The organism is Streptomyces sp. NPDC023541, from assembly GCF_055559995.1.
Genome location: NZ_JBVHJO010000009.1, coordinates 55,392 through 279,716 on the forward strand (window position 1 = coordinate 55,392; position 224,325 = coordinate 279,716).

206 protein-coding genes and 8 pseudogenes (2 of these 214 running past the window's edge) are annotated in these 224,325 nt (G+C 73.2%); 125 read left to right on the forward strand and 89 right to left on the reverse strand.

Annotation, left to right across the window (positions count from 1 at the left end; all coding sequences use genetic code 11):
• Positions 1–435, forward strand: partial view of an SRPBCC family protein gene (locus tag ACZ3X1_RS22860; protein ID WP_467280775.1) — the final stretch only. Its footprint begins 693 nt before the window's first position; the window shows 435 of its 1,128 coding nt (coding positions 694–1,128); its start codon lies beyond the left edge, outside the window; the stop codon is at positions 433–435.
• A gap of 72 nt (positions 436–507) precedes the next feature.
• Here the strand turns inward: ACZ3X1_RS22860 and ACZ3X1_RS22865 are convergent, their stop codons facing one another.
• The 4 genes from ACZ3X1_RS22865 to ACZ3X1_RS22880 all read right to left on the reverse strand — a co-directional run bounded on the left by ACZ3X1_RS22865 (position 508) and on the right by ACZ3X1_RS22880 (position 3,305).
• Positions 508–681: a CsbD family protein gene (locus tag ACZ3X1_RS22865; protein WP_356813372.1), complete on the reverse strand. Its 174-nt coding sequence runs from the start codon at positions 679–681 to the stop codon at positions 508–510.
• Between the two features lie 135 nt (positions 682–816).
• Complete coding sequence (locus ACZ3X1_RS22870; protein ID WP_467280941.1) at positions 817–2,100, reverse strand: geranylgeranyl reductase family protein; 1,284 nt, start codon at positions 2,098–2,100, stop codon at positions 817–819.
• A gap of 145 nt (positions 2,101–2,245) precedes the next feature.
• Complete coding sequence (locus ACZ3X1_RS22875; RefSeq protein ID WP_467280776.1) at positions 2,246–3,100, reverse strand: universal stress protein; 855 nt, start codon at positions 3,098–3,100, stop codon at positions 2,246–2,248.
• A 10-nt stretch (positions 3,101–3,110) separates the two neighbouring features.
• On the reverse strand, positions 3,111–3,305 hold the full coding sequence (locus ACZ3X1_RS22880; RefSeq protein ID WP_356813370.1) for a hypothetical protein: 195 nt from the start codon (positions 3,303–3,305) through the stop codon (positions 3,111–3,113).
• Positions 3,306–3,450: 145 nt separating this feature from the next.
• Between ACZ3X1_RS22880 and ACZ3X1_RS22885 the strand changes: the two genes are divergently transcribed.
• The 4 genes from ACZ3X1_RS22885 (at position 3,451) to ACZ3X1_RS22900 (ending at position 9,194) form a co-directional block, all read left to right on the forward strand.
• Entirely contained in the window at positions 3,451–4,410 is a 960-nt protein-coding gene (locus ACZ3X1_RS22885) for an oxygenase MpaB family protein (RefSeq protein WP_356813369.1), read from the forward strand.
• A 26-nt stretch (positions 4,411–4,436) separates the two neighbouring features.
• Positions 4,437–6,545 carry a serine/threonine-protein kinase gene (locus tag ACZ3X1_RS22890; protein WP_467280777.1) on the forward strand — a complete coding sequence of 703 codons (2,109 nt, stop codon included), beginning with the start codon at positions 4,437–4,439 and terminating at the stop codon, positions 6,543–6,545.
• A complete protein-coding gene (locus tag ACZ3X1_RS22895) occupies positions 6,542–8,113 on the forward strand; it encodes a phytoene desaturase family protein (protein WP_467280778.1) in 1,572 nt (523 codons plus the stop codon). Before ACZ3X1_RS22890 ends, ACZ3X1_RS22895 begins: the two co-directional genes overlap by 4 nt.
• A gap of 76 nt (positions 8,114–8,189) precedes the next feature.
• Complete coding sequence (locus ACZ3X1_RS22900; protein WP_467280779.1) at positions 8,190–9,194, forward strand: alpha/beta fold hydrolase; 1,005 nt, start codon at positions 8,190–8,192, stop codon at positions 9,192–9,194.
• A gap of 99 nt (positions 9,195–9,293) precedes the next feature.
• Here ACZ3X1_RS22900 and ACZ3X1_RS22905 read toward each other — a convergent pair.
• Both ACZ3X1_RS22905 and ACZ3X1_RS22910 read right to left on the reverse strand, forming a co-directional pair.
• A pseudogene (locus ACZ3X1_RS22905) lies at positions 9,294–9,674 on the reverse strand (nitroreductase family deazaflavin-dependent oxidoreductase); the annotation flags it as partial.
• Positions 9,675–9,712: 38 nt separating this feature from the next.
• A complete protein-coding gene (locus ACZ3X1_RS22910; RefSeq protein ID WP_467280780.1) occupies positions 9,713–10,924 on the reverse strand; it encodes an FAD-dependent monooxygenase in 1,212 nt (403 codons plus the stop codon).
• A gap of 77 nt (positions 10,925–11,001) precedes the next feature.
• Here ACZ3X1_RS22910 and ACZ3X1_RS22915 point away from each other — a divergent pair, with 77 nt between their 5' ends.
• Both ACZ3X1_RS22915 and ACZ3X1_RS22920 read left to right on the forward strand, forming a co-directional pair.
• On the forward strand, positions 11,002–11,634 hold the full coding sequence (locus ACZ3X1_RS22915) for a TetR/AcrR family transcriptional regulator (RefSeq protein ID WP_362624073.1): 633 nt from the start codon (positions 11,002–11,004) through the stop codon (positions 11,632–11,634).
• Positions 11,635–11,986: 352 nt separating this feature from the next.
• Positions 11,987–12,361 (forward strand): VOC family protein, encoded by a 375-nt coding sequence (locus ACZ3X1_RS22920; protein ID WP_362624070.1) that lies wholly within the window; start codon positions 11,987–11,989, stop codon positions 12,359–12,361.
• A 14-nt stretch (positions 12,362–12,375) separates the two neighbouring features.
• Here the strand turns inward: ACZ3X1_RS22920 and ACZ3X1_RS22925 are convergent, their stop codons facing one another.
• The gene (locus ACZ3X1_RS22925) at positions 12,376–14,289 is read right to left on the reverse strand and encodes a serine hydrolase domain-containing protein (RefSeq protein ID WP_467280781.1); all 1,914 of its coding nucleotides are present in this window, start codon (positions 14,287–14,289) and stop codon (positions 12,376–12,378) included.
• Between the two features lie 320 nt (positions 14,290–14,609).
• Here ACZ3X1_RS22925 and ACZ3X1_RS22930 point away from each other — a divergent pair, with 320 nt between their 5' ends.
• From ACZ3X1_RS22930 to ACZ3X1_RS22940, 3 genes are all read left to right on the forward strand, one after another.
• Complete coding sequence (locus ACZ3X1_RS22930; RefSeq protein ID WP_467280782.1) at positions 14,610–15,725, forward strand: NAD(P)H-dependent flavin oxidoreductase; 1,116 nt, start codon at positions 14,610–14,612, stop codon at positions 15,723–15,725.
• Between the two features lie 5 nt (positions 15,726–15,730).
• Positions 15,731–17,314, forward strand: coding sequence for an acyl-CoA synthetase (locus ACZ3X1_RS22935; RefSeq protein WP_467280783.1), 1,584 nt, complete (start codon positions 15,731–15,733; stop codon positions 17,312–17,314).
• Between the two features lie 115 nt (positions 17,315–17,429).
• The gene (locus ACZ3X1_RS22940; protein ID WP_467280784.1) at positions 17,430–18,587 is read left to right on the forward strand and encodes a calcium:cation antiporter; all 1,158 of its coding nucleotides are present in this window, start codon (positions 17,430–17,432) and stop codon (positions 18,585–18,587) included.
• Positions 18,588–18,626: 39 nt separating this feature from the next.
• Here ACZ3X1_RS22940 and ACZ3X1_RS22945 read toward each other — a convergent pair whose 3' ends face one another.
• On the reverse strand, positions 18,627–21,116 hold the full coding sequence (locus ACZ3X1_RS22945) for a penicillin acylase family protein (protein WP_467280785.1): 2,490 nt from the start codon (positions 21,114–21,116) through the stop codon (positions 18,627–18,629).
• Positions 21,117–21,273: 157 nt separating this feature from the next.
• Here ACZ3X1_RS22945 and ACZ3X1_RS22950 point away from each other — a divergent pair, with 157 nt between their 5' ends.
• Positions 21,274–22,815 (forward strand): fatty acyl-CoA synthetase, encoded by a 1,542-nt coding sequence (locus tag ACZ3X1_RS22950; RefSeq protein WP_467280786.1) that lies wholly within the window; start codon positions 21,274–21,276, stop codon positions 22,813–22,815.
• Positions 22,816–22,869: 54 nt separating this feature from the next.
• Here the strand turns inward: ACZ3X1_RS22950 and ACZ3X1_RS22955 are convergent, their stop codons facing one another.
• The 4 genes and pseudogenes from ACZ3X1_RS22955 to paaK all read right to left on the reverse strand — a co-directional run bounded on the left by ACZ3X1_RS22955 (position 22,870) and on the right by paaK (position 26,614).
• A complete protein-coding gene (locus ACZ3X1_RS22955) occupies positions 22,870–23,724 on the reverse strand; it encodes a YhjD/YihY/BrkB family envelope integrity protein (RefSeq protein ID WP_390079317.1) in 855 nt (284 codons plus the stop codon).
• A gap of 96 nt (positions 23,725–23,820) precedes the next feature.
• Entirely contained in the window at positions 23,821–24,081 is a 261-nt protein-coding gene (locus tag ACZ3X1_RS22960) for a hypothetical protein (RefSeq protein WP_467280787.1), read from the reverse strand.
• A 975-nt stretch (positions 24,082–25,056) separates the two neighbouring features.
• Positions 25,057–25,322: pseudogene (locus ACZ3X1_RS22965) on the reverse strand (cytidine deaminase); the annotation flags it as partial.
• Complete coding sequence (gene paaK / locus ACZ3X1_RS22970) at positions 25,319–26,614, reverse strand: phenylacetate--CoA ligase PaaK (RefSeq protein WP_467280788.1); 1,296 nt, start codon at positions 26,612–26,614, stop codon at positions 25,319–25,321. The pseudogene ACZ3X1_RS22965 and the gene paaK, both read right to left, overlap by 4 nt.
• Positions 26,615–26,729: 115 nt before the next feature.
• On the opposite strand from paaK, the gene ACZ3X1_RS22975 reads away from it, so the two are divergent.
• A complete protein-coding gene (locus ACZ3X1_RS22975; protein WP_467280789.1) occupies positions 26,730–27,578 on the forward strand; it encodes an alpha/beta fold hydrolase in 849 nt (282 codons plus the stop codon).
• 81 nt (positions 27,579–27,659) lie between these two features.
• Here ACZ3X1_RS22975 and ACZ3X1_RS22980 read toward each other — a convergent pair whose 3' ends face one another.
• A complete protein-coding gene (locus tag ACZ3X1_RS22980) occupies positions 27,660–29,303 on the reverse strand; it encodes an acyl-CoA synthetase (RefSeq protein ID WP_467280790.1) in 1,644 nt (547 codons plus the stop codon).
• Between the two features lie 187 nt (positions 29,304–29,490).
• Between ACZ3X1_RS22980 and ACZ3X1_RS22985 the strand changes: the two genes are divergently transcribed.
• The 10 genes and pseudogenes from ACZ3X1_RS22985 to ACZ3X1_RS23030 all read left to right on the forward strand — a co-directional run bounded on the left by ACZ3X1_RS22985 (position 29,491) and on the right by ACZ3X1_RS23030 (position 38,743).
• Positions 29,491–30,291: a crotonase/enoyl-CoA hydratase family protein gene (locus tag ACZ3X1_RS22985; RefSeq protein WP_356812813.1), complete on the forward strand. Its 801-nt coding sequence runs from the start codon at positions 29,491–29,493 to the stop codon at positions 30,289–30,291.
• Between the two features lie 176 nt (positions 30,292–30,467).
• Entirely contained in the window at positions 30,468–31,430 is a 963-nt protein-coding gene (locus tag ACZ3X1_RS22990; RefSeq protein ID WP_467280791.1) for a Zn-ribbon domain-containing OB-fold protein, read from the forward strand.
• Positions 31,430–32,503 (forward strand): thiolase domain-containing protein, encoded by a 1,074-nt coding sequence (locus tag ACZ3X1_RS22995; protein WP_467280792.1) that lies wholly within the window; start codon positions 31,430–31,432, stop codon positions 32,501–32,503. Before ACZ3X1_RS22990 ends, ACZ3X1_RS22995 begins: the two co-directional genes overlap by 1 nt.
• Entirely contained in the window at positions 32,500–33,666 is a 1,167-nt protein-coding gene (locus ACZ3X1_RS23000) for a thiolase domain-containing protein (protein WP_356812810.1), read from the forward strand. Before ACZ3X1_RS22995 ends, ACZ3X1_RS23000 begins: the two co-directional genes overlap by 4 nt.
• A gap of 132 nt (positions 33,667–33,798) precedes the next feature.
• On the forward strand, positions 33,799–34,026 hold the full coding sequence (locus tag ACZ3X1_RS23005) for a DUF397 domain-containing protein (protein ID WP_390079354.1): 228 nt from the start codon (positions 33,799–33,801) through the stop codon (positions 34,024–34,026).
• 97 nt (positions 34,027–34,123) lie between these two features.
• A pseudogene (locus ACZ3X1_RS23010) lies at positions 34,124–34,528 on the forward strand (ACT domain-containing protein); the annotation flags it as partial.
• Between the two features lie 125 nt (positions 34,529–34,653).
• Complete coding sequence (locus ACZ3X1_RS23015) at positions 34,654–37,509, forward strand: ATP-binding protein (protein ID WP_390079324.1); 2,856 nt, start codon at positions 34,654–34,656, stop codon at positions 37,507–37,509.
• 120 nt (positions 37,510–37,629) lie between these two features.
• A pseudogene (locus tag ACZ3X1_RS23020) lies at positions 37,630–37,986 on the forward strand (maleylpyruvate isomerase N-terminal domain-containing protein); the annotation flags it as partial.
• Positions 37,919–38,155, forward strand: coding sequence for a hypothetical protein (locus ACZ3X1_RS23025; protein ID WP_467280793.1), 237 nt, complete (start codon positions 37,919–37,921; stop codon positions 38,153–38,155). The pseudogene ACZ3X1_RS23020 and the gene ACZ3X1_RS23025, both read left to right, overlap by 68 nt.
• A gap of 87 nt (positions 38,156–38,242) precedes the next feature.
• On the forward strand, positions 38,243–38,743 hold the full coding sequence (locus tag ACZ3X1_RS23030; protein ID WP_030030746.1) for a hypothetical protein: 501 nt from the start codon (positions 38,243–38,245) through the stop codon (positions 38,741–38,743).
• Positions 38,744–38,826: 83 nt separating this feature from the next.
• On the opposite strand, the gene kstD is transcribed toward ACZ3X1_RS23030, so the two are convergent.
• The 3 genes from kstD to ACZ3X1_RS23045 all read right to left on the reverse strand — a co-directional run bounded on the left by kstD (position 38,827) and on the right by ACZ3X1_RS23045 (position 42,403).
• Positions 38,827–40,620, reverse strand: a complete 1,794-nt coding sequence (kstD, locus tag ACZ3X1_RS23035; RefSeq protein WP_467280794.1) for a 3-oxosteroid 1-dehydrogenase — start codon at positions 40,618–40,620, stop codon at positions 38,827–38,829.
• A 134-nt stretch (positions 40,621–40,754) separates the two neighbouring features.
• Positions 40,755–41,147 carry an MmcQ/YjbR family DNA-binding protein gene (locus tag ACZ3X1_RS23040; RefSeq protein ID WP_356812805.1) on the reverse strand — a complete coding sequence of 131 codons (393 nt, stop codon included), beginning with the start codon at positions 41,145–41,147 and terminating at the stop codon, positions 40,755–40,757.
• Between the two features lie 131 nt (positions 41,148–41,278).
• Positions 41,279–42,403 carry an aminoglycoside phosphotransferase family protein gene (locus tag ACZ3X1_RS23045; protein WP_467280795.1) on the reverse strand — a complete coding sequence of 375 codons (1,125 nt, stop codon included), beginning with the start codon at positions 42,401–42,403 and terminating at the stop codon, positions 41,279–41,281.
• Between the two features lie 229 nt (positions 42,404–42,632).
• On the opposite strand from ACZ3X1_RS23045, the gene ACZ3X1_RS23050 reads away from it, so the two are divergent.
• The gene (locus tag ACZ3X1_RS23050; protein WP_356812802.1) at positions 42,633–44,132 is read left to right on the forward strand and encodes a DNA-binding protein NsdB; all 1,500 of its coding nucleotides are present in this window, start codon (positions 42,633–42,635) and stop codon (positions 44,130–44,132) included.
• A gap of 234 nt (positions 44,133–44,366) precedes the next feature.
• On the opposite strand, the gene ACZ3X1_RS23055 is transcribed toward ACZ3X1_RS23050, so the two are convergent.
• Positions 44,367–45,788, reverse strand: a complete 1,422-nt coding sequence (locus ACZ3X1_RS23055; RefSeq protein ID WP_356812801.1) for a PP2C family protein-serine/threonine phosphatase — start codon at positions 45,786–45,788, stop codon at positions 44,367–44,369.
• Positions 45,789–46,278: 490 nt separating this feature from the next.
• Between ACZ3X1_RS23055 and ACZ3X1_RS23060 the strand changes: the two genes are divergently transcribed.
• From ACZ3X1_RS23060 to ACZ3X1_RS23115, 12 genes are all read left to right on the forward strand, one after another.
• Positions 46,279–48,507, forward strand: coding sequence for a xanthine dehydrogenase family protein molybdopterin-binding subunit (locus tag ACZ3X1_RS23060; RefSeq protein WP_467280796.1), 2,229 nt, complete (start codon positions 46,279–46,281; stop codon positions 48,505–48,507).
• A 21-nt stretch (positions 48,508–48,528) separates the two neighbouring features.
• Positions 48,529–48,984: a (2Fe-2S)-binding protein gene (locus ACZ3X1_RS23065; protein ID WP_362624003.1), complete on the forward strand. Its 456-nt coding sequence runs from the start codon at positions 48,529–48,531 to the stop codon at positions 48,982–48,984.
• 170 nt (positions 48,985–49,154) lie between these two features.
• Entirely contained in the window at positions 49,155–50,609 is a 1,455-nt protein-coding gene (locus ACZ3X1_RS23070) for a helix-turn-helix domain-containing protein (protein WP_467280797.1), read from the forward strand.
• An 11-nt stretch (positions 50,610–50,620) separates the two neighbouring features.
• A complete protein-coding gene (locus ACZ3X1_RS23075) occupies positions 50,621–50,860 on the forward strand; it encodes a hypothetical protein (protein ID WP_467280798.1) in 240 nt (79 codons plus the stop codon).
• Positions 50,788–51,636 carry a TetR/AcrR family transcriptional regulator gene (locus tag ACZ3X1_RS23080; protein WP_467280799.1) on the forward strand — a complete coding sequence of 283 codons (849 nt, stop codon included), beginning with the start codon at positions 50,788–50,790 and terminating at the stop codon, positions 51,634–51,636. The genes ACZ3X1_RS23075 and ACZ3X1_RS23080 overlap by 73 nt, the downstream gene beginning before the upstream one ends.
• Positions 51,637–52,522: 886 nt before the next feature.
• Positions 52,523–52,765, forward strand: a complete 243-nt coding sequence (locus ACZ3X1_RS23085; RefSeq protein WP_356812795.1) for a helix-turn-helix domain-containing protein — start codon at positions 52,523–52,525, stop codon at positions 52,763–52,765.
• Between the two features lie 160 nt (positions 52,766–52,925).
• The gene (locus tag ACZ3X1_RS23090) at positions 52,926–53,333 is read left to right on the forward strand and encodes a hypothetical protein (RefSeq protein WP_362623992.1); all 408 of its coding nucleotides are present in this window, start codon (positions 52,926–52,928) and stop codon (positions 53,331–53,333) included.
• Positions 53,330–54,121 (forward strand): transcriptional regulator, encoded by a 792-nt coding sequence (locus tag ACZ3X1_RS23095; protein ID WP_467280800.1) that lies wholly within the window; start codon positions 53,330–53,332, stop codon positions 54,119–54,121. The genes ACZ3X1_RS23090 and ACZ3X1_RS23095 overlap by 4 nt, the downstream gene beginning before the upstream one ends.
• A gap of 71 nt (positions 54,122–54,192) precedes the next feature.
• Positions 54,193–54,612 carry a roadblock/LC7 domain-containing protein gene (locus tag ACZ3X1_RS23100; protein WP_356812791.1) on the forward strand — a complete coding sequence of 140 codons (420 nt, stop codon included), beginning with the start codon at positions 54,193–54,195 and terminating at the stop codon, positions 54,610–54,612.
• A gap of 106 nt (positions 54,613–54,718) precedes the next feature.
• Complete coding sequence (locus ACZ3X1_RS23105) at positions 54,719–55,093, forward strand: hypothetical protein (protein ID WP_031157154.1); 375 nt, start codon at positions 54,719–54,721, stop codon at positions 55,091–55,093.
• 192 nt (positions 55,094–55,285) lie between these two features.
• Positions 55,286–58,861 (forward strand): bifunctional glycosyltransferase/CDP-glycerol:glycerophosphate glycerophosphotransferase, encoded by a 3,576-nt coding sequence (locus ACZ3X1_RS23110; RefSeq protein ID WP_467280801.1) that lies wholly within the window; start codon positions 55,286–55,288, stop codon positions 58,859–58,861.
• A 126-nt stretch (positions 58,862–58,987) separates the two neighbouring features.
• Entirely contained in the window at positions 58,988–59,470 is a 483-nt protein-coding gene (locus ACZ3X1_RS23115) for a VOC family protein (RefSeq protein WP_467280802.1), read from the forward strand.
• Positions 59,471–59,632: 162 nt separating this feature from the next.
• On the opposite strand, the gene ACZ3X1_RS23120 is transcribed toward ACZ3X1_RS23115, so the two are convergent.
• A complete protein-coding gene (locus ACZ3X1_RS23120) occupies positions 59,633–60,370 on the reverse strand; it encodes an SIR2 family NAD-dependent protein deacylase (protein ID WP_356812788.1) in 738 nt (245 codons plus the stop codon).
• A gap of 162 nt (positions 60,371–60,532) precedes the next feature.
• On the opposite strand from ACZ3X1_RS23120, the gene ACZ3X1_RS23125 reads away from it, so the two are divergent.
• Genes ACZ3X1_RS23125 through ACZ3X1_RS23135 form a run of 3 tightly spaced genes read left to right on the forward strand, consistent with a single transcriptional unit; the run spans position 60,533 to position 62,828 of the window.
• Complete coding sequence (locus ACZ3X1_RS23125; protein WP_390078755.1) at positions 60,533–60,973, forward strand: hypothetical protein; 441 nt, start codon at positions 60,533–60,535, stop codon at positions 60,971–60,973.
• Positions 60,974–61,017: 44 nt separating this feature from the next.
• Positions 61,018–61,977 carry an ATP-grasp domain-containing protein gene (locus tag ACZ3X1_RS23130; RefSeq protein WP_467280803.1) on the forward strand — a complete coding sequence of 320 codons (960 nt, stop codon included), beginning with the start codon at positions 61,018–61,020 and terminating at the stop codon, positions 61,975–61,977.
• Positions 61,974–62,828, forward strand: coding sequence for a GNAT family N-acetyltransferase (locus ACZ3X1_RS23135; protein WP_356812785.1), 855 nt, complete (start codon positions 61,974–61,976; stop codon positions 62,826–62,828). Before ACZ3X1_RS23130 ends, ACZ3X1_RS23135 begins: the two co-directional genes overlap by 4 nt.
• Positions 62,829–62,912: 84 nt before the next feature.
• Here ACZ3X1_RS23135 and ACZ3X1_RS23140 read toward each other — a convergent pair whose 3' ends face one another.
• From ACZ3X1_RS23140 to ACZ3X1_RS23150, 3 genes are all read right to left on the reverse strand, one after another.
• Entirely contained in the window at positions 62,913–63,356 is a 444-nt protein-coding gene (locus ACZ3X1_RS23140; protein WP_467280804.1) for a subtilase-type protease inhibitor, read from the reverse strand.
• Between the two features lie 410 nt (positions 63,357–63,766).
• Positions 63,767–64,204: a Crp/Fnr family transcriptional regulator gene (locus tag ACZ3X1_RS23145; RefSeq protein ID WP_356812783.1), complete on the reverse strand. Its 438-nt coding sequence runs from the start codon at positions 64,202–64,204 to the stop codon at positions 63,767–63,769.
• 143 nt (positions 64,205–64,347) lie between these two features.
• Positions 64,348–64,650, reverse strand: coding sequence for a hypothetical protein (locus ACZ3X1_RS23150; RefSeq protein ID WP_356812782.1), 303 nt, complete (start codon positions 64,648–64,650; stop codon positions 64,348–64,350).
• 304 nt (positions 64,651–64,954) lie between these two features.
• Between ACZ3X1_RS23150 and ACZ3X1_RS23155 the strand changes: the two are divergent.
• Both ACZ3X1_RS23155 and ACZ3X1_RS23160 read left to right on the forward strand, forming a co-directional pair.
• Positions 64,955–65,201 (forward strand): annotated as a pseudogene (locus tag ACZ3X1_RS23155) (cupin domain-containing protein); the annotation flags it as partial.
• A 125-nt stretch (positions 65,202–65,326) separates the two neighbouring features.
• The gene (locus tag ACZ3X1_RS23160; protein WP_467280805.1) at positions 65,327–68,059 is read left to right on the forward strand and encodes a DNRLRE domain-containing protein; all 2,733 of its coding nucleotides are present in this window, start codon (positions 65,327–65,329) and stop codon (positions 68,057–68,059) included.
• A gap of 94 nt (positions 68,060–68,153) precedes the next feature.
• Here the strand turns inward: ACZ3X1_RS23160 and ACZ3X1_RS23165 are convergent, their stop codons facing one another.
• The gene (locus tag ACZ3X1_RS23165; RefSeq protein WP_467280806.1) at positions 68,154–68,564 is read right to left on the reverse strand and encodes a DUF3224 domain-containing protein; all 411 of its coding nucleotides are present in this window, start codon (positions 68,562–68,564) and stop codon (positions 68,154–68,156) included.
• A 105-nt stretch (positions 68,565–68,669) separates the two neighbouring features.
• Here ACZ3X1_RS23165 and ACZ3X1_RS23170 point away from each other — a divergent pair, with 105 nt between their 5' ends.
• On the forward strand, positions 68,670–69,635 hold the full coding sequence (locus ACZ3X1_RS23170) for a helix-turn-helix transcriptional regulator (protein WP_467280807.1): 966 nt from the start codon (positions 68,670–68,672) through the stop codon (positions 69,633–69,635).
• 113 nt (positions 69,636–69,748) lie between these two features.
• Here ACZ3X1_RS23170 and ACZ3X1_RS23175 read toward each other — a convergent pair whose 3' ends face one another.
• Complete coding sequence (locus ACZ3X1_RS23175) at positions 69,749–70,216, reverse strand: hypothetical protein (protein ID WP_467280808.1); 468 nt, start codon at positions 70,214–70,216, stop codon at positions 69,749–69,751.
• A gap of 93 nt (positions 70,217–70,309) precedes the next feature.
• Here ACZ3X1_RS23175 and ACZ3X1_RS23180 point away from each other — a divergent pair, with 93 nt between their 5' ends.
• Positions 70,310–70,633 carry a hypothetical protein gene (locus tag ACZ3X1_RS23180; protein WP_467280809.1) on the forward strand — a complete coding sequence of 108 codons (324 nt, stop codon included), beginning with the start codon at positions 70,310–70,312 and terminating at the stop codon, positions 70,631–70,633.
• A 2-nt stretch (positions 70,634–70,635) separates the two neighbouring features.
• Here ACZ3X1_RS23180 and ACZ3X1_RS23185 read toward each other — a convergent pair whose 3' ends face one another.
• Positions 70,636–71,082, reverse strand: a complete 447-nt coding sequence (locus ACZ3X1_RS23185; RefSeq protein WP_356812776.1) for a hypothetical protein — start codon at positions 71,080–71,082, stop codon at positions 70,636–70,638.
• Between the two features lie 196 nt (positions 71,083–71,278).
• Between ACZ3X1_RS23185 and ACZ3X1_RS23190 the strand changes: the two genes are divergently transcribed.
• Positions 71,279–72,598, forward strand: a complete 1,320-nt coding sequence (locus ACZ3X1_RS23190; RefSeq protein WP_467280810.1) for an MFS transporter — start codon at positions 71,279–71,281, stop codon at positions 72,596–72,598.
• 317 nt (positions 72,599–72,915) lie between these two features.
• Positions 72,916–73,683 (forward strand): peptidoglycan-binding domain-containing protein, encoded by a 768-nt coding sequence (locus ACZ3X1_RS23195; protein ID WP_467280811.1) that lies wholly within the window; start codon positions 72,916–72,918, stop codon positions 73,681–73,683.
• Positions 73,684–73,909: 226 nt separating this feature from the next.
• Here the strand turns inward: ACZ3X1_RS23195 and ACZ3X1_RS23200 are convergent, their stop codons facing one another.
• Positions 73,910–74,653: an SDR family NAD(P)-dependent oxidoreductase gene (locus ACZ3X1_RS23200; protein ID WP_390078739.1), complete on the reverse strand. Its 744-nt coding sequence runs from the start codon at positions 74,651–74,653 to the stop codon at positions 73,910–73,912.
• 203 nt (positions 74,654–74,856) lie between these two features.
• Between ACZ3X1_RS23200 and ACZ3X1_RS23205 the strand changes: the two genes are divergently transcribed.
• Positions 74,857–75,933, forward strand: coding sequence for an RNA ligase (ATP) (locus ACZ3X1_RS23205; protein WP_356815988.1), 1,077 nt, complete (start codon positions 74,857–74,859; stop codon positions 75,931–75,933).
• Positions 75,934–76,105: 172 nt separating this feature from the next.
• Positions 76,106–77,023, forward strand: a complete 918-nt coding sequence (locus ACZ3X1_RS23210; protein ID WP_362624400.1) for an NADP-dependent oxidoreductase — start codon at positions 76,106–76,108, stop codon at positions 77,021–77,023.
• A 135-nt stretch (positions 77,024–77,158) separates the two neighbouring features.
• Here ACZ3X1_RS23210 and ACZ3X1_RS23215 read toward each other — a convergent pair whose 3' ends face one another.
• Together ACZ3X1_RS23215 and ACZ3X1_RS23220 are read right to left on the reverse strand one after the other, a co-directional pair.
• The gene (locus ACZ3X1_RS23215) at positions 77,159–80,005 is read right to left on the reverse strand and encodes a poly(A) polymerase (protein WP_467280812.1); all 2,847 of its coding nucleotides are present in this window, start codon (positions 80,003–80,005) and stop codon (positions 77,159–77,161) included.
• Positions 79,992–81,782, reverse strand: a complete 1,791-nt coding sequence (locus ACZ3X1_RS23220; protein ID WP_467280942.1) for an RNA ligase family protein — start codon at positions 81,780–81,782, stop codon at positions 79,992–79,994. The genes ACZ3X1_RS23215 and ACZ3X1_RS23220 overlap by 14 nt, the downstream gene beginning before the upstream one ends.
• 794 nt (positions 81,783–82,576) lie before the next feature.
• Here ACZ3X1_RS23220 and ACZ3X1_RS23225 point away from each other — a divergent pair.
• Genes ACZ3X1_RS23225 through ACZ3X1_RS23235 form a run of 3 tightly spaced genes read left to right on the forward strand, consistent with a single transcriptional unit; the run spans position 82,577 to position 86,120 of the window.
• Complete coding sequence (locus ACZ3X1_RS23225) at positions 82,577–84,253, forward strand: NAD(P)/FAD-dependent oxidoreductase (RefSeq protein WP_467280813.1); 1,677 nt, start codon at positions 82,577–82,579, stop codon at positions 84,251–84,253.
• Positions 84,250–85,770, forward strand: coding sequence for an ATP-binding protein (locus tag ACZ3X1_RS23230; RefSeq protein ID WP_467280814.1), 1,521 nt, complete (start codon positions 84,250–84,252; stop codon positions 85,768–85,770). Before ACZ3X1_RS23225 ends, ACZ3X1_RS23230 begins: the two co-directional genes overlap by 4 nt.
• Positions 85,767–86,120 carry a UBP-type zinc finger domain-containing protein gene (locus ACZ3X1_RS23235; protein ID WP_467280815.1) on the forward strand — a complete coding sequence of 118 codons (354 nt, stop codon included), beginning with the start codon at positions 85,767–85,769 and terminating at the stop codon, positions 86,118–86,120. Before ACZ3X1_RS23230 ends, ACZ3X1_RS23235 begins: the two co-directional genes overlap by 4 nt.
• A 220-nt stretch (positions 86,121–86,340) precedes the next feature.
• Here ACZ3X1_RS23235 and ACZ3X1_RS23240 read toward each other — a convergent pair whose 3' ends face one another.
• The gene (locus ACZ3X1_RS23240) at positions 86,341–87,369 is read right to left on the reverse strand and encodes a helix-turn-helix transcriptional regulator (protein ID WP_356814372.1); all 1,029 of its coding nucleotides are present in this window, start codon (positions 87,367–87,369) and stop codon (positions 86,341–86,343) included.
• A gap of 346 nt (positions 87,370–87,715) precedes the next feature.
• On the opposite strand from ACZ3X1_RS23240, the gene ACZ3X1_RS23245 reads away from it, so the two are divergent.
• Entirely contained in the window at positions 87,716–88,807 is a 1,092-nt protein-coding gene (locus tag ACZ3X1_RS23245) for a DNA polymerase III subunit beta family protein (protein WP_467280816.1), read from the forward strand.
• A gap of 56 nt (positions 88,808–88,863) precedes the next feature.
• Here ACZ3X1_RS23245 and ACZ3X1_RS23250 read toward each other — a convergent pair whose 3' ends face one another.
• Entirely contained in the window at positions 88,864–90,015 is a 1,152-nt protein-coding gene (locus tag ACZ3X1_RS23250) for a DUF418 domain-containing protein (RefSeq protein ID WP_467280817.1), read from the reverse strand.
• A 345-nt stretch (positions 90,016–90,360) separates the two neighbouring features.
• Here ACZ3X1_RS23250 and ACZ3X1_RS23255 point away from each other — a divergent pair, with 345 nt between their 5' ends.
• The 7 genes from ACZ3X1_RS23255 (at position 90,361) to ACZ3X1_RS23285 (ending at position 95,274) form a co-directional block, all read left to right on the forward strand.
• Complete coding sequence (locus ACZ3X1_RS23255) at positions 90,361–91,401, forward strand: NUDIX domain-containing protein (RefSeq protein WP_467280818.1); 1,041 nt, start codon at positions 90,361–90,363, stop codon at positions 91,399–91,401.
• A 78-nt stretch (positions 91,402–91,479) separates the two neighbouring features.
• Positions 91,480–92,019, forward strand: coding sequence for an SRPBCC domain-containing protein (locus ACZ3X1_RS23260; RefSeq protein ID WP_467280819.1), 540 nt, complete (start codon positions 91,480–91,482; stop codon positions 92,017–92,019).
• Between the two features lie 135 nt (positions 92,020–92,154).
• Positions 92,155–92,664: a hypothetical protein gene (locus ACZ3X1_RS23265; protein WP_467280820.1), complete on the forward strand. Its 510-nt coding sequence runs from the start codon at positions 92,155–92,157 to the stop codon at positions 92,662–92,664.
• A 4-nt stretch (positions 92,665–92,668) separates the two neighbouring features.
• On the forward strand, positions 92,669–93,313 hold the full coding sequence (locus ACZ3X1_RS23270) for a GNAT family N-acetyltransferase (protein WP_362623917.1): 645 nt from the start codon (positions 92,669–92,671) through the stop codon (positions 93,311–93,313).
• A gap of 145 nt (positions 93,314–93,458) precedes the next feature.
• A complete protein-coding gene (locus tag ACZ3X1_RS23275; protein ID WP_467280821.1) occupies positions 93,459–93,695 on the forward strand; it encodes a hypothetical protein in 237 nt (78 codons plus the stop codon).
• The gene (locus ACZ3X1_RS23280; RefSeq protein WP_467280822.1) at positions 93,692–94,195 is read left to right on the forward strand and encodes a hypothetical protein; all 504 of its coding nucleotides are present in this window, start codon (positions 93,692–93,694) and stop codon (positions 94,193–94,195) included. Before ACZ3X1_RS23275 ends, ACZ3X1_RS23280 begins: the two co-directional genes overlap by 4 nt.
• Positions 94,196–94,512: 317 nt before the next feature.
• Positions 94,513–95,274, forward strand: a complete 762-nt coding sequence (locus tag ACZ3X1_RS23285) for a GNAT family N-acetyltransferase (protein WP_356814382.1) — start codon at positions 94,513–94,515, stop codon at positions 95,272–95,274.
• A gap of 56 nt (positions 95,275–95,330) precedes the next feature.
• Here ACZ3X1_RS23285 and ACZ3X1_RS23290 read toward each other — a convergent pair whose 3' ends face one another.
• Positions 95,331–96,818, reverse strand: coding sequence for a DEAD/DEAH box helicase (locus ACZ3X1_RS23290; protein ID WP_390078723.1), 1,488 nt, complete (start codon positions 96,816–96,818; stop codon positions 95,331–95,333).
• A gap of 43 nt (positions 96,819–96,861) precedes the next feature.
• Positions 96,862–97,383, reverse strand: coding sequence for a MarR family transcriptional regulator (locus ACZ3X1_RS23295; protein ID WP_356814383.1), 522 nt, complete (start codon positions 97,381–97,383; stop codon positions 96,862–96,864).
• Positions 97,384–97,490: 107 nt separating this feature from the next.
• On the opposite strand from ACZ3X1_RS23295, the gene ACZ3X1_RS23300 reads away from it, so the two are divergent.
• Positions 97,491–97,865 (forward strand): HGxxPAAW family protein, encoded by a 375-nt coding sequence (locus ACZ3X1_RS23300; protein WP_467280823.1) that lies wholly within the window; start codon positions 97,491–97,493, stop codon positions 97,863–97,865.
• Positions 97,866–98,027: 162 nt separating this feature from the next.
• Positions 98,028–98,234 carry a cold-shock protein gene (locus ACZ3X1_RS23305; RefSeq protein WP_356814385.1) on the forward strand — a complete coding sequence of 69 codons (207 nt, stop codon included), beginning with the start codon at positions 98,028–98,030 and terminating at the stop codon, positions 98,232–98,234.
• 121 nt (positions 98,235–98,355) lie between these two features.
• Here ACZ3X1_RS23305 and ACZ3X1_RS23310 read toward each other — a convergent pair whose 3' ends face one another.
• From ACZ3X1_RS23310 to ACZ3X1_RS23320, 3 genes are all read right to left on the reverse strand, one after another.
• The gene (locus ACZ3X1_RS23310; protein ID WP_467280824.1) at positions 98,356–98,940 is read right to left on the reverse strand and encodes a TetR/AcrR family transcriptional regulator; all 585 of its coding nucleotides are present in this window, start codon (positions 98,938–98,940) and stop codon (positions 98,356–98,358) included.
• Positions 98,937–99,290 (reverse strand): DUF1304 domain-containing protein, encoded by a 354-nt coding sequence (locus tag ACZ3X1_RS23315; RefSeq protein ID WP_356814387.1) that lies wholly within the window; start codon positions 99,288–99,290, stop codon positions 98,937–98,939. The genes ACZ3X1_RS23310 and ACZ3X1_RS23315 overlap by 4 nt, the downstream gene beginning before the upstream one ends.
• A gap of 144 nt (positions 99,291–99,434) precedes the next feature.
• Positions 99,435–99,773 carry a thioredoxin family protein gene (locus ACZ3X1_RS23320; protein WP_391693335.1) on the reverse strand — a complete coding sequence of 113 codons (339 nt, stop codon included), beginning with the start codon at positions 99,771–99,773 and terminating at the stop codon, positions 99,435–99,437.
• Positions 99,774–99,888: 115 nt separating this feature from the next.
• Here ACZ3X1_RS23320 and ACZ3X1_RS23325 point away from each other — a divergent pair, with 115 nt between their 5' ends.
• The 3 genes from ACZ3X1_RS23325 (at position 99,889) to ACZ3X1_RS23335 (ending at position 102,003) form a co-directional block, all read left to right on the forward strand.
• Positions 99,889–100,158: a hypothetical protein gene (locus tag ACZ3X1_RS23325; RefSeq protein ID WP_356814389.1), complete on the forward strand. Its 270-nt coding sequence runs from the start codon at positions 99,889–99,891 to the stop codon at positions 100,156–100,158.
• A 187-nt stretch (positions 100,159–100,345) separates the two neighbouring features.
• Entirely contained in the window at positions 100,346–100,702 is a 357-nt protein-coding gene (locus tag ACZ3X1_RS23330; RefSeq protein ID WP_030654218.1) for a YciI family protein, read from the forward strand.
• 80 nt (positions 100,703–100,782) lie between these two features.
• Positions 100,783–102,003, forward strand: coding sequence for an RNA polymerase sigma factor (locus tag ACZ3X1_RS23335; protein WP_467280943.1), 1,221 nt, complete (start codon positions 100,783–100,785; stop codon positions 102,001–102,003).
• Positions 102,004–102,024: 21 nt separating this feature from the next.
• Here ACZ3X1_RS23335 and ACZ3X1_RS23340 read toward each other — a convergent pair whose 3' ends face one another.
• The 4 genes from ACZ3X1_RS23340 to ACZ3X1_RS23355 form a co-directional block, all read right to left on the reverse strand.
• Positions 102,025–103,506 (reverse strand): condensation domain-containing protein, encoded by a 1,482-nt coding sequence (locus ACZ3X1_RS23340; protein ID WP_467280825.1) that lies wholly within the window; start codon positions 103,504–103,506, stop codon positions 102,025–102,027.
• A 38-nt stretch (positions 103,507–103,544) separates the two neighbouring features.
• Complete coding sequence (locus ACZ3X1_RS23345; RefSeq protein ID WP_356814391.1) at positions 103,545–103,982, reverse strand: hypothetical protein; 438 nt, start codon at positions 103,980–103,982, stop codon at positions 103,545–103,547.
• A gap of 115 nt (positions 103,983–104,097) precedes the next feature.
• Positions 104,098–106,371 carry an ABC transporter permease gene (locus ACZ3X1_RS23350; protein ID WP_467280826.1) on the reverse strand — a complete coding sequence of 758 codons (2,274 nt, stop codon included), beginning with the start codon at positions 106,369–106,371 and terminating at the stop codon, positions 104,098–104,100.
• Positions 106,372–106,400: 29 nt separating this feature from the next.
• Positions 106,401–107,111, reverse strand: coding sequence for an ABC transporter ATP-binding protein (locus ACZ3X1_RS23355; protein ID WP_467280827.1), 711 nt, complete (start codon positions 107,109–107,111; stop codon positions 106,401–106,403).
• 147 nt (positions 107,112–107,258) lie between these two features.
• On the opposite strand from ACZ3X1_RS23355, the gene ACZ3X1_RS23360 reads away from it, so the two are divergent.
• Both ACZ3X1_RS23360 and ACZ3X1_RS23365 read left to right on the forward strand, forming a co-directional pair.
• Complete coding sequence (locus ACZ3X1_RS23360; RefSeq protein ID WP_356814394.1) at positions 107,259–108,119, forward strand: sensor histidine kinase; 861 nt, start codon at positions 107,259–107,261, stop codon at positions 108,117–108,119.
• On the forward strand, positions 108,116–108,829 hold the full coding sequence (locus ACZ3X1_RS23365; RefSeq protein WP_356814395.1) for a response regulator transcription factor: 714 nt from the start codon (positions 108,116–108,118) through the stop codon (positions 108,827–108,829). Before ACZ3X1_RS23360 ends, ACZ3X1_RS23365 begins: the two co-directional genes overlap by 4 nt.
• Before the next feature lie 10 nt (positions 108,830–108,839).
• Here the strand turns inward: ACZ3X1_RS23365 and ACZ3X1_RS23370 are convergent, their stop codons facing one another.
• Both ACZ3X1_RS23370 and ACZ3X1_RS23375 read right to left on the reverse strand, forming a co-directional pair.
• Positions 108,840–110,324 carry a hypothetical protein gene (locus tag ACZ3X1_RS23370; protein WP_467280828.1) on the reverse strand — a complete coding sequence of 495 codons (1,485 nt, stop codon included), beginning with the start codon at positions 110,322–110,324 and terminating at the stop codon, positions 108,840–108,842.
• Positions 110,325–110,398: 74 nt separating this feature from the next.
• Complete coding sequence (locus ACZ3X1_RS23375; RefSeq protein ID WP_467280829.1) at positions 110,399–111,325, reverse strand: LysR family transcriptional regulator; 927 nt, start codon at positions 111,323–111,325, stop codon at positions 110,399–110,401.
• A gap of 71 nt (positions 111,326–111,396) precedes the next feature.
• On the opposite strand from ACZ3X1_RS23375, the gene ACZ3X1_RS23380 reads away from it, so the two are divergent.
• On the forward strand, positions 111,397–112,338 hold the full coding sequence (locus ACZ3X1_RS23380) for an NAD-dependent epimerase/dehydratase family protein (protein ID WP_467280830.1): 942 nt from the start codon (positions 111,397–111,399) through the stop codon (positions 112,336–112,338).
• Positions 112,339–112,366: 28 nt separating this feature from the next.
• Here the strand turns inward: ACZ3X1_RS23380 and ACZ3X1_RS23385 are convergent, their stop codons facing one another.
• The gene (locus ACZ3X1_RS23385) at positions 112,367–112,879 is read right to left on the reverse strand and encodes a hypothetical protein (protein WP_390078707.1); all 513 of its coding nucleotides are present in this window, start codon (positions 112,877–112,879) and stop codon (positions 112,367–112,369) included.
• An 84-nt stretch (positions 112,880–112,963) separates the two neighbouring features.
• Here ACZ3X1_RS23385 and ACZ3X1_RS23390 point away from each other — a divergent pair, with 84 nt between their 5' ends.
• Complete coding sequence (locus tag ACZ3X1_RS23390; RefSeq protein WP_467280831.1) at positions 112,964–114,055, forward strand: DUF2330 domain-containing protein; 1,092 nt, start codon at positions 112,964–112,966, stop codon at positions 114,053–114,055.
• Here the strand turns inward: ACZ3X1_RS23390 and ACZ3X1_RS23395 are convergent.
• The gene (locus ACZ3X1_RS23395; protein ID WP_356814401.1) at positions 114,052–114,792 is read right to left on the reverse strand and encodes a class I SAM-dependent methyltransferase; all 741 of its coding nucleotides are present in this window, start codon (positions 114,790–114,792) and stop codon (positions 114,052–114,054) included. The genes ACZ3X1_RS23390 and ACZ3X1_RS23395 overlap by 4 nt on opposite strands.
• A 355-nt stretch (positions 114,793–115,147) precedes the next feature.
• Positions 115,148–115,744 (reverse strand): annotated as a pseudogene (locus ACZ3X1_RS23400) (carboxylesterase family protein); the annotation flags it as partial.
• A 20-nt stretch (positions 115,745–115,764) separates the two neighbouring features.
• On the opposite strand from ACZ3X1_RS23400, the gene ACZ3X1_RS23405 reads away from it, so the two are divergent.
• The 3 genes from ACZ3X1_RS23405 (at position 115,765) to ACZ3X1_RS23415 (ending at position 117,755) form a co-directional block, all read left to right on the forward strand.
• On the forward strand, positions 115,765–116,772 hold the full coding sequence (locus ACZ3X1_RS23405; RefSeq protein WP_467280832.1) for a LacI family DNA-binding transcriptional regulator: 1,008 nt from the start codon (positions 115,765–115,767) through the stop codon (positions 116,770–116,772).
• Between the two features lie 211 nt (positions 116,773–116,983).
• The gene (locus ACZ3X1_RS23410) at positions 116,984–117,370 is read left to right on the forward strand and encodes a VOC family protein (RefSeq protein ID WP_467280833.1); all 387 of its coding nucleotides are present in this window, start codon (positions 116,984–116,986) and stop codon (positions 117,368–117,370) included.
• A 22-nt stretch (positions 117,371–117,392) separates the two neighbouring features.
• A complete protein-coding gene (locus ACZ3X1_RS23415; RefSeq protein ID WP_356814405.1) occupies positions 117,393–117,755 on the forward strand; it encodes a hypothetical protein in 363 nt (120 codons plus the stop codon).
• 829 nt (positions 117,756–118,584) lie between these two features.
• Here the strand turns inward: ACZ3X1_RS23415 and ACZ3X1_RS23420 are convergent.
• Positions 118,585–119,625 carry an alpha/beta hydrolase fold domain-containing protein gene (locus ACZ3X1_RS23420; RefSeq protein ID WP_467280834.1) on the reverse strand — a complete coding sequence of 347 codons (1,041 nt, stop codon included), beginning with the start codon at positions 119,623–119,625 and terminating at the stop codon, positions 118,585–118,587.
• 225 nt (positions 119,626–119,850) lie between these two features.
• Between ACZ3X1_RS23420 and ACZ3X1_RS23425 the strand changes: the two genes are divergently transcribed.
• Positions 119,851–120,195, forward strand: coding sequence for an ATP-binding protein (locus ACZ3X1_RS23425; RefSeq protein WP_467280835.1), 345 nt, complete (start codon positions 119,851–119,853; stop codon positions 120,193–120,195).
• 1,316 nt (positions 120,196–121,511) lie between these two features.
• On the opposite strand, the gene ACZ3X1_RS23430 is transcribed toward ACZ3X1_RS23425, so the two are convergent.
• The 6 genes from ACZ3X1_RS23430 to ACZ3X1_RS23455 form a co-directional block, all read right to left on the reverse strand.
• On the reverse strand, positions 121,512–122,366 hold the full coding sequence (locus ACZ3X1_RS23430) for a DMT family transporter (RefSeq protein ID WP_467280836.1): 855 nt from the start codon (positions 122,364–122,366) through the stop codon (positions 121,512–121,514).
• A 102-nt stretch (positions 122,367–122,468) separates the two neighbouring features.
• Positions 122,469–123,272, reverse strand: a complete 804-nt coding sequence (locus ACZ3X1_RS23435; protein WP_467280837.1) for an ATP-grasp domain-containing protein — start codon at positions 123,270–123,272, stop codon at positions 122,469–122,471.
• The gene (locus ACZ3X1_RS23440) at positions 123,269–124,198 is read right to left on the reverse strand and encodes an ATP-grasp domain-containing protein (RefSeq protein ID WP_467280838.1); all 930 of its coding nucleotides are present in this window, start codon (positions 124,196–124,198) and stop codon (positions 123,269–123,271) included. The genes ACZ3X1_RS23435 and ACZ3X1_RS23440 overlap by 4 nt, the downstream gene beginning before the upstream one ends.
• Before the next feature lie 1,139 nt (positions 124,199–125,337).
• Positions 125,338–126,063, reverse strand: coding sequence for a zf-HC2 domain-containing protein (locus ACZ3X1_RS23445; protein WP_356815921.1), 726 nt, complete (start codon positions 126,061–126,063; stop codon positions 125,338–125,340).
• Complete coding sequence (locus ACZ3X1_RS23450; RefSeq protein ID WP_030654329.1) at positions 126,060–126,671, reverse strand: sigma-70 family RNA polymerase sigma factor; 612 nt, start codon at positions 126,669–126,671, stop codon at positions 126,060–126,062. The genes ACZ3X1_RS23445 and ACZ3X1_RS23450 overlap by 4 nt, the downstream gene beginning before the upstream one ends.
• A gap of 99 nt (positions 126,672–126,770) precedes the next feature.
• Positions 126,771–127,778, reverse strand: a complete 1,008-nt coding sequence (locus tag ACZ3X1_RS23455) for a DUF1996 domain-containing protein (protein WP_467280839.1) — start codon at positions 127,776–127,778, stop codon at positions 126,771–126,773.
• 202 nt (positions 127,779–127,980) lie between these two features.
• Here ACZ3X1_RS23455 and ACZ3X1_RS23460 point away from each other — a divergent pair, with 202 nt between their 5' ends.
• The 3 genes from ACZ3X1_RS23460 (at position 127,981) to ACZ3X1_RS23470 (ending at position 134,035) form a co-directional block, all read left to right on the forward strand.
• Positions 127,981–128,730, forward strand: coding sequence for a DUF1838 family protein (locus ACZ3X1_RS23460; RefSeq protein WP_356815964.1), 750 nt, complete (start codon positions 127,981–127,983; stop codon positions 128,728–128,730).
• 533 nt (positions 128,731–129,263) lie between these two features.
• Complete coding sequence (locus ACZ3X1_RS23465; RefSeq protein WP_467280944.1) at positions 129,264–131,033, forward strand: S8 family peptidase; 1,770 nt, start codon at positions 129,264–129,266, stop codon at positions 131,031–131,033.
• 233 nt (positions 131,034–131,266) lie between these two features.
• Positions 131,267–134,035 carry a helix-turn-helix transcriptional regulator gene (locus ACZ3X1_RS23470; protein WP_390078692.1) on the forward strand — a complete coding sequence of 923 codons (2,769 nt, stop codon included), beginning with the start codon at positions 131,267–131,269 and terminating at the stop codon, positions 134,033–134,035.
• 18 nt (positions 134,036–134,053) lie between these two features.
• Here ACZ3X1_RS23470 and ACZ3X1_RS23475 read toward each other — a convergent pair whose 3' ends face one another.
• The 3 genes from ACZ3X1_RS23475 to ACZ3X1_RS23485 all read right to left on the reverse strand — a co-directional run bounded on the left by ACZ3X1_RS23475 (position 134,054) and on the right by ACZ3X1_RS23485 (position 135,895).
• Positions 134,054–134,971, reverse strand: a complete 918-nt coding sequence (locus ACZ3X1_RS23475) for a glycoside hydrolase family 19 protein (protein WP_467280840.1) — start codon at positions 134,969–134,971, stop codon at positions 134,054–134,056.
• Positions 134,972–135,112: 141 nt separating this feature from the next.
• The gene (locus ACZ3X1_RS23480) at positions 135,113–135,526 is read right to left on the reverse strand and encodes a rodlin (RefSeq protein WP_467280841.1); all 414 of its coding nucleotides are present in this window, start codon (positions 135,524–135,526) and stop codon (positions 135,113–135,115) included.
• A gap of 177 nt (positions 135,527–135,703) precedes the next feature.
• Entirely contained in the window at positions 135,704–135,895 is a 192-nt protein-coding gene (locus tag ACZ3X1_RS23485; protein ID WP_356815900.1) for a DUF5302 domain-containing protein, read from the reverse strand.
• Positions 135,896–136,112: 217 nt separating this feature from the next.
• On the opposite strand from ACZ3X1_RS23485, the gene ACZ3X1_RS23490 reads away from it, so the two are divergent.
• From ACZ3X1_RS23490 to ACZ3X1_RS23500, 3 genes are all read left to right on the forward strand, one after another.
• Positions 136,113–137,474 carry an FAD-dependent oxidoreductase gene (locus ACZ3X1_RS23490; RefSeq protein WP_362623837.1) on the forward strand — a complete coding sequence of 454 codons (1,362 nt, stop codon included), beginning with the start codon at positions 136,113–136,115 and terminating at the stop codon, positions 137,472–137,474.
• Positions 137,475–137,598: 124 nt separating this feature from the next.
• Positions 137,599–138,261, forward strand: coding sequence for an NADPH-dependent F420 reductase (locus tag ACZ3X1_RS23495; protein ID WP_467280842.1), 663 nt, complete (start codon positions 137,599–137,601; stop codon positions 138,259–138,261).
• A 95-nt stretch (positions 138,262–138,356) separates the two neighbouring features.
• On the forward strand, positions 138,357–138,524 hold the full coding sequence (locus ACZ3X1_RS23500; protein ID WP_467280843.1) for a hypothetical protein: 168 nt from the start codon (positions 138,357–138,359) through the stop codon (positions 138,522–138,524).
• Positions 138,525–138,819: 295 nt separating this feature from the next.
• Here the strand turns inward: ACZ3X1_RS23500 and ACZ3X1_RS23505 are convergent, their stop codons facing one another.
• Together ACZ3X1_RS23505 and ACZ3X1_RS23510 are read right to left on the reverse strand one after the other, a co-directional pair.
• Complete coding sequence (locus tag ACZ3X1_RS23505) at positions 138,820–139,338, reverse strand: mycothiol transferase (RefSeq protein ID WP_356815904.1); 519 nt, start codon at positions 139,336–139,338, stop codon at positions 138,820–138,822.
• A gap of 80 nt (positions 139,339–139,418) precedes the next feature.
• On the reverse strand, positions 139,419–140,918 hold the full coding sequence (locus ACZ3X1_RS23510) for an MFS transporter (protein ID WP_467280844.1): 1,500 nt from the start codon (positions 140,916–140,918) through the stop codon (positions 139,419–139,421).
• A 152-nt stretch (positions 140,919–141,070) separates the two neighbouring features.
• On the opposite strand from ACZ3X1_RS23510, the gene ACZ3X1_RS23515 reads away from it, so the two are divergent.
• Genes ACZ3X1_RS23515 through ACZ3X1_RS23525 form a run of 3 tightly spaced genes read left to right on the forward strand, consistent with a single transcriptional unit; the run spans position 141,071 to position 142,478 of the window.
• Positions 141,071–141,508, forward strand: a complete 438-nt coding sequence (locus ACZ3X1_RS23515; protein ID WP_356815832.1) for a MarR family winged helix-turn-helix transcriptional regulator — start codon at positions 141,071–141,073, stop codon at positions 141,506–141,508.
• Between the two features lie 11 nt (positions 141,509–141,519).
• Positions 141,520–141,903 carry a DUF4180 domain-containing protein gene (locus tag ACZ3X1_RS23520; RefSeq protein WP_356815834.1) on the forward strand — a complete coding sequence of 128 codons (384 nt, stop codon included), beginning with the start codon at positions 141,520–141,522 and terminating at the stop codon, positions 141,901–141,903.
• A complete protein-coding gene (locus tag ACZ3X1_RS23525) occupies positions 141,900–142,478 on the forward strand; it encodes a HutD/Ves family protein (RefSeq protein WP_467280846.1) in 579 nt (192 codons plus the stop codon). The genes ACZ3X1_RS23520 and ACZ3X1_RS23525 overlap by 4 nt, the downstream gene beginning before the upstream one ends.
• A 97-nt stretch (positions 142,479–142,575) precedes the next feature.
• On the opposite strand, the gene ACZ3X1_RS23530 is transcribed toward ACZ3X1_RS23525, so the two are convergent.
• On the reverse strand, positions 142,576–144,378 hold the full coding sequence (locus ACZ3X1_RS23530; protein ID WP_467280847.1) for a galactose oxidase-like domain-containing protein: 1,803 nt from the start codon (positions 144,376–144,378) through the stop codon (positions 142,576–142,578).
• Between the two features lie 266 nt (positions 144,379–144,644).
• Here ACZ3X1_RS23530 and ACZ3X1_RS23535 point away from each other — a divergent pair, with 266 nt between their 5' ends.
• Positions 144,645–145,301 (forward strand): DUF4360 domain-containing protein, encoded by a 657-nt coding sequence (locus tag ACZ3X1_RS23535; RefSeq protein ID WP_390078681.1) that lies wholly within the window; start codon positions 144,645–144,647, stop codon positions 145,299–145,301.
• A gap of 42 nt (positions 145,302–145,343) precedes the next feature.
• On the opposite strand, the gene ACZ3X1_RS23540 is transcribed toward ACZ3X1_RS23535, so the two are convergent.
• The 3 genes from ACZ3X1_RS23540 to ACZ3X1_RS23550 form a co-directional block, all read right to left on the reverse strand.
• Positions 145,344–146,387, reverse strand: a complete 1,044-nt coding sequence (locus tag ACZ3X1_RS23540; RefSeq protein WP_467280848.1) for a LacI family DNA-binding transcriptional regulator — start codon at positions 146,385–146,387, stop codon at positions 145,344–145,346.
• Positions 146,388–146,480: 93 nt separating this feature from the next.
• A complete protein-coding gene (locus ACZ3X1_RS23545; protein WP_467280849.1) occupies positions 146,481–147,491 on the reverse strand; it encodes a glutathione S-transferase family protein in 1,011 nt (336 codons plus the stop codon).
• An 8-nt stretch (positions 147,492–147,499) separates the two neighbouring features.
• Entirely contained in the window at positions 147,500–147,853 is a 354-nt protein-coding gene (locus tag ACZ3X1_RS23550; protein ID WP_356815843.1) for a PRC-barrel domain containing protein, read from the reverse strand.
• A gap of 285 nt (positions 147,854–148,138) precedes the next feature.
• Here ACZ3X1_RS23550 and ACZ3X1_RS23555 point away from each other — a divergent pair, with 285 nt between their 5' ends.
• Positions 148,139–149,245, forward strand: coding sequence for an NAD-dependent epimerase/dehydratase family protein (locus tag ACZ3X1_RS23555; protein ID WP_467280850.1), 1,107 nt, complete (start codon positions 148,139–148,141; stop codon positions 149,243–149,245).
• A gap of 73 nt (positions 149,246–149,318) precedes the next feature.
• On the opposite strand, the gene ACZ3X1_RS23560 is transcribed toward ACZ3X1_RS23555, so the two are convergent.
• The 4 genes from ACZ3X1_RS23560 to ACZ3X1_RS23575 form a co-directional block, all read right to left on the reverse strand.
• Positions 149,319–149,921 (reverse strand): hypothetical protein, encoded by a 603-nt coding sequence (locus ACZ3X1_RS23560; protein ID WP_362623785.1) that lies wholly within the window; start codon positions 149,919–149,921, stop codon positions 149,319–149,321.
• Positions 149,922–149,931: 10 nt separating this feature from the next.
• Positions 149,932–150,177 carry a hypothetical protein gene (locus ACZ3X1_RS23565; RefSeq protein WP_467280851.1) on the reverse strand — a complete coding sequence of 82 codons (246 nt, stop codon included), beginning with the start codon at positions 150,175–150,177 and terminating at the stop codon, positions 149,932–149,934.
• 21 nt (positions 150,178–150,198) lie between these two features.
• Complete coding sequence (locus ACZ3X1_RS23570; RefSeq protein ID WP_467280852.1) at positions 150,199–151,386, reverse strand: carboxylate-amine ligase; 1,188 nt, start codon at positions 151,384–151,386, stop codon at positions 150,199–150,201.
• Between the two features lie 153 nt (positions 151,387–151,539).
• Positions 151,540–152,376 (reverse strand): class II glutamine amidotransferase, encoded by an 837-nt coding sequence (locus ACZ3X1_RS23575; RefSeq protein ID WP_356815970.1) that lies wholly within the window; start codon positions 152,374–152,376, stop codon positions 151,540–151,542.
• 127 nt (positions 152,377–152,503) lie between these two features.
• On the opposite strand from ACZ3X1_RS23575, the gene ACZ3X1_RS23580 reads away from it, so the two are divergent.
• Entirely contained in the window at positions 152,504–154,951 is a 2,448-nt protein-coding gene (locus ACZ3X1_RS23580) for a SpoIIE family protein phosphatase (protein ID WP_467280853.1), read from the forward strand.
• Positions 154,952–155,046: 95 nt separating this feature from the next.
• Here ACZ3X1_RS23580 and ACZ3X1_RS23585 read toward each other — a convergent pair whose 3' ends face one another.
• Both ACZ3X1_RS23585 and ACZ3X1_RS23590 read right to left on the reverse strand, forming a co-directional pair.
• On the reverse strand, positions 155,047–155,568 hold the full coding sequence (locus ACZ3X1_RS23585) for a hypothetical protein (RefSeq protein ID WP_467280854.1): 522 nt from the start codon (positions 155,566–155,568) through the stop codon (positions 155,047–155,049).
• Position 155,569: 1 nt separating this feature from the next.
• Positions 155,570–156,112, reverse strand: coding sequence for a hypothetical protein (locus ACZ3X1_RS23590; protein WP_356816057.1), 543 nt, complete (start codon positions 156,110–156,112; stop codon positions 155,570–155,572).
• Between the two features lie 158 nt (positions 156,113–156,270).
• Here ACZ3X1_RS23590 and polX point away from each other — a divergent pair, with 158 nt between their 5' ends.
• Positions 156,271–157,998, forward strand: a complete 1,728-nt coding sequence (gene polX, locus ACZ3X1_RS23595) for a DNA polymerase/3'-5' exonuclease PolX (protein ID WP_467280855.1) — start codon at positions 156,271–156,273, stop codon at positions 157,996–157,998.
• Positions 157,999–158,056: 58 nt separating this feature from the next.
• On the opposite strand, the gene ACZ3X1_RS23600 is transcribed toward polX, so the two are convergent.
• Together ACZ3X1_RS23600 and ACZ3X1_RS23605 are read right to left on the reverse strand one after the other, a co-directional pair.
• A complete protein-coding gene (locus tag ACZ3X1_RS23600) occupies positions 158,057–159,478 on the reverse strand; it encodes a glycoside hydrolase family 16 protein (protein WP_467280856.1) in 1,422 nt (473 codons plus the stop codon).
• Between the two features lie 211 nt (positions 159,479–159,689).
• Positions 159,690–163,004, reverse strand: a complete 3,315-nt coding sequence (locus ACZ3X1_RS23605; protein ID WP_467280857.1) for a hypothetical protein — start codon at positions 163,002–163,004, stop codon at positions 159,690–159,692.
• Positions 163,005–163,213: 209 nt separating this feature from the next.
• On the opposite strand from ACZ3X1_RS23605, the gene ACZ3X1_RS23610 reads away from it, so the two are divergent.
• From ACZ3X1_RS23610 to ACZ3X1_RS23620, 3 genes are all read left to right on the forward strand, one after another.
• Positions 163,214–163,654: a MepB family protein gene (locus ACZ3X1_RS23610; protein ID WP_467280858.1), complete on the forward strand. Its 441-nt coding sequence runs from the start codon at positions 163,214–163,216 to the stop codon at positions 163,652–163,654.
• Between the two features lie 74 nt (positions 163,655–163,728).
• A complete protein-coding gene (locus tag ACZ3X1_RS23615; RefSeq protein ID WP_467280859.1) occupies positions 163,729–164,313 on the forward strand; it encodes a GNAT family N-acetyltransferase in 585 nt (194 codons plus the stop codon).
• A 12-nt stretch (positions 164,314–164,325) separates the two neighbouring features.
• A complete protein-coding gene (locus ACZ3X1_RS23620) occupies positions 164,326–164,625 on the forward strand; it encodes a hypothetical protein (protein ID WP_356815975.1) in 300 nt (99 codons plus the stop codon).
• Positions 164,626–164,752: 127 nt separating this feature from the next.
• Here ACZ3X1_RS23620 and ACZ3X1_RS23625 read toward each other — a convergent pair whose 3' ends face one another.
• Positions 164,753–164,971 (reverse strand): hypothetical protein, encoded by a 219-nt coding sequence (locus ACZ3X1_RS23625; protein ID WP_030818030.1) that lies wholly within the window; start codon positions 164,969–164,971, stop codon positions 164,753–164,755.
• A 284-nt stretch (positions 164,972–165,255) separates the two neighbouring features.
• On the opposite strand from ACZ3X1_RS23625, the gene ACZ3X1_RS23630 reads away from it, so the two are divergent.
• The gene (locus tag ACZ3X1_RS23630) at positions 165,256–165,459 is read left to right on the forward strand and encodes a hypothetical protein (RefSeq protein WP_467280860.1); all 204 of its coding nucleotides are present in this window, start codon (positions 165,256–165,258) and stop codon (positions 165,457–165,459) included.
• A gap of 50 nt (positions 165,460–165,509) precedes the next feature.
• On the opposite strand, the gene ACZ3X1_RS23635 is transcribed toward ACZ3X1_RS23630, so the two are convergent.
• Complete coding sequence (locus ACZ3X1_RS23635; RefSeq protein WP_390078662.1) at positions 165,510–167,144, reverse strand: FAD-dependent oxidoreductase; 1,635 nt, start codon at positions 167,142–167,144, stop codon at positions 165,510–165,512.
• A 274-nt stretch (positions 167,145–167,418) separates the two neighbouring features.
• On the opposite strand from ACZ3X1_RS23635, the gene ACZ3X1_RS23640 reads away from it, so the two are divergent.
• The 10 genes from ACZ3X1_RS23640 to ACZ3X1_RS23685 all read left to right on the forward strand — a co-directional run bounded on the left by ACZ3X1_RS23640 (position 167,419) and on the right by ACZ3X1_RS23685 (position 175,305).
• Positions 167,419–168,516 (forward strand): SchA/CurD-like domain-containing protein, encoded by a 1,098-nt coding sequence (locus ACZ3X1_RS23640; RefSeq protein WP_467280861.1) that lies wholly within the window; start codon positions 167,419–167,421, stop codon positions 168,514–168,516.
• A gap of 116 nt (positions 168,517–168,632) precedes the next feature.
• Entirely contained in the window at positions 168,633–169,076 is a 444-nt protein-coding gene (locus ACZ3X1_RS23645) for a cupin domain-containing protein (RefSeq protein ID WP_030965476.1), read from the forward strand.
• Positions 169,073–170,344, forward strand: coding sequence for a beta-ketoacyl-[acyl-carrier-protein] synthase family protein (locus ACZ3X1_RS23650; protein WP_362623754.1), 1,272 nt, complete (start codon positions 169,073–169,075; stop codon positions 170,342–170,344). Before ACZ3X1_RS23645 ends, ACZ3X1_RS23650 begins: the two co-directional genes overlap by 4 nt.
• Positions 170,341–171,579: a beta-ketoacyl synthase N-terminal-like domain-containing protein gene (locus ACZ3X1_RS23655; protein ID WP_467280862.1), complete on the forward strand. Its 1,239-nt coding sequence runs from the start codon at positions 170,341–170,343 to the stop codon at positions 171,577–171,579. Before ACZ3X1_RS23650 ends, ACZ3X1_RS23655 begins: the two co-directional genes overlap by 4 nt.
• Positions 171,580–171,623: 44 nt before the next feature.
• Positions 171,624–171,878, forward strand: a complete 255-nt coding sequence (locus ACZ3X1_RS23660; protein WP_362623750.1) for an acyl carrier protein — start codon at positions 171,624–171,626, stop codon at positions 171,876–171,878.
• Position 171,879: 1 nt separating this feature from the next.
• On the forward strand, positions 171,880–172,359 hold the full coding sequence (locus ACZ3X1_RS23665) for an SRPBCC family protein (RefSeq protein ID WP_362623747.1): 480 nt from the start codon (positions 171,880–171,882) through the stop codon (positions 172,357–172,359).
• Between the two features lie 47 nt (positions 172,360–172,406).
• Positions 172,407–172,748 carry a TcmI family type II polyketide cyclase gene (locus ACZ3X1_RS23670; RefSeq protein WP_390078655.1) on the forward strand — a complete coding sequence of 114 codons (342 nt, stop codon included), beginning with the start codon at positions 172,407–172,409 and terminating at the stop codon, positions 172,746–172,748.
• A gap of 215 nt (positions 172,749–172,963) precedes the next feature.
• Positions 172,964–173,596, forward strand: a complete 633-nt coding sequence (locus ACZ3X1_RS23675) for an NADPH-dependent FMN reductase (protein WP_467280945.1) — start codon at positions 172,964–172,966, stop codon at positions 173,594–173,596.
• Positions 173,597–173,660: 64 nt separating this feature from the next.
• Positions 173,661–174,581, forward strand: a complete 921-nt coding sequence (locus ACZ3X1_RS23680) for a MurR/RpiR family transcriptional regulator (RefSeq protein ID WP_030654469.1) — start codon at positions 173,661–173,663, stop codon at positions 174,579–174,581.
• A 352-nt stretch (positions 174,582–174,933) separates the two neighbouring features.
• On the forward strand, positions 174,934–175,305 hold the full coding sequence (locus ACZ3X1_RS23685) for a hypothetical protein (protein WP_362623741.1): 372 nt from the start codon (positions 174,934–174,936) through the stop codon (positions 175,303–175,305).
• Positions 175,306–175,336: 31 nt separating this feature from the next.
• Here the strand turns inward: ACZ3X1_RS23685 and ACZ3X1_RS23690 are convergent, their stop codons facing one another.
• Positions 175,337–175,711 (reverse strand): toxin Doc, encoded by a 375-nt coding sequence (locus ACZ3X1_RS23690; RefSeq protein WP_467280863.1) that lies wholly within the window; start codon positions 175,709–175,711, stop codon positions 175,337–175,339.
• A gap of 185 nt (positions 175,712–175,896) precedes the next feature.
• Between ACZ3X1_RS23690 and ACZ3X1_RS23695 the strand changes: the two genes are divergently transcribed.
• From ACZ3X1_RS23695 to ACZ3X1_RS23715, 5 genes are all read left to right on the forward strand, one after another.
• Entirely contained in the window at positions 175,897–176,409 is a 513-nt protein-coding gene (locus ACZ3X1_RS23695) for a hypothetical protein (protein WP_467280864.1), read from the forward strand.
• A 43-nt stretch (positions 176,410–176,452) separates the two neighbouring features.
• Positions 176,453–176,701, forward strand: coding sequence for a hypothetical protein (locus tag ACZ3X1_RS23700; RefSeq protein WP_362623732.1), 249 nt, complete (start codon positions 176,453–176,455; stop codon positions 176,699–176,701).
• 496 nt (positions 176,702–177,197) lie between these two features.
• The gene (locus ACZ3X1_RS23705; protein ID WP_362623729.1) at positions 177,198–178,352 is read left to right on the forward strand and encodes a hypothetical protein; all 1,155 of its coding nucleotides are present in this window, start codon (positions 177,198–177,200) and stop codon (positions 178,350–178,352) included.
• Between the two features lie 356 nt (positions 178,353–178,708).
• Positions 178,709–182,683 carry a bifunctional glycosyltransferase/CDP-glycerol:glycerophosphate glycerophosphotransferase gene (locus tag ACZ3X1_RS23710; protein ID WP_467280946.1) on the forward strand — a complete coding sequence of 1,325 codons (3,975 nt, stop codon included), beginning with the start codon at positions 178,709–178,711 and terminating at the stop codon, positions 182,681–182,683.
• Positions 182,676–184,187: a hypothetical protein gene (locus tag ACZ3X1_RS23715; RefSeq protein ID WP_467280865.1), complete on the forward strand. Its 1,512-nt coding sequence runs from the start codon at positions 182,676–182,678 to the stop codon at positions 184,185–184,187. The genes ACZ3X1_RS23710 and ACZ3X1_RS23715 overlap by 8 nt, the downstream gene beginning before the upstream one ends.
• Here the strand turns inward: ACZ3X1_RS23715 and ACZ3X1_RS23720 are convergent.
• The 4 genes from ACZ3X1_RS23720 to ACZ3X1_RS23735 all read right to left on the reverse strand — a co-directional run bounded on the left by ACZ3X1_RS23720 (position 184,171) and on the right by ACZ3X1_RS23735 (position 187,158).
• Positions 184,171–185,127, reverse strand: a complete 957-nt coding sequence (locus ACZ3X1_RS23720; protein WP_390078648.1) for an endonuclease/exonuclease/phosphatase family protein — start codon at positions 185,125–185,127, stop codon at positions 184,171–184,173. The genes ACZ3X1_RS23715 and ACZ3X1_RS23720 overlap by 17 nt on opposite strands.
• A gap of 25 nt (positions 185,128–185,152) precedes the next feature.
• Positions 185,153–185,767, reverse strand: a complete 615-nt coding sequence (locus tag ACZ3X1_RS23725) for an AMP-binding protein (RefSeq protein WP_467280947.1) — start codon at positions 185,765–185,767, stop codon at positions 185,153–185,155.
• Between the two features lie 99 nt (positions 185,768–185,866).
• Positions 185,867–186,202 (reverse strand): hypothetical protein, encoded by a 336-nt coding sequence (locus ACZ3X1_RS23730; protein ID WP_467280866.1) that lies wholly within the window; start codon positions 186,200–186,202, stop codon positions 185,867–185,869.
• Positions 186,199–187,158 carry a MerR family transcriptional regulator gene (locus ACZ3X1_RS23735; protein WP_467280867.1) on the reverse strand — a complete coding sequence of 320 codons (960 nt, stop codon included), beginning with the start codon at positions 187,156–187,158 and terminating at the stop codon, positions 186,199–186,201. Before ACZ3X1_RS23735 ends, ACZ3X1_RS23730 begins: the two co-directional genes overlap by 4 nt.
• A 112-nt stretch (positions 187,159–187,270) precedes the next feature.
• Here ACZ3X1_RS23735 and ACZ3X1_RS23740 point away from each other — a divergent pair, with 112 nt between their 5' ends.
• The 4 genes from ACZ3X1_RS23740 (at position 187,271) to ACZ3X1_RS23755 (ending at position 191,122) form a co-directional block, all read left to right on the forward strand.
• On the forward strand, positions 187,271–188,179 hold the full coding sequence (locus ACZ3X1_RS23740; RefSeq protein WP_467280948.1) for an aldo/keto reductase: 909 nt from the start codon (positions 187,271–187,273) through the stop codon (positions 188,177–188,179).
• A gap of 111 nt (positions 188,180–188,290) precedes the next feature.
• Complete coding sequence (locus ACZ3X1_RS23745) at positions 188,291–189,802, forward strand: alpha/beta hydrolase (protein WP_467280868.1); 1,512 nt, start codon at positions 188,291–188,293, stop codon at positions 189,800–189,802.
• A 107-nt stretch (positions 189,803–189,909) separates the two neighbouring features.
• Positions 189,910–190,707, forward strand: coding sequence for an MBL fold metallo-hydrolase (locus ACZ3X1_RS23750; RefSeq protein ID WP_467280869.1), 798 nt, complete (start codon positions 189,910–189,912; stop codon positions 190,705–190,707).
• A gap of 241 nt (positions 190,708–190,948) precedes the next feature.
• A complete protein-coding gene (locus ACZ3X1_RS23755) occupies positions 190,949–191,122 on the forward strand; it encodes a hypothetical protein (protein WP_362623704.1) in 174 nt (57 codons plus the stop codon).
• Positions 191,123–191,144: 22 nt separating this feature from the next.
• Here ACZ3X1_RS23755 and ACZ3X1_RS23760 read toward each other — a convergent pair whose 3' ends face one another.
• Complete coding sequence (locus ACZ3X1_RS23760) at positions 191,145–192,425, reverse strand: MFS transporter (RefSeq protein ID WP_467280870.1); 1,281 nt, start codon at positions 192,423–192,425, stop codon at positions 191,145–191,147.
• Between the two features lie 287 nt (positions 192,426–192,712).
• Between ACZ3X1_RS23760 and ACZ3X1_RS23765 the strand changes: the two genes are divergently transcribed.
• The 4 genes and pseudogenes from ACZ3X1_RS23765 to ACZ3X1_RS23780 all read left to right on the forward strand — a co-directional run bounded on the left by ACZ3X1_RS23765 (position 192,713) and on the right by ACZ3X1_RS23780 (position 197,358).
• Complete coding sequence (locus ACZ3X1_RS23765; RefSeq protein ID WP_467280871.1) at positions 192,713–193,774, forward strand: AI-2E family transporter; 1,062 nt, start codon at positions 192,713–192,715, stop codon at positions 193,772–193,774.
• Positions 193,775–193,885: 111 nt separating this feature from the next.
• Positions 193,886–195,913, forward strand: coding sequence for a prolyl oligopeptidase family serine peptidase (locus tag ACZ3X1_RS23770; protein ID WP_390078634.1), 2,028 nt, complete (start codon positions 193,886–193,888; stop codon positions 195,911–195,913).
• Positions 195,914–195,968: 55 nt separating this feature from the next.
• Positions 195,969–196,055, forward strand: a pseudogene (locus tag ACZ3X1_RS23775) (hypothetical protein); the annotation flags it as partial.
• A gap of 517 nt (positions 196,056–196,572) precedes the next feature.
• The gene (locus ACZ3X1_RS23780) at positions 196,573–197,358 is read left to right on the forward strand and encodes a class I SAM-dependent methyltransferase (protein WP_467280872.1); all 786 of its coding nucleotides are present in this window, start codon (positions 196,573–196,575) and stop codon (positions 197,356–197,358) included.
• A 24-nt stretch (positions 197,359–197,382) separates the two neighbouring features.
• On the opposite strand, the gene ACZ3X1_RS23785 is transcribed toward ACZ3X1_RS23780, so the two are convergent.
• Positions 197,383–198,372 (reverse strand): NAD-dependent epimerase/dehydratase family protein, encoded by a 990-nt coding sequence (locus tag ACZ3X1_RS23785; protein WP_467280873.1) that lies wholly within the window; start codon positions 198,370–198,372, stop codon positions 197,383–197,385.
• Between the two features lie 79 nt (positions 198,373–198,451).
• Positions 198,452–198,958, reverse strand: coding sequence for a GNAT family N-acetyltransferase (locus tag ACZ3X1_RS23790; RefSeq protein ID WP_362623691.1), 507 nt, complete (start codon positions 198,956–198,958; stop codon positions 198,452–198,454).
• A gap of 168 nt (positions 198,959–199,126) precedes the next feature.
• On the opposite strand from ACZ3X1_RS23790, the gene ACZ3X1_RS23795 reads away from it, so the two are divergent.
• The 4 genes from ACZ3X1_RS23795 (at position 199,127) to ACZ3X1_RS23810 (ending at position 204,408) form a co-directional block, all read left to right on the forward strand.
• Positions 199,127–200,569 carry a L,D-transpeptidase gene (locus tag ACZ3X1_RS23795; protein WP_467280874.1) on the forward strand — a complete coding sequence of 481 codons (1,443 nt, stop codon included), beginning with the start codon at positions 199,127–199,129 and terminating at the stop codon, positions 200,567–200,569.
• Between the two features lie 94 nt (positions 200,570–200,663).
• A complete protein-coding gene (locus tag ACZ3X1_RS23800; protein WP_467280875.1) occupies positions 200,664–201,362 on the forward strand; it encodes an HAD family hydrolase in 699 nt (232 codons plus the stop codon).
• A 678-nt stretch (positions 201,363–202,040) separates the two neighbouring features.
• Positions 202,041–202,838 carry a 3-hydroxybutyrate dehydrogenase gene (locus ACZ3X1_RS23805; RefSeq protein ID WP_467280876.1) on the forward strand — a complete coding sequence of 266 codons (798 nt, stop codon included), beginning with the start codon at positions 202,041–202,043 and terminating at the stop codon, positions 202,836–202,838.
• Between the two features lie 235 nt (positions 202,839–203,073).
• Entirely contained in the window at positions 203,074–204,408 is a 1,335-nt protein-coding gene (locus ACZ3X1_RS23810; protein WP_467280877.1) for a serine hydrolase domain-containing protein, read from the forward strand.
• A 78-nt stretch (positions 204,409–204,486) separates the two neighbouring features.
• Here the strand turns inward: ACZ3X1_RS23810 and ACZ3X1_RS23815 are convergent, their stop codons facing one another.
• Positions 204,487–204,867 (reverse strand): VOC family protein, encoded by a 381-nt coding sequence (locus tag ACZ3X1_RS23815; RefSeq protein WP_390078622.1) that lies wholly within the window; start codon positions 204,865–204,867, stop codon positions 204,487–204,489.
• A 219-nt stretch (positions 204,868–205,086) separates the two neighbouring features.
• Here ACZ3X1_RS23815 and ACZ3X1_RS23820 point away from each other — a divergent pair, with 219 nt between their 5' ends.
• The 3 genes from ACZ3X1_RS23820 (at position 205,087) to ACZ3X1_RS23830 (ending at position 209,757) form a co-directional block, all read left to right on the forward strand.
• Positions 205,087–205,944 (forward strand): 2OG-Fe(II) oxygenase, encoded by an 858-nt coding sequence (locus ACZ3X1_RS23820; protein WP_467280878.1) that lies wholly within the window; start codon positions 205,087–205,089, stop codon positions 205,942–205,944.
• Positions 205,945–206,877: 933 nt separating this feature from the next.
• Positions 206,878–207,201 (forward strand): hypothetical protein, encoded by a 324-nt coding sequence (locus tag ACZ3X1_RS23825; RefSeq protein ID WP_467280879.1) that lies wholly within the window; start codon positions 206,878–206,880, stop codon positions 207,199–207,201.
• A 123-nt stretch (positions 207,202–207,324) separates the two neighbouring features.
• A complete protein-coding gene (locus tag ACZ3X1_RS23830; protein WP_467280880.1) occupies positions 207,325–209,757 on the forward strand; it encodes a SpoIIE family protein phosphatase in 2,433 nt (810 codons plus the stop codon).
• A gap of 37 nt (positions 209,758–209,794) precedes the next feature.
• Here ACZ3X1_RS23830 and ACZ3X1_RS23835 read toward each other — a convergent pair.
• Positions 209,795–209,935: pseudogene (locus tag ACZ3X1_RS23835) on the reverse strand (VOC family protein); the annotation flags it as partial.
• Between the two features lie 240 nt (positions 209,936–210,175).
• Here ACZ3X1_RS23835 and ACZ3X1_RS23840 point away from each other — a divergent pair.
• Complete coding sequence (locus tag ACZ3X1_RS23840; RefSeq protein WP_390078607.1) at positions 210,176–210,514, forward strand: lysine transporter LysE; 339 nt, start codon at positions 210,176–210,178, stop codon at positions 210,512–210,514.
• Between the two features lie 28 nt (positions 210,515–210,542).
• On the opposite strand, the gene ACZ3X1_RS23845 is transcribed toward ACZ3X1_RS23840, so the two are convergent.
• Positions 210,543–211,442 carry an NAD-dependent protein deacetylase gene (locus ACZ3X1_RS23845; RefSeq protein WP_467280881.1) on the reverse strand — a complete coding sequence of 300 codons (900 nt, stop codon included), beginning with the start codon at positions 211,440–211,442 and terminating at the stop codon, positions 210,543–210,545.
• Between the two features lie 184 nt (positions 211,443–211,626).
• On the opposite strand from ACZ3X1_RS23845, the gene ACZ3X1_RS23850 reads away from it, so the two are divergent.
• Entirely contained in the window at positions 211,627–213,240 is a 1,614-nt protein-coding gene (locus ACZ3X1_RS23850; RefSeq protein WP_467280882.1) for a phospholipase D-like domain-containing protein, read from the forward strand.
• Positions 213,241–213,358: 118 nt separating this feature from the next.
• On the opposite strand, the gene ACZ3X1_RS23855 is transcribed toward ACZ3X1_RS23850, so the two are convergent.
• Together ACZ3X1_RS23855 and ACZ3X1_RS23860 are read right to left on the reverse strand one after the other, a co-directional pair.
• Positions 213,359–213,715, reverse strand: a complete 357-nt coding sequence (locus tag ACZ3X1_RS23855) for an ArsR/SmtB family transcription factor (protein WP_030817872.1) — start codon at positions 213,713–213,715, stop codon at positions 213,359–213,361.
• 200 nt (positions 213,716–213,915) lie between these two features.
• The gene (locus ACZ3X1_RS23860; RefSeq protein ID WP_030848047.1) at positions 213,916–214,290 is read right to left on the reverse strand and encodes a hypothetical protein; all 375 of its coding nucleotides are present in this window, start codon (positions 214,288–214,290) and stop codon (positions 213,916–213,918) included.
• A 512-nt stretch (positions 214,291–214,802) separates the two neighbouring features.
• On the opposite strand from ACZ3X1_RS23860, the gene ACZ3X1_RS23865 reads away from it, so the two are divergent.
• The 3 genes from ACZ3X1_RS23865 (at position 214,803) to ACZ3X1_RS23875 (ending at position 217,852) form a co-directional block, all read left to right on the forward strand.
• Positions 214,803–216,668 (forward strand): hypothetical protein, encoded by a 1,866-nt coding sequence (locus ACZ3X1_RS23865; protein WP_467280883.1) that lies wholly within the window; start codon positions 214,803–214,805, stop codon positions 216,666–216,668.
• A 124-nt stretch (positions 216,669–216,792) separates the two neighbouring features.
• Entirely contained in the window at positions 216,793–217,206 is a 414-nt protein-coding gene (locus ACZ3X1_RS23870) for a peptidase inhibitor family I36 protein (RefSeq protein WP_467280884.1), read from the forward strand.
• 436 nt (positions 217,207–217,642) lie between these two features.
• Positions 217,643–217,852 carry a hypothetical protein gene (locus ACZ3X1_RS23875; protein ID WP_390078596.1) on the forward strand — a complete coding sequence of 70 codons (210 nt, stop codon included), beginning with the start codon at positions 217,643–217,645 and terminating at the stop codon, positions 217,850–217,852.
• Between the two features lie 50 nt (positions 217,853–217,902).
• Here ACZ3X1_RS23875 and ACZ3X1_RS23880 read toward each other — a convergent pair whose 3' ends face one another.
• Positions 217,903–218,310: a hypothetical protein gene (locus ACZ3X1_RS23880; RefSeq protein WP_467280885.1), complete on the reverse strand. Its 408-nt coding sequence runs from the start codon at positions 218,308–218,310 to the stop codon at positions 217,903–217,905.
• Positions 218,311–218,478: 168 nt separating this feature from the next.
• Between ACZ3X1_RS23880 and sigJ the strand changes: the two genes are divergently transcribed.
• Positions 218,479–219,423 (forward strand): RNA polymerase sigma factor SigJ, encoded by a 945-nt coding sequence (gene sigJ, locus ACZ3X1_RS23885; protein WP_467280886.1) that lies wholly within the window; start codon positions 218,479–218,481, stop codon positions 219,421–219,423.
• 86 nt (positions 219,424–219,509) lie between these two features.
• Here the strand turns inward: sigJ and ACZ3X1_RS23890 are convergent, their stop codons facing one another.
• The 5 genes from ACZ3X1_RS23890 to ACZ3X1_RS23910 form a co-directional block, all read right to left on the reverse strand.
• A complete protein-coding gene (locus tag ACZ3X1_RS23890) occupies positions 219,510–219,950 on the reverse strand; it encodes an STAS domain-containing protein (RefSeq protein WP_390078590.1) in 441 nt (146 codons plus the stop codon).
• Between the two features lie 452 nt (positions 219,951–220,402).
• Positions 220,403–220,555: a hypothetical protein gene (locus tag ACZ3X1_RS23895; protein WP_467280888.1), complete on the reverse strand. Its 153-nt coding sequence runs from the start codon at positions 220,553–220,555 to the stop codon at positions 220,403–220,405.
• 134 nt (positions 220,556–220,689) lie between these two features.
• Positions 220,690–220,977: a hypothetical protein gene (locus ACZ3X1_RS23900; RefSeq protein ID WP_390078588.1), complete on the reverse strand. Its 288-nt coding sequence runs from the start codon at positions 220,975–220,977 to the stop codon at positions 220,690–220,692.
• 198 nt (positions 220,978–221,175) lie between these two features.
• Entirely contained in the window at positions 221,176–221,382 is a 207-nt protein-coding gene (locus ACZ3X1_RS23905; RefSeq protein ID WP_467280889.1) for a hypothetical protein, read from the reverse strand.
• Between the two features lie 415 nt (positions 221,383–221,797).
• Positions 221,798–221,941: a hypothetical protein gene (locus tag ACZ3X1_RS23910; RefSeq protein ID WP_467280890.1), complete on the reverse strand. Its 144-nt coding sequence runs from the start codon at positions 221,939–221,941 to the stop codon at positions 221,798–221,800.
• Between ACZ3X1_RS23910 and ACZ3X1_RS23915 the strand changes: the two genes are divergently transcribed.
• Positions 221,940–223,055 (forward strand): AI-2E family transporter, encoded by a 1,116-nt coding sequence (locus ACZ3X1_RS23915; protein ID WP_362623625.1) that lies wholly within the window; start codon positions 221,940–221,942, stop codon positions 223,053–223,055. The genes ACZ3X1_RS23910 and ACZ3X1_RS23915 overlap by 2 nt on opposite strands.
• 200 nt (positions 223,056–223,255) lie before the next feature.
• Here ACZ3X1_RS23915 and ACZ3X1_RS23920 read toward each other — a convergent pair whose 3' ends face one another.
• A complete protein-coding gene (locus ACZ3X1_RS23920) occupies positions 223,256–223,909 on the reverse strand; it encodes a lipoprotein (RefSeq protein ID WP_467280891.1) in 654 nt (217 codons plus the stop codon).
• A 173-nt stretch (positions 223,910–224,082) separates the two neighbouring features.
• Here ACZ3X1_RS23920 and ACZ3X1_RS23925 point away from each other — a divergent pair, with 173 nt between their 5' ends.
• Positions 224,083–224,325, forward strand: partial view of an endonuclease/exonuclease/phosphatase family protein gene (locus tag ACZ3X1_RS23925; RefSeq protein ID WP_467280892.1) — the start only. It continues 666 nt past the right edge of the window; 243 of the gene's 909 nt are visible here — the first part of the coding sequence; it begins with the start codon at positions 224,083–224,085; the stop codon falls past the right edge of the window.

Consider the following 224,325-nt stretch of genomic DNA (forward strand, 5'->3'; position numbering starts at 1 on the left):
TGGCGTGCCCAGGGCCGGCGCATGCGGCTCGACCTGAAGAACTTCAACCGCTTCGTCAGCCTCTCCAACGATGAGCCGGAGGGCTGGCGCGGAGAGATCCGGGACGGCGAGGTCGTCGTCACGCACGAAGACGCCCTGGAAGAGGAAGAGGCCGCGGCCGAGGAAGAGGGCGAAGAGAGCGAAGAGGGTGCCGCCGAGGAGGACGCCTACCCCGAGGGCGAGGAGGAAGCCGACCAGGACGAGGACGAGGGCGAATACGCGGACGAGGAAGAGTACGAGGGCGAAGAGGACGAGGAAGGGGCCGAGCCGGCCGATGACGGCAGCGATGAATACGAGGACGAGGACGAGGAGGACGAGGACCAGGAGGACGAGGACCAGGACGAGGAAGAGGGTGAAGAGGAGGAAGCTCCGCCCCGGCGGTCACGCCGGCGCTGACGGGCGCGGGCGTGACGGACACGCGGGGGCCGGCGGCTCAGCCGCCGGCCCCCGCGTGAGCGTGATCGTCAGTCAGTGCTTGAGAGCGTCCTTCGCCTTCTGAGCGGCCTGCTTCGCATCACCTGCGGCCTGCTCGGCACGGCCCTTCGTCTCCAGGCTCTCGTTGCCGACGGCCTTGCCGGTGACCTCCTTCGCCTTTCCCTTGACGGACTTGCCGACGTTCTTGGCCTTCTTGCCTGCGGCCATCCTCGACACCTCCAAAACCTGCACGAAAAGCACGGGTGAGTCGTACCCCGCCACCCCAGCGGGTGCCCGTTCCGACAGCGCGTACACCCGTTTCGGCTCCGCCGAAGCCGAATGGTCCGAGGCCCAGCGGCGGCGTCATCGCCGCGGAGTCGGCACGAGGCGCAGGAGCGTGTGCAGGACGGCGTCGACGGTGTCGCGGCCCGGTTCGGCGCTCACGTCGGTGAGCAGGCGGGCCAGGGTGCGCACGAGCACGGGCGAGGCCATGACGCGAGGGTGGAGGAGCGCCCGGAAACCGTAGCGGGAGAAGACGAGATCACTGGCGAGGTTGCCCAGCCGGTAGTAGCGCCCCCAGCGGCGCCGGATCTCCGCGGGGTACTGCTCCAGCGCGTGCTCGCGCCGCGGCCCGGGCGGCCTGGCCAGGGCCAGGGCGATGGTCTGCGCCGCGACCTCCGCGGCTTCCATGGCCTGGCCGATGCCCTCACCGCTCCACGGACTGACCATGCCCGCGCTGTCGCCGACCAGCAGCAGACCCCGCCGGTACTGAGGCCGGCGGTTCAATCCCATCGGCAGGGGCGCGCTGCGCAGGGGCGATTCGGCGCTCTCCTCCCGCACGCCCCAGCCCGGCGGGAGGCGGGGGAGCCAGTGCTCCATGGCGGCTCGAAGGTCCACGGGCCGGCTGCGCCGCTGCGGCAGGCCGCCGAGACCGATGTTGACGCGCCCGTCACCGAGAGGGAACACCCAGCCGTACCCGGGGAGGTCCAGCCCCGTGTGCGGACAGCGCAGATCCGCCCAGAGTTCGAGGTAGGGGTCGTGGGTACGGGCTTCGCTGCGGTAGTAGCGGCGGGCCGCCGCGGCGACCGGGCGGCCCGCGTCGCGAGCCAGGCCGAGGGCCACCGCGATCCGTGCGGAGGCGCCGTCGGCGGCGACGACCAGTGGCGCCCGGTAGCTGACCGGTTGCTTGTCCGGACCGTGCGTGGCGGTCACCCCGGTGATGCGCCCGGAGCGGTCGGTCAGGGGGGCCGTCACCTTCACGTGGGTCCGCAGGCGGGCTCCGGCGGCCCGGGCGTGAGCGGCGAGGAGATCGTCGAAGTCGTGGCGGCTGCGGGTCAGCCCGAAATCGGGGAGGCTGCCCAGCCGCGGCCAGTCCAGCTCCACCTGATTGCCCTCGCACACCCACCGCATGCCCTTGTTGCGCATCCAGCCGGGAGCGCTGACGTCGATGCCGAGCCGTACGAGCTGGTGAACGGCCCGCGGTGTCAGGCCGTCGCCGCAGACCTTCTCCCGCGGGAAGCCGCTCTTCTCCAGCAGCAGCACGTCCAGGCCCGCTCGGGCCAGGTTCACCGCCGCGGCGGAACCGGCCGGTCCGGCGCCCACCACGATGACTTGCGCCTCTTCGTCCCCTCCGCCCCCCGGCTCCAGGGAACGGGTGGCAGGGGTGCCGTCGCCGCCTGCGTCGTCGTGTTCGGTGGTCACCCCACCACTATGCCGCTCGCCCCCCCGTCCCGGGCCGTGCGGCGGCCCACCGCGGGGCGTGTCGCACGGCGCGCCCGCGGGGCGGGTGTCCTCAGGCCAGGGGGACCACGGCGACCGGGGCCGTGCTGTGGTTGATCACGGCATGCGCGACATGGCCGAGGTGCGGCCCCAGCGGCAGCCGCCTCCGACGCCGGCCGACGGCCAGGAGCCCCGCTCCCCGCGCCGCCTGCGAGAGTCCGGCCACGGGAGAGCCGAAGACGGCCTCGGGGATCACGCGCACACCCGGATACCTCCGCCGCCACGGTTGCAGCAGCTCGGTCATGCGCTCCACCGCGCGCCGCCCCCGCTCGTCGTCGCCGGGGTCCGCCGTACCCGAGGACACGGAGGCCGCGGACGGACCCCAGCAGTGCAGGACGCGCAGCCCACCGCCCCTGCGATCGGCCTCGGCGAAGACGAAGCCCAGCAGTGCCTCGCCGCGGTCCGACAGCCCGAGGCCGGCGACGACCGCCGTGCGCGCGGCGGTGTCCGCGCAGTCCGCCCGCACCAGCACCACCGGTCGCCCGGCCGTCCCGGCGACGGCCTGCGACACCGACCCGAGCAGGAAGCCGGCGATCTCGCCGAGCGCACGCGATCCGACGACCACCAGGTCCGCCTCGTCCGCCGCCCCGCGCAGCGTCTCGGCGACGCGCCCCAGGTCGCAACGGGTGGTCACCCGCAGCTGCGGCCGGCCCCGGCGGGCCCGGTCCGCAGCCTCGCGCAGCACGGCCCGTGAACGCGAGGCCGCGGCGAAGGCGACCTGCCCGTGGACCCGCTGCGTCCGCATCGGCTCCTCCACGTGCAGCAGGCACAACGGCACGTGGCGCAGCGCCGCTTCGTGCGCGGCCCACTCCACTGCCGCGAGACTCTCGGGTGAGCCGTCCACGCCCACGAGTACCTGTGCCGTCATGGCGGCCTCGTCATACGGCCGTGAGGCCGGGCAGCACGGCACGCAGCAGGCGCCGGAGTGCCCTGCGCGCGCCCCATATCGCGAGGCGCAGACTCCACACCGTCAGCCGCCTGCCGATCCGGATGAGGACGGCTCGGGGCAGCCAGCGGGCGAGCGCTCGCCGACGACGCCACTTGCGTCCGCGCCGCCCAGGGATGAGCTTCACGCCAGGCACCTGCCCGTTCCGCGGCGACGGACACCCGTGCGGGCACCGGTGCGAACCGTCCCTGCGGATCGCCCACGGCCGACCGCCCCCAGCCTCCGGCTCGGTAGGCTGGAACCACCGGGCGCCTGCGACGGGGAGGTACGGGATGGGGAACACCGCGACCGGACCCGGGCCCCGGCCCGGAAGCGAACCCGAGCACGGACCCGAGCCCGCGGCGGGGACGGGATCCGGCGCCGACCCGGGGCTCTACGGCCCCGCGTCCGTCACCTGGCAGTGCCACGGCGACCCGATGATGTGGATCGCCGGGGTCCGCGCCCTCTACCTCCAGGCCCTCCACCCGCGCGCCGTCCGCGGGGTCACGGAGAACTCCGACTTCCGCCGCGACGCCTGGGGCCGGCTGATGCGCACCGCCGACTTCGTCGGCACCCTCACCTACGGCACCACCGAGGCCGCCGAGCGCGCCGGCAGCCGCGTCCGCGCCATCCATCGCAGGCTGTCCGCCACAGATCCGGCCACCGGCCGCACCTTCCCCGTCGACGACCCCGGGCTGCTGCTGTGGATCCACTGCGCGCAGATCGACAGCTTCCTGCACGTCCTGCGCCGGTCCGGCATCACGCTCACCCCCTCCCAGGCCGACCGCTACGTCGACGAGAACCGCGTCAACGCACGCCTCGTCGGTCTCGATCCGGCCGGCGTCCCCGCCGACACCGCCCAGCTCGCCGCCTACTTCGACGAGGTCCGCCCCGAACTCGCCGCCGGCCCCGACGCCCTCGCCGTGGACGACTTCCTGCGCGGCCCGCCCGTCCATCCCCTTCTGGTGCCTGGCCGAAACCTGCTGTGGCGCCCGCTCGCCGGCCTCGCGTACGGCTCCCTCCCCGACTGGGCGCACCAGCTGTACGGGCGGCCCGCTCCCGCCCCGCGCAGCGTCACCCGGCGCCTGCGCCTCACGGGACGCGTGCTGCGCAGCATTCCCGCAGGTCTGCGCTGGAAGCTGCCCCCAGGTCACATCTTGAAAGCGATGCGCCGCATGGGCCCCGCGAGCCGCCCCTCCCCGTACACACTGCGTACATCAGCGGCCATACTGGACCGGCCGGGGAGGGCGTAGCGCGACGACGGGGGCGACTTCAAGACATGGCGGAGTCCAGACTGATCCAGGGCCGGTACCGGTCGCTCGATCTGATCGGGCGCGGCGGCATGGGCGAGGTATGGCGCGCCCGGGACGAATCGCTGGGCCGGCATGTCGCCGTGAAGTGCCTCAAGCCGATCGGCGCCGAACAGGACGCCCACTTCACGCAGGTGCTGCGCGAGCGCTTCAGGCGTGAGGCGCGCGTGGCAGCGTCCCTCCAGCACCGCGGGGTCACCGTCGTCCACGACTTCGGCGACGACAGCGCCGCCGGCGGCCCCCTCTACCTCGTCATGGAGCTGCTCGAAGGCCGAAATCTCAGCCAGCTCATGGAGGACAACGAGACCCGGCCGTTGCCCGTGCACGTGGTCGTCGACATCGCGGAGCAGATGGCCGCCGCCCTCGGTTACACGCACGACCAGGGCGTCGTCCACCGCGACCTGAAGCCGGCCAACATCATGCGGCTCGTCGACGGCACGGTGAAGATCTGTGACTTCGGCATCGCCCGCCTCGCGCACGACATCGGCTTCACCGCCAAACTCACCGGCGGCGGCATGGCCATGGGCACCCCGCACTACATGTCGCCCGAGCAGATCGCGGGCGGCGAGGTCGACCACCGCAGCGACCTCTACTCCCTCGGCTGCGTCCTCTACGAGATCGCCACCGGCGCCCCGCCCTTCGACCTCGGCGATTCCTGGTCGGTGCTCATCGGCCACCGCGACACCCCGCCCGTACCGCTGCGCGAGCACCGCCCCGAGCTGCCCGGCTACTTCGAGCAGGTCGTCCTGGACCTGCTCGCCAAGTGCCCCGACGACCGTCCGCAGGACGCCCGCCACGTGCACCGCAGCCTCGTCGAGTCCCGGCTGGGTCCGGGCGCCCTGCCCGGCGCCCCCGCCCCGCTCCCGGCCTGGGCCCACGGCATGACCGCCGGCCGCAAGGCCGGCATGGAGGCGCGTCCCGCGAGCGGCGAATGGGCCGTGCTCACCGGCTCCTGGACGGCCGTGCGCTCCAGCGGTGAACAGCCCGTCCCGGGCCCGGGCGGGGAGCGGCACGCGCTCCGCCCCGGCGGCACCATCGTGCGCCCCGCCCCCGCCGAGGACCCCCGCCTCACCGCGGCGTACGGCTTCCCGCGCCCCGCCGGCCCGCGCGAGAACGGCTCCGACGCCCTCGCCGCCGGCCACGCCCGCGGCTACGCCCTCAGCCGCGCGGGCCGCTCCGAGGAGGCCTTGTCCGTATACGCGGCAGTGGCCGACGGGCGCGCCCGGGTCCTCGGCCCGGACCACGCCGACACCCTCGCCGCGCGCCAGGAGGCGGCGTACGAGATGGGCCGGCTCGGCCGCCACCAGGAGGCCCACGACGTCTACCGCGCGGTGCTCGTCGCCCGCGAGCGGACCATGGGACAGCTCCACCCCGACACGCTGCGCTGCCGCCACAACCTGGCCTGTGCCCTACGGGCGCTGGGCCGGTACGCGGAGGCCCACGCCACGGCCGTCGCGGTCGCCGCGGACCGGGCGGCCGTCCTCGGCGCCGAGCACGCCGACACCCTGCTGACCCGGTACGAGGCGGCGTACGTGCTCGGTCGCCTCGATCGCTGGCAGGAGGCGCTGGCCGGCTTCCGCGAGGTCGCCGCCGCACGCGAACGGGTCCTCGGCCACGACCACCCCGACACCCTGGCCGCCCGCTACGAGGTCGGCATCGCCCTCGGCCGCACCGGCAGCAGCGCTCAGGCCCTCGACCTCTTCCGGGCCCTGGTCCGCGACCGCACCCGCGCCTACGGGGCGGCCGACCCCGAGACGCTGCGCGCCCGGCACGTCCTCGGCGTCAACCTGGGCCGCCTGGACCGGTGGGAGGAGGCGGTGGCCGAGGCCCGGCAGGTGGCCGCCGCGCGCGCCGCGGCGCTCGGCGCCGAACACGCGGACACCCTGGTCAGCCGCCGCGAACTGGCCGTCGGCCTGGGCAGGCTGGGCCGCTGGGACGAGGCCCTGCCGATCTACCGGGACCTGTCCGGCATCCGCGAACGGTCACTGGGCGACGAGCATCCCGAGACGGTGCTGGCCCACGCCGACGAGGCCCACTGTCTGGAGCGGCTCGGCCAGGTGTGCTACCAAGAGCCATGACGACCTTCGGGCGGGACGTGTACGACGACGTGATCGTGGGCGGCGGGCACAACGGGCTGGTGGCCGCCGCGTACCTGGCCCGGGCCGGCCGCTCGGTGCTGGTCCTGGAGCGGCTCGGCAACGCCGGCGGGGCGGCGATCTCCAGCAGACCCTTCGCGGGCGTCGACGCCCGCCTCTCCCGCTACTCGTACCTGGTCTCCCTGCTGCCCGAGAAGATCGTGCGCGACCTGGAACTGCGCTTCGCCGTACGCCGGCGCACCGTCTCCTCGTACACGCCGACCGAGCGCGACGGCCGGCCCGGCGGACTGCTCGTGGGCGGGGGCGAGGAGCGCACCCGGGAGTCCTTCGCCCGGCTGACCGGTTCGGCCCGGGAGTACGAGAGCTGGCGGGCCTTCTACGCGACCACCGGGCAGGTGGCCCGCAAGGTGTTCCCGACCCTGACCGAGCCGCTGCCCACCCGGGCGGAGCTGCGGGCCAGGGTCGACGACGAGGCCGCGTGGCGGATGCTGTTCGAGGAGCCGCTGGGGCAGGCGGTGGAACGGCACTTCAGCGACGACCTGGTCCGCGGAGTGGTCCTGACCGACGGCCTCATCGGCACCTTCGCGGATGCGCACGACCCCTCACTCGCCCAGAACCGGTGCTTCCTCTACCACGTCATCGGCGGCGGGACCGGCGACTGGGACGTGCCGGTCGGAGGCATGGGCGCCCTGACGGACGCCCTCGCCGCGGCCGCGACCAAGGCCGGGGCGGAGATCGCCACCGGCCACGAGGTGCTGCGGATCGACACGGACGGGGTCGCTCCGGCCGAGGTGGTGTTCCGTACGGCGACCGGCGAGGGCCGGGTCGTCGGCCGCACGGTGCTGGTCAACGCATCGCCGCGGGCGCTGGCCGAACTGCTCGGCGAGAGCGCGCCGGAGGACCCGGCGGCGGCACCCGAGGGCGCCCAGCTCAAGGTCAACATGCTGCTGCGCAGGCTGCCACGGCTGCGGGACACCACTGTCGACCCGCGCGAGGCCTTCGGCGGAACCTTTCACATCGCCGAGGGGTACTCGGAGCTCGCCCGGGCCTACGCGGAGGCCGCTGCCGGGGAACTGCCGTCCGTACCGCCCTCGGAGATCTACTGCCACTCGCTGGCCGACCCGACGATCCTGGGACCCGAACTGGTCGAGCAGGGCTACCAGACGCTCACCCTCTTCGGCCTGCACACCCCGGCCAGGCTGTTCGGGCACGACAACCAGCAGGCCCGCGAGGTGCTGCTGACCGCCACTCTCGCGCAGCTTGACGCGCACCTGGCCGAGCCGCTCACCGACTGCCTGGCCTTCGACGCGGACGGCCGCCCGTGCATCGAGGCGAAGACCCCGCTGGACCTGGAACGCGAACTGCGGCTGCCCGGCGGCCACATCTTCCACCGCGACCTGTCCTGGCCTTACGGGGACCCGGACGCAGGGCGGTGGGGCGTGGAGACGGCCCGTCCCAACGTCCTGCTGTGCGGCGCGGGCGCGGTCCGCGGCGGCGGCGTCAGCGGGGTCCCCGGCCACAACGCGGCGATGGCGGTGCTGGGGCACTGAACCGGGCCGCCGGGCGCCGCGTGCCGCCTGGCCGGAAGCAGCCGGTCATGTGGGGGCCGGCTCTAGAGTGTTACTCATGAGTAACGCGAGTGGTGTGAGTGACAACAGTGGCGCCGAGCGTGCCGGCGGGCGGTCACGGCGCGGCGTACTGAAGGCGGCCGCGGCCGGGGCCGGTGCGGCCGCGGCGGTGGGGGCGGGGGCCTCCGCCGCGCGCGCGGACACGCGAAGGCGGGGCGCGCCCGTCTTCGTCCTCGTCCACGGCTCCGGAAGCAACTCCTACGGCTGGGCGCCGGCCCTGCGGGAGCTGGGCGTGCGCGGCCACCGGGCGATCGCGGTGGACCTGCCCGGGCACGGGCCCGACGCCTACTTCCCCGTCTCCTACCAGGCCCCGCAGGATCTGGAGCGGCTGGCCACGGAACCGTCGCCGCTCGGCGCGGTGACGCCGGCGCACTTCACGGCCCACGTGGTCGAGGCCGTGCGCGCCGCGCACCGCAACGGTCCCGTCGTCCTGGTCGGCCAGAGCCTCGGCGGGGTCACGCTGAACGCGGTCGCCAACCAAGTGCCCGAGCTCATCTCCCACTTGGTGTACGCGTCCGCGTTCTGCCCGACGAAGCACCGCTCGGTGCTGGAGCTGATGACGACCCCCGAGGCCGCCTCCAGCGCCCTGTTCCGGATCCCCGGCGTCAAGACCCCGCCGGAGCTGGGCGTCAACCGGGTCAACTGGCGTTCCTCTGACCCCGTCTTCTTCGCGGCGGTCAAGGAGGCGCTGGCGGCCGACTGGTCCGACGCGCAGGTGCGGACCCTGCTGAACATCCTCGAACCGGACGAGTCCGCGGCGATCGGGGCCGCCGACGCCCGCGGCCTGCCCGACCGGTGGGGGCGCGTGCCGCGCACGTTCCTGCGGTTCGGCGAGGACCGGGCCATCCCGCCCGCCCTCCAGGACCTGATGATCCGCGAGGCGGACGAGACGACCCCGCGCAACCGCTTCCACGTACGGTCGCTGGCCGCGCCGCACGTCGGTCCGCAGGACGCCGGCGTGTGGGCGGACGAGCTGGAGCGCGTGGCGCGTACCTGCCGCTGAGGGCTGTCCCGGGTGGGGGCCCGCCGACGCGCCTACGCGGGGCTCGATCACCACGATCGGGATCTCGCGGTCCGTCTTGGCCCGGTACTCGTCGTAGGCGGGCCAGTGCTTCACCATCACCGGCCAGTACGCGGCGCGCTCCTCGGCGTTCGCGGTGCGCGCCGTGCCCTGGATGATCCGCGTCCCGACCTGGATGCGTACTTCGGGGTGCGCGCGCAGGTTGCGGAACCACAGGGGGTGCTCGTCGGCGCCGCCCTTGGAGGCGACGAGCAGGTAGCGGCCGTCGGCCTCACCGTAGATGAGGGGGGTGCGCACGGGGTTGCCGGAGACCCGGCCGACGGTGGTGAGCAGGAGGGTCTGCGTGCCGTTCCAGTACTGGCCCTCGGTGCCGCCGGAGCCCACGTACTGTTCGACGTGCTCCAGCTGCCAGCTCCCGGCCCGCGGGTCGGTCGGGTGGTCCCAGTCGATTCCGGTGGTCATGGGTTTCCCCTGCCTTCGTGTCGAACGGTCGACGAACCTCACCAACGAGTGCCAACGCCCGTGGGTGCGCCGCCCATTCCGGCCGGAAGCGTGAACCCGTCGAAGATGTCGTCCAGCGCCCGGTGTGCGGCACGGGCCGGGGTGGCGCGGACGGCGAGGTCGCGCAGGGCCACGGCCAGGGGATGGGTGAGGGCGGCGACCCGGCCCGCGCGCCGGGCCCGGACGCGGATGGCGTCGGTGCGGGCGCAGCGGGCCGCGCTGTAGGCGGCCAGGGCCGCCGGAACACCCGCGGACCCGGTCCCGTCCAGCAGGTGGGCGAGGACCACCGCGTCCTCGACGGCCTGGCAGCCGCCCTGCCCCAGGTTGGGTGTCATGGCGTGGGCGGCGTCGCCGAGCCAGGCCAGGCGGCCGTGGTGGAAGCGGGGGAGCGGGGCCGCCAGGTCGTACAGGTCGTGCTGGAGCACGGCCGCGGGGTCGATCCGCTCCAGCAGGGCCGGGATCGGGTCGTGCCAGGTGCCGTACCGGCGAAGGAGTTCGGCGCGGACGTCGGCGGGGCGGTGTCCCTCGGGGGCCACGGCGGTGGCGTAGACGTAGGTCCTTCCGTCGGCGAGCGGGACCACGCCGAAGCGCTCGCCGCGGCCCCAGGTCTCGGCGGTCGACGCCCCGGCCGGGCTCGCGGCGGCCGGCAGGACGGTGCGCCAGGCGGTCTCCCCGCTGTGGCGCAGGCCCGGGTGGTCCGGGAAGTACCGGCGGCGCAGCGGGCTGTGGATGCCGTCCGCGGCGACCACGAGATCGGCGGAGCCGTCGAGGTCGCCGGCCGAGGTGCGGACGACGGGGAAGCCGTCGGCGCCGTCCACGGAGGTGACCGCGACGCCGTAGCGGATCGCCCCCTCGGGGAGCGCGGCGGCCAGGGCGCCAGCGAGGGCCGAGCGGTGCACGGCGAGCGGCGGGCCGCCGTAGCGGGCGGACAGGGCCGCGGTGTCGGCGCGGCTCAGCCAGCGGCCGTCGGGGCGGCGCAGGCCCATGGCGGCCGGAAGGGTACGTCCCGCCGCGCGGGTGATGTCGAAGCCGATGGTGTCGAAGGCGCGCAGGGCGTTGGGGGCGAGGACGATCCCGGCGCCGACGGCGGCCGGGCCGGGCGCCCGCTCGCACACGGTCACCCGCCAGCCCTTGCGGTGCAGGGCCAGGGCCGCGGTGAGTCCGCCGATCCCCGCGCCTGCGACCACCGCGTGACCCTGAACTGCCGACATGACGGATCCCTGCCTTCCTCCGAGCCTCTACATCTGTAGAGGGTGACGGCTTTACTCTACAGCTGTAGAGTGACCTGATGTCCACCCCTCCCTCCGCCCCCTCCGCCGATCGCAGAACGCTGATCGCCGACACCGCGATCGGCCTCGTGGCCGCCGCCGGACTGCGGGGCCTGACCCACCGCGCGGTCGACGCGGCCGCGGGACTGCCCGCGGGCAGCACCTCGTACTACTTCCGTACGAGGACGGCCCTGATCGGAGCCTGCTACCAGCGGCTGGCCGAGTTGGACCTCGCCGACGTGGACGACGGGAGTCCGCCCGGGACCGCCGTGCCGGCCCTCCCGGGGGCGGCGCCGGACCGGGAGGCGGTCGCGGCCGCGATGGCCGGGCTGCTGCACCGCTGGCTGACGGTGGGGCGCGAGCGCCAGCTGGCCCGCTTCGAACTCAGCCTGGAGGCCGCCCGCAACCCGGATCTGGAGGCGGACCTCCACCGGGCGGGGCAGGGGGCCCGGGCCCGGGCGGCGGGCATCGTCGCCGCGCTCGGCTCCGCACGGCCGGAAGAGGCCGCCGAACTGCTCGTCGCCTGGACGGAAGGGCTCCTCTACGACCGGCTGGCCGGCGCCCTGGCCCGCTCACGCCCGGCACCGGATCTCGCCGAACTGACCGCGGTGGCCCGCCGGATGCTCGCCGCGGTGCTGACCGACCCGGCGTGAGGGCCCTCGCGGATCCGGTCCGACGGATCCGGTCCGACGGATCCGGTCCGACGGATCCGGTCCGACAGGTCCGGTCCGACGGGTCCGGCCGGCCGGACCCGGTCCGACGCAGAAGAACCCCGCCGCACCGGGGGATGTGGCGGCGGGGCTCTTCCATCGGTACGCGCCGACCGGTGCAAGGCGGGAGGGCCGGCGCGTTCCTCCTGGTGGAGTGCGCTCACGCTACGCCCGGCATGGCCGAAAATACACCCCTCCGCATGGCTTGATTCGTGCGGTCGAGGGAGTCACGATTCCCTGTTGGGCCCTGTCGCAGACGGGAGTTCGAGGACAGGGCACCCTCTAGGATCCGGACATGATCGCTGAACTGCAGTGCGTGGTCCTGGACTGTCCCGAGCCGCGGGTGCTCGCCGATTTCTACCGGTCGCTGCTGGGCGGCAACGTCGACCAGCCGGACCGGCGTTGGTCGCTCGACGAGGACTGGGCGACGCTGCACACGCCGACGGGCCTGGTCCTCGCCTTCCAGCGCGCCCCGGACCATGTCCCACCGAACTGGCCCGACCCCAGCCGGCCGCAGCAGTTCCACCTCGACCTCGGCGTCCGGGACCTGGATCGCGCGCAGGAGGAGGTGCTCGCGGCCGGCGGGGCCCTGCTGGACGGGGCGGACGGGCGCGGCTGGCGGGTCTACGCGGATCCGGCGGGTCACCCGTTCTGCCTGGTGCGCGACTGACCCCGCCGGGCGGTTCAGTCCGCGGACCGGGTCCAGCCGACGGCCTCGACGAGGGCCGCGTCGTCGGGCCGGTCCTCCGCGAACAGCAGCCGGGCCGGCTCCGCCACCCGTACGACGTCCACGTAGACCCCGCGGCCGACGTAGCGCCCGGTGGCGGTGTGGCGGAACCGCAGCCGTACCTCGCGGCCCGCCCAGGCAGCCGTGAGGGGAGCCTCCAGGCGGTGCCAGATGCGCCCGGACCAGCCGCCGACCGAGCCCCGCGGCCACTCCTCGGGGACGCCGCCGGTGGACCGCAGCGTGGTGAACGGCAGCGGCGCCCAGTCCGCGCCGTCCGCCGAGGCCTCCAGGTGCAGGGCGCCTTCGCCGGGCACGGTGTCCCACCACACGGCACAGCGCAGCCGGGCGGCGGCGGTGGCCGGGGTGAGCGGGGGCAGGGTGAGGGTGCCCGAGCCGCCGGGGTCGGTCCCGGAGAACCAGGCCGCGCCGCCGTGCCGCGTACGGACCGGGACGGCGCGGGCGAAGCGGTTGCCCACGGCGACCCGCGGAGCGCTGCCGGCCCGCCAGGTGCGCACGGGGTGCACGGAGTTGCCCAGCAGGACCAGGAAGGAGTCGGTGGAGGGGTCGAGGACGAGGGAGGTGCCGGTGAACCCGGTGTGGCCGGCCGAGTGCGGGGTGGCCATGGCGCCCATGTACCAGTGCTGGTAGAGCTCGAAGCCGAGGCCGTGGTCGTCGCCCGGGAAGGCCGTGTTGTAGTCGGTGAAGAGCAGTTCCACCGAGGCGGGGCGCAGGATGCGGCGGCCCGCGTAGGCCCCGCCGTCAAGGAGGGTTCGGGCCAGGACGGCCAGGTCCCAGGCGGTGCCGAAGACCCCGGCGTGCCCGGCCACCCCGCCGAGCGCGTACGCGTTCTCGTCGTGGACCTCGCCCCACACCAGGCCGCGGTCCAGGCCGGACCATGGCGGTCGCTGCACCTCGGTGGCGGCGGTGACGCGGCGCCACGAGAGCGGCGGGTTGTAACGAGTGCGGTGCATCCCGAGCGGAGCGGTGATCTCGTCGTGGAGCAGGACGTCCAGAGTGCGACCGGTGATCCGTTCCAGGAGCAGCTGCAGCGCGATGAGGTTGAGGTCGGAGTAGCGGTAGACGGATCCGGGGGTCTCCTGCGGCCTGACCGACCACAGCAGCCGCAGCCGCCCCTCGCGCGTCGACTCCTGGTAGAAGGGTGCCCATGAGCGCAGGCCCGAGGTGTGCGTGAGCAGCTGGCGGACCGTGATGATCTCCTTGCCGCCGCCGGTGAACTCCGGGAGGTAGCGGCGTACCTGGGCCTCCAGCTCCAGGCGCCCCCGCTCCATCTGCTGCACGGCCAGGATCGAAGTGAACAGTTTGGTCAGTGAGGCCAGGTCGAAGACGGTGTCCTCGGCCATGGCGATCCGCTCGGCCGCGGGGAACTCCCGGACCCGGTCGGTCCGTCCGTCGTAGTCCGCGTACCGGACGGCGTGGCCCATGGCCCGGTGCAGGGCGACGGTGCGGCCCCGCCCGGCGAGGACCACCGCCCCCGCGTAGTAAGGGTGCTCGGGCGACGGGCCCAGGAACCGCCGGGCCTCGTCCGCCACCGCCTCCAGGTGCCTCTCCAGCAGTCCGGCCCGGCGCGCGGAGCCGTACCGCAGGCGCAGCCCCTGCAGGGCGCGCCGTTCGGCCGGGTTGCCCGCGCCCGCCGCCCCCGCCGCCCCGGGCAGCGCGGCGTGCAGGACGAGCACCCCGCCGAGCGCCAGCAGCCGCGCCCCGAGCCGCCGCCGGCTCAGCCCCCGCCGGGGGTCGCGCACTCCATCGCGCTCCTGCTCCTGCTCCGGCCGCTGCCCGCGGTCGCGGCCGGTGCCGTCCGCCCGTTCCGTGCGGACTTCCGCCACCGCTTCGACCCCCGTGCGCACCGCCATGTCCGGCCCTCCTCGTCCGCAACCCGCAACCCGCAACCCGCAACCCGCAAGCCCGCGCCCCGCAATCCGCCACCCGCAACACGCGCCCCGCCGGGTGTGCGTCGCCCCGCACCCGCACCGCTCGGGGTCGGCCCCGGCACCCGCCGGGCGCACCGCAGGCGAACGGGCCCCGGGCCTCCCGAATCCGCCGAGCGTGCCGCAGGCTAATGGGTATCTGCCCGCCCCTCGGTCACCCTCCCCACCGACCGGGCCGTAAAGAATCTGACACCGCATCAGAAAATCTCTTCCCTCGCTCGCCGGGCTGCGGCATCCTGCCGCCCATGGAGACGGAGCTGAGCAAGAAACTGGGAGTCGAGCACGCCATCTTCGGCTTCACCCCCTTCCCGGCGGTCGCCGCCGCGATCACCCGGGCGGGTGGTTTCGGCGTCCTCGGCGCGGTCCGCTACACCGCGCCCGACGACCTCAAGCGCGACCTCGACTGGATGCAGGCGCACACCGACGGCAAGCCCTACGGCCTGGACGTCGTCATGCCCGCCAAGAAGGCCGTCGACGGCATCAGCGAGGCCGACATCGAGGCGATGATCCCGGCCGGGCACCGCGCCTTCGTCCGCGACACCCTCGCCGAACACCACGTGCCCGAGCTCGCCGAGGGCGAGGCCTCCGGCTGGCGCATCACCGGCTGGATGGAGCAGGTCGCCCGCGACCAGCTCGACGTCGCCTTCGACTACCCGATCAAACTCCTGGCGAACGCCCTCGGTTCCCCGCCCGCCGACGTCATCGCCCGCGCCCACGACCACGGCGTCCTCGTCGCCGCCCTCGCCGGCAGCGCCAAACACGCCCGCCGCCACGCCGAGGCCGGCATCGACGTCGTCGTCGCCCAGGGCTACGAGGCCGGCGGCCACACCGGCGACATCGCCACCATGGTCCTGGTCCCGGAGATCGCCGAAGCCGTCGCACCGCTCCCGGTCCTCGCCGCCGGCGGCATCGGCAGCGGCGAGCAGATAGCCGCCGGCCTCGCCCTCGGCGCCCAGGGCGCCTGGCTCGGCTCGCTCTGGCTCACCACCACCGAGGCCGACCTCCACTCGCGCGCCCTCACCGAGAAGCTCCTCGCCGCCGGCTCGGGCGACACCGTCCGCTCCCGCGCCCTCACCGGCAAGCCCGCACGCCAGCTGCGCACCAAGTGGACCGACGCCTGGGACGACCCGGAGGGCCCGGGCGCGCTGCCCATGCCGCTCCAGGGCCTCCTCGTCGCCGACGCCGTCTCCCGCATCCAGAAGTACGAGGTCCGGGCGCTGCTCGGTACGCCCGTCGGGCAGATCGTCGGCCGGATGAACAGCGAACGCAGCGTGCAGGCCGTCTTCGACGAGCTCACCAGCGGCTTCGAGAAGGCGATCGACCGCATCAACCGCATCGCCGGCCGAGTCCGAGAGGCGTGACCGCCATGACCGCCACCACGTCCCCCGCACAGCCGGCCGGCCAGCAGCCCCCCAACGGCTTCTGGGCCCAGGCCGCCGCCGACCCCGGACGCACCGTCCTGACCGCCCCCGGCGGCCAGGAGTGGAGCGCCGGCCGGCTGCACGCCGACGTCAACCGGCTCGTCCACGGGCTGCGCGCCGCCGGGCTGGAGGAGGGTGACGTCTTCGCCGTCGTCCTCCCCAACGGCGTCGAGTTCCTGACCGCCTACCTCGCCGCCTCACAGGCCGGCTTCTACCTCGTCCCCGTCAACCACCACCTCGTGGGCCCCGAGATCGCCTGGATCGTCTCCGACTCCGGTGCCAAGGTCCTGATCGCCCACGAGCGCTTCGCCGATGCCGCCACCGCCGCGGCCGACGAGGCCGCCCTGCCCGCGAGCCGCCGCTACGCGGTCGGAGCGGTCCCGGGCTTCCGGGCGTACGGCGAACTCCTCGACGGGCAGCCCGCCACACCCCCGGCGGAGCGCACCCTCGGCTGGGTCATGAACTACACCTCCGGCACCACCGGCCGGCCGCGCGGCATCCGCCGCCCCCTGCCCGGCAAGCCCCCGGAGGAGACGTACCTCGGCGGCTTCCTCGGCATCTTCGGGATCCGGCCCTTCGACGGCAACGTCCACCTGGTCTGCTCACCGCTCTACCACACGGCCGTCCTGCAGTTCGCGGGCGCCGCCCTGCACATCGGACACCCGCTCGTCCTCATGGACAAGTGGACCCCGCAGGAGATGCTGCGCCTGATCGACGGTCACGGCTGCACCCACACCCACATGGTGCCGACCCAGTTCCACCGGCTGCTCGCCCTCCCGCAGGAGACGAAGGACGCCTACGACGTCTCCTCGATGCGGCACGCCATCCACGGCGCCGCGCCCTGCCCCGACCACGTCAAGCGGGCGATGATCGACTGGTGGGGCGGGTGCGTGGAGGAGTACTACGCGGCGAGCGAGGGCGGCGGCGCCTTCGCGACCGCCGAGGACTGGCTGAAGAAGCCGGGAACCGTCGGCAAGGCCTGGCCGATCAGCGAGCTGGCCGTCTTCGACGACGACGGCAACCGGCTGCCCCCGGGCGAACTGGGCACCGTCTACATGAAGATGAACACCGGCGGCTTCAGCTACCACAAGGACGAGGGCAAGACGAAGAAGAACCGCATCGGGGACTTCTTCACCGTCGGCGACCTCGGCCTGATGGACGAGGAGGGCTACCTCTTCCTCCGCGACCGCAAGATCGACATGATCATCTCCGGCGGGGTCAACGTCTACCCCGCCGAGATCGAGTCGGCCCTGCTCACCCACCCGGCCGTCGCGGACGCCGCGGCCTTCGGCATCCCGCACGCCGACTGGGGCGAGGAGGTCAAGGCCGTCATTGAGCCGGCGGAGGGCTTCGTGGCCGGCGACGCCCTGGCCGCGGAGATCCTGCACCACTGCGAGCGGCAGCTCGCCGGGTACAAGCGGCCCAAGACCGTCGACTTCATCGAGACGATGCCGCGCGACCCGAACGGCAAGCTGTACAAGCGGCGGCTGCGCGACCCGTACTGGGAGGGCCACGAGCGCGCGATGTGAGCCCCGGAGGTCGCACGGACCGCCACGCCGCGCGGATCCGTGGGAGATGCCACGCCGAGCGGGTGGAGGCGCGCCGTGCGACGCATAGGGGGACACATCTGGCAAGTTGGAAGATGTGGGTACGACGAAGCGCAGATCCCCCCTGACCGACTGGACCGTCCTGGTCCCCGTGGTGGCGCTGGTCGCGCTGGTGTTCAGCTGGGGGCGGGACCTACCCGGCTTCGCGGTGGTGCTCGTCGCCCTGTGTCTGGCGGGCGCGGTCCTGGCGGCCGTCCACCACGCCGAGGTCGTCGCCCACCGGGTCGGGGAACCCTTCGGCTCCCTCATCCTCGCCGTCGCCGTCACGGTCATCGAAGTCGCCCTCATCGTCACCCTGATGGTCGACGGCGGGGACAAGAGCGCCTCCCTGGCCCGGGACACCGTCTTCGCCGCCGTCATGATCACCTGCAACGGCATCGTCGGCGTGTCCCTGCTCGTCGGCGCCCTGCGCAACAGGGTCGCCGTCTTCAACCCCGAGGGGTCCGGTGCCGCGCTGGCCACCGTCGCCACCCTCGCCACCCTCAGCCTGGTCCTGCCGACCTTCACCACGAGCAAGCCCGGCCCGGAATTCTCCACCGCGCAGCTGACCTTCGCCGCCGTCGCCTCGCTCGCCCTCTACGGGCTGTTCATCGCCGTCCAGACGGTCCGCCACCGCGACTACTTCCTGCCCGTGGACACCGGCCGGGGCGCCGACCAGCGGGGCGACCGGCAGGACGACCAACAGGGTGACCGACAGAGCGACCAACAGGGCCGGGGTGACCATGCGGTGCCGCCCACCGCCCGCGCCGCCCTGCTCAGCCTCGGCCTGCTGCTCGTCGCCCTCGTCGCGGTGGTCGGCGACGCCAAGGCCGTCTCCCCGACCATCGAGACGGCGGTGGCCAAGGCCGGCCTGCCCCAGGCGGTCGTCGGTGTGATCATCGCCCTGCTCGTGCTGCTGCCCGAGACCCTCGCCGCCGTTCGCGCCGCCCGCCGCGACCTTGTGCAGACCAGCCTCAACCTCGCCTACGGATCCGCCATCGCCAGTATCGGGCTGACCATCCCGGCGATCGCGCTGGCCTCGATCTGGCTCTCCGGCCCGCTCCTGCTCGGCCTCGGCGCGGTCCACATGGTGCTGCTCGCCCTGACCGTGGTGGTCAGCGCGCTCACCCTCGCCCCCGGCCGCGCCACGCTGCTGCAGGGCGGAGTGCACATCGTGGTGCTGGCCGCGTACCTCTTCCTGGCCGTCAGCCCGTGAGGGGCGGGGCCGGGGCCGGGAAGAGGCCGTGACAGCCGGTCAGCGCCGCTCGCGGACCAGTACCACCTTCAGCTGCGGCGAGGTGAGGACGTCCCACTCGCAGAACCGCGCCCGGACCCAGCGCTCCTGGGAGAACAGCCGGGTCTGGTCCGCGTGGTAAGGCGATACCGGATTCGAGGACTGCCCGTACGTCAGCAGGGTGCGCGCCACCGGGCAGGAGCTGCCGTCCCAGCCGACCGCCTGGATGTGGCTGGACCCGTTCGCGACGTCCGGGTAGCCGCCGGCCGGCGCGTTCCACCGCGCCTCGATCTTGTTCCAGACCCCGAGCGCCTCCGTACCGCCGCCGACCGGCAGCTTCCGGCCGTCCCGGACCACGAACTGGTGCTCGCCCAGCGGGGCGTCCAGCCCGATGCCGGCCGCTCGCAACTCCGCCACGGTGTCCGCGAGCGCCCGTCCGATGCCGGGCGCGGCCCGGTTGAGCGTACGCGGCGTACGGACCGGGTCGGCGGCTGAGAACGGGACCAGCCACAGGTCCGCGGGCGGGGTCGACGCCGTCACCCTGCGCCAGAACCGGTCGAAGAGCAGCGCGCCGCGGCTGGTGCCGTCCGTCGTACGGTCCCAGCGCGCCAGCACCGGGCAGGCCGCGGAGACGTCCACCACCGAGCCGTCGCTCGCCGTCGCCGTGCCGCCGGGGAGGGCCGAGCAGGCCTTCGCGGCGTCCGCCGCCGCCAGGTCCCCGGCCGGCGCCCGGTTCGCGAACTGCTGCTTCTGCAGGTCGGCCACGGTCAGCCGGCCCTTCGCGGCCATCGCCGACACGTCCTCGACCGCTCCGCGCGTCCGCATCGAGCGCGGGGTGGCGACATTGCCCCAGATCCGCTCGTAGCCGGTGATCGGCCGGTCGGCATTGGCCAGCCAGGCGCTGTCGTTGGAGTTCTCGGCGTACGGGGCGTCGCGCAGCGTCGGCGCCCTGCCCGGGCCGAACACGCCCGGCTGCACCGCGTCGGCGTCCGAGCCGAGCGCGCAGTCGCCTCGCGCACCGTCCAGCACCGCCAACCCCGAGGCCGGGTACGTGGCCCTGCCGAGCGGGGTGGAGCAGCGGGCGGCGAGGTCGTCGGTGATCCGGGGGAGCACCTGCGTCTGGGTGAAGAGCGTGCCGCCCGCCGAGTCGGCGGCCACCGTGTTGACCCAGGGCAGGCCCTGGGTACGCGCCAGGGCGTCCTGGACCCCGGCCACCGAGCGGGCCCTGCCCAGGGCGAGGGCGGTGTCGGAGCCGCGCAGGTTCGACGCGTTGGGGTCGTTCAGCGCGTACGCCGACCGGCTGGTCCAGGGCAGCGGCAGGCCGGCGCCGAGACTCGTCACCACCGGGCCGTAGCGGGTCCACCACTGGGTGCGGGTGACCGGATCGCCGCCCGCCACGGGTACGGTGACGGTCCGCCGGGTCATCTTCTGCGGGACGCCGTCGACCAGGTAGGCGGTCGGATCCGCGGGGTCGAGGGTGAGTTCGTGCAGGTTGACTGGGGTGCCGGTCGCCACCGTGTGGCTCCAGGCCACCTTCTCATTGAAACCGATGCTGACCGCGGGCATGCCCAGCAGCGAGCCGCCGGAGACGTTCAGCTCGCCCGGGATGGTCTGCTGCGACTGCCAGAAGCGGCGCCCGCCCTGCCACGGATAGTGCGGGTTGCCGAGCAGCAGACCGCGGCCGTTCGCCGTCGTGGACCCGGCGAAGGCCACCGCGTTGGAGCCCATGTCGTACCGGCTCGTGTCGAAGAACTCCCGTGCCGCCGCCGCGGCGGCGGCCGGATCGGCCTCCTGCGGGGCGGCCGTACCGGCGCCGCCGGCCGGGGGCGAGGTCGGGGCCGGAGGTGGGGCAGGTGCCGGCGGCTGGGCGGCCGTGATCCCGTCGATGCCGCGTCCCTCACCGCCGAGGACCGCGATCGCGAAGCCGCGGGCGGCCACGTCGGCCGTGGTGACCGGGCGGAGCCAGCCCGCACCCTCGCAGACCGGGTCGGTGACCTTGTTCTGGACGAGCCAGGCGTTGTAGCCCGCGGCCCAGCCCCGCATCAGCTCCTTGAGGTCCTGGCTCGGGCCGGCGGGGGCGGGCGTCGCCAGCAGCTTCTCCACGCTGCCCGACTCACGGACGCCCTTGAAGTACAGGTCGCTGGAGAGGTTGCGGGTGACGGAGGAGAGCGACCCGTCGGTCGAGGCGTCCTGCCCGAACCAGCGCGAGCGCTCGCCCGACACCGTCACGAACCCGTCCGCGAGGACGCAGACCTGGTCCGCCGCTTGCGCCCAGCCGGTACCGAAGCCGATCTGCGCGTAGTCGCGGCCCAGGATGTGCGGGATGCCGTGCTCGGTGTAGCGGATGACGGCCGACAGGCCGCCGCCGGTCGGTATCCGCTCGTCCGGCGACGCCGCCCGGGCGGGGGCGCGGGCCTGGGCGTGGGCCGGCGGGACCACGGCCGTCGCGGCGAGCAGGGCCGCCCCGGCGAGGGCGGCGCGACGGAGCGTCGAACGCGTACTGCGGTGCAACGTACCTCCCAAGTGTCCTGAGAACGGCCGCGGTTGCCCGATGGGGACAGGCGGCCTGGCGTGCCCCCACACTCATTCAGGTGTACTGATGGCCTGTCAACATCGCGCTGTGCAGGGGGTCATTGACCTCGGCCCGCCCGGCGGCGAGGATCACGCCATGACGTCAGCGCGAGCGGGGCAGGCAGGGCCGGCGGCCGGTGCGGTGCGGGACAAGACGGTCGACGGGCTGGTCCACGACAGCGCACGGCGGGTCCCCGACCGCCTCGCCGTCCGCTACGCCGGGCGCAGCTGGACGTACGCGGAACTCGACGCGGCCGTCAGCACCGGGGCGGCCGTGCTGAGGGAGCGGTACGGGCTGGCCGCCGGCGACCGGGTCGCCACCTTCGCCCACAACTCCGACGCCTACCTGCTGGCCTTCCTCGCCTGCGCCCGGGCCGGGCTCACCCACGTCCCGGTCAACCAGAACCTCACCGGCGAGGACCTCGCGTACATCCTGGACGACTCCGGGAGCACCCTCGTCCTGGCCGACCCCGGCCTGGCCGGGCGGATTCCCGACGGGTACCCCGTACGGCCCTTGCGGGACGCCCCCGGCTCCTTCCTCGACGGGCTGGCCGAGCCGCTCCCCTTCGAGCCCGGCCGCGACCCGGGCAGCCTGGCGCAGCTCCTCTACACCTCGGGGACCACCGCTCTGCCCAAGGGCGCGATGATGACCCACCGGGCCCTCGCCCACGAGTACGAGAGCGCGATCGAGGCGCTGGACCTGGCCGAGGAGGACCGGCCGGTGCATTCGCTGCCGCTGTACCACTCCGCGCAGATGCACGTCTTCCTGCTGCCGTACCTGGCGGTGGGGGCCCGCAACACCGTCGTCGACGCACCCGTCGCCGAGCAGGTCTTCGACCTCGTCGAGGCGGGGGAGGCGGACAGCCTGTTCGCCCCGCCGACGGTGTGGATCGGCCTCGCCAACCATCCGCAGTTCGCCGAGCGCGAGCTGGGCGGGTTGCGCAAGGCGTACTACGGAGCCTCGATCATGCCCGTCCCGGTCCTGGAGCGGCTGCGCGACCGGCTGCCGGGGCTCGCCTTCTACAACTGCTTCGGCCAGAGCGAGATCGGCCCCCTGGCGACGGTGCTCGGCCCCCGGGAACACCAGGGGCGGATGGACTCCTGCGGGCGCCCGGTGCGCCACGTGCAGGCCAAGGTCGTCGACGAGGACGGCAAGGACGTACCGGACGGCACCGCGGGCGAGGTCGTGTACCGCTCGCCGCAGCTCTGCCTGGGCTACTGGAACGACCCCGGGGCGACGGAGAGGGCCTTCCGGGACGGCTGGTTCCGCTCGGGTGACCTCGCGGTCCGGGACACCGAGGGCTACTTCACGGTCGTGGACCGGGTGAAGGACGTCATCAACTCGGGCGGGGTGCTGGTCGCCTCGCGGCAGGTGGAGGACGTGCTCTACACCCATCCGGGCGTGGCCGAGGCGGCAGTGGTCGGGCTGCCCGACGAGCGGTGGATCGAGGCGGTGACGGCGGTGGTGGTGCCGCGCGGGCAGGTGGCGGAGGCCGAGCTGATGGCCTACGCCCGGGAGAAGCTCGCGCACTTCAAGGCCCCGAAGCGGGTCCTGTTCGTGGACGCGCTCCCGCGCAACGCCAGCGGCAAGATCCTCAAGCGGGAGCTGCGGGACCGCTTCGGGGCGCCGGGTCGCTGAGGGTCCGGCCCGGTCGGCCCGGTCGCTTTGGTCGCTCCGGTCGCTTCGGTGCCGTCACTCCGGTCCAGGAGGGTGGCGGGCCTCGTCCTCACCAGGGATGAGACCGCTTTGCCGCAGGCGCCGCAGGGTGAGGTGCTCGTGCACGAGGCGGCCGACGAGCGCGCCGCCGTAGACCACGAAGCCGACGCCGACGAGCCAGGACTGGACGACCAGCAGCGTCCCGAAGGGCCCGTAGGTCACGGCGTTGGACGCGATGAGCGGCGAGAACACCAGCTGCGAGAAGAGTCGCAGCCCGAGCAGCCCGATGCTGGTGGCGACCGCTCCCGGTACCAGGGCCCGCCAGCGCACCCGGCCGCCGAGCAGCAGACGCTGCGAGCCCACGAAGAACAGGCAGGTGCCGAAGAGGTCCCCGAGCGTGCCGAGGGTCGCGCCGAAGGTGTCGTCCGACGGCGCGGGAATCTCCACGAGCAACGCGAGGTAGCAGACCAGCAGGGCGAGCCAGACCACGTGCCGCCACATGGTGTGCCAGCGGGCGGTCGGCAGGTCCCACACCTTCTCGTAGCCGGTCTGCACGGCCGAGCCGAAGGTCAGGCCGAACACGGTGAGGGCGGCCAGACCGAAGGCCGTGGTCCGCTGCAGCGCCAGGTCCGCCGCGCCGAAGACCATCTCGATCCTGGTCCCCGAGGACTCCGTCACCCCGAGGGCCTGGCCGAGCCAGCGACCGAAGCCGGAGCCGCTCCCGGGCACCGCGGCCGCCACGACCACCAGCAGCGGCACCAGGGTGAGGAACCCGAGGGCCGCGAAGCCCATCGCCCGGTGCATCAGCTCCATCTCCCGGCCGCGGCTCCAGGCCAGCCCGACGTAGGAGCCCTGGAGCCGGAGGTAAAGCCACCGGAGGGTCGAGGTCACGCCTCATGCACTACCCGGACGGGCTCGCCGGCTCCCGGGAGCCGGACCGAATTGGGCCCGAAGGGGTGGTTTCGTCTCTCCGCTCCGGTTCCGGCGTCACACCCGGCTCGCGGGCGCCGCGTCCTTGGAGACCAGCGTGTCGCCGTCTACCGGCAGAGCCGGTAGACGGCGACCCGGCCCACCCGATCGCTGCCGGAGCGGTTGACGTCGCAGGCGGTACCGGGCGGCCGCGGCGCGGCGGGCGCGGTCCGGCGGGTCCGGGTACGTGCGGGGCGGCAGCAGACGGGCGAAGTCGGCGCGGCGCCGGCCCGTCTCCAGCTCGCCGAACCGGGACGGCGGCAGCACGCTCCTCGTCAAGCCAGGCCGGTTGGAGGTCGGCGGATACAAGGAGCGCGGCCGCGGCGAGGGGCGCCGTCAGGGCGACCACCGAGCGGCGGCGGGCGGCGCGCCGGACGTCGGCGAGCCGCCGGGCGCACTCCAGCGGGGCGGCGGTGTCCGTGCGGGTGTCCGGGCCGATGCCCGTGCCGGCACCGGTGGCCGTTGCCACCAGCCGCGCCTCGCCGCGTTGTCCTCGCACGACGACGCCCCGCGTCGCCCTTCTCATCCGCCGTGCGATGCTTCCCCTCGGCCTGTGGGCCCATGAGGCCATGCCGGCCAGACGTCGCTCCCTGAGCCGGCCTGAGTGGCAAGACACCCCCTAGGTGTGTTGGCCCGCAGGGTTGTTTACACCTAGCAGCCCATGCGCGAGCCGTCGGGTTGCGCTTCGGCGGACCACGAGAACCAGGTGCGGGCGTCCACTCCGAGCCGGGCCGCGGGGTGCGGTTCCACGCCGTAGATCTCTCGGAGCCTCTCGGGTGAGTCGAAGGCGAGGGTGATGCTCGGCCGGTCGGCGGATTCGAAGCAGAAGACGGCGAAGCTGCCGTCCGGTCCCATGTCCAAGTCGTGCACCGGACGCCAGCCCGCTGCTGACGCCTCCCGGCCGTAGAACTCCAGTACTTCCTTCCTGGTCCCGCCGTACGCGTAGAACCGCGTCGCGGAGAGCCAGGCGCCGCCGGTGTCGTCGACACATTCGGCCCCGGCCCACGGGCCGCCGCCGACGGACACGGCCCCCTTCGGACGCAGATCCAGCGCGGGCAGCCGGTCGAGCTCGGCCACGGCCGCCTCTGTTCCCTCGCACGTCTCGAACGGGGGAAGGAGGGAGCATCCGATCAGGCTGGTTCCCATGAGCAGGAACGCCAACAGCGCCCGCCCGGCAATCATGTTCATGGCGGGATTATGGCCCGGCCCGGAAGGCGGTCCGCCGAAGGGTCGGCCCGCCGGTCCCGCGGACTGCTCGGCGTCGAGCTGGTGGTCGGCCCAGACGTAGCTTTCGGGGAGCAGGTCGGTGACGGGGACGGTCCTGACGCGGTCGCCCACGCCGACGATGACCTCGAGGGCGGGGAAGTGAAGCGGTAGGCGTCCACTGCGGAGACGATCCGGCCGTCCTGCGCGCGGGCGGCGGCCGCCGTGGTGTGGTTGCCGCCCCGGCAGCGGGTGCGGGCGACGTCGGCCGCCGCCTCGATGAGTTCGTGGTCGACGTGGCGGTTCGGGGTGGTCACCTTCGCAGGTCGACCAGTCTTTTGATCTTGCCCACCGAGCGCTCCAGGGTCTCCGGGTCGACCACCTCGACCCGGACGGAAACGCCGACCCCCGCCTTGACCGCCTGGACCACATCGGCCGCCGCCGCCTCCCGCAGGGCGGCGTCCGAATCCCGGCGGGCCTCCACCCGGACCGTGAGGGTGTCCATCCGGCCCTCCCGGGCCAGCCTCAGCTGGAAGTGCGGTGCCAGCCCCGGTGTCCGCAGCAGGATCTCCTCGATCTGGGTCGGGTAAAGGTTCACCCCGCGCAGGATGATCATGTCGTCACTGCGGCCCGTGATCTTCTCCATCCGCCGGAAGGCCGGCCGGGCCGTGCCGGGGAGCAGCCGCGTCAGGTCCCGGGTGCGGTAGCGGACGACCGGCATGGCCTCCTTGGTGAGGGAGGTGAACACCAGCTCCCCCAGCTCGCCCTCCGGCAGCACCGCGCCCGTCAGTGGATCGACCACCTCGGGGTAGAAGTGGTCCTCCCAGATGTGCAGGCCGTCCTTGGTCTCGACGCATTCCTGCGCCACGCCGGGACCGATGACCTCGGACAGGCCGTAGATGTCCACCGCGTCCATGTCGAGGCGCTCCTCGATCTCCCGGCGCATCTCCTCGGTCCACGGCTCCGCACCGAAGATCCCCGTCCGCAGCGAGGTGGTGCGCGGGTCGATGCCCTGGCGCTCCATCTCGTCCAGCAGGGTCAGCATGTAGGAGGGCGTCACCATGATGACCTCCGGCCGGAAGTCCTCGATGAGCCGGACCTGGCGGTCCGTCATCCCGCCCGAGGCGGGCACGACCGTGCAGCCGAGGCGCTCGGCGCCGTAGTGCGCGCCGAGGCCGCCCGTGAACAGGCCGTAGCCGTAGGCGATGTGGACGATCTGGCCGGGCCTGCCTCCGGCCGCGCGTATCGAACGGGCCACGACGTCGGACCAGGTGGAGAGGTCCCCGTCGGTGTAACCGACGACGGTCGGACGGCCGGTGGTGCCACTGGAGGCGTGGATGCGGCGCACCTCGGAACGCGGCACCGCGAACATGCCGAAGGGATACTGGTCGCGCAGATCGGCCTTGGTCGTGAGGGGGAACAGCGAGAGGTCGGCCAGGGAGCGGCAGTCGTCCGGATGCACACCCGCCTTGTCGAAGGCCTGCCGGTAGAACGGCACCCGCTCGTACGCACGGTGAAGGGCCGCCCGCAGCCGGATGAGCTGCAGGGCTGCCAGCTCGTCGCGGCTCAGCCGCTCGCCTTCGTCGCGGAATCCCACCTGCGCCGCCATGCTGTCACCCCATCGTGAGTAGGCCAAGGTACCGACCGATCATTCGGTAGATTGCCAGGACTCCGCAGGTTGAATCAATGACTCGAACGAGTGATCGTCTGATCTCATGGCCTCCATGCCGATCTTCTCCGCCTACGACGGGACCGAACTCGCCTACCGAACCCTGGGGGAAGGGCCGCCGCTGGTCTGCCTCCCCGGCGGGGCCATGCGCGCCTCGCGCTACCTGGGGGACCTCGGGGGACTCGCCGCCGGCCGCACTCTGATCCTCCTCGACCTGCGCGGCACCGGCGACTCCGCGGTGCCGGCCGACGAGTCGACGTACCGCGTGGACCACCAGGTCGCCGACGTGGAGGCGCTCCGCGCCCACCTGTACCTCGAGCGCATGGACCTCCTGGCCCACTCCGCCGCCGGCAACCTGGCCCTGCTGTACGCGGCCGCGCACCCGCAGCGGCTGGGCCGGACGGTCCTCGTCACCCCCACCGCATGGGTACTGGACCTCGCGAGCACCGCGGAGGACCGGCTGGCGGCGGCCCGCCTCAGGGCGGGGACCGAGCCGTACGACACGGCCCTCGAGGCCTACGGGCGCATCCTCGGCGGCGCCGACACGGACGAGAACTGGGACCGTGCGGCGCCCCTCTTCTACGGCCGCTGGGACGGGACCGCCCGGGCCCACTACGCCGCGGGTGAGCAGGAGCAGAACGAGAAGGCGGCCGCGGCCTTCGCCGGCCCCGGCGCCTGCGACCCGCCCGCCACCCGCGCGGCCCTGCGCCGGTTCGCGGGGGAGACGCTGGTGCTGGCGGGCGAACTCGACGGCAACCCGCCCCCCGGGCTCGCGGAGCGGATCGCGCAGACGTTGCCCGCCGGGCTCCTCGACGTCCAGCCCGTCGCCGCGCACTTCCCGTGGCTGGACGACCCCGCCCGCTTCACGGCGCGCGTCGAGCGCTTCCTGGCGGCCGGAACCTGAACGGCGGGCAGGCAAGGGCAGCGGGCGGGCCCGGATCGAGGCCGCGCCGTGCGCGGCGCCGATCCGGACCCGCCCGCGGTCTCAGCGCGCCGTTTCCGTGCCGGTGTCCGCCTCCGTCGCCACCGCCTTCGCCCACCGGTAGTCCGCCTTGCCGCTCGGGGAACGCTGTACGGCAGGGGTGATGACCAGCTGCCGCGGGATCTTGTAACCCGCCAGCCTGGTGCGGCAGTGGCTCTGGATCGCGTCCAGCGTCGGCGCCTCGGCTCCCGGCCTCACCTGCACCACCGCCGCCACGTGGCTGCCCCAGGTCGGGTCCGGGACTCCGGCCACCAGGGCGTCGTACACGTCGGGATGCGACTTCAGCGCCTGCTCGACCTCTTCCGGATAGACCTTCTCGCCGCCCGTGTTGATGCACTGCGAGCCGCGGCCGAGCACGGTGACGATGCCCTGCTCGTCGACCGTCGCCATGTCACCGAGGAGCACCCAGCGCTCCCCGCCCTTCCGGAAGAAGGTGTCGGCGGTCTTCTCCGGGTCGTTGTAGTAGCCGAGCGGCACGTGGCCGCGCTGTGCGAGGCGCCCCGGCTCGCCGACCGCCACCGGCTCGTGCGTCACCGGGTCCACCACCTGCGTACGGTCGTTGACCTCCAGCCGGAAGCCCTTCTCCGGGCCGGAGTCGTCCGTGGCCCGGCCGTTGGACCCGGATTCCGAGGAACCGAAGTTGTTCAGGAGCAGGACGTTCGGCACCAGCCTCTGGAACTCGGCGCGCACCGTCTCGGACATGATCGCCCCGGACGAGGAGACGCTGAAGAGCGACGACAGGTCGGTCCCCCGCAGCGGACCGTTCAGGGCGTCGATGAGCGGCCGCAGCATCGCGTCGCCGACCAGCGACACGCTCGACACCTTCTCCTTCTCGATCGTGCGCAGCACCTCCTCGGGAGCGTACTTGCGGTGGATGACCACCCGCTGGCCGTAGTTGAAGGCGATGAACGAGGTCAGCGTCGACGTCCCGTGCATCAGCGGGGGAGCCGGGAAGAAGGTGAGCCCGGCGCCGCGCGCCGCCACCCGTTCCGCCAGCTCCTCCGGCCGCTTCACCGGCTCGCCCGAGGGCTCGCCGCCGAAGAGGCCCGCGAAGAAGAGGTCCTCGGCCCGCCACATGACGCCCTTGGGCAAGCCCGTGGTGCCGCCGGTGTAGATGATGAACAGGTCGTCGGCGCTGCGCGCCGGGAACCCGCGCCCGGGCGACCCCGCCGCCTCCGCGTCCGCGTAGGCGACCGGTGCGATCGACGGCTCCGGGGCCCCCTCGGGCACCTCGCCGACCCGGATGAGGTGGCGCAGCTTCGGGGTCCTGGGCAGCGCGGCCGCCACCCGCCCGGTGAACTCGCCCTCGAAGACGAGCGCGGCGAGATCGGCGTCGTTGTAGAGGTAGACCAACTCCTCCTCGACGTACCGGTAATTGACGTTCACCGGGACCAGCCGGGCCTTCAGGCAGGCCAGGACGGTCTGGAGGTACTCGATCCCGTTGTAGAGGTGCAGGCCCAGGTGCTCACCGGCCGCCAGGCCGCTGTCCAGCAGGTGGTGTGCGATCCGGTTCGCCGCCGTGTCCAGCTCCGCGTACGTGAGGCGGCGCTCGGCGCCCGTACCGGGGTGGTCCACGTACACGAGGGCCTCACGGTCCGGGACCACGTCCACGACCGACTCGAACAGGTCGGCAAGGTTGTACTCCACCGTTCCTCCTGACCCCGTTGTTCCCGATGACTGGCCCCGTGGCCCGCTGCTCGGCGGTCATTAGAGCGCCGAGGCCGGCAACTGGGAAGGGGCGCCGCCCAAGAAACCTGACTGAGTGTCAGAAAACTATTGAACTGCACCCTCCCCTACTGCAACCTGTTCTAGGTCTTGAGACGGGAGGACGGCAATGGGTGGGACGGAACACCTGACCGTGGAACGCCGCGGCGCCACGCTGGTGCTCACCATGAACAGGCCCGAGGCGAAGAACGCGCTCTCGCTGCCGCTGCTGGTGGGACTGTACGACGGCTGGCTGGAGGCGGACGCCGACCACGGGATCCGCTCCGTGGTCCTGACCGGGGCGGGCGGCGACTTCTGCGCCGGCATGGACCTCAAGGCCCTGGCCGGCAAGGGCATGGCGGGGGACCGGTACCGGGACCGCCTCAAGGCCGACCCCGACCTGCACTGGAAGGCGATGCTCCGCCACCACCGGCCGCGCAAGCCGGTGATCGCGGCGGTGGAGGGCTACTGCGTGGCCGGCGGCACCGAGATCCTCCAGGGCACCGACATCCGGGTGGCGGCCCAGGGCGCCACCTTCGGGCTCTTCGAGGTCAAGCGCGGTCTCTTCCCGATCGGCGGCTCCACGGTGCGGCTGCCCCGGCAGATCCCGCGCACGCACGCCCTGGAGATGCTGCTGACCGGCCGCCCGTACTCCGCCGAGGAGGCCGCGCGGATCGGGCTCGTCGGGCGGGTCGTCCCGGACGGGACGGCGCTCGACGCCGCCCTGGAGATCGCCGAGCAGATCAACGCGTGCGGGCCGCTCGCGGTGGAGGCGGTCAAGGCGTCGGTCTACGAGACCGCGGGGCTGACGGAACGGGAGGGGTTGGCGTCGGAACTCCTGCGCGGGTGGCCGGTCTTCGACACGGCCGATGCGAAGGAGGGGGCGCGGGCCTTCGCGGAGAAGCGGCCCGCGGTGTACCGGCGCGAGTAGTCCGGCCGGGCCGGGCCCGAACCCGTGGCCGCGCCTCGCCCGTGCCCGGGTGCGGCGCCGTTGCGGGGGGCGCCGCCCCGGACCCCCGCGCCTCAAACGCCCGCGGAGCTGGAAGAGCACGCTTCAGACGCCGCCCGGGCTGACATCACCGGAACCAACCGCATCGGAGAGCCACCATGACAGCTGCCTCCCCGCCGGAGGTGCTCCGCGCGCCTCTCGTCGTCGAGTTCCCCTTCACCCGGTCCCTCGGGCCCGTCCAGAGCGCCTTCTTCAGCGGTCTGCGCGACAGCGTCGTCCTCGGCGTGAAGACCGCGGACGGCAGGGTGGTGGTCCCGCCCGTCGAGTACGACCCCGTCACCTCCGAGGAGATCCGCGAGCTCGTCGAGGTCGCCGCCACCGGCACGGTCACCACCTGGGCCTGGAACGACCGGCCGCGCCCCCACCAGCCACTGGACACGCCCTTCGCCTGGGTCCTGGTCAAGCTCGACGGCGCCGACACCGCCCTCCTGCACGCCCTCGACGCCCCCGGCCCCGAAGCGGTGCGCACCGGTATGCGCGTCCGTGTCCGCTGGGCCGCCGAACGTACCGGCGCCATCACCGACATCGCCTGCTTCGAGCGGTACGACGGGCCCTCCCCCGAAGCCGGGCCCGCCCCGCACGGCGGCGTCTTCGAGAACCCCGTCACCGGCATCGTCGCCGAGGCCCGCCTGGACTACGTCTACAGCCCCGGCCGCGCCCAGACCGCCTACATCAACGCCCTCTCCGAACAGCGGACCGTCGGCGAGCGCTGCCCCTCCTGCCACAAGGTGTACGTCCCGCCCCGCGGCGCCTGCCCCACCTGCGGGGTCGCCACCACCGACCACGTCGAGGTCGGCCCGGCCGGCACCGTCACCACCTTCTGCATCGTCAACATCAAAGCCAAGAACCTTGACATCGAAGTCCCCTACGTCTACGCCCACATCGCCCTCGACGGCGCCGGCCTCGCCCTCCACGGCCGGATCGGCGGCATCCCGTACGACCAGGTCCGCATGGGCCTGCGCGTCGAGCCCGTCTGGACCGAAGGCGGCCGCCACCCCGACCACTACCGCCCCACCGGCGAGCCGGACGCGGACTACGACGCGTACAAGGAGCTCATCTGATGGCCGAGCCCCGGACGAGCAGGTACGCACGCGACGTGGCCGTTGTCGCCTTCGCGCAGAGCGACCACCTGCGCCGCACCGACGAGCTCAGCGAAGTCGAGATGGTCATGCCGGTCCTCCACCAGGTGCTGGCCGCCACCGGACTGAAGGCCGGCGAGATCGGCTTCACCTGCTCCGGCTCCAGCGACTACCTGGCGGGCCGCGCCTTCTCCTTCACCATGACCCTCGACGGGGTCGGCGCCTGGCCGCCGATATCCGAGTCCCACGTCGAGATGGACGGCGCGTGGGCCCTCTACGAGGCCTGGGTCAAGATCCAGACCGGCGAGGCCGACACCGCCCTGGTCTACTCGTACGGGAAGTCCTCGCCCGGATCCGTACGCGACGTCCTCACCCGCCAGCTCGACCCGTACTACCTCGCCCCGCTCTGGCCCGACTCGGTGGCCCTCGCCGCCCTCCAGGCCCAGGCGCTCGTCGACGCGGGCGAGACCGACGAGCCCGCCCTGGCAGCCATCGCGGCGCGCAGCCGGACCGACGCCGGGGCCAACCCGCACGCCCAGCTGCGCGGCGCCGTCCCACAGGGCGACTACCAGGTCCGGCCGCTGCGTACCGGCGACTGCCCGCCCGTCGGCGACGGCGTGGCCGCGGTGGTCCTGGCCGCCGGAGACCTCGCGCGGCAGCTGTGCGAACGCCCCGCCTGGATCACCGGCATCGACCACCGCATCGAAGCCCACGGCCTGGGCCTGCGCGACCTCACCGACTCCCCGTCCACCCGGATCGCGGCGCAGCACGCCGGACTCTTCGAGGCCCCCGTGGACACGGCGGAACTGCACGCGCCGTTCTCCTCCCAGGAGGTGGTGCTCCGCAAGGCCCTCGGGCTCGGAGACACCGTCGCCGTCAACCCCTCCGGCGGGGCACTCGCCGCCAACCCGATGATGGCCGCCGGCCTGATCCGCATCGGCGAGGCGGCCGCACGCATCCACCGCGGCGCATCCGACCGGGCCGTCGCCCACGCCACCTCCGGCCCCTGCCTCCAGCAGAACCTGGTCGCCGTCCTGGAAGGGGACGCAAGGTGAGTAAAGAGCCCGTGGCCGTCGTCGGTATCGGCCAGACCAAGCACGTGGCCGCCCGCCACGACGTGTCCATCGCCGGACTCGTACGCGAGGCCGCCACGCGCGCCCTCGCCGACGCCGAACTGACCTGGGCCGACGTCGACGCGATCGTCATCGGCAAGGCCCCCGACTTCTTCGAGGGGGTGATGATGCCGGAGCTGTACCTGGCGGACGCGCTCGGCGCCGTCGGCAAGCCGATGCTGCGCGTGCACACGGCCGGCTCGGTCGGCGGATCCACCGCGCTCGTCGCCGCCAACCTCGTCTCGGCCCGCGTCCACCGCACCGTCCTCACCCTCGCCTTCGAGAAACAGTCCGAATCGAACGCCATGTGGGGGCTCTCCCTTCCCGTCCCCTTCCAGCAGCCGCTGCTCGCTGGCGCCGGCGGCTTCTTCGCCCCGCACGTGCGCGCGTACATGCGGCGCACCGGCGCGCCGGACGGGGTCGGCTCGCTGGTGGCGTACAAGGACCGGCGCAACGCGCTGAAGAATCCCTACGCGCACCTGCACGAGCACGACATCACGCTGGAGAAGGTCCAGGCCTCGCCGATGCTGTGGGACCCGATCCGCTACTCCGAGACCTGCCCGTCCTCCGACGGCGCGTGCGCGATGGTCCTCACCGACCGGGCGGGCGGGGCCCGTTCGCCGAAGCCGCCCGCCTGGGTGCACGGCGGGGCGATGCGCAGCGAACCCACCCTCTTCGCCGGCAAGGACTTCGTCTCCCCGCAGGCCGGCAAGGACTGCGCCGCCGACGTCTACCGGCAGGCCGGGATCACCGACCCGCGCCGGGAGATCGACGCCGTCGAGATGTACGTGCCGTTCTCCTGGTACGAGCCGATGTGGCTGGAGAACCTGGGCTTCGCCGAGGAGGGCGAGGGCTGGAAGCTCACCGAGGCCGGAGTCACCGAGATCGACGGGGACCTTCCGGTCAACCCGTCGGGCGGCGTGCTGTCCACCAACCCGATCGGCGCGTCCGGAATGATCCGCTTCGCCGAGGCGGCCCTCCAAGTCCGCGGCCAGGCCGGGGAACACCAGGTTCCGGGAGCCCGCCGGGCACTGGGGCACGCCTACGGCGGCGGCGCGCAGTTCTTCGCCATGTGGCTGGTGGGGGCGCAGGAGCCCGCCACCTGAACGCGGCCGTCGACCCCGCCCGGGTGCCGGACCGGTCACGAGTGACTCACCGTGGCCTGTGCGGCACCCGCCCCGATGGTTAACCTGGCCCCCGGACGACGTACCGGGAGGAGCACGCACGTGGCCGAGAGCATGACTTCACAGCCCCTCGCTGGCTGGGGGAAGCCGGACCTCGATCTCACCGAGGCGGACTGGCGGTCGAGCAGCCGGGGAGCGGGCGACGTCCAGATCGCCTTCGTCGAGGGCTTCATCGCGATGCGCAACAGCGAGCGCCCCGAAAGCCCCTCCCTGATCTTCTCACCGGACGAATGGCACAAGTTCGTGCTGAACGCCCGGGGCGGGGAGTTCGACCTCACCTGACCGCCCGCCACCGCCCCGCCCCGCCCGCCCCGCCGGGGAGGGCGGGGCCGGCTGCCCGGCTGGGGAGCCGGCGTGTGATCGGTGGGGTTGCCGCACGAGTGGAGCGAGCGACCTGCGGAAACCGCTGAGCGGGATGCGACCCGAGCTGAACGACGGCGTGTACGTGTTCTGCACCGTCCCCGGGGCCGCCGTTCCCGCCGGGACCGCCCCCGTCGCCACCGTCCCGGAAGCCGAGGGCCTCACCCTCGTCCTGCGCCAGGAGGACGCCGGCGCCGCCGGTCTCGCCCACGACTGCACCGCCGGGTGGACCACCTTGCGGATCCACTCCGCGCTCGACGCCGTCGGCCTCACCGCGGCCTTCGCCGCCGAACTCGGCTCCCACGGCCTGAGCTGCAACGTCATCGCCGGATACCACCACGACCACCTCTTCGTGGCGGCCGACCGGGCCGCCGAGGCCGTGGCCGTCCTCGAAGGCCTCGCGACACGTTCCGGGCAGGACTGATCGCCCTCGGACCCTTCCCGGAATCCCGTCGGAAAAGAAGATCGGATTCTTTCCGGCAGTGACCCACCCCGCGATGTGCGCGGGCGTACGCTGATCTCCCAGAACAGGCCTGGGGGGTACCAGCCATGACGGACCACAGGACGCGCATGCGGCGCACCATGGTCGAACGCGATGCCGAACTCGCGATCGTCGACGAGGCCCTGGACCAGCTCACCGGTCCCGGGCCGGAGGCCGGCGGCGCGCTGCTGGCCTTCTCCGGTCCCGCCGGCCTCGGCAAGACCACCGTGCTCGCCGAACTGCGCCGACGAGCCCACGCCCGCTCCTGCACCGTCCTCGCCGCACGCGGCGGCGAACAGGAGCAGAGCCAGCCCTTCCACGTCGCCCGCCAGCTGATCCAGCCCCAGCTGGCCGGCACCTCCGAGCAGGAACTGCGCGCCGCCCTCGGGAGCTGGTACTCCATCGTCGGCCCCGCCCTCGGACTCTGCGCCCCCGAACAGGGCGCCCCGCCCGACCCCCAGGGCCTGCGAGACGGCCTCGACTGGGTCCTCACCCACCTCGTCGTCAAACGCGCCCCCGTCACCCTCGTCCTCGACGACGCGCACTGGGCCGACCCCGAGTCCCTGAGCTGGCTCGCCGCCTTCGCCCCGCGCGCCGAACACCTCCCGCTGCTCCTCGTCGTCGCCTACCGGCCCGACGAACTGCCCGCGCACGCCGACGCCTTCCGTACGCTGCCCGGCCGGGCGGGACAGGCCCCGCTGCCGCTCGCCCCGCTCACCCCGGCCGCCGTGGCCGCCCTGGTCCGCGAGGCCCTCGGCGACCACGCCGACGACGCGTTCTGCAAGGAAGCCTGGACCGTCACCACCGGCAACCCCTTCGAAGCCGTCGAGCTCACCGCCAAGGTCCGCGGCAGGGGACTGCGGCCCGTCGAGGAGAACGCCCCGCAGCTGGCCGACCTCGCCGCCGCCCAGCGCGGCAGCGGCCTCGTCGCCCGACTCGAACGCCTCGGCCCCTCCACCGTCCGCTTCGCCTGGGCCTGCGCCGTCCTCGGCACCGCCATCCCGCAGGACATCGCCGCCCGGGTCGCCGCCCTCGGCACCGAGGAGGCCGCGGGCGCCACCGCACGCCTGCGCGACGCCCGCATCCTGTCCGCCGCCGGGTCCCCGTCCGACCACCAACCCGAGACCGGGCTGGAGTTCGTCCACCCCCTCATCGCCACCGCCATCTACCGTGCCATCCCCGACGCACTGCGCGTCGCCCTGCACGGGAAGGCCGCGGCGGCCGTCGTCGACGCGGGCCTCGGCTCCTCCGCCGCCGCCCGCCACCTGCTGGAGACCCACCCCGAGAACGACCCCTGGGTGGTGCGCACCCTGCGCGAGGCCGCCGGGGAGAACCTCCGCGCCGGAGCCCCCGACGCCGCCCGGCGCCAGCTCGCCCGCGCCCTGCGCGAGCCACCCGACTTCGACGAACGAGCCGCCGTACTGTACGAACTGGGCTGCGCCTCACTGCTGACCGAGCCCGCCAACACCGTCAACCACCTGCGGGCGGCCCTCGCCGAGCCCATCGACGACCCGGCCCTGCGCCAGGGCATCGTCATCCGGCTCGCCCAGGTCCTCGCGCACAGCGACCGCCTCGCCGAGGCCTCCGAATCGCTCGCCCGCGAGATCGCCCGGACCCCGGACGTACGCGCCCGCCTGCGGCTGCAGTCCGAGCAGTTCATGTGGGACGCCTTCAACGCCGCGGAGACCGACTCCCCGGCCCGCTCCCGGCGCCTCGCCCGGCTCGCCGACCGCCTCACGGGCCGCGACCTCACCGAGCGGTACGTGATCGCACTGCGCGCCTGGGACGCCTGCCTGCGGGGCGAACCGGTGGACGTGGTGCTGCACCACGCCGGCCGGGTCCTGGAGCGCCCCTTCAGCTGGGCCCACGAGGACCGCGGCTTCGAGGCCCCGGTGCTCGCCGCCATGGTCCACATGTACGCCGACCGCCCCGGCCGGGCGGAGGAGCTGTTCGAGGCGGGCACCGCCGAGTTCGAGCGCCAGGGCTGGCGCGGTGCGCACCTGTCCTTCGCGTACAGCCTGCGCGCCTACATCCGCTACCGGCGCGGCCGACTCGTGGAGGCCGAGGAACTCGCCCGCTCCGGACTGCGCCTCGCCGAACGCGTGGGCCGGCGCACCCCCGTGCACTGGTACGCCATAGCGATCCTCCTCACGACCCTGCTCGCCCGGGGCCGCGTCGACGAGGCCTGGGAGCTCGCACAGGAGCACGAGTTCGGCGCCCCCTTCCCGGCCGCCGTGGTCTTCCCCGACTCGCAGACCGTCTACGCCGAACTGCTGCTCGCGCGTGGCGAGATGCGCGCGGCCGTCGTCGAACTGGAGTCGGTGGACCGGCGGCTGACGCCGCGCGGGATCCAGAATCCGGCCTGGTGCCCGTGGCAGCTGCACCTCGCGCGGGCCGTCGCCGCGGACGATCCGCAGCGGGCCCGCGCCCTCGCGGCCGACGCCGTCCGACGGGCCAGGGCCTTCGGTGCCCCCTCCGCCATCGGCCAGGCCCTGAGGGTGGCGGCGGAGGTCGCCGCGCCACAGGACCGCACCGAACTCCTCCGAGAGGCGGTCACCCTGCTTTCGGCGTCACCCGCCGGCTATGAACTCGCCCGCGCCCTGGCCGCCCTGGGCTTCGGGCTGCGCGACCCGGACCTGCTGACGGCGGCCGTGGTCACGGCCCGGGAGTGCGGTGCCGACCGGCTGGTGGAGGAGGCGACCGAGATCCTCACGGGCATGGGCGGCACCCTGCCCGCCGCGCCGCCCCGAGCGGACTGGGTCACCGAGGAGGAGATCCGGGCCGCCGACCTGGCCGTGCGGTCCGAGAAGGACCCCGGGCCGGCGTCCCCGGACTGGGCGCTGTCGGCCGCCTGCCGCAAACTCGGCACCGACCGGTCCGGGCTGCGCGCCGCACTGGAGGCGTTCGCCCGTAGCTCAACGTGATCGCAGCCGCCGCCCGGCGGCCAGGACGCACCCCATGGATCACATCGACAGAGTCCCCCTGCTCCGAACGGCTGACGACCCCGCCGGACCCTTCCGGACTCACACCCCCCCCGGGATCCCGGCGGGCCGGACGCGCTGACCCACTGGTTCGCCCAAGGCGCGCGGGAGCCGGCGGAGCTCCCGCGCGAGCTGGGGCCGGACACCCCCGTATGGACCCGGTCGACCGAGCAGACCTCGGGGTTCCGGCTGCGGATGCAGCTCATCGAGCCGGCCGTCCACCGGTGGGACGCCGAATCCGCGACCGGAACCCCCGGCCCCCTCGCCCCGGACGTCGCCGCGGACGCCGTGACCCACACGATCGAGGTGATGGCTCCGGCGCGCCGCGGCCGGCGGCAGGCACCGCCGGGGCGTGGGGGAGGCGTACCGCTTCCGGCGTACCGACGGTCCGCAATGCCGGACGGTCCTCTTCTCGGGTGACGATGCCCGCACGGTGCCCGGTCTCACCGCACCGGCGGACGTCGAGGCCGCGGGCACGGCCTTTGACCTCGCCCTGCTCCTCCGGGGCCGCGTTCCGCCCGCGGCCCTGCGCGTCGAAGGCGACGCCGGCCTGCTCACGCACGGGTTCATCCTGGTCCCACCGGTATGACGACCCGGGCGTCCTGGCCCGGCCCGGCAGGCCCCCGGATGCGGACCCCCGGGCCGGAAAACCCGCGCGGCCACGTACCATGGCCGCATGTCCTTCCTCCGCCGCCACCGCGCCGCCACACCCGCCGGCCCGGACTTCGATGTCCTGGCCATGGACCCGGGGGACTGGCCGGGCAATCTCGGGGCCGGGCTGCTGCCCGCGCCCGACGGCAGCTGCCAGGGGGTCTTCCTCCGCTACGACCTGTTCGGCGGACGCGGCCCCGCGATGATCATCGGAAACCTCCCCGAGGGATCCCCGGCCCGGGACCTCACCGACGGCCAGGTCCCCTTCGAGGTGGCCCAGCTCCTCGACGCGCTGGAGAACGACGAGGACGTCGAGGTCACGGGCGTCGAGGACTGCCCCGTCATGCAGGGCGACAACCTCCTCATCGTCCGGAAGATCAAGCTGTCGGAGTCCCGCATCTCCTGCGTGCAGTTCGACCGCAGCGACAACGTGCTGGTCACCATCGCCAGCTGGGACCGCCCGATCACCGATGACCTCTACGCCCTCCTGAAGCCGCTCCCCGCCGAGCTCTTCCAGCAGGGCTGACGCCCTCGGCCAAGGCCGACCGGCCCCCTCCGCCCCCAGGCCGGGCCCCGGGCCGAGCGCTGCCCGGCCCCGAGCCCGTCACGTCACGCGTCCGCGATGTCGTTGGCCGCCACGTAGCCGAACGTCATCGCGGGGCCGATCGTCGACCCGGCCCCCGCGTAGCTGTGGCCCATCACCGCGGCGCTGGCGTTGCCCGCCGCGTACAAGCCGCGGATCACCGACCCGTCCGCCCGAAGCGCCCGGGCCCGCGCGTCCGTGACGATGCCGCCCTTCGTACCGAGATCCCCCGGCACGATCTTGAACGCGTAGAACGGCGGCACCCAGACCGGCGCCAGGCACGAGTTCGGCAGCACGTTCGGGTCCGTGTAGTAGTGGTCGTACGCGGTGTCGCCCCGGTGGAAGTCGGAATCGGTGCCGCTCCACGCCTGCGCGTTGAACCGGCCCAGCGTCGCCCGCAGCGCACCCGCCGGTACGCCGATCTGGCCCGCCAGCGCGTCCCACGTCCACGCCTTCTTCGCCGCGCCCGCCTGGTACCACGAGTCCGGGAAGGGCAGCGTCGGCAGGATGTCCTTGAACAGGTACTTGTTGCGGTAGTTCTGATCCACGATCAGCCACGCCGGAATGTGCGAGCCGACCGCGCCCCGGTCCTTCTCGTACATCACGTGCACCACGTCGCTGTACGGCGCCGCCTCGTTGACGAACCGCGTGCCGTTCGCATTCACGATCAGCCCGCCCGGCAGGGTCCGTTCGGCCAGACAGAAGTACGGCTCCCCGGGCAGCGGGATCGACGGCCCCCACCAGGCGTCTTCCATCAGGGCCAGCGAAGCCCCGGCCCGCCGGCCCGCCAGGATGCTGTCGCCCGTGTTCTCCTTCGCGCCCACCGACCACTGCGTGCCGATCGGCTGCTGCTGGTACTGCGCCCGCATCGCCGCGTTGTGCTCGAAGCCGCCCGAGCCGACGACCACCCCCTTGCGGGCCCGTACGACACCCCGCACACCCTCCTTGTCGACCACCACCCCCGTGACGGCGCCGCCCTCCTGGACCAGATCCACCAAGGGGCTGTTCAGCCAGAGCGGCACCCCGGCCCGCTGGAGTCCCGCCCGCAGTCCGGCCGCCAGGGCCTGGCCCATCGTCAGCGGCTTCTCACCGCGCAGCGCGGCCTTCGTACCGCGCGCCAGGCACTCGGTGGACACGGCCAGGCCCCTGGCGCTCACCGCCGCGAGGTTCAGCCACTTGTAGTCCTGGCTGAAGACCACCATTCCGGCCGGCACCGGCATGTACGCCGGGTTCAGGCGGGCCAGTTCCCCTCCGAGGACGTTCCCGTCGATCTGGTCCGGCTCGATCGACCGGCCGTTCGCCAGCCCGCCCGGCAGGTTCGGGTAGTAGTCGCTGTACCCCTCCATGAAGCGGAACCTCAGGGGGCTGTTGGCCATCACGAAGTCCAGCATGCGGGGTCCGTGGGCGAGGAAGGCGGCCTGGCGGTCGGCCGGCACCTCGGGCCCCACGACGGCCGCGAGGTACGCCGCCGCCTTCTGCGGGGTGTCCGGCACCCCCGCGGCCAGGATCACCGCATTGTTCGGCAGCCAGATACCGGCTCCGGAGCGGGCGGCCGAACCGCCGAAGGTCGGGGCCTTCTCGACCACCAGCACGCTCAGCCCGCGCTTCGCGGCGGTGAGCGCGGCCGTCATCCCGGCTGCCCCGGAACCGACCACCACCACGTCGTACTCGCCGAGCTGCGCCCCGGCCGGGACACCGTCGGCCCGCGCCGCGCCGGACGGCAGCACGGTGGCGGCGAGCACCCCGGCCCCCGTACCGGCGAGGACGGCGCGTCTAGACGGGAGGGGGGCGGGGGACGTGCGTGAAGCGCTTGCGGACATGGGCAGGCTCCAGCGGTGTGGGGGAGGAGAGGGTGACTCCAACATGTCTGATGCTGAGTCAGAAAAGGTGTTCGGGGGATCATGTGATGTCAAGCCTTCCGGCGCACCCGCGGCCCCGAGCACGGGCCGATCGCTCAGCCCTCCGCCCCGATTCGCGCGTCCAGCTCCTTCACGTGCCGCTTGAGGGCCACCGTCCGGTAGCTCTCCTCCACCCACTCGCAGAGCACCTGCACGGAGGGCGCCCCCTTCTCCGCCAGCGGCACGGAAACCCAGCCCGACCGGCCCAGACCGTACCCGGTGGGCTCCGCCCCCGGCGCCGTCATCGCGTGTCCGTGCAGCGCCTCGTCCTTGAGCTTGACCGACAGCCCGGGCTGCCCCGGGCCGTCGGTGTTGCCCAGGAAGACGAAGATCTTCTTGTTCACCTTGACCACACAGTCCTCGGGGCCCCACGGATGGTCCTCGAAGGCCTCCGGAAGGCCGAGGGCGAACTCCCGTACCGCCTCCCACTTGCGCACTCCGGACTTCATTCAGCGCCTCCCGTCGATCGTCCGCTCCCACGCTAGCGGAGCCCGGTGCCGCGCTTGACGGACGCGAACGAGCGAAGTCCCGTGGCGGTGGGCGCCACGGGACTTCGCGTCAGGGGGCGGAGCGGGGCGGATCAGCGCGTGCCGACCGCCGCGCGCACCGCCCGGCGGGCCATTCCCGCATCGTCGTGCAGGCGGCGGAGCAGCAGCCGCTGCTCCTCCCCGGAGGACAGGGCGCCCACCGCCGGCGGCTGGGCCGGGGCGTTGGCCAGCATCGAGCGCTGCACCGCCGTCTCTGACATCCGGATCTCCCGCGTCAGCACCAGCATCAGGTTGATCAGGAAGGCGTCCCGGGCCACCGGACCGGCAGACTGCGCGAGCCGGCTGATCTGGGCGCGGGCGGCGGGGGCGTCACCGAGCACCGTCCACAGGGTGGCGAGGTCGTAGCCCGGCAGGTACCAGCCCGCGTGCTCCCAGTCGAGCAGCACCGGACCGGCGGGGGACAGCAGCAGGTTCGACAGCAGCGCGTCGCCGTGGTTGAACTGGAGCGCCGCCCCCGACACCTTGACCCCGTGCAGCAGCTTCTGCAGGTCGCCGAGGTCCCGGTCGGTGAGCAGGCCCAACTCGTAGTCGCGGGCGATCCGCCGGGCGTAGTTCATCGGGGTGCCGAACAGCTCCGCCGGCGGCTGCCACTGGTTGACCCGGCACACCGCGCCCAGGGCCGCACGGAGGTCCACCCGCGGCGGCGGCTCCACCGGGTGCCGCTGGAGCGCCGCGACCCGGCCCGCCATCCGCTCCACCACCAGCGTGCAGTTCTCCGGGTCGGCGGCGATCAGCCGCGGCACCCGGACCGGCGGGCGGTGCCGGACGAACGCCCGGTATGCCGCTATTTCGTGCCGGTAGCGCTCGCGCCATTCCGGCGAGTGGTCCAGTAAAACCTTCGCGACGGCGGTCATGCGTCCGGTGGTGCCCACCAGGAGGACCGAGCGGCCGCTGCGCCGCAGCACCTGCACCGGCGCGAACTCCGGACAGATCCGCTGCACCGAGGCCAGTGCGGTGCGCAGTTGCGCGCCCTGCGGCCCCGAGAGGTCGATTCTTCCACTGACGGGCTGGGACCCGGCGCTCGGCATCCGCCGCGCCCGGACTGCGCCCTGCACCGCGGCCGACGTGCGGCCCGGTTCGAGGTAGGGGCCGCCGCCCGCCGGGAGCGTGCGGTGCGACCGGACCGGTGCGGACACGGAGGACGTTGCTGCGTACATGGTGATACGGATCCCTTCGTGCGCCGACGAGTTGCGAACGCCGCCCCGCCGATCCCGTGCTTCACCCTGGGGAGTTCCGCCGGTGACCGGGGCGGGGAGGCGCATTCCTACCTGACACCCGGCGCAAGGTGGCGAACCATCGGGCGTGCCCTGGCGAAGCCTGGCGAATAGTCGCTGGGCATCTGACGGGGGGCTACTGTCAACTCAGCCGAGAACCTGGGGGCTTGACGTGAGCAAAGGTCCAAACACCCGCTTGAACGACCTGTTCGGCCTGGCCGGCTGGTCGAAGGGCGAACTGGCGAGGATGGTGAACCGGCAGGCGGCGGCCATGGGCCACCCCCAGCTGGCCACCGACACCTCGCGGGTGCGGCGCTGGATCGACATGGGGGAGAGCCCCCGCGAACCGGTGCCCACGGTACTGGCAGCACTGTTCACCGAGCGGCTCGGTCGTGTCGTGACCATCGAGGACCTCGGGTTCGTACGGCAGCGGCGCACCTCGAGACGGCAGCCGGAAGGGGCTCGCGAGAACCCCGACGGCATGCCCTGGGCGCCCGAACGCACAGCCGCGGTCCTCACCGAATTCACGGGAATGGACCTCATGCTCAACCGTCGCGGTCTGATGGGCGCGGGCGCCGTGCTCACCGCCGGCTCCGCCCTCAGCAACGCCATGTACGACTGGCTGCACACCGACCCCGCCCTGGCGAAGACGAGCCCCGGCCGCTTCGGGGACTCCTTCCAGGCCGACCCAGCGGGATACGACCGCTACGAGGCCGCCCCGATCGGCTCCCAGGAGATCGAGGCGCTGGAGCGCTCCGTCGATGTGTTCCGCGCCTGGGACGCCTCCAGAGGCGGCGGACTGCAGCGCAAGGCCGTCGTCGGGCAGCTCAACGAGGTCGGTGGGATGCTCGCCTACCACCACCCCGACCACCTCCAGCGGCGGCTCTGGGGGGTGGCGGCCAACCTGGCGGTCCTCGCGGGCTGGATGTCGCACGACGTGGGCCTCGAACCCACCGCGCAGAAGTACTTCGTCATCGCCGCGCACGCGGCCCGCGAGGGCGGCGACCGCCCGCGCGCGGGTGAGGCGCTGTCCCGCGCCGCCCGCCAGATGGTCCACCTCGGCAAGCCGAACGAGGCCCTGGACCTGATGAAGCTCGCCCAGTCCGGCTCCGGCGAGCAGACCCTCCCGCGCACCCGCGCCATGCTGCACACCATCGAGGCGTGGGCGCAGGCCGCCCTGGGCAAGGGCCAGGCCATGCGCCGCACCCTGGGCGAGGCGGAGGAGCTGTTCGTCTCCGACAAGGGCGACGTACCGCCGCCGAGTTGGATGCAGCACTTCGACGAGGCCGACCTGCACGGCATGCAGGCGCTCGCCTACCGGACCCTCGCCGACCACGACGCCACGGCGGCGCCGATCGCGGCGCGCCACGCCAAGGAAGCCCTGCGGCTGCGCGGCGACGGCTACCAGCGCTCGCAGATCTTCGACTACATCTCCATGGCCTCCGCCTGCTTCATCGCCGACGAGCCGGAACAGGCCGACCGCTACGCGCGTCTGGCCCTCGTCTCGATGCACGAGACCTCCTCGCACCGGACCTGGGACCGGCTGCGCGAGATGTACCGGCTCACAGCCCAGTACGCCGGGTACGGCCGCATCGAGGACCTGCGCCAGGAGATCAAGCTGGCCCTCCCCGACACCCCGGCGCCGAGCGGTCGGCCGGCCACGGGGGTGTAGTCCCCGGCCGGCCCCCGCGCGCCCCACGGGTCCCGCATGCCCTCCACGCCCCCGACGGCCGGTACGAGGACGGGGCCGGGTACGCGAGACCGCACGCCGAAACCCGGTCGTCGACGTGTCGACGGAGGCTGCGCGGATACGGGAGTGCAGACACAAGAACACAGACGAGAGAGGCCGCGCCCTCCGGCGCGGCCCTGAAGTCCGTGCGGCCGGCCGCACGGTCGGCCCGGTGCCCTATCCGCCGACCCGGGCGACGAGCACGCAGGCGTCGTCCTCCCGCTCGACCTCGCCGAACTCCTCGACCACGAGCCGTACGCAGTCCTGCGCCGACCGCGCCGCCGAGAGCCGGGGCGCGAGTGCCAGCAGCCGCTCGGTACCGTCCGCCCGGCTGAACTCGATGCTGCGCGGCGTCAGGCCGTCCGTGTGCAGGACCAGCAGGTCGCCCACCTCAAGTCGTTCCTCGGCCTGCCCGTACGAGGCCCCGGAGGTCGCGCCCAGCAGGATGCCCTCCGGCGGGGCCAGTGCGCGGCCCGAGCCGCGGCGGAACAGCAGGGGGGCCGGGTGGCCCGCCTGGGCCCAGGTCAGCACCCGGCGCGCGGGGTCGTAGCTGCAGCACACGGCCGAACCGAGGGCGGGCTGGACGGAGGTCTCCAGGAGTTGGTTGAGCCAGCCCATCAGCGGGCCCGGAGCGATCCCGGCCATGGCCATGCCGCGCAGGGCGCCCAGCATCATCGCCATGCCGGAGGTGGCGGTCACGCCGTGCCCGGTCAGGTCACCGACCGTCAGCATCGACGAGCCGTCGGGCAGTTTGAGCGCGTCGTACCAGTCGCCGCCGATCAGCGCGCTGGTCGCGGAGGGCAGGTAGTGCGCTGCCACGTCCAGGGAGCCGGCGTCACTGTGCGGGAACCGCAGGGAGCCGCGCCACGGGGGGAGTACGGCTTCCTGCAGCTCGACCGCCAGCCGGTGCTCGGTCTGCGCGATCTCCCGCTGGCGCTGCAGCGAGTCACGGGACTCGCGCACCGCCCGCTGGCTCCGGCGCAGTTCGCTCACGTCCCGCAGTACGGCCCACATGGAGGCCGCGCAGCCGTCGGAGTCGAGCACCGGCTCGCCCCTCATGTGCAGCGTCCGGACCCGGCCGTCGGCCCGGACGATGCGGAACTCGCCGTCAATGGGCTTGCCGTCCACCAGGCAGGCGGTCACCCATGCGGTGAGCAGCGGCTGGTCCTCGGAGAACAGGGTGGAGCCCAGTTCGTCGAGGGGGAGGGCGCCCGCCTCGGGGGAGCGGCCGAAGATCTGGAACAGCTCGTCGGACCAACTCACCTCGTCCGTCAGCAGGTTCCACTCGGCGCTGCCGACGCGCGCCTGGGCCTCGGGCGCGGCTTCGGGAGCAGCCTGCGGGAACGCCTCGGGCTCGGGGACCGGAGGCAGACCCTCCTTGAGCTGGCCGAGGTGCTCGCGGAGGTCGTCGAGGTGGTGCACGGCGAGATCGCACAGTGCGCGCTGCCAGCGGCCCTGGGCGTCGTCGTCGTCCACGACGGTGTCGCGGCGGACCGCGTCCACTTCCCCCCGGAGGCGCCGGGTCTGAGAGATCAGTGCGTCCACCGACCCCGGCTCGGGCGGCTGCGCGGGACGGTCCGCGAACAGGTGGGACGGCATGAGAACTCCGATACAGGCGCGGCACGGCCAAGTCTGAAGGAAGGACCGGTAACGACTGTTGCACAGGCAGCGACACTGTGTAAGGCGTTTGGCAACATCCGCTACGTCCTTGCTTCTGGTATATGCCTCAGGCCTGACAGCCCGGCGGTCGCGTACGAACGAATCCGGTCAGCGGGAATGTGGGGCCGTGGTGCGCGTGCCTGCCGGTGGGGCGTGAAATACGTCGGGAGCGACGGCCGGAAATCGGCCATCCGCCTCCCGGGGCTCGATCAAACGCCCGATGCGTACGAGGAGTTCGGCCCGCCCCGACCGCGCCGGGCCCGGTTCGCGACGTGCATCGCAATACCCCCGAACGGATGACCTCCGCGGCCGGTACGGCGGCGGAACCGGGGCTTCCCAGCCGGTGCCCGGGCCGCTACCCTACGTGCCGGTAACAAACCGGGGGAGGTCCGCGCGGGCGGGCCCGCGCAGCGCTGGGGACGGGACGACATTGAGCGGGCTGCACGACGCCACCGGCCGGAGCCGGCGTTCCTTCCTCACCTACCTCGTGGCGGCGCCGACGCTCGCCCTGGTCACCCGCGCCGGTGCCGACGGGCTGGCCCCGCAGGCCGCCCACGCCGTCGTGCCGTCCCTGCCGGCCGTCGCCGACGTGATCGACCTCGGGGACCTCTTCATCCTCGCCGGAGCGCCCACCTCCGCCCTGCTCGCCCTCGCGGTCGAGGCGGACGGCACCGTCCGCTTCCGGCTGCCGCGCGAGGAGGTCGGGCAGGGCCTCACCACCGCCGTGGCCATGCTGGTCGCCGAGGAACTCGACGCGCCCCTGGCCGACGTACGCGTGGAGCTCGACGACGCGCGGCCCGAGCTGCTGTTCAACCAGCTCACCGGCTCCTCCAACTCCATCCGCTCCCTCTACGGGCCGGTCCGCCAGTGCGCGGCCACCGCGCGGGCCCGCCTCGTCGCGGCCGCCGCCCAGCGCTGGAGCCTCGCCCCGGCGTCGCTGACCACCGCGGACGGCGCCGTCCGGGCCCCCGACGGACGGACCGCCCGCTACGGCGAACTCGCCGCGGCCGCGGCCGCCCCCGGCCTCGTCGTCCTCGGCGCCACCCCCAAGAAGGCCGCGCGGCACACCCTCGTCGGCCGGCCGACGAGCCGCATCGACGCCCGCGCCATGGTCACCGGAGCCCAGCGGTACACCCTCGACCTCGACGTGCCCGGGGCCAAGCCCTGCGTGGTGCGCCGCCCGCCCACCTTCGGCGGCACCGTCCGGGGCATCACCAACCTCGCCGGCGTCCGGGCCATGCCAGGCGTGCTGAACGTGGTCACCGTCCCCACCGGGGTCGCCGTCGTCGCCGAGACCTTCGGACAGGCCATCACCGCCAAGTCGGCCCTCCAGGTCACCTGGGGACCGGGCCCCGCCGACCAGCTCTCCGACGCGCAGATCCGCACCGGGCTGCGCGCGGCCACCCCGCCGCTGCTGGTGCCGCCGCTCCTCACCCCCTACGTGGACGCCGAGTTCGACTTCGCCTTCGTCAGCCACGCCCCGATGGAGACCAACTGCGCCGTGGCCGACGTGCGCGACGACCGGGCCGAGATCTGGTCCGGCCTCAAATCCCCCATCGTGGCCCGCCAGACCATCGCGGCCGACCTCGGCCTGCCCCCGGACAAGGTGGCGGTGCACGTAGTCCAGGCCGGCGGGTCCTTCGGCCGGCGGCTCTTCTTCGACGCCGCGCTGGAGGCCGCCCGTGTCTCCAAGGCCTGCCGCCGCCCGGTCAAGCTGATGTGGACCCGCGTCGACGACACGCGCCACGGCCGGATGCGCCCCGCCACCCACCACAAGATCCGCGCCACGCACCTGCTGGGCGAGGTCCTCAGCTTCGAGCACCGCGTCGCCGCCGCCGAGACCGACTTCCGGCACGGGCTGGGCGAGATCATCACCGCGACCGCGGCGCACCTGCCGCTCGGCATCGGCAACGCCACCCTCGCCCAGACGCTGTTCCTGACCACGGTGAAGTCCCCGTACCACTTCGGTCTCACCACCCAGGCCCTCACCGAGGTGCCGACCGGAATCCCCACGGCCTCGTGGCGCTCGGTGTACTCCGCCAACACGCGCGGAGCCGAGGAGATCGTGGTCGACGAACTGGCGGCGGCCACCGGCAAGGACCCGTACCGCTTCCGGCGCACCTTCCTGAAGACCGACGCCCAGCGCGCCGTACTGGACAAGGTCGCGACCGAGGGGAACTGGGGGCGGGCCATGGAGCCCGGCCGCGCGCAGGGCATCGCCTTCCACGAGGAGTACAAGTCCCGTACCGCCTGCCTCGTGGAGATCGACGTCCGCGATCCGCAGCGCGCCCGCGTCACCAAGGCCGTCATCGCTGTGGACGTGGGCCTGCCGGTCAACCCGCGCGGACTGGAGGCCCAGATGATCGGCGGCCTCACCGACGCGATCTCCACCACCCTGCGCGCCGGGCTCCACATCGACAAGGGGCTCCCGCTCGAAGGGAGTTACAGCCAGTTCCACTGGGCGCAGCAGCGCGACACCCCGCGCGACGTACGGATCTTCGTGCTCCCGGCCACCGGTACGGAGCCGGGCGGCGCGGGCGAGCTCGGCGTGCCCGCCGCGGTCGGCGCCATCGCCAACGCCTGGGCCCGGGCCACCGGTTCGAAGCCGCGCAGCTTCCCCCTCGACTTCGACGTCGACTTCACCCCTTACCCGCGCTAGCCGCCGAGCCAGGAGTACGCCGTGCCCTCGCACACCTTCACCGTCAACGGGCAGAGCGTCACCGTGGACGCGCCCGACGACCTGCCCCTGCTGTGGGTGCTCCGCGACATGCTGGGCGTCCACGGCCCCAAGTACGGCTGCGGGGTGGACGTCTGCAAAGCCTGCACCAGCCACCTCGACGGGGTGGACGTCCGCCCGTGCGTGGTCCCCGTATCGGCGTGCGCGGGACGTGCGGTGACCACGATCGAGGGTCTCGCCGACGGGGACGACCTGCACCCCGTGCAGGAGGCCTGGCTCGAACAGGACGTCGCCCAGTGCGGTTTCTGCCAGCCCGGCCAGATCATGGCGGCCGTCGCACTGCTCCGGCGCACCAGCGAGCCCACGGACGAGGACATCGACGCCATCGCCAACATCTGCCGGTGCGGCACCTACTTCCGCATCCGGGAGGCCATCCGCAGCGCGGCCGCCAGGATGTGAGCGGCGGATCCCGGTGCCTCCCCCGTGTTCGTACTCATGGGCGCCGGGATCCGTCCGCTCGTGGACAAAGCTATGCGGGCGGGCGGGCGTCCGCAGGGTCCGCAGTGCCCAGTGACCGGGCGAGACCGGTTTCACAGCGCACAGTGTGCGGCGGGTGGTTGAATGCGCCGGTGTCACGGTCCGACGACGTACTCAAGGTCCACCGGCTCGCCCACGCCGGGGGGTCGGCCGCGCTGCTGGAGTGGCTCGCCGCCCGGCTCGGCGGATGGACCGGAGTGGTCCGCGCGGGCGATCCCGGCGCTCGCCAGGCGGATCGCGAGCAGGCCGGGGAAGCGCCTGAGGCCGCCGTCCGGGGCGCCGCCGAGATGAGCGCCCGCGGCGTACGGTCAGCCGTCCTGCACGGCGACGCTTCCGCCACCTTGCTGTTCGCGCTGGACACCGGGCGGGCCCTGGCCGCCGTACTGCCGCTGCCGCACCCGCCCGACGCGCCCGCGCTGCTGGCGGACGCGGCCGTACCGCTGGCCCTCGTGCTGCGCGCCGAGGAGGCCGAACGGCGGGAGGAAAGGGCCGAGATCGCCGAGGCGCGTGCCCGCGAGGCCGTGCTCCACCTGCTGATGAACGGCCGGCTCTCCACCGCCCACCAGATCGCCGAGGCGCTGCGCCCCCCGCTGCCCGACCCGATGCGGATGTACGTCGCCGAGTGCCGCACCGGCCGACGAGCCGAAGTGGCCCGGCTGTGCCAGGAGCTGACCGGCGGCCGGGCCTGGGTCGTGCGCTGCCCCGTCTACGTGCGCCACCTCATCATCCTGGTCCCGGCCGACGCGACAGCGCTCTTCGCCGACCACGACCCCCTGGCCGGGGCGCTGACGGCGATCGCCCCGGACTGCGCGGTCGGGGTCAGCGGGGAACTCGCCCTGGGGCAGGCCCCCACCGCCTACACCCAGGCCTTCCACGCCCTGGCCGTCGCCCGCGGCCGCGGAGAACGGCACGCCCGGTTCGGCCCCGGCCCGGAGCTGGCGCTCGCGGCCCACGAGGCCGGGGCCGACTGGGCCGGGGCCCTGCTCGCCCCCCTCCACTCGTACGAACCCCGGCGCCCCCAGGACCCGGGCGGGCAGGAACTGCGCGCCACCGCCCACGCCTGGCTGAACTTCGGCCCGCACGCCACCCGGCTGTTGAAGGTCCACCGCAACACCCTGACCGCCAGGGTCCGACTGGTCGAGACGCTGCTCGGACTGGACCTCGGCCGCCTCGGCGACCAGGCGGCGCTCTCCCTGGCGCTCCGGCTCACCCCGGGTGCGGGGCGGGGGAGCGGCACCGCGGCCCCGGCGACCGACCCCGAACTCGACACGGTCCTGCGCGACCCGCGGCTGACCGAGTGGGCCCGGGCCCACCTGAGCCGGCTCACCGGTCCGGGCGCCCCGGCCGGCGCCCGGACCACGGTCCGCACCTGGCTGGAGCACGACGCCCGGCTCGCACCGGCCGCCGCCGCGCTCGGGGTCTCCGTCCCCGGTGCCCGCAAGCGGCTGGCCCGGATCGAGGCCCTGCTGGAGCGGTCGCTGCTGCAGTCCCCGAGCGTCCGGTACGACCTGTGGCTGGCGCACCGGGCCGAAGAACTCGCCGGGTGACGTCACCCCGCGTGAGGAGCGCGTCCACATCCACCGCCGGCTCGGGCCGCCGCCACGACGACCACGTCGCCCGGCAGGTCGGCGTCGCCCCCGACGCCACACCGCGCAGGCCGGCCCACCACCACGTGGTCGTCCTGGTCGCCGCCGACGAGGCGGAGGCGGCCCGGCTGCGCGAGGCGTGGTCGGCCCGATCCTGGCGCACGTCGAGGAACTGGCCGCCGAACCGGCGAGGGACATGCTGTCCGTGGTGATCCCGGAGTACGTCGTGGGGCACTGGTGGGAGCAGCCCCTGCACCACCGGAACGCCCTCCGGCTCCCGGCGCGCCTGCTGTTCACGCCCGGGGTCGCGGTGATCGACGTGCCGTACCTGGTGGAGGCCGGAGCCCGGAGCGGGGACGTCCGCTACGGTGGGCAAAGCACTGTGCTTGCAGTGCTCACCCATCCGATGACTCAGGGACCCGCCATGCGCCAGAATCCGCAGCGCCGCGCCGCGCTGCTCGACGCCGCCATCGAAGTCCTGGCACGCGAGGGCTCGCGCGGCCTGACCCTGCGGGCGGTGGACGCGGAGGCGGGAGTGCCCACCGGCACCGCCACCAACTACTTCGCCAACCGGGCCCAACTGCTCGTGCAGATCCTCCACCGCACCCGGGAGCGGCTGGTGCCGGATCCGGCCGACCTGACCGGCCCGCTCGACACGAAGGTGCTGCTCGGCCGGCTCCTGGAGCGCATGCGGCGCGAGCGCAGCGTCCACATCGCGATGCTGGAGCTCCGGCTGGAAGGCCTGCGGCGCCCGGAGCTCCAGGCCGAGCTGGCCGCTTTCCAGGGCGCGGAGCTGGAGGCGAACATCGACTGGCACCTGGAGGCCGGCCTGCCGGGCGACCGGCAGGGCGTGGTCCTGCTCTACCTGGCGATGCTGGGGCTGATCGTCGACGACCTGACCGTGCCGGCGCTACTGGAGGCGCACCCGGTGGAGGGGCTGATCGAGACGATGGTCGAGCGCCTCCTCCCCCAGGAGTCGGCGGACTGACTGTCGTGCCGGCGGGGGAAGCGCCGGCCTCGCGGGAAAGACCGTGGGGAGCGGAGATGGCCGACACCGCCGAGGGCCGGACCTGCGGGATCCAGAGGCCGGCGGACCGGGGTGAATGGTTCGCCGGCCTCACCTTCGCACGGGGCACAACCCCCGACGAACTCGCCGCACGGCTCGGCGCGGTCCCGGGCGTCCGTCCCGGACCGCTGGGGGCACCGGCCGCCTGGAGCATGGCCACCCAGACCGCCGACGGCGAAGGCGTGGCCCGCGTCGGCAGCTGGGGCGGCTGGTCCGTCGCCGTCGAGCACGTCCTGCCGGCCGGCGCGGAACGCCTCGCCGGGGTTTCCCGGGCCGGTGTCGAGGCCATCCACCTCGACCCGCGGCCCGACCACCCGCCCAGCAGTTCGCGTACGCCCGTGACGGCGAGCCGGTGTGCTGCTTCGGCCCCGGCGAGGAATGCCGGCGCGGGGGCCGCCGGCCGGACTTCCTGCTCCCCGAGCTGGTCGCGGCGGGCGTCCTCGGACCGGACGGCGCGAACGCGGGACCGGACGACGAGCCGGACGAGGATCGCGAGCGGCGCACCCTCGCCGTCCTGGAAACACCGCTTCGCACTGGCCCTGCCGCGGCACCTGATCGCGGACGCGCCGCTCCCCGCGTACGTCACCTGCACCCGCCAGGGAGTGTCGTCAAAGCAGCGACGGCCTGACCGCCGCCGACTCGACCGGCCGGCGATGCTCTGCCACGCTCTGGTGCGCAGGTCCAGCCGGTCGCGCCGCCCCGGGTCCGGTGATCTTATGCTCGGGTTTACGCGAGTCCGCTGGTTTTGGGGGCGGCGAGCGACTTTGATGGGTCTGCCAGGCCTCGTACCGGAGCAGGGGGACCATTCATGGGAACCGACCGCATCCAGAAGGACAGCACACCCACCCTGATCGGTTCCGTGCAGCGCGCGCTGCGGCTCGTGGAAGCGATGTACGCGGAAGGCGGTGCGACCGCCAAACGGCTCGCGCGGGTCACCGGGATCCCCCTGCCCACCGTCTACCACCTGCTCCGCACCCTCAGCCACGAGGGCTACGTCGAGCGGGAAGGCGGGTCGTTCCGTCTCGCGGACGATCTTCCGCTGGCTTCGTGATCAGATTCCGACGCGTTCCGGCCAACCTCTTACACCCTGAATGGCATGTTCCCGCGGAAAATGCCAGAACGCCCTTTCGCCCTGCGGAACTTGAGTAAGTTCCCTCCTGTCGCGCCGCACTACCGTGCACACCGCACGTCCGGCCGGGAGGGGAGCCCGCGTGCCCGGGATCGACGAATGCCTGCTCGAAGCCATGGCCCTGCCTGGTGCGCGGGGGGCCGCGCTGGTCGACTGGAGCAGCGGTCTGGCTCTCGGCACCATCGGGGAATCGCCCGTGGGGGACCACGAGACCACCGCCGCCGAGACCGCCGAGCTGGCCCGTGCGGCCGCGGAGTACGAGTCCTTCGCCCGCGCGGAGGAGGGCCCCGGTGACGGCGCGGTCCCCGCCGGCCCGCCCGTCGAGGACCTGATCGTCACCACCCGCAGCGGTTTCCACGTCCTGCGGTTCGTCGAGACGAGCTTCGACAGCAGCGTCTTCCTGCACGTCTGGCTCGACCGGGCCGACGGAAACCTCGCCCTCGCCCGCCTCAGACTCAGGGCCCTGGCCGAGGGGCTGGTGCTCAGATGACCGTCCCGGCAACGGCTCCGAACGCCTTCGCGGCCGTCTCCCCCCTCCTCACCCGGCTCGCCGCGGAGCGGGCCACCGGAGCCCTGCTCCGCGACCGCGGCACCCTCTTCCTGGAGGACGGACGAATAGTCCACGCGGAGAGCCCCGCCACCCCCGGCCTCGACGTCCTCCTCACCACCGGCGGCGGCCTCGCCCCCGAACGGTGGCGCGAGGCGGTGGACCGGGCCGGGGCCCGCCGGCAGGTCGCCCGCTTCCTCGTGGACAGCGGCGGGCTCGCCGACGGCGAGCTGGAGATATGCCACCTCGCCGCCATCTTCGACGCCGCCTTCTTCGCACTGTCCCCGGGCAGCGGACCCTCCCGCTTCCGCCGCGGGGCCACCCACTGGATCGGCTCCGTCCGCTCCGTTCCGGCCGCCGCCGTCGAACGCGAGACCCGGCGCCGCCGCGAACTCCTGGACGCGGTCTGGCCGTACCCGCTGCTCGACACCGCCCCCGTGGTGCCCCGCGCGGCCGCGCCGGGCCAGACCGTCACCGCCCGGCAGCGGACGCTGCTGGACCGGGCCGACGGCGTACGCACCCCGGCGGACCTGGCCTGGGTACTGGGCCGGCCCGCCTTCCACACACTGCTCGACGTACGCCGCCTCGCGGCTGCCGGACTGGTCGAAACGCCGCACAGCCCGGCTCCCCCGCCGGTCGAGGTACCCCTGCCCGACTGGATGACCCAGGCCCAATCCCCGGACGTGGCGCTGCTCCGCCGGTTACGCGACGCACTGGAGGCAAGCCTGTGAGGCTCCCGCTGCGACCGGCCCTGCGCGCCGACCGCTCCGAGCGTAGGCAGCCCGAAAGGAGAAAGGCCGACATGAGTACGGTGCCCCCCGAGGCGGAGGCCGAGATACTCGCCGAGCTCCGCAGGCTGCGGGCCCGCGTACCCCAGCTCACCGGCGCCCTCGCCGCGAGCGCCGACGGCTTCGTCCTCGCCCAGGACAGCGCCGCCGCCGAGGCCGAGGCCGTCGCCGCCCTGACCGCCGCCGCCCTCGGCGTGGCCCAGCGGCTCAGCGACAGCACCGGCCAGGGTGCGTTCCGCGAACTGCTCGTGCGCGGCGCCGACGGATACGTCGCGACCTACGCGGCGGGCGTGGCGGCCGTCCTCACCCTGACCGCCGAGCCGCGCGTCAACGTCGGGCGCCTCCATCTGGAGGCCCGGCGTTCGAGCCTGCGCATAGCCGAACTCATCGAACACACCCTCGCGCGCAGGGGCTCCGGCACCGCGCCCGCCTGATCCGCGCACGGGCCCGCCGCAGGACGGACCCGTCGCCTTCAGGACAACTACAGCCAGTCACACAAAACAACAACCAGCTACACCGAACGGGAAAGAGGTACCTCTCATGGTCAACGTGGAGACCGCGCTCAAGGAAGCCACCACCGTCATCGAGGGCGCGATCGGCGCGGCCCTGGTCGACTACGGCAGCGGCATGGCCCTGGGCACCATCGGCGGCGGCAAGGACCTCGACCTCGCGGTCGCCGCGGCGGGCAACACGGACGTGGTGCGCGCCAAGGTCCGCACGATGGAGCTCCTCGGCCTCAAGGACGAGATCGAGGACATCCTGATCACCCTCGGTAGCCAGTACCACCTGATCCGGCTCATGAAGGGCCGGGGCTCCGTGGGCTTCTTCCTCTATCTGGCCCTCGACAAGAAGCGGGCCAACCTCGCCATGGCGCGCCATCAGCTCAAGAAGATCGAAGCGGAACTGGAGATCTGAACGGGTCGCCGGCCGGGACGGGCCGCGTCCCATCCGCAGCGTCGAAGTGGCGGACGGCTGAATTCTTTGCCGTCCGCCCCGACGATCAGCGCCCTATGCCCCATATGGGTGGAGTTTATGGCTCTGTTACAGAGTAAGATGCTGTGAGCTGATCATCGATAAAGCAAAAAAACGCTGGAGAAACCGCCACCCATGCCCCCGCGCCTGAGCATCGTCGTCCCCGTCTACAACGTCGAGCTCTACCTCGACGAGTGCCTGGAATCCATCGCCGCTCAGACCTTCGGCGACTTCGAGGCCATTCTCGTGGACGACGGCTCCACGGACACCAGCGCCGTCATAGCCAAGGCCTTCGCAGCGCGTGACAAGCGCTTCCGCGTCGTCATGCAGGAGAACGCCGGCCTCGGCGCCGCCCGCAACGCCGGCGCCCGCCACATCCACCCGGACAGCGAGTACCTGGCCTTCGTCGACAGCGACGACACCATGCCGGACTACGCCTACCAGCGGCTGATCGAAGCCCTGGACGAGACGGGCTCGGACTTCGCCGGCGGCAACGTCAAGCGCTTCCGCTCGGTCGGCATGAACCAGTCGTGGGGCCACCGGGCCGCCTTCGCCAAGACGCAGCTCAAGACCCACATCTCCAAGTTCCCGGCGCTGGTCACCGACCGCACCGCCTGGAACAAGGTCTACCGGCGCACCTTCTGGGACGAGCACGGCTTCCAGTACCCGGAGGGCATCCTCTACGAGGACGCCCCGGTCAGCATCCCCGCGCACTACTTCGCCTCCAGCGTCGACATCCTCAGCGACTGCGTCTACCACTGGCGCGTCCGCGAGACCGGTGAGCGCTCCATCACCCAGCGCTCCACCGACCCGGTCTCCCTCATCGACCGCGTGAAGTCCGTCCGCCTGGTCCGCGAGTCCCTCCAGGCCAAGCAGGGCCCCAAGTACGTCCGCTACCTGCGCGACTACGACTACAACGTGCTGAGCGAGGAACTGCCGCTCATCTACAAGTACGTCGCCGAGGGCGGCCCCGACTTCCGCGCCGCGTTCGTCAAGGAGGTGGGCGGCCTCGTCCGCGAGATCGGCACCGGTCCCTGGCCCGATCTGACCGTCGCGGACCGCCTCAAGGCCTACCTCGCCGGCGAAGGCCGCGTCGAGGACTTCATCGCCCTCCTGAACCACCAGCGCGACTACCACTACAGCGTGCCGGTCAAGGGCCTTGCCCGCCCGCAGGCCGACTACCCCTTCCTGCAGGGCCGCCCGCCGGTCCCCGCGAAGATCCTCACCCTCGGCACGCGCGAGCGCCGCGTCGTCAGCCGCCTGGAGCAGGCGGCCTGGTCCGACGGCAAGCTGCTGCTGCGCGGCTACGCCCTGCCCGGCCACCTCGGTGCGGAGAGCCGCCTCGGCTCCCGCAAGATGCTGATCTTCCGCGAGGGTGGCAAGCGCCGCCGCTCCGTCGTCAGCACCCGTACGGTCGCCTCCCCGATGGCCACCGTGAAGTCTCCGCACCTCGCGCTGCGGCACGCCGACTGGGCCGGCTTCACCGCCGTCGTCGACCCCTCGATCTTCCAGTCGGGCGGCAAGTGGAACGACGGGATATGGACGACGTCCATCGCCGTCACCGGAGCCGGCGGCCTGCACCGCGCCCGCCTCCGCGGCGGCGAGCACGACACCGGCCAGAACCCGCCCCCGTTCTGGGTCGCCCCCGACGTCCGGATCGTGCCGGCCGTCTCCGGCGCCCTCACCATCCAGGTCGAGGTCGCCCGTGCCCGCGCCCTGGAGGCCCGGCCCGCCGGCGGGGACGCCGTCGAGATCGTCGGCGAGCTCTCCGCCGGGGTCGACGCCACCCGCCTCAAGGCCGTCCACGTCTCCACCGGCGCCACCGTCGACTTCCCGCTGGAGAAGGGCGCCGCCACCGCCGGCCGCACCCCCTTCACCGCCCGCGTCACGCTGGCCGACCTGGCAGCCGTACCGGACGCCGCGTGCGAGCCCGGCGAATGGACCCCCGAGCCGTGGAGCCTCTCCGCGGTCGGTGCCGACGGGACCGAGCACCGCCTGGCCCACGACGAACGCGGAGGCTTCAACGGCCTGGTCGTGCCCCTGCCCGGCGAGACCGTGGGCCGCGCCCTGTTCGTCAAGCGCGGCAACACCGGCCACCTCACCCTCTCCGTGCAGCCCTCTCCGCCCCTCGTCGACGCCGTCGAGGTCGGGGACGGCGCCCTGACCCTGCGGGGCCGCTTCGTCGCGCCCACCGACGAGCCCTACGAGCTCGTCCTGCACAACGCGCACGGCATGGAGTTCAGCTACCCCGTCACCCGCGACGGAGACGGCTTCGAGACGACCTTCCAGCCCGTGCTCCCCGAGCCCTTCGCAGGCCGCACCACGCTCCCCGAGGGCCGCTGGTGGCCCACGCTGCGCCCGGCGGCCCAGGGCGGCACCACCGCCGGCCTGCTCGGCGTGGACCGCGGGGCCCCGGTCCAGATGTCCCCCGGCCTCCTCTTCGCCGGCCCGCACCCCATCACCGCGCAGGGCCGCCGGATGCGGATCGAGACCCGCTTCCACGACCGCATGGCGCTCGTCGCCGACCCGCTGCTGAGCCCGCACGACCGCTCCCGCTACGCCCAGCGCGTCGCCCGCTTCGAGACGTACCCGGCGCAGCGCGCCCTGCCGGTCAAGGACATCGTCGTCTACGACACCTTCCAGGGGCACGGCGCCGGCGACGCACCCCGCGCCATCCACGAGGAACTGCTGCGCCGCGGCGAGAAGCTGGAACACATCTGGCTGGTCCGCGACGGCCGCGCCGAGGTCCCCGCGACCGCCCGCGCCGTGCAGTACGGCAGCGTGGAATCCTGGGAGGTCCTCGCCCGTGCCCGCTACTTCGTGACCAACGACAGCGTGCCGGCCCTGTTCCAGCGCCGTCCCGGCCAGGTCGTCGTCCAGACCTGGCACGGTACGCCGATCAAGCAGATCGGCCACGACTTCGTGCACGACTACTACACGAGCCCGGAGATCCTGGAGGGCCTCGCGCACGACAGCGCCCAGTGGACCCTGCTCGCCTCCCCGAGCTCGTACGCGACGCCCCTGCTCAAGCGCGCCCTCGGCTACGAGGGTGAGGTCATCGAGGCCGGCAGCCCGCGCACCGACGCGCTGGTGCGGCCCGACGCGAAGCGGATCGCCGAGGTCCGGCGCCGGCTCGGCCTGCCGGAGGGCAAGAAGGTCGTCCTCTACATGCCCACCTGGCGTGAGAACTGCGAGGGCTGGACCGGTGGTTACAAGCTCGACCAGCGGATCGACCTGGACCGGGCCCGCCGCGAGCTGGGCGACGACCACGTCCTGCTGATCCGCGGCCACCACCACGTCACCGAGCAGGTCCGCGAGGGCGTCCGCGACGGTTTCGTCGTCGACGTGTCCCGCTGGCCCGACGCCGCCGACCTGCTGCTCGTCGCCGACGTGCTGATCTCGGACTACTCCTCCGCGATCTTCGACTTCGCGCTCACCGACCGGCCGATCCTCCTCTTCACGTACGACCTGGAGCACTACCGCGGCACGCTGCGCGGCTTCAACTTCGACCTGGAGGAGAAGGCGCCCGGACCGCTGCTGGCCGACTCGGAGAGCCTGATCGAGGCCGTGCGCAACGCGGACGCCGTCGGAGCCGAGTACGCCGCGGCGCGGGCGGCCTTCCGCGAGGAGTTCTGCGACCTCGACAAGGGCGACGCAGCCGAGCGCGTCGTCGACCGGATGCTCGCCATGGGCGCGGAGCCCGCGAAGTAGGCCGTACGGTCGAATTCCCGGCCGAATGAGGACCGGCCCCGGGCCCACCGATGAATTTCGGGCCCGGGGCCGGTCTGTATGTGCGGAGGCGGTATCCACCGTCCACGCACCGGCCTGGAGGCAGAGATGAGCGGCAATGGTTTCACCACGTGTCTGTGGTTCGACGGCGACGCCGAAGCGGCCGCCGACTACTACCTGTCCGTCTTCAAGGACGGCAGGATCGGACGGATCGCGCGCTACACGCAGGCCAACCCGGAGCTGGAGGGCTCGGTGATGACCGTCGAGTTCGAGGTCAACGGGCAGCGGTTCGTCGGCCTCAACGGCGGACCGCAGTTCCCCTTCACCGAGGCGATCTCCTTCCAGATCGACTGCGTCGACGAGTCCGAGGCGGACTACTACTACGACGCGCTGACCAAGGACGGCGGGCAGGAGTCCGCCTGCGGCTGGGTCAAGGACAAGTTCGGGGTGTCCTGGCAGGTCATCCCGCCGGGTGTCGTCGAGCTCGTGAGCGACCCCGACCAGGGGCGTGCCTCCCGCGCCATGGCCGCGATGATGAAGATGAAGAAGCTGGACGTGGCGGAGATGCGCCGCGCCGCCGACGCGGGCTAGGGGATGCCTTTCGGATCTCGTCGGCCGGGCCCGCGTCGACCGGGGCCTTGGGGCCTCCCCGGGCCGTCAGGGCCCAGGGGCAGCTCCGCAAGGCGCAGGAGCTCCCGCGTACCGGACGCACTCGGGAGCCCCACCGGCCGGGCGGGACTTTGACGACACGACCTAGAACCCGCCGCCCGCGGCGATCCTGGACAGCAGGGCCGGGAGGGCGGTGCCGATCGGTTCGCGGACGACCTCGTCGGCGAGGGCGTCGTACGGGGTCTCCTCCGCGTTCACGATGATCAGCCGGGCCCCGGCCTCCGCGGCCATACCGGCGAGCGAGGCGGCCGGCTGCACCTGCAGCGTCGACCCGACGGCGACGAAGACCTGGCATCCCTTGGCCACGGCCATCGCCTGTCCCAGCACCACGGGGTCGAGCCGCTGGCCGAACATCACGGTCGCCGCCTTCAGGATCCCGCCGCACGCCAGGCAGGCGGGATCCGGTTCCCCGGCGGCGACCCGGGCCAGCGCCTCGTCCATGTCCGACCGCGCGTGACACGCCGTGCACACCACGGACCGGGCGGTGCCGTGCAGCTCCAACACCTTGCGCGCGGGCATCCCTGCGAGCTGGTGCAGTCCGTCGACGTTCTGGGTGATGACCCGGACCGGGGTACCGCCGCGCTCCAGCTCTGCCACGGCCACGTGTGCGGCGTTCGGCCGCGCTCCGAGCGCGCCGATCTCCGCCCGCATCAGCCAGGACCGCCGCCGGATCTCCGGATCGGCCATGTAGTACTCGTAGGTCACGAGCTTCTCGGCATCCGGCTCACGGCGCCACAGGCCCTGTGGCCCCCGGTAGTCCGGAATTCCGGAGTCGGTGGACATCCCGGCCCCACTGAACACTGCGACGAGCGGCTTCCCCATGCGCCGACCCTACGTAGGACCGCCGTCCGCCCGCGACCCCATTACCGCGCGCCGACCGCGCGGGGGAGGCAGGGGCGCTTCTGCGGTGAATCCCGACCCCCACAGGAGTGAGATCCGGGCCAGGCGTTCCCGGTGGACCGCCCGGGCGGGTACAAACCGGGCATGATGCTGAAGCCCTACAGCCTTGGTGCCCTGCTGCTGACCCTGTCGGCCCTGCCGGTCATGGCTCCCTCCGCCGTCGCCGTGCCCGCCGCCGCGGCCGTAGCGCCCGCGGCCTCCCCGGAGGGGCACACCGCGGATCAGATCGGCCGCTTCCTCGCCCACTTCTACGGGAAGCACGGGCCGTCCGCGCACGACCGCCGCCACCACGTCTCGCAGGTGCTCCTGGAAAGACAGACGACCACCCAGTCCGACGTCCTGCTCTGCGCGCAGAACGAACCGCAGGACATCGGCATCGGCCCGGTCACCGTCGCCCAGGCGGCCGGGGTCGGCTGGGCCACCGTCACCACCCACTGGGCCGCGGACGAGACCGACACCTTCACCGTGTACGTACGCCTCGACTCCAAACCGATCCGGGTCGACGACGTGATCTGCGCGGGCTGAGCCCGCCCTTCGGCGATCCGCGCCGCCCTCCGTAGGGTGGGCGCATGCCCACCACCACCGAGGACGCGACCGCCACCGTCCTGTACTGCATCGACCCGCTGAACGACCGCCGGGTCGATGCCCATTTCGCGGCGGAGGCCCGGCAGTTGCGCGCCGCCGGCGGCAGGGTCCTGCTCGTGGACCACGACGCGCTGCTCGCCGGGGACGCCGAGCGGGCCCTCGCCCGGGTGCCCGACGGTGCGGGGGCGGTCTGGTACCGGGGCTGGATGGTTCCCGCGGACCGGTACGGCGCACTGGACGCCGCCCTCCGCCGCCGCGGCGGCCGGCTCGCCGTCACCGCGCAGGAGTACCGCCGGGCGCACGAACTCCCCGGCTGGTACGGGACCTTCGCCGACCTCACCCCGGCCAGCGCCTGGCTGCCTGCTGAGCCGGGGCGGACGCCGGATCCGCTGCGGCTCACGGCCCTCGCCGCAGGCCTGCCGCCCGGTGCCGCCGTGGTCAAGGACTACGTGAAGTCCCGCAAGCACGAGTGGGACGAGGCTTGTTACGTGCCCGAACTCGGCGACGCGGACGCCCTGCGCCGGGTGGTCGGCCGGTTCGTCGCTCTCCAGGAGGAGTTCCTGGCGGGCGGTGTGGTCCTGAGGGCCTTCGAGGACTTCGTCGCGCCGCTGACGGAGGCGGGCACGGCGGCCGCCGCGGAGGTGCGCGTGTGGTGGCGGGACGCGTCGCCGAAGCTGGTGACCGCGCATCCCGACAGCCCGGTCGCCGAGGTCGTGACCCCCGACCTCGCACCGGTCCGCGCGGCTGTCGAGGCCCTCGGCTGCCCCTTCGTGACCACCGATCTGGCTCTGCGCGCCGACGGCGTCTGGCGGGTCGTCGAAGTGGGTGACGGGCAGGTCAGCGACCTCCGCCACGGGGCCGATCTTGACGCCTTCGTCCGGATTCTGGCGGCCGGTCAGGCACCCCTGCGCACACCGTCGACATCTGGTACAACACCGCCATGACGGGATTCGAGATCACCGGGGCGAGCGCCGCCGACATGGAGATGATCCGCGGCTGGGCCGACGAGGAGGGCTGGAACCCGGGGGACTCGGACCGCTTCGCCTTCGCCGTGGCCGACCCCGGCGGCTTCCTCGTCGGCCGGCTCGACGGTGAACCGGTGGCCTGCATCTCCGCCGTCCGCTACGGAGCCGGCTTCGGCTTCATCGGCCTCTACATCGCCCGCCCCGCCTTCCGCGGCCGCGGCTACGGCATCCGGCTCTGGCGCGCCGGGATGGAACGCCTCGACGGTCGGCTCGTCGGTCTGGACGGGGTGGTCGAGCAGCAGGACAACTACCGCAAGTCCGGCTTCCGTTCCGCCTGGAACAACATCCGCGTCGAAGGCGTGCCCCGGGGCGGTGACGCCGCGGACGACGGCGGCGACATCGAGATCGTCGACGCCGCCACCCTCCCCTTCGGCCTGCTCGCCGCCTACGACCGGCGGTTCTTCCCCGCGCCGCGGGACGCCTTCCTGTCCGCCTGGACCGGGCTGCCCGGACGGACTGCCCTGGCGGCCGTACGCGGCGGCCGGATCGAGGGCCTGGGCGTGATCCGTCCGTGCAGCGCCGCCCACCGGATCGGCCCCCTGTACGCGGCCACGCCCGCGGTGGCGGCGGCCCTGCTGCGGCGGCTGGCGCGGCACGCGCCCGGCGGGCTGGTGTCCTTGGACGTCCCGGACGCCAACCCGGAGGCGACCGCGCTCGCCAAGGGCCTGGGCATGGTCCCGACCTTCGAGACCGCCCGGATGTACACCGGCCCGGTCCCGGACCTCGCCCTGGCCGAGCTGTTCGGCGTGACCAGCCTCGAACTGGGCTGAGAACACAGGCCGCTGGGGGGACCGACCGCTGCGGGGCCGGGCGGCGGTCGCACGGCGCCGCCCGGCCCGTCGCGTCACGCGGTATCAGAAGCCGAAGAGCGCGCCCGCGGTGTTCCGCAGGCCGCACGGATTGGCGAAGGTGTACGTGTAGCTGAGCCGGTGGCCCTCCCAGACCCCGTCGGCCGTCACCGTCATCGGGTTCCACTCCCTGGTACAGACGGCGTCGGCGGCGGGTGCCGCCAGCGGGTCGAGCTGCGAACCGGCCGCGCTTAACTCACGGCACGCGGCCGCCGGGTTGGGGTGGGTCCCGCCGGGCCGGGGCGCACAGACGAGCGTCACCGCCCGCAGCACCGTGCCGGTGTCTGCGTCCGGGCCGGCCGTCACGCTGAGGACCAGCGCGGACGGCGCGTACGGACTCTGCGCACCGGCCGGCGCCGCGCCGGCCGTCCCGGGCCAGGCCAGCGCGGTGAGCGCGGTGAGCGCCATGGCGGCGGAACCGAGTCCGAGACCCCTTGCGATGGACCGCATTTCGAACACTCCCTTGGGTTGGTGTTTCGGATAGCGGACAGAGTCTTGCCGACGGGAGCCGCGAACGCCCGTTCGGACCTCTATTTCCCGTCACTGATCGTGTGCGGATGAGTGCAGACCGCAGCCGTGGCGGAGGTGTGACCTGTGCGGCTGCGAGCGGCCGAATCGGCCGAACACCGACCCGGAGACCTCCCCGAAACATGTGGAGGCCCGCCGTCATCCGCCCGAAACGGAGCTGCCGGGGCGCATCTCGCCGGTCCCCCGTCCGGCACCCCGCCACGTTCAACGAGGCCGAGGCCGGCAGATCCGGCAGCGGACCACCGCTGCCCTCCTGATCACGTGCGGGCGCGCGAGCGCGGCGCCATGGCCGCCGGCGCCCCCGGGTGGGCAGGGGCTCCGGCGGGCCAGGGTCAGCCGGTCGCGCCCAGGCGCGGGGCGTACAGGTCCAGCAGCCGGGTACGCGTCTGCTGGAGCCGCGTCGCGAGCACGCGACCGACCCAGTGCCCGACCGCGGACCCGAAGGCGGGATCGGCGTCCATCAGCATCCGTACGGCCGCCGCGTCGAACTCGTACGCGCGCACCGGCGTCATCGCCTCCGCGCCCAGCTGCCACACGTACGGAGGGAACAGCCAGGACCAGCCGACCAGCTCGCCGGGGCCCAGGTTCTCCACCTGCGCGGGCCGACGGCCGGCCACCGGCACCTCCAGGGTCACCGTGCCCGAGCGCACGATCCAGAAGGACTTCGCCCGGTGGCCCTCGTCGAAGATCCGCGCGTTCTCCGGGAAATTCACCTCACGGGCCTGCGCCATCAGCCGTCCACGGTGCTCCGTGGACAACACTGCGGCCATTCGGATGGGGGAAGGTGTGCTCACGACGGCCTCCGATCGGACCCCCCGCGACGCTCCTGCTGCTCCCAGTGTCGCCGACGCGGCCCGATCCGGATCGGCCCGCGAGCCCCTTTCTTCGCCGCCAGTCCGCCGCCAGTCCGCCGCTAGTCCTCCGCGTTCGCCTCCATGCACGCCAGCTCCATCGCGTCCAGTACGGCCTCGTGGCTGCGGCCGCTCAGTTCGGCGACGTTCTCGATCTGGGCCGTGGCCCAGGCCGCCAGCGTCATCACCAGGACCCGTAGCCCGTCGGTGCCGTACTCGGCCAGGATCGCGTCGGCAACGACCATGGCCTCCTCCGGGACCTGCTCGGGCGGCTCCAGGCCCGCGAGGCCGCGCAGCATGACGAGGGTGCGGCGGGAGACCTCCGGCGTCATCCCCGCCAGCCGCATGTCCTCTTCCTCGTTCATCCGCCCCGCCCTCCGCTGCCGAGCCCGTCCCTCAGGGCACGGTAGAGGGGAGCGGCGCCGCGCGGGGCCGTTTCCGCAGGGTGACCTTGCGTGAGCGGGTGCGGGCGGCCGGATCCGGTGGGTCCGGCCGGGCCACGGCAGCGGCGGAGACGAAGTACGCGGCGGGCATCGCCTTCACGACCCGGGTCGCTTCTCGCCCGTCCCCGGCCGCGCTGCTGTGCCGCCCCCTGCCGGGTCCAGGGGCGGGGTGAGTACCGCCGCGCGCGCGGGCCGTCCTGCGGGCGGTGCCGGACCGGGTGCCGCCGCGCGCACGCACGAGGGCTACGAGTGGCTGTACTGCTGGACGGTCGGCTGCGGCTCGTCCTCGCCGAGCACGACCTGGTCCTCGGCCCCGGGGAGGTGGCCGAGTTCGACACCCGGCTGCCGCACTGGTTCACCAGCGCCGACGGGCGCCCCGTGGAGATCCTGAGCCTGTTCGGGCCCCGGGGGAGCGCATGCGCGTCCGCACCAAGCCCCGTCAGGTTGGGCATCCAATGCGTCAAGAGGGGTGAACCGATCACCGATTCGCTCTAGGGTGCGCCGTAAGCATGGGCGTGGCCGTATGTATGTACGGCGGTTTCCGGCCATGACCCGCCGACCGTGCCACGGTCGCACCGCACACCGAACTGGGGGGTTCATGCGCAGATCCCGTGGGCTGGCGGTCTCTCTCGCCCTGTCCCTGACCGGAACCGGAGCAGGGCTGGGCCTCGTCCTCGCCCCGCAGGCGGCGGCACTCACCCCGCCCGTGGCCTTCACCGCCGACGCACTGTCCACCTGGCAGCCCAACGGCGTCGTATGGGCCCTCGCCGCGGCCGGCGGGCAGGTCTTCGCCGGCGGCACCTTCTCCACCGTGCGCCCGCCCGCTGGCGGCGCCGGCAGCGAGCAGCAGGCCGTGAACTTCGTGGCGCTGGACGCCGCCACGGGCGCGCCGACCTCCTGCCAACTGTCCTTCACCATCGCGTCCGGCACCGCGACGGTCCGGGCGCTGGCCCTCTCACCGGACAAGTCGACCCTCTACGCCGGCGGTTACTTTGGCGCGGTCAACGGCACCGCGGTCTCCAGCCTCGCCGCCATCGACGTGGCGAGCTGCACCGTGAAGACGGCCTTCCGGCCGGCCTTCGCGGCCACCGTCCGCGCCCTCGCCGTCACCGGCGACACGGTCTACGCCGGCGGCGACTTCCTCACCGTCGCCGGGCAGCCGCGCCAGCGGTTCGCCGCCGTCGGCGCCACCGACGGGGCGCTCAAGCCCTTCACCGCCGACGCCGACGAGCCCGGACGCGCCGTAGAGGTCACCCCCGACGGCGAGAAGGTGGTCCTCGGCGGGGACTTCTTCACCGTCAACGGCACGAACAGCCACGCCCTGGCCGTCGTCGACGCCACGAGCGGCGCGCTCACGAAGTCCTACCCCGGCTTCATCGACACCAACTCCGTCGTCAAGGACATCGCCACCGACGCGACCGGCTTCTACACCGCCAACGAGGGCACCGGCGGCGGCGTCTTCGACGGCCGGATCGCGCTCGACCTCCCCGGCTTCGGCCAGCGCTGGCGCGACACCTGCCTGGGCGCCACCCAGGCCGTGCTGCCGTACGGCAACGTCCTCTACAGCGCCTCGCACGCGCACGACTGCTCCGGTGTGGGGGAGTTCCCCGACGGCCAGCGCCACCACCTGCTCGCCCAGCCCACCAGCGGCACCGGCAAGCTCGGCTGGGCCCCCGACACCAACGACGGCATCGGCGAGGGCATCGGCCCGCGCACGCTGGCGGTCGGTTCGAAGAGCGGGGTCGAATACCTCTGGGTCGGCGGTGAGTTCACCACCGTCAACGGCGCGGCACAGCAGAGCCTGACACGGTTCGCCTCCACCGGGGACACGGGCGCACCCACCGTGCCCGTGGTGAGCGCGGCAGGCTTCAAGCCGGGCGAGGTCCAGGTGCGCTGGCGCACCAGCCTCGACCTCGACGACAGCGCGCTGACCTACCGCGTCTACCGCAACGGCGCGGCCACGCCGATCGCCACGGTCGCGGCGGACTCGCTCTTCTTCAAGCGCCCGCAGGCCTCCTGGACCGACACCACCGTCACCGCGGGCCACTCGTACACCTACCGGGTGACGGCCACCGACGCGGCCGGCAACACCAGCGCCCTGTCCGCCACGGCCGCTGTCACGGTACCGACCGGCACCGAAAGCTATCCGAGCCGGGTCCGCGCCGACGGAGCCCAGCTGTACTGGCGCTACGACGACCCGGTCCTGCCCTACGTGGCGGACTCCTCGGCCGGCGGCAACCAGAACGGCGTGCACCTGAACGCCCCCGCCCTGCGGCAGACCCCGGGCGCCGTCTCCGGCGCGAGCACGGCGATCGGCTTCAACGGGACGGACTCCCGGATCCACGCGGACAAGCGGCAGACGGTCGGCAGCGCCTACACCGTCGAGACGTGGTTCAGGACGAACACCACCCGCGGCGGCAAGCTTTTCGGCTTCGGCAGCAACCAGGACCGCGGCAGCAACCAGTACGACAAGCACCTGTACATGACCAATGACGGCCGGCTGGTCTTCGGTGTGTACACCGGCGCCACCCGCACCGTCACCACCAGCGGCGCGTACAACGACAACCAGTGGCACCACGCCGTCGCGACCCAGGGGCCCGGCGGGATGACCCTCTACGTGGACGGCGTCCAGCGCGGCACCCTCGCCGTCACCGCCCACGAGAACTACTCCGGCTACTGGCACGCGGGCGGCGACAGCCTCGGAGGCTGGCCCGACCGCCCGGCCAGCGAGATGTGGGCGGGACAGCTCGACGAGAGCGCCGTCTACCCGACCGTGCTGAGCGCGGAACAGGTGCACAACCACTACGCCCTGGCCACCGCCCCCGCCGACTCGGTGGTCCAGGTCACCGCCGCGGAGGACACCTACGCCAACGCGGGAGCCCCCGGGACCACCTACGGCACCTCGTCCTCGCTCGCCGTGCGCGGCACCTCGTTCTACGCGAGCTACCTGCGCTTCGACCTGCCGGCGGCGCCCGCGGGCACGGTGCTGAAGTCGGCGACCCTCAGCGTGAAGACGAGCACGATGAGCGGCGCCGGGACGACGGACACCGTCTCCGTCGTCCCGGTCACCGGCTCGTGGAGCGAAGGCGCGACGACGTACAACAACCGCCCCGCGCTGGGCGGTCCGGCCCTCGGCGCCTACCCGGGCCTCCCGGACGGCTCGGCCGTGCACACCGCCACGCTGACGACGGGATCCGTCGCGGCGGCGCTCGGCGGCAGCCTCGGCCTGGCACTGAGCAGCTCCGGCACGGACGCCCTGTGGCTGTGGTCCTCCGAGGCGCAGGCCAACGACGGCACGCCGCAGCTGGCCCTCACCTTCGGCGCGCCGTGACCTGAGGCGCGACCGGACGCAGGGGGCGCGGACCACAACGGTCCGCGCCCCCTGGCATGTCCGGGACGGGCGGCGGCGGTGCGCCGGTGCGGGCTCAGGCCAGGGCGTACGTGAAGGCGTACTCGACGGACGTGTCTCCGTGGCGGTGGGTGAAGCCGCCGGAGCCCGTCAGGCCCACGAGGTCCCCGGTGCCGGAACCGGGCACCACCTCGAAGCGGCAGACGGTGCCGCCCGCGTCGAAGGAGCCGCGCTCCTCCAGCACGAAGCTGCCCTTGCGGCCGTCGACGCTGCCCGACAGCACCTCCATCCCGCTGTAACGCCCGGCGTTCTCCCCGGTGTAGGCGATCGTGTAGTCACAGCTGGTGCCGGCCGCCTCGACGCCACCGGTGAAGGTGTTGGTGACGTGGGCGTGGGCGAGCCGAGGGGTCACTGCCGACGGTCCGACGGGATTCTCCTCCCAGTCGGCGAAGGTGAAGCGGCCACGGGTTTCTACGGGCGTGGGCATGACGGTCCTCTCGGCCGGCCGGACGGTCCCTCCGCCCGGCGTTGCGCGACCCAGGCTGGCAGCCGTACCTGACACCTTCTGTCAGGTACGGCGAGAATGGTTCCCATGCGCGCCGACCGGCTCCTCTCCCTGCTCCTGCTGCTCCAGAACCGCGGCCGGATGACCGCCCCCGAACTCGCCGCCGAGCTGGAGGTGTCCGTGCGCACCGTCTACCGCGACATCGACGCGCTCGGCGCCTCGGGCGTTCCCGTCCTCGCCGACCGCGGCCCGGCGGGCGGCTACCGGCTCGCCGACGGCTACCGCACCCGCCTCACCGGCCTCACCGACACCCAGGCCGGCTCGCTCTTCCTGGCCGGCGCCCCAGGACCCGCGCAGGACCTCGGGCTCGGCGCCGACCTGGCCGCCGCCCAGCTGAAGCTCCAGGCCGCGCTCCCCGCCCAGCTCGCCGGCCGGGCCCGGCAGATCCAGGACCGCTTCCACCTCGACGCCACCGCGTGGTTCCGGGACGCCGACCCCGTCCCGCACCTCGCGCGGATCGCCCAGGCCGTCTGGGACCAGCGGGTCCTGCACGCCCACTACCGCCGCTGGCGCGGCGAGGTGCGGCGCCGGCTCCACCCGCTGGGCCTCGTCCTCAAGGGTGGCATCTGGTATCTGGTCGCCGGGGTCGAGGAGCGTGCCGTACGGACCTACCGCGTCGCCCGGTTCCTCGCGGTGGACACCGCCGAGGAGGGCTTCGAACGGCCCGCCGGCTTCGAACTCGCCGCGTACTGGCAGGAGTCCACCAGGCGCCTGGACGCCGCCCTCCACCGGCAGACCGTGCAGCTGCGCCTCTCCCCGCGCGGCCGGCTGCTGCTGCCGATGCAGTTCGGGGCGGCGGGCACCCGGGCCCTCGCCGACGCCGGCCCACCGGACGCGGACGGCTGGGTCCTGGTCGCCATCGCGGTCGAGTCCGAGGCCGTCGCCGTCGGCGACCTCCTGCGCCTGGGCACGGAGGCCGAGGTACTCGGCCCTCCCGAGCTGCGCCGCGCCCTCGCCGAAACGGTGACCGCCCTCGCCGACCGCTACGCGTGAGCGCCGGCCAGGACGCCGGAGGACTGCCGCCTGCGCTTCGCGCATGCCCGTCGCGCCCGTCTCGCCGTGCGCCCGGGTCCCGGGCCATCGGATCACGTCGCGGACCGACGAGGTCAGCGCGGGGGCTCCACCTCCAGGAACCGGCGCCGGCGGGGGCCCCGGTACAGCAGGCACACCCAGCCCAGCTCCTCCAACACGGCCGCGCAGGCCGTCAGCCGCTCCTGCTCCTCTTCCGCCGCGCCACTACCCGGCGGGCCGACCCAGGTCACCTCCACCGGCCCCGCCCCCGCCGCGGGCCCGCACCCGGCGGCGCTCACGCGGTAGCCCGTGCGCGTACGGTGCCCCTCCCCGTCCATCGCCGACGGCGGGATCCCCGCCGCCTCCAGGACGAGGGCCACCGCGCGCCGAAGCTGCCGCACCTCCCACGGTGCGGGAACCGCCGCGCCCGCCGGGCCGTTCACCAGACGGCGGATCTGCAGCAGCCCCTCGTACGCGGTGCGCAGCTCGGCCTCCCGCCGCCCGGACGGCGCCTCGGCACCGTCGCCGGTCGCCGGTTCGAAGCCCCGCCCCGGATCCGTCATCACCCCACCACCCGCCCGTCTGAGTACCTCACGCCCAACGGCCTGAGTATCCGCCCCGATTCCCCGCAGCGCCGCCGCTGGTCGAATGGGGCCATGACCGACGACGCCCCGCGCAGCGCGACCGCCCGCCCGCGCATGCAGCACGTGACCACCGCCGGCTCGGCCCTTGCCGTGGCCCTGGTCCCGCTCGTGGTCGGCGTCCTGTTCGCCAAGGCGATGGCCGCCGACCCGATGACCCCCGTCAACGCCCTCATCGCGGGCGGCGGCCAGCGGGCCGCCCTGCCGCGCGGCGAGTGGAAGCGGCGCGGGCACACCACCCTGCACCGGCTGCGCACCGCACGCCGCGACACGGCCCGCCGCTGCGCCCGCGCCTGCGGCTCCCGGACACGTCCCCTGGGGCGTGTCCACGGCGGCTGAGGTCAGCGGTCGTACTGCCGCAGGCACAGGTCGACGATGGACGGCGGTACGACCCCGTCGGCGGCCGCGCACAGCTCGTCCAGGCGCGGCGGCGCCGCTCGCCGGCGCGGATGGGCGGTCACGGACCCGGGCAGCCGTGTCCGCCGGGGCGGGGCCGCCTGCTTCGCGTGCGCCCGCCCACGGGGTGAGGCCGGGGCTGTAGCCCGGTCCGGATCCGCGGCCGGTCCCCGTCCGGCGTCCGGGGCAGGCTCGGGCGGGGCGGCCGCGGGCAGTTCCCCCAGGGGCAGACCCGGCCGCGCGGGCCGCACGGGTGCGCCGGGCGGCGGCACGGATCCCCGTACGGGGGGCGGAGCCGAAGCCGGAGCCGGGTCCTGCGCCCCGACGGAGACACAGCCGGCGCTCGCGAGGAGCGCGACGAGGGAGAGGGGCAGGGCCCGGCGTAACTGCATCCGACCACCTTGCCGTACGGCCCGGCGCGTTCCGCTCCCCGCCTCACGCGTCCGGGTGACACACCGGGCGCCGGCGGGAACGGCCGCGGCGTGTGGGAGATTGGCCCGCACGTACGGGCGGCGGGGGAGGCGCGACCTCCGGCGCCCCGTGCGGCCGAGTCCTGCCCGCCGATCGACCCGTACGGAGTACCGATCCATGACAGCAGACGCCGCGCCCGGCAGCCCCGCGCCGTCCCCCGAGTCCGCAAGCTCCCGCGAATCCGCGCCTCCCCCTTCCGCGGGAGCCGTACCCGGCCGGCCGGGAGCCGGACCGGGCAGCGGAACCGCCCCCGCGCCTGTCCCCGCGCCCACCCCCGCCCCCGCCCCGTGGAAGGGCTGGGCGGCCGTGTGCGCGGTCGCCCTCGGCATCTTCTGCCTCATCACCTCCGAGCTGCTGCCCGTCGGCCTGCTGACCCCGGTCGGAGCCGACCTCGGGGTGTCCGACGGGACCGCCGGGCTGATGGTCACCGTCCCGGGCCTGGTCGCCGGGTTCTGCGCGCCGCTGGTCACCGTCGGAGCCGGGCGCGTCGACCGGCGACTCGTACTGTGCGTGCTCATCGCGCTGACGGCCGCCGCCAACCTCGCCGCCGCCGTCGCCCCCAGCTTCGCGGTCGTACTGGCGGCGCGCCTGCTCGTCGGCGTCGGCGTCGGCGGGTTCTGGGCCGTCGCCGGCGGACTCGCCGTCCGGCTCGTCCCCGAGCGCCACGTCGGCCGGGCCACCGCGCTCGTCTTCGGGGGCGTGCCCACCGCCTCCGTGCTCGGCGTTCCCGCTGGAACCCTGCTCGGCGAACACGGAGGCTGGCGCACCGCCTTCGCCGCGGTCGGCGCACTCGGCCTCGTCACGCTGACCGCCCTGGTCCTGCTGCTGCCCCCGCTGCCGCCGTCCCGGCACATCACCTTCCCCGAACTGCCCGCGCTGCTCCGCGAAAACCGTGCCGTCCGCGCCGGGGTGGCCGTCACCTTCCTCGTGGTGACCGGGCAGTTCGCCGCCTACACGTTCGTACGGCCGATCCTCCAGGACGTCTCCGGCATCGACTCCGGCCTCGTCAGCACCCTGCTGCTCGGCTACGGCGTCGCGGGCGTCGCGGGCAACTTCCTGGCCGGGGCGCGCGACGCGTACCGGACGCTGCTCGTCATCAGTGCCGCCCTCGCCGTGATCCTCGCGCTCATCGCGGTGCTGCCCGGGCCGGTCGCGGGGACGACGCTGCTGCTCGCCTGGGGACTCGCCTACGGAGGGGTCTCGGTGAGCGTGCAGGGCTGGATGATCAAAGCCGCCCCGGCCGCGACGGAGGCGGCCACCTCGCTCATGGTGGCCGTGTTCAACCTCGCGATAGCGGCCGGAGCGCTCTTCGGCGGCCTCGCGGTCGACGGCATCTCCGCCCCGGCCGCCCCGCTCGGCGGAGCCGCCCTGATGCTCCTGTCCGCCCTCACCGTCCGGGCCACGGCGATCCGCCGCCGGCCCGGCCGCCTCGACTGACGGATCGCACCGACAGACCGGGTGGACCGGAGCAGATCGGACATCCGGCTTGACCCGGCCCGGGCCGGACGGCGAGAGTGCGCCCGATCAAGAACCACAGTTCGAGCCGCACCCCGGAGATGCCCTACATGTCGATACCGGTTCGCTCACCGCTCGCCCCACCCGCGATCGGCGGTTCTCCGGCACTCGGCACGCCCGGCGCCCCCGGCGCCGGCGCGGCCCAGGCTCCCGCCGCCCGGCGGCGGAGAGCCTGACCGGCCGGGCGGGGGCCGGCACCGCACCGCCGCGCCGGCCCCCGTCCCCGCCGGGAGACCGCCATGTCCCAGCATCCTGATGAGAGCGGGCTCGTCGCCCCCGACGACGCCCTGTTCGTACGCCCGTACGTCGCCCCCTCGGGCCCGCCGCCCCGAGCGGCTGCTTCGCCCTGGCCGCAGAGCGGGCCCTTCGCCTTCCCCGGCCCGGCGCACGGCCCTGAGCACGGTCCTGAGCACGGCCCGGACGCCAGAGCTGCCGCACCGGCGACCGTGCCCGCCGCGGCTCCTGCGGCCGCCACTCGCCGAGCCAGGCATTCCGGCGGTGCCCGCCGCCGCAGCCGGCTCCCGCTGACCGTGGTCACGGTGCTCGGGCTCGCGGGCGTCGGCGCCCTCGTGCTCCTGCTGAACGGGCCCGATCCGCAGCCGCCCCGGGCCGAGCCGCCGGCCGACCTGTCCGTGCCGGCGCTTCCGGCCCGCGGCGGGGACGCCGGCACCGAATCATCCCGTCCCACGCCGTCCGTCCGGTCCGTCGACCCGTCGGCCCGGGCCTCGGCCACCGACGCGACGACGAGCCCGGCCGCGAAACCGGACCCGAGCACGTCGGCCCCGCGGCCGTCGAAGGCGTACGTGACCCTGCGCATGGGCGACAGAGGGCCCGAGGTGCGCGCCCTGCAGGAGATGCTCTACGGGCAGGGGTTCACGTACGTCTCCGTCACCGGCGTCTACGACGGCCAGACCAAGCGCGGTGTCGGCCAGCTCCAGCGCGACCGGTCCATCCAGGGCGACCCCCAGGGCGTCTACGGGCCGAACACCCAGGCGGCCATGGGCTGAGAACTGTCCCGCAATCCCCGGCGGGCGCACGACGGCAGAGTCCAGTACACGGCGAACTCCTCCGCCCTGCGAGGCACGGCACCGGACAACGCGGGCGCGGCCGACAAGATCCGAAAGAGGAACGGCCTACGGTCGTGTCCGCAAAAGCCCGCCGACGCGGCGGCCCACCGGGCGGCCGACGCCACTTTGCGGACACTCCCCAGGGCCGCACCCAGCGCCCCGCGGTTCAGCGGCCGCCCGCGACCCGCAGCACGGTCCCCGTCGTGTACGAGGCGTCCGGGGACAGCAGCCAGGAGATCGCCCCGGCGATCTCCTCGGGCCGGCCGGGCCGCCGCAGCGGGGTCTGGGCCCCGATGCGCGCCGGTCGGTCGGGGTCGCCCATGGCGGCGTGCATGTCGGTCTCGATGGTGCCGGGCGCCACGGCGTTCACCCGGATCCCGTGCGGACCGAGCTCCTTGGAGAGCCCCACGGTCAGCGCGTCGGTGGCCGCCTTGGTCGCCGCGTAGTGCACGTACTCCCCGGGACTGCCCAGGGTGGCGGCCGCCGACGAGACGTTCACGATCGCCCCGCCCCCGGACTCCGCCATGTCGCGGGCGGCCCGGCGGCAGCACAGCAGGTACCCGAGGAGGTTCACCTCGACCACCCGGCGCAGGTCCTCGGTCCGTGCGTCGGCGAGCGGACCCAGCGGACCCGTCACCCCGGCGTTGTTGACCAGGCCCGTCACCGTGCCGAGTTCTGCGCCGGCGATGTCGAAGAGCCGCTCGACCGCGCACTCCTCGGCGGTGTCGACGCGCACGGTCGCACACCGGGCCCCGGCGGCCCGCACCCGCCCGGCGACGGCGTCCGCCGACGCCTCGTCGCGGACGTAACCCAGCACCAGATCGTGCCCGTCGGCGGCGAGCCGCAGACAGGTCGCCGCGCCGATGCCCCTGCTGCCGCCGGTGACGACGGTGACCGGACGACGTGACATGTGGACCTCCCGTGGGCCGCGGAACGTGGAGCGGGCGCGTGCGGGCGCCCCTCGCGTCGCACGGTGCGGCAGGCTAACACCGGGATAATCACTGGACCAGCGGAAATGCCGGGACGGACAGTGGAGTCACCGATGCGCCGCACGACTTGGCGGCCGCAAGTGCGCGTACCGGTACCGTTCATGACGACCCGTTGGAGCACACCATGTCGACCTTGCGCGTCACAGCCGAAGAGCTGACCGTCCACGAGCACCCGAACGCCGACGCTCTGGAACTGGCCCAGGTGGGCCTCTACCGCGCCGTGATCGCCAAAGGTGCCTACCGCAGCGGCGACTTCGCGCTCTACATACCCGAACAGGCCGTGCTGCCACCCGGGCTGATCGAGGAACTGGGCCTCACCGGGCGGCTCGCGGGCGGCTCCGCCGACCGGGTCAAGGCGGTCCGGCTGCGCGGCGAACTCTCGCAGGGCCTGGTGTGCCGGCCCCGCGCGCTGGCCGGCGTCGACCTCGTACAGGCGGCCAAGGAGGGCACGGACTTCGCCGAGCTGCTCGGCATCACCAAATGGGCCCCGCCCATCCCCACCACCATGAGCGGCGACGTCGAGGCCGCCGCCGACCTGATGCCGTGGGTGGACATCGAGAACCTCCAGCGCTATCCGCACATCTTCGAGCCCGGCGAGCCCGTCGTCCTCACCGAGAAGCTGCACGGAACGGCCAGCCTGTACACCTACGTCGTCGAGGGCGGACGCTCCATCGTCTCCTCCAAGGGCTTCGGCGCGAAGGGACTCGCCCTCAAGGAGGACGAGCGCAACCTCTACTGGCGCGCGGTGCGCGGCCACGGTGTACCGGCCGTCGCCGAGGCTCTGGCCGAGCGCCTCGGCGCGACGCGGATCGGGATCTTCGCCGAGGTGTACGGCGCGGGCGTCCAGGACCTGGCCTACGGCACCGACGTACGCACCGCCGACACCCCGCCCGGGTACGCCGTCTTCGACGTCTCCGCCGAGATCGACGGACAGGTCCGCTGGCTGGACCCGTCCACCGTCCTGCCGGACGGCGAACTCCCGCTGGTGCCGAGGCTGTACGAGGGCCCTTACGACCTGGACACGGTGCTGGAGCACGCGAGCGGCCGCGAGACGGTGTCCGGGCGCGCCGTGCACCTGCGGGAGGGCGTGGTCATCCGCCCGGCGTCCGAGCGGTACAGCCCGGTCGTGGGCGGCCGCGCCATCGCCAAGGCGGTCAGCCCTGCCTACCTGACCCGCAAGGGCGGCACCGAGTACGAGTGACCATCCCCCTGCGGCCCCTGCGGGGCGACACAGGGTGACGGTCGCGGCCCGGCCGGTCGTGTCCGACCGGCCGGGCCGCCGTGTGCGTGGTGGGATGGAGGGCAGGTGGATTCCATCAGCACACGGAGAGGTCGGGGACATGTCCGAGTCGGGCCGGGGCAGCCAGGAAACCATGCGGGCGATGGCGTACGAGACGTACGGCGGGACGGAGGTGCTCTCCGAGACGCGGCTGCCGCTGCCCAAGGTCGGCCCCGGCGAGGTCCTCGTGCGAGTCAAGTGCGCCGCCGTCAATCCCGTCGACTGGAAGATCATGGCGGGTGGGCTCGACCCCCTGATGGACGTCGTCTACCCCGTCGTCCCCGGCTGGGACGTCTCCGGCACGGTCGAGAAGGTCGGCATCGACGTCCCCGAGTACGCCGAGGGCGACGAGGTCATCGCCTATGCCCGCAAGGACTACGTGCACGGCGGGACCTTCGCCGAGTTCGTGACCGTGCCCGTACGCGCCCTCGCGCACAAGCCCGCGTCGCTGAGCTGGGCCGAGGCCGCCGGGCTCCCGCTCGCCGGGCTCACCGCCTACCAGCTGCTCACCCGCCTGGGCACCGGCAAGGACGACACCGTCCTCATCCACGGCGCCGCCGGCGGCGTCGGCTCCCTCGGCGTGCAGATCGCCCGCACGCTGGGTGCCCGCGTCATCGGCACGGCGTCCCCCCGCAACCACGACCGGGTGCGTGAACTCGGCGCCGAACCCGTCGAATACGGTGACGGGCTCGCCGAACGCGTCCGCGCCCTCGTGCCCGACGGGCCCACCGTCGTCGCGGACTTCGTCGGCGGTGTCGGCGGCGTCACCCGCGAGGTCCTCCACGACGACGGCCGGCACGCGTCCATCGCCGACCCCAGCGTCCTCGGCTCCGGCGGTGAGTGGATCTGGGTCCGCCCCGTCGGCAGCGACCTGGCCGAACTGGGCCGGCTCGCCGACAGCGGACAGTTGAAGGTCCCCGTCGCCAAGACCTTCCCGCTGGCCGAGCTGGCGGCCGCTTTCGAGCTCAGCCAGGGCGGCCACACCGCGGGAAAGATCATCATCGAGGTCTGACCCCCCTGGGGAGCGTCCGCGAAGCAGCGTCGGCCGCCCGGGGGCCGTGCGTGCCGTCCCGCCCCGCCACCCCGGCGGGACGTGGCGGACACGCCCTGGATCAGCGCCTGAACCGCCCGCCCCCCGGCCGGCGGTTCAGGCGCCCAGGTCCGGTACCTCACCGCCCGCCGCCCAGGACACCTCGACCCCGCGCAGGCCGGCCCCCCAGGGGGCGGCCGCCTCGGCCAGCCGCGCCGCGTCCGGGGGCGCGGCCCCCAGGCCGATCGCGTACCGGGCGAGGCCCGGCGCGCACTCGAACGGCCGGGGCCAGGCGTGCGCGTCGGTGACACCGGCCTCCTCCAGCGCGCCGAGCAGCGCCCGCAGCCGCCCGCGCATCCGGCCCCGTACCTCCTCGAACTCCTCCTCGGCCGCCCGTACGGTCACCACCGCCCAGGCGGCGTGCCGCCGGTGCGGGGCGGGCGCGGCCGCAGCCGCGGCCAGGACGTCCCCCGCCGCCCCCGACTCCAGCAGCTCCCAGGCCCCGTACAGCTCCTGCACCAGGAGGTCCCGCAGGCCCGGTGTCACCTGGGCGGTGCAACTGCGCACCGGCTCCGACGGGGTGAGGACCGTGACCGGGTCCGGCCCCGGGGCCGGCGGGTCCGCCGGCGCGACCGGCTCGCGCCAGTCCCAGGCGGCCCACCGCCCGAAGAACTCCCGCACCAGGGCGTCGGGCGGCAGCGCCCCCGCCTCCCGGACCGTGCGCGCCGCGAGGACCGCCCAGGCCAGCCCCGGCAGTCCCCCGAACGGCGCCGAGTCCAGCCCTCTGGCCCGCGCCCACGCCTTCACCCGCCGTGCGAGCCCCGCGAAGGCGGCATGCTCCACACCCACCGCCTCCCGTACGGCGTCGGCGTCGCTCACCGCGCTCAGCGCGACGGCGGCCGCCTCACCCAGCTCCGCCCGCCGTTCCACCGCCCGCGCCGGATCCAGCTCGCCGGTCGAGACCACCACCAGGTCCACGGACAGCGCACCGACACGGAAGCGCAGGCCCGGCACCCGGGCCCCCGGCACCTCGCGCAACCCCCGGGCGAGCGGCAGCGCTGCCGCCACCCGGTCGCGGACCCGGGCGACATCCACCGGGCCCGGGACCGCCGCCACGAGGTCCAGGTCGGCCCCCGGCAGCTCGCAGCCCATCCGGCGCGAGCCGGCCACGTGCACCCGCGCGCCGGGCAGCGCGGCGCCGATCCGCGCCGTGACCGACTCGGCGTGATCGTCCCCGGTCCCCGCAAGGGCTTCGGGCAGGGGTTCAGGCGCCCAGCGCACCTCGCCCGTGCCCAGTGCCACCGTCGCACGGACCCGCATCGGTCCGTCACCGCGCCGCGACAGCACCGCGAGTTCCCCGACCCGCGCGGGCACCGCCCCGCCGAGGCGCGCCGCGAACTCCCGGGCCGCCCGCTGCGGGTCGCCGCTGCGCCCGAGCGTCAGATGCGGGGTGTAGCCCCGGTACTCGCCGGAACGCCCGCGGCATCCGGGGAACCGCTCCGCCAGCGCGCCCCGCAGCTCCTGCCACGGCGCCTCACCGGCCGCCGCCGGGTCCAGCCAGAGCGTGGCGTCCTCACGGTGCCCGAAGCTGTGCACGCCCTCCAGCCGGGCCTCGAACGGCGCGGTCCCGGCGGCCGCTTCGGCCAGCAGCGGGACGGCCTCGGCGAAGGAGGACTCCGGCACGAAGCCGAAGAGCAGGTTCACGTGCGCGGGCCAGCGCCCGTGCGCCGGGTCGTGGGCGCGGCGCAGTTCCCGTACCGCGTCCGGCAGACGCGGCGGCAGCCACGCCACCGCCGTCCGCACCGTCGCCGGCACGTCGAGCCGCGCCGGCCCCGCACCCGGCGCTGCGAACTCCACCGTCGCCTCCACCCCGAAGTGGTCGGAGAGGAACAGACCGTCGGCAGCAGGGGAGTCGCCGCGCAGCGCCGCCCGCGTCACCCGGGCCGGGGTGGAACCCAGCAGGATCCGGTCCAGCCGGGCGGAGCGCCCCGTCAGCGAACCCACAGCGGCCAGCGGATTGGCCACCGGGTCGAAGGTCGGCGTGGCGTCCGCCGCCCCGTGCACCTCGCACCAGGCGTCCCGCATACCGAGTGCGGGGGCGGGCCCCTCGGCCCCGTGCCGGCCGTCGTTGAAGTCGCCCAGCAGGGCCACACCGGCTTCGACGCCGCCCAGGCCCTCCGCGAGCCGGGCAAGTTCGGCCTCCCGCCGCTGGTGCCCGTTCTCGGTGTGGTCGCTGGTCAGGTGAGTGGCGGCGACGACCAGCGGCCCGGCCGCCGTGTCCACCGTCACGGCGGTGACCGCCTTGTGCGCGCGGAACACGTGCAGGCCCGCCTCCCGCACCGGCAGCCGGCTCAGCACCAGCAGCCCGCACTCGGCCACGTCCGGGCCGCCGGGATCCGTGCCCAGGGTGTGCCCGGCCCGCACCCACGGCGCCGCCAGCAGCAGGCCGAGCAGCTCCGGCTCGACCTCCTGCAGCGCGATGACGTCGGCGTCCGCGACGGCCAGGTCGTCCAGCAGGCGCGGCCTGCGCCGGGCGGTGGCGATGAGCGGGGCGTCGTAGCGGTCCCAGAGCGTGTTCCAGGTCAGCAGCCGCACCGTGGACGGTGCGGCCGCCGTGTCCACGGGCTCGGCCTGCGCGGGACGCCATCCACCGCCGCCCGAGGGATCCCACGCGTACGGGGTCCGCGCGGTGAAGAAGGGGGCCCGCAGCAGGCGCGGATCACGGACCCGGCCCGAGGCCGTCACGTCGATCAGGTCCACGCCGGTGGCCCGGTCCCACACCAGCTCGCCGTCGGCCTCGACGAACAGCACCCGGTGCCAGGGGATGTCCCCGCCCGGCACGAAGGAAGGCAGCGGCACCCGCTTGGGCGCCGCCCCGCGCTGGAGCAGGCCGAGGACGAACCGCGCCGGATCGAACCGGGGGTCCCAGAGGACCTGGTGGTAGAGCTGCTCACTGGTGCGCATCGCCGCCGCCTCCGCCTGCCGTCGCCGTGCCGGGCGCGAGGGCGCCCGCCGTGTCCTCCACGTGCCCGCCCGCGCCGACGTACCACGTACGGTGCGCCTGGCCCGCGTACGGCGGGCTGAACCGGTGCAGCTGCGAGGTCAGCACCTGCGGCGGCACCGGATGCGGGCGCACGCCGTTGCGGCGCACCAGCTCCGCCTCCTCGACCAGTACCACGGCGTGCGTGACCAGCGCGTCACGGCGGCGCGCCACCGAACCGGCCAGCCCGCGCTGCTGGTCGGTGAGCGAGGTGGCGTCCCACACCACCGTCCCGCCGCGGGCCAGGGCGGCGTCGAGCCGCTCCAGGCCCTCGCCCAGCACCTCCGCGTTGGCCCGCTGGTCCGTACGCGAACCCCGGGCGGTGCGCAGGTCGTCGAGACCGATGTACGTGTCGACACCGGGCAGCCCACGGCCGAAGGTGCTCTTCCCGCTGCCCGAGGGGCCGCACAGCTGCACCAGCCGCGGAAACGATCCGTCGCGCCACTGCCACGTGGCCGCCACCGCCTCCTCCACCGAGGATCCCGAGATCCGGCCGTGCGCGAACGCGCGCCGGGCCTCCGCCCAGCAGCGGTCGGCCGCGGCCGGGTCCAGCCCGGCGAGGGGCTCGCGCAGCGCGGCGCGCAGTGACCGAAGCGGATCGGCGCCGCCGAGCAGCCCCGCCTCCTCGGCCCACAGCGCGGACCACTCGACGTACTCCCGCGCCCCAGGGCCGTCGGCCAGCGCCCCGGCGAGCGCGTGCAGCACTCCCAGATCCGCCGCTGCGGCCATCCGTACGAGGCCGGCCCGCCGGTCCGCGTCGGGGAACGGCCGCTGCAGGTACGGGTACAGCCCCAGCAGGTCACCGACCCGCCGCGCGAGCCCCATCCCGGCCGGCCCCGCCGCGAGCCGCGCGGCGACCCGGGCACGCGGTGCCCGGCGCAGCACGGCGGCGAGCACCCCGGCCAGCCGGTCGTCGCCGGTCCGCCCCGACGCGTCGATCCGGGCGGCGGCCTCGGCGACCGCGTCCCTGTCCCCGTCCGCGTTCCCGTCCGGGTCGGTGTCCGCGGTCGCGTCCGCGCCCACGGCGGCCGACAGGGCCGCGGCATCGGGCTCGGCCCCCGAGCGGACCGCCCACAACGGGGCCGCCGGACCGAGTCCGTTGGGCACGACCTCCGCGTACATCCAGTGCGTGTCGGTCTGCACGTGGCCGCCCCGCACCCACTTGGCCACGCACCGCCCGAAGTCCGCACGGGAGAAGCCCGCGGCCGTACGCACGACGTAGCCCTCCTGCCGGGCGGTGTCGAGCTTCAGCTTGCGCAGCGCGCGCTCGTCGAAGGTGCCGCGCCACAGCACACGCGGGGCGGGCACCCCCAGCCCCCGCAGGAACGGTACGGTCCGGTCCCAGTCGAGGCAGTGCTCCCCGTCCCACACCGAGAACCCGTAGAACCAGCTCTCCAGGTCCTCGTACGGGATCGAGTGCCGGGCGTAGAGGTTCTCCCCGCACACCCGCCACCCGGCCGGAATGCCGGGCCCGATCCGCCCCTGGAGGCCCTTGACCCAGGCCCGAGAGGGGTGGTGCCCGGAGTCGAGCGAGCGGGCGTGCAGCCCGTCCGCGTACAGCGTGGTGTTCTCCCCGTCGAGCTTCTCGGTGACCACGACCTCGCGTCCGGTCAGCCCGGTCAGTCCGACGGCCCGCACGTCGTCCGCCGATGCCCCGGGCGACCAGGGCAGGTGAGGCGTACGGGGATAGTGGGTGCGCATGATCCGCTCCGGCTCGATGACGGGGTCAGCCGTCACTGTAGGTATCGGGGAGCGGGCGGATCCACCCAATTCAGCGGCAAAGGGCCACGATGGCCGGCGACACCGTGCCCTTGGCGGCCTCGCACAGGGGAGCCATGTCGTACGAACGCCCCGGTGCGGGGCGGGACTTCGCCGGTGCCCCCGCTTGCCGGCGGGCCTTCGCCCGAGGTGCGGGCTTCGGCTGTTTCCCCGTTTTGGCGGCCCGTGGTGCGGCCCTGCGCGGCGGGAGCGCCGGCCGGTGCGGTGGTGCGCCGGCAGCCGCCCGGCGGGGCGCCGACGCCGGTACGGCCGCGGGACCGGTCGCCTCCGGCGCCGCTTCCGCGGCCCCCACCGCCGGCAGCCGCACCAACGGCCCGGCGGCAGCGGCGGGTTCCCGCGGCTGCCCGGGCTCCGCGGCCGGCGCGGGCGCCGGCCGGGGAGCGTCCGTCGCGGGGGCGGGATGCACCGTCACGCACCCGGAGGACATGACGAGCGCGGCAAGTGTCAGGGGCAGGGCCCGGCGCAGCTGCATCCGACCACCCTGCCGCACCGGCGCCGCGCGGGCCGCGCCGATCACACGGTCGGGTGACTGCGGCCCTCCGCCCCGGAACCCTGCGGCGGCCGCCGGGGCGACCCGGCGGGCGGGCGCTCGGCGTGCACCGGGGCGCACGCTCCGTGGCGAACCGGAGCGGATCCGGTCGATCGAACATACGATGGGCGGAAACCGGCGCGTACGGCTCGCCGTGCCGCCGGACCGGGCCGCTCGTGGGAGACGCATGGCACAGCCCACCGAACCAGCGCGGACCGTCATCCTGACCGTGGACGACGATCCCGGGGTCTCCCGCGCCGTAGCCCGTGATCTGCGGCGCCACTACGGGGCCGGGTACCGGATCGTGCGCGCCGAGTCCGGCGAGTCCGCGCTCGAGGCACTGCGCGAGCTGAAGCTGCGGGGCGACCTGGTGGCGGTGATCCTGGCCGACTACCGCATGCCGCAGATGAACGGCATCGAGTTCCTCGAACAGGCCCTGCACCTGTACCCGGGCGCCCGGCGCGTGCTGCTGACCGCCTACGCCGACACCGGCGCGGCGATCGACGCGATCAATGTCGTCGACCTCGACCACTACCTGCTCAAGCCCTGGGACCCACCCGAGGAGAAGCTCTACCCGGTCGTGGACGACCTGCTCACGGCCTGGCGCTCCAGCGACTACCGGCCGGTCCCCGCCACCAAGGTCGTCGGGCACCGCTGGTCGGCGCGCTCCTCACAGGTACGGGAGTTCCTGGCCCGCAACCAGGTCCCGTACCGCTGGTACTCCTCCGACGAGCCCGAGGGGCGGCGGCTGCTGGAGGCCGCCGGGGCCGACGGACGGCGGCTGCCCCTGGTCGTCACCCCAGAGTGCACCGTGCTGATCGAGCCCGAGGCGGCCGACCTCGCCGCCCACGTCGGGCTCGCCACGACACCGGCCGCAGACTTCTACGACCTCGTCGTGATCGGCGGCGGTCCGGCCGGGCTCGGCGCGGCCGTGTACGGGGCCTCCGAGGGACTGCGCACGGTCCTGGTCGAGCGGTCGGCGACCGGTGGACAGGCCGGGCAGAGCTCCCGCATCGAGAACTACCTCGGCTTCCCCGACGGCGTGTCCGGTGCCCAGCTCACCGAACGCGCCCGCCGACAGGCCGGCCGGTTCGGCGCCGAGATCCTCACCGCGCGCGAGGTCACGGGACTGGAGGCCAACGGCCCCGCCCGGGTCGTCCGCTTCTCCGACGGCTCGTCCGTCGCCGCGCACAGCGTCATCCTGGCGACGGGGGTGTCCTACCGGCAGCTCCTGGCGCCGGGCTGCGACGATCTGACCGGCCGCGGCGTGTACTACGGCTCCTCACTCACCGAAGCCGCCTCCTGCCAGGGCCAGGACGTGTACATCGTGGGCGGCGCCAACTCCGCCGGGCAGGCGGCCATGTACCTCTCCCGGGGCGCCAAGTCGGTGACGCTGCTGGTACGAGGGGAGTCCCTGCGGGCCTCGATGTCGTACTACCTGATCCAGCAGATCGAGGAGGCGCCGAACATCTCGGTGCGGACCCGGACCGTTGTCGAGTCGGCCCACGGCGAGGAGCACCTGGAGCAGCTGGCCCTGCGGGACGTCGACAGCGGCGCGACGGAACTCGTCGACGCGCAGTGGATGTTCGCCTTCATCGGCGCGGCCCCGCTGACCGACTGGCTGGACGGCACGGTCCTGCGCGACGACCGCGGCTTCATCCTGGCCGGCCCCGACCTCACGCCCGACGGGCGGCCACCCGCCGAGTGGCCCCTGGAGCGGCCTCCCTACCACCTGGAGACCAACATCCCCGGCGTGTTCGTCGCGGGCGACGCGCGCGCCCAGTCCGCGAAGCGCGTCGCCTCCGCGGTCGGCGAGGGAGCCATGGCCGTGATGCTCGTCCACCGCTACCTGGAGCAGTCATGAGCGGAACGTACGTGCACTGCGACCCGCAGGAGATCGCCTCGCTGTTCCTGTTCGAGAAGCTCACCCCGCAGCAGCTGGGGCAGCTGTGCGCCGAGGGCCGGGTGGAACGCTTCGAAGCGGGTCCGGTGTACGCCGAGGGCGACCCGGCGTCCTGCTTCTACGTGATGATCGAGGGCACCGTCGTACTGTCCCGCCGGGTCGGCGGCGACGACGTCGAAGTGAGCCGGACCTCACAGCGCGGGGTCTACGCCGGGGCCATGCAGGCCTACCTGGGTGACCGGGTGCCCCAGACGTACACCAACTCGATGCGGGTGACCGAGCCGACCCGGTTCTTCGTGCTGCCCGGGCAGGCGTTCTCGGACTTCATGCAGGAGTGGTTCCCGATGGCCGCGCACCTGCTGGAGGGGCTCTTCTTCGGCGCGAAGAACACCCAGCGGGCCATCGGGCAGCGCGAACGGCTGCTGGCCCTCGGCTCGTTGTCCGCCGGCCTCACCCACGAGCTCAACAACCCGGCCGCGGCGGCCGTCCGCGCCACCGCGACCCTGCGCGAACGCGTCGGCAAGATGCGGCACAAACTGGCCGTCATCGCCCAGGGCGACTACTCCCGCGAGGCGATCGCCGACCTCATCGAGGTCCAGGAACGCACGGTGGAACGCGTCGCGAAAGCGACGGCGCTCAGCCCGCTGGAGGCCTCCGACCGGGAGGACGAGCTCGCCGACTGGCTCGACGACCACGGCATCGCCGAGGGCTGGCGGATCGCACCGACCTTCGTCCAGGCGGGACTGGACGTGGACTGGCTGGACCAGGTCGCGGCGGCCGTCGCCGACGACATCCTCCCGGGAGCCATCGGCTGGCTCAACTACACCGTCGAGACAGAGCTGTTGTTGGACGAGATCGACGACTCCACCACCCGCATCTCCCACCTCGTCGACGCCGCCAAGCAGTACTCGCAGCTCGACCGGGCCCCCAACCGGGTCGTCGACGTCCACGAACTCCTCGACAGCACGCTGCTGATGCTGTCCGGCAAGATCGGCCCCCGGGTGCGGGTGGTCAAGGACTACGACCGCTCCCTGCCGGACGTGCCCGCCTACCCGGCGGAGCTCAACCAGGTGTGGACCAACCTCATCGACAACGCCGTCTTCGCCATGGGGAGCACCGGCGGCGACGGCACCCTGACCGTGCGCACGGCACGGGAGGGGGAGCGGCTGCTGGTGGAGTTCCGCGACACCGGGCCCGGCATCCCGGCCGACATCCGCGGCCGCATCTTCGATCCCTTCTTCACGACCAAGCCGGTCGGCGAGGGCACCGGCCTGGGCCTGGACATCTCCTGGCGGATCGTGGTCAACAAGCACCACGGCAGCCTCCAGGTCGAGTCCGCCCCCGGCGACACCCGCTTCCAGGTCCTGCTGCCGCTGACCGCACCGGAACCTGAAAACGCCGAAAACGCCGAAAGCATCGAAAACGCCGGCAACGCCCGGAGCGCGCCCGGAACCGAGACAGCCGAGGAGCCCGCATGACCGACATCAAGGGGATCGACCCGAGCGTCCCGCCGACCGGCACCGGCTGCGCCGACTGCGACGCGGTGGGCGGCTGGTGGTTCCACTTGCGCCGCTGCGCCCAGTGCGGCCACGTCGGCTGCTGCGACTCCTCGCCCGCCCAGCACGCCACCGCCCACTGGAAGGCCACCGGACACCCGCTGGTGCAGAGCTTCGAGCCGGGCGAGGAGTGGTTCTGGGACTACGACGGCAACGAGATGTACGAGTCCGGGCCCCAACTGGCCCCGCCGGGAGACCACCCCGCGGACCAGCCGGCCCCGGGACCGGCCGACCGGGTGCCGGAGGACTGGACGCGCCGCTTGAACCGCTGACCAGGTGGTTCCTTTCGGACCTTGCCCGGCCGACAAGATCCGAAGGAGACGACCTGGCTAAGGGCTGTCCCGTAATCCCCGGTGGATCAGCGCGCGGCGTCAGACGCGGTGCATCGCAAGGCGGAGGAGCGTGCTGATACTGGGCGTATCCGGCGTTCCGACCACGCGGCGAGGTGCCGTGGCTGTCGTCGTGCGCCCGCCGGGGATTACGGGACAGCCCTCAGGGGGCACGGCGCAGGGCCGCGGGTGTGGTCCCGTACCAGCGCTGGACCGCCCGGCGCAGGGCGCGGGCGTCGGCGTAGCCGCTGCGGGCGGCGATCGCCTCGATGCTCAGATCGGTGGTGTGCAGCAGCCGCGAGATGTGGTCCCGCCGTACCGTCTCGACCTCCGTGCTCCACGTGGTGCCGTGTTCGTCGAGGCGGCGCTGAAGGGTTCGCGGGCTGACGGCCATCCGCCGCGCCACGGTGGCCAGGGCCGGGGCGGCTTCGTCCTGGACGGAGGTCAGGGCGCCGCGGAACAGGTCCAGCCAGTCGCGCAGCGGTACCGCCGTGGCGAGGGTCTGGTCGGCGTGCCGCCGCAGCACGGCCGACAGGCCGGGCTGGGCGTGCGGCGCCGGTGCGGTCAGATCGGCGGTGCGGAAGGTGAGGGAGCTGACCGGGGCCTCGAACTCGATGTTGCGGGTGCCGTAGAGCTCGATCAGCGCGTCGTGCCGCCGGGGTGCCTCGGCGGCCAGCGCCACGTGGAGGGGAACGAGACGCCGCTGCGCGGCTTCGCCCAGGCGGCGCAGGTACAGGCCGAGCGCGCAGGCGCGGACGGCGCAGGCCGCCTCGTGGGCCAGATCGGCCCGGTTGAGGTGGCTGAGGGTGACACGGTCCCCGTCCTCGGCGATCCGCAGGTCGTCCGTGCTGGTGTCCAGGACGGTGGCGAGGTAGACCCCCGCGTCCCGGATCCCTTCGAGGGGAGTGGGCGCGGAGGTGATCAGGTAGTCCCAGACCCCGAGGCTCCCGACGGCCGACTGCTGCGCCATCAGCAGGGACACCTCGGTCCAGTGAGCCTGGGCGGTCGCCAGTTCCGCGATGCGGATGCTCGTGACGACGGGGGGCCGGCACAGGTCGTCGTTGAGGTGCTCGGGTGCCATGCCCAGCAGGTGCGCGTACCCGGTCGGGGGTATGCCGAGCAGGCGTGCGGCATTGACGTTCAGGCGGGTGAGGGCGGAGGACGTTGTCCCCGGGTGCGCATGCGAGACCACAGGGGGTGAGCATAGACGCAGCGCGCAATGCCGGCCGGTCGGCGCAGTTTGGGTCCCGATGTCCCCAATACGGCGTGGAGGGTCCCCCCGTGGCGCGTTCGGTCCCCTTGCTGACGTCTGCTGCCATGGGTCGAGCAGGCCGCCCGGCCCTAGCGTTGTGATCGTCCTCGCAGGGTGCCCCGGCACCCGGAGGCGCACGGGAGGTCCCGTCCGGATCGGAGCCCCCCCACGGGGGTGGGGGGCTCGGGATCCCCGGCCGCGGGATCACCGCCCGCGCCCTCACACAGGCCCCACGTCCGGACCGCCGTTTGACCCTCGACCTGGTGGAGGGCGCAGAGTTCCGGGTGTGGAGAACGAAATGCGCAGCATCGGCGAGATGGCCAGGGACAGCGGACTGGGCGTGAGTGCTCTCCGGTTCTACGACGGTGCCGGCGTGCTGGTCCCGGCCCGGGTGGATCCGGCCAGTGGCTACCGCTGGTACGGCCCCGAACAGCTCGACGAGTCACGGGTGCTGGCCCGGCTGCGCCGGGCGGGCATGCCGTTGGCGGACATCCGCCTGGTGCTGGCCGGCTGGTCCGGTGCGGACACCGATCTGGTGCGGGGCCTGCTCCAGGCGCATCTGCGCCGTCTCGAAACGGGGCTGGCGAATGCCCGCGACGAGTTCTCCGCGGTCCGAGCACTACTCGAACGCAGGGAGAACCGCATGACTTCGCTCCGCACCGCCACCGTCGGGCTCACCGCCCGCGCACCAGAGCTCGCAGAGGCGCTGGACGCCGTGCGTTTCGCCGCCTGCACCGACCCGGAACTGCCGGTGCTCGGCGGTGTCCTGTTCGACATCGACGGCGAGGAGCTCCGGGTCGTGGCCACCGACCGGTACCGGATGGCCGTCGCACGGGTCGTGACCGCCGGATACGGGGGACCCCGTATCCAGGTCGTCGTGCCGTCCCGGCTCACGGACGCGATGCGGGCCCTGCTCGGTGACGACGCCGCCGTCCGGCTCACCGTGGACGGCGACCGCGTGGCCGTGCGGACGGAGGGCCACGAAGCGGCCGGCCACTGCCTCGACCACGACTTCCCCGACTACCGCCGCCTCGTGCGCCTGCCCGCGGGGCGCCGTGCCCGCGTCGACGTCCCGGCGTTCCGGCACGCGGTGGAAACCGGCCCCGTCCGCGAGAGCGAGGTGCGCGAGCCGGACGGCGCGCCTTGCGACATCAGCGTGCTCGAGGTGGTCGACGGCGTGGTGACCGTCTGCGAGGACGGCCGTGACGGCCCGGACCAGGTCGCCGTCAACCGCACGTTCCTGCTGCAGGCCCTCGCCGCGGCCGGCCGCGAAGAGCTGGTCGTCGAGGCCGGGGCCCCCACGGCGCCGCTGGCGATCCGCCGGACCGACACCGAGCAGGCCTTCTCGATCCTGATGCCCGTCCGCCTGCACGACTGACGGGCACGACCGACGCGCACGACCGACGCGCACGGCTACGGACGCCGCGCCCGGCGCTACGCCCGGCCGCCGACCTGCGCGGCCAGCCGCAGGGCGTGCTCCACCGGGCCGCGGCGCAGCGGGCTGTCCGCCCAGATCCGCTGCCAGACCCAGGTCAGAGCCAGCGCCGCGCCGCTGAAGACGATCCACGCCGACCAGGACGCGGCGCCGTGCGCCGGGCCGGCCAGGACCAGCGCGTGGACGACGTACGCGCTCAGCGCCATCGCCCCCAGCACCGTGAGCGGCCGCAGCAGGCGGGCGCCGGCCGCGTGCCGCGCGGCGAGTGCGCACAGGCCTACGAGGGCGCACCCCACGCCCGCGTTGCCCAAGGTCTCCAGCGGGGTCTGGCTGTAGGGGTCGGCCAGCAGCAGCCAGTCCCACGAGGTGCTGGGCACGGCGCCGAACTGGCTGCTCAGCACCTCCCGTACGGGGTCGGCGGCGGCCATCGCCTCCGGGTGGTGGACCGCTATCGCCTCCAGCAGCCGCTGCCGGGTCCCGAAAACGTGGCCGGCCAGCCAGGCGGAGCCGTACCCGGCGACCGCGGCCGCAGTGCCCCACACGGCCATCCGCCGGGCCGTCACCCGCTCCCGCACGTCGCACAGGCGGGCGAGGGCCATCCCGGCCAGGACGTAGGGGAAGTACGTGGCCAGCGGATACGCCCCGGTCAGCAGCAGCTCGCACACCACCGCCCCCAGCCCCGGCCAGCTGGTCAGATCCCCGGCCTCGGGGACCAGGCCGCGCCCGGACGACCCGTACCCGAACAGCGGACCCAGCAGGAACGACAGCAGCGGCCCCACTACGACCGACGCACCCGCAACGGCGGTGAGCACCGGCGTGGAGAGCCGGGTGAAGGGCTCGGCGGCCAGGAAGTACACGGCGAAGAAGGCCAGGATCACCAGGATCCCGGGCCACAACGAGGCAAGGTACAGGCCGAGTACGGCCAGGACGGCGCAGCGGATCAGCAGGGGACGCCACCGCGCCGCCCAGCCCTCGGGGCGCCGCGCGGGGTCCGTGCCGCGCTGCGCGAGGACCAGGGAGAAGCCCGCGAGGAGGGTGAAGAGGGCCGGGGCGCGGCCGTCGGCGGCGACGAGCAGGTAGCCGGCGCCCTCGGGCTGCGGGCTGGGGCCCACGTGCACGGCGAACATTCCGAGGACGGCGATGCCGCGCACGGCGTCCACCCCGGCCAGCCGCCCGGAGCCGCCGCCGGTCCGGCTGCCCGCCGTCGCCCCCGTCCCGGCAGCTGCCCCCGTTCCTGCCCCAGCCCCAGCCCCTGTTCCCACCGCTGTCCCCGCCACTGCCGTTCCCGCTCTGAAGTTGGTCGGACCGGCGGTGTTCATGCCGCCAGTCCGCTCCGGCACGGTACCAACGGCGACATAACCAAGTAATAAGGAGGTATAGCGGTGGCAAAGCGGGTCCTCGCCCCCGGCTGTACGGCCCGCCGTAACCCGCGGGCCGTGCCCGCTGTTGCACAGGCGGCGGGTCCATACGGGTCCACCCAGGTGAACGGAGCCCCGATGCCGCAGCTGACCGACGACAGCGCGACCGACGACAGCGCGACCGACGACCGTGAGTGCGGCGCCGGCACCTGGATGACCCCGGAGGAGTACGGCGCCTCCCGGGCCGCGGTCTGGACCGCGGCCGTCGTCCTCGTCACCGACACCGACGGCCGGATCCTCCTCCAGAGCGTCGACTACCGCGCCGACCGGATGCTCCCCGGCGGGGCGATCGACGCCGGCGAGGCGCCGTCCGCGGCGGCCGCCCGGGAGCTGCGCGAGGAGCTCGGCGTCGACGGCCGCTACCCGCGCGGTCTGGCCGTGGACTGGATCCCCGCCGACACCCCCGGCTTCCCCCCGGAGATGCGGTTCCCCGGCGAGATCCTGCACGTCTACGACGGCGGGACCTGGACACCGGACCGGATCGACGCCGTTCGGCTCCCGGCGCAGGAGATCACCGGCATCCACTTCGCCGAGCCGGCCGACCTGCCCGCCCTGATGGACCCCGGCGACGCCCGCCGTGCCCTGTCCGCGCTGCGCGCCCGCATCAACGGCTCCGGCGCCGCCCTCCTGGAGGACGGCCGCCCCACCGCACCGACCGCCCTCGACCGGCTCGGTGTGCTCCGCGCGCGCCGGATCCCGCAGCGCGGTGCCTGGCAGGGCGGCCCGGTGCCCGCGCAGCGGCCCGTGCACGACCTCTCCGGCTGGCTGTTCGCCCCCGACGGCCGGGTCCTGCTCCTGATCGCCCGGGCCACCGGCGCCGCCCACCTCCCGCCCCCGGCCGCCGCGACCGCCACGGGATCCGCCCCGCTCGGCTACCGCCACGGCGAGGAGGGCGCGCACGCCCGCGTCGCGGCTCGCCTCACCGGCCTCCCGCCGGCCACGGATCCGGCGTACGCCCGCCTGCTGGCCACCCCGGAGCAGGTCCGCGAACTGAGCGACTGGGGCCCGGCGGGCGAGGACGAGCTCACCGCCGTCCACGCGGCCCGCACCCGTCTGGGCCTGCCCGCACCGGCCCGCACCCCGCTCACCGAACTCCCCGAGGAGGGCGTCCGCTGGTGACCGGCCGAAGGGACCGCCCGCCACCGCCGTGACCGTGAAATCCGTCGTCCGCGGTCCGCGGTCCCGCAGCATGGGGCCATGAGCGACAGTGCGATCACCTACACCCTCTACATCCAGGCCGATCCCTCCCGGGTCTGGCAGGCCCTCACCGACCCCGCCTTCACCCGCCGGTACTGGGGGCTCAGCTTCGAGACCGACTGGTCGGTGGGCTCGCCGATGGACTGGATCGAGCGGGGGAATCGCACCAGCGACCCCGGCCAGCTCGTCCTCGGCTGCGTCCCCGACCGCCTGCTGTCCTACACCTGGCACACCTTCAGCCCGCAGTGGGCCGCCGCGGTCGGGATCGACGAGGAGCTCCGGTCCGAGCTGGCGAAGGAGCCCCGCACGAAGGTGACGTACGAGATCGAGCCGGTCGGCGACACCCTCGCACGGCTGACCATCCTCCACGAGGGCTTCCGGCCGGGCGGCACCCTGATCGGCATGTGCGGGCGGGCCTGGCCGATGCTCGCGTCGAGCCTCAAGACCCTGTTGGAGACCGGCGCCCCACTGCCCGAGCCGCAGCACGAGACCGGCCAGGGGGCCGGCGGGTACGAGGCGCACGAGACCCGCGAGGGCTGATCCGCGGCACGGAGAGCCGGCGGGCGCGGGCGGTCGCCCGGAGCCCGGCCCTCCGTACTGCTCGTCCGCCCCACCTGAACTGCCGCGTAGCGCACCTGAGATCATGTGTACGGACCACGAATCAGGAGCGCAGACTTGGCACTCGCACACCACCGCGTCGTCGTCACCGCCACCGGACGCGTCCGCGACGGGATCATGGCGCAGGGCCACGACGCCGACCGCGTCCACGCCTGCGCCTACGCCTCCGCACACGCCTGCGACCTCACCGACCCGGCCCCCGTGCGGGAGTTCGCAGCCGCGGGGGCCGCCCGCACGGACGTGGTCGACGTACTCGTCCACAACGGCTCCCGCTACCAGCACGGCACCGACCTGCTGTCCGCCTCCGACGAGGACGGCGTCGACGCCCTCGCACCCGGCGCCGCCGGCACCGTACTGGCCACCAAGGCGTTCCTGCCGCCCCTGCTGCAGCCGGCCGAGCCGGACACCTTCGCCCTGGTGTCCGGCTGCGGAGGGGCCGGCCACGACCGGTGCGACGCCCACGACGTCCACGACGTCCACGATGCCTTCTACGCCGCCAGGAGCGCGCAGGCCGGCCGGCGGTCCCGCGACTGCTTCATCAAGTCCTTCCGCTTCGAGGAGGTCTGACGGCATGGGCAGTACGCTGACCCAGATCTTGGACGCGGCGGCCGAAGGCCGGTTCCCGCCACCCGATGGCGGCACGACCGTGGTTCCGCAGGAACACCGCCGCGACGCGGGCGTCCTCGCCTTCACCGCGCATTCCGTCGTGTTCACCGACGAGGACCCGGAGTGGGTCCTGGCCACCCTCGCCGCCCTGGACTGCGACGCACTGGCCGCCACCATGAACCCCCGCTTCCTGGCCGCGCTGCTGGACCGCACCGGACGCCGGACCGACACCATCGACCTGCTCACCGTCGCCGGCCCGCTGCCCGGCCGGCCCGCGCTGGAGCTCCGGGAGACGACGGACCCCGACCATCCGCGCGTACGCAGGGCCCTGCGCCGCCGTCACGACGTACGGGTCTGGTCGGCCGACGGGGGAGTCCTCGTCCTCGGCCGCGGCGTCGCGGGCCGCTGGGAGGCGGCCATCGAGGTCGACGAGGACGTCCGGCACCGCGGGCTGGGAAGGGAACTGGCCCGCGCCGCCCGCCACCTCGTCCCCGGCGGACAGCCGGTCTGGTCCCAGCAGGCCGCCGGCAACGCGCGCAGCATCCGCGCCTTCCAGGCGGCCGGCTACCGGCCGGTCGGCGCGGAGGCCCTGATGGCGCTCCCCTCCTGACGGCGCCCTGCGAAGTTAAGGCCCAGCAGGTACCAGACGAGAGTGCCGAATGCGATCCGGCACCCTGACCACCGGCCCTCTACGGCGGTCGTGTGGAATGGGTGCCATGCGGAGAGGCAAGAAGCAACGGCGACCCGCCATAGGCATGCCGACGGGGGTTCTGGTCCTGCCGGTGGCGGGGGGCTGGGCGATGTCGATCACGGGTGTCGGCTGCGGTCGGCCCGACCCGTCCGTCGTCGACGCCGCACAGGCCAAGGACATCGCCGCCGCGACCGTGGCCGGCATCGCGCGCCGCCATCACGGGCGGGCCGTGCGGACCGACTGGGAGCCGCTCGCCGACGGCGGCTGGGCGGGACACCTCCGCGAGGACGTCGCCCCATGAGCCTCCCCGCCCCCGACTCCGACACGCCCCCCGAGCACTGGCGCTACGCCCGCCACCTCGAAGCGCTGGCCGCGACGCCCGGCGAGACCGTCGAGGCGGAGGTCGTGGCCGCCGTCCTGCGCGACCCCGACCGCGTGATGGCCGAGAGCGCGGTCGTCACCCACCTCGACCGCCGGGCGGCGGGCCTGCTCACCGACGAAGGGTTCAACGCCTGGGCGCGGGCCATGTCCGGCGTGCTCGCCGACCGCGCCTTCCCCGAGCGCCGGCTGCGGGAGTGGAGCCTGCTCAAGGCGGTCACCTGCGGCGAGCCCTGGGCCGCCGCCGAGCTGACCGGCGCGTCCGACTGGTGCCAGCGCACCGCGGTCCGGCTGCTCGGCTCGTACGAGGCCCTGGAGCTGCTCGCCGCGGACGCCCGTACCCGCCGCGTCCGCAACGCCGCCGCCGAGCGCCTGCGCAGACGGCCCGTCGTCCCACGATCCGAACTGAAGGACGCCCCCTGAAAGAGCGCTTTGTCCTGACAAGGTCGTTCGGCAACTCGGGTCTCAAACGTGTGAGGATCGTGTTGTGTGCGCCTGCATCTCGAGCAGTGGCGCGCATGACGGCGCAAGGTCGAGTGGGGGTTCTGGAGTGTTCGCGGGGAGAACGGCGCGGCTGGTGGTCGGCAACGACGGCGAGGACCTGCTGGAGCTGACCGTGGAGCCCGGGCGGACATCCACCGGATCCAGCCGAAGGAGCGCCCCCTCGCCTTGCGGTGCACCGCATCTGGCGCCGTGCGCTGATCCTCCGGGAATTACGGGACAGCCGTTAGGCTGCCCGGATGACCAGCGCGCACCTCTCCCGCATCAACCGCTTCATGGCGGCCTTCGCCCGCCGCCAGGCGGCCCGTACCGTCGGGCTGCCCGGAGGGTTCGCCGCCTACGACGACGCCTTCGCGCAGTCCCGCGCGAACAACCAGGTCGTCATCGACGCGGACGTCGACCCCGAGGCGCTCCCCGCCATCGCTGAGGAGGCCCTCGGCCACCTGCCGCACCGCCTGGTCTCCGTGCTCGACGACGAGACCGCGCGGGCGTGCGCCGGACCGCTGGTCCACGCCGGCTACACCCACTCCACCTATCTGGTGATGCTCCACACCGGCCAGGTGCCGGCCAGGGCGGCCGCACAGGAGGTGGGCCTCGACGCCCTGCGCGGCCCGCTGACCACCCGCTGGCGCGGCATCCTCCCGGACGTCGACGGCGAGGTCGTGCGCCAGCTCGTCGACCGGCGCGAGGCGCGCCTGCGCGGCGCCGACGACGTCCGCTTCATCGGCTCCCGCACGGAGGGCGGCGAGGTCGCCTCCTGGGCCGACCTCTACCTCGACCCCGCCGCCGGTACGGCCCAGATCGAGGACCTGATGACCTCGGAAGCCCACTGCCGCCGCGGCCACGCGGGCGCTGTCGTGGACACCGCCCTGCACCTGGCCGCGGAGGCGGGCTGCGAGACCCGCTTCCTGACCGCCGACGCGACGGACTGGCCGCGCCACTGGTACGAGCGCCGCGGCTTCCACGTCATCGGCCACTCCCACGCCTTCGAACGCGGCTGACCCGCCGGCCGGGGCCGACCGCAGGCCTGTAGCGGCGCGGCGGGCCCGCCGGGGGCTCAGATGCCGCGGCGGACCCTCGCCGCGCGGCGGGCCTCGGCCTGCTGACGGGCCTCCAGCGTCTTGCGGGACTCCTTGCCCTTCCCGGGCCGCCCCGGCCGGGTGCCGATGCCGCGGAAACCGAGCTCCGTACCCGACGGCCTGCCCGTGGCGTCGGTCGGCGCGGAGCCGGCCAGCGGCACCCCGGAGGGGGCCTTCGCGCCCGTGATCCGGCTGAGCGCCGCCTCGCCGGAGCGCACCTGCGTGATCGTGGGCCGGATCCGTGCGTCGGACAGCAGGCGGACCATGTCCCGGCGCTGGTTCGGGGTGACGAGGGTGACGACCCGGCCGGACTCGCCGGCCCGGGCGGTGCGGCCGCCGCGGTGCAGGTAGTCCTTGTGGTCGGCCGGCGGATCGACGTTGACGACGAGGTCGAGGTCGTCGATGTGGATGCCGCGCGCCGCGACGTTCGTCGCGACCAGCACGGTGACGGCCCCGGCCTTGAACTGGGCCAGGGTCCGGGTGCGCTGCGGCTGCGACTTGCCGCTGTGCAGCCCCTCGGCCCGTACGCCCATCGCGCGCAGGTGCTTCACGAACTGGTCGACCCCGTGCTTGGTGTCGAGGAACATCAGCACCCGGTTGTCACGGGCCGCGATCTCGGTCGCCGCCGAGACCTTGTCGGCCGCGTGGATGTGCAGCACGTGGTGGTCCATCGTCGTCACCGCACCCGCCTGCGGGTCGACGGACGAGGAGACCGGGTCCTTCAGGTACCTGCGGACCAGCTGGTCGACGTTGCGGTCCAGGGTCGCCGAGAACAGCATCCGCTGGCCCGCGTGGTGCACCTGGTCCAGGATCTCCGTGACCTGCGGCATGAAGCCCATGTCGCACATCTGGTCTGCCTCGTCGAGCACGGTGATCCGCACCCGCTCCAGGTGCACGTCGCGCCGTCCGACCAGGTCGCTGAGCCGCCCCGGGGTGGCCACGACGACCTCGGCCCCGGCCCGCAGGGCGCTCACCTGCCGGCCGATGGACAGCCCGCCGACCACCGTGGCCATCCGCAGCCGCAGGGCCGCCGCGTACGGCTCCAGCGCCTCGGTCACCTGCTGCGCCAGCTCGCGCGTGGGTACGAGGACCAGCGCCAGCGGGCGCTTCGGATCGGCCTGCCGGCCCGCCGTCCGCGCGAGCAGCGCCAGGCCGAAGGCGAGGGTCTTGCCGGAGCCTGTCCGGCCGCGCCCGAGGACGTCACGCCCGGCGAGGGCATTGGGGAGCGTCGCGGCCTGGATCGGGAACGGCTGCGTCACCGACAGGGAGGCCATGGTCTCCGCCAGCTCCACGGGCAGGTCGAGCTCGGAGAACGACTCCACCGGCGCCAGCGCCGGCGACTTCGGCTCGGGCATCGCGAACTCACCCTGCGGCCCGAGGCTCCGGGGGGCCTTGGCGGCGGTCTTGGAACCGGCCTTGGCACCGCCCTTCACACCGAAGCGCCCATGAGCTGACGGGTTCCTCATGCAGGACCTTTCGAAGTACGGAGAGAAGAAGGAAAGGAGATGGTCAACCGCCCATGGTACCAGCGGGGGGCGGACCCGCCGGGGCGTCCAGTTCGCCGGAGCGCACCTGGGCGCAGTGGGCGCGGACCTCGGTCGCCGCACGCTCGAACCAGTCGGCGATCACGGCGATCTCATCGGGGGTGTAGTCGGCGAACAGCGCCCCCAGCCGGTCGTAGAACGGCTGGTAGACGGCGAAGACCCGGGCGGCCGCGGCAGGCTCCGCCACCACCCGCACCCGGCGCCGGTCGGCGGGGTCGGGCATGCGCCGCGCGTATCCGGCCTTTTCGAGGCGGTTGAGCACGCCCGTGACGGCGCCGGTGGTCAGGTCCACCAGTTCGGCCAGGTCGCCGGCGGCCAGGGGGGTCTCCCCGGCGCCCAGGACGTGCCCGAGGCAGGTCAGGTCGGTGACGTTGAGGCCCAGCCGCTGCGCCACCTCCTGCTGGCCGACGATGCCGAGGGCGACGAACTGGTCCATGCGCGAAAGCGCCTCCGCGGCCGTGGCCGCGGGGCGGGGCTTGCCCTGCACGCGAATACTCCTTAGCATCTAAGTTACTTAGCGAGTGAGATACTTACCTTGCGAAATAAGCATCTCCTTTTCCGAGCCTACTGCTGCCCCTCCGACCAGGGAGAACCATGAGCGCGCACGGTCACGTCGACCTCGGCCACACGGTGGCCGGCTGGACCGGCACCACTTTGGCCCTACTGGGCTTCGCCGGAGCGGGAGCCGCTCTGTGCGCGGGGTGGGCTTCCGGGATCCTGATCGGCCTAGGTGTCGTGGTCCTGGCCGGGCTCGTCACCTGGCTGCTGCACCTCGCCGGGTGGGGCAAGCCGAGCGGCCCCCGCCCGGAAGCCGAATGGCACTGGCGCGTCCGGGACCCCGCGGCCCGCACCGGGCACGCCGACTGTCTGGGCTGCCGCGTCGCCGGACCCCGCCGGGCCGTTCCGGGCGCCGCCGGATCCCGCTCTCCGGCGCTGCCGGTCGCGGAAGAGGGGGCTCTGACCCCGTAGGAGCGGGGCGGGCCCCCGTATCGCGGACAGGGCGGCCGCAAGTTCGAATGTGCGACGCGCCCCCGGTTGGCCGCGTCCGGCGTGTGCTGTGGGGGAGCTTTGGGCAGGATCGAGACGGCCGCGTGTGCGGCCCGCAGTGGACCGTTGTGAAGGATCAGCAAGATGGCAACAGGTGTCGTGAAGTGGTTCAACTCGGAGAAGGGGTTCGGCTTCATCCAGCAGGACGACGGCGGTCCTGATGTGTTCGTGCACTTCTCCGCGATCCAGGCCACGGGCTTCAAGTCGCTGGAGGAGAACGCGCGGGTCGACTACACCGTCACCCAGGGCCCCAAGGGTCCCCAGGCCGACAACGTGGTCCCCATCGGGTAGCCGCCACCACGAGCCGTGCCGCTAAACGGAACCCCGCCGGTCCACCGGCGGGGTTCTCCGCGTCCCGCGTCTGTCGCGTGCGGGGCCGGTCGCGTGCGGGGCCGGTCGCGTCCGCGGCCTGTCACCTGCCGGACTGTCTCGGCCCGACGGCCCGGTGCAGGGCAAGGAGCAGCCGCCACAGGGCGTCGGCCAGCGCTGCCGGATCCGACGGAATCTCGCCGTGCAGCCAGTCCGCGAGCACCCCGGTGAAGGCCGCGGCGACCGCCGAGGCGGCGAGCTCGGGCTGAGGGGCGCCCACCGCCGCGCGTTCGGCGCGCGCGCGGGCGCGCAGCTCCCGGTGCAGGCGGTCGCCGAGAGGGCCGCCGCCGCCGGGGAGCAGCAGGGTCCGGTAGAGCGGCGCCCGCTCCGCCGCCCCCGCCAGGAACTCGGCCAGTGCCGCCGGAGGGCGGGCCGGGGGGAGGGGTGAGGGGCCGGTCTGCCAGGCGTGCAGGGCGTCGACCGCCGCGTGCACGACGTCCGCGCACGCGTCGACGGCGAGCGCCGTGAGGTCCTCGTAATGCAAGTAGAACGTGGCGCGGCCGACGCCCGCCCGGCGGACCACCGCCGAGACGCTGACCTCGGCGAGCGGCCGGTCGACGCACTCGGCCAACAGGCTCTCGCACAGCCGCGCCTTCGTCCGGGCCGTGCGCGGATCCTCCGGGCTCATGCGGCCAGCAGCGCGGCACCGAGCGCGAGGCCCCCCGGTACGGCCTGGGCGATCAGGATCCGGCGGTTGGCGGTCGCGGCCCCGAACACGCCGGCCACGACCACGCACACGAGGAAGAAGACCTGCGTGGCGAGCGAGCCGATGACCAGCCCCCAGACCAGGCCGGCGGCGAGGAAGCCGTTGTAGAGGCCCTGGTTGGCGGCGAGCGGCGCGGTCAGCCGGGCGGTGTCCGCGTCGAACCCCGACAGCGCCCGGCCCGGTGGCCGCTGCCACAGGAACATCTCCAGGACCAGGAAGTACGCGTGCAGCGCGGCCACGAGGCCGATCAGGATCTGAGCGACCGTCTGCATGGCCGTCTCCACTTCGGGCGTAGGGGACAGGGGAAGCAACTTCCTGGACAACTGTACAGGAAGTCCCGTGGCCGGCCCGTCGCTCCGCGCGGGGGCAGACCCGCGACCCTGCTCCGAGCCGCCCGGTTGGCACGCTCCCCGGAGTCAGAGGTGGGAGTCGAGGAACGCCCGGAACTCCTCGCGGCTCATCGGGCCCGCCTGGCTGGCGACCGCCTCGCCCTCCTCGATGAGCACGGCGGTCGGCGCACCGGTCACGCCGTAGCGCCTCGTCGCCCCGGGGCAGCGGGTCATGTCGGTGCGGACGGCGGTGAACCGCGTCCCGTACTCCCGTGCCAGCTCGCCGACGACCGCGTCCATCGCACGGCAGGCCTCCACCGCCTTGGGCCAGGTGCCGCAGAAGTAGGCGAGGACGGGTCCCGTCGTCATCGACAGGACGAAGTCGAACTCCTGGTCCTCCTGTGGCCGGTGCACCCCATGTGCCATGCGTGACGCTCCTCGCTCGTGCGCCCCTCCGCCGGGAGCGCGGCACCCATCATCGCCGCCGTCCGGGCGGGCGGCCGCCGGGCCGTTGTCAGTGCCGCCTGTGAAGCTGATCAGCATGGACGACAGGATGCTCCGGCGCCGGGTCTACGGCGCCGACCACGACGACCCCGACCCCGGCCCGCGCTCCGGCCACGTCTACGGCGAACTCGTCGGCGGCCCGCTCGACGGGCTGCTCCTGGACATCACGGGGTGGAGCGCGCGCCGGCTCGACGAGGAGGCCCGCCTCCCCACGGAGATAGGACGCTACGGCGCGGGGGGCCGGGCCCACTACCGCCGCAGGGCGGGGGACCCGGGGCACTGGGACTGGACCGGCGACAGCCGCTGACCGGCCCCGCCGCAGCCCCGCGCACCGCCCGCCCCGGCGTCCGCCGCACCGCCTGCCGGAGTCCCCCGGTGGCCACCGCGAAAAATTCCTCGAAGTATTTCCGGAGAGCTGTCGATCCGGGCGCCTCCCGTTCGACGCAAGGGTGAGAGGCGGGGAAGGACCCCGCCCCCGCGACCGAGGAGTCACCATGCCGCGCTTCCTGACGATGATCCGCATCAACGAGCAGGACCTTCCCCCCAACGAGTTCCCGCCGGAGTTCGAGCAGCGCATGGGCGCCCTGCTGGAGGAGATCACCAAGGCCGGCGTCATGCTCGACACCGCGGGACTGCTCCCCACCTCCGAAGCGACCCGTCTCAGCTGGTCCGGCGGGAAGATCAGCTACACGGACGGCCCCTTCACCGAGACCAAGGAGGTCGTCGGCGGCTACTCCCTCAGCCAGTGCAAGGACAAGGCGGAGGCCATCGAGTGGACCAGGCGGTTCCTGGAGATCCACCCGGCGGAATGGAACGTCAGCGCCGAGGTCAGGGAGATCCAGGAGATGTGATCCGGGAGGGTGGTCCCGCCCGCTCGTGCCGCGTTTGCCCTGCCTCGTCACGGCTGCTCTGATGGGTGGCCGTGACGGCAGTGGATACGGCCCGGGCGGTCAAAGCGGTGTTCAGGATCGAGTCGGCGCGGATCATCGCCGGCGTCACCCGCATCGTGCGGGACGTCGGCATCGCCGAGGAGATCGCACAGGACGCCCTCGTCGCCGCCCTCGAGCAATGGCCCGAGTCGGGTGTCCCGGACCGTCCGGGCGCCTGGCTCATGGCGACGGCCAAGCACCGCGCGATCGACCTCGTCCGCCGCAAGGAGACGTACGCGCGCAAGCTCGCCGAGGTCGGCCGGACCCTGGAGGACGAACCGCCGCCCCCGGAACCGGCCGAACCCGACGACATCGACGACGACCTGCTGCGCCTGGTCTTCACCGCCTGCCACCCCGTCCTCGCGACCGAAGCCCGCATCGCGCTCACCCTGCGCCTGATCGGCGGACTGACGACCCAGGAGATCGCCCGCGCCTTCCTCGCCTCCGAGAGCACGGTCGCCCAGCGCATCGTGCGCGCGAAGCGGACCCTGGCCAAGGCCGCGGTGCCCTTCGAAGTCCCCTCCGGGGCCGACCGCGAGGCACGGCTCTCCTCGGTCCTTGAGGTCATCTACCTGGTCTTCAACGAGGGCTACTCGGCCACCTCCGGGGACGACCTGGTCCGGCCCGCCCTCTGCGAGGACGCCCTGCGCCTGGCCCGCGTGCTGGCGGCCCTCATGCCCGAGGAGGGCGAGGTGCACGGCCTCGCCGCGCTGCTGGAGTTCCAGGCGTCCCGCATCGCCACCCGAACCGGGCCCGACGGCGAACCGGTGCTGCTCGCCGACCAGAACCGGGCCAGGTGGAACCGCATGCTCATCGCCAGGGGCGCCCGGGCGATGAGCCGGGCCGGCAGCGGCCCGTACGCCCTCCAGGCCGCCATCGCCGGCTGCCACGCGGCCGCCGTCCGCTACGAGGACACGGACTGGGCCGCGATCGCCACCCTCTACGGGCGGCTGGTCCAGCTGACCCCCTCACCGGTGGTGGAGCTCAACCGGGCGGTGGCGGTCTCCATGGCCGAGGGACCGGCGGCCGCCCTGCCGCTCGTCGACGCCCTGGCACAGGAACCGGCCCTGAACGCCTACCACTTGCTGCCGAGCGTACGGGGCGACCTGCTGGAGCGCCTCGGCCGGCCGCGCGAGGCCCGGGCCGAGTTCGAGCGCGCGGCCTCGCTCACCCGCAACGAGCGGGAACGCACCCTGCTCCTGCGGCGCGCGGCCCGCCTCTGAGCCGCGCTCCGGAGCTCCGGCTCAGGCGCGCCGCGCGAACGCGGCCACGTCCAGCGGCGTCCCCCGTACCGGCCGGCGTTGCGGCGTCAGGGCGACGGGCCTGCGGAAACCGCCGGAACGGGCAACCTCCTGGACCGTCAGCCGGAGCGCCTCCTGGAAGTCGCTCATCGTCCGGCGGGCCGCGGGGGTGTCTACGTAGATGGAGTTCATGTGCAGGCCGTCCGTGTCGCGTTGGAACCACGAACAGGCACCGTTGGCCCGCGCCGACCACACGTGGGTGGTGGGCCGCCACTCGTCGTGGCGCTCGGCGCCCGGGCACTTGCGCATGTCGATGTACGAGAAGAAGTTCACCGGGTACGGCCACGAGCGGGCGGCGAACTCCTCGGGCGCCAGCAACTCCCACGCCCGGACGAACGGCACGTCGAGATGGCTCATCATCTCGGTGAACCCGGCCCGGACGGAGGCCATCACCTGGGTGAAGTCCCGACCGGGCGAGGCGTCGAACTCGATCGGCAGGGTGTTGACGAACCAGCCCACCGAATTCGTCCAGGTGCTCCGGCCGCGTTCGCTGACCGGCATGAAGCCCCGGTAGACGCCCGGCCCGCCGGCGTCGCGCAGACACACGGCCACCGAGCCGAGCACGCCCATGAACGCCTTGCCGCCGACCGCCAGGCAGGTCTTCTCGAAGACCTCGGCCTCACCGGCGTCCAGCAGCATCGACGCCTCGTTGACGATGGGGTACATACGGCCCGTCTCCACGCCGAGATCGAGGGGGAAGCGCGGGAAGAACTCGCCGGCGGGCCCCATGAAGGCCTTCCAGTAGTCCAGACGGCCGTCGCGGGCGTCGATGGCCAGGTAGCGGCGGCGCTGCTCCTCGGCGAAGTCGAGATAGCTGGGCGCGGGCGGCAGTTCGACGGCCTCGCCGCGGCACAGGCCCTCGTAGGCGGTCAGGACCTCGCGGGCGACGATGGGCATCGACATGCCGTCGCAGACGATGTGGTCGAAGGCCAGGTAGACGGTCGCCGAGTCCTCGCGGACCACCGCTCCCATGATGAACAGCGGCCAGGACAGGGTGTCGATGCTCCGCTTGAACCGTTCGACGAGGAAGTCGCTCAGCGCGCCCGCCTCCTCGAAGGTGCCCACGTGCTCGGGGTCGAGGGTGAGCGTGGCGGGGGCGAAGGGCTCGCAGGCCACCTCACCGGCCAGCCGCCGGAACGCGCAGCGCAGGACCTCGTGCCGCTGGACGAAGGAGAGCAGGGCCTGGGCCAGGGCCCGTTCGTCCGTCGGACCGGTCACCTCGAAGGTGACCGCGACCCAGGACGCGACGGGGTCGTCGGCGGCCCGGCTCTCCTCGGCGACGGTGAAGTGCTTGTCCTGGTTGAAGGACGCTTTCCGGCTCGCCGGATCGCCCGGCCCGTCGACTTCCGCCGCGGTGGACCTGAGCCGCCACTCGACCACCCTGCCGGGTGCCACGTGGTGCATCTCCAGAGGAAACTGCCGCATACCGCCATCCCTTCGCCCCCCGAGTCAACCCCCAGGCCCTAACGACCCCCGGCCCGGGGAGGTGACGGATGCGGGGCGGGAGGGCGAGAGGAGTCGGCCGTGCGCCTGCGCAGTACGGCCTCGAAGAGGGTCCAGCCGTCGATCTCCATGCCCGACGGGCCGTCGGGACGCCACCCGAGGGCCCGGGCCTCCTCCATCAGGGCCCGGACGGTGCCGGGTTCGTGCAGGTACAGGGACTCGCTCGTGGTGAAGGACACCTCCCCGGAGACCATCGGGTAGCCGGTCGGGACCAGCCTGCCGGGGCCCTCCCGGAAGACGATGCGCAAGTGCCCCCGAGCCCCAGTCAGGTGGACGGTGAGCGTCTCGCAGCAGTCGCGGTCGGGGCCGCCCGGTCTGCTGTGGGAGTGGCGCACCGACCGCGTGTAGGCGTCCCCGTCCACGACGATGCGCCGGGCCTTGTGGGGATTGCGCGGCATCCGCGGCTCCTTCCTGGGATGTCCGGGTGACCCGAGGCCGAGATCCTCGTGTGATCACGTAATGGGGGGCAGCCTACGAAGCCCCGGTCACCGGCCACATCCGCAATTGCGGCGCCTATTCGGTGTGAAGGGCCACGGCGATAGTCATCCGGGCCGCCGACCGGGCCGGGACCAGCGCACCGAGGACGGCGATCGCGACCCCGGCGAGCAGCAGGCCGGACAACTGCGGCGCCTCCCATACGTTTTTCATCGACTCCGGGAAGGAGACCACCCCGACGTTGTCCACGACCAGCCGGTGCGCGAGGATCCCGAGCGGGATGCCCAGCAGCCCCCCGACCGCGCCCACACCCGCCACCGAGGTCACGGTCATGGTCACCACCTGCCGTGGTGTCATCCCGATGGACTTGAGCATGCCGAGGTCCCTGCGGCGCTCCCGGGTGCCCAGGAGGACGGTGTTGAAGACGCCGAGGGACGCGACGGCGCTCAACAGGACCGTGAACACCGTGGAGAAGGCGACGACGGTGGTGGTGGCGGTGTTTGCCGAATCCGTGACCGAGGCGCGCAGGCCCGGGTCTGCGGCCTCGGCCGCCGCGCCGTACGCCCGGGCGTCGGCTCCGGGAGCGAGCCGCACCTCGTACTCGACCGCCCGAGCGTCCGGTGCCAGCGGCAGGAGGGTCTCCCAGGAGGCCTCAAGGGCGCGGGCGTTGCCGTCGATGAGCTCGCCCACGACCGTCGCGGCGGTTTGCCTGCCGCCCAGCGCCAGGGTGATCCGGTCGCCGAGCCGCAGCCCGTTCTGCGTCAGGAAGGCCGGCCCGGCGATGAGTTCGCCGGCCGCCTCGGGCATCCGGCCCTCGGCGATCCGGCCGGAGGACGAGGCGTCGTCCCCGCGGTAGAAGTCGGCGAAGGCGAGCCGGCTCTGCCCGACGAGGGTCACCTGGGCCAGTGCGCGGGCCCGTACCCCCGCCGCGCCGGGCAGGGACCGCAGCCGCTCCTCGATCTGGGCGTCACCCAGCAGGGGAGCGGCCCGGCCGTTGGCCGGCCCCCCGGCTTCCACCCTGACCAGGGCGCCGCCGCCGCGTCCTGCCTCGCTGTACGCGAGCATCGTGCTGGTCAGTCCGGTCGCCAGGGTCACCGTGGTGACGCCGAGGACGATGGCTGCCAGGGTCAGCAGCGTGCGGCCGGGCCGGGCGAACGGCTGCGCCAGGCCCATGCTGACCGCGCGCGGCAGCCGGCTGGCGCCCAGGACGCGCTGGACGCGCAGCCCGCGGCCGGTCTGGGGGGCGCTGCCCGCGCTGATCGCCCGGGCCGCCGGCAGCCGGTGCGCCCGCAGCGCGGGGACCAGCGCGGTGAGCAGGACGAGGGCGGGCATCCCCAGCAGACAGGTGACCGACACCCACGAGGAGACCCCGCCGACGGCGGCCCGGCCCGTCTCGATGCCGGAGAACGCGATCCTCAGAATGGGTTCGGCCAGAGCGTTGCCGAGCAGGGTTCCGGCCGCGGAGCCGACGAGGGCCGGCACGGCCATCATCGCCAGGTAGACGGCGACCACCTGGTTCGGGGTGAAGCCCAGGGCCTTGAGCACCCCGATGTGCCGGTACCCGGAGACGACCGCCCCGCTGACGACGTTCCCGACGATCAGGGCGGACACCAGCAGGCCGAGGACGCCGAAGAGCGTCATGAAGGGGAGGTAGGCGTCGGCCAGCGACGAGTACGCCTTCCTCAGGTCGAGGTGGGTGTGCGCACTGGTCAGCGCCCCCTCGGGCAGTCCGGCGGTGGCCCGGGCCAGTGCGGCGCCCAGCCGCGCGTCCGTCGAGGAGTCGCTGAAGCGGTACAGCATCTGGGCGGTGGCCGGACGCAGCGCGGTCATCTGCTCGGGCGAGACCCAGGCGTCCGCCGACTTGCCCATGCCCGCAGCGAATCCGACGACCGTCAGGGGCGCAGATCCGGGAACCTCCAGCGTGGTTCCGAGCAGCTCCGTGCCGGGCGTGCCCGCGGAGGGCCACGCGACGACGATCTCCCCGGGCGCGGTCGGCCACCGGCCCTCCAGGACCTCCACCCGGTCGACCGGGCCTCCCGGGTCGGCCCGTCCCACCACTCTCAGAGAGCCGCCGGGCATCCAGAGCCAGCCCTTGGGCACGTCCAGGGCGCCCTGCCCGAACGGCCCCGCGGCAGCGGTCACGCCGGGCCGCCGGGCGGTCTGCGCCAGCTGCTCCGGGGTGACCTTCGCCGTGTCGAAGGACGCCACGGTGTGCGGGCCGCGCTGGGCGGCGTACGCCTTGTCGAAAGGGCTGGTGGCGACGTCGAGCAGCCCCAGCGCGAGCAGGACGGTCGTGGTGGAGCAGAGCACGACGAGTCCGATGACGAAGGTCTGGAGCCTGCGGCGTTTCACCGCCGCGCGAGAGGCTCGCCACACGGCGCTCACGCGGTCGCCTCCAGCACGCTCTGCCGGGCGATCAGGCCGTCGGCGACCTCGACCAGGCGACTGGCGCAGCGGGTGGCCAGCTCCGGGTCGTGCGTGACGATCAGCAGCGTCTGGCCGATCTGGTTGAGGTCGATGAGCAGGTCCATCACCTGCTCTCCCGACCGGCTGTCGAGGGCGCCGGTCGGCTCGTCCGCGAGCAGCAGCGCCGGACGGTTCATCAGAGCCCTTGCGACGCCAACCCGTTGGCGCTCCCCGCCGCTCAGCGTCGCCGGATAGTTGTTCCTGCGGTCGGCGACGCCGAGTTCGTCGAGGAGTTCCAGGGCCCGGAGGCGGGCCGACCGGGCCGGGGTTCCCGTCAACTGGGCCGCCAGCGCCACGTTGTCCAGCGCGGGCAGATCGTCGATGAGGTTGAAGAACTGGAAGACCATGCCGACGTGTCGGCGCCGGAACAGCGCCAGTCCCGTCTCGTTGAGCTTCCCCAGGTCCTGCCCCTGCACCTCCACGGTGCCCGACGTCGGCCGGTCCAGCCCTGCCACCATGTTGAGCAGGGTGGACTTGCCGCACCCGGAAGGACCCATCACGGCCACCGCCTCACCCGCACGGATCTCCAGGGAGACGCCGTCCAGGGCCTTCGCGTCGCCGTACTCCTTGTGCACGTCGTCCAGTCGTACGACGACCTGGCGTGCACTGTCGTGATCGGTTGTCATGACCCGAACCTAAGTCGGGAGCCGGGGCGGGACGTCAGCCCCCGGATGTAAAGGCCGGAGCAGGTCATCCCGGGGATGTACGAGGCCGTCCGGCACAATGGCATCGATCACGATGTCATCGGGGCTTACACGGGTGGGGAGTTGAGGTTGGGGTCGATCACCGCCGTGGTCGCGGCCTTCCTGTCCGCGGCCGTGGCCGGCGCACTGGGCGTGGCGCTGATCCGCGCCCGGCGCGGCCACCGGACGGCGCTGGAAGAGCGCGGCTGGCTGCTGGAGCGGGAACGCGAGAGCGCGGCCCGCAGCGCGGTCGACGCCGAGCGGGCCAGGATCGCGGCCGAACTCCACGACATCGTCAGCCACAACGTCAGCCTGATGGTGGTCCAGGCCGGGGCCGCCCGCGAGGTGCTCGCCACCCTGCCGGACGAGGCCGCGGCGGCCATGGGCGCCGTGGAGCAGGCCGGGCGGAACACCATGACCGAACTGCGGCACCTGCTTGGGCTGCTCGCGCCCGCGCAGGACGGCACGGACGCCCCGTACGAGGCGCAGGTGGCCGCGGCCACCCGGATGTCGCCGCAACCGAGCCTGACCCGGCTCAGCGCGCTCGTCGACCGGTTCGCCTTCGCGGGCCTGCCGGTGGAGGTGCGCATGTCCGGCGACCCGCGCCCGCTTCCGGCCGGGATCGACGTCACGGCGTACCGGATCATCCAGGAGGCGCTCACGAACGCGCTCAAACACGGAGAGGGAGGCAAGACGCAGGTGTCGGTGCGGTACGCGGAACACGCGCTGCGCGTGGAGGTGTTGAGCGGCGGGACGAGCGTGCTCTCGGGAGGTGCGGCCGGAACCCCGCCCGAACCCGCGGGCCGGCCCGGGCCGAAGGCCGAGGGGACCGGCCGGGGCCTGCTCGGCCTGCGCGAACGGGTCGCCGTCTACGGCGGGGACCTCGATGCCCGCCGCCGCCTCGGTGGCGGCTACCGGGTGCGCGCCCGCCTCCCCCTGGACCGGCCGTGACCACGCCCGGGGCCCACGCCACGGCCGACGGGCCGACGCCCCGCGTCGTGATCGCCGACGACCAGGACCTGGTCCGCACCGGCTTCCGGCTGATCCTGACGGCCCGCGGGATCGACGTGGTGGGCGTGGCCGCCGACGGGGCGGAGGCCGTCGCACAGGTACGCCGGCTGCGCCCGGACGCCGTCCTGCTCGACATCCGCATGCCCGTCATGGACGGCCTGGAGGCCGCCCGGCGCATCCTCGCCGAAGCCCCGGACTGCAGGGTGATCATGCTGACCACCTTCGACCTCGACCAGTACGTCTACGCGGCCCTCGCCGCGGGGGCCAGCGGTTTCCTGCTCAAGGACGTCAGCCCCGAACACCTCGCCGCCGCCGTCCGCCTGGTCGCCACCGGCGACGCGCTGCTCGCCCCGTCCATCACCCGCCGCCTGGTGGAGCGCTGCGCCCCGGGTGCCGCCGCCCGGGACCGTGTCACGACCGCCGGCACCCACCGCGAACTGGCTGCCCTGACGCCGCGCGAGCGCGAGGTGCTGACCCTGATGGGCCACGGCCGGTCCAACTCCGAACTGGCACGGGAGCTGACGCTCAGCGAAGCCACGGTGAAGACCCATGTGGCCCGGATCTTCGCGAAGTTGTCGCTGCGCGACCGGGCCCAGGCCGTGGTCCTCGCCTACGAGACCGGCCTGGTGACACCCGGTTCGGGGGGCTGAGCCGGCGCGGTCACGGCACCCGTCGCGCCATCACGGCGGGCGGCAGCGAGGCGTTGCGGGCTGCCGCCTCCACCACCTCCCGATCCGGATCGTCGAGCAGTCCGACGACGACCGCCGCGGGGAGCGCCGGGTGGGCGGCGGCGCGCACCCGCGACTTCCCGTCGGCCAGGCAGGGCAGCAGCGCCTCGGCGGTCGCGTTCGGGTGCGAGGCGATCTCCCGCAGCGCCCGCCGTACCGGCGGCTCGTGCCGGGCCAGCTCCGCCAGTAGGTCCGCGGGCGCGTCCGGGTTGGCCGCGACCCCCGCGAGGACCTGTGCACCGTGCAACGCCACCATGGCTCGCAGCCGGCCCGGCGACAGCCCCGGGTGCGGGGCCACGGCCTTGGCCACGGAGGCGTCCGGATCGGCTGAAAGCGCGTCGCGCAACTCCGGCGGCAGGTCGTGCCGCTGCCCCACGAGCCTGCGCACGCGCCCGTGCGCCGATGCGGCCGCCTCCTTGAGCTCCTCCCCGCTGGCGGCGGAGATCCGCGGCAGCGGATGCGGGCCCAGGCGGGTCGTGGGGGTCAGCTGCGCCAGCAGGTCGAACGGCACCCGGGGATGCTGCGCCACGGCCCGCCGTACCTCGACGTCGGGGTCGGCGGCCAGGAGGCGGCTCACCTTGGGGCCGGTTCCCGGGTTCCGCGCGACCGAGGCCCGTACCCCGGGCACGGGGTCCTCGGCGAGGCGCGCGTAGACGTGTCCGGGCAGACCGGGGTGTTCGGCGACGGCCCACCTCAGGAGCGTCGAGGGATGTTCCGCGAAGGCGGCCGCGGCTGCCGGGGGAGTGGCGGGGTTGGACAGGGCGCGTTGCCACGTCTCCTGGAGGGTCGAGCCGTGCGTCCCGTCGCATTCGGCGCCGGGCAGCAGGTCGCAGTCGGTGTCCGGGCAGTAGGGGTGGTGGGTGAAGGGTGTCTCCCGGCTGTCGCAGACCAGGCAGGACCGGGCGGGCTCCAGACCGTCGCCGGTGAGCAGGGCGGCCAGCGCGGCGGGAGGTACGGTCTCGTTGCAGGCCACCGCCCGTCGGACCTCGGCGTGCGGGTGCCGTGCGAGGCGGGCCGCCACCGGTGCGGACGTCGTCCACAGCGCGAGTTCGGCGGCCACACCGGGGTCGGGGTCGGCCGCCAGGGCGTCCTCGACCTCCGGGGGCAGCCCGGGGCAGGAGGCGAGCCGCCAGCGCAGCGACGGGTCCGGGTCCGCGGCGAACCGGCGGGCCCACTGCGGAAGGCCCCGGCCCTCGTCGAGGAGCGCGAGGGCAGCGAGGGGCCACAGGGCGGGGTCCACGTCGGCGGCGTTCAGAAGGCCGTCGCGGGCGCGCCGCGTGACGGTGTCCTCGTCGCGCGAGGCCAGGGCCGCCACTTGGGCGGGGTCGAGGTCGGTGCGCTCGGCCAGGTGCCAGAGCAGCACGTCGACGAAGTGGCCGGAGGGGTCGAAGCGGTCGGACGGTTCGGGTGTCGCCACGGCCAGCGTGATCAGCCGGTCGACCAGCTCGGGCGGCAGGGCGGGATTGGCGGCGAGGCCGCACAGGAGGGGGTTCAGGAACGGGCTCCGATCTGCGTGGTGGTGGCTGTGGCGGCGGCGGACGCCAGGGCTTCGGCCAGTGCCTCGGTGCGGGGGTTCGCGCGACGCCGGCGCGGCAGGACCAGGCCGATGTGCCGGGCGGGACGCGGGGGTTCGACACGGACCGCGACCGACTCCGCGGCGCCGGCCAGCGCGACCTGGGGCACGAGCGACACGCCGACCCCCGCCGCGACGAGTGTCTGGGCGAAGAAGTAGTCGGTGGTGGAGGCCCCCACGCGCAGGTCGAAACCGGCGAGTTCCGCGTATCGGCGCAGGAACGCCTCCGTCTTGAGGCAGCCCAACACCCACCGGTCGGCGGACAGCTCGCCCAGGTCCACCGAGGACCGGCCGGCCAGGTGGTGGCCGCGCGGCAGCACCACCCACAGCGGGTCCTCCGTCAGCGGCCGCCAGCCGAGGTCCCGGCGCCCACCGGGACCCACCGGCGGCGGCCCGTCGAAGTGGTAGGCCAGAGCGAGATCCGCAGCGCCGCCGCGCACCATCGGCACGGCGTCCTCCGGTTCGCTCTCCAGCACCGTCAGCTCCACCTCCGGATGTGCTTCCACGAACCGGGAGAGCGCCCCCGGCAGCAGATGCCGGCCGCCACTGGTGAACGTGGCGACGGTGAGCCGCGGCCGCTCCTGCGTCAGCCGGTCGATCGCACGGCGCACCTGGTCCAGCTCGGCGGTGATCGTCTCCGCCGCCTCGACGAGCAGCCGGCCCGGCTCCGTGAGCGTGACACCGCGGGTGCTGCGGAGCGCCACCGGATGGCCGAGGGTGCGTTCCAGCGCCGCGATGTGCTGGGAGACGGCCGACGGGGTCAGCAGCAGGGCGCCGGCCGCCTTGTTGAAGCTGCCGTGTTCGGCCACCGCACGCAGGACGCGCAACCGCTGCACATCGATCATCAGTTTTCCTTACGACCCGTTCAGCAGCTGGTCGGTTCCGCTGGGGACGATACAACGCCAGAGTGGGACGCATGAAGCGGATTCTTGTCATCGGTGGAAGCCGGTACTTCGGGAAGTCCCTGGTCACGCGGTTGCGCGATGCGGGGAACCTGGTCACGGTCCTCAACCGGGGCGCCGGCGCCCCACCCCCCGCCGGCGTCGGCCGGCTCCTCGCCGACCGCGACGACGAAGCCGGGCTGCGGGAGGCCCTGGGCGGACGCGACTTCGACGTGGTCGTCGACCAGGTCTGCTACACACCGCTCCAGGCCGCCGTCGCCCGCCGGGTGTTCGCCGCCCGGACCGGGCGTTACGTGATGACCTCGACAATGGAGGTGTACGACCCGGCCACCCTCCCCGCCGGCTCCGCGCCGCACACCGCGCCCGTGACCGAGGAGGCCCTGGACCCCACCCGCCCGCCGCTCACGCCGCCCCTTCCCGGCCGCCAGCCGCCCGGCCCCGCGCACACCGACGCCTACGCGTACGCGGAGGGGAAGCGGCGGGCCGAGGCCGTCTTCCTGCGCGAGCCTGCCTTCCCCTACGTCTGCGTGCGGACCGCGCACGTCCTCGGGGGCGGCCGGGCGGAGTTCACCGGGCGCCTCGCCCACTACGTCGAGCGGATCGGCGCCGCGAGGCCGGTCGACGTCCACGAAGCCCCGTACGGGACCTCCTTCATCCACCACCTGGAGATGGCCGAGTTCCTCGACTGGGCCTCGCGGCAGACCTTCACCGGGCCCGTCAACGCCGCCTCGCACGGCGCCCCGGACGTCCTCGAGCTCTGTGCGACCGTCGCGGAACGGCTCGGACGGCGGCCCAGGTACCGGGTCGTCGAGGCGGGTGCCGACGCCTCACCCTTCTCCTTCGACCGCGCCTACGCCATGGACAACGGCCGGGCCGGGAACCTGGGCTTCACCTTCGGCCGGGTCGCCGACTGGCTGCCCGGAGCGGTCGCCGAGACCGTACGCGCCACGGCGTGACGGCGGGACCTCGTAGCCGGGTGGGGCGTCAGGACGCCGGCAGGCCGAGGATCTGCAGGATGCCCTCCGCGTACGCCGCTGTACCGGAACCGGGGACGGCGGCCAGTTCGAGGCGGAAACCGTCCACACCGGTACGGATGAAGGCGGCGCACTGCCCGTGCAGCCCGGCCTCGTGGGTGCCGCCGTCGTCCACCGTGCACAGCAGGGCCAGCAGGGTCCACAGCAGCGCCTCGCGGGTCGCCCGCCGGGGCGGCCGCGCCGACCACACCGCCATCAGCACGGCGCACACCGCCGGAGCCGGCGGCTTCAGCTGCTGCCCGAAGAAGACATGGCCCTCCAGCGCGTGGAACGCGGCGGGATGACCCTCCGCGGCGTCGCGCACGGCGTCCACGAGATGGCCCGCGGAACGGCCGCAGCCGCACTCCGTGCCCTCCCAGTCGTGCCGTGCGATCTCCGCCACCACTGAGTCCGGAACCATCGGGCTGCGCGGTAGCGCGCTCTGGCGCCGCAGAGCATGCGGCTGCTTCTCACTCCCCCTCATGCGCCACAGTATGAGCCAGGCCGGATCGCGCAGCGACAGGGGGCGGAACCGGATCACACGATCGGCCGTCTGAGACCCGTGTGGATGAAACGAAGGATCCTTTTTCTGCTGTTCGCCCTGCTCGCGACCCAGGTGGGCTCGCTCGTCAGCCCCGCCTACGCCTGCGGATGCGGGGCGATGATCCCCGACGGCAAGACCGCCATCGGCGTCGACCGGGAGACCTCCGTCGTGCGCTGGGACGGACGTACGGAACAGATCGTCATGCGCTTCACCGTCGGCGGGAACGCTCAGCGGGCCGCCTGGATCATGCCGGTGCCGGGACGTGCCACGGTGGAGCTGGGCGACGGCGACATGTTCGACGAACTGCGCCGGCTGACCCGGCCCGAGCGCAAGACCCGCACCTACTTCTGGCCGCGGAACGGCGACTGGCCCTTCTCCCGCGTCACCGGCGACAGCGCGGGCGCCCCGGCGCCGGGCGCCGCACCGCCCGTCGGGGTCGTCGGCCGCGAGCAGCTCGGCGACTTCGACGTGGCCCGGCTGACCGCCACCGACCCCGAAGCCCTCAAGAACTGGCTGGAGAGCAACGGCTTCAAGCTGCCCGACCGACTCACCACCGAGGTCAAGCCGTACGTCGACCAGCAATGGGAGTACGTGGCGATACGCCTCGCGCCGCGCGACGCCGGAAAGGGCAAGGTGCTCCGCGGCGACCTGGACCCGCTGAAGATCCGCTTCGACAGCGACCGGCTGGTCTACCCGATGCGGCTCTCCCGCATGGCCAAGACGCCGCAGTCACTCGGCCTGTACGTACTGGCGGACCACCGCATGGAGCCCGCCACCACCATCGGCGGCTCCGCACCCAAGGTGACCTTCGCGGGCACCATCGAGCCGAAGGACGGCCCGCTGGCCGCGCTCACCGACGGAAAGCCGCTGTTCCTCACGGCGATCGACCAGGAGTTCCCGGATCCCGGCCGCATCGACGCCGACCACGAACTGCGTGCGACGGCGAAGGACACCCCGTACCGCCGGGCCGTCTACCGCAACGAGCTGCTCACGGTGGGGGACGGCATCCCGGTCTGGCTGCTGACGGTCTCCGCGGCCGCCGTGGCCCTCGCCGCCACCGCCTCCGTCCTGACCCGCCGCCGTCGTCGTAGTCGCCGCAGTCCGGCCACCGCCTAGGGCATGTCGGAGGGGCGGCGGAGGAGGGCGGTCCAGAGGAAGGGCTCGCCGAAGAGGGGGGACCCGGCGGGCTCGTCGTTCATGCGCCGCAGTTCGACTTCGGTCAGGTCGGCGAAGATCCCGCGCAGGGACTCCGGGGTGTAGGCGAGACCGCCCTGGAGGCCGGCCTCGCGGTAGAACGCCTCGTCCGGGAGCTCGGAGCCCATCGCACCGGACGCGAAGCAAGTGAGTGCGAGGTGCCCGCCGGGGGCCAGTGACCGGTCGAGGAGGGCGAGGTAGCTGACGCGGCGGTGGGGCGGCAGGTGGTGGAAGCAGCCCGAGTCGTAGATCAGGTCGTACGGGCCGCTGAGCGCGCTGGAGGCGAGCGTGAAGGCGTCCCCGCAGTGGAAGCGGACGTCCGCCCCCGCCTCGCGGGCGCGTTCCTCGGCCCACGAGACGGCTTCCGGCGACAGGTCGACCGCGTCCACCTCGAAGCCCTGGGAGGCGAGGTGGAGGGCATTGCGCCCGGGGCCGCAGCCCAGGTCGAGGGCGCGCCCCGGGGCGATCAGGCCGCGGTCGAGGTACGAGACGAGGTTCTCGTCCGGCTTCGCCACGAAGAAAGGCACCGGCTTCGAGCGGTCCGCGTAGAAGCCGTCCCACCACGACGCGCCGTCGGCGGTCCAGCGGTCGGCCTCCGGTGCGAACAGGCCGTCCATGAGCCGCAGTACGTCTTCCATGGTGCGAATGTGCCGGTCCATCCGGTCCCCCCTCCCGAGACCAAGATCCTATAGGGGGACGGGAGTCCTGCTCAGAGCGGGCGGGGCGGCTGGGTCCGCCAGAAGGCGCACCGGTGGTCGGCCCCGGACGACGTGGTCGTCCGCGTCGCCGACGGGTGGAGGGTGAGCACGGTACCGGTACCTGTGCCCGTCGGCGGCCACACGGCCGGGTCCGGCACGACCGGGGTGCCGAAGCGCGCGACCGCAGCCCAGTACCGAAGGACCCGGACCGCAGGCCGTTCTCGCGGCTCAGCTCGGGCAGCGTCGGACAACCCGGCTGACCCAGGCGGTAGTTGATGCTCACCACCACGCTCCGGTGAGTTCGGCCATGGTGCGCCCGCCGAACTTCAATGCCCGTTCCCTGGCTGTACGCGCCCCCGTGCATCCAGAGGATCACCGGCAGGCGTGCTCCGGGGCGGGCGGACCGGGGCCGGTACACGTCCAGGTACAGGCAGTCCTCGCTGACGGCCTGCGGGTCGGCGAGCCCGAACGGCGAGAACTGCAGGCAGGCCGGGTCCGGCCGGGTTGCCTCCCGCACCCCGTGCCACCGGGCCGGAGGCCGGGGCGGCCGCCACCGGCCCGGACCGACCGGAGGAGCGGCGTAGGGGACGCCGAGGAACTCCTCGGCGCCGGACTGGACCCAGCCGTCCGCGACGGCCTCGCGTACGCGATGCACCGCGCCTGGATCTCCTTCGTCCGCACCGGAGACCCGAACCACCCGGACCTGCCGCCGTGGCGCCCGTACGACAAGGGGGCGCGCGCCACGATGCGCTTCGACGCGGTGGTGACCGCCCTCGGCGATCCGGCGGGGTCCGCACGGCTCCCGCCCGAGCGGGTCCCGCACGAGCGCGTCCGCACGTCTGCGCAGCCTTCCGCTCCCGTGATTTAACTCGTGTAACCTGAAAAGGAAGGAGTACCAGGGAAACCCGAGCACAAGGAGCGTCGAGGGACGTCATGGCCAAAGACCCACACGTCCCCGCATCGATCACCAGCGCCGATGTGGCCCGCCTCGCCGGGGTGTCGCGCGCCACGGTCTCCTTCGTCCTCAACGACACCCAGGGCCACCGGGTCAGTGCGAACACCCGCGCCCGAGTGCTCGACGCGGCCAAGCAGCTGGGCTACGTACCGCACGCCGCCGCCCGCTCGCTGCGCGCCGGCCGCAGCAACCTCGTCCTGATGCCCGCGTCGATCTCCGCCGTGGGCCGCCTGGTCAGCGACTGGGTCGACGACCTGCACAGCGAACTCGACCGCCTCGGCTATACGGCCGTGCTCCACGCGGGCCGCTTCACCGACCCCGTCGACGCCGCCCGGGCCTGGGCCGAACTGCGCCCGGCGGCCGTCGTCGCCCTGGACGGAGACCGTTTCACCGCCCAGGCGGCCGACCTGCTGACCCGGGCCGGGGTCCGGGGCCTGCTGGCCTTCGCCGCCCACCCCGTCGAGGGCGCGCACACCATCGGCTTCGACCACACCCGCATCGGCGCCACGGCGGCCGAGCACCTCATCGCCCGCGGCCGGACCCGGATCGGCGTGGTCATGCCCCAGGAACGGGGCCTCGGCACCCTGGCCGAGCCCCGCCTCGCGGGCGCCGAGTCGGTGGCGGCCCGGCACCCGGCCACCGTCACCCCGCTGGAGCTGGCCTACACCCGGGAGTCCGCCCGCGATCTCGCCCGGCGCTGGCCGAACCTCGGCCTGGACGCCGTGTTCGCCTACAACGACGAGTACGCCGCGCTGGTGCTCCACGCCTTCCAGGCCGAGGACATCGCCGTACCGGACGACGTCGCCATCGTCGGCTGCGACGACCTGGTGCTCTCCGCACTCCAACAGCCCGCGCTCACCACGGTGCGGCTGGAACTGCCGTCGGCCGCCCGGATCGCCGAGGCCGTGCACGAGCTGGTCGAGACGGGGACGGCGGCGCCGGTACCGGCCGTGGAAGCCGTTCTGGTCCCCCGCCAGACCTCCTAGGCAATGGCTGCCCCGGTGACCGGCGGCCGCGGCCATGCTCGGACCGTGTACGGCTGGGCAGACGTTGGCCGACGCGGCACTGGGTGGTGGACGAGGCCATGGGCGCAATTCGGTCGCGGGCCGAGCCGGTGATCACTACGGTGGCGCCACGTGGGTCCGCACCCGGAGGGTGACGGACGGCCCCTGTGACGGATCGCAAGGAGTGAGTGGCATGCCCCCGCGGCTGAAGCTGACGGCGATAACGCTCGACTGCGCCGACCCCGAGGCCCTGGCCGCGTTCTACCGGCAGGCAACCGGGCTGGACCCGCACCCCGCGTCCGACGGCGAGTTCGCCGGCCTCACCGGCGAGGACGGACTCTTCATCGGCTTCCAGCGGGTCGACGACCACAGGGCCCCGTCCTGGCCCGGCGGAGCCGTGCCGCAGCAGGCCCATCTCGACTTCGAGGTCGACGACCTCGACGAGGCCGAGGCGCTGCTCCTGGAACTGGGCGCGAGCAAGCCGGCGCATCAGCCCGGCGGGGAGCGGTGGCGGGTCTTCGCCGATCCGGCCGGCCTCCCCTTCTGCCTGACCCGGGCGTCCCGTGACGCGCAGGGGTGAGGGCCCTGGGAAGGTGGGGCCGATGAAGGGGATCACCTTCCGCGCCTGGCAGGGCGGCCACTACGTGACCCTCGCCGAACTGCTGGTCCGGCTCGGCAGCTTCGGACTGGGGCTGACGTGGCGCGTCGAGGTGGACGAGTGCGTGGATCCGCGCGTGCCCGAGATGGAGCGACGGTCCGTAGGGGCCGGCATGGACACGTTGACGTTGCTGTCGCTGACCACGCCGTCCCTCCAGCTGATCGACGCCGAGGCGCGCGGGTTCGCCGAGGACGGCCCGGCCGTCGTCCTGACGGAGGTGGACAGCTCGTTGTGGGACGTCAGGGCTGCCGACGAGCGCGTGCTCGACGAACTCCGCCGCCACTACCCGGTCATCGCCGAGCTCTAGTCCGCAAACCCGCCGCAAGGCTGTCCCGTAGCTGCGGGAGCGGGAGGAGCAGCCTCGGATCAGCGGACATCAAAGGACGAGTAGTTCGATGTCCTTCGCGGCGCAGAACCACAAGGTGACCGTCAGCTGTCGGGCCGCATCGATGTGTGCCCCAGGAACGCCGACCTCATTGTGCCGATGGCCGACGATCGCCTTGAGCCGGGGGAGGAGTGCGGTGCATTCGGTGGGCGCGAGGTCGCCTCCACCGTCGTCGGGCGATCGAGGAGTGGTTCGAGCGAGGTAGAGACATCATTCCATGGTGGCTTCCCGCCCCCCCACATTTCGTCGAGACCCGCGGCTCGCGCCGGCTGCCGCCGGAACGCGGCGAAGCCGCGGCAGGACCAGCCCACGCCGGGACTGTGGTGTCTTCGTCTCCCGGGAGCAGGGTCAGCCCCACGTCGTTCTCCCTCGGATCGTCGAACGCGCGAGGGTCAGTCGGAACCACCGACGTCTGCAACTGAGATGTCCCAGCGGTGCTGGTGTGATCACGGCGTCGGTGCCGTCCTGGACAGCCCTTCGCCGGACTGATCCCGCGCAACTTCGGCAGGCTCGTGACCCTTCTCTGGCGCGAGGGTGTGGATGCGGCCGGCAGGGGCCCGCGAGACGTTGACCGACGGACGCGACCCGGGAGATGGGGGAGGCCGATCACGGCCGGGCAGCGGCTCCGGCGGGGAGCGCGACCGGGTCAAGTCCGGGGCCCGCGTGGACGCGGAGACGCGGGGGACGCGGGGGCGACTGCCGGCGCGGCCCCCGCGGGGAACGGGAGCGGGTCCGGGGCGGGGGCCGGCTGTCAGACGCCCGCGCCGAGGTGGCGGGCCAGGAAGGCGACGCTGTCCCCGACGATCGACGCGATGTCCGGGGAGCCGAGGAAGATGTGGTCCGCGCCCTCCACCGGCTGGAGGGTGACCTCGCCCCCGGCGCCCTTCAGGGCGGCGGCGAGGGCCTCGCTCTGGCTGTACGGCACCAGGCCGTCGCGGGTCCCGTGCACCAGCAGGAAGGGCGGTTGCGGGTTCGAGCCGTCGGTGTAGGTGACCGGACTCGCGGCCCGCGCCAGATCCGGGCGGTCGGCCACGGAGGCCCCGAGCAGGGCCTCGTAGGGGTCGGGGAGCTCCACACCGGACGGCATCGGCGGCATGGGGTGGGCGGCCAGGGCCACCAGGTCGCAGACGCCGTACCAGTCGACCACCGCGAGGACACCGGTCTCCCCGGAACCGACGCCCTCCGTGCCCTCCAGCGCGACGGCGCCCGTACCGACGGTGCCCGCACCGGCCACGTCCGCACCGGCCGCGCCCTCCGCGTCGCCCGGGCCCTCCGCACCGCCCGCGCCACCCCCACCGGCGGGGCCGGTGAGACCGGCGAGCGCGGCCAGGTGGCCGCCCGCGGACTCGCCCCAGACGCCGATCCGGTCCGGATCGATGCCGAGGTCCCCGGCGAAGGCGCGGACGTAGCGGAGCGCGGCCTTCACGTCGTGCAACTGGGCCGGGAAGGGCGCCTCCAGGCTGTGCCGGTAGTCGATGGAGACGAGTGCGAGCCCGGCCGCCAGGACCGCTCCGTGCAGCAGGGCGGCCGGCACGGTCGGCGGCGGGTAGCGGCGGTCGCCGTCCAGCCAGCCGCCGCCGTGGATCCAGACGACCGCGGGGAACGGCCCCTCGCCGGCCGGCACCTGGACGTCGAGCAGCCGGGGGCGGTAGCCGGGCGTCGTCGCGTAGGTGATCCCGTCGAAGTGGCGCACACCGTCCGCGCCCGTCACGGGTGGTACCGGGGGCCGGTACGGCGGGGGAGGCCAGGTCATGTCGGCGATGTCGAACGCGGTCGGAGGAGATTGCGTCATTGCGGCCCTTCCAAATCGGTGGGTCCCGGCGGGGCAGTCGCAGGCTTCGCGCCGTTTGTCCGAAATGCATTGCGCGAGCAGCCGGGGGAGGCGTAGCGTGTTACACGTGTAATCAGGACTCTAGCGACGCGTTTCCGCTGATGACAAGCCCAGAAATGGTCCGAATTCCATGCCGGTAACACGAGTCGCGTGTAGTCGCGCCGCCTTCCCCTCCGGGAGCACGTCATGTTCACCACCACCGGCACATCCGCGATTCCCGCGATCCGGCGCTTCGTCCACTGGGTCGCGGACCCGGACGTCGCGAGCGTTCCGCAGGCCAGGGCCCGTGTGTGCGCCACGCTGGAAGCCTGGGCGGTCCCGGTCGACACCGCGGACGTCCTGCTGCTGGCCGTCGGTGAGCTCGTCGGCAACGCCGTCCGCCACGCGGGTGCCGGCCGCGTGCGGGTCGGGGTCGCCCTCGGTGCCGGCTGGCTGCGGCTCGACGTCGCCGACCGGGGGCCGACCTGCCGCGGCTGCCGGCCCCCCGCACGCAGGTCGACCCGGAGTCCGAGAGTGGCCGCGGGCTGCTGATCGTCCAGCTGACGACGTCCGAACTGGGCGGTGAACTCCCGGGTCGACGCACTCGGCTACGCCTGACTGGTCGCCATCATGAGCATGGGCCTCGGCTACCAGCGCACCTCCGAGCGGCGCCTGCACGGGCGGACCGCCGAGAACGGCGCCCCCGCCCCCGTCGTCACCAGCGCCGGAGCCCTCGTCCACGGGCCGCACACCATCGGCGCCCGCAAGATCGCCCTGCTGGCGCCCTACATGCGGCCGCTCACGCGGACCGTCGTGGACCACCTCACCTACGAGGGCATCGAGGTAGTCGACTACGAAGCCCTGGAGATCCGGGACAACCTCGACTCGTCGCCCACGACCCGGCCCGCCTGCCGGGCCTCGCACGGGCGCTGGAGTAGTCCGACGCGGACGCGGTCGTGCTCTCGGCGTGCGTGCAGAGGCCGTCCCTGGGCGCGACACCGGAGGACGAACGCGGGGCCCGTCCCACGGCCGGCCGGCGCCGCTCTCCGGACGGGACCGGGCCCGTCTGTCACCGCATGGGCGGCGGCACCGTGTAGTTCGGGATCGAGGGGTCCTTCGGGTCGAACGGCGTCGGCTTCCACGTGGGCAGCGGCGGCCGGTCCGGCGCCGGCGGCGGGTTCGGGCCCCGGTTGGGATTCTGCGGGACGGCCGACGAACCCGCCGGGGTCCGCCTCGGCGCCGGCCCGCCGGTGGCCGAAGGCCTCGGCTCCGCGGCCGGCGTCGAGGCGGCGGCGGACGGCTGCCCGGTCTCCGGCTCCGAGGGGGAGGGAGCCGGCGGGGCCGTCGCGGGCGTCGAGGCGGGAGCCGGCGAGGCCGGCTTCGCCCCAGTCTGCTCGCCCGAACAGCCGCCCAGTGTCAGGGCCGCGGCCAGCGCCCCGGCGACGGCACCCAGAACTCTGCCCCTGGTACCCACACCCACCACCCACCCTCCCCGCACGGCCCGTCCGTCCGAGGGGGCGATCCTACGGGCCGCCCGGCCGCCTCCGGCACGACGCCGGTGCCCGGCGCCGCCGAGCCGCCGGCAGCGGGCCCCGCGCCGCGACCGCGTGGGCAGGGCCTCGGCATCCGACGCGGCGCGCGCCACCGAACTCCGCACCCGTCCCAACGGCGCCGGCACCCTGGTCCGCCGCAGCCGTACAGGCGGGCGCAGCACCCCCGCGTTCGCTTCGGCGCGGTCGGGGACCACGTGCCCGGTCAAGGGGCCCGGGCGTCGCCGGCCGGCGGCCCGGCCACCGGGACACGCCGCCGTCCGTCCGCCTGCGGCGGCCCCCACGACCGGTTCGCGGCCCCCCTACGGGCCAATACACCTAGGGCGCGCCCTCGCCCGCCCGGGCCAGGGCGAACACCCCGGCGCAGACGAGGGCCACGCCCAGCAGCTGGGGGAGCAACCACCAGCCCGACCGGAGGTGTTCCTCGTACAGCACCACCCCCAGCGCGATGCTGATGCCCGCGTCGCCGAGGGTCAGCGCGGGCTGCGAGGCGACCAGCGGGCCGCCCTGCATGGCGTGTTCGAGCAGCAGCAGGGCGCAGATGCCGCTCGCGCCGAAGGCGTACGTCTCCCAGGTGGTCAGGAACGCGCCGATGCCGTGGTCGTCGAGGACGTGCACGGAGGACTTCATCAGGGCGGCCGTGAGCGCGTAGCAGACGGCGGTGGCCGCGCCGAGGCAGCCGGCCCGCGAACGGCCGGGCTGGCGTCGCAGACCGGCGACGGCGAGCAGTGCGACGATCACCGCGCAGGCCGGCAGCGCCACCACCCACCGCTCGGCGGGCACGTCGGTGCGGTTGCCCGCGGGCGAGGCGGCCACCATCGCGACCCCGAGCCCCGCCACCACCCCCGCCACGGCCAGCCACAGCGCCCCCGGCAGCCGTTGCCGCGTCAGCAGGGACGCGATCAGCAGGGCCAGTGGCAGCTCCAGTACGAACAAAGGCTGCACGAGGGCCAGCGCGCCCGTGGCCAGCGCCGCTGCCTGCCCGGCCCCGGCCGCGATCACCGCCAGGATGCCCGCGACCCACACGGGCCGGCGCAGCAGGTCCAGGACCAGACCGAAGCGGAAGCCCTCGCTCTGCGGCACGGTGAGCGCCGCCCGCCGCTGGAGCACGGTGGCCAGCGCGTTGCTGAAGGCCGCGAACAGCGCGAAGAGGACCGGTAGGACGATGCCCATGCCCCGATCCTCACCGCGCCCGCCGCCCGGCCGCGCCGCGACACCGGGCCGCGGGCGTCGCGGCGCCCGCATTCCCCCGTCCGGATCTGCCGGAGAGCCGCCTCAGGGGCACGCCGAGGCCGTTGCCCGGCGCAGCGCCAGGGCGGCGAGGGCTTCCGGCGCGCCGGACTGGCCGCGGATGCCGGGGAAGGCATTGACGTCGACGATCAGCGGCGCCCCGCCGCCGGTGTCGATGATGTCCACGCCGTAGACGTCCAGCGCGAACACCGTTCCGACCCGGCGCACCAGGTCGGCCCATCCGGCGGGCAGTTCCTCCAGGCCCAGCGGGTGGGTTGGGCCGCGCCCACCGGGGGAGAGCTCGGAGCGGCGCAGTGCCGAGAAGACCCGGTCGCCGATGGCCCACAGCTTGTGGTCCCAGCCGTTGTTGGGCGCGTACTCCTGCACCACGACGGGCTCCTGTGGCCAGAGCCGGGCCAACTCCCGCAGTCGGACGGAGTCGTCGGCTCGGGCGACCAGGTCGCCGCGCCGGCTGAGCCGGCTCTTGACCACCAGGGGCGCCGACGGCCGCGCCTGCCGCGCCCACACCCCCAGGGCGCCGACGGTACGGGTCGCGGCGAAGGGCAGCCCGGCCCGCAGGGCGAGTGCGGCCATCTCCGTCCGGTCCTGGCACAGGGCGGTGGCCGCCGCCGTGTTGATCACCGGGGCCCCGCGCCGCTCCAGATCACGTGCGAGTCCCAGCGCAGTCGGCGTCCGCGACTTCAGCAGGTACACATCGGCCAAGGGCAGGGGTACGTCCCCGAGGGTGCCCGGATCGAGCGCTTCCACCTCGTGCTCCGCAGTGAGCAGGGCGGTGGTGTCCGCGAGCAGCGGATGCCCCGGTTCCGGGGTGATCAGGCCGATTCTCATACGGCGTCACCCGCACCGGCGGCGATCGGCGCCTGCGCCAGCGCCTGCGCCTGTGAGGGGATCGACAGGGGGAGGGAGTACGGGAGCGCCACGGGCGCCGCCACCGCCGCGGGGCCCCCGGCCCGGGCCAGCCCCAGTACGGCGCGGGCCACCCGCGCCGCCGCGTCCGGGACTTGGCGGAAGCTGGGGAAGTCGTTGACGTCGACGACCACCGGCCCGTCGGGACCCAGCAGCACGTCCACCCCGTACAGGTCCAGCCCGTAGACCGCGCCCACCTGGGCGGCGATCGCCGCCACCTCCGCCGACAGCGGCACCCGGCGCTCGCGCACCGAGGGGTCCGGGTGCAGCGGGGAGCAGCGCTCGGTCGCGAACAGCTCCCCGCCGACCGCGTACACCTTGGTGTCCGTACCCGAGTTGGGTACGTACGGCTGGGCGATGAGCATGCCCTCGCCCGCGAGCGCGGGCAGCAGCGTCTCCAGGCATCCGGGCGAGGACACCAGGTGCACGGCCCGCCCTGAGCTGCCGTCGGCGGGCTTGACGACGAGGGGGTACTCGCCCGCCGGTACCTCCCTGAGCAGCTCGGGGCGGGCGACCGCGTACGTGGGCGGCAGCGGGAGTCCGCGCCCGCGGCCGATGGCCGCGGCCAGCGCCTTGTCCCGTACGCCCCGGATCGAGCGGGCGTCGTTGACGGTGGTCAGCCCGGCCGCGGCTGCGGCTTCGAGGAGGGGCAGCCCCGGGCCGCCCGACACCGTCTTGAGCACCCAGGCGTCGTGGGCACCCGCTTCGACCGCCTCGGTCATGCGCAGCAGCGAGCCGCCCGGCCGCACGACGTCGACGCGGTGCCCCCACGCGGTCAGCTGTCCGATCACCTCGTTCGGCATACCGTCGTGGCGGTAGTGCTCCTCCACCAGGAAGCAGAGCCTCATCGACCTTCCCCAAAATCCCGGACGTCCGCCGAATCCGCCCGGCGAGTTGTGACGCCACAGGATGTCATGGACCGCAATGTGATGATCGGTCCGCCTGTGGGCTTCCTTGTGAGGCTTCCCGTTTCGGCGCGGCGGGGGAGAACGGGACGTGTCTGACCGGCGGACGGGGCTGCTGCGTGCACTGGCACACAACACGGCGGCACCGGCGGACGTGCTGCTGCGGCTGCTCGGCCACGAAGACGAGCGCGTGCGGCGAGAGGTTGCGCGGCGCGCCGTTCTGCCGCAGGAGGTGATCGAGGCCGTTCTGGTCCACTCGGACCGCCGCGTCCGGATGGCCTTCGCGGAGAACGGCGACGCCGACCCCGAGCAGCGGGCCCGACTGGTCGACGACCCGTCTCCGGTCGTCCCCCTCATGCTGGCGGCCGGTCCCATGTCCCACCGGCAGCCGGACTCCCCGTTGCCCGACCTGTTCCCGGCCCGGCTTCCCCGTGGCGGGGCTCGCCGCCCGCTTCGGCGACTCCCCGGATCCCCCTGCGCAGGAGCCTGGCCCTGCGCGACCCCGGTCTGGAACCCGCACTCCTCGACCGCCTCACCCGGGACGCGGGGACGCGGGGACGCGGAGCGCCGCCGTACGCGACCCCCGGCTCCCCGTGGCGCGGATCCGTGGAACTGCTCGACGATCCGGACCCGGGGACCGCAGCGGCCGCGGCCGCCAACTCCTCTCTCCCGCCGGGCGACATGCGCCGACTGCCGGACCGGGCTCAGGTGCCGGAAATCCGGGTGAATGATCGGACAAGCGGCTGCTAGGTTGATCGCGTGCCGAAGCGGGCCAAGCCGGTAGAGGCGGCCCCGTGAATCTCAGATTCTCGCTCCAGTCTCAGTATTCGCCGCCGAACACCGGATCGACCGAGCGTGGACGACCATCGATGGATGGGGGTTCAAGTCCCCTCTGCGCCTCTCCTCGTGGCGCGGTAGTTCAAAGGCAGAACACGTCGATCTAAGAATGATCCGCGACTCTTAAACGTGCCGGTGTGCGCAATTGGGTGGCAAACAGGAGCCCGGGAGCTGGATATGCTCCCGGGCTCCGTCACGTTCGCCAAGAGGTCACCCGGGCACGGTGCGCCCGGGGACCGTCACCGTCACACGGGCACGGACACGAACGTCCGGCCTGCCTCGTTCTCGACCACGACGGCCTTGACGTCCGCCCGGTCGACGGCCGCCGAACCGTCCAGCCCGGCGCCCTTGGCCTCGCCGTTCTCCTGGCTTCCCACCACCCAGCTGCCCGCTGTCGTGCGCTTGCCGTCCTTGGAGACCACGATCAGGCGGCAGCGCTCGCCCGGCGGCACTCCGGTGACGGCCGCCCGCAACCGCACCCACTTGGTGGCCGGCGTCATCTGCACCGTCATCCGCGCACCCGTGCCCGCGTCGGTCGCGGAGTGGAGCGTGGTCCCCTTGGGCGGGGGAGAGGGGTCCGCCGAAGAGGTCGGCGACGGGGGCACGGGCAGTGCGACGGGGTCGGGAGCGCCCGCGCCCAGCTGCGTACCGGCCCAGAACACGGCGGCCAGCGAGGCCGCGACGGCCAGCCCGGTGAGCCCCGCCCGCCTGCGCGCGGCGCCGGCACGCTCGCCCCGCATCTGCCGCAGGGTGCGCTGAAGCAGCAGGTCACCTCCCTGCGGCGGTCCGTCGAGGAACGCCTCTTCCGGCACCTCGCCCAGTGCCGCCTCCATCTCGCGCAACGCGGCCACCTCCTCCCGGCACTGCACGCACCCGCTCATGTGTCCCTCGACCCGGCGGACCTCCTCGGCGTCCAGGACGCCGAGCACGTACGGGCCGAGCAGTTCCTCCTCGTGCCGCTGCCGGTTCATGCCACCACCTCACGCAGTCCGGCCGGCTGCTGGGGCGGCCTGCCCGATCGTTTTCCGTCTCTTGTGCCGCTCTCCCGGAAGCCGTCGTCCCTGAAGACGTCGCGCAGGGCCTTGAGCGCGTAGTGCGAGCGCGACTTGACCGTACCCGCCGGGATGCCGAGCGTGTCGGCGGCCTCCGCCACGCTGAGCTGCCGGTAGTACAACTCCTTCAGCACGTCCCGGTGTTCCGGGGACAGCCGGTCGAGGGCGCCCAGCACCGTCATGCTGTCCACCACGGAGTCGGCGTGGTCCGCCTCCACCGGGGGAGCGGCCGACGAACCGGACACCTCCGGCGGCCGGGCGGCCCTGGCCCGGTACCGGTCGGTGATGATGTTCCGGGCCACGGTGAGCAGCCAACCGCGCACCGAGCCCTTTCCGTTGACCAGGACCTCGGAGTGCCGCCAGGCACGTATCAGCGTCTCCTGTACGACGTCCTCGGCGGTGGCCCGGTCCCCGGTCAGCCGGGTGGCGTACGCGAGCAGGGCGTGGCCGTGCTCCTCGTACACCGACTTGATCAGTGCCTCATCGGTCGACCCCCGCCGAGTGCGGGGCCACAGTGGTCCGGCCATCTCACCCTCTCCGTCTTCCTCGCTTGCGTGGTGCGGTCGGAACACGCCGGCGGGGCCGATCCGGTTCATGTGACCTGCGTCACGTGAACCGGTGGGTGCTCAAGTCCGGCAGTCGCGGCCCTTGTTGAGGCAGTCGACGACCGCGGCCATCTGGCGCTCGCTCATCGCGTTCACGAACATCGCGTGGTCCGTCCTGGGGCTGTGCCGCTGCTCGGGGAAGGAGTCGATCGCGACGGTCACCCCGGCGGGGACCTCGTAGGCGAGCCGGACGCGCAGTTCGGGTACGGGGAAGGTGTTCGTGGGGCAGACGCCGTTGCCGCCGGGGAACAGCAGGTGCGAGCGGTGCCCGGCGCTCGCGGTGTCGAGGCCGTTCCAGCAGCTGGGGAAGATCAGGCTGCGGGTGATGCGGTCGCCCTCGGGGCAGCGCGGGTAGCTGGTGGTGGAGCGGTCGGGGGAGCCGGAGCACCCCCAGCGGGCCCGGACGTGGGCGTCGCCGCCCGCGGTGAGGGCGACCGCGTCGCCCGTCATCGCGTGCAGGAAGGGCGGCATCGCCACGACCTTGCTGACCGGGTTGCCCCGGAACTCCACCCGGACCGAGGCCTCGGGCACGATCTCGCCCGTGTTCCCGTGCCCCGCGGACGTCTCGTGCGGACGCGTGCCCCGCCGGTCCAGACGGCGCAGGACGGGCCAGTAGTACGTCGACCGGTCGCCGCCCGCGCAGCTCGTGGCGGCTGCGGCCAGCGAGGCTTCGGTGGACATGGCGTCCGCGGACAGGTTGCCCACGTAGGAGTGCGTGTGGTGCGCGCCGGCCCGCAGGCCGGGCGAGACCACGAGGTTGTCCTCGTTGTAGTGCCGTTCCTCGTTGCGTCCGCAATCCACCGCCATCGAACCCGGCGATCCGTCGCCCGCCTCGGCGGGCCGGGCCGGAATGAGGGCGGGGGCGGGTGGGACGTCGCGTATGTCCACGTAGTCGGACGGCGCCGGGGCGCCGGCCGCCGCCCCCGCGTGCGGGCCGGCGGCGCGCGTGGCGCCCAGCACCGCGGCGGTCAGCCCACCGCCCAGGACCAGGCAGATGACCAGAGTGAGCAGTCGGCGTTCTTTCCCCATGGCGGTCACGGTTACCGGTGGCGACCCCGCCGTCAACCGGGCATCCGCATGACGGTCGCCGCACGCGTTCGTAGGTCCGGACGGGGCCGGCCGGGGGGAGCGGTCACCAGCGCCGACCGGGTGGTACAACCGGCCGTGAGGCAACCCGGGTTGTCCGTGGAGCCGCTTGTCCGGCCGGGCGGCGACCGGACACAGTGGGTGTATGACACCCGTCGAGCTCCTGCACGCGTTCGCCCGCACCCGCGCCCGACTCGACGGCGGCGAGGTCACCTACTGGTGGACCGGCGACGTCCACTCCTGGGCACCGGGCGAGCCCTACCGGCGGGTCTTCGGCTTCGAAGGGCTCAACGTCGCCCGCCTCGTGGCCGACGAGGAGGGCGGCGGCTACCAGCTGCTGTCCCGGGAGGCCGCGTTCTACCTGGACCCGGTCACCCGGGAGATCATGGAGACCTGGCAGGACAAGCCCGTGGTCCACGTCTGGAACGACCCGGCCAACCAGAAGTGGCGCCCCTTCCCGGTCCCCGTGACCGAACTGGGCGACCAGATCTGCTTCAGTCTGGAGATCCCGCTCGCCTACCCCTCGCCGCTGCCGGTCGAGGAGTACCCGGACAACTCGGCCGACGACACCTATCGGGCGCTGGAACTCTTCCAGTTCTTCGCACCCGCGACCGCACTGAGCACCGACGGGGTGAGCGTCCCGGCGACGATGTCCTGGACCCGTATGTCCCCGTGGCTGCCGTGGATGGAACAGGGTGCGCGCCCCGGTGGCCTCACGTTCCACTGCCGCGGCCGCAAGCTCGACGCCTACGAGCAGGTCCCCGAGCGCACCCGCGCGTACATCGCCGACCACCACCCCGCGTTCGCCCACGCACCGGAGAAGTGGAGCGAACCGAACGAGACGAGCTGGACGTACTTCCGCAGGCTCTTCCCGCCGGACCGCGGCGAGTCCTGAGGGCCGGGCCGTGCACGCAGAAGTCCTGAGCGGCAGATACCCGGGCGCGGTTCCCTGAGCGCGCCGGGGGGCGCCCGGCGGCACCCCCGCCCCTCGGGCCGCCCCCGCGCCGGCCGATGTCCGGCGCCCGCAGGAAAAATGCTGGTCACACCCACTGCTGAGGGACCCCCCGGGGGGAGCCGCAGGGGTGGACAAGGGTTTTCCCCGTATCCAGTTCATCCCCGCGTTGCCTACTGTCTGCCCACCGGCGATCTTCTCCAGGCCGGGCGGTTCACACGCCAACCCCACATGGCGTGTAGGCCGACCGGCCGGGGAAGTGCGCCGGGACCGCCGTTGCCCCTGCCTCGCCGTTGCGGCCGGGACAACGTGGCGTGCGGCGGCAGCCGGGGCGAGACCGACCAACTCGCTCCCGGCCCCGCGGCCGCCGGAACCACCCCCACACTGCACCGACCGGCCGCTCCGGTCTGCCCGGAACGGCCCTCGAAAGGGAACACGTGCACGCAACGAGACGCAGGCTCATATCCGTCGTGGCCATGTCCGTCACCCTGCTCGCCGGCACCGCCACGGCCACCGCCTCCGTGGCCGTGGCCGCCGAGGGCCCCGCCTCGGCCCCGGCCGCAGCGCTCGCCCCGACGGCGCCCGTCGAGAACCTCATCGTCGGCTACAAGCCGTCCGCCACCGAGGCCAGCTCCAACACCGCGGCCGCCGACGACGCCACCGCCAAGGGCAAGAAGGCCGGCAAGAAGGCGAAGTTCGACCGCCGCCTGGGCACCGGTGCCGCGCTGGTCAACCTCGGCGGAACCGTCGCTCCCGCCGAGGCCGCCGACGTGATGGCCCAGTTCCGTGCCGACCCGGACGTCGCCTACGTCGAGCCCGACACCCGTGCCTACGCCACGGCCGTGACCCCGAACGACACCGAGTACGCCAAGCAGTGGGACCTCTTCGAGTCCACCGCGGGCATGAACGTCCCGGCCGCCTGGGACAAGACCACCGGCTCCGGCGTCACCGTCGCCGTGATCGACACCGGCTACGTCGCCCACTCGGACCTCGCGGCGAACACCGTCGCCGGCTACGACTTCATCAGCAGCGCCGCCTACGCCCGTGACGGCGGCGGCCGCGACGCCAACCCCGCCGACGAGGGCGACTGGAACGCCACCGACGGCGAGTGCGGCGTCGGCTCCAAGGCCGGCAACTCGTCCTGGCACGGCACCCACGTCGCGGGCACCATCGCCGCGGCCACGAACAACTCCAAGGGCGTCGCCGGCATCGCCTACGGCGCGAAGATCCAGCACGTCCGCGTGCTCGGCAAGTGCGGCGGTTCCACCTCGGACATCGTCGACGCCATCACCTGGGCCTCCGGCGGCTCCGTCGCCGGCGTGCCGGCCAACGCCACCCCCGCCAAGGTCATCAACATGAGCCTCGGCGGCCCGGGCGCGTGCGGCACCAGCTACCAGAACGCGATCAACGCGGCCGTCGCCCGCGGCACGACCGTCGTCGTCGCCGCCGGCAACAGCAACGCCGACGCGGCCGGCTACTCGCCCGCCAGCTGCAACAACGTGATCAACGTCGCCGCCAGCAACCGCGCCGGCGACCGCTCGTACTACTCCAACTACGGCGCGATCATCGATGTCGCCGCCCCGGGCGGTGAGACCCGCCGCGCCACCGACACGCCCGGCACCGTCACCACCCCCGAGAACGCGATCCTCTCGACCCTGAACGCCGGTACCACCACCCCGGGCGCCGAGATCTACAAGCCCTACCAGGGCACCAGCATGGCCGCCCCCCACGTCGCGGGTCTCGCCGCCCTGCTGAAGTCGGCGAACTCCGCGCTGACCCCGGCCCAGATCGAGTCGGCGATCAAGAACAACGCCCGTCCGCTCGCCGGCACCTGCACCGGCGGCTGCGGCACCGGCCTCGCCGACGCCGCCGCGACCGTCGCCGCCGTGACCTCGACGCCGTCCACCCCGGCCCTGGAGAACACCACGGACTTCGCCATCGGTGACAACACCACCGTGGAGAGCCCGATCACCGTCACCGGGAAGACCGGCAACGCCCCGGCCACCCTCAAGGTCGGCGTGAACATCGTCCACACCTACATCGGTGACCTGAAGGTCGACCTGGTCGCCCCGGACGGCTCCGTCTACACGCTGCACAACCGCTCCGGCGGCAGCACCGACAACATCAACCAGGTCTACACCGTCAACGCCTCCTCCGAGGTCGCGGGCGGCACCTGGAAGCTCCGGGTCAACGACAACGCCGGCGGCGACACCGGCAAGATCGACTCCTGGAATCTCACCTTCTGAGACGGTTCCCGCCGACTCGGGGTCCGCGCCAACTCCTCCTGACGGAGCGATAGTACGGACCAATGAATCCCCGGGCCTGCCGATACTCCGGGTATCGGCAGGTCCGCCGGGTTTTCCGCGTCCTGTGACTGAATTCTGCGTCACAATGCGGCTCCACCAGCCGTCCGACCTCGTATTCTCGCCTCTCACAGGAAGGGCACAGAAGCTGGGGACCGGAAGGCTGGTGGCTGTGCGTGGTGGCGGCGACGGGGCACGCTGACACAAGTGTCGGACACGGAGAACTGATCAAGGCGGTCGACCGCGCGCTGGCCGCGCACGGCCGGGCGCTCCTGACCGGACCCGCCGGCGCGGGCAAGACCGAGGTGGTCCGCGCCGTCGCGGCCGCGGCCGAATCCCGCCGCGAGAGCGTACTGTGCCTCGCTCCCGAGGCCGCCGACCAATGGATACCCGAGGCCTCCGCCGCCGCCCTCCTCGCCTCCGTGCCCGCGGCCGCCCTGGAACAGCTCTCCGGCCCCCAGCGCACCGCCATCGCCCTCCTGCGCCGCGAGGCCGACGCCCCCCGCGCCGGCCGCGACCACGTCGCGCTGCGCCTGGCCGTCGTCGAGGTGCTCCGTACCCTCGCCGCCCGCCAGCCCGTCCTCCTCGTCATCGACAACGCCCAGTGGCTCGACGCAGAGAGCACCGACCTGCTCCGCTTCGCCCTGCGCCTCACCCCGCCCCGGGTACGGGTGCTGGCCGCCGAACGCGTCCAAGGCGGAGCACCGGTCGGCGAACCCCTCTGCGGCCCCGGCGTCCCCGCCGTACGGGTGCCCCCGCTCGGCGCCGACGAGGTCGCCGAACTCCTCCTGCGCCACGGGCTGCCCGCCCGCCTCGCCGGCCGCATCCACCAGGCCAGCGGCGGAAACCCGCGCCTCGCCCTCGCCCTCGGCCACTCCCTCGCAGAAGCCGCCGAGGCCCGCGACTGCAACGCCCACCACGCCGACCCCCTGCCCGTCTCCGGGCAGGCGCGCGAGGTCGCCCGCCGCCTCCTCGCCGGGGCCCCCGCCCAGGCCCGGCGCACCCTGCTGCTCGCCGCCCTCGCCTCACGCCCCACCATCTCCCTGCTGCGGCGGGCCGGCCGCCCCGACGCCGAGGCCGAGCTGGCCGAGGCGGAACGGGCCGCGCTGGTCCGGGTCGGCGAGGACGGCACCGTCGAGTTCACCGCCGGCGCCCTGCCCACCGCGCTCGCCGCCGACGCCGGCTGGCCCGAACGCGCCGCCGGGCACGCGGCACTGGCCGCCGCCGTCGACGACCCCGTCCAGGCCGTGCGCCACCGGGCGCTGGCCGTCGACACCCCCGACCAGTGGCTCGCCGCGGAGATCACCGAGGCCGCCGCGGTCTGCCGCAGCCGCGGCCAGCGGGCCCTCGCCGCCGAACTGGGCCTGCTCGCCGCCGAACGCACACCGTCCTCGCTGGCCGACGAGGAGCTGGCCCGCCTCGTCACCGCCGCCGAGGACGCCGGCTGGGCCGGCCGCGCAGACCTCGCCCGCCGCGCCACCCGGGCCGTCCTGGCCCGCGACGCCTCGCCCGCCGACCGGGTGCGGGCCCGGCTCGCCGTCATCGACGCCGCCGGCCAGGCCCTCGGAGCCCTCGACGAGACCTTCGCGTACGCCATGGACGACGCCGCCGGGGACCCCGCGCTGCAGGCCGCCGTCCAGCTCCGGGTCGCCTGGAAGCACAACCTCAGCGACGGCGACCCCGTGCGCTCCCGGGACGCCGCGGCCGAGGCCGGCACCCTCGCGGCACTCGGCGGGGACCAGACCGCCGAAGCCATGGCCCTGACCGTACGGGCCCGCATGGGCCGCATCCTCGGAGACGCGGGCGCCGAGGAGATCCTGGCCGAGGCGCTCGCCCTGCCCGCGCCCGCGGTGCCGCTGGGCATGCGCAACGCGCCGCAGTACCTCGCCGTCCGGCACGCCCTCTTCGACGACCGCCTCGACGACGCACGCCGCCAGCTGATGGTGCTGCTGCCGGCCGTCCAGCGCACCGGTTCCGCCGAGGACGTCTTCGAGGTCCTGCGCAGCCTCACCGAGGTGGAACTGCGCAGCGGCCGGTGCGAATCCGCCTCGGCCCACGCCCGCCGCGCCCTGGAACTGACCATCGAGGCGGGGCTCTCGCCCGGCCCCGCCTGGTACGTCGCGGCGACGGCCGAGACCATGGGCGGCAGCTTCGCGCGCGCCGAGGGCTACGCACGTCGCGGCATCCAGGCCTCCCAGGAGGAACAGGACCAGGTCTTCCTCTCCCGCAGCCTGCACGCCCTGGGACTCGTCGAACTGGCCACGGGGGAGGCGGCGAAGGCGGTCGCCACCCTGCGCCGCGTCGCCGAACTGGAGGCCGCCCAGCAGGTGGTGGACCCGTCGATCCTGCGCTGGCACGGGGAACTCGCCGAGGCCCTGATCGCCGCCGACGCGCCCGGCGAGGCGGCCGACCTGATCGGGCCCGTCCGTGCGGTCGCCCTCGGGCTCGGCCGTACCGGTGTCGTCGCCGCCCTCGACCGGGCCGGCGCGCTGTGCCTGTCCGCCCAGGGTGACGCGGACGCCGCCGTCCGCCTCCTGCAGGACACGGCGGAACGCTTCGAAGCCCTGCGGCTGCCGCTGGAACGGGGCCGTACGCTGCTCGCCCTCGCCCGGGTGGAGCGCCGCCGCCGACGCCGGGCACCGGCCCGTGCGGCGCTCCGGGCCGCCGCCGAGGTGTTCGAGCGGGCCGGAGCCGGCCCCTGGATCGAACTGGCGCGGGAGCCGGCACCCGGTGACGGGGCCGGCGCCCTGGCCCCCGCGGCCGCGGCGCTGACGGACGCCGAGACCCGCCTCGCGCTGCTCGTCAGCCAGGGTGCCAGCAACCAGGAGGCCGCGGCCAAGCTGTTCCTCAGCGTCAAGACCGTCGAGGCCCGGCTGACCCGCATCTACCAGAAGCTCGACGTACGGTCACGGGCCCAACTGGCCACCGCGCTGCGCACGCGGTGACCGCGGCCGTGCCGCCCGTCAGCAGCTCAGGTTGTTGCCGGGGGTCACTCCGAGGAGCTGGGTGAAGCTCTGGTACTTCGAGATCCGGCTCTGGACCTGGGCGGGGTTGCCGCCGTTGCACTCCAGGGAGCCGTTGATGGAGCGGATGGTCTCGCCGACGCCGGCGCCGTTCACCATGGCGGCGTGGGCGGTCATCGTGCCCGGGCCGTTCTGGGTGTTCCAGTACCAGAGCGCCGTCTTCATGGCGACGGCCGGATCCTGCTCCACGAGGTAGGGATTGGCGAGGAGGTCGATGCCGAGGGCGTCACCTGCCGCCTTGTAGTTGAAGTTCCAGCTGAGCTGGATGGGGCCGCGGCCGTAGTAGGCGGCCTGCCCGGCCGGACAGCCGTACGGCTGGGTCGCGTCGCAGTAGTGCGGGTAGTTGGCGGTGTTCTGCTCCACGATGTGGACGAGGCCGCCGGTCTCGTGGGAGACGTTCGCGAGGAAGGCGGCCGCCTCGCGCCGCTTCACGGTGTCGTCGCCCGTCTTGGCGAAGCCGGGGTACGCGGACAGTGCCGCGACCAGGCCGTTGTAGGTGTAGAAGGGGTTCCGGTTCGGGAACATCTGGTTGAACTGGGCCTCGGATACCACGAATCCGGACGGGTGGGGATCCGGGTCCGGCTCCTGGCCCCCGCCGCCGCAGACGCCCTGGTCCGACCAGACGCCCCACTGCCCGGTGGTGCCGGGGGTCTCGCCCTGGGTCCACCACTTGGCCTGCCAGTTGCGGCCGCCGTACGAGGCGCTCATGCCGTTCGTGTAGACCCCTGAGGAGGCCCAGGGGGAGGCGCAGGGGGCCGCCGCGGCGGCGGGGGAGGAGGGGAGGGCGATGGCGAGACCGGCTGTGACGGCTGCGGCGGCGACCAGGCTGAGGGCGCGGCGGCGAAGCGCACGTATCACGTAACTGCTCCTTCAGTGGGGGGAGTTGCCGTGGGGGCAATGACGCCCACTGAAACGGAATGGTCTGAACCTGTCAAGGTCTAGACCAAAGGAAAGCGCCGGTGGCGCGCGTTGCGCGTGACACCGGCGCGGGAGATCCGGTCAGCTGCCGGCGGAGAGGTTGCCGGAGAGGACCGGGATGTTGCTGGCGATGTGCGAGAGGGACTCGTCGCCCTTGGCCTGGGTGGAGTTCTCGGCGCACTGCTGGTTCTGCGGGTTGGACAGGACGTTGACGTCCTGGACGCCGATGTTGGCGATGAGCGCGAACAAGGACTGGGCGTTGACCTTGGCCGGCAGGCCGACGCAGAGCTTGTTGAGGGAGCCCTGGATCGGAGCGAGCTGCGGGCTCATCTTGCCGTGGGTCTCCTGGTTGCCGTAGATCTGCGCCGCGTCGTTGCCGTTCACGGTGTTGACGCCGTTGTCGTTGCCGATCGCCATCGCGGGCGAGGCGGCGGCGGCACCCGCGCCGAGCACGGCGGCGGTGGCGGCGGCGGTGGCCATGAACTTCTTCAGCATCTGGGGGATCCTTCGGTCGCACTGTCGCATGAGATAGCTGCCCACGGCGGGACGCGCTGATCAACTGCTGACGGTGTCCGGGGTTATGCCCCCTCACCCGAGTGGCCCAACGATCCGCCGGGTCGGACCCGGCCGGCCGCCGCGGGCGGCCGGGCCGTGCTCCCGGCGCGCGAGGGGTCAGCCGCTCTTGCGGCGGACCTTCTTGTTCTTGCCGCTCGCGGCGCTGCTGGAGCCCTGGACCTTGGCGCGGTTCTGGTGGGCCTGCTGCGAGTGCGCCTTCGCGGCGTTGCGCTCCAGGGCCTCCCGGAACCGGCGCTTGGCCGCTTCGGCCGGGGACTCGTCCTGCGGGGTGTCTGCTGCGTCAGCCATTCGTCCTCCTGGAGTGATCAAGCCGTCCCAGTCTGTCAGTCTCGGTAAGCGCTGACCAGCGAGTTCCCGGATACTCCAAGGACGGCTTGGGGAGGTCATAAGATTTCATTATGGGGGCATAAGGCGACACCGGGTGCTGACTTAGGCTTACCTTCGTTTAGGGTTCCCTTTGATCCACCTTGATCCACCTTGCCGTCGCTCGAAGGGAACCCCTGCCATGCCTCGCCCTCTGCGGGTAGCAATCGTCGGAGCCGGCCCGGCCGGCATCTACGCCGCCGACGCGCTGCTGAAGTCCGAGGCCGCCGTCGAGCCCGGTGTGTCCATAGACATCTTCGAGCGCATGCCCGCCCCCTTCGGCCTGATCCGCTACGGCGTCGCCCCCGACCACCCGCGCATCAAGGGCATCATCACCGCCCTGCACCAGGTGCTCGACAAGCCGCAGGTCCGCCTCTTCGGCAACGTCGACTACCCGGGCGACATCAGCCTCGACGAGCTGCGGTCCTTCTACGACGCCGTGATCTTCTCCACCGGCGCCACGGCCGACCGTGCGCTCGACATCCCCGGCGTCGACCTCGACGGCTCCTACGGCGCCGCCGACTTCGTCTCCTGGTACGACGGCCACCCGGACGTGCCGCGCACCTGGCCGCTGGACGCCGAGAAGGTCGCCGTGCTCGGCGTCGGCAACGTCGCCCTGGACGTCGCGCGCATCCTCGCGAAGACGGCCGACGAGCTGCTGCCCACCGAGATCCCGGCCAACGTCTACGACGGCCTCAAGGCCAACAAGGCCCTCGAGGTGCACGTTTTCGGCCGTCGAGGCCCGGCGCAGGCCAAGTTCAGCCCCATGGAGCTGCGCGAGCTGGACCACTCGCCCAACATCGAGGTCATAGTCAACCCCGAGGACATCGACTACGACGACGGCTCGATCGCCGAGCGGCGCGGGAACAAGCAGACCGACATGGTCGCCAAGACCCTGGAGAACTGGGCGATCCGCGACATCGGCGACCGGCCCCACAAGCTGTTCCTGCACTTCTTCGAGTCGCCGTCCGAGATCCTCGGCGAGGACGGCAGGGTCGTGGGTCTGCGGACCGAGCGCACCGAACTGGACGGCACCGGCAACGTCAAGGGCACCGGCCGGTTCACCGACTGGGACGTGCAGTCCGTGTACCGCGCGGTCGGCTACCTCTCCGACGAGCTGCCCAAGCTCCCCTGGGACGTCGCGACCGGCACCGTCCCGGACGAGGGCGGCCGCGTGATCGACGCCGGCGGCCCCATGCAGTCGACGTACGTCACCGGCTGGATCCGGCGCGGCCCGATCGGCCTGATCGGCCACACCAAGGGCGACGCGAACGAGACCGTCGCCAACCTGCTCGCCGACCACGCGGAGGGCCGCCTGGGCACGCCGGCCTCGCCCGAGCCGGCGGCGGTGGAGGCCTTCCTCGCCGAGCGCAGCGTGCGCTACACGACGTGGGAGGGCTGGTACCGGCTGGACGCGGCCGAGAAGGCCCTCGGTGAGCCCCAGGGCCGTGCGCGCGTGAAGATCGTGGAGCGCGAGGAGATGCTCGACGCGAGCGGAGCCTGAGCACGAGGGGGCGGGCATCCCGATCGGGTGACCGCCCCCTTCGGGCCCTCCGGGGCGGAATGCCGCACCGCCGACGGGAGTTGGACAGGAGCACGACACCGGCCCCGCAGGCACTGGAGAGCTCATGAAGATCGGCATCATCGGCGCAGGCAACATCGGCGGCAACCTCACCCGCCGGCTCACCGCCCTCGGACACGAGGTCGCGGTGGCCAACTCACGGGGGCCCGAGACCCTGAGCGCCCTCGCGGAGGAGACCGGCGCCACCCCCGTCCCCGTGGCCGGGGCGGCGCGCGGGGCCGAGATCGTCGTGGTGGCCATCCCGTTCAAGAACGTGCCGGACCTGCCCGCCGGCCTCTTCGACGGGGCCGCCCCGGGCTTCGTGGTCATCGACACCGGCAACTACTACCCGCGCCGGCGCGACGGCCGGATCGCCGGGGTGGAGGACGAGGGCCTGACCGAGAGCCGGTGGACCGAGCGGCAGCTCGGACATCCCGTGGTCAAGGCCTTCAACGGCACCTACGCCCAGGACATCCTCGACCGGCACCGCCCGGCCGGCGCCCCGGACCGGGTCGCGCTGCCCGTCGCGGGCGACGACGAGACCGCGAAGAAGGCCGTACGGGACCTCATGGAGGAACTCGGCTTCGACACCGTCGACGCGGGCGGCCTCGACGATTCCTGGCGGCAGCAGCCCGGCACCCCCGTCTACGGCCTCCGCGACGGCGTCGAAGGCGTCACCCGGGCCCTCGCCGAGGCCTCCCCGGTCCGTACCGAGGAATTCCGCGGCTGAGCCGCCCCCTGCCGGGCCACCCCCTTCGACGCTCCCCGCGCACGCTGTCCGGGCAACGGGACGGTCGCGGGCCGGGCGCAGGACGGCCGCCCGCGATGCGGCGCCTGCGCGGGGATACGCAGAAGCCGGTGGTCCTGGCGGTGGGACTGCCGCTGCGCGGGGCCGTGATCGTCATGGCGGTCGTGTTCACCGGCACCGGTGTCGTGGGGCGCAGCCCGCTGCACCGGGCGGTGGACCAGTACCCCGAAGCGGTGGGCGGCTGACATGCGCCGCGCGCCGGACCGGGAAAGCGGATGCCCGGGCGGCGCCCCCGACCCCGCCGACGGACGTCCTGCACGGCATCGCGCCCCGCTTCGGGCACCACATCGTGTCGTCCACCAGGCGCGGCGACAGCGCGGCCGTCGACGTGGACCTCTCCCCGACCGGCGGCCACCCGGTCGCGGTGGTCCTGGAGCTGCGTCGCTCCGGGGACCGCTGGGACGTCTGCACGGCCTCCACGGGCCGAATGGCGAGCGCACCCGCTCTGAGTCCCGACGGGCGGGACCGGCCCTGCGCGGCTCAGGATCCCCGGCCCCGCTCCAGCACGCCGCGTACGTAGGCCGCCTGACCGGCATGCTGCAGGTCGTCGGCGAGCACGCTGACCAGGCGCACCCCGAGGGTGACCGGAGGGTCCCAGCGTTCGTCGACCACCCGGTCCAGGTCGGCGGCCGCGAGCCCGCGGACGAAGCCCAGGGTCTGCTGGTGCACCCCGTCGAAGTAGCCCAGGAGCAGGTCGCCCGAGTCGACCCGGACGGTGCCCGCCTGCCGCGCGGAATGACCGTAGCCGGTGGCCGTGGCGGGCAGCGGCAGGCCGAACCGGTCCGCCCAGCCCCCCGTCAGCCACACCTGTTCCAGGCCCGCGGCGGCCGCGATGTGGTCGTCCTGGATCCGGGTCAGGTGCCAGACCAGCCAGGTGATCGAGTTCGCCTCCGGGTCTACGCGGGCGTCCAAGAGCTCTGCCGGCAGCCCCTCCACCGCCTCGTGCACGACCTCCCGGATCCGACCGAACCCGTCCGCGATGACGTCCGTAGCCTTCATGCACCCACCATGCAAGGCCCGGCGGCCCGCCCGGCGCGAACGACACGCGGGGGCGGGCCGCCGGGCCGGCGGCCACGGGGTCAGCCGACGGCGTCGGCCTTCACGGGCTCGGCGGTCGCGGCGGGGCGCTCGACGGCCGCGCCGACCGGCCTGTGTCCGGCGCGCAGGCCGAGCCGGCCGATCACCCCGACCAGGGCGAAGGCGACGGCCCCGATCCCGAAGGTGAGGGTGAAGCCCGACTCGGCGGGCAGCGGGGGAACCCCCGCGGGCAGGTGCTCGATGGTCTTGGAGGCCAGGATCGTGGTCACGACGGCACTGCCGATCGCACTGCCCGTCGAGCGGGAGATCGAGTTGATGCCGTTGGCGATGCCGCTCTGGTGCGGCGGGACGCTCGACATGATCACGGCGGGCATGGCGGCGTAGCCGAAGCTGACGGCCGCCCCGACGACCAGGCCGGAGCCGATCACCGAGAAGGCGTGCTGGTGGTCCACGACGAGCCAGGCGAAGCCGACCGCGCCCAGCGCGGCGGCCGCGCCCAGGGCCGTGCGCGGCCCGCGGTGGCGCACGATCCGGCCGCCGACGGGCGAGGCGAGCAGCGAGACGATCGCGCTGGGCAGCAGGAATTCCACGGAGGCGCGCAGGATCGACGCGTCGAAGCCGTAGCCGGTGAGGGCCTCGGGCATCTGCACGAGGTAGGAGACGCCGAGGAAGCTCGCGAACATGCCGAAGCCGACGAGGAGGCCGGACAGGTTGGCCATGAGGACCGGGCGGTGCACGAACATCTTCATGTCGACCAGGGGCTCGCGGACCTTGAGCTCGGTGACGACCCACACGGCGGCCATGACGGCGGCGCCGGCGAAGCCGCCGAGGGTACGGCCGGAGGTCCAGCCCCACTCGTGCCCCTGTGAGATCGCCAGCAGGAGCAGCAGCAGCGCGGCACCGAGGGTCAGGGCGCCGAGGACGTCGGTGCGCCCGCCCGTCTTGGTGCGGGTGGCGGGGACCAGCACGACCACGGCGAGCAGGGCGAGGACCGCGAGGCCGGTCGCCATCCAGAAGGCGTTGCGGTAGTCCGCGTCGGGTCCGGAGGTGAGCAGTCCGGTGGCGACGAGCGCGAGGCCGCTGCCGAACGCGAGCGTGCCGCTCACCAGTGCCATCGCGCCGGGCAGCTTCTGCGGGCGGATCTCCTCGCGCAGCACCGAGAGCGCGAGCGGGAAGATCGCGGTGGCGGCGCCCTGGAGGACGCGGCCCACGATCAGCAGCGGGAGCGAGGAGGCCAGCGCCGTGAGGACGGAGCCGGCGACCATCACGCCGAGGACGGCCACCAGCGTGGGCTTCTTGCCGTGCTGGTCACCGAACCGGCCGAGGAGCGGTGTGAAGACGGCCGCCGACAGCAGGGTGGCGGTGGTCACCCAGCTCACGTCTGCGGTCGAGGTGCCCAGATCGTCGCGGATCAGGCCGAGGATCGGGACCGGCAGGGTCTGCATCATCGACACGACCATCGCGGCGAGGCTCAGGGCGAGGACGATGACCGTCTCGTTCCGCTGCCCGGAGACCGGGCCGGCGGGGGATGGGGTGCTCATGGCTGCGGGACCTTCTTCGTGTTTCGGAGCCGGGAAGCTTCGGAACCCAGATGTTTGATGTCATCAAGTAACTCGATCGAAGGTAGAGGTCGATATTTGAGGTAGTCAAGTAAACAATTGATAATGTCAAGCATTCTGAGTAGGCTCGGGGTATGAGCGAGACCGCCACACACGCCCCCACGAAGGTCCAGCTGCTGGAGCTGCTCGCCGCCATCGGCACCGCCCAGTGGCGCGAGTTCGCCGCGGCCGCGGCCCAGCACGGCCTCACCCCCACCCAGGCCCGGGTGCTCGCGCAGCTGGACGGCCCGGTGCCCATGCGGGGCCTCGCTGTCCTGCTGGTCTGCGACGCGTCCAACGTGACGGGCATCGTGGACCGGCTGGAGGCCCGCGAGCTGGTGCGCCGGGAGCCCGATCCTGCGGACCGGCGCGTCAAGAACGTGGTGGCGACGGAGGCGGGCCGACAGGTCATCCGCCGTGTACGGGAGGAGATGCAGGCGGCGCACGGGGCGCTCGACACCCTCGACGAGGCCGAGAGTGCCACGCTGTACGGCCTGCTGGCTCGCCTGCGCCCGTCGATGGAGAAGGGCTAGTCTCGACCTCCGTGGACACCCTTCAGACGATCGACGACGTGCCCGTCCTGATGTGCGGGGCCGAGGGCGAGACCATCGCGGGTGAACGCGAGGCCCTGGACTGCATCGGCAACGCCTCGTACCAGGGCGCCGAATGGGCCGTCATCCCCGTCGAACGCTTCGACGAGTCGTTCTTCCGGCTGAGCACCCGGGTCGCGGGCGACATCATCCAGAAGTTCGTCCAGTACCGGGTGGGTGTCGTCGTCCTCGGCGACATCTCGCGTCATACGGCGGCCAGTGCGGCGCTGCGGGACTTCGTCCGGGAGTGCAACCGGGGCCGCCAGACGTGGTTCCTCGCCGACACCGAGGAACTGCGCGAGCGGCTGACCAGGGCCGGTACCGGGGCCGGGGCGTGAACGGCGGCGGCGACGTCCGCGTCCTGCGCGCGGCCGGCCGCCCCGCCACGGTGTGGAAGAACGGCGGGGGAGTCACCCGGGAGATCGCCGCGTGGCCCGTCGGGGCCGGCACGGATTCCTTCCGCTGGCGGGCGAGCCTGGCCGAGGTGGCCGGGGACGGCCCCTTCTCGGCCTTCCCCGGCGTCGACCGCACCCTCACGCTCGCCGAGGGCACGGGTATGGACCTCGTGGTGGGCGGCGTGCACAGGCTCGTGGACGAACGCTTCGCGCCGCAGGACTTCGCGGGGGACGAGCCGACCGACTGCCGGCTCATCTCCGGCCCGGTCGTGAACTTCAACGTGATGTACCGCCGCGGCGCGGCGACGGCGGAGACCGCCGTCGTCCGGGGCCGGCTCACCGTGGCCGCCGAACCCGGCGAGACCCTGCTGGTGGTCGCCCTGGACGGCGCGGCGGCGCTCGATGCCGCGTGGGGCCCGGGCCATGCTCTGGGCCAGTACGACGCCGCCCTGGTCCGGGGAGCTTTCACCGGCCTCGTCCGCACCGACGGACGCGCCGCCGTGGTGCGACTGCGCTGAGCGCTGTCCCGTAATCCCCGGCGGGCGCACGACGACAGCTACGGCACGGGACTGGGGCGCCCCAGGGGGCGTCTCGCCGACATGCCGGGCTCGCGGCTCAGCGGACGCCGAGCTTGATCCACTTCGCGGTGCTGGGCACGCCCTTCGCGTCGAGCAGGAAGAGCATGTAGTAGCCGGGCGGGGCGTCGGCCGCGCCGGGCGGGGTCCGCAGCCCGATCCGGTCGTCCCGGACGCCGGTGAGCCGCAGGTCCAAGTGCCGCTGGCTGGTGTTCACCGAGTGGGTGACGGTGGTCGGGGCCAGTAGGACGGCGCGCTTGACGTCCTTCGCCGTCGAGCTGGACACCTGGAAGACCGCGTCGTACCGGAGGTCGCCCGCCGGGACCCGGTCGAGAGCCGGACGGGCGCCCCGGTGCAGGTAGGCCGGCTCGTACAGTTCGATGCTGCCGTCCATCCCGTCCTTGATGTCGGGGTCGTTGGCGATCTGCTGGAGTTCGTCGCCGGTGACCATCATCCGGCCGTCCGGCAGGACCAGGGCATTGGAGTGGTAGCCGCGCGGCAGCCGTTGGGCGGGTCCGAGCCGCCAGTGGCCCCGCGCGTCGCGCACCTCGATCTGCCGGTACTTCAGGTCCGCCTCCGGATTGAACGGGCCGTGGCCGTAGTCCCGGGTGTCCAGGGCGCCGTTCACCGTCAGCAGCGTGCCGTCCGGCAGGATCAGGGTGCCGTCCTGGGTCCGGCCGAAGGCCCTCGGCTCCTCGGTGGTCCAGCGCCCGCCGGACAGCCGGTAGGTGTGCGGGTCGCGCGGATCGCCGCCGAGGACCAGGACGGAGTCAGGGCCCCGGAAGCCGGCCGGCAGTGGCACGGCCGAGCCGTAGCCGCGGAAGTCGGCGGGCCGCCGCGGCAGGTCGCTGCGTACGTCCCTGACCGGGTCGAAGATCCACTGCTGGTCGGCGTCGCGGCCGAGGCCGTAGATCATCCCGTCGCGCAGCGAGAAGAGGTGCGGGTAGTCGTTGCGGAAGGGGGCGTCCGCGCGGAGGGGCTCGGCGGGGACGCCGGCCGGGATGTCGTACGGCCGCCAGGGCACGCGGTGTCCGAGCGCGGGGAAGCGCTCGACCACCGGGGTGGGGGTGCCCGTGCCGCGTTCCGACTGGCCGGACATGATGATCTGCCGGCCGTCGGCCCCGGTCACGACGGAGGGGTACCAGCGGCCGACGGCCATGTCGCGGTTGCGGAACCACTTCTCGGTCCACGGGTCGAAGACGAAGGACAGCTTGGCGCCGCTGCCGCCCTTGCCGCCGACGTTGCCGCCGAAGACCCCGACCATCCCGTTGGGCAGGTACGAGTGCCCGGCGCAGAAGAACGGCGCGGGGCGGGGGGAGTAGGTGCCGTCGGGCATCAGCACCACCGGCGGCGGCACGTTCTTGAAGGCCCGGGCCCCGATCCCCAGGGCGGGGTCCCAGAGCCAGGCGCGGCCGGCGTTGGCCCGGCCCACGGTGTTCGTCGGCCCGGTCTCCTTCGTGGGGTCGGCCTCGACGCGTTCGAAGGAGAACAGCAGGACCTTGCCCGTGGGCAGCAGGGCCAGGTGGACGCCGAAGTCGGGTGACGGGAAGAACTGCGCGAAGCGGCCGAAGCGGGCCGCGTCGAAACCGGCGTTGGCCTCGCGCTGGGACTTCTCCAGCGCGGCCAGGCCGGCCGTCCGCTTCGCCTGCGGATACCCCTGGGTGCCCTTGGCGGCCTGGCGCAGCCGGGCGTGGGCGCGTGCGTGGTCCTCGCCGAGCACGGCGGCCTCGTCGCCGGCGTGGTGGACCGCGGCACGCGCCGGTGCGGGCCCGGCCGCCGGTACGGCCAGGGCCGCGGCGAGGGCCAGCACCGACAGGACGGCGGACCGGGACGCGCGGGACATGGGACTCCTCACCGCAGGAGGGCCCGCGCCGAGGCCGGCGCCGGAGCCCGCTGATGACTTGAAGGAACCCGGCGATATTAGGACAAAGCGAAAGCCTGGGCAGGTGTGACCGGCCCGATCGCCGCTTTCTGAAGGTGTCTTGGGGCCGTTCGGCCGGTCGATATGAGGTGATTTATCGTTTCTGCGGTGAATCGTGTCGACCGTCAAGGTGAGACCGCGCACCCGCCGGCCGGTCCCGCCCCCGGCGGACCGCTATCCATGTCGGTGTGATCAAGTCGCTCCGTACCGGATTCACCGCAGCCGCCGTGACCGCAACGCTCGTCACGCTCAGCCCCTCCGCGGGGGCCTCCGCATCGGCCTCGGCCCCCGTCGACCGGGTGACCGTGGACGTCGCCACGGTCAACGGATCGGGCTGCCGTCCCGGCAGTGCCGCCGTCGCCGTGTCACCCGACAACTCGGCCTTCACCGTCACCTACAGCGAGTACCTGGCCCAGGCCGGCGGCGGCGTCCCCGCCGTCGAGGGCCGCAAGAACTGTCTGCTGTCCCTCGTCGTGCACGTCCCGCAGGGCTACACCTACGCCATCGCGCAGGTCGACTACCGGGGCTTCGGAAGCCTCCAGCCGGGCGCGATCGGCACGCAGAAGGCCAGCTACTACTTCCAGGGCATGAGCCAGACCGCCTACCGGACCCACCGGTTCGACGGCGCCCTCGACGACAACTGGCAGGCCACCGACACCACCGGCATCGAGGCCCTGGCCTGGTCGCCCTGCGGCGAGCAGCGCAACTTCAACATCAACACCGAACTGCGTGCGGAGGTGGGCACCTCCGACCCGTCGAAGACCAGCTTCATGGCCCTCGACTCCACGGACGGGAGCATCAACAGCGTCTACCACTTCTCCTGGAAGCAGTGCCCCGCCCGCTGACCGGGCGGGACCGGGGCCCGCGCCCGTCGCGCGGGCCCCGCGTCAGGCCGACGCGCGCCGCACCAGAGCCGTCTCGGTTATCACCGGACCCGGCACGTTCCGGCCCTCGCGGCCGTCGCCCAGCCGCTCCATCAGCAACCGCGCCATCATCCGCCCCATGCCCTCGACGTCCTGACGCACCGTCGTCAGCGGCGGGTCGGCGCTCTCCGCCACCGGCTCGGCGTCGTCGAAGCCCACCACCGCCACGTCACCGGGCACCGTCCGGCCGCGCTCCCGCAGCACGCGCAGCGCACCGGTCGCCATCAGGTCGTTGCCGGCGAACACCGCGTCGATCGAGGGGTCCCGGTCCAGCAGTTCGGCCATGGCGCGCGCCCCGCCCGCCGCGGTGAAGTCCCCCACGGCGACCAGCTCGGGCCCGGCGGCGGGCAGCACGTCGTGGTAGCCGCTCAGCCGGTCGACCGCCGAAGTCTGGTCGAGCGGGCCGCAGATGTGCGCGATTCGCTGCCGCCCCTGCGCCAGCAGGTGCCGTACGGCCTCCCGGGCGCCCTCGCGGTTGTCCGCGTCGACGTACGTCACCCTGTCCGGCTCGCCGGGTCCGGAGGTCCAGCCGGGGCGGCCGCCGTAGACCATGGGCATGCCGAGGCGGCGGGCGATGGCGGGCAGCGGATCATCGGTGTGCAGGGAGAAGGCGAGCGCCCCGTCGACGTGGCCGCCGGCCAGGTAGCGCTCGATGCGGTCGTAGTCGCAGTGGTCCTCCACCAGCAGCAGCACCAGCTGCGTGTCGTGTGCGGTCAACTCCTTGCTGATGCCGCGTATCTGACGGGAGAAGAAGGGGTCCGAGAAGACCCGGGCCTCGGGCTCGGGGATGATCACCGCGACGGCGCCGGTGCGCCGGGTGACCAGCGTGCGCGCCGCGTGGTTCGGGATGTAACCCAGTTCCTGGATCGCCGTCTGCACCCGGTCGGCCAGATGCGGGCGGACCCCGTCGCCGCCGTTGACCACGCGGGAGACCGTGGCCCTCGACACGCCCGCGAGCGCCGCGACGGCCTCCAGAGTGGGGCGGCTGCCGGAACGCGGTTCGGGCACGTGATTTCCTCCATGGTCAACGGGCGGGCCCGGCACGATCCGAAAGAGTCGGCCCGGCCGAACAGAAGGGTAACGGGTGATCACCGCAAGGCGTCAGGAGGGCAGCGGTGTGTGGTCCGCCGGCACGCTCTCCTCGGCGGAGACCGGCGCGGGCGGGGTGCCGTCGCCGAAGGGCCGGCCGCCGAGCGCCTCGCGGCCGTGGGGTTCGAGCCAGCCGGACAGGTCCGGGCCGGCCGGCACGATCCCGGTCGGGTTGATGTCGTCGTGGACCAGGTAGTAGTGCCGCTTGATGTGGTCGAAGTCCACGGTGTCGCCGAAGCCGGGCGTCTGGAACAGGTCCCGCGCGTACGCCCACAGCACCGGCGTCTCGGACAGCTTCCGCCGGTTGCACTTGAAGTGGCCGTGGTAGACGGCGTCGAAGCGCACCAGGGTGGTGAACAGCCGGACGTCCGCCTCGGTGATGGTGTCGCCCACCAGGTAGCGGGACGCCGCGAGCCGCTCGGCGAGCCGGTCCAGGCGCGCGAACAGACGCTCGTACGCCGACGCGTAGGCCTCCTGGGACCCGGCGAAACCGGCTCGGTAGACGCCGTTGTTCACCTCCTCGTAGACCACCTCGTTCACGGCGTCGATCTCCGGCCGCAGCGCCGGCGGGTAGAGGTCGGGGGCTCCCTCACGGTGGTACGCCGTCCACTCCAGCGACAGGTCGAGCGTGATCCGCGCGAAGTCGTTGGTGACCACCTGCCCGGTCGGCACGTCGACGATCGCCGGCACCGTGATGCCCCGGTCGTAGTCGGGGTCGCGGGCGAGGTAGGCCTCCTGGAGGCGCTCGATGCCGAGCACGGGGTCGCGGCCGCCCGGGTCCAGGTCGAACGTCCAGCTGCGGTCGTCGTGCGTCGGGCCCGCCACCGCCATCGGCAGCGCCTCCTCCAGACCGAGGAGCCGCCGTACGACGACGGCCCGGCTCGCCCACGGGCAGGCCCGGGCCACCACCAGCCGGTAGCGGCCGGGCTCCACGGGGAACCCGTCGCGCCCGTCGACGGTGATCCGGGTGGTGAGGTAGCGGCTGTCCCGCGCGTACCCCTTGCCGGGGCTCACGTACCTCATGCCCGCCCCTACATGTGGGACTGGCCGTAGTAGTGGCCGAACCGGTCCATGAAGTTCGGCTCGCCGGCGTACTTGGCCTCGTCGTAGTCGGGCGCGTTCTTGATCTGTTCCTTGGTCAGGCCGAGGTAGACCTTCTCCTCGGCCGTGTCGATGCGTTCGATGGTGCCCGCCGGCAGGAGGACGTGCTTGCCGAAGATCCAGACGCCCGTGTCGACGACGATGTGGGAGGCCCGGAAGTCGGCGGAGTGCTTGTCGACCTTGCCGATGTGGCCGTCGGTGGCCTCGACCTTGTAGCCGACGAGATCGATGCCGCTGTGATGGCCGGCGTCCTCGTGGTAGCCCCAGATGTCCTTCTCGGTCACGGCTCTCGCCTCTCTGTACCCGTACGTGTGCCAGTGCCTGCGCCCGCCCCGGGAGCCGGACGGGAGCGGCACTCAGGCACCTCCCCGCAAAAGACCGGCTCACGCCCAGGATGCCGGAGCGGTCGCGCTCCCGCACGGGCCCGGCCCGCCACGGCCCGCGCATGCGGTGCGGCGGCCCGGGTAGGCGCTCCGCAGGCCCGCAGGCCCGCAGGCCCGCAGGCCCGCAGGCCCGTCGGCCCGACCGGCGGGGCAGCCCATCGCCCTCCGCAGAGAGGAGCCGACACGATGACGCAGCAGGCACCGGCGGAGAAGAACGCCGACCGCAGAGCCGAACGGCGAGGTGAGGGCGCTCGTGTCGTGGTCGTCGGCGCCACGGGGAACGTCGGGACCAGTGTCGTCCTCGCCCTCGCCGAGGACCCCTCCGTCGAGTCCGTGCTCGGCCTGGCCCGCAGGATGCCCCTGTGGCGGCCGCCGAAGACGCACTGGCACGCCGTGAACGTGGAACCGGGCGGCGGGGACCTGGCCGCGCTCTTCACCGGGGCCGACGCCGTCATCCACCTCGCGTGGAAGTTCCAGCCCACCCACCACCCCGCCGAGACCTGGCGCACCAACGTCCTGGGCAGCATCCGCGTCTTCGAAGCCGTGGCCGCCGCGGGCGTGCCCGCCCTCGTGCACGCGTCGTCGGTCGGCGCCTACTCACCGGGACCGAAGGACCGCACGGTCGACGAGTCCTGGCCCACCCACGGCTGGCCGCAGGCCGCCTACACCCGGGAGAAGGCCTATCTCGAACGGGTCCTCGACACCTACGAACGCGCCCACCCCGACATCCGGGTCGTGCGGATGCGGCCGGGCTTCCTCTTCAAGCGGCAGTCCGCCTCCGAGCAGCGCCGCATCTTCGCGGGCCGGCTGCTCCCGAGCCGGTTCCTGCGCCCCGATCTGCTCCCCGCCGTGCCCGACCTGGCCGGGCTGCGCTTCCAGGCCCTGCACACCGACGACGCGGCCGCCGCCTACCGGGCCGCCGCCGCCCTCCCGGTCCGCGGGCCCTTCAACCTGGCGGCCGATCCGCCGCTGGACGCGGAGGTCCTCTCCGGCGTCCTCGACGCCCGCAGCCTGCCCGTGCCGACGGCCCCCGTGCGGGCCGCACTCGCCGCGGCGTGGCGGCTGCACCTGGTCCCGGCATCACCTGACCTGTTCGACGCCGTCCTGCGGCTCCCGCTGATGGACTCCACCCGGGCGCGGCGCGAGCTGTCCTGGGAACCCCGGCACACCTCGGTCCAGGCCATCGAGGAGTTCCTCGAGGGTCTCCGCACGAGCGCGGGCATGGACACCGCCCCGCTCGCCTCGGACCCGGAGCCCACCCGCCGCTTCGCCCGGTCCCGCGGTCGGATCTGATACGCCGGGGTCAAGGCCGGGGCCGGGCCGGCGGGCCGGTCAGGTCGGATGGGTCGGAATCGGGCCGAGCCGCTCAGGTCGGGCCGGTCCTCGGCAGGCCGCGAAGGTGGCCGCGGCGCCACACGGCCTGCGCGGCGTGGGGTGTCGCGGCCCGGCCGCGCGCCTCCCGGGCGAAGAGCTGTGACGCACAGGCGCTGCGCATGGCCTCCAGGGCGCGGATCTGCTGCTCGGACCGCCCGATGAGCTCCTCGACCAGGGAGACGTCGATACGGGGGTCGGTGCGCGCCAGGCTCCGCAGCGACCGCCAGCAGGCCGCCTTGCCCTCCACGCCCAGGCGCATCGCTTCGAGTTCCAGGACGTCGCTGAGCGGGGACCGGGACAGGACGCGGCCGTTCAGTTTGAGACGGCCCGCCTTCTCCGCGATCCGGCCGAAGGCGGCCCTGGTCCGCATGACGGGCACGTCGAGATCGGCCATCAGGGTGAGCAGGCTCCGCCGGTCCTGGGCCACCTGCTCGCCCAGCGACTCCAACGAGGTGCCGAGGGCGCCGCCCCGATGGGCCTCCGCGGCCCGGCGGAGCAGCTCGACGACACCGTTCGCGCCCGTCAGGTGGTCATTGAGGTAGATGGCCAGGAACGTGGGGGCGCGGCCCGTGGGCGGCCTGAGGTTCCGGTTCACGCCGGCCTCCTCAGGGCGCTCGCCGGGGGGTGGCCGGCCGGTCGTCGTCCGGCCCCGTCCAGCGGGTGTCCGGTCCGGGCCCGCCGGATTCCGCCGGCCGGTCGAGGCGGCTCGCCTCATCCGTGTCCGCGGCCCGGGTGGTCCCCTCGTCCTTGCGCGCCTTCCGGGCACGCGACCCGGCGTGCGGAGCCCGGCGTCGGGCTTCGTCGTCGTCGTGGTGCAGCGGTACTCCGCCTGCGCCGCCCTGGTCGTCCATGGCAGTTCCTTCCGTCTCTTCTCACACGCTTGCGGTCGTCATCGCCAGGCTGTCGACCACGTCGCTCAGCCTTCCGCGCCGGAGATGGGCGGCGCGCTGTCGGTCCGCCCCGCCGCCCTCTGAGCGCAGCCGGTCGAGCAGGGTGTCCACCAGGTGGAGGTCGCCGGCCGCGGCCAGTCCCGGAGCGGCTCGCTCGCGCAGCCGATCCACCATGTCCCACACCGGCACACGGGCTCCGCCGACCGGATCGAGGCCTTCGCCGCTCAGCCCGTGCACGGCGGCGAGCCGGTGGGCCTCCCGTAGCCGCCCACACTCCAGGAACGGTGGCGGCCTGCCCTCCTCGCCCTCGGGCAGCAGTACGCCGGCGAGCCCGCGGACGAGCGCGGCCAGCAGGACGACGGTGTCGAGGCGGGCGTTCACGTCGGCGACGCGGATCTCGAGCGTCGGCACGTGCTCGGACGGGCGGGCGTACCAGTAGATCATCCGCCGGTCCAGCAGGGCCCCGCACCGCACCAGGTCGTTGGCGATGCGCTCGTACGAGGCCTCGTCGAGGAAGGGAGCGGGGCCCACCGTGGGCCAGCGGGCGTGTTCCACCGCCCGCCAGCTGGCATGGCCGGTGTCCCTGCCCCGGTCGAAGGGGGAATTGGCGCTGAGGGCCTGGAGGGTGGGCAGCCAGGGCCGGATCCGGTTGGCCAGGTCCAAGGCCTCCGCCCGGGAGGCCACGCCGATGTGGACATGGCAGCCGCAGACCGGCTGGTCGTAGCCCCCCACGGCCGACGCGAAGCGGACCGCCATCCGCCGGTAGCGTTCGTCCGGGGTGATCGTCAGCGGGTGCTCCGGCGGTATCACCGCGGTGCCGGTGCCGACGAGCAGGCAGTCCTGCGCATCCGCCGCCCGGACCAGCTCGGCCCGCAGCCACGCCAGCTCGGCCCGCAGCACGGCCGTGCTCGACGTCGGACTCGTGCACGACTCGACCTGGGCGGTGAAGAACTCCGCCTGGACCAGCGGTCCGAGTCTGCCCGAAGCCGCCTCGATGACCCGTGCCGCGCGGCCCACCGGGGCCCTGCTGCGGCGGTCGACGAGCAGGAACTCCTCCTCCACGCCCATGGTCGGCACGACGGCCGCGGCGCAGCTGCCGCTTCCCCGTCCGAAGGGCGCAACCGTCCGGCTCCCGCGACGGGGCGCCGACGTGGACACGGCCAGAGACATCGGGGGTCCTTTCGGTGAGGGTGGCCCGCCGGCAACCGGTTGCGACCGGCCGGCCGAGGCGGTGTTGCCGTCCTTCCAGGCCCTCCTCCTGTGCTTCACCTACCCGCCGGATCCCCCCTCACTCAGGGGCACCGGCCACAGCTGGAACTCCGGCTAGAACTCCGGAATGAAGGGGAGGTAGTCCGCGTCCGGACCGGACGGGAGGACCGCGTAGCTGCTCTCGGGGAGCTCGTTCCACACTCCTGGCAGGTCGCCGAGCGGCTCGGAGACCACGATGCGGGTGTCGTCGGACACCTCCCTGAGGTAGTCGATCTCCGGGTAGAGGTGCCGGACCGTGTCGGCCCTGCTGCTGTAGTAGAGGGAGCGCGACTTCCCCTGGCTGGAGTACCGGAAGGCCCAGACGCGCTCGCCGTCGCTCACCGCCACCGTCATCTGCAGCGGCTCCGCCACGCCGTGCTCCTTGCCGAGCCGCTCCACGAGTCCCGCCATCCTCGCCACCGCACCCGGAACGTCCTGGTCGAGCCCGTAGGTGACCGCGAGGTAGAACATCACCTCGGAGTCCGTGGACCCCTCGATGCACGAGAACAGGGCCGGGTCGACGGCCATGCACAGATCGCGCTGGAGCCGGGCGAAGTCCCCGATGGCCCCGTTGTGCATCCACAGCCAGCGACCGTGCCGGAACGGGTGGCAGTTCGTCTGCTGGACGGCCGAACCGGTCGAGGCCCGGACGTGCGCGAAGAACAGGGGCGAGCGGACGTGCGCGGCCAGCTCCTGGAGGTTCCGGTTGTTCCAGGCGGGGCCGATGTCACGGAAGACCGCGGGCGTGCCGTTTCCGTCCGCGCTGTACCAGCCGAGCCCGAAACCGTCGCCGTTGGTCGATTCCACGCCCATCCGGGAACGGAGGCTCTGGTTGATCAGCGAGTGCTCGGGGCGGTAGAGCACGGTGTCGAGCAGGACGGGCGTACCCGAGTAGGCGAGCCACCGACACATGCGCACCATCCCTTTCGCCGCTTGCTCCGAGGGTAACTCCGCAGGCCGTGCCCTTCCCGCGGGGCCGCGGGCGCTCCGGGCCCGCAGTCGGGCGCGTACCCCGCCACCGCCGTGCCATCCTCAAGATATGACGCACGACGTCGTGCCTCCCGACGAGGGTGCCTCACCCGAGGTACTGGCGTTGGCCAAGGTGGTGGCCAGGCTGCGAGCGGAAATCGCGGACCTGCAGGGCATCGCCGCGTCCACCGCCGTCGTGGAGCGCGCCAAGGGCGTGCTGATGGCCCGGACGGGTACATCCGCCGACGCGGCCTACGAGACGCTGCTCGCGCGCGGGACCCGGTGGGGCAGGACCCTCATGGAGGAGTGCTGGCTCACCCTGGGCCAGGTCCGGTCCAGGCCGACGCCCAGGACAACGCCCGCGCCCGCGACGTCGGCCGCGGGCGGGACAGGGCGGCGGGAACCGGCGGAGCCGGCCACCGGGACCGGGAACGGGACCGGGAGCGACGCCGTCGCCGCGCCGGCCGACGACTGCCTGCGCGCACTGCTGCCCCGACTGGCCGAGGGCCTCGCCGAGACGGACTGCGAGGACGGCATCGCGGAGCTGCTGCGCGTCGTTCTGGGCGCGCCGCTGGGCGTGGACGGCGTGATGATCTACACCGTGACGTCCACCGGCAGCCTGGAGCTGAGGGGCCACGCGGGCATCACCGGGTCACTGGCCGATCAATGGCGCCACGTTCCCCCGCTCAGCGGCGTCGCCGCCCTCGAAGCCATTGCCGCGGGGCAGGCCGTATGGCTGGAGGACCCGGCGGCGGACGCCCGCCGCTACCTGCTGATCGGTGAGGCCGCCGGACAGTGGCCGTCCCGCGCCTGGATCCCCGTACCGACCGGTGGACGCGTGCGGAGCGCCGTCGGCTTCCTGCGGAACCGTCCGGGCCCCTTCGACCCCGACACCCGTACGGTGCTGCGCCGGGCCGTCCGGCTGTGCGCAGCCCCGCTGCGCAACGGCGGGCCCGCCGACGCGGGCGCGGCGGCCGTTGCCGTCCCCGACGTCGCCTCCGTCCAGACGGTCCTGGACGCGCTGTCCGGGCCCGCGGTGCTGCTCACCCCGCTGCGGTCGGCGACGGGGGAGATCGAGGACTACCGGATCGACGCGGCCACGCCGGAATCCGTGGACGTGGGGGGACGCCGGGGCAAGGAACTCGTGGGCCGACGGGTCCTGGAGACGTACCCCACCGTGGCCGGCACCGCGCTGTGGGAAGGCTACGAGGACACCCTGGCCACCGGGGCCGTGTACGAGGGCGAGCCCTTCACCTATCACGAAGTGGGCGCCGGGTTCCCCCAGGAGTCCGTGTACTCGGTCCGGGCGACGCGGCTGGGAGGGCGCCTGATCGTCTCCTGGGTCCGCCACGACATCAGTGAGCGCGAAGCCCGAAGGCTGACCGACATGCAGCGCCTGGGCAACCTGGGCTGGGCCGGCTGGCAGCTGACGACGGGCGAGGTCGTCTGGTCCGACCAGGTCTACGCCATTTTCGAGCGGGATCCCGCGCTGGGCCCGATCGGGCTGGAGGAGCTGGCCCAGTACGTCCTGCCCGATGACCGCACGCGCACGGCCGCGGTCGTCCACCGGCTGCTGCGACTGGGGCAGCGGGCCGTCGACCACCCGTTCCGGATCACCACGGCCGAGGGCGTCCGGCACGTACGGATGGTCGTCGAGGCCCGCGTGGACGCCGGCGGGAGCCCGGTCGAGGTGCACGGGTTCTTCCAGGACGTCACCGCGCTGCGCGACGCGGAACTCGCCCTGCGCGAGAGCGAGCGGGCCGTCCTGGTCCAGTCCGGCATGCTGCAGGCCGAGCGCGCGCTCGCCGCCCGGCTCCAGGCGACCCTGCTGCCGATACCGGGGCAGTCGGTGGAGCTCGCGGGGCTGTGCGTCGACGTGGCCTACGTCCCGTCGGACAGCGGAGTGAACGTCGGAGGCGACTGGTACAGCGCCATCGAACTGCCCGACAGGAGCGCCCTCTTCGTCGTCGGGGACGTGGCCGGCCACGGCCTGGCGGCCGTCGGCACCATGGCCCAGCTGAGGTTCACCGCCAAGGGCATGGCCACCACCGGATCGGCCCTCATCGAGGTCCTGCGCCGGCTCAACCATCTGCTGCTGCACTCGGATTCGGAGCCGTCCGCCACCGCGACCATGGTCATCGGGCGCTACCAGCCGGATGTTCGCCGCCTGACCTGGGCGCGGGCCGGACACCTGCCGCCGCTGCTGATCCGGGACGGCCGGGCCGATTTCCTGCCCCAGCCCGACGGCTGCCTCCTGGGCGCCGCCCGCGACTCCGTGTACGGACAGGCCGTCATCGACCTCCGGCCCGGTGACCATCTCCTGCTCTACACCGACGGACTCGTGGAGCAGCCGGGCGAGGACATAGACCTCGGACTGGGCCGCCTGGCCGAAACCGCCCTGCGGCTGCTGCGGGACGGCGTGGACGGCGAGCTCGCCCGCACACTGGCGGCGCAGCGGGCGGGCAACCTCGACGACATCTGTGTACTGGACATACACGTCCCGGACGACGCCGAGTGAGGTACGGCGTCGTCCGGGACGCGGTGCTCGGACGTGGTGCTCAGGGGGTGTCCGGTGGTGGTTCCAGGTGTCGACTCACCAGTCGATGCGTCGATTCAGGTGTTGAGGAGCCGGTTGAAGAACGAGCGGTAGTGCTGCAGCGAGACCCGCAGGTCCTCCGTCGCCACCTGCTCACCGCGCCCCCACTGGCCCTCCAGGCCCTGCTTGCGCGTGGAGAAGCTGCCGGCCAGCGCCTGCATGACCTCCGCCACCAGGGTGTCCGCGGACCTCACGGCGTCCTGCGGGTCGTCGACGAACCGGCCCTGGATCTCGCTCCACTTCCTGCGGTACTCCTCGGTCTCCGTCGTGCCGAGCAGCGGCTCCTCCGTGTCGGCGTCGGCCGGACCCCTGGCGTCGGGCCGGTCGGTCGCGGTCGACTCGTCCGCCCCTGCCGCCTCGTCCGCCCCTGTCATCTCTGCCGTCCCTGTCGTCCCGGACGGGTCCTCCGTCCACTCGGAGGTGGCCTCACCCGGGTACGCCGGCGCCTGCCGTTCCTCGGCCGCGCCCGAATTCAGGATGTCTTCCGTGGTCGGACCGGATTCGGTGTCCCGGGCCTCCTGGTCTCCAGGCATACGCATGTCAACGACTCCTCTGATCCGTCAGAAGCTCTTCGAACAGGGCGCGGTAGTGCACCATCGCCCCGCGCAGTTCCTCCGTCGTCGCCCGGCCCCCGCCGCTGCGCACCTTGACGTCGTGCGCGGCCCGGTAGTGGTCGAGGGTGCGCCCGTGCTCGACGGACAGGTCACGCAGCCGGTCCTCGTATCCCGCAGTGGGGTATCCGCGCTCGTCCAGCAGCCTGGAGACCAGCTCGTCCGCTTCCGCCACGGAGTTCTCCGGGCGGTCCACGAAGTGCTCCTGGACCTCGCTCCAGGCCTCGGCGTACTCGCGCCGCCGCTCGGCGGGGAGTTCCTTGATGTCCAGCTGGTCGTGCCGCTGCTCACGGGCCCGCAGGTCGCGCTCGGCGGCCCTCGCGCCGCCCTCCTCCTGCACGGTGCGCTCGTACTCGGGGCCGAACCGTTCGCGCAGGTGCCGTCGCCGTGCTGACAGCCACAGCGTCGCGATGAGCGCGAGCACCACGACCGCCGCGATGACGATCACCACTACGAGTGTGGTTGTAGACATGTCCGCACTCCATTTCCGGGGCCTTCGCCTGTGTGTCTCGCGGCTGCCCGCGCTGCCGCCCGCCAAACCAGGGGCAGCCGTGCCCCGGCCGGGGCCGGGCCCGCCCGGCCCCGGCGGCCCGGCGTGCCCGCCCGGTGCCCGCGGGGCACCCTGGAGGCATGGTCCGAGCCAACGACCAGGTCGAGGCGATGCTCCAGGAATACGCGGACCTCATCGCGATCCGGGGCGGGGAGGCATTCAAGGCGCGCGCCTACGAAAAGGCCGCCCGCGCCGTCGGGGGCCACCCGCAGGACGTCGCCACCCTGGACGCCGAGGGGCTGCGCGAGATCCCGGGCGTCGGCCGGTCGGTCGCCGACAAGATCGTCGAATACCTGCGGACCGGCCGCATGTCCGTCGTCGACGAGGCCAGGGCCGCCGTGCCGTCCGGAGTGCGCGAGCTGATCGCCATCCCCGGACTCGGACCGCGCAAGGCCATGGTCCTGTACGACGAGCTGGGCATCACCTCCGTCGACCAGCTGCTCGAAGCCGTCCACCAGGAACGGCTGCGCGACCTCAAGGGCTTCGGCGAGCGGACCGAGGACAACATCCTGCACGGCATCGCACTGCTGCAGAAGGCGGGCGAGGGCCGGATCCTCGTCGGCGCCGCCATGGACGCCGCCGAACAGCTCGTCGCCGAGCTGTCCGCCGTCCGCGGCTGCGTCCGGTGCACGTACGCCGGATCACTGCGCCGCATGCGGGAGACCATCGGCGACCTCGACATCCTGGTGGCGGCACGCCGGTCGGCGCCGTTCATGGAAGCCCTCACGTCCCTCCCGTACATCGCCGAGGTCATCGCGCGCGGCGAGAAGAAGACCTCCGTACGGACCGCCACGGGCCTCCAGGTGGACCTGCGGGTCCTCCCGCCCGCCTCCTGGGGCGCCGGCCTGCAGTACTTCACCGGGTCCAAGGCGCACAACATCCGCACCCGCGAACTCGCCGTGCGCCAGGGCCTGAAGCTCTCCGAGTACGGGCTCTTCGACGCCGAGAGCGGCGAGAGCGTCACCTCGGAGGCCGAGGAGGCCGTCTACGAACGCCTCGGCCTGCCCTGGATACCCCCGACGCTGCGCGAGGACCGCGGCGAGATCGCGGCCGGTTTGCGCGGCGACCTCCCGGACCTCCTCACGGAGAAGGACATCCGCGGGGACCTGCACACCCACACCGACCTCACGGACGGACTCGCCCCGCTGGAGGACATGGTCGCCGCCGCTGCCGCCCGGGGATACGCGTACTACGCGGTCACCGACCACGCCCCGGACCTCGCCATGCAGCGCATGACCAGCGAGAAGATCCTCGCCCAGCGCGAGCGGGTGCGGGAACTCGACGGCAGGCACCGCAGGATGCGGCTGCTGCACGGCACGGAACTCAACATCGGCCCGGACGGCTCGCTGGACTGGCCCGACGACTTCCTCGCCGGCTTCGACATCTGCGTGGCCTCGGTCCACTCGCACTTCAACCAGAGCCGGCGGGAACAAACCCGCCGCCTGATCCGCGCCTGCGAGAACCCGCACGTCGCCGTGATCGGCCACCCCACGACCCGCCGGATCGGCAAACGGCCGGGCATCGACGCCGACTTCGACGCCGTCTTCGAGGCGTGCGCCCGATCGGGCACCGCTCTGGAGATCAACGCCCACCCCGAGCGGCTCGACCTGTGCGACGAGGACATCCTGCGGGCCAAGCGGTACGGCGTGAAGTTCGCGGTGAACTCCGACGCCCACGCCACCACGCACCTGCCCTACATGCGGTACGGGGTGGGAACGGCTCAGCGCGGCTGGCTGACGGCGGACGACGTCGTCAACGCCTGGCCGCTGACGAGACTGCGCCGCTTCCTGGCCGGGAAGAGCACGTGAGCACCTGTCCTGCGGGCGCGACCGGCCCTGCACCGGCCGTGCCCGGGAGCAGCTCGTGTCAGTGGCCGAAGTCGAACCAGTTGACGTTCACGAAGTCGGCCGGCTGGCCGCTGGTGAAGGTCAGGTAGACGTCGTGCGTGCCCGTGACCGCCGTGATGTTCGCCGGTACCGTGCGCCAGCTCTGCCATCCGCCGGTGTTCGCGACCGAGAAGCTGCCGACGGGTGCCGAGGTCCGACTGTCGAGCCGTACTTCGACGAGCCCGCTGACCCCGGCGGCGGCGCCGCTGGCGACCCGGCCGTGGAACTGCCTCGCCGGCGCGGAGCCGAAGTCCACGCCCCGGAAGAGGGCCCAGTCGCCGTTGCCGAGGGCCGCGAGGTTCCGGCCGCCGCCCGAGTCGGTGGAGGCCTCCGTGGCCACGCCCGACTGGCCGTCGTAGGACTCGGCCTGGATCGCGGCGTACGCGTCGCGGTTGCCGGACGGCGGGGTGGTGGGCGGCGTGGTCGGGGGAGTGGTGGGCGGTGTCGTGCCGCCGGTCGACCGCAGTACGGACACGTAGTCGACGACCATGGCGTGGCCCGGCTCGGTGCCGGCGTCGGGCCCGCCACCGAAGGCGTCGGGGAAGCCGCCGCCCATCGCGACGTTCAGGATGATGAAGTAGCCGTGGTTCGTGGCGTTGGTCCAGGTCGTCGCGTCCACCTGATCGGCTCGCACGGTGTGGAAGTTGGCCCCGTCGACGTAGAAGCGCATCTGCTCGACCGCCGTCGAGCGGTCCCACTCGACGGCGTAGGTGTGGAAGCCGGCCTGGCAGCTCGCCCCGGGGCAGACGCGCTGGCCGCCGATGCCGGACGTCTCGTTGCAGGGGCCGCCCGGGCTCGTGCCGCAATGCACGGTCGCCCAGACGGTGTTGAGGCCCTGGACGTTCTCCATGATGTCGATCTCGCCGACTCCCGGCCAGTTCCACCAGTTCCCGCGGTACGGGGTGCCGAGCATCCAGAAGGCGGGCCAGTAGCCCTTGGCGGCGGGTCCCGTGACGTTCGGCATCTGGATGCGCGCCTCGGCGCGGAGCGTACCCCCCGCCGGGGGCTGGAAATCGCCTCGCCGGGTCTCGACACGGCCGGACGTCCAACGGCCCGCCGGATCCCGCCGCGGCGTGATGCGCAGGTGCCCCGCGCCGTCGAGGGAGACGTTGGAGGGGTCGGCGGTCATCGTCTCGATCTCGCCGGTGCCGAAATTGGCCGGTCCGCCGGGGTAACTGGTGCCGGTGGTGTACTGCCAGTCGGTGGTGTTCACCCCCGAGCCGGCGGCCCCGTCGAACTCGTCCAGGAACACCTGGGTCCAGCCCGCCGGTGCGGGGGGAGCCGCGGCGTTCGCGGGCAGCACGACGCCCGCGGCGGCGGCCGCCACCAGGGCCGTCGTGCTGATCGCGGCCAGTACGGCCCGCCGTACGGTCGCTCGTTTCCTGCCGGATGTCTCGCGCATGGGTGCCCTCTCTGAAGCGCGCTGCAAGGCGCGGGTGCGGGGGGAGGTAGAGCCGGGTCCACCGTTCTGAGAGCGCTCTCAGAACGGTGGCCACTGTGCTCTGCGCCCCCCGCGACGTCAAGGGCCGCAACCGTCAAGAGGCCTGTCAGGCAACGGAATTGCCGGCGCCGGCTCCCCGCCGAGTCGGACTCGGCGGGGAGCCGGCGGGCGGTCAGCCGAAGTGGCCGAAGAGGTCGACGACGACGTGGGTGGAGCCCCAGCCGAGGTTGGCGATCTCGACCTTGCCGTCGCCGCCCACCGGTACCGTCACCAGGTTGGCCACGGTCCCTCCGGTCGTCCAGTTGAGGTTGGAGGAGTCGGGGCGGGTGGTGCCGGAGGGCCAGGCGGTCAGGTGTCCGTCTGACTTCGGGTCGGTGACCGTAACGTTCAGCACGACCGCCTTGGCCCGGCGGAGTTCACCGTTTCCGGACAGGTCGAGCACGGTGTTCCCGCGGGCGGGGACCGCCCCGGTGGTCCGGGTGTCGAGTACCCGCTTGGGGCCGGCGGTGTGGAAGGTGGCGCCGGCCTGGTCGCCGGAGTAGTAGCCGAAGACGTCGGCGATCAGGTGGGCGGTGCCCCAGCTCGCGTTGAACAGCTTCACCGTCCCGTCGGCGCCGACCGGGACCACCACGTGGTTGGGCACGGTCTGGCCCGCCGTCCAGTTGAGGCTGGAGGAGTCGGGGCGGGCGCTGCCCGACGGCCACACCGTCAGGTGCCCGGCGTCCTTCGCGTCCGTCACCGTCACGTTCAGCACCACGGCCTTGACGCCGGACTGCGGAACGCCGCCGCGGCCCGCGACCTGCAGCGACACCTCACTGCGGGCGGCCACCGGAGTGGTTCCCGGCCGGCCCACCCCCGCGCGGGAGTCCAGCAGACGGGCCGGCCCCGCCGCGGTGAAGGTGCTGCCCGAGGCGTCCGGAGCGTAGTAGCCGAAGATGTCGGCGATCAGGTGCGCCGTGCCCCAGCCGGCGTTGCGGAGGTTGACCTTGCCGTCGGCCCCCACCGGCACCACGACCTGGTTCGGCACGGTCCGCCCGGTCGTCCAGTTGAGGTTGGAGGAATCGGGGCGGGTGGTGCCGGAGGGCCAGACGGTCAGGTGTCCGTCGGACTTCGGGTCGGTGACCGTCACGTTCAGCACGACCGCCTTGACACCGGACTGCGGAACCCCGGACCGGCCCGCGACCTGCAGCGACACCTCGCCGCCGGCCGGCACCGGTGCGGTCCCGGCCCGGCCGAGTCCCGCCCGGGTGTCGAGCAGCCGCGCCGGGGACAGCGTGGTGAGGCGGTCACCGGCCTGCGCGGCCGCGATGCCGTTGTTGGCCACGTGGATGCGCTGCCCGTCGGCGTCGGTCCACACGATGTTCGAGCCGGTCCGGTCCACGGCCCAGGACCGGTTCGCGTGGCGCTGGCCCTTCCACTCCTCGCCTTGGGCCAGGGTGCGGACCTGCACGGTGTTCTCGCCGCCGGACGCCTTGATGCCGTCGTGGAAGTCGAGCAGCAGCAGCCGGCCGCCGGCCAGGTCCTGGCGTACCAGGTAACCGTCGCCGAGAAGCGACTCCCGGCCCCAGACGCTGTTGGTCCAGCCAGTGCTCATCACCGGCACCGAAAGGGTCTGGCGGGTCGCTGTGTCGTACACCCCGCTGGTGCGCACCGTGCCCTGACTGTCCTGGCAGGCCCAGGAGACGTAGCGGCCGACAGCCTCCAACAGGGTGGCCGGGCAGGGCGTGGTGAAGGTGCCCCGGTCCGCCTCGCCCTTCATGTCACTGGCGTAGACGGTCTTGTCGTCCTGCCGGGAGAGCCAGAGCGTGTCGCCCTGGACCGCGACGCCGGTCGCCTGCGTCTGGAACACCTGGGCGCGCGCGTCGAGATCCCCGACGATGACCAGGTGGTTGGACGTCCAGTTGCCGTACGCGGTCTGCGCGAGTGCGACGTAGCGGCCCGCGGCGTCCGCGGTCCGCAGGCCGTCGACGTTCCCGGTGGGGATCTTGCCGGCCCAGTCGCGGTTGCCGGCCTGGCGGATGGCGGCGGCCTGCCACTTCACCGGGTCGTACTCCAGGTACCGGCCGTCGCCGCTGGACCGGAGGCCGACGCAGCCGGCGCCGTGGCTGAAGCAGTCGCTGATGCTGTGGGTTCCGTCGAGGTACTCGAAGGTCTTGACCGGGGTCGGGTCGTTCGAGATCCGGTAGCTGCGGAACGCGCCGGTGATGTCTCCCGGCTGGAACTGGACGGTGTCCGAGGCGGCGGTGAGCACGCCGCCGCCGATCGACAGGCCGAAGACCGTGGCCGGTGCCGGCGGGACGTCCGCGAGCTTGCCGGCCTGCGGCTTGGCCGCGTCGGCCGCCGTGATCCGCTGGACGGCGACCTGGGGCTGGCTGCCGTACGCGGGGGCCTTGGGGCTGCCGACCGCGAGGAGCGAGCCGTCCGGTGCGGGCAGCAGCTGGCTGTCGGCGAACTCCAGCAGGTACTCGACGGTGCCGGAGGTCGAGCCGATCGGCGTGAAGTGCAGGGGACGGCCCCGGTCGTCGCCCGAGGACCCCTGGACGGAATCGGTGCCGATCAGCCAGTCGCCGAGCAGGCGTAGTTCGCCCGAGACCGGGTTGAGGTAGGTGGAGCTCAGCACGGTCTGCGGCTGCGCCCGGTCCAGTACGTCGACCGTGTTCTGGTCGCCGGTGCGCAGCACCTTGCCCTTGGCCAGCCGGAAGGTGTGCGAGAAGTCGTACTCGCCCTCGTCCGGCAGCGCGGTGGTCGCTCCCGTCACGACGTCCACGAGGACGGAGTGGCTGAGGTCGTCCTGACGGTGGCGCAGGATCAGCGCGTTCTGGTCGCCGTCGTGCACCGAGGACGCGAGGGCCGCGCCGGCGGGCAGGGCCACCTTGGTGCGGACCGTGGAGGCGCCGTCCAGCCGGTTCAGGAACCAGCCGGTGACCGCGGAGGCGCTGCCCTCGAAGGTCAGCACGGTGCGCCCGTACGTCCCGTAGTAGCTCTGCCCGGCGGGGACGGTGACGGTGCCGAGCGCGACCGGCCTGCCGGTGGCCAGGTCGTACAGGTCGACCTTGGCGGGAGCCTGCGCCGTGGCCGCCGTCGGGACGGCCACGGAGTCGGAGGAGGTTCCGTAGCGGTGGTCGGGGGTGCCCCGGTAGCCGCGCGAAGGCCGGCCCTGGTCCAGGCCGCCGTCGACCGGGGCGGGCAGCCGCAGCCCGGTGTCGGTGGTGGCACCTGTGTCGTACCGGGTCCACAGCAGCTGGTCGCCGCCCTCACGGGCGTGCAGGAGGCCGGTGTCACCGGCCACGAACAGCTGGTCCCGGGCCGGGAGTCCGCGCGGGGCGGCGGGCAGCACCAGTTCGGCCGGGGCGCCGGCGGCCGGGGCCGCGACCGCCACGGGCGTGGTCACGTGCAGCAGCGCGGCGCCGGTGACCAGGGCCAGCGTGGCGGCTCCCAGCCCTCGGTGCAGGCGCGACGATCGTCTTACGGTTGGGTCCACAAGCACCCTCTCATGGGCGAACACGGGAGGAAGGGGACACCACCGAGCCGGCCCCGGGCAGCCGCTGTCGCGGGCCGGTCGGCCTGGCTCTCCGTGATCGGCCCCCCTCCGATCGGGTCGGAGCATACCAACGGTGATCAGTTGCTCGCACAGGAGTTCCAGCAGCGCGCTCGACTGAATTCAGTCGTACGTTCGAAAGCTGGCAGGATGCGGGTATGGCGGTGGAACGCGAAGCGTGGCCGCGCGGCGGGACGGGGATCGCCGGTGACCTGCTGCGGGCGAGGACACTGGCCTACGACCCGGGCCCGACGAAGGCGGGCCGGTTCGTCACGGTGTGGAAGAGGTCCGCGGGCGGGCCGATCCAGCCCTTCGACGCCGCGGATCCCGTCGACCTGTTCGTCATCAGTACCCGCGAGGGCGAGCGGTTCGGGCAGTTCGTGTTCCCGCGGGACGTGCTGCGCGAACGGGGCGTCGTGTCGACGAACGGCTCCGGAGGCAAGCGGGCGTTCCGCGTCTGTCCGCCGTGGGTGACCACCACCGCCCGCCAGGCGCGCGGTACGCAGACCTGGCAGGTGGAACACTTCCTCCGGCTGTCCGGGGACGAGCCGGGGGACATGGCCCGTGCGCACGTGCTCTACCACCCCGCGCAGCGCTGATCGGGCCTCGCCGGATCCGGCAGGAGCACTTAATGCGTTGTCGCCGGCAGCCGGGCCGGGAGAGCATCCGGTGCATGGAAACGCCCGCCGAAAGCCTCAGTTCAGACCAGGTCGTCTTGCACCGATGGCGCACGAGCCATCTCGACGCCCTGGAACGGGCGATCTACGAGTCGCTGGACCATCTGGTGCCGTGGATGCCCTGGGCGGCCGACCCCGGGCGACAGCAGACCGCGGATTTCCTCACCGGGATGCGGCAGAAGTGGGAGACCGGGGAGGCCTACGGCTACGCGATCACCTCCGACGCCGAAGTGGTCGGCACCTGCGTACTCATGCGCAGGATCGGAGAGGGCGGCCTGGAAATCGGCTACTGGCTCCACCCGGCCCGGACCGGACGGGGCCTGGTCACGATGGCCTGCACGGCTCTCCTCACCCAGGGTTTCCGACTGCCGGGCATCGACCGGATCGAGATCCACCACGACGCCGCCAACCACGCCAGCGGGGCCGTCGCCCGACGCCTGGGTTTCACGGAGGTCGAGCGCGTACCGGCGCCCGAAGGCCCGCTCGCCCCGGGCGAATCGGGGATCGACGTCATCTGGCGGATGGCGGCGGAGCAGTGGCGGGCACGGCCGGCCGGGACCGCCGCCCGGCAGGCCCCGTAAAGTGCCGTTGCCATGACAGACCTTGCGTCCTTCACCTTCGTGCGGCACACCGACGGGCTCCGCCACCTCTTCGAACGCGCCGGCGAGCACAACGGGCGGCCGGCCTACCGTCGGACGGACGGGAAGGTGTGGTGCGTCTGGTCGGCGCCGGACGGTTGGCACTGCGAGATCGCCGGCGGTCTCGTCACCGCCCACCCCGTCGACGGCCGCGCCGACGGACCCGAACCGCCGGCCACCGTCTGGCTCAGTTTCAAGAACGACCGCTCCTACCGCTACGACCTCCGGACCGTGCCCGGACCGTCCCGCGCGTAGACCGCCCAAGAGGGCGCCAGGCCGGGCGGTCCATTCCCCGGCACGGCAAAGCCCGGCAACGCCCGTTCGCCGCGGCGGTCCGCGCGGCGGGCGGGACTCACCCGGCCGGTCCAATGCGCCGCCCGTTTCAGCGCGGTGGGCCGAGTACCTCCTCGGCGCCGGGCAGGTCGTGGACGGAGACGCCCCTGCCGGTCAGCGGCAACAGGCCCGCCAGCGGGCACGACACGGGCATCTCGTGGTCGACCTCCCACTGCCCGACCTTGTTCCCGCCGGTGTGGTCCGTCGTGCAGACGGCGTACAGATGACCGGCGCACCCCCGGCAGAGCAGGGGCTGGTGGCCCTTCACGAGTGCCCCGCCGGACGGCCCGCCGGGTGCCGGAATCCCGGCGTGCCGCGGCCGCCGGGCGCTTGTACCGTCGGTCGCGACAGGAGTCCTCGAGATCCGACAGGACCCCACCGGCCGGTTCGCGCATGCGGAACACGTCCCGTCAGCGCGCCGAGCCACCCGTGTGCCGCCCGCGCCGACGCCGAGCCGGTCCGCCCCTCGCGACGCGACAGGGCGCACGCGCAGCCCCCGTGAGAGAGGCCGTGCCGATGTCGAAGGATGTTCCGATAACGAGCCTGCTGCGTGTGGAGAAGGGCGTTGCCGCCCCGGAGGAAGTGGCCGCGATCGCGGTCGTCATCGCCTGTTGCGCGCACCGCACCGCCATCGAGCGTGACCGCGACCGCGGCGCGACGGGCGGCGCCGACAGGGGGGCCGGCAGCGGCGCCGGCCGCCGCCGTACCGTCCAGCCCCACGCCGGCTGCTGGGCCGGCTGCTGGACCTGCCGCTGAACCCCGTCCGCCGGCCGCGCGCACGGCCGGCGGACGGGGGGAGTGGGTGGTCACGCCCGGCGCAGCACCGTCGAGAGGACCTCGCGCAGCACCGACGCGGGGTCGGCCACGGCGCCTTCCGAGCGCCAGGCCACGAACCCGTCCGGGCGTACGAGCACGGCGCCGTCGGCGCCCAGCCGGTGGACCTCGGTCCACGGCGCGCCGCCCTCCGGGACCAGGTCCGCACCCGGCCCGGAACCGATCGTGTACGCGTCCAGCCGCAGCCCCAGCTGTCGGGCCGCCTGCTCCGCGGCAGCCTGCCACGGCGTACCCGCGCCGCTGAGCAGCACGAAGGAACGCTCGTACAGGTCCAGGGTGGAGATCCGCTCACCGCCCCTGGTCAGCCACATGTGCGGGGCCCGGGTCCCGGTGTCTCCCATCGACCGCAGCGTCTCCGGGATGACGGGCCGCGCCGGGTCGCCGCCGACGAGCGCGCCCTGCGTGTAGCAGTAGGCCATCGCCGTCGTGAGGACACCGCTGCCCGGTCCGCCGCCCATGGTGGGCGGAGGCGCGTACCCCGGGTGGCTGTGCTCGGCCGAACGGGCCGACGCACGCTCGCTCGTGGCTCTCGCCACCGGAAGCCGCTCGGCCTGGTAGGTGTCGAGCAGCTCGATGCCCGCCGACCCGTCCAGCACCGCGGCGATCTTCCACGCCAGGTTGTGCGCGTCCTGGATGCCCGTGTTGGAACCGAAGGCCCCGGTGGGCGACATCTCGTGCGCTGCGTCCCCCGCCAGGAACACCCGACCGGACGAATACCGCTCGGCCACCCGTTCGGCCGCGTGCCACGGCGCCTTGCCGCTGATCTCCACGTCCAGGTCGGGTACGCCGACCGCCTCGCGGATCTGGTCCACGCACCGCTCGTCGGTGAAGTCCTCCAGGGTTTCTCCCTGGTCGGGGTGCCAGGGGGCGTGGAAGACCCACTGCGTGTCGTTGTCCACCGGCAGCAGCGCCCCGTCGGCACCCGGGCGCATCAGGTAGCAGACGATGAAGCGCAGGTCGCCCAGCACCTTCACGAGCCGTTCCGAGCGGAAGGTGACGCTCACGTTGTGGAACAGCTCGCCGTTACCCGTCTGGGGGATCCGCAGCTGCTCGCGGACGGGGCTGCGCGGTCCGTCCGCCGCGATCAGGAAGTCCGCGCGCACCGTGATGTGCTCGCCCGTCGTGCGGTTCTTCACCACGGCGTTCACCCCGGTGGAGTCCTGGTCGAAGCTCATCAGCTCGTTGCCGAAGCGGATGTCGGCGCCCTGAGCACGACTCTGCTCGGCCAGCACGGGCTCGATGTTGTTCTGGCTGCACAGGCACCACCCCGTCGGGCTGAAACGCGCCAGCGCTCCGGACGGGTCGATCGACTTGATCAGCCAGTTGTGGTCGGCGGTGTCGGTCAACGACCGCGCCTGCAGAATGCCCTGGATGCCCTCCAGCACGGACGCCGCCCGGCGGATCGCGTGCTCCGCCCCTGCCGTGCGGAAGAGCTCCATCGTCCGGGCGTTGATGCCGCGGCCGCGCGGGTGCACGGAGGTATCGGAGTGCTTCTCGACCAGCAGGTGCCTCACTCCGTGGCGGCTCAGGAAAAGTGAGGTGGACAGGCCCACGAGGGAGCCGCCCACGACGAGAACCGGTACGCGAACATCGGCGTTGTCTTCCATCAGCTGCGGGCTCCTGTTTTCTGTGTGGGGGAGTGGACTCTTTATGCCCCCGATCCGCGATGAGGCCCAGTTGATTCGCCGGTTGTCACCCGCTTGATCCCGACATGTAGCGGTACGCCCCTACCCGGATGACGATGAGCGACAGCGGCTCCCCCTGAGACGCGCCGGCCTGTCGTTCGCCAGAGGGCGGCCGCCGGCCCGGGCGGACGCCACCGGTGACGGACGAGGGGTCCGTACGCGATGGATCTCCACCCCCTCATGAAGGAGTGAGTAGATGACAACCACCCTCTCCGAACGGGTGTCGCAGTCAGCCTTCGACGGCTCCATGCTCCGGGTCGTCCTTCTGATGGATCTCCACGAGGGGACCCAGCAGCAGTTCTTCGAGGCGTACGAAAAGCTCCGCAACGACATCGCGTCGGTCCCGGGCCACATCAGCGACCAGCTGTGCCAGTCCTTCGAGAACCCCTCGCAGTGGCTGATCACGAGCGAGTGGGAGAGCGCCCCGCAATACCTCGCCTGGGTCAACAGCGAGCACCACGCCGAACAGGTGCGGCCGCTGGGTGCGTGCGCTCGCTCCATGCGCCCGCTCAAGTTCACCGTCCTGCGCGAGACCGGACGGGGCTACGACCAGGCGGCCCGCCCGCCCACGGCGCGCCTGCAGTCCACGCCCCGCCTGGGCGCCGGCATCGTGCGCCACGCCCTCACCTTCACGGTCAAGCCGGGCAGCGAGAAGGACGTCGCGTCCATCCTCTCCAGCTACGCCTCACCGGCGGCCCGCGTCGACGACCACACCCGCCTGTGCCGCACCTCGCTGTTCATGCACGGCAACCGGGTGGTACGGACGGTCGAGGTCCAGGGCGACCTGATGGCGGCCCTCAGGCACGTCTCGGAACAGCCCGAGGTGCGCGCCGTCGAGGAGGCCATCAACCCCTACCTCGAACAGGACCGCGACCTCGGCGACCCGGAATCGGCCCGCATGTTCTTCATGCGCGCCGCCGTCCCGGCCGTCCACCACATCGCCGCACCGGAGCCCGAGTCCGCCGAGGTGCAGCGGCACGCGGTCTTCTACCCGGCGAAGCCCGGCTGCGGCCAGGCACTCGCCAGGTTCCTGGCCCGGCAGGACGAGGAGGCCGCACGCCGGTCCCGGAGCCCCGTTCGGAGCAGCAGCATCTTCCAGCGCGACGACATCGTCGTCCGGCTGATCGACGTACACGGCCCGCTGGAGGCCGACCCCGAGACCGTCTACGGCATCTCGGGCCCCCGGAAGGCCGCGGTGCTCGACCGGCTGACGCTCGCGCCCGACGGGCGGGGCCGCGCCGCACACCACACCATGAAGCTGATCACCGACCGCCGGGCACCCGCGCAGTCCTGATCCTCCCCGGGGCCCTCCTTCCGGCCGGCCCCACTGCGGCCCCCGGCCCCCACCGACCCCACACCCCCACCCCGATCTCCGTCGAGGCTCTCCCCACACGCCAGGAGGCACCCACCATGACCCAACAGCGCCCACGCATCGTGGACCTGAGCGAGACGCCGCCCAACCGCCGGCGCGGTGGCGACCTGCGGGCCGTTCTCACCCCGACCTCGGTGGGTTCGACCAGCGGCTTCATGGGCCTGGCCATCATGGCCCCCGGAGAGTCGATCGCCGAGCACTACCACCCGTACTCGGAGGAGTTCGTGTACGTCGTCAGCGGCCGGCTGGAGGTCGACCTCGACGGGGAGCCCCACCCGCTGCGCACCGACCAGGGGCTGCTCGTGCCCCTGAACACGCGCCACCGCTTCCGCAACGTCGGGGACACCGAAGCCCGCATGGTCTTCCACCTCGGCCCCCTCGCCCCGCGCCCCGAACTGGGACACGTGGACACCGAGCAGGCCCCGAACCCGGAGGGAACCGCATGGGAGCAGCCGCCGGACCGTACAGGAGCGGTCTCGTGACCCGCCGGCGGGTGGCCGTCACCGGAGTGGGCGTCGTCGCGCCCGGCGGCATCGGAGTCCGCGACTTCTGGGACCTGCTGGCCAACGGGCGTACGGCGACACGGGGCATCAGTCTCTTCGACCCGACGGGCTTCCGCTCACGGATAGCCGCCGAGGTCGACTTCGACCCCGCCGAGCACGGCCTCGACGAGGAGGAGGCGGCCCGCGCGGACCGGTACATCCAGTTCGCCCTGGTCGCCGCCCGCGAGGCGGTGCGCGACGCCGGACTCGACCTCACCGCGGACGAGGCCTGGCGGACCGGCGTCTCCCTCGGCACCGCCGTCGGCGGCACCACCCGTCTGGAGCACGACTACGTCGCCGTGAGCCAGTCCGGCTCCTGGTGGGACGTGGACCACAAGCTGGCCGGCCCGCACCTGCACCGGGCGTTCACGCCGGCCACCCTCGCCTCCGCCGTCGCGGAGCAGACGGGAGCACGCGGCCCCGTCCAGACCGTCTCCACCGGCTGCACCTCGGGACTCGACGCCATCGGGTACGCCGTGCACGCCATCGCGGAGGGCCGGATGGACGTCTGCATCGCCGGTGCCTCGGACTCGCCCATATCGCCGATCACCGTGGCCTGCTTCGACGCCATCAAGGCGACCTCGCCGAACAACGACGACCCGGCCCACGCCTCACGGCCGTTCGACGCCGACCGGGACGGATTCGTCCTCGGCGAGGGCGGCGCCGTCCTCGTACTCGAAGAGCTGGAACGCGCCCGCGCCCGCGGCGCGACCGTCTACTGCGAGATCGGCGGCTACGCCACCTTCGGCAACGCCCACCACATGACCGGGCTGACCACCGAAGGCCTGGAGATGGCCCGGGCCATCGAAACCGCCCTCGCCCAGGCCGGAGTCGCCGCCGACGAGATCGACTACGTCAACGCGCACGGCTCGGGCACCAAGCAGAACGACCGCCACGAGACCGCGGCGGTCAAGAAGGTCCTGGGCGCGCACGCCTACAGGACGCCGATGACCTCCATCAAATCCATGGTGGGACACTCCCTCGGCGCCATCGGGGCCATCGAACTCGCCGCCTGCGTCCTCGCGATGGTCCACCAGGTGGTCCCGCCGACCGCCAACTACGAGACGCCCGACCCCGAATGCGACCTGGACTACGTGCCCAAGGTGGCCCGGGACCGGAAACTGCGCAGCGTGCTCTCCGTGGGCAGCGGCTTCGGCGGCTTCCAGTCCGCCGTGGTCATGACCCGGCCGAAGGAGGAGGTCTCGTGACCAGCCGTACGGTCATCACGGGCATCGGGGTCGTCGCCCCCAACGGCGTCGGCGCCGACGCCTTCTGGAAGGCCACCCAGTCCGGCGCCAGCGTCCTGGACCGCGTCACCAGGGCGGGCTGCGAGCACCTGCCGCTGCGCGTCGCGGGGGAGGTCAGGGGCTTCGACCCCGGCGCGCTGGTCGAGGACCGCTTCCTCGTCCAGACCGACCGGTTCACCCACCACGCGCTCGCAGCGGCCGACCTCGCCCTGGAGGACGCCAGGCTCGGCCGTGCCGACTACGAGCGCGACCCCTTCTCCTTCGGCGTCGTCACCGCAGCCGGCTCCGGCGGCGGTGAGTTCGGCCAGCGCGAACTGCAGCACCTCTGGGAGCAGGGGCCGCGCTTCGTGGGGCCGTACCAGTCGATCGCCTGGTTCTACGCCGCGAGCACGGGCCAGATCTCCATCCGCCGCGGGCTGAAGGGGCCTTGCGGGGTCGTCTGCAGCGACGAGGCGGGCGGGCTCGACGCCTTCGCGCACGCCGTCCGGGCGATCCGCCAGGGCAGCCGGGCCATGCTCGTCGGAGCGACGGAGGCGCCCCTCGCGCCGTACTCCATCGTCTGCCAGCTGGAGTACGAGGGGCTGAGCACGCGGGACGACCCGGAGCGCGCCTACCGGCCGTTCACCGACCAGGCCTGCGGCTTCGTCCCTGCCGAGGGCGGCGCCATGTTCGTCGTCGAGGACGAGGCCGAAGCCCGCCGCCGCGGCGCCACCGTACGCGCCGTACTGGCGGGCCACGCCGCGACCTTCAGCGGCACCCGGCGGCACGACGAGGCCGGCGAGGGGCTGGCCCACGCCGTCCGCGGCGCCCTCCGGGAAGCCGGCTGCGCCCCCGAGGACATCGACGTGGTCTTCGCCGACGCCCTCGGGACCCCCGAGGCCGACACGGCCGAAGCGGCCGCGATCGTCCACGCACTGGGCGACCACGGACACAAGGTGCCGGTCACGGCGCCCAAGTCCGGTATCGGCCGGGCGTACTGCGCCGCTCCCGCCCTCGACACCGCGGCCGCGGTCCTGGCGCTGGAACACGGCGTCGTCCCGCCGACCCCGAACGTCTACGACGTGTGCCACGACCTCGACGTGGTGACGGGCAGCGCCCGGCCGGCGCAGCTGCGCACGGCGCTCGTGCTCAGCCGCGGCCGGATGGGGTCGAACTCCGCGCTCGTCGTCCGCAAGGGCTCCCCGACGGACTCCTAGCCCGCCGGGACCCGAGCGGTACCCCCAAGGAAAAGAGCATCCACATGTCCGACCGACTGACCGTGGAGGAGCTGGCGGCCCTGATGAAGACCGCCGGTATCACCGTCGACCCCATCGAGATGGCGAGACGTCCGGACGCGCCCTTCCACGAGTACGGCCTCGATTCGCTGGGCCTGCTCGGCATCGTCGGTGAGCTGGAGAACCGGCGCGGACGGGCCCTGCCCACCGAGGCCGACCGCTGCAAGACCCCCGGGGAATTCCTCGACCTCGTCAACAACAGCCTGATGACCGGAGCCTGACATGCCAGGACACACTGAGAACGAGATCACCGTCAACGCGCCCGTGGAGCTCGTCTGGGAGATGACCAACGACCTCCCCAACTGGCCCCAGCTGTTCAGCGAGTACGCCTCGCTGGAGATCCTCGAGCAGAAGGGGGACACGACCACCTTCCGCCTGACCATGCACCCCGACGAGAACGGCAAGGTGTGGAGCTGGGTCTCGGAGCGGACCGTCGACCGCGAGGGCCTCACGGTCCGCGCCCGGCGGGTGGAGACGGGCCCCTTCGCCCACATGGACATCCACTGGCAGTACTTCAAGGTGCCCGGCGGCACCCGGATGAAGTGGACGCAGGACTTCGCGATGAAGCCCGACGCGCCCGTGGACGACGCCTGGATGACCGACAACATCAACCGCAACTCCCCGATCCAGATGGCACTCATCCGGGACAAGATCGAGCAGCGCGAACGCGAGAGCCGCACCCCCGCCGTCAGCCGTCTCTGACGTCTCCGACGTCTCCGACGTCTCTGAAACGAAAGGCAAGCAGTCGGATGAACGACACGCACCGCGCTCTCATCGTCGCCCGCATGGCGCCGGGATCGGGCCCCGACATCGCCGCGCTCTTCGCGGACTCGGACGCGGGTGAACTGCCGCACCTGGTAGGGGTCACACGCCGGAGCCTCTTCCAGTTCGGCGACGTCTACATGCACTTCATCGAGGCGGACCGGGCGCCCGGTCCGGCCATCGCCAAGGTCACCGACCACCCGGAGTTCCGCAGGCTGAGCGACCGGCTCACGGCGTACATCAGCCCGCACGACCCGGAGACCTGGCGCAGCCCGAAGGACGCGATGGCCCACGAGTTCTACCGCTGGGAGAACCCCGGCGCGAAGTGACCCGGCGGCCCGGACGGGACCCGCACACTGGCGTGTGCGGGTCCCGCCGCGCGTCGCCCGCCGGGCGTCCGCAGGCCCGGGAACAGAGAACCGAGAGCCGAGCCGAGAAGCCGAGCCGAGAGCAGAGGGCAGGAAACGGCATGAACCCGACAGACCCCGACCACTTCCCGACGGATCCGGGCCGTCCGCACGACGGGGAGCACCCCCGTACCTCGCTGCGCGCCCTCGTCCTGTCCGGGTCCTCCCGCACCGGCTCGGTCAACGTCCGGCTCGCGGCCCTCGTAGCCGAGATGGTGCGCGAGGCCGGGGCAGTGGCGGAACCCGTCACCCTCCGCGACTTCCCCATGCCCCCGTACGACGGCGACGCGGAAGCCGGCGAAGGGCTGCCCGAGGGCGCCCTGGCCCTGTGCGAGCGGATCGAGGCCGCGCAGGCGCTGATCATCGCCTCGCCCGAGTACAACGCCTCCGTGCCGGGCGTCCTGAAGAACGCCGTCGACTGGGTGTCCCGCTACCGGCCGCAGCCCTTCAAGGACAAGCAGACCCTGCTGGTGTCGGCCTCGCCCTCGATGGTCGGCGGCAACCGCGGACTGTGGGCCCTGCGCGTACCCCTCGAACACCTCGGCGCCCGCGTTTACCCCGACATGTTCAGCCTGGCCGGTGCCCACCACGCCTTCGCCCAGGACGGCGGCCTCACCGATCCGGGTCTCGGCGAGCGGCTGGCCGCGACGATCGGCTCGTTCCTCGACCTCGTCGAGGCGGACACGCGCTACCTGTGCCTGCAGCGACGCTGGTACGAGTTCCTGGGCGACCGCACCGACGCCCCGGTCACCTCCCGCGCCCAGGACTGATCATCATCGGCCACGAGGGGTGAGCTATGTTTGAGCGCGAGTGACGTGAGAAGGAGGCCCTCCGGTGTCATCGGGGCAGCAGGCACGCGCACAAGCGGCTGCGATCACGCCGAGCGGTCAGTCGGCCGAGGAGCCGGTCCGCCCTCCGGCCGACCGGCTCCTCGCGCTCTTCGACGGCCGCCGCCTGTCCCCGGGCCAGCGGCGCATCGCCCAGTACCTGATCGACCACCTCACCGAGGCCGCTTTCCTCTCGATCACCGAACTCGCCGAGCGGGTGGGCGTCAGCCAGCCCTCCGTGACCCGCTTCGCGTCCTCCCTCGGCTTCAGCGGCTACCCGGCCCTGCGCGACGTGCTCCAGCCGATCGCGCTCAGCGCCGTGGCCGGCGCGCCGGACACCCGCGAGCAGATCCGACGCAACGAACTCCAGGCCGCCGTCGACGCGGAGATCGAGAACCTGGAGAACGTGCGCCGGCTGCTCGCCGACACCAACCAGGTCCTGGACATCGGCCGCGAGCTGGCCGCCTCGGTGCCGCTGACCGTCCTCGGGCTGCGGATCTCGGTCTCCCTGGCGGAGTACTTCGCATATGCCGCGAGGCGCATCCACCCCGACGTACGCCTGGTGACGCGCGGCGGCAGCGTCGCCTTCGACGCACTGCTCCAGTCCAGGGCGGCCGGCGGGACCTGGGTCCTCGCGTTCGCCATGCCGCGGCACGCCAAGGAGACCCTCTCCGCGGTCCGGGCCGCCCGCAGTACGGGGCTGCGCGTGGTCCTGATCACGGATCCCACCCTCGGGCCCCTGGTGGACGAGGCGGACGTGGCCCTGACGGCGGCTACCGGTTCCCGCCTGGTGTTCGACTCCTACGCGGCACCCGGGATGCTGTCGGCGGCCCTGCTGCAGGCGATGGCGGACGCGGATCCCGAGCGCACCCAGGCCCGTCTGGAGGACTACGAGCACGTGGCCGACCAGCACGGCTTCTTCCTGTAGCGCTTCCCAGACCCCTCGGGCCCGCTTCACCAGGCGATATTCAGCCTCCGAGGTGCATGAAATTTTTCATACTCTTGCTTACTCGACGGTATATATGTTTACTGGCGACGGCGCTCCTGATCCACCAGATGCCAAGGAGGACGACCCCACGTCCTCTCGAACGCACCGCGGTACGACGAACCTCCTCCTCACGTCGCGACCGCGGGTCGAGTCCAGGCTTTCGGATCCCGCAGAGCGCCCATGGCGGCCTCGGTCAACCCCTGGGCCGAGGCCGCCCCTCAAACGTCTCGACAGAACGTCTCGATCAGAGCTTCGACACCCCTCGGAAGTGACGAGAATGCCCCAGACGGCCATGTTTACGCTCAGCCCGGACTGGCCCATGCAGGTCAAGGCGCCCGGTACGCACGACTGGGAGCGCACGGCCACCCGATGGCTGCGGGACCTGCTCCCGGCCCGCTACGGCGGGTACCTGACGCTGACCCGTCACCACGCACTCCTCGCCCGGCACGTCCAGCTCCAGCTCCAGCACGAGATGCGGGCGGTACGCGCGGCCCTGCAGACCAGCCGCGCCGAGCTGCCCATGATGGGCATAGCCGAGTCGGTCATCGAGAACTCGATCAGGATGTACGCCCTGGAGCTCGAACAGCTGAGCCGCCTCGCCCGTGGCGCGCGGCTCGTCTCGGACGCGCTCCTGGTGGGCACACCCGCCCAGCGCCGGCGCTGACCGGCGCCGGGGGAACCGCCCCGGGCCGCCCTCAGGCCGGCTGCCACGAGCGCAGCCGGGCGGCGACGTCGAAGACGCTGACGCGCAGCATGCGGATGTCGGTGACGAGGGCGCGCCACTGCTCGTAGGAGGCCTCCACCGCCTTCCCGGAGGCCTCGATGTATGCGACGGCGACCCCGTAGGCGAAGTACTCGTTCGAGGTGGGCAGCGGCCGGAGCAGCACGATCGCGTCGAGCAGGGCGGCCGCGCGCCAGTAGGCGTCGGGTGCGTCCACCTCCAGGCTGGGCGTGTTGACCCGGTGCCGGGCCACGGCGGCGACCAGGGCGGAGTGGTCGGCCACCTCCACGTCCTTGAACAGCGCCTCCTGCCGCTCCAGCAGCCAGCGGTGATCGATGTGCAGTTCCACGCGTCCGAGTATCCCCGCCGCGGGCCCGGCCGTGGGGCTTTTCGGAACGGGCGACCGAAGGCGTACGCGGCACTGCGCCTCCGCACCGGAGCACGTCCCGCGAGATATGCCCGCGCAGAGAGGTTCCGCAGAGGGACTTTGCCTCCTACGGTCTGTGCAGCACAGTTCCGGGACCAGGAGGCAGCGTGAAGCGCGAGATCGACATCGACATCGACCAGCTGGTGACGGCGATGCAGGCGGTCGACGAGGCGGGGCGGCTCTTCGAGGAGGCGCTCGCCGTGTACGAGACCCGCGGCCTCAAGCGCACCGGGGACGATTTCAAAGTGGCGGGCGGGACCGTACAGACGCTCCAGGGCGCCGAGGAGATGGCCCTCGGCACCCGGAAGTTCCTCGCCGAACTCGCGCTGATCCTCGGCTACGCGACCGCGGGCGTCGAGGACCGCGTGGCCGCCCGCCCGGCGATCGCCCGGGCCGGTTTCGCCGGCATCGGCGGAGGCGGGGCGCGGATGGCACGCCCGCTGCTGGACCCCACGCTGCGGGGGCTGCAGCTGCTCCTCGGCGTCGACTTCTTCGAGCCCGCCTTCAAGGCCGAGATAGAAGAGGTCGTCCGCGCCGAGCAGGCGACCTACCCCGACCCCTCCACGTTCCGCATCCGTGCGTCGGCCGACCGCGCCGCCACCGTCGGCCGAACGCGCTGACTCCCGGGATGCCGGAGCGGGCCGGTCCGGCGAGGCTGGGGGTATGCATCATGCGCCCGTCGTCGTGCACCGGATCTTCCCGTCGGGAGGCCGGCAGGTGACCCTGCGGACCGCCAACCGGGAGGAGCCCCTCGGCCTGGCCCGCTCGGACGAGGACCTCATCGAGTTCCTGCGACGGGCGGGCATGCCGGACCCCGACGAGGTCGTTCTCGGCGGCACCGAACTGGTGGAGTGGGAGTCGGACACCCCGCACGTCTACGAGGCCGACCCGCCGACCGAAGACCTCCCCTGAGCCCGTCGCCCCACCGGACCGGTCGGCCGAACGGGCCGGGGTGGGCACCACCCCGGCCCGCCTGGCGCCCGTGCGCACAGCGGCACCGCCTGACCGGCGACGGTCATGCCGTTCCGTCCTTGAGAGGTGGCCGAACCGCTCGTCCAGGACGTACGGCCGTGCCGCCACGGGGGACCCGGGCGTTCGCGCAGTTCGCCCGTACGGCCGCGCTGTGCCGCACCCGCCGTCACCCGCGTCACCCCGCGCGTAGCGTTTCCGGGGTACTCCGCCCGGAGTACCCGCACGACGTCCCTCGGCTTCGCCGGCCCCGACCGGCCCCAACCGGCCCCGACCGGCGCCGGCGGCCTCCACCGTGGCCGCAGGCACGGGGGCGTCGGGGAGGAACCGGATATTCCGTCCCTCGCGCCGACGCGTTGGCGTACTGACGTACATTGTCCAACGGCCCGCCGGGCCGGGACGGACAAATAGGGCGAGTGTGGGCAGGAGTGGCCGGGACATGGCGCGACGCGGACGTGACGGAGCGGACCTCGGAGTCACCTCCGTCGAGCCCGCCGTCCCCGGCCCCGAGATAGCCGCGGCGGCCGACGCCGGGCACCTGGCCCCGGGTTGGCTGCGCCTCGGACGGGACGGGCGGCTGACCGCCTACGCGAGCTGCGCCGAGGGTCTGGTGCGCTGGACCGAGTCGGCGCCCGGCTCGGACGTGTGGCACGGGCCCGACCTCTTCCCCGTGGAGGGGTGGGCCGGCCGGTTCACGCTCGCCCAGGACTCCAGCGGTTTCGTCTGGTTCGTCGGCACCCGCCACCGCGAGGGTGCGCCGAACGGCCGCGAGCTGGTCCTGGCGGCCCAGTACCAGACCGGCCGGCCGCTCGGGGACTGGCGGCCCGTGGGCAACCCGTTCCCGGAGAAGGAGGAGGAGCCCCAGCCTCCGTACGGCGACCCGATCGTGCTGCCCGACGGCGCCGGAGCGCTCCATGTGCTCGCCACCCGCTTCGGCATCGGCGTGCGGGGCCGGACGCGTCGCGCGGACGGCATTTGGGACAATTGGCAGGATTATCAGGGCAAGTGGGTGCGCGGAGGCGTCGCCCCCCTCGTGACGGCCCAGGGGCGTGCCGAGTTCCTCGCACCCTTCCGCGGCGGAGCGTCGTACTGGGGTCAGGGCGGGCCGGGGGCCGGCTTCAAATGGCTCGGGCGCATGGAGGCCGACGCCGTCGAGGGGACCTACAGCTCCTGTGAGACGAGCCCCGGATCCGGCACCTACTTCTGGCGTCACCCGGCGGACGGCGGTGTCATCGCCTACCGCCCGCAGGCGCCTGCCGGAGCCCCGCACATGCTCATGCCGCTGGGCGGCGCCGGCGGTGTCGGCCCCGTGGGTGTCACCCGTACCCGTATCAACGGCTACGACTGCACGGTCCTGCTCCAGCGGGGTGCCGAGGGACACCCCGAGATCGCCGCCTACCCTACGGAGGGTGAGCAGTACGGCGCGTGGTGGGCGCCGGTGGGCGACCGCTGTGCCGGGGTGCCGGCAATCGCCCGTGACGCTCGCGGCGCGGTCACGATCGCGATGCTCGACACGGGCGGCGGACTGCGGATCGCCCGGCAGGACCTGGCGGACGCGGGCCTCTCCTTCGGGCCCTGGTGTCACGTGGGGTGACCTACCTCACCGGGCGCCGGGGCGCTCCAGCGCCGGAATCACTTCCCCCGCATACGCCCCCCCGACCGGTGGGTAGTTGACGCGTCCAGCACAGGTCGGATGTCATCACTCGTTCGCTTGAGTGAAGGTTTGGGCGGCTTGAGCGCTTGTGAATAGTTGCCCGGCGCTGAACAGTTGGCCTACGCTGCGCACACCCTGTGAAGGTCGGATAAATGTACGGTCACAGGCTGTGGGGAGGGTCGAGCGTGCGGGGAGCGGTGGTGACCAGATTCTGGGGCGGGTCTGGCGGCGCGCCGCAGCAACTCCCAACACGCCGTGAGAAGTGTGTCTACCGAGGAGTTTGCTGAGTGGCAGGTATGCCCCGCCTGAGCGTCGTCGTGCCCTTTCAGGACGTCGAGATCTATCTCCGGGAGTGCCTGGAATCGATAGCCAGGCAGACGTTCCGCGACCTTGAGGTGATCATGGTCGACGACGGCTCGACCGACTCCTCGACCGCGATAGCCGCCGACTTCGCCCGCCGCGACCCGCGCTTCCGGCTGCTGCGACAGCAGTCGATGGGGCCCGGCCACGCCCGTAACGTCGGCATCCGTGCCGCCCACCCCCAGGCGGAGTTCCTCGCTTTCGTCGACGGCGACGACGTCATACCCGAATACGCCTACGAGTTGCTCGTGCAGACCCTCGAAGCCTCCGGCTCCGACTTCGTCTCCGGCAACGTGCAGATGATGAACTCCACCAGGAGATGGCAGTCCCCGCTGCACAAGGCGCCCATGCGGGCCAACAAGCGCGGCACGCACATCACCAAGCTGCCCGACCTCATCTACGACCGCACGGTGTGGAACAAGTTGTTCCGGCGGTCCTTCTGGGACTACCACTACATCGCCTTCCCCGAAGGCGTCATGTACGAGGACTCCTGGGTCAACATGTTCGCCCACTTCCGGGCCGCCAAGGTCGACATCCTCACCGACATCGTCTACTTCTGGCGCAGGCGCGAAGGCGGTGCCGCACCGTCCATCACCCAGCGGCACACCGAGTTCAGCAACCTCCAGGACCGCGTCGCCGCCGTGCAGTCGGTCAGCCGCTTCCTCGCCGGCCACCGGGCGAGGTCCTACTCCGACCACAAGCGCAAGTACGATCTCGCCTGTCTGAAGTCGGACCTGATGCTGCACCTGAAGGTGCTCCCCGACGCCGACGAGGAGTACCGCGACGCCTTCATGCGGTGGGCGAACGACTTCCTGGACGAGGCCGACGCCGACATCATCCACGAGCTGCCCGCCGACGCCCGCGTCAAGTGGCTGCTCGTACGCGAGGGCCGCCTCAAGGAACTGCTCGACGTCGTCGAGTTCGAGCGCAAGGGCGGGCCGATGCCCGTCCAGCGCCGCTTCCACCGCTACCTCAACTACCCCTATCTCGGGGACCGTTCGGTGGGCATCGACAAGAGCGCCTACCGACTGGACAAGGAGCTCTCGCTGCACGGCTCGCTGAGCGGCGCGCAGTGGGACGACACCGACCACCTGATCCTCGAAGGGTCCGCGTACGTCCGCTTCATCAACGTGCACAAGCGGCACATGTCGATGAAGGCGATCGCGCTGCGCAACAAGAAGCAGGGCCGCGTGGTCGTCGCCAAGGCGAAGACCACCTACTACCCGCAGGCCACCGAGTACTCGAACCAGAGCCGGTACTGCTACGACTGGTCCGGATTCCAGGTCCGCTTCGACCCGACCCGCCTCAAGCGCAAGGGGGAGTGGGTCGAAGGGACTTGGGACGTGGCGGCCGGCGTGCTGAGCCGCGGCCTGTTCCGCTACAAGGGGATCGTCCGGGGCGGAGCCGGAAGCGCGGCCAACCCGCCCTACCGGTACGTGGAGAAGAACACCCGCGTGGTGCCCCTCTTCATCCAGGGGAAGCTCAAACTCCGCGTCGAGCGGGTCCGTTGCCGCATCACCCAGCACCGGATGGTCGGCGACCACCTCGAACTCCGCGGTGTCTACCTCGGCCCCAGGCTTCCCGAATGGGGCAAGTTCCGTGTGGCCAGCATGGGAGGCGCCGGCCGGCACGACGCGTGGGTGCAGTTCCAGCAGGGCGGCGAGGGCTGGTACGGCTTCGTGACCCGCATCCCGGCCAAGGCCCTCGTCCCCGGCCACCGTACGAACTCCTCCGACGGTGTTCCGGAGGCCTGGAACACCGGCGCCAACGGCTGGAAGACCACCCTGCACGTCGAGGGACGCAAGGCCCCCATCTACCCCGTCATGGCGGAGGAGGCCCCCGACGGCCACTACCGGGTGCCCGCCCGGCTGCAGACCGAGGGCGGGGACCGCGAGGTCTTCGTGCACCGCAACGGCTCCGGCTACGTCGTGCTGTTCGAACGCGACACCCTGCCGCTGGCCAAGTCCGCGACCTGGCGCCAGGACGGCTCGCTGGAGGTCGTCGTCGGCTACGCCGCGCAGGACAGGCTCGACGCCTCCGAGTACGCCACGGCGCACGTCGTCATACGCTCCCGTGCCCACGGTGCCGAGCGCGTCGTGCCCATCACCTGGCAGGGCAACGACTTCACCTTCGTCGTCACCCCCGCCGCGATGCGCACCCTGGCCGGGGACATACCGCTCGCCGCCGGCCGCTGGGACTTCTTCCTGCGCCGCCAGGACCCTTCGGCCGTCGACCCCGAGGACCGCTCCGGCGACCTCATGGTCAAGATGACGCAGGACCTGATCCCCACGCTGCCCCGCGACATGAGCAGCAACGAGCGGCGCTACGAACTCCAGGCGGAGGCCTACGACCGGCTCTCGCTCCTGGTCCACTCGGCGATGCCGGACGAGGCCCGCGGCCCGTACCGGCAGAAGCTGATGCGCACCAAGACCTACCCCGAAGCCCGGCGCAAGCCGGTCACCGCGGCCGTGCTCTTCGACGCCTTCAAGGGCACCCAGTACTCCGACAGCCCGCGGGCCCTGCACGAGGAGATGGTCCGCCGCGGCACGGACCTGGAGCACCTGTGGGTGGTGCGCGACGACCAGGTCGCGGTCCCGCCCACCGCCCGCCCCGTCCGCATGTGGTCCCCCGACTGGTACGAGGCCATGGGCCGGGCGAAGTACATCGTCGCCAACAACCACCTGCCCGACTGGTTCGAGAAGCGCGACGGGCAGGTCGTCGTCCAGACCTGGCACGGCACCCCGCTCAAGCGGATCGGCCACGACATCGAAGCCGTGCACTTCGCCGACAAGCGGTACCTGGAGCGCGTGGAGAAGGAGGTGCAGAACTGGGACATGCTGGTGTCCCCGAACAGCTTCAGCACCCCGATCCTCCAGCGGGCCTTCCAGTTCCCGGGCGAGATGGTCGAGAGCGGCTACCCGCGCAACGACATCCTGCGCCGGGCGGAGCCCGGCCGTGCCGCGCAGGTGCGCCGCCGCATCGGCCTGCCGCCGGGCAAGAAGGTCATCATGTACGCGCCGACCTGGCGCGACGACCAGTTCTACGCACCCGGCAAGTACAAGCTCGACTTCCGCATCGACCTCGACGACGCCAGGGCGCGGCTCGGCCACGACCACGTCCTGCTCGTGCGGCGCCACCCCAACGTGGTGGACCCGGTGCCCGGCGCGGGCGACGGCTTCGTCTTCGACGTGTCCGACTACCCCGACATGGCGGACCTGTCCCTCATCGCCGACGTGATGATCACGGACTACTCCTCCCTGATGTTCGACTTCGTCAACACCGGGCGGCCGATCCTGTTCTTCACCTACGACCTGGACCACTACCGGGACACCCTGCGTGGCTTCTACTTCGACTTCGAGCAGTCCGCGCCGGGCCCGCTGGTGTTCACGTCCCCCGAACTGATCGGGGCGATCCGCAACATCGACAGCATCCAGCACGGGTACGCCGCCCGCTACCGCTGGTTCCAGCAGGAGTTCTGCGACCTCGACGACGGCTACGCCTCGGCCAGGCTGACCGACCGCATCCTCGTCGCGGGCGGGGACCTCGACCCGGCGCGGGCCCAGGCGCCCGCCGTGGGCATGGCCGGCGTCCGCGCGCCGGGCCACCCGGGCCATGCAGGTCACCCCGGTCACGGCCATGCAGGCCATGCAGGCCATGCAGGCCAAGCGGGCCACCCGGGCCATGCAGGCCAAGCGGGCCACCCGGGCCATGCAGGCCACGCGGGCCACCCCGGTCACGGCCATGCAGGCCAAGCGGGCCACCCGGGCCATGCAGGCCACGCGGGCCACCCCGGTCACGGCCATGCAGGCCAAGCGGGCCACCCCGCCGGCCAGGCCGGCCCCTGGAACGGAGGCACCCTCGGCCAGGTGCCGCGCCAGCCGGTGAGAAGGATGGATTCCGAGCATGTCTGAGGCAGCCCAGAAAGCGCGCCGCGTCTTCAGCGGCGTGGACTCCTCCGGGGCGCTGCCCATCGAGTACAGGTTCTCCCACGCGCGGGGCGGCAACCGCCACCTGGTCGTCGTCTTCGCGAACCGCCACGCGACCGGTGGGTACGGCTGGGCTGACGGGCAGCTCGGGGAACTGCGGTCGAACATCCTGTGGGTGCGGGACCTGCTCGACGGCGCGAACACCTACCACCTGTGCAGGGGCATGGACTTCTCCCTGGAGCAGTCCGTCGCCGGCCTCGTCTCGCGCGTCATGAACGCACTGGCCCTCTCACCGGACCAGGTGACCGCGTTCGGCACCTCCGAGGGGGGCAGCGCGGCCCTCTTCTTCGGGCTGAAGTACGGCTTCAGGAACATCGTGGCCGGCTCGCCGCAGTTCCGCATCGGCACCCGCGTCAAGGAGGGCAACCCCGAGGCGGCAAGGGTGATGATGGGGGAGCCGACGGACCAGAACGTCCGCATCCTCGACTCGGTCCTGCCCGACCTCGTGGGCAGCGGGGCCAACCCGTCGGCCAACGTCTACGTCCTCACCTCCCCCCGGGACCCGCAGTACCAGCAACAGGTGGAGCCGTTCCTCGGGCACTTCCAGGGACGCGAGAACTTCAACTTCGTCTACAACGAGTCCCCCCTCATCACCGACGCCGGGAAGGTCACCCGGCACAACCTCCCCGCCCTCATGGGGCTGCTGAACCTCCTCGTCGACGGAATCGCCCCACGGATCGGGATGGTGCGCAACGGCTTCGAACAGCCGAAGCGGGACACGTCCGCCATCGACGCCTACCTCAAGCAGACCTCCCAGGTGCGGGGCGACTCCTTCCCCAAGCCGGTCGTGCACACGCCCGCACCGGGGGAACGGGTCCCGGCGAACGCCGTCCGCTTCACCGGCACCGCCGTCGGCGCCGTGCGCGTCAGCTTCTGGGAGGACGGCAAGTACCGCGGTACCGCCCCCGTCGCTCCCGACGGCACGTGGATCTGGGAGCGCACCGACCCCTGGCCCAAGGGGAAGCACGTCATCCGGCTCTTCGCCGCGGACGCGAACAACTACCAGACCAAGCGCTCCGAAGTGGCCTTCGTCGCAGGGGAGCACGCGGAGCGCACCTACGCGGCCACTCCCGCGTACGAGCAGACCGCCCAGCCGTCGATGCCGGCACAGCACCTCGCCCTGACGGTGACCGCGCCCTCGCCGCACCAGCAGGTGCCCGGTCCCGCCGTCGGCTTCGCCGGGTACGCTCCCGGCGCCGTACGCGTGGACTTCCACGAGGGCGGAGCGGCCCTGGGCGCGTGCGAGGTGCGGCCCGACGGCAGCTGGATGTGGGAGCCGGGCTGGCCCTGGAACGACGGCGACCACTTCGTCGAGGCCATCGCCGTGGACGCCGTCGGCAACGTGTCCCCCTGGGCGGCCGTCCCCTTCACCACGCTGGGCGCGTACCCCGTTCCCGCCCAGGGCGTCTACTTCAACTCGGCGTACTGACCCCGGAAACGGCGGGGGCCGTTTCCGGGGGGCGGCTCACCCGCATCACCAGGGGCCGGTGGTCCGACGCCTTGGTGTCCACCACCTCGCAGCCGGTGCGGGGGAGCGCGGTGAACAGGTAGTCGATCTTCGTGCCGTCCGTGTGGGTGGGGCGCGCCTTCCGGGAGCCGCCCTTCTGGTCGCACTCGCGGTACGTGGTGTACGCCTCCGGCGGCCAGATCCAGGCGGCCGTGTTCTCCTGGCCCGGCGGAGGGGAGTTGAAGTCCCCGCCGACGACCGTGCGCTCGTCCGTCGAGGCGGCGGCGAACAGCGAGCTGAGCTGATCGTCACGGAAATCCCAGTCCGGGTGCTCGTCGTCGCTGTCACGCAACGAGAGGTGCGCGTTGCACACCCGCAGTCCCTGGGCCGGGACGCGGGCGCACAGGACGCCCCGGTGCAGTCCCACCGTCGGCTGCTCGGTCGGGATCACCTCCACGTCCGTCAGCCGGGACGCGGCCAGCAGGGCGAAGCCGGCCCGCCCGCGTCCGCCGTCGGTGCACTGGATCGCGGTACGGGCGCCCGCCGCGTCCACGTTCGCGTACGGCTCGAAGACCGACTGCCACTCCGGGCCCAGGCGCAGCGCCGAGGACGACAGGTCGTCCGAGCACACCTCCTGCAGGAGCAGCACGCGCACCCCGGAGTCGCCGATCAGGTCGCGCAACTGCTGGAACTTGTCCTTCGGACCGCCCGTGTGCTCACAGCTCCACTGCCGCACACCGCACATGTTCCAGGTCGCGACCGAGACCTCGTCCGGCTTCCCCGGGCCCGAGCCCGCGCCGGCGATCGAGGCCGGCGCCTGGGCCGACGTACAGGCCACCGACGTCAACAGGCCGAGGGCCGTCGCCGTGCGGCCGAACCGGCGGCGGATCGATCGCCACCCGGTCTCCTTGTGCTTCTGCATTCCGACATCATTGGGTATCCGCCGGTCAGCCGCCGAATCGCCCCCCGTCCGAAGCCTTCCGGATCACGACCAGGTGGCCGTCGCGGGTGCGGCGGGCGAGGGTGCCGGTGCGGAAGTAGCCGTCGCTGGTGAAGGAACGGGCGTTGTGCTCGGGCGCCCGGTAGTAGCCGCGCACGGTGTACGGCCCGCGGGCGAGGAGCTCACCGGGCTCCCCGTCGGGCACGTCCCTGCCGCCGGTGTCGACGATGCGTATCTCGTCGTCGGGGGAGAGCGGGCGGCCCTGCGTGGCGAGCACGGCCTCGTCCGGGTCCGCGGGCCGGGTGAGGGTGAGCAGCCCCTCGGCCATCCCGAAGACCTGTTGCGGGCGGCAGCCCAGCACGGACGCGAGCCGCTCGGTGAGCCCCCGGTCCGGCGGCGCGCCGACGACCTGCACGAGACGCAGACTGCCCAGGCCGGTGGCCGCGGCCGCGGCCGCGAGCGCGTCGAGCCAGCGCCGGGCGACGGCGGGCACCACCGACGTGACGGTGACCCGCTCCCGGGCGATGGCCGCGAGGCACACCTCGGGTCCCGGGTCCTCGGCCAGGACGACGGTGCCGCCGACCGAGAGGGTGCCGACGATGCCGGGACCGCCGAGGGTCAGGTCGGACTAACCAGGGGCGCCCCTTGCCCTCGGCAGAACCCCCAACGAACCCTGCTGACCTGCGGGAACAGCCCGCGCCGGGGTGCCGGTGGCGGCGTTTCAGCCCACCGTCCAGGGCACCCGGCAGGTGTGCGGAGCCGATCCCTGCGGACACAGGGCAGTCAGTACGGCCTTGCGGACGGCCCGCCAAGTCCGTAGGGAACAACCCAAGTGGAAGACCAGTTCCACCGTTTGCCGTGATCCGGGGCTCTGGTCCGGATGTTCCGTGGCCCACTGCTCCGCCAGGAAGTCCAGCGAGTCGTCGGCCGTGTGCGCGACGGTCCCGTCGACGATCCGGGCGGTGCGGGAGCCCACGGCGTCCGCGACGAGGCCCATGGCCCAGGCCAGCCCCTGCTCGTCCGCGTACAGGCCGAGCCTCAGGCGTCGCCTCCTCATCGCACCGCCCCTTCGCGACGGCTGCCGGCGCCGGGGGCGAAGGCGGTGGTGAACCAGGGCCGGAGGGGTGCGAGGGTGGGGGAGACCGGCCAGCCGTTGACCGTCGCGAGGAGCCGCCAGTAGCGCGCGGCGTCCGGGTCGGCGGTCGTCCGGAGGCGGGCCAGGAGCCAGCGGCGCAGGTCGCCTCCGCCGGCCCGCGCGAACGCGTCGGCGTAGAGGGCGGCCGGCACGTCGGTACGGGGCGCGCCTTCGGCGGCGGCGGGCAGGAGGCCGGCGGAGACGGCTTCGTCCATGCGTTCGGCCATTGCCCGGTTGAGAGCGTCGTGCAGCGCGCCGACGTCCTGCCGGGACGGCTCCGCCGCCTGCTCCTCGGCCGTACGGCGCATCGTGGCACGGAAGTCCGCGTCCTGGCAGAGCGCGGCGAGCTCCACCCAGGCCTCGATCTGCTCGGGCGTGGGGTCGTCGGGGAGCTCGGGCACCGCGGAGCGCATCAGCGCCACGAACTCGGGGTTGGTGTCGAGACCTTCGAACGCGTCGTCGAGGAAGTCGGACACCAGTCGGCGTCGTTCGGCCCCGGAGAGCGTGGCGAGTCGGTGCATGAGGTCCATCTCCATGGTGGTGGGGCCGCTTCGGGCGACGGCGCGGAGCACCGCCCGGCGCAGGCGGAGGGTGCGTATCTGTACGTCCAGGGCGTCGGCGTGTGCTTCCGTGACCTCGGCCACGGACGCCTCCCGGTCCAGCACCCTGCGTACGGTCTCCAGATCGAGCCCGAGATCGCGCAGTGTGCGGGCCAGCTGCAGGCGGGCGAGTGCATCGGGGCCGTAGAGTCGGTAGCCGGCCGGGCTCCGGGCGGTGGGCGGGACGATGCCCCGGTCCGAATAGAACCGGATGGTCTTCACCGTCAGGCCGGTCCGGCGGGAGAGTTCTCCGATGGAGCGGAGTGTGTCGCTGTCCATGCCCCCAGATTGGAGTCTCCCCCCACAGGAGACTCAACCGGGCACCCCATAGGGTGGCGGCGTGACGGACGAGCGTGTGGGCATGGGTGAGGACCGGGTGCTGTACGGGTGCATGGGCCTCGGCGGGAGCTGGGACCCCGGGCCGTACGGGTCCGGTGACATCGACGCCGCCGAGGCGGCCGTCGAGGCCGCCCTCGACAGCGGGATCACGGTCTTCGACCACGCCGACATCTACCGGCACGGCAAGTCCGAGGCCGTCTTCGGCGAGGTCCTCGCGCGGACTCCCGGCCTGCGCGAACGCATCACGCTCCAGACCAAGTGCGGGATCCGGCTCGGCGACGAGGACCGCCCGGGCATGTACGACCTGCGCGGGGAGACCGTCACGCGACGGGTGGAGGAGAGCCTCACCCGGCTGCGGACCGACGTCATCGACGTCCTGCTGCTGCACCGTCCCGACCCGCTGGCGGACGTGGACTCCATCGCGTCGGCGCTGACCTCCCTGCACCGGCAGGGCCTCGTACGGCGCTTCGGCGTGTCCAACATGGGCGCCGCGCAGATCGCCCACCTCCAGGCACGGCTGGACCAGCCGCTCGTCGCCAACCAGTTGGAGATGAGCCTGCACAGCCGCGACTGGGTCGAGGCCGGAGTCCTCCTCAACACCCCCGCGTCCGGGGGCAACGGGTTTCCGTTCGGCACGCTGGAACACTGCCGCGACCACGGCATCCGCCTCCAGGCCTGGGGCGCGCTGGCGCAGGGCCGGTTCACCGGCCGACAGCAGACCCCGGCCGAGCGGGCCACCGCCGAGCTGCTGGCCGGGCTGGCCCGGCGCAAGGAGACGACGCCGGAAACGGTCCTGCTGTGGTGGCTCATGCGGCACCCGTCGCGGATCGCACCGGTCATCGGAACCGCCCGCCCCGACCGGATCCGTGCCTGCCGGGACGCGGCCGTGCGGGAACCCGACCTCACGCACGAGGAGTGGTACGAGCTCTGGGTCACGGCCCGCGGCGTACCCCTCCCCTGAACGGCACCCGCCACACCGGCAAGCCGCGTCCGCGGTAAGGGGGTTGACCCCACCACGGCCCGACCGGCCTGCCGGATGGGAGCCCGGTGCGGGAGCGACGAGGCTTGCGCCATGACGACCTACCCGAAGAAGGCCCTGCTCCTCGCCCTCGCCGCGGCCACCGTCGCCGCGGGCCCGACCGCGACCGCCGGCCCGGCCGCCGCCCGGCCGGCCACCGCCGCGGTGCCGAAGCTCGACTGGAAGCCCTGCGCCCGACCGGGCGGCCCCACCGCCCAGGAGTGCGCCGTACTGCCCGTCCCGCTCGACTATGCCGACCCCGGCGGCCGGCAGATCCATGTGGCCGTCTCCCGCCTCCTCAGCGACCGCCCCTCGGCCCGCCGCGGCACGCTCGTCGTGATACCCGGCGGGCCGGGCGGATCCGGGGTGCAGCGCCTGACCCTGAAGGGCGCCGCCCTCCAGCGGGAGCTGGCCGGCGCCTACGACCTCGTCGCCTTCGACCCGCGCGGGGTGGGCGCCAGCACCACCGCGAGCTGCGGCCTCGACCCCGAGGACCGGTACCTGACCAGCCTGCGGTCCTGGCCCGGCCCGGACGGCGACATCACGGAGAACGTCGCGCGCTCCCGGCGCATCGCCGAGGCCTGCGACCGCAACGGCGGCCCCGAACTGCGCAGTTTCACCACCGCCAACCAGGTTCGGGACATGGACCGCCTCCGCGAGGCCCTCGGCGAACGCAGGCTCTCCGCCTGGGCGACCTCGTACGGGACGTACGTGGCGGCCCAGTACGCCCAGAAGCACCCCCGGCGTACCGACCGCTGGGTCCTCGACAGCAGCGGCGACCCCGCCCCCCGGCGGGTCGCCCGCGGCTGGCTGGCGAACATGTCGCGGGGCGCCGACGAGCGCTTCCCCGACTTCGCTGCGTGGGCGGCCCGTCCCGACCGGGACGGGGAGGGCCTGCGCCTGGCCGCACGGGCGGAGGACGTCGAGCCGCTGGTCGTCGCACTCGCGGCCCGGCTCGACAGGGAACCTCGCCCGTCGACCACCCCCGGGGTGCCGCTGACCGGCAACGGGCTGCGCCAGGCCCTCCAGAACGCCCTCTACGCCGACGCCGCCTTCCCCTCCTTGGCGCGGCTGGTCAAGGTCGCCCAGGACCCGGCGGGAACCCCCGTGCTCCCGCCCGAGCTGGCGCGGCCGGTCCGGGACGAGGACGCCGCCGTCATGGTGGGCGTCATCTGCAACGACGTCGCCTGGCCGGGAACGTCCACGGCCGCCTACCGGGCCGAGGTGGCGGAGGACCGCGCCCGGTACCCGCTCACGGCCGGCATGCCCGTCAACGTGCTGCCCTGCTCCTTCTGGAAGACCGCCCCCGCGCAGGAGCCCACCCCGATCACCGGCGACGGCCCGTCCGGCGTCCTCATGCTCCAGAGCCGCCGGGATCCGGCGACGCCGCTGTTCGGAGCCCTGAAGATGCGCGAGGCCCTGGGCGGCCGCGCCCGCATGGTGACCGTCGAGCAGGGCGGCCACGGGCTCTACCTCGGCAACGGCAACGCGTGCGGCGACCGGGCCGTCACCGACTACCTCACCACCGGCCGGCGCCCCGCCCGGGACACGTACTGCGCGAACTGATCCCACCGCCGGCCGGCGCCGGCCGGCCCGCCGCCCACGCGCGGGGACACCCGGACGGCGCCACGATGGAGGGAGGACCCGAACCCCGCAGAGCTGTGGAGATCGCCATGAGCACGCACAAGGTGGGACCGCAGACCACCGTCCTCGCGGACTGCATCGAGGTTCCGGGCATCGGATTCCTCCCGGTCAACGCGTTCGTGCTGCACGCCGGGCAGCCGGTGGTCGTGGACACCGGCCTCGGCCTGCCCGACCGGGACTTCCTGGAGGTGCTCGGTTCGGTGATCGACCCCGCCGACGTGCGGTGGATCTGGCTGACCCATCCCGACCGCGACCACACCGGGGGGCTCTTCGCCCTGCTCGAAGCCGCTCCCGAGGCCCGCCTGGTGACGACGTTCCTCGGCGCCGGGATCATGTCCACCGAGCGGCCGCTGCCCATGGACCGGCTGTACTTCCTCAACCCCGGCCAGACCCTGGACGTGGGCGACCGTACGCTCCACGCCTTCAGGCCGCCGCTGTTCGACAACCCGGCCACCGTCGGCTTCTACGACGACCGCTCCCGCACCTGTTTCAGCTCCGACTGCTTCGGCGGCCCCATGCCCACCGCGGACCTGGCGGTGAGCACGGACGTCACGCAGCTGCCGGCCGATGAGCTGAGGGCGTCCCAGCGGCTGTGGGCGAGCGTGGACAGCCCCTGGGTGCAGCTGGTGGACCCGGACCGGTTCCTGGCCACCGTGGATCCGCTGCGGACGATGGATCCGCAGACCGTCCTGTGCACGCACCTCCCACCGGCGGTGGGCCTCACCCCGCAGCTCCTCGACACCATCGCCGCGGTCCCGGGGCTCGACCCGTTCACGGGGCCGGACCAGGCCGCCCTAGCCCAGATGCTCGCGACCTTCGAACCCTGATCCGCCGGACACCCCCCGCCCCCGTCAGCACGGTGGCGCCGGGCGACCCGTACGACGTCGTTCGCACCTGCGGGGTGACGGCGGCCGCCCGGGGGCGGCTCCCCATCGGCGTTCCACCGATCTTCCCGCGCGGGCTCGTCACCCAATACCCATCCGTACTTGCGGGTACTGCGGCCGAATGGCGCCGGATTTGATAGTTCTGGACAGGTCCGGTGTGAGAAACCTGCGGGAAGGACTGGGCATGTTCGATCTACTACGCCCGGAGACCGTCATGTGCCCCTTCTGCAAGGCCACCGCCGCCGACGGCGCTGTGCGCACGCTGCGGACGGGGGCGGCCTCCCTCTCGGTGACCTGGCACGCCCTGAACTGCCCGCACTACGCGGCCGACCGGATCCTCGCGGAGAAGGAGGGCTGACAGAGCCCGCACCGGGCCCGCGTCACACGGGCTCCGCCTCCCGCGCGGCCCGGCGGCGCAGCGCGTCCTCGTCGGTGTCCGCGTCGTACGAGATCAGCTTCGGCAGCAGCGCGGCCAGCACCGCGACCGAGGCCACGCAGGCCAGACCGCCGCTCCAGAAGGCCGGGCGGGTTCCCGTCCAGCCGGCCATGGTGCCCGCCCGCACCTGGCCGAGCTGCGGGCCCACGCTGTACGAGAGCACCTCGATGCCCGCGAGCCGGCCGCGCAGTTCCTCGGGGATCGTCTGGTTCCAGATCGTGGCGCGGCCCAGCCCGCTCAGCATGTCGGCCGCGCCCGCCACGGCGAGGCAGAGCAGCACCGGCCAGATGCCGGGCGACACGCCGGCCGCCGCGATCGCCAGACCCCAGACCGTGGCCCCGAGGACCACCAGCAGCCCGTGCCGGCGTACCCGGGACACCCAGCCGCTGGTCAGTCCCAGCACCATCGAGCCCACCGCCCCGGCCGCGTACATCAGACCCAGCGCCCACACGGCGTCCAGCTCGTCCGCGAGGAAGGGGAAGATCGTGTTCGGGAAGGCGAAGAACATCGCCGCGAGGTCCACGGCGTACGTGCCCAGCAGCACCGGCCGGCTCCAGGCGTAGCGCGCGCCCTCGGCGATCCCGCGCAGCGACGGACGCTCCGCGCCCGCGACGGGCGGGGCCGGACTGAGCCGCGAGCACAGCACCACCGAGCCGAGGAAACCCGCCACGGTGACGGCATAGGCCGAGGCGTGACCGGCGTAGGCGACGACCAGGCCGGCCAGCGCGGGACCGACGATCGCGCCGAACTGGTAGCGCAGCCCGTTGAGCGCCGCGGCGGCGGTCAGCTGGTCGTGCGGCACGATCCGCGCCATCAGCGAGTCCAGGGCCGGCCGCTGCAGCCCGGCCAGGGCCGACACACCCGCGGCGACCACGTACAGCGGCCACAGCAGCGGGTCCGGCAGCAGCGCGTTCACCAGGAGGACCAGGGCCAGCACCCCGAGCCCCGCTTCGGTCAACAGGATCATCCGCCGCCGGTCGACCGCGTCCGCGAGCGCGCCCCCGTACAGTCCGAAGACGACCAGCGGGACCAGCTCCACCGCGCCCATCGCGCCGACGGCCATCGGCGAGTCCGTCAGGTGCTTGATCTGCAGCGGCAGCGCGATCATCGCCATGAAGGAGCCGAAGTACGTCACGGTCCCCTGGTAGAAGAGGAGCCGGAAGTCACGGCTGGAACGCCACGGGGCGAGGTCGGGCAGTACGGCGGTCGGTCGGGAGGTGCTCACGGAAGGCCATCGTGCGCGGCCGCCCCGATCCCGGCAAAGGATTTTTCCCGGCCCGTGCCGACCCCCCACCGGCCCGTGCCGCACTCCTTCCGGTCCCGTGCCGGATTCCAGCGGCCCGTGCCGGGTTCCACCGGCCCGGTGCCGGGCTCCGACCGGTCCCGTGCCGGACACCCACCGGTCCCGTGCCGGGACGCCGGCTCCGGACGTCGGCTTCGGGCTCCGCCCCGGACGGGCGAATCCGGGGCTCGGGGCGTGGCATCACGCGCCCGCCGTGGCACCCATGGTCCATGCCGCCGGTGTCACCGTTCCTGCGTACGGCCGCGTCGTACGCCTGGCGCCTGCTGGTCGTCGGCGCCGCCGTCTACGTGGTCTTCGCCCTGCTGGGCCGGTTCCACGAGATCGCCGTCGCGGTCTTCCTCGGCCTCGTCGTCACCGCGCTGCTCTGGGTGCCCACCCGGCGCCTCGCCACGGCCGTGCCCCGCACGATCGCCGTCGCCCTGACCCTCCTCGGCAGCGCGCTGCTCCTGCTGGGCGTGCTGACCCTGGTCGGCGAGGCGGTGGCGGGGGAGAGCACGACCCTGGCCCGGGAGTTCCGCGAGGGACTCGCCAGCATCGAGACGTGGCTGGAGAAGCCGCCCTTCCGGCTGAACCCGGACGCGCTCTCCGACGTCCAGTCCCGGATCGGCGAATACCTCTCCAGCCACCGCTCCACCGTCCTCAGCCAGGCGGTCAGCGGAGCCGGCCGGCTCGTCCACGTCCTCACCGTCCTCGCCCTCGCGGTCTTCTGCTCCTTCTTCTTCCTCCACGGCGGCGACCGGCAGTGGGCGTGGTTCTGCGACCAGCTGCCCGAGACCGCGCGGGAACGCGTGACGATCGCCGGACGCGCGGGCTGGCGCACCTTCACCGGGTACACCCACGGGATCGTCGTGGTCGCGGCGACGAACGCGGTCCTCGTCGGGCTGGCGCTGTACTTCCTCGGGGTCCCGCTGGCCGTTCCGCTGGCGCTGCTGGAGTTCTTCGCGGCCTTCGTCCCCCTCATCGGGTCACCGGTCGCGCTGGCGGTCGCCGCGGTCGTCGCCCTCGCCGCGAAGGGGCCGGTCGTCGCGGCGATCGTCGTCGCGCTGATCGTGATCATCGGCCAGATCGAGGGCCACCTGCTGCACCCGCTGGTGATGAGCCGGGCGGTCCGCCTGCATCCGCTGGTCGTGGCGATCTCGGTGGTCGCGGGCGCGATCGCCGCCGGCGTCGTCGGTGCCGTGGTCGCGGTCCCGCTGGTCTCCGTCGTCTGGTCGGTCCACTCGGCCCTGCGCGAGGCCCGCCGCACGGCAGCGCGCACGGCGGACGAGTGACCGACGGCGGTCCCGCCCGGGCCGTCGCGGCCGGCGGGCCGACTCGGGCGGCGGGACGGCGGGACGGCGGGACGGCGGACACCCGCCGGTCGCTTCCTGCACAATCGCCTGATGAGCGATGAAGACCCCTACCTGTGGCTGGAAGACGTATCCGGCGAGACCGCCCTCGCCTGGGTCCGGGAGCGCAACGCCGAGACCGTGGACGCGCTGACCGGCGACCCCGGCTTCAAGGTGCTCGAACAGGAGATGCGCGAGGTGCTGGACGACGACGGCCGGATCCCGTACGTCGTCCGCCGCGGCCGCCACCTCTACAACTTCTGGCAGGACGCCGACCACGTACGCGGCCTGTGGCGGCGGACCACCCTGGAGGAGTACCGCACGGACCGCCCGGCCTGGGAGGTCCTGCTGGACCTCGACGCGCTGGCCGACGCCGAAGGGGAGAAGTGGGCCTGGGCCGGCAGCCGGGTCCTGGCGCCCGCGCACCGGCACGCCCTGGTCCTGCTCTCCAGGGACGGCGCCGACGCCTGCGTCGTGCGCGAGTTCGACCTGGAGACCCTGGAATTCGTCACGGACGGGTTCACGGTCGCCGAGGCCAAGACGCGGATCGGGTGGATCGACCATGAGCGGGTCTGGATCGGGACGGACTTCGGCCCCGGTTCGATGTCCGCCTCCGGTTACCCGCTCCAGGTCCGCCGCTGGCGCCGCGGCACCCCCCTCGTAGACGCCGAGCTCGTCTACGAGGGCCGCCCGTCGGACCTGTCCGCCTCGGGCTGGCACGACGACACCCCCGGCTTCGAGCGGGACTTCGTCCACCGGCAGATCGACTTCTGGCACCAGCAGCTGTTCCTCCTGCCCGAGGACGCCGCCGGCTCGCCCGCGAAGATCGACGTACCGGACGACGCGAGCGCCTCGGTCCACCGGGAGTGGCTGACCGTCACCACCAGGACGCCCTGGCTCGGCCACCCCGCGGGCAGCCTGCTCGCCTTCGACTTCACCGCGTTCCAGGAGGGGGCGCGGGACGCCGAGGTCCTGTTCACCCCGGACGAGCGCACCGCGCTCGCCGGATACAGCTGGACCCGCAACCACCTCATCCTCAGCACCCGCGCGGACGTCTCCTCCGCCATGGAGCTGCTCACGCCCGGCCCGGACGGCTGGAGCCGCGCACCGCTGCCGGGCCTGCCGCCCCTGTCCACCGCCTCGGTCACCTGCACCGACCCGGACGTCGGCGACGAGTACTTCCACCACGTCTCCGGCTTCCTGCAGCCCTCCACCCTCTACCGGGGCACGGCGGGCGGCGAGGACGACAGCGAGCCCGTCAAGCAGAGCCCGGCGCTCTTCGACACCGCCGGTCTCACCGTGAGCCAGTTCTTCGCGACCTCCGCCGACGGCACCCGGGTGCCCTACTTCGTCGTCGGACCCGAGGAGCGGTCCGCACCCGGACCCACCCTGCTCTACGGCTACGGCGGCTTCGAGGTCTCCATGGTCCCCTCCTACAGCGCGGTCACCGGCCGCGCCTGGCTCGCGCGCGGCGGCACCTACGTCGTCGCCGGCATCAGGGGCGGCCACGAGTACGGGCCCGGCTGGCACCGGGCGGCGCTCGGCGCGAACCGGATCCGGGCGTACGAGGACTTCGCGGCCGTCGCCCGGGACCTCGTCGCCCGGGACATCACCACCGCGGCCCAGCTGGGCATCGAGGGCGGCAGCAACGGCGGCCTCCTGATGGGCGCGATGCTCACCCGCGAACCGGATCTCTTCGGCGCGGTCGTCGCGCACGTGCCGCTGCTGGACATGCTCCGCTTCCACAAGCTGCTCGCCGGCGCCAGCTGGATCGCCGAGTACGGCGATCCCGACGACCCGGCGGACCGGCCCCACCTGGAGGACATCTCCCCGTACCACCGGATCCGGACGGACGGGCCCGCGTACCCGCCGCTGCTCCTGCTCACCTCGACCCGCGACGACCGGGTCCATCCGGGGCACGCCCGCAAGATGGCCGCGCGGCTGCGCGAGGCCGGGCATCCCGTGCTCTTCCACGAGCACATCGGCGGCGGCCACGCGGGTGCCACCGACCACCGGCAGACGGCCTTCAACGAGGCCCTGGTCCACACCTTCCTGTGGGAGCGGCTGACCCCGTCGAAGTGAGCGGCCGCCGGGCACGCGCGCGGCGCGCCCGGCCCGTTTCGCTCGGGTCCCCGCGGTGGCGCGGCGGCGGTGTCCGGGGTCCGGCCCCGGGGGAGGACACCTCTCCGGCGGCCGGCGCCGGCGCGCCGCCATCGCCCGGGCGCTCGTGGTCGAACCCGCCGTCCTCGTGCTCGACGAGGCGGTGTCCGCCCTCGACGTGTCCGTCCGGGCGCAGGTCCTCAACCTGCTGTCGGACATCCGGCGCGACACCGGCATCGGGCCGGTCTTCGTCAGCCACGCCCTGGCGGTGGTCGGCCACATCTGCGGCAAGGCCCTGGTGACGTACCGGGGCGGACCCTGGAGCACAGCCCGGTCGCCGAGCTCCTCGCGGCGCCCCGGGACCCCTACACCCGGCTGCTGCCGGCGTCCGTGCCCCCCCGGGCCGGGATCCCGGCCCGATCGGCACGCGCCGGCGGAGCCTCGAACCCAGGCGTCCGCCGGCGCAGGCGGCCCGCCCGACGAGGTACGGCGCACGAACGCCGGGGAAACGCCAGATGACGGGAGAAAGGCGTCCCGGGGCGCCGCGCAGACATCCGTTCGGGGGATTCGGGACGCCAGTCGCCGCCGAATCCGGTTTCGTGCCCCACGATCGGCGGGTGCACCACCGGAGGGAGGACCCCATGAGCACCCCGTTCGCGTCCGCCGCCCCCTACTACGCCCGCTACCGGCCCCCGTACCCGCGGGAGCTCCACACCCTGCTGGTGGACCGCTTCGCGCTCGACGGCTCCCAGACCGTCCTGGACCTCGGCGCCGGCCCCGGCACGCTCAGCCTGCCCCTGGCCCCCCTGTCCGACCACGTGTACGCCGTCGACCCGGAGCCGGCGATGCTCGCCGAGGGGGCCCGGCTGGCCGAGGAGCGGGGCCTCACGAACATCTCGTGGCTGCGGGGCGACGACGCCGCCGTCACCCGGCTGTGCCTGCCCAGGATCGACCTGTGCGTCATCGGCAGGGCCTTCCACCGGATGGACCGCGGGCGGGTGCCGGCCGATCTGGACGAGGTGCTCGCACCCCGGGGCGGGATCGCCGTCGTCACCTCCCTGCACCGGCCCGGTGATCCGCGTCCGGCCTGGCTCACCGTCGTCGAGGAGGTGCGCGACCGTTTCCTCGGATCCGAGGCGCGTCCGGCGGACGTGGGGGCCGACTGGGACGATTTTGTCGAGCGTCTCGCGAAGTCGCCGCTCTCCCGCGTCGAGACCCACCGCTGGGAGCAGCCCCTGCGCCACACCGTGGACGAGGTGATCGGCCTCCAGCTCTCCCTCCCCGCCACCAGCCCGGCCGTGCTGGGCGACCGCATGGCCGCCTTCGGGACACAGCTGCGCCGGGCCCTGCTCGACCACGACCCCCGGGGCACGTACGACCGGACGCTGCGCATCGGGGCCGCCGTCGCGACGAGGCCGCGGCGCTGACCGGGCCCGGCCGCGCAGGGGACTTCAGCCGCCGAGGGCGGCGAGCAGTTCGCGTTCCCGGGCGGGGCTCAGGCCGGCCCGGCGGGAGCGGTCCAGGCCCTCGGCGCGCTCCCACTCCAGCAGGTCCGCGAGCATCTCCGCACGCGGCCGGTGCCGCAGCCCGGCCGCGCGCGCCGCGGCTCCGCTGCGGGCGCAGAAGCCCTCCCAGCCCGGCTCCGGCATCCACATGGCCATCGACTCCGGGCCCATGAACGGCCCGACCCCCTGGTCCAGGACCCATGTCGGGTCCGCCGACACCACCTCCCCGGTGTGGCCGGCCACGCGCCGCGACAGGTCGACCCACTCGTCGAACGGCACGACGGGCCCCACGGCGTCGTAGGTCCCGACAGTGCCCTCGCGCGCGAGGTCCAGCAGCCAGCCCGCGAGATCCCGTACGTCCACCACCTGCGTCGGCAGGCCGGGGGAGTGCGGTACGAGCATGGGCTGGTCCACCGGGCGGGCGGCACGGGCCACCCAGTACCCCGAGCGTCCGGAGTGGTCTCCCGGGCCGCCGATCAGGCCGGCCCGCGCGACGGCGAGACGGTCCCCGACGGCGGCGCGCACGGCCGCTTCACAGGCGACCTTGGCCTCCCCGTACTGCTCCCGCCCCACGTACTGCTCCTGCGTGGGCGCCAGGAGCGCCGCCGACTCGTCGGCGCCGACCGTGCGGTGATCGGCGTAGGCGCTGACCGACGAGACGTACGTCCAGTGCCGGGTCCGCTCCGCCAGCGCCACAAGCGCGTCGCGGACGAACGCAGGCTGCCAGGACACCTCCACCACCGCGTCCCAGTCGCGGTCGAGGAGCCCGGCGTAGGCGGCCCCGTCCTTCCGGTCCGCCGCCACCAGGCGTGCGCCGGGGGCGACTTCGCCACTCTCACCGCGCGCCAGGCACGTCACCGTGTGCCCGCGCTCCACCGCCTGCCGGGTGATCTCACGGCCCAGCCACGCGGTTCCGCCCAGTATCAGAAGATCCATCGACCCACCCCAGCACACGGCCGACGCGAACGCGACCCCGGTTCGCGGTCGGCGAAGGGCGCGGGGATCCGCTCCGGGCTCAGAGGTCGCGCCGCATGCACACGCGCGGCCACCGGTCCAGGCCGTGGGCCGCCTCGCGGGCGCGGATCTCCCGCAGGCCTCGGGTGAGCGCGTCCTCGCCGAGAGGGCGGAAGCCGCAACGGGCGTAGTACGGGGCGTTCCACGGCACCTCGGTGAAGGTGGTGAGCGTCAGCGCGGGCACGCCCTCGCGCACGGCGACCTCCGCCAGGTGCTCCAGTAGCGACCGGCCGACACCCCGGCGCGCGTGGTCGGGATGCACGGACACCTGCTCCACGTGGAGGTTGCCCTCGACGCGCTCGGCGATCAGATAGGCGACCGGGGCGTCGGCGCCGTCCACCGCCACCCAGGCGAGCCCGGCCTCCCGATAGGGGGCGAGCTCGTCGAGCGTCAGGGGCTCGTCGGCGGCGATCTCCGGCATGCCGATGTCCCGGAAGCAGCGCCCGGCCGCCCTCTCGATGTCCTGGAGGACCGTCAGTTCGTCCGGATGCACCGCGCGTACAGGCATGACGGCATTGTCCGCCGCGGAGCCGTCCGGGGGCACGCGAGTTTCCGCGGCCCCGGCCGCCGCGCTCTGTGCTCCGTCCGAGTCACTTCGGGTGCCCGTTCGGCCCCAGCCCCGAGCCGCATGATCATCATGTTGACGATCCATCGGTTTGATACGGCTATGCCACGAATGCGACGGACACGACCGACCAAGGCGTGGGGCGCCCTGGCCGCGGTGACGGGGGCTATGCTGGTCGTCGCCGCAGCGCCGGGCCGGGCGCCCGACGAGACCTCCGCGGACGCGAAAGCCGCGGGGCCCCCGCGGGAAGCGGCGGTCACCCTGCTGGTGGGCAGAGTGCTGGAAGGGGCACACGGGGCGGGCGAAGGGCGGTGTGCGGCCCGGGTGTTCCGGCCCGGGCTGTGCAGCGGCTGGCAGGAGCAGCGGGTACGGGCCACCGCGGGCGGGGTGGGATCCGTACTCAAGGAGCCGGTCCTCGCCGAGGCCGCTCGCGACGCCCAGGCTCAGGTACTGGCCACCGACTCCGGCGGGCCCCTGGAGATCACCCTCACCGAACCGGGCCGCATCACGGACGTGACCGTCCGCGACGGGCACGGCCGCCACCTGGCCGGTGCGCTCGGCCCGCACAGCGACCGCTGGCTGAACACCGAGTCGCTGCGCGCGGGGGAGACCTACACCGTCCAGGTCGGTGCGCAGGACGCGGCCGGCACCCCGGTCGGCGTGACCATGGCCTTTCGGACCGAGCCGCCCGCGGACGGGGGCCGGCTGACCGTCGAGTTCGGGCCGGGCCCCGGCACGTACGGGGTCGGCGAGATCGTGACGGCAGCCCTCAGCAAGCCCGTTCCGGCCGACGACCCCGTGGCGCGGGCCCGGCTGGAGCAGGCGCTGGAGGTCACCTCGGAGCCGCACGTCGAGGGCGCCTGGCACTGGGTCGACGATGCGAACCTGCACTTCCGGCCCCGTACCTACTGGCCCGCGCACACGGTGGTGCGCGTCCGCAGCGGACTCGACGGGGTCGAGGTCGGCGACCACGCCTACGGAGGCCCCTCGAAGGACCTGGAGTTCACCATCGGGGACCGCATCGAGGCCGTCACCGACTCCGCCACCCACCGCATGACCGTGCGCCGCAACGGACGCGTCATCAGGACGATCCCGGTCACCACCGGCAAGGAGGGCTTCAGGACCCGCAGCGGCATCAAGGTCGTACTGCGCAAGGAGTCCAAGGTCCGCATGCGCGGCGACACCGTCGGCATCCAGCGCGGCACCAAGGAGTTCTACGACCTGCCCGTCTCCTACGCGACGCGGGTCACCTGGAGCGGCGAGTACATCCACGCGGCGCCCTGGTCGGTGGAGTCGCAGGGCGAGGAGAACGTCAGCCACGGCTGCACGGGCATGAGCACCGAGAACGCCGCCTGGTTCTTCGAGACCGTCCGCGAGGGGGACATCGTGGAGGTGGTCAACAGCGGTGGAGCGAAGATGGCACCCTTCGACAACGGCTTCGGCGACTGGAACGTGGACTGGCGGAGCTGGCTGGCCGGCAGCGCCCTGGCCGACGTGGACGCGGCGCCGCAGGACTCACCGCTCACCCCGTCCCACCTGCACCCGACCACCTGAGCCCGGGTATCGGGGCCCTGAGGTACGCCGGGCCGCTCCCCGGTGGTGATCCACCCGAACGCCAACCGAGCACGGTCCGGCTTACGATCAGCGCATGATCACAGGAGTGATGTTCGATTTCTCCGGGACGCTGCTGCGCATCGAGTCGACCGAGGACTGGCTCGGCGCCGGCCTGGCGGCGACCGGTGTCCGGCTGTCCGACGAGGAGTTCCGCGCGACGGCGGGGCGGCTGACGGAGTACGGCGCGCTGCCGGGCGGTTGCGCACCCCGGCGGATGCCCCCGCACCTCGAAGCGCTGTGGGCGGAACGGGACGTGAGCGCCGGTCAGCACCGGGCGGCCTACGGCGGCCTGGCGCTGGCGGCCGGCCTGCCGGAGCCCGAGCCGGAGCTGGCCCAGGCGCTCTACGACCGCCACATGAGCCCCGCCGCCTGGCGGCCCTACCCGGACACCGGCCCGACGCTGCGCGAACTGCGGCGGCGGGGCATCCCCGTGGCCGTCGTGAGCAACATCGGATGGGACCTGCGGCCGATCTTCCGCACGCACGGCTTGGACGAGCTGGTCGACGCCTACGTGCTCTCCTACGAACTGGGCGTCCAGAAGCCCGATCCGCTGATCTTCCGGACCGCCTGCGAACGGCTCGGCCTGCCGCCCGCCGAGGTGCTGATGGTCGGGGACAACCGCCGCGCGGACGGCGGCGCCGCGGCGCTCGGCTGCCCGGTGCACTTCGTCGACCACCTGCCGGTCGACCGGCGGCCGAACGGCCTCACCCCCCTCCTGGACCTGCTGGGATAGCCCCCGGGTCGTCGTCGACGTTCCACCGGTCCGGCAGCGGCCCGTCGCAGAACACGCACGCGAAGTCCTGCTCGCGCACGATGCCGAGCTCCCGGCAGCGGGGACACCTGCGGAACACCACGCGTGCGAACCAACCCGGTTGCCCGGGGCCGGCCGCGTGCGGCGCGTCCGCGACCGCCTCCCACGAGCGGACGTCGGGGCAGTAGCCGGTCGACTGGTTGCTGACCTCGCCGACCGCCCACGCCCCGCCCGCCCGGGAGAACCCCGCCCCCCGGCGGCCAGGACCGCCGCACCGCCCGCACACACGACGTGCTCACTGCGCCGCGGTGCGAGTCGGAGCAGGCCGGCGGTGTCGACGACGAACGTGAACGGCTCGGCGAGATCCGCGCCGGCAGTGTCGACACCCACTCCTCGAAGTCCGCCGCCGACCGGACGCCGCGGCCCCGGCTCCCGGGGGGCGGACCAGTGACAGCGGTCCGGCCGGCCCCGCGTACCGGTAGGCCCGGTGGGAGCGCCCTCGTACACCCGTGGGGGACACCGTGGACGAAGTGCCCGGACGCAGGCGCTGTGCCGTCCTCGGCCCCATGGTCGGCCGGTGGCGGCCGCCACACCCCGCCGGCGGACTGTGGTGCGCCCGCACATGGGACCGGACCCGGGTCGTCGCCGATGATTCCCGCCATGACGAGCGCCCTCCCTCCCGTGTTCCACGGGCCAGCAGCCGCATCAGCCGTCGTCGACCTGGCGGGTCGTACCGCCATGGTGACCGGGGCAGGCAGCGGCATCGGACGGGCCTGCGCCACCGCGCTCGCCGCGGCCGGGGCTCACGTGCACGTCGTGGACATCGACGCCGCGGCGGCCGGTACCGTCGCCGAGGCGATCGGCGGCCGGGCCCACGTCGCCGACCTGGCGCGGGCCGCCCCGATCGGCGAACTCCCCGCCGATGTCGACATCCTGGTCAACAACGCCGGACTCCAGCACGTCGCGCCCCTGGCCGAATTCCCCCCGGACCGCTTCGAACTCATCCAGCGGGTGATGGTCCACGCCCCCTTCCTCCTGCTCCGCCGGATCCTGCCGCACATGTACACCCGGGGCTGGGGCCGCGTCGTCAACATCTCCAGCGTGCACGGGCTGCGCGCCAGCGCCTTCAAGGCCGGCTACGTGACCGCGAAGCACGCCCTCGAAGGACTGAGCAAGGTCACGGCCGTCGAAGGCGCGCCGCACGGGGTCACCAGCAACTGCGTGAACCCCGGCTACGTCCGCACGCCGCTGGTGGAGCGGCAGATCGAGGCCCAGGCGGCCGCCCACGGGATCGACGCGGACCGGGTCGTCAGCGAGGTGCTGCTCGGCCGCTCCGCCGTCAAACGGCTGATCGAACCGGAGGAGGTGGCCGCCGCCGTCCTCTGGCTCTGCGGCCCCCACACCGGCTACCTCACCGGCGCCTCGATCCCGCTGGACGGCGGCTGGACCGCGACATGAGCGGCGCGCGGCCAGCCGCGACGTGACAAATGTAATGGGCTGTCAAGGTGTCGCTCCTTCTGGAGGTTGACGCCTGGTTCGTCCTGGCGGAGGAAGTTCCGCGGCGGCCGGTCGCGAAGAATCGAGGGGTACCGATCACCGGATCACCGGATCACCGGATCACCGGATCACCGGATCACCGGATCACCGGATCACCGGATCACCGGCCCCAACGGGCCGCCGACGAGGAGCCGCCATGAGCCACCCCCGTCCCGTCGACCGACCCTTGCGGCGGCTGCGCCGCGCGGCCTCGGCGACCGCCGCAGCCGCGGCCCTGCTGGCGGGCCTCGCTCCCGCCGCGAGCGCCGCGGGTCCGGGTGCACCGGCAGCCGAGGCACCGGCCGCCGGCCGCCGCCTCGACCGGGCCGAGCTCCAGGCCAGGCTCGACGCGGTCCGGGACGCGGGCGTGTACGGCGTCTTCGCCGCGGCCCGCGACGGCCGTGAGCGCTTCGACGCCGCCTCCGGCACCGCGGACCTCACCACCGGGCGCCCGGTCCGCTCCGACCTCCGCCACCGGGTCGGCAGCGTCACCAAGACGTTCACCGCCGTCGCCGTGCTCCAGCAGAACGCCAAGGGCCGCATCGAGCTGGACCGGCCGGTCGGCGACTACGTGCCCGACCTCCTGCCCGGCGAGCGCGGCCGCAAGGTGAGCGTGCGCATGCTCCTCAACCACACCAGCGGCATCGAGGACTACATCGCTGACGCCTTCCCCTCGCTCCGGCAGGGCACCACCACCAGCCTGGACGACCACCGCTTCCGCACGATCCGGCCCACCGAGCTGATCGGCTACGGGGTGGCCCGGCCACAGCGGTTCGAACCCGGCACCGACTGGAGCTACTCCAACACCAACTACATCCTGCTGGGCGAGATCCTGCGCAAGGTGACCGGCCGGGACCCGGAGCGGCTCATCGCCGAGGACGTCATCCGGCGGGCCGGCCTGCGGGACACCTACTTCCCCGGCACCGACCCGTACATCCGCGGTGCCCACCCCCGCATGTACGAGAGCTTCTACGGGCTCATCGACCCGCCGCGCGACTACAGCGTCTACAACATGACCTGGGGCGGCACCGCGGGAGCCCTCGTCTCCACCCCGCAGGACCTGAACACCTTCTACCGGGCCCTGCTGGCCGGCGACCTGCTGCCGCGCCGCCAGCTGGACCAGATGCGCACCACCTACGACGTCAAGGACGAAACGGGAGCGGTGGTCCTGCGCTACGGCCTCGGCATCTTCTCCCTCGAAACGCCCTGCGGCCCGGCCTGGGGCCACGACGGCGGCGTCTGGGGCGCCGGCACGATAGCCCTGTCCAGCCCGGACGGCAGCCGGCAGTTCGCCCTCGGACACAACCTGACGAAATACCAGCGCGTCAACGAGGCGGGCACCGCATTCGACCCGCACCCGGCCGACGCCGCCATGCGCGACTACCGCGACCAGGCCCTGTGCGGCAGGACCGCGCCGCGGCCTCCGAGCAAGGATTCCATCGAGGGCCCGGCAGCCCTGTCACCGGCCCTTCCGGCACTCCGCGCCCGCTGAACCAGGTCGTGCCGGCCAGGCCGTCTCTCGCGGATGGTGCCGGGCAGCGCGGGCCCGGCACGATCCGCAAGAGACGCCTCAGGCCCCGCCCACCTCGAGCACGGACAGGACGTTCCCGGCCGGGTCCTTGAACCAGGCGATCGGGGGCCCGCCTTCGTCCCGGGAGATCCCCTTCTCGTTCTGCCCGAAGCCGTCGTAGCGCTCGAAGGCCACACCGCGCGCGCCGAGGTCGTCGACGGCCCGGTCGATGTCGGCCACCGGGAAGTTGAGCACGGTGAAGGTCGCCGGGGTGTGGTTGTCCTTGGGGTACACCAGCACGTCGGCGCCCCCGCCGAGGTGCAGCGACAGCATCCCGTTCTCCTCCGAGACCCGCAGGCCGAGGGTGGAGCCGTAGAAGTCCTTCGCGGCGTCGATGCTGTCGACCGAAAAACCGCTGAATGCCTTGCTGTCTGCGAGCATGGTCTCTCCCTCCGCCTGTCCCGGCCCGGCCGAACGCGGCCCGCCCGCTCCATCGTCCCCCCGGAAGCCGCCCCCCGCACGGCCGCCGAGGGGCCGGCAAGATCCGGAAGGGGCGGGCCCGCCCGCGCCCGTAGCGCATGGCGCCGGGCCGGTGTTCCACCGTGCGCCCCCCATGTGCCCCTTCGGTGGCTCCCGCCACCGCGCGTACGGTTCCTGGCCATGAGCGGATACGCGATGGAATCGGCCACCCCGGCGGAAATCGGCACCCAGTCCCTGCCTCCCTCAGATCAGTGGTCCACGGCCCCCGTGGTACCGGCGCCGGTGTGCCGCTTCGAGAACTTCCTCGGCGCCGAACGCGCCGGCACCCTGCTGTCGTACGCGATCTCCCGGGAGGCCGACTTCAACGCGGGGACGGTCCTCGACCCCCTCTCGGGCCAGGTCTCCCACAAGGGCCGCAGCTCCCTCGTCCTCCCCGTCACCAGCTCGGTGTTCAGCGCGCACCTGGCGGACTGCCTGCCCCTCGTCCAGGAGATCCTCGGCCACCGGGCGGCGCTCACGCAGACCCTGACGGTCCTGACGTCGCACGGCGAAGGAGGCCACTACGGCATCCACACCGACGCCTCACGGGTCCGCGACGTCGGTTCGGCCCTCTCCGCGGTGTACTACCTCCACCGCGAGCCGCGCGGTTTCGGCGGCGGCCAGCTCCGGCTCTACGACACCCTGCTCGTCGACGGCGGTGCCCGGCCGGCGGAGTCCTACCGCACCATCGAGCCCGAGCACGACACCATCGTCTTCTTCCCGGCCGGCGCCTTCCACGAGGTCGTCCCGTCGACCTGCCCCAGCGGGCACTTCGCCGACCACCGCTTCACCCTCACCACATGGATCAGCGGCACCGGGCCCGCAGCCGCGGGAGCCGCCGAGACGTTCCGCATCTGGCCCTGGCTGGCCCACGCGGCCGAACGCACCCGCCCGCTCGCGGACGTGGAGCACGACCACGACGGCGCCAGCCCCATCGCCCTGCCGGCCGCGGACCCGGCCACTCGCCTCACGCTCCCCGCGCCCCGCGGGACGACGTAGGGGGCGACCCGGCCGGAGCCCGCATCTTCAACATCCTCTCCGAGGGCCAGTGGGGCGAGGTGGCCCAGATCAACGCCGGATACCTGGACCAGAACACCACGCTGGTGACGCTCAGCGTCGGCGGCAACGACGCACGCTTCGCCGATGTCATCGGCAAGTGCATCGACATCCCGATTCCCGCGCTGACCACCTGCCCGTACGCCGAGCTGGACAACATCGATCCCACCAACGGGGAGAAGAGCGGCGGTAGGACGGGGAACCTGAAGGACTGGGCGCCGAAGTGGCTGCACGACTCGGTGCGGCCGCAGATCGTCAAGACGCTCAACGCCGTCCACACCAGGGCGCCGTACGCGAAGGTGGTCCTCATGGGCTGTCCGCGCCTGGCGGAGAAGGACCACGGCTGCCTTCCCGGCGCCTATGAGAACGGCGAGAACGACTGGGTCCGCACCGTGGCGGACACTCTCGCGACCGAGATGAAGGGAGCCACGCAGGACGTCGGCTCGTGGGCGGTGTTCTCCGACCCGCGGAGCACATTCGACACCAAGGCGATCTGCGGTAATCCCGAGACCGTCCACGGCATCGTGATGACGGGCCGGGAGAAGGCGGACGAGGACGCACCGAAGCCGTCGATGCCGTCGATGCAGTCCTTCCACCCCAAGCCCGCGGGAGCCCGCGTCTACGCGGACACCCTGGAGCAGACGCTTTCCGGCAGTGACGGACCACTGATCCGGGGGCCTGAGTACGCGTACTCAGGCCCCCGGCCACCGACGACGCAAAGCTGTGGCCATGACTCCCGCGCATCCCGTGAACCCCCCCGCACCCGGACCGGCGGCCCGCCCTGCCCGGGGCGGCCGCGGCCGCCGCCACCGGCGCGGTCCTCGCCTTCGCCGCCGTGCGGTTCTTCACCTGGCTGGAGCGCCACGACGAGTAGGCGTGCGCGACGACGGACGGCCTCTGCTGGACCTGGTGGGACTGGCCGCCGTCCCCCTCACCCTCACGGCCGCCCTGATCACCCTGATGGCCGTCTACGAACGGCTGGAGATCGCGCCACGGGTCGCGGTCCTCCTGCCGACCGTCCTGCTGGCGCCGCTGCCGCTCGCCGCCGCGGTCGATTGCCGCCGGCTGGTGGGCCGCCACCCTCGGGGGCGCGGCTGGGCCGGTTCGCTCGCACTGGCCGCGTGGGACCGCCACCGGACCCCGGCCCTCGCGGCCTCGGCCGCCCTCCTCCTCGCCTCGATCGTCGCGCTGTACCGCTGACCCGCTGGGCTCCGTACTCGCCGCCCCAGCGCCCCCCGAGTCGCCCGAAGGGTCCAGGGCGCGACAGCATGGAGGGAGACCCGGCGCTCGACGGGACGGCCTCGGGAGGAGGCGACACGGCCAGTGACCAGGCATCGCTTTGCGTTCTGCGGGGCTCAGCTCGCCGCCGTCTACGTGGCCGCCGACCAGGACAGGGAGCTCCATCTGGCCGAGCTGACCGGAAACCGCGGGGTCCTCTACGGACTGCCGGCCATCCTGGCCGTGGCCGGCCACTCACCCGCCGCCAACGCCTTCCGCTCCGGCCGCCCGCTGTGGCTGACGCCGAAGGAACTCGCCGCGTTCATCGAGGAGGACCCCCACCACTTCCCCACCCGGGTCCGCAACGGCGCTCCGAGCTCCCCGGCCAGGATCTCACTGGGCGCCCTCCCCCTGGGACACGGCGACCAGGAGCTCGGATGCCTCGTCGTCGCCGGCGACGTCGGCGAGGGCTTCAGCGCCGACGACCGCAGCCTCCTGGAGCTGTACGCCGACCAGGTGGCCGCCGGACTCGAATCGGTCGCGGCCCGCTTCGCCGGACGCAGGGCGCCCCAGGCACACCTGGTCCAGTCACTCGTCCCCGACCAGGGCGGCGCCTTCATCCTGGACCTGGACACCGGCCGCATGGAGGCCCACGCGCACGTGCTGGAACTGCTCGGCCTGTCTCCCGAGCAGTTCGACGGGCAGGTGGAGAGCCTGCTCGCCTGCGCCGTCCCGGACGACATGCCGGCCCTGATGGCCGTCGTGGAGCCCGACCGGCTGGCCGCCGACGGACAGCAGCTGGCGTTCCGTATCCGCCGCCCGAACGGCGAGCTGCGCTGGCTGGGCCTGCGCTGCCGGGTGGAGGTGGACCCCGACGGCACACCGCGGCGCGTCCTGGGCGTGGTCGCCGACGCCTCTTACCTGCGGCCCAGCGCCGACGAGGTCTCTCTCGTCCAGCGCCTGTCAGCCACCCTCGCGGGAGCCGCGACCATCCGGGAGGTCAGCCGGCTGGCGGCCGCCGCCCTGCGCGAGCCGCTCGGCGCCTCCCGGGTCGCGGTCGGCGAACTGGAGCCCGAGCGGCTCATCGTCACCGCCCTCGACCCCCCGGAGCCGGACGCCTGGCCCGAGGTCTGGCGTGCGGAGTGGCGCTCCGAGTGGCCCGACGTGTCCCTCGGCGACCTGCCCACCCTGCGGAGCGCGCTCCGCGCCGGTCACATGAGCCTGTGGCCGCCGGGCGCGGCACTCGAGCCCGGCCTCCTGGGCGTCGGCCCCGGCGGCCTCGCGGTGCTCCCGCTGCCCGCCGAAGGCAGGATGATCGGCGTGTGCCTCGTGGGCTGGGACGCGGAGCACCGGTTCGCACCGGAGGAGCGGTCACTGCTCACCGCGACCGCCGGACTGGTGGGGCAGGCCCTCGTACGCGCCCACGCACTGGACGCGCGCCACGAACTCGCCACCATGCTCCAGCGCAGCCTGCTGCCCCGCAAGCTCCCGGAGCTGCCGGGCGGCGTCGCTGTCGCCCGCTACCTGCCCGCGACCGCGGGGCTCGAGGTCGGCGGCGACTGGTACGACGTCATCCCGCTCGGCGACGGCCACGTGGCGTTCGTCATCGGGGACGTACAGGGGCACAGCGCCGGAGCCGCCACCATCATGGGCCAGATGCGCACGGCGGTCAGGGCCTACGCGGTGGAGGGCCACCCGCCCGACGTGGTGGTCGCCCGCGCCAACCGCCTGCTCGTCGGCATGGAGACCGACCTCTTCGCCACGTGCACGTACGTGGACCTCGACATGGAGGAGGGCATCGCCAGGACCGTGAGGGCCGGCCACCTGCCGCCGGTGGTGCGCCACCCCGACGGGGTCACCGAGGAGATGGCGGTCGAGGGCGGGCCGCCCCTGGGCGTGCTCGCCGAAGCCGAGTTCCCGATGACCGAGACGGGGCTGCTCCCCGGAACCCTGCTCGTCCTGTTGACGGACGGCCTGGTCGAGTCCGCCCGGCTGCCCCTGGAGGAGGGCATGCGGCGGGTGTGCGAGAGCCTCGTCGCGGCCGACCCGGCCGACGCAGGAGGCGTCGCCGACGAGCTGGTCATGGGCGTGGGCCGGCGCGACGACGACGTGGCGCTCCTGCTGCTGCGCTACGACGGCACCCGAGGCCGGCCCAAGCGGAGCCACTGGACGGTGTGGCGGCTGCCCAAGGCGGTCCTGCATGCGCGCCGCTTCACGGCGCGCATGCTGCGGTCCTGGGGAGTGGTGGAGGAACTCGACACGGCCTTGCTGATCGTGTCCGAACTGGTCACCAACGCCATCGCGCACACGCAGGGCGAGGTGGGAATGGACCTGACCCTGTCGACGGACCGGCTGCGCATCGCCGTGAACGACGCGTCGCCGCGCAGCCCCGTCAAACCGGTGTCGGTGAGCTGGGAGTCGACGGGCGGCCGCGGCCTGCTCATCGTCGAGGCGACGGCAATGGCCTGGGGCTCGGTGCCCCTCAGCGGCGGCAAACAGGTCTGGGCCGAAATCCCCTGGCACGCCCCGACCGGCTGACGCGGGTCACTGTGAGGGGGAGCGGTGACGAGGCGCCCAAATACGTCGCTCCGAGCCGCCAGCTCCGTCCGCCGCTCCAGCTCTGGAACGGCGTGTGGCCGAGGGCCTCCAGCAGCCAGCCGAAGGAGGCGACGGCCCTGCCGAGGTCGGGCACCCAGATCTCGACATGGTGCAGCATCCCGCCGACAGGCCGAGCCGTGCCGGACGCCGGCCGCGGCTCGGGGCCGGCTGACGGCATATCGGACATCGCCCGCCCTCCTTCCTCAGGCACCGGTGACGCAACTCCCCATGATGGCGCATGTCCCATGACCTGGCCCGGACCTCCTCGGCCCGGTGCCCGGCAACCTTCCGGGCCCCCCACGGGTCCTACGTGCCGGGGCCGCGCGCAGGGCCGCGGCAGACACACGACGGGGGAGCCGTGGGCGTCCGCAGGGTGGCGAAGGGAGTCAGCGACTTCCTGGTGGAGACGGTGGGCGAAGTGGTGGCCGAGGTGCTCCTGAGCCTGCTCGCCTGCGCCTTGCTCGGCGCGCTGGTTCTGATCGCCCACCTGAGCTGGTCCTTCAGCCCTCGCGTGACCCTCGCGGGCGCCGGACTCCTGAGCCTGGCCCTCGCCCACGGCGCCTGGACTGCCTTCCGCGCCCCGGCGAAGGGCCGCGGCCGTCGAGGGCTCGCGGCCGTGACCTCGTTCGGCTTCCTCCTGACCGCCGCGACCGCCGCCTACCTGTTGTTCTACGCCACCGGCTGCGACTGCCCGTGAACGCCGCAGAAGCGACGCGGCGCCGGCGTCAGGGTGACGTTCCGGCGTCCACCGGGATGCCCAGGCGGGCGGCCAGGGTGGTGAGGGCTGTGCCCAGGGGGAGGGTGAGGCGGGTGACGGCGTGGCGGTCGCCCCGGGTGGGGTCCCGGTTGACGATCAGTACCGGCTTGCCGGCCTGCGCCGCCTGGCGTACGAACCGCAAGCCGGACATCACCGTCAGTGAAGAGCCCAGGACCAGCAGCGAGGTCGCACCGTCGACCAGTTCGCGGCAGCGCTCGACCCGCCCCGGGGGGACCGTCTCGCCGAAGAACACCACGTCCGGCTTGAGGACGCCCCCGCACTGCGCGCACGGCACCACGGAGAAGTCCCCGACCTGTTCGTCGGTGAGGTCGGCGTCACCGTCCGGGTTCAGGCGGGCGGCCAGCGGCTCGAAGCCGGCGTTCACCTGCTCCAGCCGTCGCGCGAGGTCACGGCGCGAGCCGGAAGCGCCGCAGGACAGGCACACGACCCGGTCCAGGCTTCCGTGGAGTTCCACCACGTCGTCGCTGCCGGCGGCCTGGTGCAGGCCGTCGACGTTCTGCGTGATCACCCCGGAGAGCAGCCCGTGCCGCCCGAACGCCGTGACGGCCCGGTGTCCGGCGTTGGGCCCGGCCCGGCCGAAGGTGCGCCATCCGAGGTGGCTGCGCGCCCAGTACCGGCGCCGGGCCTGCGCGCTTCCCGTGAACTCCTGGTAGGTCATCGGCGTGTGCCTGCGCAGGCTCCCGCCCTCACCCCGGTAGTCGGGGATGCCCGACTCCGTGGAGATGCCCGCCCCGCTGAGCACCAGCACACCGCCGGCGCCCAGTGCCTCGGCCACCGGCTCCGGATCCGTGCTGCCGGGCCGCAGGTCCTCGGTGGGCGTCCAGCTCAGGGTGGGGCGCATGCGCATGCAACCAGGGTACGGAAACCGGCCGGACACCGGCTCCGTGCCCGCTGCCGCCCCGGTGGCCGGAACTCGCCCGAGGTGGGTGGACAGGAGGCTACGGGCTGGTAACTTGCGCGAGTTGATCAAGGTCGTAGGCGCGGCCGACCCGCGCTCACGGCCCGAGCCACCCCCCAGTCAAGGAACCACATTGGCACGCACCGTCCGTACGGCGGCCCTCGTCTCCACCCCGGCCCTCGCGCTCGGCTTCTCCCTCCTCGGCGCCACCGCCGCCGCCCCCGCGTACGCCGCGGAAGCGCCCACACCGCACCTGGACTCGGTCGAGCAGACCCTGCGTCAGGTCTCGCCGGGCCTGGAGGGCTCGGTCTGGGAACGCACCTCCGGCAACCGGCTCGGCTCCTCCACCCCCGGCGGCGCCGACTGGCTCCTCCAGACCCCCGGCTGCTGGGGCGACGCCGCGTGCACCGATCGGCCCGGATCGCGCCGCCTCCTGGAGAAGATGCGCCAGGACATCGCCGGCGCCCGGCAGACGGTGGACATATCGACGCTGGCGCCCTTCCCCAACGGCGGCTACCAGGACGCGATCGTCGCGGGCCTGAAGGAGTCCGCCCAGAAGGGCAACCGGCTCAAGGTCCGCATCATGGTCGGTGCCGCGCCCATCTACCACTCCACGGTGATCCCCTCGTCCTATCGCGACGAGCTGCTCGCGAAGCTCGGGCCGGCCGCCGCGGCCAACGTCACCCTCAACGTGGCCTCCATGACCACCTCGAAGACCTCCTTCTCCTGGAACCACTCCAAGCTGGTCGTGGTGGACGGCGGTTCGGTGATCACCGGAGGCATCAACAGCTGGAAGGACGACTACCTCGACACCACCCACCCGGTCAGCGACGTCGACCTCGCGCTGTCGGGGCCCGCCGCCGGCTCCGCGGGCCGCTACCTGGACTCCCTGTGGGACTGGACCTGCCGCAACAAGGGCAACTGGAGCTCGGTCTGGTTCGCCGCCTCGCCCGGCGCGGACTGCATGCCCTCCCTGCCCCGGCCCGCCGCTCCGGAGGGCGGCGGCAGCGTACCCGCGCTCGCCGTCGGCGGTCTCGGCGTCGGCATCCGCCAGAACGACCCCGCCTCGTCCTTCCGCCCCGCCCTGCCGGCGGCCGGCGACACCAGGTGCGGGATCGGGGTGCCCGACAAGACCAACGCCGACCGGGACTACGACACCGTCAATCCGGAGGAGAGCGCCCTGCGCGCCCTCGTCTCCAGTGCGGCCTCGCACATCGAGATCTCCCAGCAGGACGTGCACGCCACCTGCCCGCCCCTGCCCCGTTACGACGTACGCCTCTACGACGCCCTCGCCGCGAAGCTCGTCTCCGGCGTGAAGGTCCGCATCGTGGTGAGCGACCCGGCGAACCGCGGCACGATCGGCAGCGGCGGCTACTCGCAGATCAAGTCGCTCTCCGAGGTGAGCGACGCCCTCCGCGGCCGGGTGGCGGCCCTGACCGGTGACGGCGGCCGGGCTCGGACGGCCCTCTGCGAGAACCTCCAGCTCGCCACGTTCCGGGCCTCCGACCAGCCGACCTGGGCGGACGGCAAGCCCTACGCCCAGCACCACAAGCTGGTCTCGGTGGACGGGTCGGCCTTCTACATCGGCTCCAAGAACCTGTACCCGTCGTGGCTGCAGGACTTCGGCTACGTCGTCGAGAGCCCGACCGCGGCCGCACAGCTCAAGAGCGACCTGCTGGACCCGCAGTGGCGCTACTCCCAGACCACCGCGACGTACGACTACGCCCGCGGCCTCTGCCAGAGCTGACGCGGGCCACGGCTGACGCCTGCAACGGCCGACGCCTGCAACGGCCGACGCCTGCCAGAGCTGACATCCCGCGCCGCCCGGGCCCCTTCGAGGTGCCCCGGCGGTGTGTCCGGCCGGCCTACAGCGGGGGACCCGTGTGGACCGACGTGTCGGCATCGCGGAGTTCGGCGAGCAGCTCGCTCTGTCCGACCAGCAGCTCGGTGAGGATGCGCCGTGCGGCCCGCAGGAGTTCCGCCACGTCGCCGCCGGCGAGGGCGTAACTGACCGTCGAGCCGTCGCGTATGGAGATCACGATGCCGGATCGGCGCAGCACCGCGAGTTGTTGCGAGAGGTTGGACGGTTCGATCTCGATCTCGTTCAGCAGCTCGCGCACGGGTACGGGGCCGTTCTGGAGGAGTTCGAGCACACGGATGCGGACGGGGTGTCCGAGCATCCGGAAGAACTCCGCCTTGGCCTGGTACAGCGGGACCTGCATGTGGCAACGCTCCTACCCCGGGTTCCGACCAATGGACGGGGACGGCGCCCGTTTCCGCCGTGCCCGCCCCCGGTGACCATGACCAGCCATTGTCCTGTACCCCGGCCCCGCCCCACTCTTCGGTGACCACATTCGGATGTGCCGAGTTGAAGATTTCTTCAACTCGTGGGCAAAAAAAGAGTCGGGGTACAGGAAGGCGACTAGAGTTCCAGGTCCGCTTCGATGCGCTTGAGCTGGTGCCGGGCCATCGCCAGGTTCGACTTGGCCTTGTCCAGGACGATGTACAGGAACAGGCCGTTGCCCCCGCGCCCCTTGAGCAGCCGGATGAGGTGGTACTGGCTGCCGAGGGTGATCAGTACGTCCTCGATGTCCTCCTTGATGCCCAGCATCTCCATGGTGCGGGCCTTCGCCCGGATCACATCGGTGTTCCCGGCGGCGGCGACCGTCAGGTCGAGGTCCTTGCCGCCCCCCAGGGTGCCCAGGGCCATGCCACTCGTGTAGTCGACCAGCGCGGCTCCCACGCTCCCCTCGATCGAGGTCATCGCCTCTTTCAGGGATGTCTCCACGTTCACCATCGTTGCAGCCTCCTCGTTTCTTCACGGCCCTGACCGGCTTCCCATCTCCGGCCGGGGTTGGACGGGGGGGACGCTACGCGCCGGACGCCGGGGACGTGGCGAACATCAGGTATTCCGGCAGGATATGGACCTGCATCCGCTAGGGTGCGAGCCCACGGTCACCCGACTGCCCGAAAATGCCGGGCAGTCGGCGCCGTACCAGGAGGCCCTCGCGAGCCGGACGCGAGGCCGCGGGAGCGGGTCCGCGCAGCTCAGCGCCGACCCGCCCGGCGACGGCGAGCTTCGGTGGCACCAACTGCCGCAGCAGAAACGATGGTTGCTGGGTTTGGCCGACATGTACCGGTCGGCTCCATGCCCTTGCGGGGATGTCACCCGCGGTCGCCCACCACAGTCCGTCGCAGTGCAGCCGTGATGTCAGGCGGCAGTTCGGCACATCTCCCAGCAGGCACGCCACCGCGTTGTCAGTGGTGATCGGTACGGTCGGCACACTTGATCACCGAGGAGCGCCCACCATGAGATCTCCGGCCGAACTGGACCACGTCCGGTGGCACGACCTGACCCACGCCTACGGCCCGGCCGCGGACGTCCCCGACCTGATCAGAGCGCTCTACGCGGACGACGGCGACACGGCCGAAGAGGCGATCCAAGAGCTCTACGGAAACATCCACCACCAGGGCACCGTCTACCCGGCCTCCGCACCCGCCGTCCCCTTCCTCGCCCACGCCGTGCTCCACGCCCCCGAAGGCAGACGCGACGAGCTGCTGATGCTGCTCGCCGTCCTCGCCGACCACGACCCGGAGGACACCGAGTCGCCGCACTGGCCCGGCAGTTCGGTCGCCGCGATCTGCGCCGAGCTGGCCCGGGTGCTCCCGGACCTGCTGCCCTGCCTGGGCGACCCCGCGCGGGCGGTGCGCAGGGCGGCGCTCCGCGTGGTCGCCACCGTGGCCCGGCTGCTGCCGGCCGAGGTGCGGGCCACGGCGGAACACCGGGTCGACGAGCTGTACGCCACCGATCCCGTCGCGGTGGTACGGGCGGACGCCCTCGTCGCCCTGAGCCGGTTCGGCCGCGAGGTCGAGGCGTACGACAGCCCGTTCACCGAGGTCAGGCTGGCCGCTGCCATGCTCGCCGCCGAGCGGTCCGGGCCGCCGTACGAGAAGCGGCTGGTGGACGTCCTCGCCGAGGACGGGGCCGAACCCGATCCGGGGGGTGACCATTTCCCCTGGACCGGCACCTGGTCGTCCGACGAGCACCTCACCCGCCTGCTCACTCGCGACGTGGACGCCGGCCTCACCGCGGCCGCCCGCTGGATCGCGGCCGGGGACCTCGGTTCGCGCGGATCCTGGCTCGGCCGGGACATCCTGGAGACCTGGCGCGACCGGGAGCCCCAGGTACTGGGCCTGTTGCTCGCCGCCCTGCCGCACCAGCGGGACACCCGCGGATCCGCCCGGTGCCTCACCACCATCAGCGAGTGGGTCGAGCGCCTGCCCGAACCCGGCGCCGACCTGAGGGACACGCTGCACCACTACGCCCACACACAGGAGGAGACCGCCGCACCTGCGCTCCTCGCCCTGGTGCGCTCGCGCGACCCCCGCGCCCTGGAACTGGTGCTGCGCAACCCCGGACCGCAGACGCTCAGAGCGGCCGCCACGTCCTTCCCCGAGGCCGCCGACCGGCTGGTTCCCCTCGTACGCCGCACGCTGGCCGACGGGGCCACCGGCAACGAGGCCATCGCACTGATCGATGCCCTGGCGCGGTTCGGTACCGCCGCGCGCCAGGCACAGCCGGAGCTCCTCGACTGCCTCCGCACCCGTCGCGCGGCCGTCGTGGCCGCCCGCCGGATCGGCCGGGGCGGCGTCGCGACGCCGGAGACCACCTCCCTGCTGTACGAGGCCGCGCAGAGCACCGACCCCTCGCTCAGCGCCGCGGCGGCCCTGGCCCTCCACCAGCTGACCGGTGACGCCGATCCTGCACTGCGCGTCTTCGAGGGCCTGCTGTCGGGGCAGGGCCCGGTCCACTGGCACCTCAGCAGCCTCCAGGCGCTCGGCAGCGCCGCCGCTCCGCTGCTGCCGCTCATCGAGCCGCTGCTGACGGCCAGGTACGAGTGGACCCGGATGGCGGCCGCCGAGGCCCACCACAAGGTCACCGGCTCCCCGCAGCGTGCCGTCCCGATCCTCGCCGCACTGATCGGAGCCACCCCGGTCGGGCTGTGCGCCCTCAGGGCCCTCGCCGCGATCGGCCAGGTCCCCGAGGAACTCCGGCCCACCCTCCGCTCCTTCGCCTTCTCGCCGCTGCGCCTGCTCCCGGCGATCCCCTTCGCCGACGTCCACCCCGACGAGGAACTGCGCACCCTGGCCCGGAGCCTGCTCTCGCTCACGTGAGCCTCCCCACGCGCCACGGCCCGCGGCGGACGACGTGCGATCAGCGCGCGCGGGAGGTGGGATGGTGACCAGGTGTCCCCAAGCCGTCAGGCTGCGGACGGGAACGCCGAGTGCCCTCGGTGCCGTGTGCCTCCTGCTGGCCTTCGCCCCCGCAGCCACGGCTACGGCCACGTCCACGGCTACGTCCACGTCCACGTCCACGGCCACCGCCCGGGGCGGCTCCGGAGACCTCGCCGCCCCCGCCCCGCCCTGTGATCCGGGATGGCCGTGCGGCTGGACCGGTCCCGCCTACACGGGCGTGGTGAGCCTGGCCGCGCAAGACATGCCCCGGTATCCCGAGACGACCGCGCACGTCGGGTTCAACGACGCGGCGTCGGTGTGGAACGCGGCCGGGACGAGGAGTGCGAACGGCCTGCGCGGCGGCCGCTGCGTCACCGTGTACAACAAGCGCGACTACAGCGGATCGGAGTTGACCGTCCGGCCGGGCCGAGGGATCCCGCAGCTCCCCGCGGCCTTCGGACACGTACGGTGGCCGTGATCTTGCCGTCGAACTCCGCCGTGATCGGTTCGGTGCAGTCGATGACGGTCCCGGGCGGGGTCGTGACGACCACCTCGACCTTGCTCACCTTCATGCTCCGGGGAGGCCCGCTTCCACGGGACGTTCGGCACCAGCTCCAAGCCGGTCTCACCCGGCTCGGCCGACTTCGCCTCCGGGACCACCCCACAGGCCCTGCTGCACGTGGTCGGCGTACCGGCCCGGCCGAGCGCCGCGACGGTGAGCGTCTACGTCACCCTGCACCTGCCGGACCAGAAGATGAGCGCACGGAGCGGACCGGTGACGTTCACCTGCCAGAAGTGACATACGCGAAGAACGCCCGCCCTCGCATCACTTACCGTGTTTAATCATTCGGATATTGGAAACGCTGAGTAGCCACAAGGTGTAAAGGTCAAGGCGAAAGGCGGGATTCATGTCCGTGAGCATTGCAGTCATCCTCGTCGTGGTGGCGGCGGTCATCGCTGTGATCGCGCTCGTCCCGGCGGTGGCACCCGCGCAACCCGACCAGACCGCAGGCCGATCCGGTGACGAGGACCTGCGCAGGACCGGCCCGGGGCGGCCTACCGCTCGCCGGCTGCGCAACATCCCACCGCAGCAGACCCGGGAACACCGGCGCAGCTTCGGCTGATCCGTGGCCCCTTCGGCCTGCTCGGCCCGCTCCGGCCGGGCAGGCCGCGCTCACGGGGTGGCGCGAAAGGCGTTGCGGACAGCCGGGGTTGACAGCGACTGGTGCAGTGCCAGCGCGCTCAGGGCGAACATCACGACGCCCAGCGGAACGTGGAGTCCCGGCATGTGCGCGATGCCGAGGACCACTTGCAGCGAGGCGAGTGCGAGGAAGCCGGACGCGTGCAGGACGGGACGCGGCGATCCGCCGCCCGGCCGCCACGCCAGTACCGCCGCGAGCACGTACAGCATCGACGCGCCGTACATCACCCGCGCCCCGACATCGTGCAGCACCTCGCCGTAGGACGCGGACAGCAACAGCCCGGCGGTGGCCGCCTGGAAGAGCAGGGCCAAGGTCTGCAAGCCGATCGCGATCTGCTGGAACGTGAACCTGCCGGGTGCTGTCGTCGTCTGCACGGCCATGATGCGGTGTCTCCTTCTGCCTTGCGGCTGTGAATCATTGGTGTCCCGACGATCCGACGACGCAGGCCCGCGAAATGTGAGGCGGTGCCCGGCCTCACCATTCGGTGACGTGTTTCGTCGGAGCGGTCGAGAGAAGCCGATGAGACCAGCGAGGGAGCAGGCGCGACCATGAGCACCCCATCAGAGCCCCGGCACGACGAGTCCACACCGGACCTGGACGTGATCGTCGGCGAACGGCGCCAACTGATCAATCTCGGCTACCGCCTGCTCGGTTCACTGGCCGAGGCCGAGGACGTCGTGCAGGAGACGTACACCCGTTGGTACGCGATGTCGCGGGAGCAGCAGGAGGCCGTCGAGTCGCCCGGAGCCTGGCTGACGAAGGTGGCCGGCCGCATCTGCCTGGACGTGCTCGGTTCGGCGCGGGCGCGGCGCGAGCGCTACGTCGGCGCGTGGATACCCGAACCGCTGCCCGACCGCGGGGAGTGGCTCGCCGGCGGGGCAGCGGGCGGCGGCCGCGCGCCGGGGGACCCCGCGGACCAGGTCACCCTCGACGAGTCGGTGAACATGGCCTTCCTCGTCGTCCTGGAGGCCATGACACCGGCCGAACGCGTCGCGTTCATCCTGCACGACGTCTTCCGCTACCCCTTCGCCGACGTCGCGGAGATCGTCGGCCGTACGCCCGCGGCCTGTCGGCAACTGGCGTCATCGGCCCGGCGGCGCGTCAGCGCCGGACGCACACCGGCGGCCCCGGTCGCCGGGCAGGCCGCTTTGGTACGGCATTTCAAGGTCGCGTGGGAGTCCCGGGACATCAAGGCCCTCGTCGGCCTCCTCGACCCCGACGCCGTCATGACCGCCGACGGCGGCGGCATGGTCGGTACGGTCCTGCGCCCCGTCGAGGGCGCCGAGAGCATCGCCCAGTACCTGATCCACATCGCCGACAAGGCCCGCGGGCTGGAGCTGGTGGAGCGCACAGTCAACGGCCGGCCCGGTCTCGTCGCCCAACACACCGGCGTACCGGTGACGGTGGCCGCGTTCGACATCAACGGTGGCCGCGTCATCCGCATCTGGGCGGTCCGCAACCCGGAGAAGCTCCGGGCGTGGACGGAGGGCTGAGCGCAGGATCGCCTGGCCTGTGCCTGGGCCTGCGCCCGGGTGGCGGGGCTCACGGGTTGCCGCGGACCCCACCGCCCGGCCGTCGCCTACCCCGTGGGTCCCAGGCGCGGGGGAGTCTGCTGGGCGTGGATCAAGGGCCTGTGGGGAAGCGGTGGCGCAGCGGCTGCCGCGCGCAGGAGGCGCTCCACGGCGCGGGAGCGATGGGTGAGCCTGAGGCGGCGTCCCTGGCGGGGCCAGCAGTCCAGGGCGGCCAGGAAACCGGAGTCGCAGAAGGTGACCCGCGAGCAGTCCAGCACCAGGCCGGTGATGCCGTTGTCGGCCGCCGAGGCCAGGAACGTCCGGAGCGGAGCGGCGCTGAAGTGGTCGATCTCGCCTGCGAGGTGGACGACCAGGGTGGCGCCGAGGGTGGTGCAGCAGCGGATCAGTATGACGCCGGGCGCGGTGTCCGCGTCCGAGTCGTGCACGGTGGGCGGCGCCTCGGTCGCGAGAGGGGCGCGCAGTATCGGGGCGGTGCTTGAGGTATTCACATCCTCATCAACGCCTCCCGCAGGGTGTCGGGAAACGCGCGGCACGCCCCATTCACCCCATGTGACCAGCCCATATCCTCGGAAGGGGGAAAGGTGCCACTCGGATGAGGCAGCGGGCGGCCGGAGGAACCGGGGGAGCGGCCCGCCCGCCGGCCCGCCCGGCGCCGAAACCCTGCACGTCAGACCCGCAAGGTCAGCCAGGGGTCCTCGCGGCAGTCCTGCTGGAAGGCGGATCGTTCGCCCCGCCGCCGACCCGGGCCGCCACGCCCGGTGACGGCGTCGCGGAACCGGGCGCCGGGCCGACCGGCGCCCCGCCGGGGGCCGGGGCATGCGGCTGGGCCGGGCCTGCCCCCCGAACGGACTCGGTCATGCCGATCGACTCCGCCGGCGCGGTACCGTCCGTCGGATCGGGGGTCTCCGCCCTCTCGGCCGCGCGCATCGGCTCCTCCCTCTCACTCCTCTCCGCCCGGGTCCCGGCTCAGTACGGGCTCGCTGCTGTCCGCACGGTCCCGCTGGTCGGTCTTCTCCTGGCGCTCGCGCGACGGATTCCTGACGGCAGGACTCCTCGCCGCGGCCCCCGCGGCCACCGCCGCCTTCCACGCCACGCGCCGCCACGCACCGCCGCGACCGGCCCGCCGGCGCGGCCCACAGTGCACCGCGGTCCGCCGCGACGCAGGCGAAGGGGCCCCGAGAGTGCATCCTCGGAGCCCCTTCGGGCGGGCGCAGCGGTGTATCCCGGCTACTTCGCCTTGAGCAGCTGGTCGACCCGCGGCACGGAGAGACCGGTCAGTTCCGCGACCTGCTTGAGGGTGCGGCCCTGCTTCAACTCGCCCACGGCGGCGCTGCGTATGAGCTTGGCCTGCTTGGCGCCGGTGAGCAGTGCGTCGGTGACCAGCCGGGCGCCGCGTTCACGGGTGAGCGGAGACTCGATCTCGGCGAGGCGCGTACGGACCGCCTGCATGTACTGGTCCGTCAGGGCACGCAGGTCGTCGTACACCTGCTCGTCATTCGTGCTGGTATCGGTCATGCAGGTCAGCGTACTTGCAAGTAGTTCGTAGCCGAGCTGCTTCCAGCCCCTCTCGAAGTCCGTTGTGCGACAACCCTGTTCACGCCTCGGCGTCGCCCGCCACCTGGGTCGCAGACCGTTGGCCGACGGCCGTCACGCGCTGCGGACCCGAAGCCGCATGAGCGCCCGGCCCCCGACGAGGCGGAGGGGACTGCCCCGTCAGGTGATCTCGTGGCTGGTTCCGTCGGGCAGGGTGCGGGTTTCACCGCCGTACGGGACCGACTTGATCGTCCCGCCCGCGTCCGTGCACTCCTGCCTGGTGATGGTGGGAGACGCGGCGGCCTGAGCGCTGACGGCACCGACGGCGCCCGCTCCGGCGAGGGTTGCTGCGGCCAGGACGAGGCCCAGCGTTCTGCGGACACGCATGGCTTCCGCCTCACGGGCGCCTTGCACGGCCCTGTGGCAGGAGAGCCCTCAGGCCGAAAGTGCCCTACTACTCAGCATGGGCGCTGCCCTGGAGGCCGCGAGGCGGGCAGGACACCCGCTCGGGGGCTGATCCTCCGCGACGTCGTGCATCGGAGCGGGATATGCACGGCCTCGCGAGGCGTGGAGCCTGCACCCAACGTGGCACGGGTGCGTGGCGGGGGTGCTCTGCGCGGCTACCTGAACGGGCGGTCGCCGGGGCCGGCCATGCAATGGGTGCCGCCGTGGCGGTTCACCCCATCACGGACCAGGCTGATGGAGTTGGCGCGCTGCCGGCTGTCCTCGTCCTTCGCGCACTCCGGTGAACGCCCCCGTAGTCCGCGATGACGCCGTCAACGCCCGCGTCGCCCTTCTTCGCCTACGCGCCGTCGAGGCCGCCGCCGTCGTCGTCGTGCACCGTGACGAGTTGCCGCTCGGTCACCACGGCAACGTGGACGCTCCGCAGGTTGACCGGGCCGACCCCTGTCCGGATGCCGAGCGGGTGTGAATAGGGTGACGTCATGTCTGCCATTCTGAGTTCCGCGAAGGCCGCTGCCGCGCTCCGCACCTCGGCACGGGTTTCCGCCGAATTGCTGGTGGTCGCGGTCATGGCGGCGGCGACCCTGTGGGTTCTGAGCCGGATGTGGTCGGTCGTCTGGCCCCTCATAATCGCCCTGTTCCTCACCACGCTGACCTGGCCCCTGGCCGCATTCCTGCGTCGGCGGGGCTGGCCGCCCGCGCTGGCGGCCTCCGTGGTGACCGTGCTGTCCCTGCTGGCGGCCGCGGGCATCGTGGCACTGATCGCCGTCCCCGTGGCCTCCCAGTCGGGCGAACTGGTCGACGGCGTCACCGAGGGCATCCGACGACTGCGGGAGTGGGCGGCCGGGCCGCCGCTGAACATTGGCGACGACCAGATCACCGGTGCCTCCGACGCCGCGATGGACCGCCTCCAGAACAGCGTCGGCAGCGCGGTCTCCACCGTCGCCACGGGGGTGAGCACCGTCTTCAACGGCTTGATCACCGCCGTCCTGGCGCTCTTCCTGATGTTCTTCTTCCTCAAGGACGGCCCCCGCTTCCTGCCCTGGCTCACCCGTCAACTCCCGGGCCGCCTCGCCACTGACATTCCGGTCGTGGCCGCACGCAGCTGGCAGACCCTCGGTTCGTTCGTCCGGTCCCAGGCCTTCGTCGGGCTCCTCGACGCCGTGTTCATCGGTGTTGGCCTGTGGATCGTGGGCGTGCCCCTGGTGCTGCCGTTGGCCGTTCTGACGTTCGTCTCCGCGTTCGTGCCAATTGTGGGAGCTCTGTTCGCCGGCCTGGTGGCGGTGCTCATCGCGCTGGTGTCGAACGGTCTGACAGACGCGCTGATCGTCTTGGCCATCATCGTCGCGGTGCAGCAGCTCGAAGGAAACGTGTTCCAACCCATGATCCAGAGCCGCAGCCTCGGTCTCCACGCGGCAGTGGTGCTGCTGGCAGTCACCTTGGGCGGCAGCCTGGCCGGCGTCGTGGGCAGCCTGCTGGCCGTACCGGTGGCCGCACTCATCGCCGTCGTCTGGAACTACCTGCGCGACCAGCTCAGCGAACCACCACACGAGCCGGAAGCCGGTGAAGGGCTTCCCGCGGCGCCCGCCGCCTCATAGGACGGCGTCAGGCGACCAGCTCGTAGATGCTCCGGGCCGTCAGACCGCAGATGCCGTCCCCTCGCGTTCGTCGTGACCCCCGGGCAGGCCCCGGACAGGCAGGCCCCGGACAGCCCGCAGTCCATCCCCGTGCTCAAAAGGGTGCGGGTCCGTCTGCCGGTCGGCCGTCCGCACCGAGTGATCACGACATCGCACAAGCCCTAGTCGGCGGCCTTCAGGGACTGCTGCGCCAGTCGAAAGGCAGGCAGCATCTGCTCGTGCTCGTCGCTGTCCAGGCCGCCCAGTTGGATGACGACCGCCCTGCCGCCCGGAGTTACCGCGGCGAAGGCGCTCTCCTTCTTGGGCTCGTCCAGAGGAGCCGTCTCGTACGAGGCCTGGACGGCGGGCAGCGCGGCGCTGCCGGCCGTCAGGTCGGTGTAGACCGGCGCGCCCTGGACCTTCTCACCGGCCATGAACGCTTCGAGCACCTTGAGGGCGTCTTCGGGGGCGGCCGGCTTGTCGGCGACCCAGACGCGCAAGAAGCCGATGTTCCCGGTCGGCTTGGCGTCGATCTCGCAGGCGAGGGACGTCCCGCCCTGCTTGAAGAGGGCGGCGAACTGGTCGTCCTCGGCATGCGTGACGGCCTTCGGCTGCCAGCCCTTGGCCAGGTCGAAGGAGACGGGCAGGGGGCACGGGGTTCCGTCGCCGCCGACGGAACCGGCGGCCATGGCGGCGCCCGCCGCTCCCGCACTCGCGCCCGCGCTCGCCGCCGGCTTCGGATCCTGCGCACCGCCCGCGGCTGTAGCCTTCTGCTGTTCCGACGGCCCGCAGGCCGTCACTCCCACCACCAGGGCAGCCACCCCGATTGCACGCATCGCTGCTCGCGCCGGTCCGCTCCGCATAGCCCGTATCCCCCCACCCGTAGCGCCTGACAGCACAAGAACGGACAACGTAGCAGGTCACAGCCCCACGGTTGGCAGTCGAGGTGCGGGCCGGCGGCGAACGGCCACGGGGTAATCCGACCGCACCGCGAGGCGGTCCCTCGGCAATGGCCGGAGGGCAGCGTGTGATGATGTGCGTCCACTCCGGGGAGGCGATCGTGCTGAGCAGGGGCGCGCGGTGGGCCGCGGCCGCGATGGCAGCGGTCTGCATCGTGATGCTCCAAGGCCCCCGCGCACCGGGGGGTGGGCTCCCCCTCGCCGGACCGCTGCCGTCCGACGCTGCCGAGGCGGTCGTACCGGAGCGGGTCGGCACGTGGAACATCTGCAACCCGTGCGGGCGCGAGCACGAC

Bases quoted from the DNA above. Each gene is read 5' to 3' on its own strand.
- ACZ3X1_RS22865 (WP_356813372.1), bottom strand. From the start codon at position 681: ATGGCCGCAGGCAAGAAGGCCAAGAACGTCGGCAAGTCCGTCAAGGGA.
- ACZ3X1_RS22875 (WP_467280776.1), bottom strand. From the start codon at position 3,100: ATGACGGCACAGGTACTCGTGGGCGTGGACGGCTCACCCGAGAGTCTC.
- ACZ3X1_RS22885 (WP_356813369.1), top strand. From the start codon at position 3,451: ATGGGGAACACCGCGACCGGACCCGGGCCCCGGCCCGGAAGCGAACCC.
- ACZ3X1_RS22890 (WP_467280777.1), top strand. From the start codon at position 4,437: ATGGCGGAGTCCAGACTGATCCAGGGCCGGTACCGGTCGCTCGATCTG.
- ACZ3X1_RS22895 (WP_467280778.1), top strand. From the start codon at position 6,542: ATGACGACCTTCGGGCGGGACGTGTACGACGACGTGATCGTGGGCGGC.
- ACZ3X1_RS22900 (WP_467280779.1), top strand. From the start codon at position 8,190: ATGAGTAACGCGAGTGGTGTGAGTGACAACAGTGGCGCCGAGCGTGCC.
- ACZ3X1_RS22910 (WP_467280780.1), bottom strand. From the start codon at position 10,924: ATGTCGGCAGTTCAGGGTCACGCGGTGGTCGCAGGCGCGGGGATCGGC.
- ACZ3X1_RS22915 (WP_362624073.1), top strand. From the start codon at position 11,002: ATGTCCACCCCTCCCTCCGCCCCCTCCGCCGATCGCAGAACGCTGATC.
- ACZ3X1_RS22920 (WP_362624070.1), top strand. From the start codon at position 11,987: ATGATCGCTGAACTGCAGTGCGTGGTCCTGGACTGTCCCGAGCCGCGG.
- ACZ3X1_RS22925 (WP_467280781.1), bottom strand. From the start codon at position 14,289: ATGGCGGTGCGCACGGGGGTCGAAGCGGTGGCGGAAGTCCGCACGGAA.
- ACZ3X1_RS22930 (WP_467280782.1), top strand. From the start codon at position 14,610: ATGGAGACGGAGCTGAGCAAGAAACTGGGAGTCGAGCACGCCATCTTC.
- ACZ3X1_RS22935 (WP_467280783.1), top strand. From the start codon at position 15,731: ATGACCGCCACCACGTCCCCCGCACAGCCGGCCGGCCAGCAGCCCCCC.
- ACZ3X1_RS22950 (WP_467280786.1), top strand. From the start codon at position 21,274: ATGACGTCAGCGCGAGCGGGGCAGGCAGGGCCGGCGGCCGGTGCGGTG.
- paaK (WP_467280788.1), bottom strand. From the start codon at position 26,614: ATGGCGGCGCAGGTGGGATTCCGCGACGAAGGCGAGCGGCTGAGCCGC.
- ACZ3X1_RS22975 (WP_467280789.1), top strand. From the start codon at position 26,730: ATGCCGATCTTCTCCGCCTACGACGGGACCGAACTCGCCTACCGAACC.
- ACZ3X1_RS22985 (WP_356812813.1), top strand. From the start codon at position 29,491: ATGGGTGGGACGGAACACCTGACCGTGGAACGCCGCGGCGCCACGCTG.
- ACZ3X1_RS22990 (WP_467280791.1), top strand. From the start codon at position 30,468: ATGACAGCTGCCTCCCCGCCGGAGGTGCTCCGCGCGCCTCTCGTCGTC.
- ACZ3X1_RS22995 (WP_467280792.1), top strand. From the start codon at position 31,430: ATGGCCGAGCCCCGGACGAGCAGGTACGCACGCGACGTGGCCGTTGTC.
- ACZ3X1_RS23005 (WP_390079354.1), top strand. From the start codon at position 33,799: ATGACTTCACAGCCCCTCGCTGGCTGGGGGAAGCCGGACCTCGATCTC.
- ACZ3X1_RS23015 (WP_390079324.1), top strand. From the start codon at position 34,654: ATGACGGACCACAGGACGCGCATGCGGCGCACCATGGTCGAACGCGAT.
- ACZ3X1_RS23030 (WP_030030746.1), top strand. From the start codon at position 38,243: ATGTCCTTCCTCCGCCGCCACCGCGCCGCCACACCCGCCGGCCCGGAC.
- kstD (WP_467280794.1), bottom strand. From the start codon at position 40,620: ATGTCCGCAAGCGCTTCACGCACGTCCCCCGCCCCCCTCCCGTCTAGA.
- ACZ3X1_RS23040 (WP_356812805.1), bottom strand. From the start codon at position 41,147: ATGAAGTCCGGAGTGCGCAAGTGGGAGGCGGTACGGGAGTTCGCCCTC.
- ACZ3X1_RS23045 (WP_467280795.1), bottom strand. From the start codon at position 42,403: ATGTACGCAGCAACGTCCTCCGTGTCCGCACCGGTCCGGTCGCACCGC.
- ACZ3X1_RS23055 (WP_356812801.1), bottom strand. From the start codon at position 45,788: ATGCCGTCCCACCTGTTCGCGGACCGTCCCGCGCAGCCGCCCGAGCCG.
- ACZ3X1_RS23085 (WP_356812795.1), top strand. From the start codon at position 52,523: ATGGGAACCGACCGCATCCAGAAGGACAGCACACCCACCCTGATCGGT.
- ACZ3X1_RS23095 (WP_467280800.1), top strand. From the start codon at position 53,330: ATGACCGTCCCGGCAACGGCTCCGAACGCCTTCGCGGCCGTCTCCCCC.
- ACZ3X1_RS23100 (WP_356812791.1), top strand. From the start codon at position 54,193: ATGAGTACGGTGCCCCCCGAGGCGGAGGCCGAGATACTCGCCGAGCTC.
- ACZ3X1_RS23105 (WP_031157154.1), top strand. From the start codon at position 54,719: ATGGTCAACGTGGAGACCGCGCTCAAGGAAGCCACCACCGTCATCGAG.
- ACZ3X1_RS23110 (WP_467280801.1), top strand. From the start codon at position 55,286: ATGCCCCCGCGCCTGAGCATCGTCGTCCCCGTCTACAACGTCGAGCTC.
- ACZ3X1_RS23115 (WP_467280802.1), top strand. From the start codon at position 58,988: ATGAGCGGCAATGGTTTCACCACGTGTCTGTGGTTCGACGGCGACGCC.
- ACZ3X1_RS23120 (WP_356812788.1), bottom strand. From the start codon at position 60,370: ATGGGGAAGCCGCTCGTCGCAGTGTTCAGTGGGGCCGGGATGTCCACC.
- ACZ3X1_RS23125 (WP_390078755.1), top strand. From the start codon at position 60,533: ATGATGCTGAAGCCCTACAGCCTTGGTGCCCTGCTGCTGACCCTGTCG.
- ACZ3X1_RS23130 (WP_467280803.1), top strand. From the start codon at position 61,018: ATGCCCACCACCACCGAGGACGCGACCGCCACCGTCCTGTACTGCATC.
- ACZ3X1_RS23135 (WP_356812785.1), top strand. From the start codon at position 61,974: ATGACGGGATTCGAGATCACCGGGGCGAGCGCCGCCGACATGGAGATG.
- ACZ3X1_RS23140 (WP_467280804.1), bottom strand. From the start codon at position 63,356: ATGCGGTCCATCGCAAGGGGTCTCGGACTCGGTTCCGCCGCCATGGCG.
- ACZ3X1_RS23145 (WP_356812783.1), bottom strand. From the start codon at position 64,204: ATGGCCGCAGTGTTGTCCACGGAGCACCGTGGACGGCTGATGGCGCAG.
- ACZ3X1_RS23150 (WP_356812782.1), bottom strand. From the start codon at position 64,650: ATGAACGAGGAAGAGGACATGCGGCTGGCGGGGATGACGCCGGAGGTC.
- ACZ3X1_RS23160 (WP_467280805.1), top strand. From the start codon at position 65,327: ATGCGCAGATCCCGTGGGCTGGCGGTCTCTCTCGCCCTGTCCCTGACC.
- ACZ3X1_RS23165 (WP_467280806.1), bottom strand. From the start codon at position 68,564: ATGCCCACGCCCGTAGAAACCCGTGGCCGCTTCACCTTCGCCGACTGG.
- ACZ3X1_RS23170 (WP_467280807.1), top strand. From the start codon at position 68,670: ATGCGCGCCGACCGGCTCCTCTCCCTGCTCCTGCTGCTCCAGAACCGC.
- ACZ3X1_RS23175 (WP_467280808.1), bottom strand. From the start codon at position 70,216: ATGACGGATCCGGGGCGGGGCTTCGAACCGGCGACCGGCGACGGTGCC.
- ACZ3X1_RS23180 (WP_467280809.1), top strand. From the start codon at position 70,310: ATGACCGACGACGCCCCGCGCAGCGCGACCGCCCGCCCGCGCATGCAG.
- ACZ3X1_RS23185 (WP_356812776.1), bottom strand. From the start codon at position 71,082: ATGCAGTTACGCCGGGCCCTGCCCCTCTCCCTCGTCGCGCTCCTCGCG.
- ACZ3X1_RS23190 (WP_467280810.1), top strand. From the start codon at position 71,279: ATGACAGCAGACGCCGCGCCCGGCAGCCCCGCGCCGTCCCCCGAGTCC.
- ACZ3X1_RS23195 (WP_467280811.1), top strand. From the start codon at position 72,916: ATGTCCCAGCATCCTGATGAGAGCGGGCTCGTCGCCCCCGACGACGCC.
- ACZ3X1_RS23200 (WP_390078739.1), bottom strand. From the start codon at position 74,653: ATGTCACGTCGTCCGGTCACCGTCGTCACCGGCGGCAGCAGGGGCATC.
- ACZ3X1_RS23205 (WP_356815988.1), top strand. From the start codon at position 74,857: ATGTCGACCTTGCGCGTCACAGCCGAAGAGCTGACCGTCCACGAGCAC.
- ACZ3X1_RS23210 (WP_362624400.1), top strand. From the start codon at position 76,106: ATGCGGGCGATGGCGTACGAGACGTACGGCGGGACGGAGGTGCTCTCC.
- ACZ3X1_RS23215 (WP_467280812.1), bottom strand. From the start codon at position 80,005: ATGCGCACCAGTGAGCAGCTCTACCACCAGGTCCTCTGGGACCCCCGG.
- ACZ3X1_RS23220 (WP_467280942.1), bottom strand. From the start codon at position 81,782: ATGCGCACCCACTATCCCCGTACGCCTCACCTGCCCTGGTCGCCCGGG.
- ACZ3X1_RS23225 (WP_467280813.1), top strand. From the start codon at position 82,577: ATGGCACAGCCCACCGAACCAGCGCGGACCGTCATCCTGACCGTGGAC.
- ACZ3X1_RS23230 (WP_467280814.1), top strand. From the start codon at position 84,250: ATGAGCGGAACGTACGTGCACTGCGACCCGCAGGAGATCGCCTCGCTG.
- ACZ3X1_RS23235 (WP_467280815.1), top strand. From the start codon at position 85,767: ATGACCGACATCAAGGGGATCGACCCGAGCGTCCCGCCGACCGGCACC.
- ACZ3X1_RS23255 (WP_467280818.1), top strand. From the start codon at position 90,361: ATGCCGCAGCTGACCGACGACAGCGCGACCGACGACAGCGCGACCGAC.
- ACZ3X1_RS23260 (WP_467280819.1), top strand. From the start codon at position 91,480: ATGAGCGACAGTGCGATCACCTACACCCTCTACATCCAGGCCGATCCC.
- ACZ3X1_RS23270 (WP_362623917.1), top strand. From the start codon at position 92,669: ATGGGCAGTACGCTGACCCAGATCTTGGACGCGGCGGCCGAAGGCCGG.
- ACZ3X1_RS23275 (WP_467280821.1), top strand. From the start codon at position 93,459: ATGCCGACGGGGGTTCTGGTCCTGCCGGTGGCGGGGGGCTGGGCGATG.
- ACZ3X1_RS23280 (WP_467280822.1), top strand. From the start codon at position 93,692: ATGAGCCTCCCCGCCCCCGACTCCGACACGCCCCCCGAGCACTGGCGC.
- ACZ3X1_RS23285 (WP_356814382.1), top strand. From the start codon at position 94,513: ATGACCAGCGCGCACCTCTCCCGCATCAACCGCTTCATGGCGGCCTTC.
- ACZ3X1_RS23290 (WP_390078723.1), bottom strand. From the start codon at position 96,818: ATGAGGAACCCGTCAGCTCATGGGCGCTTCGGTGTGAAGGGCGGTGCC.
- ACZ3X1_RS23300 (WP_467280823.1), top strand. From the start codon at position 97,491: ATGAGCGCGCACGGTCACGTCGACCTCGGCCACACGGTGGCCGGCTGG.
- ACZ3X1_RS23305 (WP_356814385.1), top strand. From the start codon at position 98,028: ATGGCAACAGGTGTCGTGAAGTGGTTCAACTCGGAGAAGGGGTTCGGC.
- ACZ3X1_RS23310 (WP_467280824.1), bottom strand. From the start codon at position 98,940: ATGAGCCCGGAGGATCCGCGCACGGCCCGGACGAAGGCGCGGCTGTGC.
- ACZ3X1_RS23315 (WP_356814387.1), bottom strand. From the start codon at position 99,290: ATGCAGACGGTCGCTCAGATCCTGATCGGCCTCGTGGCCGCGCTGCAC.
- ACZ3X1_RS23320 (WP_391693335.1), bottom strand. From the start codon at position 99,773: ATGGCACATGGGGTGCACCGGCCACAGGAGGACCAGGAGTTCGACTTC.
- ACZ3X1_RS23325 (WP_356814389.1), top strand. From the start codon at position 99,889: ATGGACGACAGGATGCTCCGGCGCCGGGTCTACGGCGCCGACCACGAC.
- ACZ3X1_RS23330 (WP_030654218.1), top strand. From the start codon at position 100,346: ATGCCGCGCTTCCTGACGATGATCCGCATCAACGAGCAGGACCTTCCC.
- ACZ3X1_RS23340 (WP_467280825.1), bottom strand. From the start codon at position 103,506: ATGCGGCAGTTTCCTCTGGAGATGCACCACGTGGCACCCGGCAGGGTG.
- ACZ3X1_RS23345 (WP_356814391.1), bottom strand. From the start codon at position 103,982: ATGCCGCGCAATCCCCACAAGGCCCGGCGCATCGTCGTGGACGGGGAC.
- ACZ3X1_RS23355 (WP_467280827.1), bottom strand. From the start codon at position 107,111: ATGACAACCGATCACGACAGTGCACGCCAGGTCGTCGTACGACTGGAC.
- ACZ3X1_RS23375 (WP_467280829.1), bottom strand. From the start codon at position 111,325: ATGATCGATGTGCAGCGGTTGCGCGTCCTGCGTGCGGTGGCCGAACAC.
- ACZ3X1_RS23380 (WP_467280830.1), top strand. From the start codon at position 111,397: ATGAAGCGGATTCTTGTCATCGGTGGAAGCCGGTACTTCGGGAAGTCC.
- ACZ3X1_RS23385 (WP_390078707.1), bottom strand. From the start codon at position 112,879: ATGAGGGGGAGTGAGAAGCAGCCGCATGCTCTGCGGCGCCAGAGCGCG.
- ACZ3X1_RS23390 (WP_467280831.1), top strand. From the start codon at position 112,964: ATGAAACGAAGGATCCTTTTTCTGCTGTTCGCCCTGCTCGCGACCCAG.
- ACZ3X1_RS23395 (WP_356814401.1), bottom strand. From the start codon at position 114,792: ATGGACCGGCACATTCGCACCATGGAAGACGTACTGCGGCTCATGGAC.
- ACZ3X1_RS23405 (WP_467280832.1), top strand. From the start codon at position 115,765: ATGGCCAAAGACCCACACGTCCCCGCATCGATCACCAGCGCCGATGTG.
- ACZ3X1_RS23410 (WP_467280833.1), top strand. From the start codon at position 116,984: ATGCCCCCGCGGCTGAAGCTGACGGCGATAACGCTCGACTGCGCCGAC.
- ACZ3X1_RS23415 (WP_356814405.1), top strand. From the start codon at position 117,393: ATGAAGGGGATCACCTTCCGCGCCTGGCAGGGCGGCCACTACGTGACC.
- ACZ3X1_RS23420 (WP_467280834.1), bottom strand. From the start codon at position 119,625: ATGACGCAATCTCCTCCGACCGCGTTCGACATCGCCGACATGACCTGG.
- ACZ3X1_RS23425 (WP_467280835.1), top strand. From the start codon at position 119,851: ATGTTCACCACCACCGGCACATCCGCGATTCCCGCGATCCGGCGCTTC.
- ACZ3X1_RS23430 (WP_467280836.1), bottom strand. From the start codon at position 122,366: ATGGGCATCGTCCTACCGGTCCTCTTCGCGCTGTTCGCGGCCTTCAGC.
- ACZ3X1_RS23435 (WP_467280837.1), bottom strand. From the start codon at position 123,272: ATGAGAATCGGCCTGATCACCCCGGAACCGGGGCATCCGCTGCTCGCG.
- ACZ3X1_RS23440 (WP_467280838.1), bottom strand. From the start codon at position 124,198: ATGAGGCTCTGCTTCCTGGTGGAGGAGCACTACCGCCACGACGGTATG.
- ACZ3X1_RS23445 (WP_356815921.1), bottom strand. From the start codon at position 126,063: ATGAACCGGCAGCGGCACGAGGAGGAACTGCTCGGCCCGTACGTGCTC.
- ACZ3X1_RS23450 (WP_030654329.1), bottom strand. From the start codon at position 126,671: ATGGCCGGACCACTGTGGCCCCGCACTCGGCGGGGGTCGACCGATGAG.
- ACZ3X1_RS23455 (WP_467280839.1), bottom strand. From the start codon at position 127,778: ATGGGGAAAGAACGCCGACTGCTCACTCTGGTCATCTGCCTGGTCCTG.
- ACZ3X1_RS23460 (WP_356815964.1), top strand. From the start codon at position 127,981: ATGACACCCGTCGAGCTCCTGCACGCGTTCGCCCGCACCCGCGCCCGA.
- ACZ3X1_RS23465 (WP_467280944.1), top strand. From the start codon at position 129,264: ATGTCCGTCACCCTGCTCGCCGGCACCGCCACGGCCACCGCCTCCGTG.
- ACZ3X1_RS23480 (WP_467280841.1), bottom strand. From the start codon at position 135,526: ATGCTGAAGAAGTTCATGGCCACCGCCGCCGCCACCGCCGCCGTGCTC.
- ACZ3X1_RS23485 (WP_356815900.1), bottom strand. From the start codon at position 135,895: ATGGCTGACGCAGCAGACACCCCGCAGGACGAGTCCCCGGCCGAAGCG.
- ACZ3X1_RS23490 (WP_362623837.1), top strand. From the start codon at position 136,113: ATGCCTCGCCCTCTGCGGGTAGCAATCGTCGGAGCCGGCCCGGCCGGC.
- ACZ3X1_RS23495 (WP_467280842.1), top strand. From the start codon at position 137,599: ATGAAGATCGGCATCATCGGCGCAGGCAACATCGGCGGCAACCTCACC.
- ACZ3X1_RS23500 (WP_467280843.1), top strand. From the start codon at position 138,357: ATGCGGCGCCTGCGCGGGGATACGCAGAAGCCGGTGGTCCTGGCGGTG.
- ACZ3X1_RS23505 (WP_356815904.1), bottom strand. From the start codon at position 139,338: ATGAAGGCTACGGACGTCATCGCGGACGGGTTCGGTCGGATCCGGGAG.
- ACZ3X1_RS23510 (WP_467280844.1), bottom strand. From the start codon at position 140,918: ATGAGCACCCCATCCCCCGCCGGCCCGGTCTCCGGGCAGCGGAACGAG.
- ACZ3X1_RS23515 (WP_356815832.1), top strand. From the start codon at position 141,071: ATGAGCGAGACCGCCACACACGCCCCCACGAAGGTCCAGCTGCTGGAG.
- ACZ3X1_RS23530 (WP_467280847.1), bottom strand. From the start codon at position 144,378: ATGTCCCGCGCGTCCCGGTCCGCCGTCCTGTCGGTGCTGGCCCTCGCC.
- ACZ3X1_RS23545 (WP_467280849.1), bottom strand. From the start codon at position 147,491: ATGAGGTACGTGAGCCCCGGCAAGGGGTACGCGCGGGACAGCCGCTAC.
- ACZ3X1_RS23555 (WP_467280850.1), top strand. From the start codon at position 148,139: ATGACGCAGCAGGCACCGGCGGAGAAGAACGCCGACCGCAGAGCCGAA.
- ACZ3X1_RS23565 (WP_467280851.1), bottom strand. From the start codon at position 150,177: ATGGACGACCAGGGCGGCGCAGGCGGAGTACCGCTGCACCACGACGAC.
- ACZ3X1_RS23570 (WP_467280852.1), bottom strand. From the start codon at position 151,386: ATGTCTCTGGCCGTGTCCACGTCGGCGCCCCGTCGCGGGAGCCGGACG.
- ACZ3X1_RS23575 (WP_356815970.1), bottom strand. From the start codon at position 152,376: ATGTGTCGGTGGCTCGCCTACTCGGGTACGCCCGTCCTGCTCGACACC.
- ACZ3X1_RS23580 (WP_467280853.1), top strand. From the start codon at position 152,504: ATGACGCACGACGTCGTGCCTCCCGACGAGGGTGCCTCACCCGAGGTA.
- ACZ3X1_RS23585 (WP_467280854.1), bottom strand. From the start codon at position 155,568: ATGCGTATGCCTGGAGACCAGGAGGCCCGGGACACCGAATCCGGTCCG.
- ACZ3X1_RS23590 (WP_356816057.1), bottom strand. From the start codon at position 156,112: ATGTCTACAACCACACTCGTAGTGGTGATCGTCATCGCGGCGGTCGTG.
- polX (WP_467280855.1), top strand. From the start codon at position 156,271: ATGGTCCGAGCCAACGACCAGGTCGAGGCGATGCTCCAGGAATACGCG.
- ACZ3X1_RS23600 (WP_467280856.1), bottom strand. From the start codon at position 159,478: ATGCGCGAGACATCCGGCAGGAAACGAGCGACCGTACGGCGGGCCGTA.
- ACZ3X1_RS23610 (WP_467280858.1), top strand. From the start codon at position 163,214: ATGGCGGTGGAACGCGAAGCGTGGCCGCGCGGCGGGACGGGGATCGCC.
- ACZ3X1_RS23615 (WP_467280859.1), top strand. From the start codon at position 163,729: ATGGAAACGCCCGCCGAAAGCCTCAGTTCAGACCAGGTCGTCTTGCAC.
- ACZ3X1_RS23620 (WP_356815975.1), top strand. From the start codon at position 164,326: ATGACAGACCTTGCGTCCTTCACCTTCGTGCGGCACACCGACGGGCTC.
- ACZ3X1_RS23635 (WP_390078662.1), bottom strand. From the start codon at position 167,144: ATGGAAGACAACGCCGATGTTCGCGTACCGGTTCTCGTCGTGGGCGGC.
- ACZ3X1_RS23640 (WP_467280861.1), top strand. From the start codon at position 167,419: ATGACAACCACCCTCTCCGAACGGGTGTCGCAGTCAGCCTTCGACGGC.
- ACZ3X1_RS23645 (WP_030965476.1), top strand. From the start codon at position 168,633: ATGACCCAACAGCGCCCACGCATCGTGGACCTGAGCGAGACGCCGCCC.
- ACZ3X1_RS23660 (WP_362623750.1), top strand. From the start codon at position 171,624: ATGTCCGACCGACTGACCGTGGAGGAGCTGGCGGCCCTGATGAAGACC.
- ACZ3X1_RS23665 (WP_362623747.1), top strand. From the start codon at position 171,880: ATGCCAGGACACACTGAGAACGAGATCACCGTCAACGCGCCCGTGGAG.
- ACZ3X1_RS23670 (WP_390078655.1), top strand. From the start codon at position 172,407: ATGAACGACACGCACCGCGCTCTCATCGTCGCCCGCATGGCGCCGGGA.
- ACZ3X1_RS23685 (WP_362623741.1), top strand. From the start codon at position 174,934: ATGTTTACGCTCAGCCCGGACTGGCCCATGCAGGTCAAGGCGCCCGGT.
- ACZ3X1_RS23700 (WP_362623732.1), top strand. From the start codon at position 176,453: ATGCATCATGCGCCCGTCGTCGTGCACCGGATCTTCCCGTCGGGAGGC.
- ACZ3X1_RS23705 (WP_362623729.1), top strand. From the start codon at position 177,198: ATGGCGCGACGCGGACGTGACGGAGCGGACCTCGGAGTCACCTCCGTC.
- ACZ3X1_RS23710 (WP_467280946.1), top strand. From the start codon at position 178,709: ATGCCCCGCCTGAGCGTCGTCGTGCCCTTTCAGGACGTCGAGATCTAT.
- ACZ3X1_RS23715 (WP_467280865.1), top strand. From the start codon at position 182,676: ATGTCTGAGGCAGCCCAGAAAGCGCGCCGCGTCTTCAGCGGCGTGGAC.
- ACZ3X1_RS23720 (WP_390078648.1), bottom strand. From the start codon at position 185,127: ATGCAGAAGCACAAGGAGACCGGGTGGCGATCGATCCGCCGCCGGTTC.
- ACZ3X1_RS23730 (WP_467280866.1), bottom strand. From the start codon at position 186,202: ATGAGGAGGCGACGCCTGAGGCTCGGCCTGTACGCGGACGAGCAGGGG.
- ACZ3X1_RS23735 (WP_467280867.1), bottom strand. From the start codon at position 187,158: ATGGACAGCGACACACTCCGCTCCATCGGAGAACTCTCCCGCCGGACC.
- ACZ3X1_RS23740 (WP_467280948.1), top strand. From the start codon at position 187,271: ATGGGCCTCGGCGGGAGCTGGGACCCCGGGCCGTACGGGTCCGGTGAC.
- ACZ3X1_RS23745 (WP_467280868.1), top strand. From the start codon at position 188,291: ATGACGACCTACCCGAAGAAGGCCCTGCTCCTCGCCCTCGCCGCGGCC.
- ACZ3X1_RS23750 (WP_467280869.1), top strand. From the start codon at position 189,910: ATGAGCACGCACAAGGTGGGACCGCAGACCACCGTCCTCGCGGACTGC.
- ACZ3X1_RS23755 (WP_362623704.1), top strand. From the start codon at position 190,949: ATGTTCGATCTACTACGCCCGGAGACCGTCATGTGCCCCTTCTGCAAG.
- ACZ3X1_RS23765 (WP_467280871.1), top strand. From the start codon at position 192,713: ATGCCGCCGGTGTCACCGTTCCTGCGTACGGCCGCGTCGTACGCCTGG.
- ACZ3X1_RS23770 (WP_390078634.1), top strand. From the start codon at position 193,886: ATGAGCGATGAAGACCCCTACCTGTGGCTGGAAGACGTATCCGGCGAG.
- ACZ3X1_RS23780 (WP_467280872.1), top strand. From the start codon at position 196,573: ATGAGCACCCCGTTCGCGTCCGCCGCCCCCTACTACGCCCGCTACCGG.
- ACZ3X1_RS23785 (WP_467280873.1), bottom strand. From the start codon at position 198,372: ATGGATCTTCTGATACTGGGCGGAACCGCGTGGCTGGGCCGTGAGATC.
- ACZ3X1_RS23790 (WP_362623691.1), bottom strand. From the start codon at position 198,958: ATGCCTGTACGCGCGGTGCATCCGGACGAACTGACGGTCCTCCAGGAC.
- ACZ3X1_RS23795 (WP_467280874.1), top strand. From the start codon at position 199,127: ATGCGACGGACACGACCGACCAAGGCGTGGGGCGCCCTGGCCGCGGTG.
- ACZ3X1_RS23800 (WP_467280875.1), top strand. From the start codon at position 200,664: ATGATCACAGGAGTGATGTTCGATTTCTCCGGGACGCTGCTGCGCATC.
- ACZ3X1_RS23805 (WP_467280876.1), top strand. From the start codon at position 202,041: ATGACGAGCGCCCTCCCTCCCGTGTTCCACGGGCCAGCAGCCGCATCA.
- ACZ3X1_RS23810 (WP_467280877.1), top strand. From the start codon at position 203,074: ATGAGCCACCCCCGTCCCGTCGACCGACCCTTGCGGCGGCTGCGCCGC.
- ACZ3X1_RS23815 (WP_390078622.1), bottom strand. From the start codon at position 204,867: ATGCTCGCAGACAGCAAGGCATTCAGCGGTTTTTCGGTCGACAGCATC.
- ACZ3X1_RS23820 (WP_467280878.1), top strand. From the start codon at position 205,087: ATGAGCGGATACGCGATGGAATCGGCCACCCCGGCGGAAATCGGCACC.
- ACZ3X1_RS23845 (WP_467280881.1), bottom strand. From the start codon at position 211,442: ATGCGCATGCGCCCCACCCTGAGCTGGACGCCCACCGAGGACCTGCGG.
- ACZ3X1_RS23855 (WP_030817872.1), bottom strand. From the start codon at position 213,715: ATGCAGGTCCCGCTGTACCAGGCCAAGGCGGAGTTCTTCCGGATGCTC.
- ACZ3X1_RS23860 (WP_030848047.1), bottom strand. From the start codon at position 214,290: ATGGTGAACGTGGAGACATCCCTGAAAGAGGCGATGACCTCGATCGAG.
- ACZ3X1_RS23865 (WP_467280883.1), top strand. From the start codon at position 214,803: ATGAGATCTCCGGCCGAACTGGACCACGTCCGGTGGCACGACCTGACC.
- ACZ3X1_RS23880 (WP_467280885.1), bottom strand. From the start codon at position 218,310: ATGGCCGTGCAGACGACGACAGCACCCGGCAGGTTCACGTTCCAGCAG.
- sigJ (WP_467280886.1), top strand. From the start codon at position 218,479: ATGAGCACCCCATCAGAGCCCCGGCACGACGAGTCCACACCGGACCTG.
- ACZ3X1_RS23900 (WP_390078588.1), bottom strand. From the start codon at position 220,977: ATGACCGATACCAGCACGAATGACGAGCAGGTGTACGACGACCTGCGT.
- ACZ3X1_RS23905 (WP_467280889.1), bottom strand. From the start codon at position 221,382: ATGCGTGTCCGCAGAACGCTGGGCCTCGTCCTGGCCGCAGCAACCCTC.
- ACZ3X1_RS23915 (WP_362623625.1), top strand. From the start codon at position 221,940: ATGTCTGCCATTCTGAGTTCCGCGAAGGCCGCTGCCGCGCTCCGCACC.
- ACZ3X1_RS23910 (WP_467280890.1), bottom strand. From the start codon at position 221,941: ATGACGTCACCCTATTCACACCCGCTCGGCATCCGGACAGGGGTCGGC.
- ACZ3X1_RS23920 (WP_467280891.1), bottom strand. From the start codon at position 223,909: ATGCGTGCAATCGGGGTGGCTGCCCTGGTGGTGGGAGTGACGGCCTGC.